The organism is Flavobacterium beibuense (assembly GCF_004151245.1).
Classification (GTDB): Bacteria; Bacteroidota; Bacteroidia; order Flavobacteriales; family Flavobacteriaceae; genus Flavobacterium; species Flavobacterium beibuense_A.
The window spans coordinates 114,731-318,391 of record NZ_JUIW01000005.1 but is presented as its reverse complement, the minus strand read 5'-3'; the positions used below and the strand labels follow the sequence as shown (position 1 = coordinate 318,391).

Annotated in this window: 179 protein-coding genes, 4 tRNA genes, 1 pseudogene and 1 riboswitch (1 of these 185 running past the window's edge); of the genes and pseudogenes, 71 read left to right on the top strand and 113 right to left on the bottom strand. The window is 37.7% G+C overall.

What is annotated here, in order from left to right; all coding sequences use genetic code 11:
• Window positions 1-267: 267 nt before the first annotated feature.
• Window positions 268-1,503 (bottom strand): ABC transporter permease, encoded by a 1,236-nt coding sequence (locus NU09_RS08905; protein WP_129750931.1) that lies wholly within the window; start codon window positions 1,501-1,503, stop codon window positions 268-270.
• A gap of 5 nt (window positions 1,504-1,508) precedes the next feature.
• Between NU09_RS08905 and NU09_RS08900 the strand changes: the two genes are divergently transcribed.
• Window positions 1,509-2,795, top strand: coding sequence for an exo-beta-N-acetylmuramidase NamZ domain-containing protein (locus NU09_RS08900; protein WP_129750930.1), 1,287 nt, complete (start codon window positions 1,509-1,511; stop codon window positions 2,793-2,795).
• A 95-nt stretch (window positions 2,796-2,890) separates the two neighbouring features.
• A complete protein-coding gene (locus NU09_RS08895) occupies window positions 2,891-3,097 on the top strand; it encodes a hypothetical protein (protein ID WP_129750929.1) in 207 nt (68 codons plus the stop codon).
• Window positions 3,098-3,127: 30 nt separating this feature from the next.
• Here NU09_RS08895 and NU09_RS08890 read toward each other — a convergent pair whose 3' ends face one another.
• Together NU09_RS08890 and NU09_RS08885 are read right to left on the bottom strand one after the other, a co-directional pair.
• Complete coding sequence (locus NU09_RS08890; protein WP_129750928.1) at window positions 3,128-3,358, bottom strand: hypothetical protein; 231 nt, start codon at window positions 3,356-3,358, stop codon at window positions 3,128-3,130.
• Between the two features lie 5 nt (window positions 3,359-3,363).
• Window positions 3,364-3,855, bottom strand: a complete 492-nt coding sequence (locus NU09_RS08885; RefSeq protein ID WP_129750927.1) for a YkgJ family cysteine cluster protein — start codon at window positions 3,853-3,855, stop codon at window positions 3,364-3,366.
• A 41-nt stretch (window positions 3,856-3,896) separates the two neighbouring features.
• Here NU09_RS08885 and NU09_RS08880 point away from each other — a divergent pair, with 41 nt between their 5' ends.
• On the top strand, window positions 3,897-4,607 hold the full coding sequence (locus NU09_RS08880) for a class I SAM-dependent methyltransferase (protein WP_129750926.1): 711 nt from the start codon (window positions 3,897-3,899) through the stop codon (window positions 4,605-4,607).
• A gap of 47 nt (window positions 4,608-4,654) precedes the next feature.
• Here NU09_RS08880 and NU09_RS08875 read toward each other — a convergent pair whose 3' ends face one another.
• The 8 genes from NU09_RS08875 to NU09_RS08835 all read right to left on the bottom strand — a co-directional run bounded on the left by NU09_RS08875 (window position 4,655) and on the right by NU09_RS08835 (window position 11,804).
• Window positions 4,655-5,056 carry a DUF2059 domain-containing protein gene (locus tag NU09_RS08875; RefSeq protein WP_129750925.1) on the bottom strand — a complete coding sequence of 134 codons (402 nt, stop codon included), beginning with the start codon at window positions 5,054-5,056 and terminating at the stop codon, window positions 4,655-4,657.
• 27 nt (window positions 5,057-5,083) lie between these two features.
• Entirely contained in the window at window positions 5,084-5,716 is a 633-nt protein-coding gene (locus NU09_RS08870; protein ID WP_129750924.1) for a 7-carboxy-7-deazaguanine synthase QueE, read from the bottom strand.
• Window positions 5,717-5,820: 104 nt separating this feature from the next.
• The gene (locus NU09_RS08865) at window positions 5,821-7,518 is read right to left on the bottom strand and encodes a tetratricopeptide repeat protein (protein WP_129750923.1); all 1,698 of its coding nucleotides are present in this window, start codon (window positions 7,516-7,518) and stop codon (window positions 5,821-5,823) included.
• 49 nt (window positions 7,519-7,567) lie between these two features.
• A complete protein-coding gene (locus NU09_RS08860) occupies window positions 7,568-8,512 on the bottom strand; it encodes a PstS family phosphate ABC transporter substrate-binding protein (protein WP_129750922.1) in 945 nt (314 codons plus the stop codon).
• Window positions 8,513-8,777: 265 nt separating this feature from the next.
• Entirely contained in the window at window positions 8,778-9,608 is an 831-nt protein-coding gene (locus tag NU09_RS08850) for an energy transducer TonB (RefSeq protein ID WP_129750920.1), read from the bottom strand.
• Window positions 9,609-9,639: 31 nt separating this feature from the next.
• Window positions 9,640-10,197 (bottom strand): ExbD/TolR family protein, encoded by a 558-nt coding sequence (locus tag NU09_RS08845; protein ID WP_129750919.1) that lies wholly within the window; start codon window positions 10,195-10,197, stop codon window positions 9,640-9,642.
• A 20-nt stretch (window positions 10,198-10,217) separates the two neighbouring features.
• Entirely contained in the window at window positions 10,218-10,865 is a 648-nt protein-coding gene (locus NU09_RS08840) for an ExbD/TolR family protein (protein ID WP_129750918.1), read from the bottom strand.
• Window positions 10,866-10,961: 96 nt separating this feature from the next.
• On the bottom strand, window positions 10,962-11,804 hold the full coding sequence (locus tag NU09_RS08835; RefSeq protein ID WP_129750917.1) for a MotA/TolQ/ExbB proton channel family protein: 843 nt from the start codon (window positions 11,802-11,804) through the stop codon (window positions 10,962-10,964).
• Between the two features lie 458 nt (window positions 11,805-12,262).
• Between NU09_RS08835 and NU09_RS08830 the strand changes: the two genes are divergently transcribed.
• The gene (locus tag NU09_RS08830) at window positions 12,263-12,625 is read left to right on the top strand and encodes a cupin domain-containing protein (protein WP_129750916.1); all 363 of its coding nucleotides are present in this window, start codon (window positions 12,263-12,265) and stop codon (window positions 12,623-12,625) included.
• Window positions 12,626-12,635: 10 nt separating this feature from the next.
• On the opposite strand, the gene NU09_RS08825 is transcribed toward NU09_RS08830, so the two are convergent.
• On the bottom strand, window positions 12,636-13,976 hold the full coding sequence (locus tag NU09_RS08825; protein ID WP_129750915.1) for an FAD-dependent oxidoreductase: 1,341 nt from the start codon (window positions 13,974-13,976) through the stop codon (window positions 12,636-12,638).
• 182 nt (window positions 13,977-14,158) lie between these two features.
• On the opposite strand from NU09_RS08825, the gene NU09_RS08820 reads away from it, so the two are divergent.
• A complete protein-coding gene (locus NU09_RS08820) occupies window positions 14,159-14,317 on the top strand; it encodes a lmo0937 family membrane protein (protein ID WP_129750914.1) in 159 nt (52 codons plus the stop codon).
• Between the two features lie 67 nt (window positions 14,318-14,384).
• On the opposite strand, the gene NU09_RS08815 is transcribed toward NU09_RS08820, so the two are convergent.
• The 13 genes from NU09_RS08815 to NU09_RS08755 form a co-directional block, all read right to left on the bottom strand.
• The gene (locus tag NU09_RS08815; RefSeq protein WP_129750913.1) at window positions 14,385-15,473 is read right to left on the bottom strand and encodes an agmatinase family protein; all 1,089 of its coding nucleotides are present in this window, start codon (window positions 15,471-15,473) and stop codon (window positions 14,385-14,387) included.
• 4 nt (window positions 15,474-15,477) lie between these two features.
• Window positions 15,478-16,761, bottom strand: coding sequence for a kynureninase (gene kynU, locus NU09_RS08810; RefSeq protein WP_129750912.1), 1,284 nt, complete (start codon window positions 16,759-16,761; stop codon window positions 15,478-15,480).
• 103 nt (window positions 16,762-16,864) lie between these two features.
• Window positions 16,865-17,914: a tRNA preQ1(34) S-adenosylmethionine ribosyltransferase-isomerase QueA gene (queA, locus tag NU09_RS08805; protein ID WP_129750911.1), complete on the bottom strand. Its 1,050-nt coding sequence runs from the start codon at window positions 17,912-17,914 to the stop codon at window positions 16,865-16,867.
• A gap of 98 nt (window positions 17,915-18,012) precedes the next feature.
• A complete protein-coding gene (locus tag NU09_RS08800) occupies window positions 18,013-19,236 on the bottom strand; it encodes a 3-phosphoshikimate 1-carboxyvinyltransferase (RefSeq protein ID WP_129750910.1) in 1,224 nt (407 codons plus the stop codon).
• A 3-nt stretch (window positions 19,237-19,239) separates the two neighbouring features.
• Window positions 19,240-19,449 (bottom strand): hypothetical protein, encoded by a 210-nt coding sequence (locus NU09_RS08795; RefSeq protein WP_129750909.1) that lies wholly within the window; start codon window positions 19,447-19,449, stop codon window positions 19,240-19,242.
• A 33-nt stretch (window positions 19,450-19,482) separates the two neighbouring features.
• A complete protein-coding gene (locus NU09_RS08790) occupies window positions 19,483-19,809 on the bottom strand; it encodes a nucleotide pyrophosphohydrolase (RefSeq protein ID WP_129750908.1) in 327 nt (108 codons plus the stop codon).
• Window positions 19,810-19,812: 3 nt separating this feature from the next.
• Window positions 19,813-21,756 carry a DUF3857 and transglutaminase domain-containing protein gene (locus NU09_RS08785; RefSeq protein ID WP_129750907.1) on the bottom strand — a complete coding sequence of 648 codons (1,944 nt, stop codon included), beginning with the start codon at window positions 21,754-21,756 and terminating at the stop codon, window positions 19,813-19,815.
• Between the two features lie 4 nt (window positions 21,757-21,760).
• Window positions 21,761-23,767: a DUF3857 domain-containing protein gene (locus tag NU09_RS08780; RefSeq protein WP_129750906.1), complete on the bottom strand. Its 2,007-nt coding sequence runs from the start codon at window positions 23,765-23,767 to the stop codon at window positions 21,761-21,763.
• Between the two features lies 1 nt (window position 23,768).
• Entirely contained in the window at window positions 23,769-25,766 is a 1,998-nt protein-coding gene (locus NU09_RS08775) for a DUF3857 domain-containing protein (RefSeq protein ID WP_129750905.1), read from the bottom strand.
• Window positions 25,767-25,792: 26 nt separating this feature from the next.
• A complete protein-coding gene (locus NU09_RS08770; RefSeq protein ID WP_129750904.1) occupies window positions 25,793-27,694 on the bottom strand; it encodes a DUF3857 domain-containing protein in 1,902 nt (633 codons plus the stop codon).
• A gap of 50 nt (window positions 27,695-27,744) precedes the next feature.
• Window positions 27,745-28,197, bottom strand: a complete 453-nt coding sequence (dtd, locus tag NU09_RS08765) for a D-aminoacyl-tRNA deacylase (protein ID WP_129750903.1) — start codon at window positions 28,195-28,197, stop codon at window positions 27,745-27,747.
• A complete protein-coding gene (gene rsgA, locus NU09_RS08760; protein ID WP_129750902.1) occupies window positions 28,197-29,168 on the bottom strand; it encodes a ribosome small subunit-dependent GTPase A in 972 nt (323 codons plus the stop codon). The genes dtd and rsgA overlap by 1 nt, the downstream gene beginning before the upstream one ends.
• Before the next feature lie 36 nt (window positions 29,169-29,204).
• Window positions 29,205-30,293, bottom strand: coding sequence for a bifunctional 3-deoxy-7-phosphoheptulonate synthase/chorismate mutase type II (locus NU09_RS08755; protein WP_129750901.1), 1,089 nt, complete (start codon window positions 30,291-30,293; stop codon window positions 29,205-29,207).
• 152 nt (window positions 30,294-30,445) lie between these two features.
• Here NU09_RS08755 and gldA point away from each other — a divergent pair, with 152 nt between their 5' ends.
• On the top strand, window positions 30,446-31,342 hold the full coding sequence (gldA, locus tag NU09_RS08750; protein WP_129750900.1) for a gliding motility-associated ABC transporter ATP-binding subunit GldA: 897 nt from the start codon (window positions 30,446-30,448) through the stop codon (window positions 31,340-31,342).
• Window positions 31,343-31,344: 2 nt separating this feature from the next.
• Here the strand turns inward: gldA and metF are convergent, their stop codons facing one another.
• The 5 genes from metF to NU09_RS08725 form a co-directional block, all read right to left on the bottom strand.
• Complete coding sequence (metF, locus tag NU09_RS08745) at window positions 31,345-32,301, bottom strand: methylenetetrahydrofolate reductase [NAD(P)H] (protein ID WP_129750899.1); 957 nt, start codon at window positions 32,299-32,301, stop codon at window positions 31,345-31,347.
• Entirely contained in the window at window positions 32,302-34,980 is a 2,679-nt protein-coding gene (metH, locus tag NU09_RS08740; protein ID WP_129750898.1) for a methionine synthase, read from the bottom strand.
• Window positions 34,980-35,981 carry a homocysteine S-methyltransferase family protein gene (locus NU09_RS08735; protein ID WP_129750897.1) on the bottom strand — a complete coding sequence of 334 codons (1,002 nt, stop codon included), beginning with the start codon at window positions 35,979-35,981 and terminating at the stop codon, window positions 34,980-34,982. Before NU09_RS08735 ends, metH begins: the two co-directional genes overlap by 1 nt.
• 87 nt (window positions 35,982-36,068) lie before the next feature.
• Window positions 36,069-36,174: riboswitch (SAM riboswitch) on the bottom strand.
• A 166-nt stretch (window positions 36,175-36,340) separates the two neighbouring features.
• Window positions 36,341-36,868 (bottom strand): hypothetical protein, encoded by a 528-nt coding sequence (locus NU09_RS08730; RefSeq protein ID WP_129750896.1) that lies wholly within the window; start codon window positions 36,866-36,868, stop codon window positions 36,341-36,343.
• Window positions 36,869-36,966: 98 nt separating this feature from the next.
• A complete protein-coding gene (locus tag NU09_RS08725) occupies window positions 36,967-37,419 on the bottom strand; it encodes an OsmC family protein (protein ID WP_129750895.1) in 453 nt (150 codons plus the stop codon).
• Between the two features lie 700 nt (window positions 37,420-38,119).
• Here NU09_RS08725 and metK point away from each other — a divergent pair.
• Window positions 38,120-39,370, top strand: a complete 1,251-nt coding sequence (metK, locus tag NU09_RS08720) for a methionine adenosyltransferase (protein WP_129750894.1) — start codon at window positions 38,120-38,122, stop codon at window positions 39,368-39,370.
• A gap of 52 nt (window positions 39,371-39,422) precedes the next feature.
• On the opposite strand, the gene NU09_RS08715 is transcribed toward metK, so the two are convergent.
• From NU09_RS08715 to NU09_RS08705, 3 genes are read right to left on the bottom strand one after another with little or no spacing between them, the layout of a single operon-like run.
• A complete protein-coding gene (locus NU09_RS08715; protein WP_129750893.1) occupies window positions 39,423-40,298 on the bottom strand; it encodes a carboxypeptidase-like regulatory domain-containing protein in 876 nt (291 codons plus the stop codon).
• Between the two features lie 9 nt (window positions 40,299-40,307).
• Window positions 40,308-43,064, bottom strand: a complete 2,757-nt coding sequence (locus NU09_RS08710; protein WP_129750892.1) for a TonB-dependent receptor — start codon at window positions 43,062-43,064, stop codon at window positions 40,308-40,310.
• Between the two features lie 29 nt (window positions 43,065-43,093).
• Window positions 43,094-43,993 (bottom strand): GLPGLI family protein, encoded by a 900-nt coding sequence (locus NU09_RS08705; RefSeq protein ID WP_129750891.1) that lies wholly within the window; start codon window positions 43,991-43,993, stop codon window positions 43,094-43,096.
• A 113-nt stretch (window positions 43,994-44,106) separates the two neighbouring features.
• Between NU09_RS08705 and NU09_RS08700 the strand changes: the two genes are divergently transcribed.
• Together NU09_RS08700 and NU09_RS08695 are read left to right on the top strand one after the other, a co-directional pair.
• Complete coding sequence (locus NU09_RS08700) at window positions 44,107-44,901, top strand: hypothetical protein (protein WP_129750890.1); 795 nt, start codon at window positions 44,107-44,109, stop codon at window positions 44,899-44,901.
• Window positions 44,901-45,515, top strand: a complete 615-nt coding sequence (locus tag NU09_RS08695; protein WP_129750889.1) for a deoxynucleoside kinase — start codon at window positions 44,901-44,903, stop codon at window positions 45,513-45,515. Before NU09_RS08700 ends, NU09_RS08695 begins: the two co-directional genes overlap by 1 nt.
• A 58-nt stretch (window positions 45,516-45,573) precedes the next feature.
• Here NU09_RS08695 and NU09_RS08690 read toward each other — a convergent pair whose 3' ends face one another.
• From NU09_RS08690 to NU09_RS08665, 6 genes are all read right to left on the bottom strand, one after another.
• A complete protein-coding gene (locus tag NU09_RS08690; protein ID WP_129750888.1) occupies window positions 45,574-48,030 on the bottom strand; it encodes a sodium-translocating pyrophosphatase in 2,457 nt (818 codons plus the stop codon).
• A gap of 113 nt (window positions 48,031-48,143) precedes the next feature.
• The gene (locus tag NU09_RS08685) at window positions 48,144-48,674 is read right to left on the bottom strand and encodes an inorganic diphosphatase (RefSeq protein WP_129750887.1); all 531 of its coding nucleotides are present in this window, start codon (window positions 48,672-48,674) and stop codon (window positions 48,144-48,146) included.
• 381 nt (window positions 48,675-49,055) lie between these two features.
• Window positions 49,056-49,601 (bottom strand): hypothetical protein, encoded by a 546-nt coding sequence (locus NU09_RS08680; protein ID WP_129750886.1) that lies wholly within the window; start codon window positions 49,599-49,601, stop codon window positions 49,056-49,058.
• Window positions 49,602-49,716: 115 nt separating this feature from the next.
• Window positions 49,717-50,196 (bottom strand): hypothetical protein, encoded by a 480-nt coding sequence (locus NU09_RS08675; protein WP_165357678.1) that lies wholly within the window; start codon window positions 50,194-50,196, stop codon window positions 49,717-49,719.
• Between the two features lie 73 nt (window positions 50,197-50,269).
• Complete coding sequence (locus tag NU09_RS08670) at window positions 50,270-52,762, bottom strand: DUF5686 and carboxypeptidase-like regulatory domain-containing protein (protein WP_129750884.1); 2,493 nt, start codon at window positions 52,760-52,762, stop codon at window positions 50,270-50,272.
• Between the two features lie 68 nt (window positions 52,763-52,830).
• A complete protein-coding gene (locus NU09_RS08665) occupies window positions 52,831-53,826 on the bottom strand; it encodes a pyruvate dehydrogenase complex E1 component subunit beta (protein ID WP_262708019.1) in 996 nt (331 codons plus the stop codon).
• Window positions 53,827-54,083: 257 nt separating this feature from the next.
• Here NU09_RS08665 and NU09_RS08660 point away from each other — a divergent pair, with 257 nt between their 5' ends.
• From NU09_RS08660 to NU09_RS08625, 8 genes are all read left to right on the top strand, one after another.
• The gene (locus NU09_RS08660; RefSeq protein WP_129750882.1) at window positions 54,084-54,830 is read left to right on the top strand and encodes an electron transfer flavoprotein subunit beta/FixA family protein; all 747 of its coding nucleotides are present in this window, start codon (window positions 54,084-54,086) and stop codon (window positions 54,828-54,830) included.
• 26 nt (window positions 54,831-54,856) lie between these two features.
• Window positions 54,857-55,825, top strand: a complete 969-nt coding sequence (locus NU09_RS08655; RefSeq protein ID WP_129750881.1) for an electron transfer flavoprotein subunit alpha/FixB family protein — start codon at window positions 54,857-54,859, stop codon at window positions 55,823-55,825.
• A gap of 96 nt (window positions 55,826-55,921) precedes the next feature.
• A complete protein-coding gene (locus NU09_RS08650; RefSeq protein ID WP_129750880.1) occupies window positions 55,922-56,533 on the top strand; it encodes a bifunctional nuclease family protein in 612 nt (203 codons plus the stop codon).
• Between the two features lie 74 nt (window positions 56,534-56,607).
• Window positions 56,608-57,432, top strand: coding sequence for a thymidylate synthase (locus tag NU09_RS08645; RefSeq protein ID WP_129750879.1), 825 nt, complete (start codon window positions 56,608-56,610; stop codon window positions 57,430-57,432).
• A gap of 36 nt (window positions 57,433-57,468) precedes the next feature.
• On the top strand, window positions 57,469-57,831 hold the full coding sequence (locus NU09_RS08640) for a 2TM domain-containing protein (protein ID WP_129750878.1): 363 nt from the start codon (window positions 57,469-57,471) through the stop codon (window positions 57,829-57,831).
• A complete protein-coding gene (locus NU09_RS08635; RefSeq protein WP_129750877.1) occupies window positions 57,831-58,319 on the top strand; it encodes a dihydrofolate reductase in 489 nt (162 codons plus the stop codon). The genes NU09_RS08640 and NU09_RS08635 overlap by 1 nt, the downstream gene beginning before the upstream one ends.
• A gap of 77 nt (window positions 58,320-58,396) precedes the next feature.
• A complete protein-coding gene (gene ubiE / locus NU09_RS08630; RefSeq protein WP_129750876.1) occupies window positions 58,397-59,125 on the top strand; it encodes a bifunctional demethylmenaquinone methyltransferase/2-methoxy-6-polyprenyl-1,4-benzoquinol methylase UbiE in 729 nt (242 codons plus the stop codon).
• 4 nt (window positions 59,126-59,129) lie between these two features.
• Window positions 59,130-59,831 (top strand): porin family protein, encoded by a 702-nt coding sequence (locus tag NU09_RS08625; protein WP_129750875.1) that lies wholly within the window; start codon window positions 59,130-59,132, stop codon window positions 59,829-59,831.
• On the opposite strand, the gene NU09_RS08620 is transcribed toward NU09_RS08625, so the two are convergent.
• Entirely contained in the window at window positions 59,828-60,562 is a 735-nt protein-coding gene (locus NU09_RS08620; RefSeq protein WP_129750874.1) for a TrmH family RNA methyltransferase, read from the bottom strand. The genes NU09_RS08625 and NU09_RS08620 overlap by 4 nt on opposite strands.
• A 38-nt stretch (window positions 60,563-60,600) precedes the next feature.
• On the opposite strand from NU09_RS08620, the gene NU09_RS08615 reads away from it, so the two are divergent.
• The 3 genes from NU09_RS08615 to accD are packed head-to-tail and all read left to right on the top strand — an operon-like array spanning window position 60,601 to window position 65,179.
• A complete protein-coding gene (locus tag NU09_RS08615; RefSeq protein WP_129750873.1) occupies window positions 60,601-63,171 on the top strand; it encodes a BamA/TamA family outer membrane protein in 2,571 nt (856 codons plus the stop codon).
• Window positions 63,172-63,220: 49 nt separating this feature from the next.
• Window positions 63,221-64,288 carry a class II fructose-bisphosphate aldolase gene (gene fbaA, locus NU09_RS08610; protein ID WP_129750872.1) on the top strand — a complete coding sequence of 356 codons (1,068 nt, stop codon included), beginning with the start codon at window positions 63,221-63,223 and terminating at the stop codon, window positions 64,286-64,288.
• Window positions 64,289-64,324: 36 nt separating this feature from the next.
• The gene (gene accD / locus NU09_RS08605) at window positions 64,325-65,179 is read left to right on the top strand and encodes an acetyl-CoA carboxylase, carboxyltransferase subunit beta (protein ID WP_129750871.1); all 855 of its coding nucleotides are present in this window, start codon (window positions 64,325-64,327) and stop codon (window positions 65,177-65,179) included.
• Between the two features lie 44 nt (window positions 65,180-65,223).
• Here the strand turns inward: accD and NU09_RS08600 are convergent, their stop codons facing one another.
• Window positions 65,224-66,474, bottom strand: a complete 1,251-nt coding sequence (locus tag NU09_RS08600; RefSeq protein WP_129750870.1) for an ABC transporter permease — start codon at window positions 66,472-66,474, stop codon at window positions 65,224-65,226.
• Between the two features lie 156 nt (window positions 66,475-66,630).
• On the opposite strand from NU09_RS08600, the gene purH reads away from it, so the two are divergent.
• Genes purH through rodA form a run of 6 tightly spaced genes read left to right on the top strand, consistent with a single transcriptional unit; the run spans window position 66,631 to window position 73,690 of the window.
• Complete coding sequence (purH, locus tag NU09_RS08595; protein ID WP_129750869.1) at window positions 66,631-68,157, top strand: bifunctional phosphoribosylaminoimidazolecarboxamide formyltransferase/IMP cyclohydrolase; 1,527 nt, start codon at window positions 66,631-66,633, stop codon at window positions 68,155-68,157.
• Between the two features lie 58 nt (window positions 68,158-68,215).
• Window positions 68,216-69,244, top strand: coding sequence for a rod shape-determining protein (locus NU09_RS08590; RefSeq protein ID WP_129750868.1), 1,029 nt, complete (start codon window positions 68,216-68,218; stop codon window positions 69,242-69,244).
• A 13-nt stretch (window positions 69,245-69,257) separates the two neighbouring features.
• Window positions 69,258-70,082 carry a rod shape-determining protein MreC gene (gene mreC / locus NU09_RS08585; protein WP_129750867.1) on the top strand — a complete coding sequence of 275 codons (825 nt, stop codon included), beginning with the start codon at window positions 69,258-69,260 and terminating at the stop codon, window positions 70,080-70,082.
• Entirely contained in the window at window positions 70,075-70,581 is a 507-nt protein-coding gene (locus tag NU09_RS08580; RefSeq protein WP_129750866.1) for a rod shape-determining protein MreD, read from the top strand. Before mreC ends, NU09_RS08580 begins: the two co-directional genes overlap by 8 nt.
• A complete protein-coding gene (gene mrdA, locus NU09_RS08575; RefSeq protein ID WP_129750865.1) occupies window positions 70,578-72,434 on the top strand; it encodes a penicillin-binding protein 2 in 1,857 nt (618 codons plus the stop codon). The genes NU09_RS08580 and mrdA overlap by 4 nt, the downstream gene beginning before the upstream one ends.
• The gene (rodA, locus tag NU09_RS08570) at window positions 72,434-73,690 is read left to right on the top strand and encodes a rod shape-determining protein RodA (RefSeq protein WP_129750864.1); all 1,257 of its coding nucleotides are present in this window, start codon (window positions 72,434-72,436) and stop codon (window positions 73,688-73,690) included. Before mrdA ends, rodA begins: the two co-directional genes overlap by 1 nt.
• Here the strand turns inward: rodA and NU09_RS08565 are convergent, their stop codons facing one another.
• Genes NU09_RS08565 through NU09_RS08555 form a run of 3 tightly spaced genes read right to left on the bottom strand, consistent with a single transcriptional unit; the run spans window position 73,691 to window position 77,616 of the window.
• The gene (locus tag NU09_RS08565) at window positions 73,691-74,299 is read right to left on the bottom strand and encodes a hypothetical protein (RefSeq protein ID WP_129750863.1); all 609 of its coding nucleotides are present in this window, start codon (window positions 74,297-74,299) and stop codon (window positions 73,691-73,693) included.
• Window positions 74,300-74,313: 14 nt separating this feature from the next.
• Window positions 74,314-75,423, bottom strand: coding sequence for an ABC transporter permease (locus tag NU09_RS08560; RefSeq protein WP_129750862.1), 1,110 nt, complete (start codon window positions 75,421-75,423; stop codon window positions 74,314-74,316).
• Window positions 75,424-75,429: 6 nt separating this feature from the next.
• Window positions 75,430-77,616 carry a carboxy terminal-processing peptidase gene (locus NU09_RS08555; protein ID WP_129750861.1) on the bottom strand — a complete coding sequence of 729 codons (2,187 nt, stop codon included), beginning with the start codon at window positions 77,614-77,616 and terminating at the stop codon, window positions 75,430-75,432.
• Window positions 77,617-77,754: 138 nt separating this feature from the next.
• On the opposite strand from NU09_RS08555, the gene surE reads away from it, so the two are divergent.
• The 5 genes from surE (at window position 77,755) to NU09_RS08530 (ending at window position 82,770) form a co-directional block, all read left to right on the top strand.
• Window positions 77,755-78,525: a 5'/3'-nucleotidase SurE gene (gene surE / locus NU09_RS08550; protein ID WP_129750860.1), complete on the top strand. Its 771-nt coding sequence runs from the start codon at window positions 77,755-77,757 to the stop codon at window positions 78,523-78,525.
• Window positions 78,526-78,807 carry a hypothetical protein gene (locus NU09_RS08545; protein ID WP_129750859.1) on the top strand — a complete coding sequence of 94 codons (282 nt, stop codon included), beginning with the start codon at window positions 78,526-78,528 and terminating at the stop codon, window positions 78,805-78,807.
• A 44-nt stretch (window positions 78,808-78,851) separates the two neighbouring features.
• Entirely contained in the window at window positions 78,852-79,970 is a 1,119-nt protein-coding gene (lpxB, locus tag NU09_RS08540) for a lipid-A-disaccharide synthase (protein WP_129750858.1), read from the top strand.
• Between the two features lie 64 nt (window positions 79,971-80,034).
• Window positions 80,035-80,715 carry a C40 family peptidase gene (locus tag NU09_RS08535; protein ID WP_129750857.1) on the top strand — a complete coding sequence of 227 codons (681 nt, stop codon included), beginning with the start codon at window positions 80,035-80,037 and terminating at the stop codon, window positions 80,713-80,715.
• Window positions 80,716-80,775: 60 nt separating this feature from the next.
• Window positions 80,776-82,770: a ComEC/Rec2 family competence protein gene (locus NU09_RS08530; protein WP_129750856.1), complete on the top strand. Its 1,995-nt coding sequence runs from the start codon at window positions 80,776-80,778 to the stop codon at window positions 82,768-82,770.
• Between the two features lie 3 nt (window positions 82,771-82,773).
• Here NU09_RS08530 and NU09_RS08525 read toward each other — a convergent pair whose 3' ends face one another.
• The 5 genes from NU09_RS08525 to NU09_RS08505 form a co-directional block, all read right to left on the bottom strand.
• Complete coding sequence (locus NU09_RS08525; protein ID WP_129750855.1) at window positions 82,774-83,256, bottom strand: thioredoxin family protein; 483 nt, start codon at window positions 83,254-83,256, stop codon at window positions 82,774-82,776.
• 11 nt (window positions 83,257-83,267) lie between these two features.
• Window positions 83,268-83,729 (bottom strand): thioredoxin family protein, encoded by a 462-nt coding sequence (locus NU09_RS08520; protein WP_129750854.1) that lies wholly within the window; start codon window positions 83,727-83,729, stop codon window positions 83,268-83,270.
• Between the two features lie 43 nt (window positions 83,730-83,772).
• Window positions 83,773-85,641: a peptide MFS transporter gene (locus tag NU09_RS08515; protein WP_129750853.1), complete on the bottom strand. Its 1,869-nt coding sequence runs from the start codon at window positions 85,639-85,641 to the stop codon at window positions 83,773-83,775.
• Between the two features lie 81 nt (window positions 85,642-85,722).
• Window positions 85,723-87,450 carry a peptide MFS transporter gene (locus NU09_RS08510; protein ID WP_129750852.1) on the bottom strand — a complete coding sequence of 576 codons (1,728 nt, stop codon included), beginning with the start codon at window positions 87,448-87,450 and terminating at the stop codon, window positions 85,723-85,725.
• A gap of 28 nt (window positions 87,451-87,478) precedes the next feature.
• Window positions 87,479-89,650, bottom strand: coding sequence for a S9 family peptidase (locus tag NU09_RS08505; RefSeq protein WP_129750851.1), 2,172 nt, complete (start codon window positions 89,648-89,650; stop codon window positions 87,479-87,481).
• A 175-nt stretch (window positions 89,651-89,825) separates the two neighbouring features.
• Between NU09_RS08505 and NU09_RS08500 the strand changes: the two genes are divergently transcribed.
• Both NU09_RS08500 and NU09_RS08495 read left to right on the top strand, forming a co-directional pair.
• Window positions 89,826-91,175, top strand: a complete 1,350-nt coding sequence (locus NU09_RS08500) for a hydroxymethylglutaryl-CoA reductase, degradative (RefSeq protein WP_129750850.1) — start codon at window positions 89,826-89,828, stop codon at window positions 91,173-91,175.
• Window positions 91,156-92,076, top strand: coding sequence for a GYDIA family GHMP kinase (locus NU09_RS08495; protein ID WP_129750849.1), 921 nt, complete (start codon window positions 91,156-91,158; stop codon window positions 92,074-92,076). Before NU09_RS08500 ends, NU09_RS08495 begins: the two co-directional genes overlap by 20 nt.
• Window positions 92,077-92,124: 48 nt before the next feature.
• On the opposite strand, the gene NU09_RS17260 is transcribed toward NU09_RS08495, so the two are convergent.
• The 7 genes from NU09_RS17260 to NU09_RS08460 all read right to left on the bottom strand — a co-directional run bounded on the left by NU09_RS17260 (window position 92,125) and on the right by NU09_RS08460 (window position 99,738).
• Complete coding sequence (locus NU09_RS17260) at window positions 92,125-94,215, bottom strand: peptidylprolyl isomerase (RefSeq protein WP_129750848.1); 2,091 nt, start codon at window positions 94,213-94,215, stop codon at window positions 92,125-92,127.
• 101 nt (window positions 94,216-94,316) lie between these two features.
• Window positions 94,317-95,576, bottom strand: a complete 1,260-nt coding sequence (locus NU09_RS08485; protein ID WP_129750847.1) for a hemolysin family protein — start codon at window positions 95,574-95,576, stop codon at window positions 94,317-94,319.
• Between the two features lie 10 nt (window positions 95,577-95,586).
• A complete protein-coding gene (locus NU09_RS08480; protein WP_129750846.1) occupies window positions 95,587-95,781 on the bottom strand; it encodes a hypothetical protein in 195 nt (64 codons plus the stop codon).
• Between the two features lie 6 nt (window positions 95,782-95,787).
• Window positions 95,788-96,342: an LPS export ABC transporter periplasmic protein LptC gene (gene lptC / locus NU09_RS08475; protein WP_129750845.1), complete on the bottom strand. Its 555-nt coding sequence runs from the start codon at window positions 96,340-96,342 to the stop codon at window positions 95,788-95,790.
• Window positions 96,342-97,718, bottom strand: a complete 1,377-nt coding sequence (locus NU09_RS08470) for a tetratricopeptide repeat protein (protein ID WP_129750844.1) — start codon at window positions 97,716-97,718, stop codon at window positions 96,342-96,344. The genes lptC and NU09_RS08470 overlap by 1 nt, the downstream gene beginning before the upstream one ends.
• An 18-nt stretch (window positions 97,719-97,736) precedes the next feature.
• Window positions 97,737-99,011 (bottom strand): hypothetical protein, encoded by a 1,275-nt coding sequence (locus NU09_RS08465; protein ID WP_129750843.1) that lies wholly within the window; start codon window positions 99,009-99,011, stop codon window positions 97,737-97,739.
• Window positions 99,004-99,738, bottom strand: coding sequence for a type III pantothenate kinase (locus tag NU09_RS08460; protein WP_129750842.1), 735 nt, complete (start codon window positions 99,736-99,738; stop codon window positions 99,004-99,006). Before NU09_RS08460 ends, NU09_RS08465 begins: the two co-directional genes overlap by 8 nt.
• A 99-nt stretch (window positions 99,739-99,837) precedes the next feature.
• On the opposite strand from NU09_RS08460, the gene NU09_RS08455 reads away from it, so the two are divergent.
• Window positions 99,838-99,910 (top strand) — tRNA-Phe (locus tag NU09_RS08455).
• 124 nt (window positions 99,911-100,034) lie between these two features.
• Here the strand turns inward: NU09_RS08455 and NU09_RS08450 are convergent.
• Together NU09_RS08450 and NU09_RS08445 are read right to left on the bottom strand one after the other, a co-directional pair.
• A pseudogene (locus tag NU09_RS08450) lies at window positions 100,035-100,205 on the bottom strand (cold shock domain-containing protein); the annotation flags it as partial.
• A 113-nt stretch (window positions 100,206-100,318) separates the two neighbouring features.
• Window positions 100,319-100,603: an RNA recognition motif domain-containing protein gene (locus NU09_RS08445; protein ID WP_129750841.1), complete on the bottom strand. Its 285-nt coding sequence runs from the start codon at window positions 100,601-100,603 to the stop codon at window positions 100,319-100,321.
• A gap of 329 nt (window positions 100,604-100,932) precedes the next feature.
• On the opposite strand from NU09_RS08445, the gene NU09_RS08440 reads away from it, so the two are divergent.
• The 9 genes from NU09_RS08440 (at window position 100,933) to NU09_RS08400 (ending at window position 113,860) form a co-directional block, all read left to right on the top strand.
• The gene (locus tag NU09_RS08440) at window positions 100,933-102,192 is read left to right on the top strand and encodes a DoxX family protein (protein ID WP_129750840.1); all 1,260 of its coding nucleotides are present in this window, start codon (window positions 100,933-100,935) and stop codon (window positions 102,190-102,192) included.
• Between the two features lie 106 nt (window positions 102,193-102,298).
• On the top strand, window positions 102,299-103,486 hold the full coding sequence (locus NU09_RS08435) for an OprO/OprP family phosphate-selective porin (RefSeq protein ID WP_129750839.1): 1,188 nt from the start codon (window positions 102,299-102,301) through the stop codon (window positions 103,484-103,486).
• A 59-nt stretch (window positions 103,487-103,545) separates the two neighbouring features.
• On the top strand, window positions 103,546-104,637 hold the full coding sequence (locus tag NU09_RS08430; protein ID WP_129750838.1) for an acyl-CoA dehydrogenase family protein: 1,092 nt from the start codon (window positions 103,546-103,548) through the stop codon (window positions 104,635-104,637).
• Between the two features lie 118 nt (window positions 104,638-104,755).
• A complete protein-coding gene (locus NU09_RS08425; RefSeq protein WP_129750837.1) occupies window positions 104,756-105,334 on the top strand; it encodes an RNA polymerase sigma-70 factor in 579 nt (192 codons plus the stop codon).
• A gap of 99 nt (window positions 105,335-105,433) precedes the next feature.
• Window positions 105,434-106,372: a FecR family protein gene (locus NU09_RS08420; protein ID WP_129750836.1), complete on the top strand. Its 939-nt coding sequence runs from the start codon at window positions 105,434-105,436 to the stop codon at window positions 106,370-106,372.
• A gap of 90 nt (window positions 106,373-106,462) precedes the next feature.
• On the top strand, window positions 106,463-109,906 hold the full coding sequence (locus NU09_RS08415; protein ID WP_129750835.1) for a SusC/RagA family TonB-linked outer membrane protein: 3,444 nt from the start codon (window positions 106,463-106,465) through the stop codon (window positions 109,904-109,906).
• A 12-nt stretch (window positions 109,907-109,918) separates the two neighbouring features.
• Window positions 109,919-111,349, top strand: coding sequence for a SusD/RagB family nutrient-binding outer membrane lipoprotein (locus NU09_RS08410; protein ID WP_129750834.1), 1,431 nt, complete (start codon window positions 109,919-109,921; stop codon window positions 111,347-111,349).
• A 16-nt stretch (window positions 111,350-111,365) separates the two neighbouring features.
• Complete coding sequence (locus tag NU09_RS08405; protein ID WP_129750833.1) at window positions 111,366-112,943, top strand: calcineurin-like phosphoesterase C-terminal domain-containing protein; 1,578 nt, start codon at window positions 111,366-111,368, stop codon at window positions 112,941-112,943.
• A gap of 2 nt (window positions 112,944-112,945) precedes the next feature.
• Entirely contained in the window at window positions 112,946-113,860 is a 915-nt protein-coding gene (locus NU09_RS08400) for a glycerophosphodiester phosphodiesterase family protein (protein ID WP_129750832.1), read from the top strand.
• An 83-nt stretch (window positions 113,861-113,943) separates the two neighbouring features.
• Here the strand turns inward: NU09_RS08400 and NU09_RS08395 are convergent, their stop codons facing one another.
• Window positions 113,944-114,630, bottom strand: a complete 687-nt coding sequence (locus NU09_RS08395; RefSeq protein ID WP_129750831.1) for a peroxiredoxin-like family protein — start codon at window positions 114,628-114,630, stop codon at window positions 113,944-113,946.
• A 189-nt stretch (window positions 114,631-114,819) separates the two neighbouring features.
• Between NU09_RS08395 and NU09_RS08390 the strand changes: the two genes are divergently transcribed.
• The 3 genes from NU09_RS08390 to NU09_RS08380 all read left to right on the top strand — a co-directional run bounded on the left by NU09_RS08390 (window position 114,820) and on the right by NU09_RS08380 (window position 118,484).
• Window positions 114,820-116,838: a thioredoxin domain-containing protein gene (locus NU09_RS08390; protein ID WP_129750830.1), complete on the top strand. Its 2,019-nt coding sequence runs from the start codon at window positions 114,820-114,822 to the stop codon at window positions 116,836-116,838.
• 4 nt (window positions 116,839-116,842) lie between these two features.
• Window positions 116,843-117,679 carry a mechanosensitive ion channel family protein gene (locus NU09_RS08385; protein WP_129750829.1) on the top strand — a complete coding sequence of 279 codons (837 nt, stop codon included), beginning with the start codon at window positions 116,843-116,845 and terminating at the stop codon, window positions 117,677-117,679.
• Window positions 117,680-117,806: 127 nt separating this feature from the next.
• The gene (locus NU09_RS08380; protein WP_129750828.1) at window positions 117,807-118,484 is read left to right on the top strand and encodes a hypothetical protein; all 678 of its coding nucleotides are present in this window, start codon (window positions 117,807-117,809) and stop codon (window positions 118,482-118,484) included.
• Between the two features lie 5 nt (window positions 118,485-118,489).
• Here the strand turns inward: NU09_RS08380 and tsaB are convergent, their stop codons facing one another.
• From tsaB to NU09_RS08365, 3 genes are read right to left on the bottom strand one after another with little or no spacing between them, the layout of a single operon-like run.
• A complete protein-coding gene (gene tsaB / locus NU09_RS08375; protein ID WP_129750827.1) occupies window positions 118,490-119,152 on the bottom strand; it encodes a tRNA (adenosine(37)-N6)-threonylcarbamoyltransferase complex dimerization subunit type 1 TsaB in 663 nt (220 codons plus the stop codon).
• A 15-nt stretch (window positions 119,153-119,167) separates the two neighbouring features.
• Window positions 119,168-120,454, bottom strand: coding sequence for an efflux RND transporter periplasmic adaptor subunit (locus NU09_RS08370; RefSeq protein WP_129750826.1), 1,287 nt, complete (start codon window positions 120,452-120,454; stop codon window positions 119,168-119,170).
• 4 nt (window positions 120,455-120,458) lie between these two features.
• Window positions 120,459-121,868: a TolC family protein gene (locus NU09_RS08365; RefSeq protein WP_317125767.1), complete on the bottom strand. Its 1,410-nt coding sequence runs from the start codon at window positions 121,866-121,868 to the stop codon at window positions 120,459-120,461.
• Between the two features lie 94 nt (window positions 121,869-121,962).
• Here NU09_RS08365 and NU09_RS08360 point away from each other — a divergent pair, with 94 nt between their 5' ends.
• A complete protein-coding gene (locus NU09_RS08360) occupies window positions 121,963-123,351 on the top strand; it encodes a DUF4403 family protein (protein WP_129750825.1) in 1,389 nt (462 codons plus the stop codon).
• 13 nt (window positions 123,352-123,364) lie between these two features.
• On the opposite strand, the gene NU09_RS08355 is transcribed toward NU09_RS08360, so the two are convergent.
• The 15 genes from NU09_RS08355 to NU09_RS08285 all read right to left on the bottom strand — a co-directional run bounded on the left by NU09_RS08355 (window position 123,365) and on the right by NU09_RS08285 (window position 142,121).
• Entirely contained in the window at window positions 123,365-123,604 is a 240-nt protein-coding gene (locus NU09_RS08355) for a hypothetical protein (protein ID WP_129750824.1), read from the bottom strand.
• 11 nt (window positions 123,605-123,615) lie between these two features.
• Complete coding sequence (locus tag NU09_RS08350; RefSeq protein WP_129750823.1) at window positions 123,616-124,209, bottom strand: DUF420 domain-containing protein; 594 nt, start codon at window positions 124,207-124,209, stop codon at window positions 123,616-123,618.
• 1 nt (window position 124,210) lies between these two features.
• The gene (locus NU09_RS08345) at window positions 124,211-124,840 is read right to left on the bottom strand and encodes an SCO family protein (protein WP_129750822.1); all 630 of its coding nucleotides are present in this window, start codon (window positions 124,838-124,840) and stop codon (window positions 124,211-124,213) included.
• A 5-nt stretch (window positions 124,841-124,845) separates the two neighbouring features.
• On the bottom strand, window positions 124,846-125,511 hold the full coding sequence (locus tag NU09_RS08340) for a hypothetical protein (protein WP_129750821.1): 666 nt from the start codon (window positions 125,509-125,511) through the stop codon (window positions 124,846-124,848).
• Between the two features lie 73 nt (window positions 125,512-125,584).
• Window positions 125,585-125,935, bottom strand: coding sequence for a cytochrome C oxidase subunit IV family protein (locus NU09_RS08335; protein WP_129750820.1), 351 nt, complete (start codon window positions 125,933-125,935; stop codon window positions 125,585-125,587).
• 21 nt (window positions 125,936-125,956) lie between these two features.
• A complete protein-coding gene (locus NU09_RS08330; protein ID WP_129750819.1) occupies window positions 125,957-126,943 on the bottom strand; it encodes a cytochrome c oxidase subunit 3 in 987 nt (328 codons plus the stop codon).
• A 47-nt stretch (window positions 126,944-126,990) separates the two neighbouring features.
• Entirely contained in the window at window positions 126,991-127,575 is a 585-nt protein-coding gene (locus tag NU09_RS08325) for a heme-copper oxidase subunit III (RefSeq protein WP_242501845.1), read from the bottom strand.
• Window positions 127,576-127,580: 5 nt separating this feature from the next.
• On the bottom strand, window positions 127,581-128,483 hold the full coding sequence (cyoE, locus tag NU09_RS08320) for a heme o synthase (RefSeq protein WP_207209767.1): 903 nt from the start codon (window positions 128,481-128,483) through the stop codon (window positions 127,581-127,583).
• A gap of 311 nt (window positions 128,484-128,794) precedes the next feature.
• Entirely contained in the window at window positions 128,795-129,166 is a 372-nt protein-coding gene (locus NU09_RS08315) for a VanZ family protein (RefSeq protein ID WP_129750817.1), read from the bottom strand.
• Entirely contained in the window at window positions 129,156-129,536 is a 381-nt protein-coding gene (gene gcvH / locus NU09_RS08310) for a glycine cleavage system protein GcvH (protein WP_129750816.1), read from the bottom strand. Before gcvH ends, NU09_RS08315 begins: the two co-directional genes overlap by 11 nt.
• A 58-nt stretch (window positions 129,537-129,594) precedes the next feature.
• Window positions 129,595-136,974 carry a cell surface protein SprA gene (gene sprA, locus NU09_RS08305; RefSeq protein WP_129750815.1) on the bottom strand — a complete coding sequence of 2,460 codons (7,380 nt, stop codon included), beginning with the start codon at window positions 136,972-136,974 and terminating at the stop codon, window positions 129,595-129,597.
• A 3-nt stretch (window positions 136,975-136,977) separates the two neighbouring features.
• Complete coding sequence (gene ruvA, locus NU09_RS08300) at window positions 136,978-137,559, bottom strand: Holliday junction branch migration protein RuvA (RefSeq protein ID WP_129750814.1); 582 nt, start codon at window positions 137,557-137,559, stop codon at window positions 136,978-136,980.
• Window positions 137,560-137,615: 56 nt separating this feature from the next.
• Window positions 137,616-139,907 carry an NADP-dependent malic enzyme gene (locus NU09_RS08295; protein WP_129750813.1) on the bottom strand — a complete coding sequence of 764 codons (2,292 nt, stop codon included), beginning with the start codon at window positions 139,905-139,907 and terminating at the stop codon, window positions 137,616-137,618.
• A gap of 95 nt (window positions 139,908-140,002) precedes the next feature.
• Entirely contained in the window at window positions 140,003-140,683 is a 681-nt protein-coding gene (locus NU09_RS08290; protein ID WP_129750812.1) for a response regulator transcription factor, read from the bottom strand.
• Window positions 140,673-142,121: a sensor histidine kinase gene (locus NU09_RS08285; protein WP_129750811.1), complete on the bottom strand. Its 1,449-nt coding sequence runs from the start codon at window positions 142,119-142,121 to the stop codon at window positions 140,673-140,675. Before NU09_RS08285 ends, NU09_RS08290 begins: the two co-directional genes overlap by 11 nt.
• A gap of 131 nt (window positions 142,122-142,252) precedes the next feature.
• On the opposite strand from NU09_RS08285, the gene NU09_RS08280 reads away from it, so the two are divergent.
• Complete coding sequence (locus NU09_RS08280; RefSeq protein WP_129750810.1) at window positions 142,253-142,915, top strand: hypothetical protein; 663 nt, start codon at window positions 142,253-142,255, stop codon at window positions 142,913-142,915.
• A 27-nt stretch (window positions 142,916-142,942) separates the two neighbouring features.
• Here NU09_RS08280 and queG read toward each other — a convergent pair whose 3' ends face one another.
• The 13 genes from queG to NU09_RS08215 all read right to left on the bottom strand — a co-directional run bounded on the left by queG (window position 142,943) and on the right by NU09_RS08215 (window position 157,752).
• Window positions 142,943-143,866 (bottom strand): tRNA epoxyqueuosine(34) reductase QueG, encoded by a 924-nt coding sequence (gene queG, locus NU09_RS08275; protein ID WP_129750809.1) that lies wholly within the window; start codon window positions 143,864-143,866, stop codon window positions 142,943-142,945.
• Between the two features lie 74 nt (window positions 143,867-143,940).
• Window positions 143,941-144,423: an SRPBCC domain-containing protein gene (locus NU09_RS08270; RefSeq protein WP_129750808.1), complete on the bottom strand. Its 483-nt coding sequence runs from the start codon at window positions 144,421-144,423 to the stop codon at window positions 143,941-143,943.
• 23 nt (window positions 144,424-144,446) lie between these two features.
• Window positions 144,447-144,764: an ArsR/SmtB family transcription factor gene (locus NU09_RS08265; protein WP_129750807.1), complete on the bottom strand. Its 318-nt coding sequence runs from the start codon at window positions 144,762-144,764 to the stop codon at window positions 144,447-144,449.
• A 128-nt stretch (window positions 144,765-144,892) separates the two neighbouring features.
• Entirely contained in the window at window positions 144,893-145,912 is a 1,020-nt protein-coding gene (gene ruvB, locus NU09_RS08260) for a Holliday junction branch migration DNA helicase RuvB (protein ID WP_129750806.1), read from the bottom strand.
• Window positions 145,913-145,940: 28 nt separating this feature from the next.
• Entirely contained in the window at window positions 145,941-146,243 is a 303-nt protein-coding gene (locus NU09_RS08255; protein WP_165357677.1) for a GNAT family N-acetyltransferase, read from the bottom strand.
• Window positions 146,244-146,330: 87 nt separating this feature from the next.
• Window positions 146,331-148,139 (bottom strand): cbb3-type cytochrome c oxidase subunit I, encoded by a 1,809-nt coding sequence (locus NU09_RS08250; protein ID WP_129750804.1) that lies wholly within the window; start codon window positions 148,137-148,139, stop codon window positions 146,331-146,333.
• A gap of 42 nt (window positions 148,140-148,181) precedes the next feature.
• Window positions 148,182-149,354: a cytochrome c oxidase subunit II gene (locus NU09_RS08245; RefSeq protein ID WP_129750803.1), complete on the bottom strand. Its 1,173-nt coding sequence runs from the start codon at window positions 149,352-149,354 to the stop codon at window positions 148,182-148,184.
• Between the two features lie 18 nt (window positions 149,355-149,372).
• Window positions 149,373-150,779, bottom strand: a complete 1,407-nt coding sequence (locus NU09_RS08240; RefSeq protein WP_129750802.1) for a quinol:cytochrome C oxidoreductase — start codon at window positions 150,777-150,779, stop codon at window positions 149,373-149,375.
• 25 nt (window positions 150,780-150,804) lie between these two features.
• On the bottom strand, window positions 150,805-151,350 hold the full coding sequence (locus tag NU09_RS08235) for a c-type cytochrome (protein ID WP_129750801.1): 546 nt from the start codon (window positions 151,348-151,350) through the stop codon (window positions 150,805-150,807).
• A gap of 9 nt (window positions 151,351-151,359) precedes the next feature.
• The gene (locus NU09_RS08230; protein WP_129750800.1) at window positions 151,360-151,884 is read right to left on the bottom strand and encodes a DUF3341 domain-containing protein; all 525 of its coding nucleotides are present in this window, start codon (window positions 151,882-151,884) and stop codon (window positions 151,360-151,362) included.
• Window positions 151,885-151,895: 11 nt separating this feature from the next.
• Entirely contained in the window at window positions 151,896-153,299 is a 1,404-nt protein-coding gene (gene nrfD, locus NU09_RS08225) for an NrfD/PsrC family molybdoenzyme membrane anchor subunit (protein WP_129750799.1), read from the bottom strand.
• Between the two features lie 37 nt (window positions 153,300-153,336).
• On the bottom strand, window positions 153,337-156,396 hold the full coding sequence (locus NU09_RS08220; RefSeq protein ID WP_129750798.1) for a TAT-variant-translocated molybdopterin oxidoreductase: 3,060 nt from the start codon (window positions 156,394-156,396) through the stop codon (window positions 153,337-153,339).
• Window positions 156,397-156,429: 33 nt separating this feature from the next.
• A complete protein-coding gene (locus tag NU09_RS08215) occupies window positions 156,430-157,752 on the bottom strand; it encodes a c-type cytochrome (protein ID WP_129750797.1) in 1,323 nt (440 codons plus the stop codon).
• Between the two features lie 216 nt (window positions 157,753-157,968).
• On the opposite strand from NU09_RS08215, the gene NU09_RS08210 reads away from it, so the two are divergent.
• Entirely contained in the window at window positions 157,969-158,358 is a 390-nt protein-coding gene (locus tag NU09_RS08210; RefSeq protein ID WP_129750796.1) for an SPOR domain-containing protein, read from the top strand.
• A 63-nt stretch (window positions 158,359-158,421) separates the two neighbouring features.
• Here the strand turns inward: NU09_RS08210 and infB are convergent, their stop codons facing one another.
• From infB to rimP, 3 genes are read right to left on the bottom strand one after another with little or no spacing between them, the layout of a single operon-like run.
• Window positions 158,422-161,319: a translation initiation factor IF-2 gene (gene infB, locus NU09_RS08205; protein ID WP_129750795.1), complete on the bottom strand. Its 2,898-nt coding sequence runs from the start codon at window positions 161,317-161,319 to the stop codon at window positions 158,422-158,424.
• Between the two features lie 53 nt (window positions 161,320-161,372).
• Window positions 161,373-162,611 (bottom strand): transcription termination factor NusA, encoded by a 1,239-nt coding sequence (gene nusA, locus NU09_RS08200; RefSeq protein WP_129750794.1) that lies wholly within the window; start codon window positions 162,609-162,611, stop codon window positions 161,373-161,375.
• 18 nt (window positions 162,612-162,629) lie between these two features.
• Complete coding sequence (gene rimP / locus NU09_RS08195) at window positions 162,630-163,094, bottom strand: ribosome assembly cofactor RimP (RefSeq protein ID WP_129750793.1); 465 nt, start codon at window positions 163,092-163,094, stop codon at window positions 162,630-162,632.
• A gap of 171 nt (window positions 163,095-163,265) precedes the next feature.
• Between rimP and NU09_RS08190 the strand changes: the two genes are divergently transcribed.
• On the top strand, window positions 163,266-164,114 hold the full coding sequence (locus NU09_RS08190; RefSeq protein ID WP_129750792.1) for a universal stress protein: 849 nt from the start codon (window positions 163,266-163,268) through the stop codon (window positions 164,112-164,114).
• A gap of 119 nt (window positions 164,115-164,233) precedes the next feature.
• On the opposite strand, the gene NU09_RS08185 is transcribed toward NU09_RS08190, so the two are convergent.
• Window positions 164,234-164,304, bottom strand: a tRNA-Gln gene (locus NU09_RS08185).
• Window positions 164,305-164,455: 151 nt separating this feature from the next.
• Here NU09_RS08185 and NU09_RS08180 point away from each other — a divergent pair.
• The 3 genes from NU09_RS08180 (at window position 164,456) to NU09_RS08170 (ending at window position 171,834) form a co-directional block, all read left to right on the top strand.
• Window positions 164,456-167,701: a DUF2723 domain-containing protein gene (locus NU09_RS08180; protein WP_129750791.1), complete on the top strand. Its 3,246-nt coding sequence runs from the start codon at window positions 164,456-164,458 to the stop codon at window positions 167,699-167,701.
• 140 nt (window positions 167,702-167,841) lie between these two features.
• On the top strand, window positions 167,842-171,126 hold the full coding sequence (locus tag NU09_RS08175; RefSeq protein WP_129750790.1) for a DUF2723 domain-containing protein: 3,285 nt from the start codon (window positions 167,842-167,844) through the stop codon (window positions 171,124-171,126).
• Window positions 171,127-171,189: 63 nt separating this feature from the next.
• Window positions 171,190-171,834, top strand: a complete 645-nt coding sequence (locus NU09_RS08170) for a polysaccharide deacetylase family protein (protein ID WP_129750789.1) — start codon at window positions 171,190-171,192, stop codon at window positions 171,832-171,834.
• Here the strand turns inward: NU09_RS08170 and NU09_RS08165 are convergent.
• Window positions 171,831-172,127, bottom strand: a complete 297-nt coding sequence (locus tag NU09_RS08165; protein WP_129750788.1) for a thioredoxin family protein — start codon at window positions 172,125-172,127, stop codon at window positions 171,831-171,833. The genes NU09_RS08170 and NU09_RS08165 overlap by 4 nt on opposite strands.
• Before the next feature lie 74 nt (window positions 172,128-172,201).
• Window positions 172,202-173,434 carry a metallophosphoesterase gene (locus NU09_RS08160; RefSeq protein WP_129750787.1) on the bottom strand — a complete coding sequence of 411 codons (1,233 nt, stop codon included), beginning with the start codon at window positions 173,432-173,434 and terminating at the stop codon, window positions 172,202-172,204.
• Window positions 173,435-173,638: 204 nt separating this feature from the next.
• Between NU09_RS08160 and polA the strand changes: the two genes are divergently transcribed.
• Together polA and NU09_RS08150 are read left to right on the top strand one after the other, a co-directional pair.
• Window positions 173,639-176,479 (top strand): DNA polymerase I, encoded by a 2,841-nt coding sequence (polA, locus tag NU09_RS08155; RefSeq protein ID WP_129750786.1) that lies wholly within the window; start codon window positions 173,639-173,641, stop codon window positions 176,477-176,479.
• A gap of 49 nt (window positions 176,480-176,528) precedes the next feature.
• Window positions 176,529-177,848, top strand: coding sequence for a serine hydrolase domain-containing protein (locus NU09_RS08150; RefSeq protein WP_129750785.1), 1,320 nt, complete (start codon window positions 176,529-176,531; stop codon window positions 177,846-177,848).
• A gap of 86 nt (window positions 177,849-177,934) precedes the next feature.
• Here NU09_RS08150 and NU09_RS08145 read toward each other — a convergent pair whose 3' ends face one another.
• Window positions 177,935-178,963 carry a LacI family DNA-binding transcriptional regulator gene (locus NU09_RS08145; protein WP_129750784.1) on the bottom strand — a complete coding sequence of 343 codons (1,029 nt, stop codon included), beginning with the start codon at window positions 178,961-178,963 and terminating at the stop codon, window positions 177,935-177,937.
• Between the two features lie 381 nt (window positions 178,964-179,344).
• Between NU09_RS08145 and NU09_RS08140 the strand changes: the two genes are divergently transcribed.
• Together NU09_RS08140 and NU09_RS08135 are read left to right on the top strand one after the other, a co-directional pair.
• Window positions 179,345-180,097 (top strand): ferritin-like domain-containing protein, encoded by a 753-nt coding sequence (locus tag NU09_RS08140; RefSeq protein ID WP_129750783.1) that lies wholly within the window; start codon window positions 179,345-179,347, stop codon window positions 180,095-180,097.
• Between the two features lie 24 nt (window positions 180,098-180,121).
• Window positions 180,122-180,946 (top strand): ferritin-like domain-containing protein, encoded by an 825-nt coding sequence (locus NU09_RS08135; protein ID WP_129750782.1) that lies wholly within the window; start codon window positions 180,122-180,124, stop codon window positions 180,944-180,946.
• Window positions 180,947-181,019: 73 nt separating this feature from the next.
• Here the strand turns inward: NU09_RS08135 and NU09_RS08130 are convergent, their stop codons facing one another.
• The 3 genes from NU09_RS08130 to NU09_RS08120 all read right to left on the bottom strand — a co-directional run bounded on the left by NU09_RS08130 (window position 181,020) and on the right by NU09_RS08120 (window position 182,123).
• The gene (locus NU09_RS08130) at window positions 181,020-181,613 is read right to left on the bottom strand and encodes a hypothetical protein (protein WP_129750781.1); all 594 of its coding nucleotides are present in this window, start codon (window positions 181,611-181,613) and stop codon (window positions 181,020-181,022) included.
• 168 nt (window positions 181,614-181,781) lie between these two features.
• Window positions 181,782-181,863: transfer RNA gene (locus NU09_RS08125), tRNA-Leu, on the bottom strand.
• A 178-nt stretch (window positions 181,864-182,041) separates the two neighbouring features.
• Window positions 182,042-182,123 (bottom strand) — tRNA-Leu (locus NU09_RS08120).
• A 144-nt stretch (window positions 182,124-182,267) separates the two neighbouring features.
• Here NU09_RS08120 and NU09_RS08115 point away from each other — a divergent pair.
• The 10 genes from NU09_RS08115 to NU09_RS08070 all read left to right on the top strand — a co-directional run bounded on the left by NU09_RS08115 (window position 182,268) and on the right by NU09_RS08070 (window position 192,362).
• A complete protein-coding gene (locus NU09_RS08115; protein WP_129750780.1) occupies window positions 182,268-183,656 on the top strand; it encodes a dipeptidase in 1,389 nt (462 codons plus the stop codon).
• A gap of 119 nt (window positions 183,657-183,775) precedes the next feature.
• Window positions 183,776-183,976, top strand: a complete 201-nt coding sequence (locus NU09_RS08110; RefSeq protein WP_129750779.1) for a hypothetical protein — start codon at window positions 183,776-183,778, stop codon at window positions 183,974-183,976.
• A gap of 10 nt (window positions 183,977-183,986) precedes the next feature.
• Window positions 183,987-184,532, top strand: coding sequence for an RNA polymerase sigma factor (locus tag NU09_RS08105; protein WP_129750778.1), 546 nt, complete (start codon window positions 183,987-183,989; stop codon window positions 184,530-184,532).
• Window positions 184,522-185,412 (top strand): energy transducer TonB, encoded by an 891-nt coding sequence (locus NU09_RS08100; RefSeq protein WP_129750777.1) that lies wholly within the window; start codon window positions 184,522-184,524, stop codon window positions 185,410-185,412. The genes NU09_RS08105 and NU09_RS08100 overlap by 11 nt, the downstream gene beginning before the upstream one ends.
• Before the next feature lie 256 nt (window positions 185,413-185,668).
• Complete coding sequence (locus NU09_RS08095; RefSeq protein WP_129750776.1) at window positions 185,669-186,037, top strand: BlaI/MecI/CopY family transcriptional regulator; 369 nt, start codon at window positions 185,669-185,671, stop codon at window positions 186,035-186,037.
• 14 nt (window positions 186,038-186,051) lie between these two features.
• Window positions 186,052-186,540 (top strand): energy transducer TonB, encoded by a 489-nt coding sequence (locus tag NU09_RS08090; RefSeq protein ID WP_129750775.1) that lies wholly within the window; start codon window positions 186,052-186,054, stop codon window positions 186,538-186,540.
• Between the two features lie 3 nt (window positions 186,541-186,543).
• Entirely contained in the window at window positions 186,544-187,944 is a 1,401-nt protein-coding gene (locus NU09_RS08085; RefSeq protein ID WP_129750774.1) for a M56 family metallopeptidase, read from the top strand.
• A gap of 15 nt (window positions 187,945-187,959) precedes the next feature.
• A complete protein-coding gene (locus NU09_RS08080; RefSeq protein WP_129750773.1) occupies window positions 187,960-189,294 on the top strand; it encodes a M56 family metallopeptidase in 1,335 nt (444 codons plus the stop codon).
• A 5-nt stretch (window positions 189,295-189,299) separates the two neighbouring features.
• Entirely contained in the window at window positions 189,300-191,117 is a 1,818-nt protein-coding gene (locus NU09_RS08075) for a M56 family metallopeptidase (RefSeq protein ID WP_129750772.1), read from the top strand.
• A gap of 144 nt (window positions 191,118-191,261) precedes the next feature.
• Window positions 191,262-192,362: a DUF4407 domain-containing protein gene (locus tag NU09_RS08070; protein WP_129750771.1), complete on the top strand. Its 1,101-nt coding sequence runs from the start codon at window positions 191,262-191,264 to the stop codon at window positions 192,360-192,362.
• A 27-nt stretch (window positions 192,363-192,389) separates the two neighbouring features.
• On the opposite strand, the gene NU09_RS08065 is transcribed toward NU09_RS08070, so the two are convergent.
• Genes NU09_RS08065 through ruvC form a run of 6 tightly spaced genes read right to left on the bottom strand, consistent with a single transcriptional unit; the run spans window position 192,390 to window position 196,107 of the window.
• Window positions 192,390-192,824, bottom strand: coding sequence for a 3-hydroxyacyl-ACP dehydratase FabZ family protein (locus NU09_RS08065; RefSeq protein ID WP_129750770.1), 435 nt, complete (start codon window positions 192,822-192,824; stop codon window positions 192,390-192,392).
• Window positions 192,825-192,869: 45 nt separating this feature from the next.
• Entirely contained in the window at window positions 192,870-193,238 is a 369-nt protein-coding gene (locus NU09_RS08060) for an MmcQ/YjbR family DNA-binding protein (RefSeq protein WP_129750769.1), read from the bottom strand.
• A 30-nt stretch (window positions 193,239-193,268) separates the two neighbouring features.
• Entirely contained in the window at window positions 193,269-193,622 is a 354-nt protein-coding gene (locus tag NU09_RS08055) for a DUF4260 domain-containing protein (protein ID WP_129750935.1), read from the bottom strand.
• Window positions 193,622-194,383, bottom strand: coding sequence for a cyclase family protein (locus NU09_RS08050; RefSeq protein WP_129750768.1), 762 nt, complete (start codon window positions 194,381-194,383; stop codon window positions 193,622-193,624). Before NU09_RS08050 ends, NU09_RS08055 begins: the two co-directional genes overlap by 1 nt.
• Before the next feature lie 16 nt (window positions 194,384-194,399).
• Window positions 194,400-195,539 carry a radical SAM family heme chaperone HemW gene (hemW, locus tag NU09_RS08045; protein ID WP_129750767.1) on the bottom strand — a complete coding sequence of 380 codons (1,140 nt, stop codon included), beginning with the start codon at window positions 195,537-195,539 and terminating at the stop codon, window positions 194,400-194,402.
• Between the two features lie 16 nt (window positions 195,540-195,555).
• Entirely contained in the window at window positions 195,556-196,107 is a 552-nt protein-coding gene (ruvC, locus tag NU09_RS08040; RefSeq protein WP_129750766.1) for a crossover junction endodeoxyribonuclease RuvC, read from the bottom strand.
• A 23-nt stretch (window positions 196,108-196,130) separates the two neighbouring features.
• Between ruvC and NU09_RS08035 the strand changes: the two genes are divergently transcribed.
• Entirely contained in the window at window positions 196,131-197,063 is a 933-nt protein-coding gene (locus NU09_RS08035; RefSeq protein ID WP_129750765.1) for a lysylphosphatidylglycerol synthase domain-containing protein, read from the top strand.
• A 2-nt stretch (window positions 197,064-197,065) separates the two neighbouring features.
• On the opposite strand, the gene NU09_RS08030 is transcribed toward NU09_RS08035, so the two are convergent.
• The gene (locus NU09_RS08030) at window positions 197,066-197,542 is read right to left on the bottom strand and encodes a hypothetical protein (RefSeq protein WP_129750764.1); all 477 of its coding nucleotides are present in this window, start codon (window positions 197,540-197,542) and stop codon (window positions 197,066-197,068) included.
• Window positions 197,543-197,809: 267 nt separating this feature from the next.
• Between NU09_RS08030 and NU09_RS08025 the strand changes: the two genes are divergently transcribed.
• A complete protein-coding gene (locus NU09_RS08025) occupies window positions 197,810-198,916 on the top strand; it encodes a fatty acid desaturase family protein (protein WP_129750763.1) in 1,107 nt (368 codons plus the stop codon).
• Window positions 198,917-198,989: 73 nt separating this feature from the next.
• Window positions 198,990-199,250 carry a hypothetical protein gene (locus tag NU09_RS08020; protein ID WP_129750762.1) on the top strand — a complete coding sequence of 87 codons (261 nt, stop codon included), beginning with the start codon at window positions 198,990-198,992 and terminating at the stop codon, window positions 199,248-199,250.
• Between the two features lie 43 nt (window positions 199,251-199,293).
• Here NU09_RS08020 and NU09_RS08015 read toward each other — a convergent pair whose 3' ends face one another.
• The 3 genes from NU09_RS08015 to NU09_RS08005 form a co-directional block, all read right to left on the bottom strand.
• Window positions 199,294-199,653: a DUF4180 domain-containing protein gene (locus tag NU09_RS08015; RefSeq protein ID WP_129750761.1), complete on the bottom strand. Its 360-nt coding sequence runs from the start codon at window positions 199,651-199,653 to the stop codon at window positions 199,294-199,296.
• A gap of 46 nt (window positions 199,654-199,699) precedes the next feature.
• Window positions 199,700-200,140 carry a hypothetical protein gene (locus NU09_RS08010; protein WP_129750760.1) on the bottom strand — a complete coding sequence of 147 codons (441 nt, stop codon included), beginning with the start codon at window positions 200,138-200,140 and terminating at the stop codon, window positions 199,700-199,702.
• A gap of 480 nt (window positions 200,141-200,620) precedes the next feature.
• Window positions 200,621-201,478 carry a hypothetical protein gene (locus tag NU09_RS08005; RefSeq protein WP_129750759.1) on the bottom strand — a complete coding sequence of 286 codons (858 nt, stop codon included), beginning with the start codon at window positions 201,476-201,478 and terminating at the stop codon, window positions 200,621-200,623.
• Between the two features lie 107 nt (window positions 201,479-201,585).
• Between NU09_RS08005 and NU09_RS08000 the strand changes: the two genes are divergently transcribed.
• Entirely contained in the window at window positions 201,586-201,807 is a 222-nt protein-coding gene (locus NU09_RS08000) for a helix-turn-helix domain-containing protein (RefSeq protein WP_262708017.1), read from the top strand.
• Window positions 201,808-202,000: 193 nt separating this feature from the next.
• On the opposite strand, the gene NU09_RS07995 is transcribed toward NU09_RS08000, so the two are convergent.
• The 3 genes from NU09_RS07995 to NU09_RS07985 all read right to left on the bottom strand — a co-directional run.
• The gene (locus NU09_RS07995) at window positions 202,001-202,435 is read right to left on the bottom strand and encodes a JAB domain-containing protein (RefSeq protein WP_129750757.1); all 435 of its coding nucleotides are present in this window, start codon (window positions 202,433-202,435) and stop codon (window positions 202,001-202,003) included.
• Window positions 202,436-202,517: 82 nt separating this feature from the next.
• Complete coding sequence (locus NU09_RS07990) at window positions 202,518-202,892, bottom strand: hypothetical protein (RefSeq protein ID WP_242501844.1); 375 nt, start codon at window positions 202,890-202,892, stop codon at window positions 202,518-202,520.
• Between the two features lie 667 nt (window positions 202,893-203,559).
• Window positions 203,560-203,661, bottom strand: partial view of a hypothetical protein gene (locus NU09_RS07985; protein ID WP_129750756.1) — the 3' end only. 561 nt of this gene lie beyond the right edge of the window; the window shows 102 of its 663 coding nt (coding positions 562-663); its start codon lies beyond the right edge, outside the window; the stop codon is at window positions 203,560-203,562.

Here is a 203,661-nt window from a genome sequence, read left to right as displayed (position 1 = left end):
GTTTTTCTAAGAACGTGTGCCTTTATTGCGGGTGCAAAAGTAGCCATCTTTTCCACTCCCGCAAACTTTTAATACCCTTTTTTTAATCTTTTTTTAACCCTTTTTCATAACTACCTGATAAGGTGGTTTTTGACAAGGAAAAAAAATACTCTTTTTTAACCAGCAATAGGAGAAACTTTAAAAAATATTTAGCCTAAAATAAGAAACGATGCTGTTTTTTCAAAAAGCATCGTTTCTTATATATTCAAATTAAGGATTTTTCAATATCTAATCAAATCGAAGCACCTTAACAGGCGATATTTTTGTAATTATATAAGATGGTATAAGTAATAAAGCCATACATATAATAATAGTACCTGCATTTACAGCTAATATAAAAGGTATATCAAAACTTACCGGCGCTACACTAACATAATAACTTTCGGGCCTAAGGGTAATAATCCCGAAATGTTTTTGAATCAACAATAAACCTATACTTATAGCATTACCCCAAAGAAGTCCTTTTACTATTAAGTAGGTCGCATTGTATAAAAATATTTTTCTGATACTCCAGTTAGTAGCACCAACCGCCTTAAGCATTCCTACCATTTGCGTACGCTCAAGTATTAAAACAAGTAATGCCACAACCATATTAATAGTAGATACCACTATCATAATTGTAATAATGACTAGTATATTAAAGTCAAAAAGCTTTAGCCACTCAAATATATTAAGGTATTTATCTTCTATGGTACGGCTATCCAATGTAGGAGGTAACGCCTTATATACTTCTTTTCCTTTCTCTCCAATATTAGTAAAATCATCTACGAAGACCTCAAAAGAACCTATCTGGTCCTTTTTCCACTTATTAATACGCTGCACATGCCTTATATCACCTATTACTATAGTAGCATCAAATTCCTGAAAACCGGACGTAAATAAACCAACAACTTCAAAAACCCTCATATTAGGCATTCCGTTACCATCCTCTTTCATAAAATAAGTAGTAAACCTGTCTCCTATTTTAAGTTCAAGCCTTTTTGCCATATATTCTGAAAGAATGATTTCTTCGTTCAGTTTATCCTTAAGATTCGGAATTCTTCCTTCGATAAGATACTCTTGCAGATTATCCCATTTATAGTCCTTTCCTACTCCTTTAAATATAACCCCTTCAAAAGCTTTTTCAGTACGGATAATCCCAGCCTTAGACGCAACAGCCTGAACATGGTTTATTCCCTGTACAGATTTAAACTCAGGATAAAAATCCTGATGTATGGAAATAGGCTCTACACTAACCTCCGACTGGTTGTCATCGAAATTGGAAATAATAATATGGCCGTTAAAAGCAGATATCTTTTCACGTATCTTATCCTGAAGCCCTACACCTGCTGCCACAGATACCACCATCATAATAATACCTATAGCAATTGCCACTATTGCTATTTTTATTATTGGTGCCGAAATACTACTTTTATAGTTCTTTGCAGAAACAAGCCTTTTGGCTATAAAATATTCTAAATTCAATTTATATGGTATCTTATTCTTTGCTCAAAAATACATTTTTATTCTCATTTATATTAATTGCCGCCTGTGGAAATTCGATTTCGGGCCAAAAGACGAAAACTGAAAGCCCTAAAGAGGAAAAACAGGTCAATGGTGAAAATACTACAGCAAAAGATCTTCCTATTGCCCATATTAAAACGGGAGCTGAAAACTACACTGCTTACCTACCTTTATTAAAAGGCAAAAAAGTAGGTATTGTTACCAATCAGACGGGGATATTACACTTTACATTACAAAAGTCTGGCACAAACATAGGAGAGTCTGACATGAGTATAGTAGATTTTTTAGTAGACCAAAAAGTAAACCTTAAAACAATATTTGCTCCAGAGCATGGTTTTAGAGGAACAGCGGATGCCGGTGAACATGTTAAAGACGGTAAAGACAAACAAACAGGACTGCCTATAGTATCATTATATGGGAACAACAAAAAACCCAAGCCTGAACAGCTTCAGGGAATAGACATCATGCTTTTCGACCTTCAGGATGTAGGTGCACGCTTTTACACTTATATATCATCTTTACATTATGTAATGGAAGCCTGCGCAGAAAATAACATTCAGGTTATTGTATTAGACAGGCCAAACCCTAACGGAAGTATTATTGACGGCCCTGTTCTGGAAAAAGAAAACACCAGTTTTGTGGGCATGCACCCTATCCCTGTACTTCACGGAATGACCATTGGGGAATATGCCAAAATGATAAATGGTGAAAAATGGCTGAAGGATGGTATTCAATGTAGGCTTATAGTTATACCATGTCTAAACTACAATAGAGATATGGAATATCACCTACCGGTAAAACCTTCCCCTAACCTGCCAAACGACCAAGCCATTAATCTTTACCCTAGCCTTTGTTTTTTTGAAGGCACCAATGTTAGCGTAGGCCGAGGCACAAACAAACAGTTTCAGGTATATGGCTCACCCTATTTACCTAAAAAAGGATTTAGCTTTACACCAGCACCTAATGAAGGTGCAAAAGACCCTTTATATAATAGCAAAACCTGTTACGGAGAAGACTTATCAAACATTAAACATGTAAATCAGCTAGAACTTAAATGGCTAATTGATGCTTACAAGAAAACCGAGGACAAATCAAAGTTCTTTATACCTTTCTTTACTAAGCTTGCAGGAACCAAAAAGCTTCAGGAGCAGATTGAAGCAGGTAAAAGCGAAACAGAAATAAGAGAAAGTTGGACAAAAGGATTATCAGACTTTAAGCAAACCCGAAAAAAATATCTTATTTACACTGAATAGTGACTCTAATTCTTAATGTTATTACAAAGTTCTTTTAGTTGCTGATATTGTTTTGTAATTTTCTGCTAAGTATTAATCTCAAAAAAAAATTAGCCATGAATATAGCAGAAACAGTAGACAATGTAATACAGTACATTATAAGGATGATTGAGAAAGCAAAAGGCTACATCGATCAGGTTATAGACTTTTTTAATATGCTTAAGGATAATATTGAAGCTTTGCTTGAATATATCGACGAAAAAATTGAGCATTTTCAAAGTATTATAAACGAATTAAAATACCATGAAGAAGTAGCAGCCTAATAAGACTGTTTATATAAACATAAGCCTTCTCTATTTTTGAGAAGGCTTTTTTATTTGAGCAGCTTTTACAAGCTTTATTATTAATTGTATTATAAAATAAAGTATAGCCAGGGCGACAAACAGTAAAAGTGATATGGTTAGCACTTCAAACACTTTTACTTCCCAGGAAGATTCAACTACATTAAAGTTTATAAAAAACAGGGAGCATGACACTGCAAAAGCAAGTATATAAAGCAGCGATAATCTTTTTACGGTTTTCATAAATGTTATACTATTTTCTTTTTCATTTCTTCTACTATATTATAAGCAGCAGGACAAATGGCTACATTTTTAAGTGTAAGGTTAGCTATCTGCTGAAACTTCTTCCTGTCGGTATGCGGAAATTCTCTACAGGCTTTAGGCCTTACATCATAAATCATACAATAATTTTCGGCATCCAGAAAAGTACAAGGAACACTTTGCAGCACATAATCGTTATCTTCATCAATTCTTAAGTACTTGTCGATAAATTGCTGCGGCTTCATTCTGAGATGTTTTGCTATCCTTTCAATATCTGCCGTTGTAAAAAGCGGACCCGTAGTCTTACAGCAATTGGCACAGGTAAGGCAGTCTGTTCTTTCAAATTCCCTGTCATGAAGATCCTGCATAATATAATCCAGGTTCTTGGGTGGTTTCTTTTTCAGCTTATCAAAAAACTTTTTGTTTTCGTTATGCTTATCTTTGGCAAGTTTTGGAAGCTGGTTTAAAAAATTCTCCATCACACTGATCATATTATTTTCTGCAGCAAAAGTATAAAAAAATGAAAGACCTTTTTGGCAAAGCGATACTGGATTATCAAACCAATAACAATCCCGAAGATATTATTACAGAAACTTCAATATCTGAAGAAGATGAAATGAGCGTGGCCTATCTTTTCAGGGATTATAAACAAATGCCCAAAATTGAGAAAAAAGCTTTGTCTCTAGCCAAAGGACGTGTACTTGATGTAGGCTGTGGTGCCGGCAGCCATGCCCTTTATCTACAAAACGGCAAAAAGCTGGATGTTACTGCTATCGATATTTCTGCCAATGCAGTTGCAGCCTGTAAACTAAGAGGGATAAATGATGTGCGTACTACAGATGTACTGGAACTGAATAATGAAAAGTTTGACACTATTATTCTTCTTATGAATGGTACCGGTATTTTCGGTAAACTGAAAAACTGCACCATTTATCTTGAAAAACTAAAATCTCTTCTTAATCCCGGCGGTCAGATACTAATAGACTCTTCTGACATTATATACATGTTTGATGAAGATCAAGATGGCGGAAAATGGATACCTACCGATACCGATTATTATGGTGAACTTACTTTTACCATCACTTATAAAGGAGAAAAGGAAGATACATTTGACTGGCTGTATATAGATTATAACACTTTACAGAATGCGGCTCATGCTAATGGTTTAAACTGCGAATTGGTTATAGAAGGCGAACATTTTGACTATTTAGCCAAACTCACATTACAATAAATAAAAAACCGGCATTAGCCGGTTTTTTATTTATATCTACCTGCAGATTACTGCATGTATTTCATCATGATTCCCTGAAGTCCCATTCCCCATTCCTGACCAATCTGTTGTCCTTTCTCATACAACACAGCAGTTTTACCGGCTAATTTTTTACCGGCAGGGCTTTCATAAAACTTGATGAATTGTTTTATTTCATCATGAGTAAACTCCTGCATGTACATGTCTGCCATTTTATCCATTAGTCCATCAAGAGATGTATTCAGTTCTTTTTTAAAGTCAGCCTGCTTTTCAGCCGGAAGTTGACTAACTATATCTTTAGTAAGTATTTCAAAAATCTGTCTCTGCTCAGTAAGCTGAATATACTTAAGAGCATCCTGTTTAAATGCATCCTGAGCAAAAGCTGTTGCTCCTGCAAGAACTAAAACTAAAGTTAAAAGCAATTTTTTCATAAGTTATAATATTAGTTGTTTAATGATTTACGGTATGTTTAAATATTTGTGTGTTTGTAAAGATACTCTCCATTTAGGGTTAGCCATTACATAATCAACAATAAGCGGAGTCATTTCTTCCTTTTTACTCCATTCCGGCTGAAGGAATAAAATGGCATCCTTGTTGGTTTTTGCCGCCTGTTCTTCGGCAAAAATAAAATCGTGCTTGTTATGTATTATCACTTTAAGTTCGTGTGCCTTTTCGTAAACCCCTTCTACAGGAAGCTTGGTTTTTTTAGGCGAAAGGCAAATCCAGTCCCATGTTCCGGAAAGCGGGTATGCTCCCGATGTCTCTATATGTATCCTTAATCCTTTTTCCTTTAGACTTTGGGTTAAAGGCCCCATGTCCCATGTTAAAGGCTCTCCACCTGTAATAACAATGGTCTTAGCATATTTATTTGCATTCTCAACAATAGACTCTATATGAGTGGGCGGATGTAAATCGGCATTCCAGCTCTCCTTAACATCACACCAGTGGCAACCCACATCACAACCTCCTACCCTAATAAAGTAGGCAGCAGTACCTGTGTGGTAACCTTCACCCTGTATAGTGTAGAACTCTTCCATCAACGGAAGCATTTCTCCTTTTTCTACTGCTATTTGTATATCTTTCTTCAGCATTTTACATCAAAATAGTTGGCAAAGATACATATAAAAAAAGAAGCTTCGCCAAACCCATAAAAAAAGCCGACAGTTAACTGTCGGCTTTTTGTTTATTCATTCAATTAAGGCTTTAACCTTTTTAATTCCTGTTTAGCATACTCATCGTTTGGATCAAGCTCCAAAACTTTGTTGTAATACTCAATTGCTTTAGCAGTATCAGTTACTGCATAGTAAGAACCTGCATTTGAATAAGCCTCGATAAGGTTAGCTTTTTGTTTAGCAACTTCAGCAGTACCTTTTTCTGTTACAACTCTGATGTATTCATTGTAAGCATCAGCCATTTTTTGGTAAGCCTCGTCAGACTGTATTCTCTGGTTAACTCTCGCTTTGTATAAATAAGCATCCTGAGCATCAGGAGAAGCTTTAATTACATAGTCAAGAGCCACATCTGCCTTACCTAATTGTACAGCATTTTCTTTTTGAGCTTCCTCTGATTTGTTTAAGTGATCGTAGTAAACAGAGTAAGCAAGGTAGAAGTTATCATAGAACAGGTTTCTGTTATCAGGGTTTGTAGTAGCCACTTCAAACACTACAGAAGCCGGTCCGTAAAGTTTTTGTCCAAACAGTTTTTTACCAATAGCATTAAACTGGTTTGTAATGTCAATATCTTTTTCAGCAGCAGCTTTAATATCTGTAATTGCTTTATCAAACACTGCCTGATCAGTAATAATAGTATTACCCTGAGCATCCTCACTGATTACTGAAGCCATTTCGGCTAAACCAAGGTAAAGGTGGTCTCTTGCAATAACACGCTTAGGCTCAACTTTAGCCATAAACTCAGTCATTGCCTTGATGCTCTCAGCATAGTTCCCATTTTCGTAAGCCGAGTAAGCAAGGTAACGAAGTATTCTAGGGTTAACTTTATCCAGCTGTTGCATTTTCTTAGCCTCTGCCTCAAGTGCTTTATAGTCACCTGCAAGTACTAAGAAGTCAGCATGTCTCATACGAGAGTTAAGAGAGTAATCAGTAAGTGTCATGTATTTCTCATAATACTCTAATGCTTTCTTAATGTACTCGTTGTATTTTTTAGTATCTGTATTACCCCATAGGTAATAAGTTTCAGCAAGCTCACGGTAAGCCGGACCATAGTTAGGGTCTTTTGCTAATATTTTATTGAAAGCCTCTACAGCCTCAGGGAAAGCAGCTCTTGTGTTTTTAGTAATTACACCTAACTGAAGATCTGCTCTTAAAAGACTTGGATCATAAGATGTAGCAGTACGGTAAGCTCTGTATGCTTCATTATGATTTCTGTCTCCAATATAAGCATCACCTAAAGCAAGATAAGCTGAAGCTGCTTTAGAATCTTTTTCTATGGCTTTATTTAGTACGGCAATTGCTTTCTTATAGTCAGGATTATCAGAATCGATATAAGCCCTACCTATATAGATAAGCTGCTCAACATCTTTTTTTCTCAGCTCATCTTCTACTGATTTGAACTTAGCAGTCGCTGCTGATGCATTTCCGTTGTCAAGATCTATATGACCTAAACCTATAGTGTTATATTCAGCATCGTGTTTTGCCTTTAAACCATTGTTAAAGTACATTGCTGCAGAATCCTGCTCTGTTTGTTTTAAATAAACATCTCCTAAAAGGAAGTAATTTTTCCCTTCATCCGAATCAGATGCAATTAAAGATTTTAAAATTGTTTTGGCCTTTTGATATTGTTCGGCATCGATAGCTTTTTTAGCCTGCTCTGCATCCTGTGCATTAGCCGTACCGAAAACCAATAATGACAAGCCAATGATTTTTAATTCTTTCATTTTAATCTCCTTTAAATGTATACTATTTAATTATTACGTTATTCAATTCTTATAATTTCTTACGAACAGAAATCTCTCTCGTAGGAATCTCTGCAGGCAAAAGCCCAGACTTTAAAATTATACGCTGGCCTTCACGTGCGCTTATATAGATTTCAAAACCCATGCCTAAACCCTGTTTGGTCTGATAATTTAACACATATAGCTTTCTTGTTAACGGGTAGGCTCCGGTAGCTATATTGCTTTGATTGGGCTTGTAATACTTCTTCTCAGCCCCGTCCATTTTAACATTATCAACTCCTAAAACTGTAATTTCGTCAATATATTGTGTAAGATGCTCAGGTGCCTGTACTATCCAGTCTATCCCAATAATACCTATTGCACCTGCATTATCATGCACATATTTTATAATCTCCTCATTGTTTTTTACAGAATAAACTCCGCTTTCGGGTAGTTTATCTACTCCAGCCATTTTCAACATATACTCTACAGTACTGGAACCCGGGTTATCAAAAACAAGATTTTTAACCTTACCCGAAGGCTTTCCTCTCAAAACATTTAATACATCTTCAAGATTAACTACCGTATCATTAGTTCTCGAGTTGGCCAACAAAGCTATGGCATCTGTGGCAAATTCGGTAACTCTTGGTGTAATCTTTCTGTTAGTAAAATATTTTTCTTCCGAAGAAGTAAGTTTTCTCGGCAAAACGGCTACGCTGGCAGAGTCATTCAATAATGCCTGAATAATCTCTTTCTCTGTTTTGTTAACCTGTTTAATATGGGCTCTGGTATAAACACTATGAAAAACAGTGAGTACATCTTCAACTATTGGAGATATTGTATTATCGGTAAGAATTGTAATCTCACCGGAAGTAAGCGTTTCTTCAATTACAGTTTCACCGTTCTCATCTGTTTTATTCTTACACGAATAAAAAGTTCCTGAAACAGTTAAAGCCAGTAAAAGTGAAAAAAATATGTATTTGATTTTATCTTTCATTACAAGATTATATTAATCCCTGTCATTCTGTTGTTGCCATAGCCTGTAAAAGCGTATGAAAGAATAGACAATCAAAATTATGCCTAAAGCCAGCCTTTGATTACGTGAAAGTGGCAAAGGTAAAGTTTTCCAAAAAATAATCATAAGGCCTAAGCCCAAATACATTAAAAAGAAGACCAAGCCAAAAACAAACAGAAATCGCTTTACAGGCGATTTCTGTGTTTGTCTTCGAGTGTTTCTGCGTGAAAACATCTCTGGTATATTATTAAGATTTAAGGTTCATTGTGATAGGAAGGGTAAATGATGCCCTTACATTCTTACCATTCTGAACACCCGGCTGCCATTTCTTTTTCATTGATTTAAGAACACGGATAGCCTCTTTACCCATACCGTAACCCGGATCTCTAAGTACTTTAATGTTAGTCATAGAGCCGTCCTTTTCAATTACGAACTGAACGAAAACCTTAACGGTCATATCCCTGTCAACCTCCGGCGGGTTAAAATTATTTCTTACATATGCATAGAAAGAGTCCATACCACCCGGATACTCAGGTTGTACCTGAAGACCAGCAGTGTTATATACATTATTATCTTCCGGCTCCACACCTTTATCTAAGTCACCTGAAGGAGTACCGATATTGATTTCTCCTGTTGGGCTTGCCTCAGCATTTCTTGAACTTGGGTCAGCTTTTTCAAACTGCTCAGTTCTTGGCGGTTCTTCTACAACTTCTTCTTTTTTCTTAACCTCAAGCGGTTTAAATTTCACCTCTTCCACAACCGACTTAGGAGCCTGTTTTTGCTCTACTGGTGGTGGTGGCGGCGGCGGTGGAACATCTTCCACTGGCGGAGGTGGTAAATCTACAACCTCAATCACCTTATCAATTTTTTCTGCATCTTTCTTACCTACAAGCTTATCAAAAGCACCATAAATTTTAGGCAGAGAGATTAAGAAAACAAAAAGCAATGAACCGATGATAAGAGCCCTTACCGTAGTTTTAGGGTTCTCTGATCTTAGTTTGTAAGCACCATACTGTTTGTTACGGCCCTCAAAAACAAGGTCAATCCATTGTTTATCGAAAATATTAAGTTTTGACATAATAATAAGTTTTGGTTAGCTGAAACCGGAATTAATACATTCCTTTTTCTTCTAACAATTTCACTTCCGGTTCAGATATATCACCAATAGCATAAAGCTGTACATTGGTAATTGCCATCTCATCAAGAATATCTACAAGATTCTTGTAGTGTGTCTTGTCACTCGGTTTTATAATAACAATAAGACCTTTGTCTTTATTGTCTCCGTAGACAGATTTCACAGCTGATATGCGCTGTAATAACGCCTGACGAATACCTTCTTTACCGTATTTAGTCTCTGTAGGAGCTACAAGCGGAGTCTCAAACTGACCCATATACCAAAGAATTGTATCATCTTTTCCCATCAAAACAGTCATTGACCTATCATCAGGAACAGGAGTATTATCCTCAGGCTTATTAGGATCTTGCTCTTTATCAGGCATAGCCAAGTTCATTGACTGTGGTTTTGACAATGACGTGGTAAGCATGAAGAAAGTAATCAAAAGGAATGCCAAATCTACCATCGCGGTAAGATCGACACCCGGGTTCATTTTCTTGCTTCTTACTTTGCCTCCTTTGCCACCGTCGCCGCCGGTATTTAATTCTGCCATTTTATATTATTTTTATAATATTAAAAATCTTCGTTTCGTAAACCTGTAACCAGGAAGAATCTGTTCTTCTTTTGCTCCTGCAGGATATCAATCACTCGCTTGACAGTAGTATAGTCTTCGTCAGCATCACCCTTAATAGCAACATCAAGGTCTACATACTTAACATCTTTACCAGCTGCCATTTCCTCATTAAGGAATTCTCTAGACGCTTCACGGGCAAATTTAACCCAGTCACCAAGCTGATTATTAATAGTGTCATAAGGTATACCTTGCTGACGATCTTCCTCATTCATCTCGGCAATATCCAATTTTAATAAGCCTTTAAGCTGATTAACCGGAACACCAAAACCAGGAATGTTGGAAAACTTCTCATATTCCTGTTCAGTAAACTGAACATTGTATTTTTCAGATATACGCTCTAAGGTTTTTCTTCTAACCTCTTTACCTAATACACTAAAGAAAACTTTTTGGTCACCTACAGTAATGGTAGCCAGGTTTTCCTCAGGAAGCTTAGTCTGCACAGTTGAAGCGGGCGCATCTACAGGATGCGGCTCAGGCAACTTTGCAGTAGCTGTCATTACAAAGAACGATAGCAAAAGAAAGGCCACGTCGCACATTGCGGTCATGTCTATCCTTGTGCTTTTCTTTGATACTTTAACTTTAGCCATTCTTAAATTTATTAGCTTTTGCAAAGCCTGAAAGTGTGCATTATACAATCACACTTTCAAACCTCACTTATTATTAGACTTAACTCTTTAACTCAATTATGCGTTGTTAGCACGTGCTCTGAATCTTCTGTAAGTTTGAGCAATCGTGAAACCAGCCTCATCGATAGAGTAAGTTAATTTATCAATTTTAGAAGTAAATGAGTTGTAAGCGATAATCGCTAACGTTGAAGTTGAGATACCTGTTGCAGTGTTGATAAGTGCTTCAGAGATACCGTTTGCAAGCTGAGCTGAATCCGGAGTAGAACCTGCACCTAGAGCAGAGAACGCCTTAATCATACCTGTTACCGTACCTAATAGACCCATTAACGTACCAATTGATACTAGAGTAGAGATAACTACAAGGTTTTTCTCTAACATTGGCATTTCAAGAGAAGTAGCCTCTTCAATTTCCTGCTGAATAGCAGCCTCAGCTCTTTCGCTGTCAAAACCTTCTCTTTTAACCTCTTCATATTTTAAAAGACCAGCTTTCACAACATTAGCAACAGTTCCCTGTTGTTTGTCACACTCGGCCATAGCCTCAGCGATGTTTCCGCTGCTTATTTGTTTTTGTACTTTAGCTACAAATGCCTCAACGCTTCCTTTACCAGCTGCTTTAGAGATAACGAAGAAACGCTCGAATGAGAATACTACAGACATAAGGAAAAGACCCATTAGTACAGGTACTACATATCCACCTTTGTAAACCATACCTAGATAGTTACCAGGTAGCGGGTGACCTGTGTTGTCTCCATCAACGAAGTTAGATGGTGCTCCCATAATGTATCTCCATACTAAAGCTCCAACGATAATACATGATACAATAGCTAAAGCTGCAAATAAATTTGATCCTTTAGACCCTCCTTCTTTTTTTTCAACCTTCTGAATAGATGCGTTTGCCATTTCTTTTAAAAATTTAGTTCTTTTTGATTTTTAATAATAGTTCTTATTGTTTAATTTTCTACTTTTTAAAATAAGATTGGCAAATTTATATTATTAGGAGATAAAAAAAAACAAAATGATTTTTTTTCTCGTTTCTTAACATTAAATTATCACAATCTTAAACTTACATAAACACCCAATTTACATTAGTGCTTTATACAATTTCTAATTTTTTAGGTATAATACTGACATTCATTATAAATTCAATTAAATTAATATAGATTCTGTATAAATAACATAAAAGCCATAATTTTATTGTGCACGCATTGTAAAATAGTTTTTTTGACCATTTCCACAGCAAATAATACTCCGTTTAGACAAAAAAACATCTTACTTTGTAGTACATTTTTTATAAAATTACGACCAAAACGTCAGATTAACTAACGGATAGCCATATTTTAATTAAAAAATAACTTCTTATGAAACAATATTTTACACAAAAAAGTCCCTTTATAGTACCTACAAATGATGGTAAATTAATAGAAGAACATTTCGGCAAAGCTTCTAACGGAGATAATAATGTTTCTATTGCCCATATGATAGCCCCGCCACACTGGAGCGAACCGTTTCAAACCCCGGAGTTTGACGAGTACACCTATATAATAAAAGGAAGGAAACAGTTTATTATAAATGATGAGAAGATTATACTGGAAAGCGGCCAATCTATAAAAATCATGAAAAGTGCAAGGGTACAGTACTCCAACCCTTTTGATGAACCCTGCGAATATATAGCTGTATGCTTACCGGCTTTTACAATTGAAGCTGCTAACAGAGAAGAATAAAAAAAGCTGCTTAATCAAGCAGCTCTATTATTTTTTGTTCCACTTGGGGACTATTCCATTTTTCTTCTATGCCATCTATTTGCATTATTTCATCCATAATAGCTTTTTGCTGATCTCCTATCGCTAACGCTTCAGAGTATGGCCTGTAACTAAATGTTACCCTACTATACAGAGGAAGCCACTTATCAGGATGTTTGGCAGAAAACCATTTTTCAATTTTCTTTTGCAACAGGAATTTTGCGTCTGCCGTTTTGGAGCTCATTTCCATAAAGTTACGGTAAGACAACTCAGCTATAGCATCTGCATTAGGCTTACGACTTATTTCATATTCCTTAAATATAGTATCCCAATCGTCACCACATTGCTCCATTAACTGATTAAGAATAGTAATATCCTCAAAACCGGCATTCATACCATGACCGTAAAAAGGAACAATAGCATGGCAGGCATCACCTATAAGGGCTACTTTATCATTATATGTCCAAGGATAACATTTCATCGTTACCAGTGTACTGGTAGGATTTTTAAAGAAGTCTGCAACCAGATCAGGAATAACATCTATAGTTGAAGGAAAATAAGTAGCAAAGAAATTTTCCAGACTTTCTTTATCCTTTAAGGCCTCAAAAGAATTTTCACCTTCAAACGGCATAAACAATGTACATGTAAAGCTACCGTCAAGATTAGGCAGTGCTATAAGCATGAAATCGTTTCTTGGCCAGATGTGAAGTGAATTTTTATCCAGCTTATGGGTACCGTCTTCGTTTGCCGGAATATTAAGTTCCTTATATCCAGTATTTAAAAATTCCTGAGAATAATTAAACATACTTTGTCTTTGCATCCTGTGGCGTACCCTTGAAAAAGCACCATCAGCTCCAAACACTTTATCGTACTTTAGCTCACTCCATTCTCCCCTTTCGGTTTCTCCTGCATGAAGTGTAGCATCGGCTAGTGTTACATCCCAAATTTTTGTTTCAAAAAAGAACTCCACCCCTTCAGCTTCTGCCAGCGTAACCATCTTTCTGTTAAGAAGTCCGCGTGAAAGCGAGTATATACTTTCGCCATCCTTACCATAATACTGAAAAGCCAGAGGCTCGCCAACAATATGAATGGCTCTTTTATCCATAGGGATAGCTATCTGCCTTATCTCATCTCCCAAGCCTACTTCATCAAGTGCCCTCCAGCCCCTGTGTGACATTGCCAGATTAATGGAACGTCCTGAAAACTTAATGGTTCTGATGTCGGGGCTGCGATCGTACACGTGTACGGTATGCCCTGCTCTTTTAAGGTATATTGCCAAAAGCGATCCTACTAAACCGGAACCGACTACTGCAATTTTTAAGGGAGTTTGCATGGAAAAAAATCTAAAACACTGCAAAAATACTCAATAAATAAAACAAGCCCCTGTTTTTCGGCATTTATTTCACTTTCAGAATTTTATTAAGAAAACTTTTGCACCTAAAGGTTTCTTAATTAATTAACACACCCGCATTAGAATGTGTAATTTTAACCTACTAACTATAAAAAACTTAAGTTATGAGAGATTTGATCTGGTTAATTATCGTAATCCTGGTTATAGGGTGGCTGGTAGGATTTTTTGGATTTAGAGAATCGGTAGGTGGTTTAATACATATCTTATTAGTATTAGCCATTATAGGAGTTCTTTACAGGCTTGCAACAGGCAGAAGGCCTTAAAAGCTTTACTTTACAGCATAAAAAAGCCCCGCAGCAATGCAGGGCTTTTTTACATATTAAAAGTTTATTAAAACTTAATTACATTCCCGGTTTGCATACCGGTGTTTTTTGCCAAAACACCACACATATGGAAAAGCATTCTGGCGCCTACGTTACCATCCCAGTCATCACCTTCTTCTCCCGGAGCTACCTCTACAAGATCAAAACCTATAATTTCTTTTCCGCTTTCTGCAAGCCTGCTGAATAAATAGGCTGCCTGCTCAAAAGAGAAACCTCCCGGAACCGGAGTTCCCGTATTAGGACAATACCAAGGGTACATACCGTCTATATCAAAACTGATACAAACTTTTTGCGGCAGCTGTGCTATAATAGCATCACATTGCTGTTTCCATATTACACCTTCAAAAGTTTCAGCTTTAAGGTCGCGATCTGTGTAAATCTTTACACGACTACCCTCTGCTTCGGCCACTTCAACTTCCTGCTGGCAAAAATCACGGATACCTACCTGAACGATTTTTGTTATTTGCGGTAACTTAAGTGCATTGTACATTATGGATGCATGTGAATAGGTAAAACCTTCATAAGCAACACGAAGATCCATATGTGCATCAAGATGAAGCAAACCAAAATTGTCATGCTTAGAAGCCAGGGCCTCATAATAACCCAGCGGCGTACTATGATCCCCACCTAAAAGAACAACTTTCTTGCCCTGCTCCATCCAGTACTGTATCCTTGCTTTTACCTCATTTTTAAATTCATGGCAAATAGCATTAATCTCTTCAAGATTAGCTTTCAGGGTAGCGTCATCCTCAATATTTTCTCCACCTTCCAGTGCCTCTATAATAGGCTGGGCAAGGTTTTTATATTTTTTGCTTTTATCAGCCCACTCTTCCGTCTGACTATTTTGATCAAGGTAAATTCCCAACTTCCAAAGCTCAGGAAATTCCTGGTGATGCAGATCTACCTGAAATGAAGCTTCCATTATGGCATCAGGACCTTCTGAAGCTCCCGCACCATAACTCACTGTAACTTCCCACGGAGCAGGTACTATAATAATCTCGCTCTCTTGTGCCGTGAATGGCAAACCAAAGATACTGGCATCAGACAGTCCCGGCTGACTTGGGTCGAACCCTGCTATTTTTTGTTCTTTTGTCATTTCCTTATTTTCTGTGTGAAAGGATTCCTTCTTTTAAAATCTGTCCAAACTCATACATATCTTCATAAGAGCAGTATAAAGGCACCGGTGCTAACCTGATCACATTTGGCTCTCTCCAGTCAGTAATCACACCGCTTTTCATTAAATAGTCAAACAGTTGTCTTCCTTCACCATGAAGATAAACCGAAATCTGGCAGGCTCTTTCTTTAGGGTCTGCCGGAGTAATAACCTCAAAATTACCGTTGATTTCCTTATCAATTTCATGAAGAATAAACTCTAAGTAAGAAGTTATACAGTCTCTTTTTTGAATAAGTGCAGGCATACCTACCTCATCAAACATTTCTACTGACGCTAAGTATGGTGCAAGCGACAATATAGGCAAACAGCTCACCTGCCATCCGTTTGCACCGCGAACAGGATCAAACTGAGGCTCCATTAAAAACCTTCTTTCTTTATTATGACCCCACCATCCTGCAAAACGAGGAAGATCTAAATCATTATGGTGCATCTCGTGAACAAAAGCACCCGATGCATTACCCGGACCTGAGTTCATATACTTATAACTACACCATGCAGCAAAGTCTACATTCCAGTTATGAAGTTCCAGGTGAATGTTACCCGCAGCGTGTGCCAAATCCCATCCTACATAAGCACCGGCTTCCTGACCTGCTTTAGTGATGGTTTCCATATCAAACACCTGACCTGTATAATAGTTTACTCCACCTATTAAAACAAGCGCAAGCTCATCGCCTACCTCTTTAATAGTATTAAGAACATCTTCTTTTCTTATATTATGTTCTCCCGGACGTCTCTTGATTTCCACAATAGCATCTTCAGGCTCAAAACCATGGAATTTAACCTGGCTTTTTATCATATACTGATCGCTTGGAAAAGCTTTCTCTTCACAAATAATCTTATATCTTTTTTGTGTAGGCTGGTAAAACGTTACCATAAGCAGGTGAAGGTTTACCGTAAGAGTATTCATAACCGTTACTTCACTTGGCAATGCACCTACAATTTTACTTAACGGAGCAGAAAAACGCTCATGATAATCCCACCATGGCTTATCGGCATAAAAGTGACCTTCTACAGCCAGCTTTGCCCAATCATCCATTACCTCATCAACATAAGCTTTTGTTCGTCTTGGCTGTAACCCAAGTGAGTTACCTGTAAAGTAAATTACCTGCTTGCCGTTTACATGAGGAAAAATAAATTCGTCCCTGTATTTTGCAAGTTTATCTTTGGCATCCATCTGCCTTGCGAATTCGCGTGTATTTTGAAACTCCATCTTTATTTGTTTGTTGCGCCGTAAAATTACACAATTAATAAAAAACCGTAAAACAAAAAATCCTGTCGTTAACGACAGGATTCATTTTTTATCATTTTACTAATTAAAGTATTAGCATTGCATCTCCGTAAGTATAGAATCTGTATTCTTCCTTAACAGCTTCCTCATAAGCTTTCTTCATAAGATCATGCCCCATAAAAGCACTAATCATCATAAGAAGTGTAGATTTTGGTGTATGGAAGTTAGTAATCATACAATCGGCCACACTAAAATCATAAGGAGGGAAAATAAATTTATTTGTCCAGCCTACATAAGGGTTTAGTGTTTTTTGTGAAGATACCGAACTCTCCATAGCTCTCATCGTAGTTGTACCCACTGCACAAACTTTCTTCTTATTCACTTTTGCCTTATTTACAATATCACAAGCCTCCTGAGTTATCATAAGCTCCTCAGAATCCATTTTGTGTTTAGAAAGATCTTCTACCTCTACCGGGTTAAATGTACCTAAACCTACGTGAAGTGTAATTTCGGCAAAGTCGATACCTTTTATCTCAAGCCTTTTTAAAAGGTGCTTAGAAAAGTGAAGTCCGGCAGTTGGAGCCGCAACAGCACCTTCTTCTTTAGCATATATAGTCTGGTAACGCTCTGCATCTTCAGGCACTACTTCTCTGTTTATGTATTTAGGTATTGGTGTTTCTCCCAGTTCAGTAAGCTTTGCCCTAAACTCCTCATAAGAACCGTCATATAAAAATCTAAGAGTCCTACCTCTTGATGTAGTGTTATCAATAACCTCTGCTACAAGAGAATCATCATCACCAAAGTAAAGTTTGTTACCTATCCTTATTTTTCTTGCAGGATCCACAAGCACATCCCAAAGACGCTGCTCTGAATTAAGCTCCCTTAAAAGGAATACCTCAATTCTTGCACCGGTTTTCTCTTTATTACCATAAAGGCGGGCAGGGAAAACCTTAGTATTGTTAAGCACCATTACATCTCCTTCATCAAAATATTCAAGAATATCTTTAAACAACCTGTGCTCTATAGTTTTTGTTTTTCTGTTTACCACCATTAAACGGGATTCATCTCTGTTTTCAGCAGGAAATTCAGCCAGTAGTTCTTTTGGCAGATTGAAATTGAAGTTTGATAATTTCATCTTTGTATTTTTAATTGGATGCAAATATACTACCGCAAAACAGGGGTTGTCAAGTATTTTGGGATTTATTTATTTTTTAATTGTAGTAATGCCCGCTATTAAAGCGTTTGTATAATAAAACCTGTTTTTTTAAAGTCTTCCCAAAAAGCAGGATAGGATTTAGAAACAACCTGAGCATCGTTAATTATAATTGGCACTTTTAAAGCCAGAGGCGCAAAAGCCATTGCCATTCTGTGATCGTTATAAGTATCTATAGCCGCATCATGATTTATTTGCAACACAGGCTGCAATTCAAGTGAATCTTCTGTTATAACAACATCAGCACCTAATTTGGTAAGTTCCACCCTTAATGCTTCAAGCCTGTCCGTTTCTTTAATTTTAAGTGTATGCAGCCCTGTAAGCTTACAACCGATTCCCAAACCGAAACAGGTTACAGCTATAGTTTGTGCAATATCGGGAGTATTGTTAAAATCAAGATTAACCACTTTAGGTCTTAAACTTGTTTTATGCAACACAATACTGTTAGCTTTGAAAACAGTTTCCACTCCAAGAAATCTATATATATCTGCAAGGGCACTATCTCCCTGAAGACTGTCTTGTCTGTAAGAGGAAAGTTCTACCTGAGAGCCTTCTTCCGCCAGTGCAATTAATGAATAAAAATAAGAAGCACTGCTCCAGTCACTCTCAACAACAACTTTCACAGGATTCATCTGATCAAGCGGACTAACATTGATAACATTACCTGTCATTTGAGTACCAATACCTACCTGAGCTAAAAGCCCTAATGTCATATTAATGTAGGGTATCGATGTTACTTTACCCTCAAGGATAATTTCGAGTCCGTTTTTAAGTTTTGGTGCTACCAGCAACAATGCCGTTATATATTGGCTGCTTACATCTGCCTTAAGCGAAACCTTGTTATTCGTTATTTCTGATTTAGCTATTCTTAAAGGAGGATATCCCTCTTTTTCGGTATATTCTATTTTAGCTCCCAAACTTCTAAGGGCATCAACTAAAATACCAATAGGGCGTTCCTTCATTCTTGATGAACCTGTAAGAAGCACTTCCCTGTTACCATGAACAGCAAAAAATGCCGTAAGAAAACGCATGGCTGTACCTGCATGATGAACATCAATAACATCTTCACTACTATTGAGTGCTTTTATCATGGCATCCGCATCATCCGACTCAGAAATATTTTCAACTTTTATCTGAGGGTATAATGCCTGTAGTAGTAAAAGCCTATTGGTTTCTGATTTACTTCCGGTAATTTGTATTGACGAAGAAAGCATCCCTGAGGATGCTTTTAACTTAAGATTCATTATCTAATGAGTATTACTTTTCTTTTTAAACCACTTTCCTTCCCTGATTTTTGACAGAATGAACATTTCACACAATGTCATACTCAGGGTAAAGCTAATCATAAAACGCCATTTGTTTTGAAAGTCATCCCAACCGTCTATAAACACCAGCAATACGGCTAACGGAAAATAAATGATTATCCCTCCTATAAAATGTGCAATCTTACTCTTCATAATCTGAATATTAGCTTCTCAAAAATAAGCAAATTACTTCAGTTTCTCGTTATTATGGTGGCGATCGTGATCACGTTTGGTTTTGAGGTCCATTTTTTTATCAAAAGCAGCCTGCAGGTCAACCCCTGTTTGGTTAGCCAGGCAAAGCACTACAAATACCACATCGGCCAGTTCTTCACCAAGGTCTTTGCTTTTGTCACTCTCCTTTTCGCTTTGCTCCCCATATCGGCGGGCAATTATTCTTGCCACCTCACCTACCTCTTCGGTAAGTTGTGCCATATTGGTAAGTTCGTTAAAATAACGCACCCCATGTTCCTTTATCCAGTTATCAACTTCCAACTGTGCATTCTTTATATCCATCTCTTATTTTTTTTTAAGTATTATCTTTTCCGCCTGTTTACTTATCTTTTTTGTATAAAAATCTTTAAGAGACTCATAATATTCCGCCCCAACACTGGAGTAATTTGATCCTTCAATAAAAACAATCTGTATTTTACCATTTTGCTCCATCACATTGAAATTAAACCCCATAATCTCCATATCAGAAACAAGCGCCTGTGGTTGCGGTAATGACTCTATCTTATATCCTTCGGGTATAGTTATTACAAATGTATGCCTAACTCTTGAAGGAAAAATAAAATTCATAGGATATAATCGTTTTTCTTCCCTAAAAGGGTTTTCTGTTTGTGTATAGAATAAAAGTGGCGATATGTATATATTATCACCTATAACCTCAACACAGTCATTTGCTGTAAAATTATAGCTAACAGATGCTTCTATACCTTCATTATAGTTAAAATCAGCAATCTCAACATTTTTAAAATCGGCTTCTGTTTCCTGTATTCTTTCTTCTTGGGTCAAATTAAAGTATTTCTCATTGCACATCATCGACTTATAATCATAATACTTACTGCTAACCTCTCCTGTCAGCCTGCCATCTTCTTCCAGTTTTGCTGTTACATAAATATTTTCCTTCGAATGATCTATCGGATTTAGTTCAATCTCCTTGTGAGAGTAATCTTCCCGGATCAACCTTCCTACTCCATTCAAATCTCTTAATGGTAATACTCCAGGTGTAGCATGCTTACTTGTAGCATCAAGCAGAATTATGCCGTCTTCCAGTTCTGCCGCTGCAATAACATAGTTAAAAGAATTAATGCTTATATAATCAACCTGGCCGTTATCACGGGTACTTAAAATAACCGGATTTGCATTTACCCCAACATAATTAAGCATAGCAATAAGCATTAAGTTTATATCTCCTGAGTTACCCTTTTTCTCTTCATAAGCTTTCTCAACACCATACCTGGAGCTTATCCCGTGAAGTCCTACCCAGGTCATCCTATTCTTTACGTAATCAAAAACTTTATTGACCTTCTCTCTTTTTCCCACGATACCGTTAACAAGAGAATCTATATCATCCATAAAATAATGGATTTCTTTAAGTTCACATCCAAAATCAGAGCTTTCATAAATCAACTCGCCCACAGACTCCCAACTTGTAACAAAATCTGTTGTTTTATCATTTAATCCGGTTATAGAAGATAATTCGTGCTTTACAAACAGAAGATAATTAAGAGGATTATCAATATATTGTTCTGATTTAAATGCAGGTAAATTTTTAGACATATAATGCCTGCATACATCGGTAAAAGTGAGCGTTAAAATCCCTCCGGTTGTAACTCTTCTTTTTGTACTGGATGTTTCATTTACTCTGTAATAGGAATTCATAATTCGATTATAACTATACATTTGGGGTATATTAACAGTATACTCCACATAGTTTACAGGTATAACCTGTTGAAAATACCAATCAGGAAAATCATGTACATAAGGAGATGTAACAATGTATTTATATTCTACAACTGACCCTTCCCTAACATCAGTCAGTAATATTTTTTTATTGCTTTTATTGCTACTTACTTCTTCTATGAAGTTATCTTTCTTTTTTAAAGGACTCCTTTTAATTTTTCCATCCACAAGATTATATGTTACCGCATCACTAAAAACAACATTTTCCGTACTGTTTTTTGTATGATAAAAAGGAATCGACACGTTAGCATAATCATACCCTGCCTTTTTATATATCTTAATACGCACCTCAACTTCAGTTATCAACAACCAACCGTTATCATTTGCGTCAAAATAAGTATTACCTCTCTTAAAAAGAAATGCTGCATTGGCAGAGGGATCTAGAAAGTGTTCTTTCTCCATTAATTCTTCCTTAGACACCTTACCTAACCTGAAATCGCCCGCATTGACAGCAAAGGAAAAACAAAGGAAAAGTAAAATTGCAATTCCTTTCATACTATCATTTTTTCTTTAAAACTATTTTTTCTGACTGTTTGCTAACAATATCGCTATATATATCCTTTAGCGTAGTGTAATATTCAGGGTTAAATCGTGCAAAAGACAGATCTTCCTGAGCTATAATCTGTAACTGATTGTTCTGATTTACCGTCACTGTAAATTTAAAAGACACATAATCATCCTGAGTGGCATACAATACAGACTCCGGCATGGATTCTACCACATATCCTTCGGGAATAGTAAAGGTTATAATATATCTTTCATTTTGAGGGTAAATAAAATCTATAGGCAGTTTTCTTTCCGTCTCATTAAAAGGATTTTGAGTCATACTAAAGCCTAATAAAGGAGAAATATATATCTTATTACCAGCCACATCTGTATTGGTCTTAAAGTCAAAACTTTCAGAAACCGGCTTTGCAGTATCATCTAAATCGGTAAGTTCATAATCACTTAATTCTACGGCAAGCCTGTTTTCATACATCTGTATTTTTGCCTCATCATTAATACCGTTATATAACTCCCTAAGGGCTAAAGCATTATAATCATAATTCTGAATTTTACACTTACCTGTTACAGTACCGTCTGTATTAATCTCACCAATAACCATAATATTTTTCCTTGATTTTTGTTCAGGCAACAGGCTTATCTCTTTTGAGGTAAGATTTTCCTTAATCATCCTCCCAAAAAGGTTAAGGTCCCTTACAGGAAGTATATTTTGTGTTGCATACTTACTTGTAGCATCAAGAAGTATTGTTTTGTTTTGAATTTCTACACCTGCTATAACATAATTAAACTCATCTCTGTTAACAAAAGCCACATGCCCTTTATCTCTTGTACTCAACAGTACCGGATTAGCCTTTAAACCTGCATATCGCAACATGGAGATTAGCATAAGGTTAATATCGGCCACATTTCCAGACCTGCTTTCATAGGCTTTCTTTACACCCTTTTTACAGGTATATCCATATTCACCATCCCAAGCCATTCTGTTTTTCACATACTCAAAAATCAGGCTTGTTATTTCTTCGCGGTTAATTTTACCTTCTAAAATTGAATTAAGGTCTTTTTGATAGTAATCGGTTTTAGCTATTTCTTCTCCAAAATTCTCTTCATTGTAAATAAGTGCAACAACACTGTCCCAGTCATATGCATATTTTTTTTCTTCAGAATCCGGATACTGAACACTCGCCAGCTCATGTTTAATAAAAGACTTATAATTATTTATATTGTCTATAAAGGCTTCTGTTTTTAATGCAGGTACATTTTCAGCTTCATAGGTATAAACATTTTCATAAAACCCTACCTGTCCGCTTTCAGAGCGCAAAGAGGAGCTGGAAACCCCATAAGGGCCTCTCTTAGCAACATGGCTGTACTGCCTAACCACCTGTCTTGTATCCTTACCTTCTTTTAGTTCTATATACGGGCTTTTCACTCTGTTATATATGAAATAATGCGGAACCGCAAACTCCACCTCAATATGCTTTACCGGAATTGAGTACTGAAAATACCAGTCTGGAAGACTTGACAGATACGGTGATTTTTTAATATACCTGTATTCTATAACCGAACCTTCCTTTACATTAGGGAATGCTATTTTTTTAGTACGCCACTTTTTATTGGTTTGTTCTGTAAAAAGTCCGTCATCTTCTACTTTGGTTTTTTGTATATCTCCATCAACAAAATTATACACTACCGCATCAGAAAACGCTACATCCTCCCAGTCGGCACCATAGTTATAATACGGAATCTCAACGTTCGCATAATTATAGCCTTCTTTAGTATAAACTTTTAGCCTTACAAGTACATCTGTAACAATAACCCATTTGCCCTGACTATTAAAATCAAAGTAAATTTTACCTTCCTTATTCAATATAGAAGCTGCAACAGAGGGGTCTCCCTGGTATTGAGATTCTTTAAGCTCCTTTTCAGAAACTTTTCCAGGTTTATAATTTTGGGCAAATAGAACACCCGACAGCAATAACGTTACTACTAAAGAAATCTTTTTCATATTATATTTTCTTACTTAAAACAATTTTTTCGGTTTGCTTTTCTACCATTTTCTGGTAAAAATCTTTAATTACAGTATAGTAATCCTGCGGAATGTTAGAATAATTAATCTCTGTAGTGGCAATAAGCTGTATCTGTTTTTCATTCGCCTGGATAGAGAATTTAAAAGTCCCTATATTCTGTTCCATGCCCAATGCCAATGATTCCGGAATTGACTCTACTACATAACCCTCAGGAATACTTAATGTAATCATGTACCTGTCCTGTCTCGGATACACAAAATCTATAGGATATTCTCTCTTCTCCTGTTTAAAAGGGTTTTCAGTTTCAGCAAAGAACAATAAAGGATGTACATATATTTTATCTCCGATAATATCTGACACATTCTTATGCACAAAATTAAATTCTTCTACTACAGGTTTGTTTAAATCGTCATTAGTTACAGAATAGTCAGCAATCTCAATACCGTCATACCTTTTTTCCAGTTTCTCCAGATAACTATCCTGATTGGTATTAGTATAAGACTCCCTAAAAATAAATGCATTGTAATCAAAATACTGATCTCTTGCCTTACCAGAAATTTTACCTTCCTCATCAATTGAAGCTATTATGGTAATTATTTCTTTTGAATTTGATTGCGGGAACATACTGATTTCTAAAGAGCTTCCGTCTTTCCTTATTAACCTACCGTTCCAGTTTAACGACCTAATAGGCAGTATATTAGGTAACGCTGATTTAGATGTTGCATCAAGCAACACTATCTCATTTCCAGCCTGTACTGCTGCAATAACATAGTTAAAAGCAGATCTTGTAGGGAAAAGCGCAATTTTACTGGACCTCGTTGTAACCAATACCGGATTTGCTTCTAACCCTGCATAATTAAGCATTGAAACAAGCATAAGGTTTATTTCGGCAACATTACCCGTCTTGTTTTTATAAGCCTGTTTTACCCCATCATGACACGTATAGCCATAATAGCTGTTCCAGTTCATCCTGTTTTTAACATAGTTAAATATTACTCCTATCTTTTTTTCCTGAGTATCCGCCCCGGAAAGAAGCGCATTTAAGTCGTCTTCATAATACCCGGTCTTTTTTATTTCACCACCAAAATCATCATAGTTATATATTGTTTTGGCCAAATCTTCCCATGAGTGTGAGTATGATTTAACCGTTTCTCCTGGATATTGGGTTATGGCAAGTTCATGCTCAATACTACTTGTATAATTATCTATGTTATTTACATAATACTCATCCTTAAGTGCAGGAACATTTTCCATAACATAAGTGGCAATCTTTTCTGAGTAATCTATTTGCCCGTTAGAAAACTGAGTACCCCTGCCTGTTCTTTCCTTCTCAACATAAGTAATACGTTTATTAGCAGAGGAATTAGATACCTTAGGAGCTAAATAGCCCCTAAAATTGGGTTTGTATGTAAAGTATTCAGGAATTCTGGTGGTATACTCCGAGTAATTTACCGGTATAGGCTCCTGAAACCTCCATTCAGGAAAAAGACTTATAAAAGGAGACCTTACCGTGTAGCGATACTCTACAATACTGCCTTCCTTAACATCGGGCATCATAATTTTTTTCTGCTTATAAAATTTGTTTACCTGTTCGGTAAACTCACCCTCTTTTTTAAGCTTGGTCTTTACTACCTTACCATCAATGAGATTATAGGTAACCGCTTTATTTACATCAACAGTTTCATCTCCGTTGTCAGAGCTGTAATAACTTATAATCTTATTAGCCCAGTCATATCCGTCTTTATTATATATTTTAATTTTTGTATCAACCTCAGTAACAATCATAAAACCATTACTTGTACTGTAATCCATATAAGTGGTTCCTTTTGCAAAAAGTATTGCAGCGGATGCCGAGGGATCTGTAGGATGGCTTTTTTGTTCCAGTTCTTCTTTGGTTACTTCTCCCAATTCATTTTTTTGGGCATGTGCTGCAAAACCTGTCACTAGCAGGAATGCAATAAGGTGAAAAATTTTCATGGTTGGTTAATTTTGGTTGTGGTAATTTATTTTTTAAGTAATACTGCTTTAGCGTTATCGTTACGGGCTATTTTCTCCCTGAATTGCCTGTACAAATCGTAATCAGATTTCTCATAAAGCCCCTTATTTAAAGAAAATGTCCTTTTATAAACAAGGGTATTGTCATCCTTCAATTCCAATACAGCTATATATTCGCCAAACTTTTCTTTTATCTCAACAGCGTTTGGCAATGCCTCAATAGTATATCCTGAAGGAAGGGTAATTACTATTTCATCGCTATCTAAAAAGCCGCGTTCTATTTCAAACGGATTGTGCCTGTTCCTGTATCGCTGCGGCACATAGTTACTCATATTAAAAGCATTAATAACAAACATCATCCTGTTTCCGCTCACACTTCCGTAACTATCTGCCTCAAGCTCTATTGTTTCGGTAAGCTCCGGCTTTTCGCGATTGTTGGCAAACTCGGTCTTATTAAGCTTTAGATTATTGATGTTATTAAAATATCGTGATTTGTATAACTTATCCAGATCATCTTTAGATCTGGTTTCATACATATATTTATCATCATATTGTGTCCCGTTAGAAACTCTGGTTAACTCACCTGTAATCTTACCGTTATCAAGTAAAGTATAACTTCCTTTTACATACTGTGTATTTTCTTCTTTTTTATAAATATGGGTTCTTACAAGTTCTCCTTTTTCTGGTGTAATTATAAGCGCCATCCTGTCGTCGGTAAAATCACCCTGAAACCCAAAAGGAGCTATTTGGCTAGTACACTCCAGCCAAACCAGTTCATCATTATTAGGTATTGCGAGTACCATGTGGTTACCCTGCATACAAACAAAATCATCAGAAATATCGCGTTTTCTCCTGTCTCCGTAAATAATGGCACAGTAAGAATCCACACCTACAGCCTTTAATAATGACCTTGTGTAATTAGAAAGTGCTTTACAGTCTCCATACCCCAATCTGTCAACATCTTTTGCCAACATAGGTTTCCACCCGCCTATACCCAGCTGTATACTTACATAACGGGTTTTATCCTGTACATATTTATAAACAACTTTTGCTTTCTTTATAGGGTCGGTCTCATCACCTATTAATGTTTTTATTTTAGCAACGGTTTCCGCAGGCACATCATCAGTACCTGTAAGCAGCGTATTATAATACCAGTTACCAAAAGAAGCCCAGTCACTTGCCTCCCCATCAACTCCTTCTAAGTGAAACTTCGTCAATGAGAACATTACCTTAGGCATGATCTTTTTATACGGACTATACTCTTCTGACTTTATAGCCGGAACATTTTCGCAACTTAACTTCAATACTCCTTCCGACTCTTCTTTTTTTAATGTTACGTCATCAAAATTATACTCCTTATACCTAAACCCAAGTTCCGTAGCATATTGTATATTGAATTCTGATTTCTCTACACTCATATACAAATCTGACACAGGCATCCAAGGGGTTATGAAAGCGGTATTGGGAGTTTGAACTTCACTCTCAAAAACTATGGTAAAAGGATATTGTACAGGAGTGTAAGAAAGATATAAAGCTTTTGTATCGGTTATGCCGGCTCCCTGCGATACAGCCGACATCTTGAAATCCTTTTTCTTGATTTTCTTAATCTCTATCCCCGATGCATTATAAATAACAGCCTCAATGGACTTTATTTTCTGTGTTTCATCAAAATATTCATAGGTATCAACATCATCAAAACCGGTCTCGTTAAAAACCGTCACGATTTTTTTGTTTGTAATGGTCATCGACTTGCGCGAATCAATCACAACATCTGTTTTGCTTAGGCGTACAACGGCATTAGCATGCTCTTTTAGATTATCCGGGATTCCGGAAACTGACAGGTTTTCTTGTGCAAAAACCGATAACTGTATAAACAGCAGTAGTAAAGGTGTGTATCTTTTTAAAAACATTTTGTTAAAATCTTTTAGCCAAAAATAGCCGTTTTTAACAAAAATGAAAATTATTCTTTGTTTTTTGTATCAATTAAAATTGTTACTGGCCCGTCATTTATTAATCCTACTTTCATATCAGCGCCAAATTCACCCGTCTGCACAGGCTTTCCTGTCTCATTTTTAAGGCTTTGCACAAAACTTTCATATAACGGAATTGCAACATCCGGTTTTGCAGCTTTTATGTAAGAAGGACGGTTTCCTTTTTTTGTAGCCGCATGCAGCGTAAACTGGCTAACTACAATAATATCGCCATCAACATCAGTAACACTTAGATTCATCACGCCATCCTTATCACCAAAAATCCTTAGCTTGGAAATTTTGGCACAAAGCCAGTCAATATCTTCTTTTGTATCGGCATCCTCTATGCCTATCAATATTAAAAGTCCCTTTTTGATATCAGCCGTCTTCTTCCCGTCTATAGTTACCGAAGCTTCACTGACTCTCTGTATTACTGCTCTCATTAATCTTCGTTATCATTATTACGGCCGTCGCCATAAATATCTGTCCTGTAGTTTTCGTCTTCACCTTCCAGCATCTGTATATAGCTTTTATAACGCGACCAGGCAATTTCATCATTCTCCAATGCTTCCTTCACGGCACAAAACGGTTCGTTTTTATGCAGACAGTTATTAAACTTACATTGGTCCTTAAGCTCAAAGAATTCAGGAAAATAATCGCCAAGCTCATCTTTTGCCATATCCACTACACCAAACCCCCTGATTCCTGGAGTATCAATGATTTTAGCCCCAAAATCAAGGTCAAACATCTCGGCAAAAGTAGTGGTATGTTGTCCCTGGCTATGCTGTTCGGAAATTTCTTTAGTCTTTAGGTTTAATGAAGGCTGCAGTTTATTGATAAGGGTAGATTTACCGACACCTGAGTGCCCCGAGAACATACTTATCTTATCCTTCATCATCTCTCTAAGCTCTTCTATCCCCTTATCCTCAATTGCTGAAACCCTTAAGCATTTATAACCTATAGAACTGTATATATACTGAAGGTACAACTGTTCATCCAGCGACTCTTCATTAAAAGTGTCTATTTTATTAAAAACAATAACCGCTTCAATACCATAAGCCTCGGCAGTTACTAAAAAACGGTCTATAAAACTGGTAGTGGTAACAGGGTTGTTTATTGTTACCAAAAGAAATAGCGTATCTATATTAGAAGCAATAATGTGAACCTGTTTTGACAGATTTACCGACTTACGAATAATATAGTTTTTGCGTTCGTGAATATTATTAATGGTACCTGTAGTAGCATCTGAGGTTTCATCAAGTTCAAGATCCACCACATCACCTACCGCCACAGGGTTAGTACTCTTAATTCCCTGAATACGGAATTTACCCTTTATACGGCATTCATAAAAATGGCCTTCTTCGGTTTTTACCGTATACCAGCTACCGGTAGATTTATAAACAAGTCCTGTCATTCGGCAAAGATAAATATTTTAAACCCATGAGTTTTGCTATTCTTCCTTATTAATAACGTTTTGCTGGTGATTAATGCTTTCCTGGTGAATTGCCCTGAAAAGCTGTAGTATGAATTCCTCCCCCAGACTTTCTTCCTTACCTCCCGCTTTCATTTTTTCAAGAATGGCTTTCCAGCGACGGTTTTGAAGTATGGCTACATTATTTTCTTTTTTAATAACACCTATCTCATCGGCAATACGCATACGGTTACCTAATATTTCTATCAGCTTGGTATCATATTCGTCAATACGAAGCCTTAGTTTCTCCAGCTTATCATTAAAGGCATCTCCTTCTACCGATTTATGGCGCACCACAAGATTCTTTAAAATCTGCTTAAGCGTATCGGGTGTTACCTGCTGTGCAGCATCGCTCCATGCCTTATCCGGATTGTTATGGGTTTCAATCATCAACCCGTCATAATTAAGATCAAGTGCCTGTTGCGATACCTGCTGAATCATATCACGTCTACCTGTTATATGTGACGGATCGCAGATAATAGGCAGGTTAGGAAATCTTTCATGAAGTTCTATGGCAAGCTGCCACTCCGGTATGTTCCTGTATTTGGTTTTCTCATAAGTAGAGAAACCTCTGTGTATTACGCCCAGTTTTTCAATCCCTGCATTGTAAAGCCTTTCAACTCCGCCAATCCAAAGGGCCAAATCAGGGTTTACAGGATTTTTTACCAAAACAATCTTATCGGTACCTGCAAGCGCATCGGCAATTTCCTGAACCGCAAAAGGGTTAACTGTCGTACGGGCACCTATCCAAAGTACATCTATATCATGTTCTAATGCCAGTTGCACATGGTGTGCATTCGCCACCTCAACCGCCATAAGCAGTCCAGTTTCTTCCTTAGCCTTTTGCAGCCATTTAAGCCCTATGGCACCTACACCCTCAAAGCCTCCCGGCCTGGTACGTGGTTTCCATATCCCGGCACGGTATATTGTAACATCCGATTGTTTTAACTGTTTTGCAATATCCAGCACCTGCTCCTCTGTTTCTGCACTACAGGGGCCTGCTATGACTAACGGGTGCGAAAGATTAAAATCTTCCAGCCACCTTCTAACTTCAATATTGTTTTCCATTTTTTGCATCCGGATACAAATTTAATGTATTTACACGTTATAAATAGCAAGTATATAAGGGTTAAACAAGTACATAGCACAATTTCATAAAATTAACAGCTTATATACCCAACATTTATTTTTCTTAGTACTTTTGTTCAAAATCACAACATATGTCAATCGAGGTTAAGGATATTTCTAAAAGCTACGGCGAACAAAAAGCGCTTAACGCTGTTTCATTTTCAGTAAAAAAAGGAGAGATTGTTGGTTTTTTAGGGCCTAACGGTGCCGGAAAATCTACATTAATGAAGATCCTTACCACTTACCTTATTGCAGATGAAGGCAGCGCTTCTGTTAACGGTCATGATGTAAACAATGACCAGAAAGCAGTACAGAAATCGGTTGGTTACTTACCGGAACATAATCCGCTATATCTTGATTTGTATGTTAGGGAATACCTTGCTTTTAATGCAGATGTATATAAGGTATCCAAATCCAGAATTGACGAAGTTATTAAGCTTACGGGGCTTAGCCCAGAGGCACATAAAAAAATAGGCGCCCTTTCTAAAGGTTACCGCCAGCGTGTAGGGCTTGCCACTGCCCTGCTTCATGATCCCGAAGTACTTATTCTTGACGAACCAACCACTGGACTTGACCCCAATCAGCTTGTGGAGATACGCGATCTTATTAAAAACATAGGCAAAGACAAAACCGTATTCCTTTCCACTCACATTATGCAGGAGGTAGAGGCTATTTGTGACAGGGTTATTATTATTAATAACGGAGAGATTGTTACAGATAAAAACCTCAACAACCTGGTAAAAGATACCAATCAGGTTATTGAGGTTGAATTTGATATTGCTGTTAATGAACCGTTATTGCAAAGCCTTCCAAACTTGGTAAACGCCAAAAACGTACAGGGACACATATGGGAACTTACGTTCGGTACGGATAAAGATATGCGCCCTGTAATTTTTGACTTTGCACAAAATAACGGCATTAAGACGTTACAGTTAAGCCTTAAAAACAGAAACCTTGAGTCTGTTTTCAGGGAAATGACCAAGAAGTAAGCCTAAAAGACTTCCTTGCCAATAGCCTTAATATTATCTGACTTGCCCATAGAATAGTAATGCAGTACCGGTATGCCGGCCGCTACCAGTTCCTTACTTTGGGCAATGCACCATTCAATACCTATCTGCCTAACGGCATCGTTGTCTTTTGCTTTCACTATTTCCATAATAAGCTCATCCGGAAGATCTACCTTAAAACGATGCGGTATCTGGTTAAGTTGCTTTTTTGTAGAAAGCGGCTTAAGTCCCGGTATAATAGGCACAGTAATTCCTTCTTTTCTGCACTTGCCTACAAAATCAAAGAATTTCTTATTATCAAAAAACATTTGGGTCACTATATAAGAGGCTCCGTTCTTTATCTTTTGCTTAAGGAAATAAATATCACTGTCAAGGCTTGGGGCTTCCATGTGCTTTTCAGGGTAGCCAGCCACACCAATACAAAAATCTGTTGCCGATGTATTCAGTAAATCATCATCCAGATAAATCCCTTTATTAAGATTTACAATCTGAGTAACCAGTTCGCTGGCATACACATTCCCTTCCTTTTCAGGCTTAAAATATATTTCACTCTTAACGGCATCTCCCCTTAGGGCAACAACATTCTCTATTCCCAGGAAATCAAGGTCTATTAAAAAATTCTCAGTATCCTCTTTGGTAAAGCCGCCACAAAGTATATGAGGTATGGCATCAACCCCATACTTGTTTTGTATGGCCGAACAGATACCCACAGTACCCGGGCGCTTTTTTACCACTTTCTTTTCAAGCAGTCCGCTTGGTAATTCCTTAAAGGTGTATTCCTCCCTATGGTAGGTTACATCAATAAAAGGCGGCTTAAACTCCATTAACGGATCTATACTATCAAAAATAGACTGTATGTTTTGCCCCTTTAGCGGAGGCAGTATCTCAAAAGAGAAAAGCGCTTTTCCGTTTGCATTTTCTATATGCTCAGTTACTTTCATCTAATCTGCAATATTTGGGTTAAGCCATTTTACGGCTTCATCAATACTTATATTTCTTCTTTTGGCATAATCCTCAACCTGGTCCTGTTTTATTTTTCCTAGTCCGAAGTACTTACTTTCAGGATTACCGAAGTAATATCCTGATACCGATGATGCCGGCCACATGGCAAGGCTTTCGGTTAAGGTTACACCTGTTTTATTTTCAACATCCAGCAACTGCCAGATCGTGTTTTTCTCTAAATGGTCGGGACATGCAGGATAACCCGGCGCCGGACGTATACCGTTATATTCTTCTTTTATAAGTGCCTCATTACTCAGATCCTCATTAGCAGCATATCCCCAAAAATCCTTTCTTACCTTTTCATGCAGGTATTCTGCAAAGGCTTCGGCAAAACGATCACCCAGGGCTTTTACCATTATCGAGTTATAATCGTCATTATTCTTTTCAAACGCTGCGGCTTTTTCATCCACTCCAAAACCTGTGGTTACACAAAAAGCTCCCATATAATCTGTTTTACCTGTTTCTTTTGGGCAAACAAAATCAGCTAAAGCAATATTTGGAGCACCTTTTGTTTTTTGTGACTGCTGTCTTAAGGTAAGGAATGTTACAAGTTCATTTCCGTTCTCATCATACACGGCTATATCGTCATCATTTACCTGATTGGCAGGAAATATACCGTATACGCCTTTGGCCTGCATCCAGTTTTCACTAACAATATCTGCCAGCATCTTTTGGGCATCCTCGAACAGAATCACTGCCTGCTCCCCTACTATTTCATCTTTTAGTATATCAGGGTATTTACCATGCAAATCCCACGTACGGAAAAACGGTGTCCAGTCTATATAAGGTTCCAGTTCTTTTAACGATGGTGCGATAGTATGTATCCCTATAGCTTTAGGCTTATATGCAGTATAATTTTCCCAGTCCAACTGAAGCTTATTTGTCCTTGCATCGGCTATAGAAAGAAAATCCTTATCGCGCGAACGGTTTAAATAACCTTCTCTAAGCTTATCATACTCTTGCCTTATCGTTTTGGAATATTCGGTTTTTGTACCTGTATTAATAAGGTTACCCGCTACGGTTACTGCCCTTGAGGCATCGTTAACATGTACAACGGTTTCCCTGTACTCAGGTGCAATTTTTACCGCGGTATGTGCCCTCGATGTGGTAGCCCCACCTATCATAATTGGAATACTGATGTTGAGCTTATCAAGTTCTTTTGCCAGATATACCATTTCGTCAAGCGAAGGTGTTATCAGTCCGCTAAGTCCTATAATATCTACCTGCTCCTTTATGGCTGTCTCGATAATCTTTTCCGGCGGAACCATAACCCCAAGATCTATAATCTCAAAATTGTTGCATCCTAATACTACCGATACTATATTCTTACCTATATCGTGTACATCGCCTTTTACAGTAGCCATTAAAACTTTTCCTGCCGAGGTTCCTTTCCCCTTACCCTCCTCAATATAAGGCAAGAGATAGGCTACCGCTTTTTTCATTACACGTGCCGATTTTACTACCTGTGGCAAGAACATCTTACCACTACCAAACAGGTCGCCCACTACATTCATACCAGCCATAAGATTTATCTCGATAACCTCAATAGGCTTGACTGCACTTAGGCGAGCTTCCTCAACATCTGCTTCTATAAATTCGTCTACTCCTTTTACCAGGGCATGTGTTATTCTTTCCTGTAACGGAAGTGCACGCCATTCCTGCATCTGTTTTTCTACAGATTTCACATCTCCTTTTACATTATCAGCAAAAGCCAATAATCTTTCGGTAGCATCATCACGACGGTCTAAAAGCACATCTTCAACATGCTCCAGCAGGTCTTTATCTATTTCATCATACACCTCAAGCATTTCCGGGTTAACGATACCCATATCCATACCGTGCTGAATAGCATGGTATAAAAATGCCGAATGCATGGCCTCCCTAACCTTATCGTTACCCCTAAAGGAGAACGAAACATTACTTACCCCTCCACTCACATGGGCATAAGGCAGGTTTTGCCTTATCCATTGGGCGGCCTTAAAAAAGTCGATGGCATTTTTACGGTGTTCTTCCATACCGGTAGCTACAGGGAAAATATTCGGATCGAAAATGATATCTTCAGGCGGAAATTTTACCTGATTAACCAGTATATCATAGGAACGTTTGCATATATCTATACGTCTTTGGTAGGTATCAGCCTGGCCCACCTCATCAAAAGCCATTACTATTACGGCTGCCCCATAGCGTTTTACTTTTTTTGCATGCTCAATAAAAAGCGCTTCACCCTCTTTAAGACTAATGGAGTTTACTACGCTCTTACCCTGAGTAACCTTAAGCCCCGCTTCTATAATTTCCCATTTGGAACTGTCTATCATAACAGGTACACGGGCAATATCCGGCTCTGATGCTATAAGGTTAAGGAAAGTGGTCATGGCATGTACGCCATCAAGCATGCCCTCGTCCATATTAATATCGATAATCTGGGCACCACCCTCCACCTGAGCACGGGCTACATCCAGTGCTTCCTCATACTTCTCCTCTTTTATAAGACGCAAGAATTTTCGGGAACCTGTAACATTGGTACGTTCTCCCACATTAATAAAATTACTTTCGGGCGTTACGATTAACGGTTCCAACCCCGATAGTTTTAGGTATCTGTTACATTCAATCTCTGCCATTATACTGTTTCGGTAATTTTACGTGGTTTATACTGCGCTGCCACCTGAGCTATTAACTTAATATGCTCCGGGTTTGTGCCGCAGCATCCACCAATAATATTAATAAGGTTATCATCCAGATACTCTTTAATAAGCTGCTGCATTTCTTCCGGAGTCTGGTCATACTGACCGAATGCATTAGGCAGACCCGCATTAGGGTGTGCCGATACATTAAATGAGGTATTATGCGCCAGCCTTTTCAGGTATGGTTTAAGCTGATCGGCACCAAGTGCACAGTTAAAGCCTACACTTAATAAAGGAATATGTGAAATGGAAATAAGAAATGCCTCTACCGTTTGCCCTGAAAGTGTCCTGCCAGAAGCATCGGTAATTGTACCACTAACCATAACAGGTATATCTATACCCAACTCGTCTTTTACTTCTTCTATGGCAAAAAGGGCCGCTTTTGCATTAAGCGTATCAAAAATGGTTTCTACCAGCAGGATATCACTACCCCCTTCAATAAGGGCATGCACCTGCTCTTTATAGGCAATTAAAAGGTCATCAAAAGTTATAGCTCTGAATCCGGGATCGTTTACATCGGGCGACATACTTGCCGTACGGTTTGTAGGCCCTATAGAACCTGCTACAAATCGGGGTTTATCAGGATTTTTAGCGGTATATTCATCAGCTACCTCACGGGCAATCCTTGCCGACTCGTAGTTAAGTTCGTAAACAAGGCTTTCCATATGGTAATCGGCCATACCGACAGTAGTACCCGAAAATGTATTGGTTTCAACAATATCGGCTCCTGCCTCAAAATACTGGGCATGAATATCCCTTATAGCCTGTGGCTGGGTAAGTGTTAGCAGGTCGTTGTTGCCTTTTAACGGATGTGGAAAATCTCTAAATCTTTCGCCCCTGAAATCTTCTTCAGTAAAATTATACCGCTGCAACATGGTACCCATGGCGCCGTCCAGTATAAGTATCCTTTCATTAAGGGCCTGATGTATTTTTGACATAACAGTTTATATTCGGATTAATGTTCCGTTATAAAATCAATATGTCATCAAAAAAAGTGGAGTTAATATACCGTGAGTATATTTCTTCTGTTATCTATCCGCTCAATTGCGGTAGAATTTAGCACCTTCTTTAAAGATTAAAGGGTTGCTAAGGCTTCAACGGGTCTATTCCCTCTGCCTTTCGTGATAACAAATCAATGTGTAAAAGAACCCTGCAAAGTAATGTAATAAATTGTTACAAAACAAATTTGTTTTATAACTACTAGCATAGTTAGGATGATTAAATAAAAAAACTAGAAAAAGCAGGCTGTAAAACCTGCTCTTCAAACACACATACAAACAATAATTAGACTTTTGTATTAAGCGGCAAGCCTTTTTTGCTTTTCAGCTATTTCTATAAGCGACTCAAATAATTTTTCTACAGCCGCATGCTTATCCCCTTTAGCATTGTGAACAAAAGTGCTTTCCAGTCCGCGTACCGATGCTGCCAGTTTTACGTTCTCCTTAAAATCAGCAGGAAGTGCAGTCACGGCTTTATTTACCGATACCACATTAAACCCTGCCTGTATCAGTTTTATATATTGCAATGGCAGCTTAGCATCGTCGGTAGCATCAACCGCAATCAGGTTGCTAATATTATTAGCAAGCACATAGCTAACCACATCTTCCATCTTAAACGGAATGCTAAACTGTATAAAGTTGGCTTCCCATGAAAAATTAGCACCTTCCTTTGCAAAAAAGGCAACCGATGAGTTTGTAATTACCGGAAACCTGAAATCTATCTTACTTTCTAGCGCCAGCTCTTTTCTTTCTTTTAAAACTTTATTTATTAATGCGCTCCCTACATTTCCTATACCAAAGAGCACTATATTGATTCTATTATTCATTACGATTTTCTTTTTTTAAGAAACTGCTTCTCCCGCTTTAGCGGGAGGTGGCAGTTCTTCACAAACAAACAAAAAACAACTTATATATCTTTTCCTCTTTAGTTAGAGTAATTGTATTCTTTATAGAGTATCAGGTCTACCGGAGTGGCATTAACCAGATTATCATAAACGGGGCTGCGGTACTGTATTTCCTTTAACCATTTTTGTAATGCGGCTAAAGGTGCCTTTGTGGTAGGCTTAAGGGTAATTTCGAGTTTATTAAAACCAGCCCTTTCTTTAGTAGGCCTGCCTTCATACTTTGCAGCATTAAAGTTTCCCGTAATCTCCACCTGAAGCGAATCCAGCGTTAAGCCCTGTTCACTTGCCACCAGTTGGCCCAGCGAATTGATGCACCCGGCAAAACCGGCAAGGATATATTCGTAAGGATTAGGGCCTTCGAGCTCGGGAAATTTTTCATTCTCACTGATCCTTAAATCAGTATTCAGGGTTTTTACAACAAACTGTTTATTGTTTCCTGTATATCCCAGTACGTTAATTGAAGTTGCACTCATAATTATTTTTTTTAGCTATTGATAATGATTTGAAATAAAAAAAGTCCTTTTGGAGGATTACCAAAAGGACTTTAAACTTGGGTTATATATAAACTACAGATTAAGTCGTTCGCTTTTGGTAACAGTAATAGGGCATCCACATCCATGTATAACAAATGTGATGGCAAGAAATAAACGATTTAAAAAATGTGAAGGTTTTCATACCCTATTACTGTTTTAGTTTTTTCTTAAAATAAAAAAGCCCGTGCTGATGGCAGGGGCTTTCTGTGCTTATATAATTTTTTTGATTTAAAATTAGTCAACAGTCACCCCTGCGGAAGTTTTCCACATAAAGTAAAATGTATGACAAATATTAAATTTCATTTCTTCTGATTTGAGTAACAAACTTCTGAACAATTCCTGACATACGCAATACCCGAAACAAAAATTAACATTTAAAAAACACAAAATCAGGCTATAAATACTACGTATTTAAATTTCACGGAATTTGAAGCACTATTTTTTCATGAGGATATAGTATTAAAATCCTAAGGCGTTTTTTTTATTCCAAATAGGTTTTATACCTTTGCGTCATAAAAAATTAGAGGAAAGATTTGAACTGATTGCAACCTCATTAAAAAATGCTAAAGCAGGACTTCATTCCCCCTTTAGCATTCCCAGCATTCTCATTTCTTCCCCTTCATAAATTATATAGAATTTTATGGCATATTTATTTACGTCAGAATCAGTGAGCGAAGGGCATCCTGATAAAATTGCTGACCAGATTTCGGATGCGCTGATTGATAACTTCCTGGCTTTTGACCCCGAGTCTAAAGTTGCCTGCGAAACACTTGTTACGACAGGTCAGGTTATTCTTGCCGGAGAGGTTAAGTCTAAGACTTACCTTGATGTACAGCAGATAGCACGCGACGTTATCAAAAAAATAGGATATACTAAAAGTGAATATATGTTTGAGGCCAACTCCTGTGGTGTGCTTTCTGCTATCCACGAGCAGTCTCAGGACATTAACCAGGGAGTTGACAGGACAAATAAAGAAGAACAGGGAGCCGGAGACCAGGGTATGATGTTTGGTTATGCTACAAACGAAACCGAAGATTATATGCCTCTCGCTTTAAACCTGTCGCACAAACTGTTACAGGAGCTGGCAGAGCTTCGCCGTGAAAATAAAGATATTACTTACCTGCGCCCTGATTCAAAATCCCAGGTAACACTTGAGTATGATGATGACAACAAGCCTGTAAAAATAAAGGCTATCGTAATATCTACACAACATGACGACTTTGATACGGAAGAAGTTATGCTTGCTAAAATAAAGAAAGACATACTTGATATTCTTATACCGAGGATACTGGAAAAGAATCCTCAGTATGCTCATTTATTTAATGATGAAATTGAATATCACATAAACCCTACAGGGAAGTTTGTAATAGGCGGGCCTCACGGTGATGCCGGACTTACGGGAAGAAAAATTATTGTAGATACTTATGGTGGTAAAGGTGCTCACGGTGGCGGTGCTTTTTCTGGTAAAGACCCGAGTAAAGTAGACCGAAGTGCTGCCTATGCAACGCGCCATATTGCTAAGAATCTTGTTGCTGCAGGTGTTGCAGACGAAATACTTGTTCAGGTATCTTATGCTATTGGTGTAGCTAAGCCTATGGGTATATACATCAACACTTACGGTACTAAAAAAGTAAACCTGACTGATGGCGAAATCGCTAAAAAAGTAGAGGCAATTTTTGATATGCGCCCTTATTTTATTGAGCAACGCCTTAAGCTTAGAAACCCCATCTATAGTGAAACGGCAGCTTACGGACACATGGGCCGCAAGCCGGAAACCGTAACAAAGGTTTTCACATCGCCTTACGGAGAGGAAAAAACAGTTGAAGTGGAACTGTTTACATGGGAGAAATTAGACTATGTTGAAAAAGTAAAAGAAGCTTTCGGGTTGTAATCAACCCTGAAGAAGAAAATAAAAAAAAGGCATCCGATTGGCTGCCTTTTTTTTATTTTTCTGTTACTACGTCTATGTTTATCATGGCATTTACAAAGTCATTCCGTACCTGAGATTTTGTTGTATCAACCTTCCATTCCTTATTACGATATCGACTCCAGGTAACAAGTTTTCTTTCAGTATGAGTAAAAAGAATACGCGGGGCAATTACAGCCATACTTTTAAGCTTCCCCTCATAGCGTGTATTTATCACCTCTACACCAACACAAATACCGTTTCGGGGAAAAGCAATATTAAGGCTGTCAATATCTATTTTAAGCTCATACGTTTTATTATCAGGATATATGATAAGGTTTTGCCCGTACAATTCTTTCCCGGGTTTCTTTTCCAGTTCATCATATTCGTAAAACCTGATATTATAACTTGCATGGTAATCAAACTCCTTTTCCTTTTTTAAATCCAGATATACAGCTTTCACTTTGCCCTCTTTGTATTCTGAATTTTCAATATAAGAGCAAAACTCTGTTCCAAAGGGAATCGATTTCTGCACTTTGTATTTCCTACTTAAACCTAAACGTTTAGTACCGGAATATTTTTTCTTTTTGTAATCAATAACCACTTCATTAAGCGCTAAAGCTTTTTGTACCAATGCAATATGCAGTTCACCTTTATAATCCTTCGGGCTGATTACTTTATTTTCATAACCTACAGAACTTATCAGTAAATCGTCTTTTTCATCGTTCAGATCAAACTCAAATCTGCCTTCAACATCACAAGACACTCCACGGTCTTTTTTTAACAGAGTCACATTTGCAAAAGGTACCGGTTCTTTGGTAATGCTATCTGTAATAACCCCATGAACAACCTGAGCCTGAATTGTGGCTATACCTATAGTAAAAAAAAGTAAAAGGCTTAAAAATGTTTTCAAATAATATTTTTATAAACTATACCTTACGGTTAGCATAAGGTATCGTGGCTGTACCCTGTATTTAGATACCGATGTACTAAACTGGTTAAAACTGTCGGTGTTAAGGGAAGTAGTGTTAAGCAGGTTAGTTCCTCCTACTTTAAACTCCCATTTGTTCCCCGGTACCGTATACATAACGTAAGCATCTAAAAAATCATATTTATTATCTGATGTTCTTGTGTCGTTATAATAATGGTTAAACTGGTAATCGGCTGTTACCGTAAACGATTTCCAGAATATATAATCCAGTTTGGCAAACGGCCTGTGGTTATAGAACTTGTTATTAGCATAATCATTAATGCTCAATGTATAACCTACTTCAATATTAGGTACTGTTTTATAATTTGTGGCAAAACTTGTGGTATAGCTTTGAGTAAACTGTTCATTAGCCTGCCTTATAGAGTTTCCAATAGTCGGTACACCTGTCAGTCCGCTATTAGGATCGAACCTGAAGTTGTTGAATTTATTCCAGCTAAGGTTAACCATTACAGAGGCTTTGTAATAGCGCCAAAAGCTTTTGTTATAGCCAACCATACCTGTTAGTGACTGATCGGCAAAATTAGAGTTCTCTACAGTACTTATACTGTTTGCACCGTTATAGCCTGCAAGGCTTTTAACCGCATCCATACGGTGATTATAATTGATTGAACCGAATACCTGCGTAAAGCTGAACATATCAAACTTAAAGTAACGAAGACTATGATTTTGATATAACGCATTTTCCAGATACGGATTACCCCTGAATAATGAGTTATAGTTGGTAAATATAAGCCCCTGTGCAAAATTAGTCACATCAGTAAACTCGGTAGTCATGTTGTAGGTATAGGTAAGGCTTTCCGATTTCTTTATCTGGAATAGCGCATACACATCGGGTAACACATTGTAGAAATTATTCTCAATCTTAGCTCCCAGCTGTTCGTTATAAGAATTATAACTATGGAAAGTTACACCTGGGTTAAAGGTAAACTTACCGGTAATAAACTTGTAATGAAGTCCTAAAAACACATCATTAAAACTATATTTAACGTCATTCTTAGAATTATCATCAAGGTTATCCTGACTGTTATCATCCAGAATCTGGAATATATCCGAATTGAAGCTCTGGTAAGAATGGGTATTACCTAAAGTAAGATTGATATTACTCTTAGGGGTTACCATGTAATAATAGTCAAGTTTAGCATCCACCTTATTTGTGGTTACAAAACGTTCCTGAGTAATATCATAACGGGTAGCCGGAGACAGCCCAAGGTTTAATGAAGTGTCCCCTATCGGCGAATCAGGAAAAGGATTGTTCCCTAAGTTGGCATTATAGAACGGATCTTCATCCTGATATAAATGCTGCGCCTCAAATGCCAATACATTTTTATCATCTAAGGTATAATAAAGGTTAAAGTTCTGGTTAAATGAGAAAGGTCTTTGCTTTTTCAGTCCGTAAATTTCCTGATCCTGGATTGTCTCGGGAAATACAGAAGAAAATAATCCACTTTCTTCCCTTTGGTCAGACGATTTAACCAAGGCATCATAATCTACATGTAAGTTTTTGTTTGGTATATAGCTACCGCTCAGCTTAAACACGGCAAATTCACTTTTTTGCAGTGACCTTTCGGCTGTTTCCTGAGTAGTTTGGGTTTCACCCGATTCAGGATCTAAAATCTGCCTCCTTGTTTCAGTCTCCGTTTCTGTTCGGCTGGAATTAAATATACCAAAACCACTTATTGTTAAAGCTTTAGTAGGGTTATAGCTAAAGTTAGCCGCTCCAAATTTGGTTTCAATTTCTTTTGCCCTGTCGTTACGCAGTAATGCAATCCCTAAGTCATTAGAGCCTATATTAAAGTTGGTTCCTCCCTTACGCATCATGTTACGGAAACCTCCGGTAAACTTAAAGTAATCCTGTATGGTAAGTGGCAAATCTCCGTTATTGTTAAGATTCCCTATAACGTTAATACTGTATTTAGGACTGTAGTAAAAAAGCTTAGGATTAACCAAATAACGTTCGCCTTCACCTATACTCGCTCCGGCAGAAATATCTCCAAACCAAAAGTTCTTTTTACCGTCTTTCAGTTTTATATTCATCGCCACATTGTCCTGATTGTTCTCAAGTCCCTTAAGCTGACTAACCTCATTGTAATTTCTTAAAACCTCAATTTTATCAAGGGCATCGGCAGGAATATTTTTCACCCCAAGCTTAGTATCCCCGTCAAAAAAGTCTTTCCCTTCAACCATCAGTTTAGAAACGGTTTTACCTTCTACAGTAACCTCTCCGTCATCATTAACCTCCACACCCGGAAGCTTTTTCAAAACATCTTCCAGCTTTCGTTCAGAACCATTAGTAAACGAATCAGAATTATATACAATAGTATCGCCTTTTATGGTAACCGGCATCTCATAAGTAATCTCAAGTCCGGCAAGCTCTACCCCCTGCTGTAATACTATATTCTTGGTTACATTTTCCGTTCCTGTGGTAAAGGTAATTTCCTGAGCAGTAAAACCTATATAACTTGACTTAAGGATATATTGGGTATTTGCCTTAAGAATCATTTGGTATTTACCTGCCTCGTTGGTAATAGCATACGATTCCATTTCGTTAGTAACCTTGTTGACTACCATAACGTTTGCCATTTCAAGAGGAAGGCCTAAGGAGTCTTTCACAGTACCTTCTAATCGTATGTTTTGGGAATAAGAATATCCTGAGAGCAGTAAAAACAGCCCTAAAAGTAATTTGTTCATCGGTATAAATTGGTAAGTTTAGTATAAGATTATCCGCCCATTCTCATGCGTCCTCCGCCGCCCGGGCCACCCATCTGCTGCATTTCCTGCATTTTCTTCATAAGAATTTCAGCAAATTCCTCCTGAGTTACTTTCTGACCCTTCTTTGGTTCTTTAATCTCAACTTTTTCTTTAGTATTAAGTACTATTTTAGAGCAAAGTATGTTGGTTTTACCGTCGTTTACTTCAAGAATAAGACCCGGCAGGCCCCAGTAATTTGCGGGCCCCTGGTTAATAGGAATTTCAGGAGTATACCATGCTGTTACCTCAACAAAATCGGGCATTTCTACCATATCCATAAAGTTGGTCTTTTTAAGTTCCTCCTCATTACCTTCCTCCTGAAGTTTCTTCATTTTTTCTTCAGCCCCTTTCTTAGGTCGGAAATTCATCATGTTCGATTTGTCAACAGGCATTTGCGCCGTAGCCTTATAGCAGGTATAGTTTCCTATTTTCTTGGTTTCGTTTTCCATCTTCCATTTAATAACCGGAAGCGAATCACTAACAAGAAACTCTTTTCCAAAAATGTCTTTCTCCATCATCACTTTCTTATCCTTCACATTTTTGTATTGCTTACCTCCGCCACCAGTCAGACTCGACATCATTTTGAAAGGACCTCCATCCTGACCCGGAGCATCAAGTTTTTGCTCTTCTTCATAAATTGAGGCTACTTTATCAAAATGAAGTGTAAATGTTTTTTCAAACATACTTTTCATTCGTTCCTCAATCATTTTTCTCATTTCGGGAGTGATATCCTTATTGCCGTCAAGACGACTGTTTAAATCGGCCATGCTGGTTTTTGACTCATAAACAGCCATGCCCTGAAACTCCTGCGCATATGATGATACTATGGAAAGTAATAATGTTGTAAAATAAAAAATGTACTTTATCATGTCGTTTGGTTTTTAGCTATTTACTGGTTAGACTAATAAAGAGGGCATTTGTTACATAGGCTTTACAAAAAAAATTAAACTTTACCCTTTTATTTTTCGTAATTTGGCTTCATATGAAAAAAGCCCTGCTATCATTCACCCTGTTATTTTGTGCCTTTATTTCGGCACAGGAACTTACCATTCCGGTTAAGTTTTTATCCAGCACAAAAAACACTACCGAAAGATATATAGGCACAGATGCCTTTGGCTGGGAATACACTATAACCGATAACGAATTCAGGAAACAAAATGAAGAGAAAAGGCTAAACTACAAAAGCCTGTCTTTAGGTGATATTTACAGGGCAGACCTTCAAAACCCGTTACAGATAGTACTTTTTTACAAAAGCTTTAATACGGTTGTCTTACTGGACAATCAGCTTACCGAAACGGCACGTTTCAACTTTTCTGACATTTCCCAACCCATAATTGCAGAAGCAGCCGGACTGGCATCACAAAACAGGTTATGGCTGTATGATATCAACACGCAGCAAATAGGTTTGTATGATACGTCACAAAATAGTTTTAAAACCATAACTCCGCAATTAAACGATGGTATGAAATACTACCAGTCTGACTATAATTATTTTTACTGGATAAGCAACAGCAACAAATGCTACAGGGTTAACCTTTTTGGAAAAGTAAATCCGCTGGGTATGGTTGAAGATTTTGACCAACTGCAATTTACGGCACCAACAACCGTTTTATTCAGTAAAGACAACACCCTTTATCTTTATAATACAGAAACGCAAAGCCGCAAAGTGATTGAGATTAAGGAAAAAAGCTTTAAAAGTTTCTATTACAAAGAGCAAATTTTATCTATTTTTACAAACAACGATATAACACAGTATAAAATAACAGCAACCGAATAATGCATATAGCAGTAGCCGGAAATATAGGCGCCGGAAAAACCACGTTAACAGAGTTATTAGCCAAACATTTTAAATGGGATCCGCATTTTGAAGATGTGGTAGACAACCCCTACCTTGACGATTTTTACCATCAGATGGAGCGCTGGTCGTTTAATCTGCAGATTTACTTCTTAAACACCCGTCTTAGGCAGGTGCTTCAGTTTAAGGAAAGCGGCAAGAACATTATACAGGATAGGACCATCTATGAGGATTCTCATATTTTCGCCCCTAACCTACACGCTATGGGACTTATGAGCAACAGGGACTTTAGTAACTACACTTCGCTTTTTGAACTTATGGAAACTTTTGTAGGCGCACCTGATTTGCTTATCTACCTTAGAAGCTCAATCCCTAATCTGGTAAAGCAGATACACAAACGCGGACGCGATTATGAAAATTCAATATCCATAGATTACCTGAGCAGGCTTAATGAACGTTATGAGGCCTGGATTCAGAATTACGACAAAGGTAAGCTGCTTATTGTAGATGTGGATAAAAACAACTTTGTAGATAATCCGGAAGATCTGGGAGATATTATCAACAGGATTAATGCCGAACTTAACGGCCTTTTCTAAACAAAATAAAATCAAAAACGCCCGCTGTACAGCGGGCGTTTTTAGTAATAGATATAAATTAGTTTTTGTTTTCTTTTAATTCTTCGAGCTGAGCCCTTACCTCTTCCTCTGTACCTTCAAAAACCTTTTCTTCCATTTTTACATCCTCATTGGTAGTATAGGTAGAAATCACTACCCTGGCAGTAACCTTACCGTCTTCTCCTACTTCTTTTTCAATGGAAATTTCCTTTCTGTTCTCTATAGCATTTGTTATAGGCTGTTCTATAACCGTAGCCGACTGAACATTCATATTTCCACCATCAGCATGTCCACCTAAGATAGGAGCAATAACAAGCCCTATAAGACAGCTTAATTTAATAAGGATATTCATAGAAGGCCCTGAAGTATCTTTAAACGGATCCCCTACCGTATCACCTGTTACGGCAGCTTTGTGCGCATCAGATCCTTTATAGGTCATTTCACCGTTAATCATAACTCCGGCTTCAAAAGATTTTTTGGCATTGTCCCATGCTCCACCTGCATTATTCTGGAAAACTGCCCAAAGCACACCTGATACAGTTACCCCTGCCATATAACCACCAAGCATTTCTGCCACTAACTGATGGTTATCAGGATAGATAAGCATACCAATAAGCACAATAGCAATAGGGAAACCAATAGTAAGCAGACCGGGAAGCATCATTTCGCGTAAAGCAGCCTTTGTAGAGATTTCTACACACTTACCATACTCTGGCTTACCTGTCCCTTCCATAATGCCCGGAATCTCTTTAAACTGCCTCCTAACCTCATATACCATATCCATTGCTGCCTTACCAACAGAGTTCATGGCAAGTGCAGAGAATACTACCGGAATCATACCACCTACAAAAAGCATAGCCAGTACCGGAGCCTTAAATATATTAATACCGTCTATACCTGTAAAGGTTACATAAGCGGCAAAAAGCGCTAATGACGTTAAGGCTGCCGAAGCAATAGCAAATCCTTTACCTGTAGCCGCCGTTGTATTACCTACAGAATCTAAAATATCGGTACGGGTACGCACCTCTTTTGGCAGTTCGCTCATTTCGGCAATACCTCCTGCGTTATCAGATATTGGTCCGAACGCATCAATTGCCAGCTGCATTGCAGTGGTAGCCATCATTGCCGATGCCGCTAAGGCAACACCATAAAATCCTGCCAAAGCATAAGAACCCCAAATAGCACCCGCGAATAAAAGCACAGTAGGGAAGGTAGAAACCATACCCGTAGCAAGTCCGGCAATAATGTTGGTACCGGCACCGGTACTTGATTTTTGTACTATAGCTAAAATTGGCTTTTTACCAAGCCCTGTATAATATTCGGTCACTGATGAAATAACACCACCCACAAACAACCCGACAAGGGTTGCATAGAACACCCTCATGGAAGATATGGTTTGTGCTTCCTCACCGTAAAAGTTCATTTTCATTGTTTCCGGCAACAGGTAGGTCACCAAAAAGTAACATGACACCGCAACAAGTGCAATAGAAACCCAGTTCCCCACATTAAGTGCTCCCTGAACTTCTGCCTCTTTAGCATTATTATCTTTTATTCTTACTAACAGAGTACCAATAATGGAGAACAATATACCAAATCCGGCAATTGCCATAGGAAGCAATATAGGACCTATACCTCCAAATGCATCTGTAAATGCAGGATTATCCATTAAAATATCCCTCAACACATAATTACCTAATACCATTGCCGCTAAAACCGTAGCCACATAAGACCCGAAAAGATCGGCTCCCATACCGGCAACGTCTCCTACGTTATCTCCTACATTATCGGCAATAGTCGCCGGGTTACGCGGGTCATCTTCCGGAATACCTGCTTCAACCTTACCTACAAGGTCAGCACCTACATCGGCAGCTTTAGTATAGATACCACCGCCCACACGGGCAAATAACGCAATAGACTCTGCTCCTAATGAAAAACCTGCCAGGGTTTCCAGCACAATAGTCATCAGTTCCTGCGGTGTTCTGCTCACTCCATCAATATCTGCAGGAGCCCAAACACCATTCATAAAATAGTGGAAAAAGAAAATAAAGAAACCTGTTAATCCAAGCACTGCCAGTCCGGCAACACCAAGTCCCATTACAGTACCGCCACCAAAAGACACTTTAAGCGCCTGTGGTAAGCTTGACCTTGCAGCCTGTGTTGTCCTTACATTTGACTTGGTCGCGATTTTCATTCCCATATTTCCTGCAAGCGCAGAAAAGAAAGCTCCAAAAATAAAAGCCACTACGATAAGTATATCTGTGGTGGGGACTATATATGAAATAACCGCCAGGGCTATACTGGCGGCTATAACGAAAAATGCAAGTAATCTGTATTCTGCCTTTAAGAAAGCTAAGGCACCTTCGTAGATGTAATCGGAGATTTCTTTCATCTTACCATCTCCGGCATCCTGCTTAAGCACCCATGATCTTTTGGCTGCCATAAAAAGAAGCCCAACAACGGCCATAATAATAGGCACGTAAATCATAATTGATTCCATAAAAAAGAATTTTGGTTTGTTAATAGATTCGTAAATGTAACAAAACCAAAATAAATAAAAAAGCAATATTCAGGGTTGAATATTGCTTTTTTGATATTTTTTTATAAAATATGTTATCGGATGCTAAATAACTCCTCAGGTCTGTCCTGTAAAGTATCAAAACGGTCAACACATTTCTCTATAATCTCACGTGCTTCCTTAACATCACCCCATCCTCCAACATCAACTTTCTTGTTCTCAAGATCTTTGTATACCTGAAAGAAGTGCTCAATCTCTTTTAGTAAGTGAGGGTTCATATCACTTAGATCTTCAAGTCTGTTCCAGATAGGATCAGACACAGGAACACAAACAATTTTCTCGTCCGGACCTTTTTCATCTGCCATATGGAATACACCAATTGGCTTAACTTCCATAACACAACCAGGGAAAGTAGGCTCTGTTACTAATACAAGTACATCAAGAGGGTCACCATCCAAAGCAAGAGTTTCAGGAATAAAACCATAATCTGCAGGGTACATCATAGACGAGAATAACATTCTGTCATAACGTATCTTCTTTAATTCAAAGTCATACTCATATTTATTTCTGCTTCCTTTTGGTATCTCGATAAGTACATCGAACGAATTTGATTTTGCTGCGCTCATTTTTATTGTCTTATTATTTCATTTACTGTTTTAGCGGGTGCAAAATTAGTGTAAAATTTACTGTTTACAAAGCAATAACTTTATTAAAAACACTGTCCTGTAATGAGTTTACATAAATTTAATAAGAAAATATACGACCACGCTTTTCCATATAGTAATGTCACAAAAAAATGCCGCTGTTGACCAATCGGGTTTTTATCGTTCAGTATAAGCTATTATTTCGTCAAAATCCGTTAATCCACACACATTTTTACATCCAAAAGCCTATGTTATCTGTAAAAACTTTTCATTTGCCTTATCAGAAAAACATCTGTCCTAATTGATATAAAAAACCAAAGCCTTCTTAAAAAGAAGGCTTTAGACTACTATACGTATTAACTATTAATAAAAACTACTTTCAGACTTAACACAATTGTAAATACAACCGTTTTCATCGCAATAAGGTATTTTGGTAGTACCTTCTGTAAGTACTCTTAAATTACAGCCTGTAGCACAACCTGTACATGTAGTACCGTTTCCACCAAAAGTTCTGTCTACAGTAAATTGATTACTAGAATTTAGCGTTAACATTACACCAGTAGCAAAACTATTAGCACTGGGAGCTGTTGCTATTACCATATAAGCATCAACAGTTGGGTTATTGGTCGGTATTTTCTTGACTATAGAAACTTGATCGAGCTGTTCATTATAGCCCTGATTTTTTACCATTTGCTGCATTTCTGCCAATAGCCTCTCTTTAGGAACAGTTATTATATACTGCCCGTTTTGCACTACTCCAATAACACCATCCCAAACAGAGCCAGTGGCTTTTAAATTGAAGTCTTTATTGCTTTCGTTCATTTCCACAGCAGACTGGTCATCTGTACAGGAAACAGCAAATACAGCAAACATTACAAATAAAATAGCTTTTAATAAATTTTTTTTCATAATCGGTAAGGGTTTAAACTATTAATTAAAACGAAAATAAACTTTTTAACATTACTCACCTCCTAAGTAAATGTTAAAAATTATCACTTCCCGTTATACTACCATTTTTATCGACCTAATCAAGAAACTTATCCTGCTTTAAACATTCAGGACAAGGAGAACAGTTCACTAATGGCTTTCCATATTGCATTACAACGACAGGATCACAACCTACTTTACAACCTTGACAAGAAACCATTACAACAGCATTGTCCTGCTTGGCAAAATAAAGATCATCTCCTTTCTTTTCAAGTAAAACACCAATTCTTGTATTACCATCTGTAGTTGTACCAAGCAACATATAATAATCTTCTGTTGTATCAGTTATTTTACCTGTCTTTATTACAATATCATCAAAATTTATTTTATCTCCGGCTATACTTTCCCATTTTTGATGTATACCTTCCTTATTAACAAATTCAATACTATCTCCTGTTATTTTAGCAACAAGGCTATCAGATGTAACATCAAACACTTTCACATCCTCTGTTTTCTGCTTGCAGCCCACGAAGATAAAAAATACTGCAATCAAGACACATAAAGCCGTGTTTCTCATACTTTTATATGTAATATAATTTAACATAAATACGCACTAATGTACAATTTTTTTCTATACACGAAACCTTTTATTAAAAATGAAATCCAAAAACCCCTTTAACAGCGAACCTCTTAGCATCAGGAAGATCAAGATAACTTCCTCTCCAAGCAAAGTCTATCCTGAATACCTTAAATATATTACCTATACCGGCATGATATTCCCAATATACATCATCAGGAGCACGATATGTAATACTTGAAGCATTAAGGGCAATATTTTCCTGAGATACGGTACCATATATACCTTTTACACCTACTATCTCCCTAAGATTAAGTTTTCTTAAAAATGGAATCCTTGAAAAAAGTCGGCCATTAAAATTATGCTCTAAGTGAAGTGATACATATTCATCTGCCTCAAACTCATAATAGTTCATTAGATTATAGGTGTTCTCAATAATAAAGTACGATTGGTTACCCGGTACAATACCCATTAAGCCAAGCGGAACAGCACCAAATATCTTACCCGCCTCGACTGTAGTAAACAATCGGCCAAAACCACCTACCAATACAGGCTGCCTGTAATAGAACTGAAGCTTTTGATAATTGAAATCACTATCAAAAATCTTTAGTCCCTGCGTGTAGTTTAAGTACAGCCTTGCATAATTATAATCTACATCGCTGCGCTCTACCCCATACCCTATTGTTCTTCTCTTAGGGGTGTAGTCAACATGTATTCCATATTCATATTGATTAACAGTACCTTTTACACCCTGAGAAGGATCTTCAGGGTCTACATAGTAATCCATATTAAAGGTTAACGGTGAAGCTGTTTTTAATGTCCTGTACGAAAAACTTGTTTTAAACACCAGGTTTTTAACCGGCTCTATCTCTGCCGAAAATGTGGTAAAGTTTATATTGGTAAGCTTACTGTTGTCACCACTTGCAAATAAGGAAGATGAAGCAAAACTACGCCCAAGCACATCACTTGTAGCAGTTAGACTAACACCTGTTTGCTCCACATCCCTACGGTTACCTGCTGCAAGTATAATCCTCCTCTTTTTATCAACCATCCATTTTCCGGAAAGGCCGTATTTAAACTTGTTATCCTTAAGACCATAAGCCGTATATCCTTCTATACGCCACGGGTCATTTTGCCCAAAGTAAGTTCGACCTCCGGTACGAAGCCTTATCCCTTCGACATCATTATACCCAAAACTTGAAAAAATAGGCCCATAGTCAAAATGCCCTATCTGGTAATAACCGGAACCTAATGTTGCGACCAGATTATACATCCGTTTAAACTTAGGAACAGTTTTAAGGGTATCCAGCATTTTATAGATTCCTTTCTCATCCCTGCTTAGGGATTCAAAACGATTTCGATCCCAATACTCATCAGATTTGTTATTGACCGATTCATCAAAATAATTTACATCCTTATGATAAAACTCTCCCGGCTTTTCTATATTAAACTCATAGTTTTGGAATAGCGTAGTTCTTTTTCCATACACTCCCTTAGACTTTTCTTTTTTATTGAGTGCAAAATCAGACATCATATGGTCTCGGGTAAGCAGGAAAACAGAATCGTTAAGCACCTCAAACTCCTGCTCGATATAAATATCCTTTACCCAGTTAATATTAGCTCCTTTACTGGCAGACATGGCTATCTTCTTAATAGCATAAGTAGTATCATTTACCCAAAAGTTCCCTTTAAAGGTCAGCTCATTTTTACGCCTGGGATAGAACACTATATTATAACACCATTTATTATCTACGTAAGCACTGTCGTGAAGCACATAATTATACACATTGATACCCGTACGTGAAAGCGGACTCACAAAGTCCTTATCAAAAAACTTAAGGTAGTTATTGTAAATATCATAATCAGCATAAAGGTCCTTTACAAAAGCTATTATCTGCTGATTATCACTAAAGCCGGAGTTTCTGTTTGCCTCGGTGATTTCTTTTTTTTGATTGGTTGTATTATCACCATACACTTTACCGATATTCTCATTAATAAATATAGGAAGGTAGGTTTTGCCTGTAACGGCAGAAGTGTCAACATGCTCAAAAATAAACTCCATCCCCTTAAAAAGTTTGTTTTGCATAAACGCACTGTCAATGCTGTTCATGTCAAACTCTACTTTTTCATACTTATCATACTGATACTGATCAAACATATGAAGACCGTTCTTTCGGCGCCTTTCCCATATCTTCCTTAATATATCAATAGCGGGATTGTCTTTCTTTGAAGTCTTACCGGAATATATAACCACCTCTTTCAGTTCCTGAGAATCACCTAAAACAACCTTAAGGTCATAGGTAACTGATTTTTCTAAAGTAACCTCCTGTGAAGCATAGCCCACAAAAGAAACAAGAAGCTGAGTATAGCTGTTTTTAGACTCAAGGTAAAACTTACCGTTCTCATCGGTAATTACCCCTTCAGAAGTTCCTTTAAAATAAACATTAGCATAAGGGATAGGCTCATTTGCTTCATCCAGCACAATACCCCCAACTTTGGTTTGTGACATAAGGGAGGCAGTGAATAACAGCATCACAGCCAGAAAAAATAGTAACTTCTTTTTCATATATGCTATAAACAAAAAACTTCATCATATAGTATGATGAAGTTTCAAATATAATCGAATTTATCGGATTATTTATACATAACTTTCTTAACCGCTTTTACAACGTCATCTGCATTTGGCAACCATTCTTTAAGCAGTACAGGAGAGTAAGGAGCCGGTGTATCGGCAGTAGTAATTCTCTGGATAGGAGCATCAAGATAATCAAACGCTCTTTCCTGAACCATGTAAGTAATTTCTGAAGCAACACTAGCAAATGGCCAAGCCTCTTCAAGAACCACTAATCTGTTAGTTTTTTTCACAGAGTTTAAAACTGTATCATAATCTAAAGGACGTACTGTTCTAAGATCTATAATCTCACAGCTAATACCTTCTTTCTCTAATTCGTCAGCAGCAGTATAAGCCTCTTTTATGATTTTACCGAAAGATACGATAGTAACATCTTTACCTTCACGCTTAATATCTGCAACCCCAAGAGGAATAGTATATTCTCCTTCTGGCACCTCTCCTTTATCACCATACATTTGCTCAGACTCCATAAAAATTACAGGGTCGTTATCGCGTATAGCTGATTTTAATAGTCCTTTTGCATCATATGGGTTAGAAGGAACAACAACTTTTAACCCCGGTGTATTTGCATACCAATTCTCAAAAGCCTGAGAGTGTGTAGCAGCAAGCTGTCCTGCAGAAGCAGTAGGCCCACGGAAAACGATAGGCATAGAAAACTGCCCGGCAGACATCTGCCTCATTTTAGCAGCGTTGTTTATAATTTGGTCAATACCTACAAGTGAGAAGTTAAATGTCATGAACTCAACAATAGGTCGGTTACCGTTCATTGCAGAACCTACTGCAATACCGGCAAAACCAAGCTCGGCAATAGGAGTATCAATTACTCTCTTAGGACCAAACTCATCAAGCATACCTTTAGATGCTTTATAAGCACCGTTATATTCGGCTACTTCCTCACCCATTAAATATACTGACTCGTCGCGACGCATTTCTTCGCTCATTGCTTCGCAAACTGCCTCTCTAAACTGTATCGTTCTCATGTAATTATTATTTCTTATTTTAATGATTGGCAAAAATAAAGATTTTATATTTATTTCTCAGGCAAAAAATTACAAATAAACAACCTTGTTTTTCCGCGCTTTTAAACAATCAGAATTTCATAATTATCAGGCTAAATCGTATGCGTTTTTCACAGTATATTAAATTTTAACACAGATTCTTTAAAAAAATCATATTTATTATGCATGCATAGTTTTTTATTTAAATAAAATTAGTATTTTCGTATCCGGAAAATAATCTTTATAACTTTATAAAAATGAAAATATTAGTTTGCATCAGCCACGTGCCTGATACTACTTCCAAAATCAACTTTACCAATGGTGACTCTGAGTTTGACACCAACGGTGTACAGTTTGTTATAAATCCTAACGATGAATTTGGCCTTACAAGAGCCGTATGGTTTAAAGAACAACAGGGTGCTAACGTAACGGTTGTTAACGTAGGCGGCCCAGACGCAGAAGCAACACTAAGAAAAGCGCTTGCAATAGGTGCTGACGAAGCTATACGTGTTAACGCTAACCCAACTGACGGATTTTTTGTAGCAAAACAGCTTGCAGAAGTTGTTAAGAGCGGAAACTATGATTTAGTGATAGCAGGTAAAGAATCTTTAGATTATAACGGTGGTATGGTACCCGGTATGCTTGCGGCATCTCTTGGTTACGATTTTATCAACTCTTGCATTAACCTTGAGGTTAACGGAGGTGATGTAAAAGCAGCAAGAGAAATAGACGGCGGTAAAGAAACCCTTAGCACTAAACTTCCGTTAGTAATAGGAGGTCAAAAAGGACTTGTAGAAGAGAAAGACCTTAAAATACCTAACATGAGAGGTATTATGACGGCAAGACAAAAAGCACTTACGGTACTTGAGCCAGTTGCTGCAAACAACACTACTCAGGCTGTTAAGTTTGAAAAACCGGCTCCTAAGTCGGCTGTTAAACTGGTAAGCCCGGATAATCTTGACGAACTGGTTAACCTATTACATAACGAAGCTAAAGTTATCTAATCCCACAATCTTAAAATTCCACGACTATGTCTATCTTAATATATGCTGAATCAGCAGAAGGAAAATTTAAAAAAACAGCGTTTGAGCTTGCATCATACGCTAAAAAAATAGCAGGAGAAACAGGCGACACAGTAACTGCGGTAGCCGTTAATGCTGCCGATGCTTCTCAACTTGGTAAATACGGAGTTGACAAAGTATTAAACGTAAAAAACGACAAACTTACTTCTTTTAACGCAAAAGCTTATGCAGACGTTGTTAAGCAGGCTGTACAAAAAGAAGGTGCTAAAATAGTTATCCTTTCTTCAAATACAGACAGCCTTTATATGGCTCCGCTTGTAGCTGCAGGTCTTGAGGCAGGTTATGCTTCAAACGTGGTAGCACTTCCTGAAAGCACTTCACCTTTCCGTGTAAAAAGAAATGCGTTCTCTAACAAAGCTTTCAACATTACAGAAATAACTACCGATGTAAAAGTTTTAGCTCTAGCGAAAAACTCATTCGGTCTTGTTGAGGCTTCAGGTGCTGCAACAGAAGAAGCTTTCGCTCCGACATTAAATGATAATGACTTCTCTATAAAAGTAGAATCTTCAGAAAAAGTTTCAGGTAAAGTTACTATCGCCGATGCAGAAATCGTAGTTTCTGGCGGACGCGGACTTAAAGGTCCTGAGAACTGGGGTATGCTGGAAGAGCTTGCGTCTGTACTTGGTGCTGCTACAGCATGTTCTAAACCGGTATCAGATCTTGGCTGGAGACCTCACTCTGAACACGTAGGACAAACAGGTAAACCGGTAGCTTCTAACCTTTACATTGCAGTAGGGATTTCAGGTGCTATACAACACATTGCAGGTATCAACTCATCTAAGGTAAAAGTAGTTATCAACACTGACCCGGATGCTCCTTTCTTTAAAGTGGCAGACTATGGTGTTGTAGGAGATGCTTTTGATATTGTTCCTAAGTTGACTGAAAAAATAAAAGAGTTTAAGGCTCAAAACTCATAATTTTATTATAAATTGTGCCCTTAAAAGGGCTATCTGATGCGGATGGTTTAAATTTGTTCAGATAGCCCTTTTTATTTGACAGAGGAAACGATTTTTATGAGCTTAGTAAAACTTACTATTAAAGGGATTTCGTACAGCCAGACTCAAAACGGCGCGTATGCTTTAATCCTGAATGAGGTAGACGGTGAACGAAAATTACCAATTGTTATTGGTGCGTTTGAAGCACAATCTATTGCAATAGCCCTTGAAAAGGAGATTAAACCACCAAGGCCGCTTACCCATGACCTGTTTAAAAATTTTGCCGACCGCTTTGACATTGTCGTAAAGCAGGTTATTATCCACAAGCTGGTAGACGGTGTTTTCTTTTCAAGCATAATATGCGAGCGCGACCGTATTGAAGAAATTATAGATGCAAGGACTTCAGACGCTATCGCATTGGCATTACGCTTTAGTGCACCTATATTCACCTATAAGAATATTTTAGACAAAGCCGGGATTTATCTTAAGATAAACCCTGAACCGGAGAACGCCGAAAACGACGACATCCTTTCTGAACCCGAAACATTCGGTACGGAAGAGGTATCGGGCGAAGGCTACTCACAATACAGTCTTCAGGAACTGAATGAAATGCTGGAAGGCGCAGTACAGAATGAAGACTATGAAAAGGCAGCAAAAATAAGAGACGAAATATCTAAGAGAGAGAGTTAATTTGGCTATTCGTTAATTCGGTTATTTGAGAGTCAAATCAACAAATAACCTCATAAACTAATCCACATAATAAGATGAAGCAGTATTTAGATTTAGTGAAGCATGTAATGGAAAACGGCAACCAAAAAGGTGACCGTACAGGAACAGGAACTAAAAGTGTTTTTGGTTATCAGATGCGTTTTGACCTTAGCGAAGGCTTCCCGCTGGTAACTACAAAAAAACTTCACCTTAAATCTATTATATATGAGCTGCTTTGGTTCTTACAGGGAAACACTAATATTGGTTACCTTAACGAGAACGGTGTAAGGATTTGGGACGAATGGGCAGATGAGAATGGCGATCTAGGCCCTGTTTACGGACACCAGTGGAGAAACTGGGATAGCCAGGAAATAGACCAGATAAAAGAACTTATAGAAACCCTTAAAACCAACCCTAACAGCCGCAGAATGCTTGTTAGCGCATGGAACCCCAGAGTTTTACCGGACACCTCTAAATCATTTGCAGAAAACGTGGCCGAAGGCAAAGTTGCCCTTCCACCCTGCCATGCTTTCTTCCAGTTTTATGTGGCCGACGGTAAACTATCATGCCAGTTATACCAAAGGAGTGCCGATATATTTTTAGGCGTTCCGTTTAATATTGCTTCTTATGCCCTGCTTACTATGATGATTGCACAGGTATGCGACCTTAAGCCAGGCGATTTTGTACATACTTTTGGTGATGCTCATATTTACAACAACCACATGGAGCAGGTTGAACTTCAGCTTACACGCGAGCCAAGGCCACTACCAAAAATGATACTGAATCCGGAAGTAAAAGATATTTTCGACTTTAAGTTTGAAGACTTCACACTTGTTGATTATGATCCGCACCCACATATTAAAGGAGTAGTAGCTGTGTAACGATTTTTTCCCTACCTTAGATAAAAATCCTTCACCATGGAACCAAATCAACAGGAACTATACGAATATGCTAGAAAGAGAGTAAAACAGAAAAAGCGTGTTTACTTTCATTTCATACTGTTTTTTGTAGGCAGTATTTTTCTGTACGTTATCAATAAATGGCTTAATGTACAACCGGAAAAGGACTGGTACCTTTGGGCTATTACTGCCTGGGCATTTTTATTTGTAATGCACTTTATAAAGGTTTTTGTTACCGAAAGTTTTATAAACAAAAAATGGGAACAGGAACAGATTGACAAGCTTGTTGCCAGACAGGAACGCAAGATAAGCCAGCTTGAAAAAAAACTGGAAAACGAGAATCAGAACTCACAAACCGAAAACACTACCACAACAGAATAATGACAGTTACCCTTATAGCCGCAGCCGCAGAGAACAATGCATTAGGAAAAGACAACCAGATGATTTGGCACCTGCCGGACGACTTTAAACGGTTTAAACAACTTACATCGGGACATTATGTTATTATGGGACGTAAGACTTTCGATAGCCTCCCCGGCATGTTACCCAACCGCACCCATGTTATTATTACCCGCCAGAAAGATTACACAGCAGAAAACTGTATTGTGGTAAACAGTCTTGAGGAAGCACTAAAAATAAGCCCGCAAGATGAGGAAGTGTTTATTATTGGCGGCGGCGAGATCTACAAACAATCTATGGCAGTAGCCGATAAGATAGAACTTACCAGGGTGCACGGCACCACACCTGAAGCAGATGCTTTTTTCCCTGAAATAGACCCTTCTAAATGGGAATTAAAAGAAACTGTTCACCACCCTAAAGACGAAAAACATAAGTTTGATTTTACTTTTGAAACGTTTGTAAGAAAGTAAGTACTTCCCAAACACGACTTTACTTATAACATATTATTAGTAAAACTATTTATATCTTTGCGCCGTAAATATTTGCAATGTCACAAAATGTAACCCCCTATAAGGATTCCCAATTGGGAAAAAAAGAACAGGTAGCCCAAATGTTTGATACCATTTCCGGTAAATATGACGGACTTAACCGTGTAATTTCATTTGGTATCGACGTTAAGTGGAGAAAAAAAGTACTTAAACTGGTTTCAGACACTAACCCTGAAACTGTGCTTGATATTGCCACAGGTACAGGTGACCTTGCTATTTTAATGACCCAGACAGGAGCTAAAAAAATTACCGGCTTAGACATTTCTGCCGGGATGCTTGAAGTAGGCCGTAAAAAGATTGCCGAACGAAAACTGGATAGCAAAATAGACATGGTACTGGGCGACAGCGAGAACATTCCGTTTGAAGATAACAGCTTTGATGCCATTACCGTTGCTTTTGGGGTTCGCAACTTTGAAACTCTTGAAAAAGGGCTTGCAGAAATTTTAAGAGTGTTAAAACCGGGAGGTATTTTTGTAATACTGGAAACCTCTGTACCCACAAAAACACCATATAAACAAGGTTATAAATTCTACACAAAGTACATACTGCCGCTAATTGGCAAACTTTTCTCTAAAGATAAGTCGGCTTACGCCTATCTAAGCGAATCGGCTTCCGTTTTCCCTCACGGCGAAATGTTAAACAATATTTTGAGGAAAATTGGGTTTATAGAGGTGAAGAACAGGCCGCAAACCTTTGGTGTGGCAACAATTTATTCGGCTTCAAAATAATACAATGAAAAGATTTCTTTTATACATAATCCTTATATGTGGCCTGCATGGACATGCCCAGCTTAAAATATTTGGTAAAGATCCTATTATCCACCTTGAAAACTTTGACAAACAAAGAGTACACTGGGGTTATTTCCTTGGATTTAACAGCTATGGCTTTAAGTTTGATTATATAGACGCCCCGGATGTTGATGTTATAGTAAAGCAGACTACTGGCTTTAACGTAGGCCTTGTAGGTAATTTAAGGATTATGGAGCACTTGGACCTTCGTTTTGAGCCGGGATTATATTACACCCAAAGAGATCTTACCTTCCCCGGATTTGAAAGGGAGAGTGATGCTTTTAGGGAGGTAAAATCAACTTATATCCACTTCCCGCTGTTACTTAAATTCTCTGCAAAAAGAGCAGGAAACGTAAAACCATATTTAGTGGGAGGTTTTTCAAAAACATTAAACCTTTCCAGTGGTTACAATTCCCTTGACGACAACTACACAGGCACATTCAGAATGAAACAGTGGACTACCAATTACGAAATAGGTTTTGGTATAGACATGTATCTGGAGTACTTTAAGTTCTCACCTTCAATTCGTGGGGTATTTGGTCTTAATGATGAGCTTATCAGGGACAATAATCCTGACAGCCCGTGGACATCTAACATAGGCTCTATGAAAACAAGGGCTATTTTAGTAAACTTTACATTCCACTAAGACAGAGAACGCCTAAACTCACTTAGGATTATCGCAGTGGCAGTTGCTACATTAAGGCTTTCAGTCTGCTGAAGTTTACCAAATCGCGGTATCGAAATTTTATCGGTTACAACATCCTCAATTTCCTGAGATATACCGTTTGCCTCGTTACCAAAAACCACAATACCGTTCTGCGGGAGCGATTGGGTGTAAATATTTTCACCATCCATAAAGGTTCCGTAAACAGGTAATGAAGTATTTTTAAGGTAACCCTGTAAATCAGTATACATAACCTTTACTCTAGTAACAGAACCCATTGTAGCCTGAATCACTTTTGGATTGTAGACATCCACACAACCATGAGAACAAACAAGATGTTTTACACCAAACCAGTCACACATTCTTATAATGGTCCCAAGGTTTCCTGGATCGCGTACTTCATCAAGTGCAACAATCAATCCGCTATCAGGCAATTTGTTTTCATCTTCAGGAATACTAAAAACAGCAAGGCAGGTATTGGCAGTAGTAAGCGCACTAATCTTTTTCAGCTCGGCATCGGTCACTTCTACCCTCTTTCCATGAGGAATATTTGTAAAATCATTTTGGGTGGTAAAAAGCTGCTGTAATTCAAAATGTGAGTTTAAAAGTTCTTCAACTACTTTAACACCTTCAGCAATGAACATTTTGTATTCCTTTCGGTATTTTTTTTGCTGTAAACCCGTTATTGTTTTAATTTGGTTTTTACTAACCATAAAAAATGTATTTTTGAATTACTATTTAGAGCCCTGCCTTGAGAAATAAAATAACAAAAATAGCACTTATTATATTATCTGCTTCTGTTTTGTTCTCGTGTTCCCTTACAAAAAGGGTTCCCGACAGCAAGCAACTGCTTAAAGAAGTAGACATTAATGTAAATGACAAATCGGAAAGTAAAAACGAAGACGTCACTAATCAACTGTACCAGATACCCAATTCAGATGTTTTAGGACTAAACATCCGTTTGCACTTATATAACTGGGCAAATCCAAATCCGGACTCGTCCTATCAGGCATGGCTGGAAAGAAAGCCCAATCGCCATAAAAGATATACAGCCTTACTTTCAGAAAAACAGGTGCAGCGTTTGGGGCACTCATTTATTGTTTCCGGTATAGACAATTTCCTTAAGGATGTAGGTGAACCTCCTGTAATTGTAGATAGCCTTCGTACTCAAAGATCGGCCAGAAGGCTAAATGCTTATTATTTTAAAAGAGGGTACTTCCGCACAAAGGTAAAGTATACCATAGACAGTATTGGAAACAAAAGAGCCCGTGTAACCTATAATGTAGAAACCGGCAAACCCTATATAGTAGATTCTATCTCAACACAAATACAATCGCCTGTACTTGACAGTTTATACAATAAAACGAAAGACAAGTCAATTATAAAAAAAGGCAAACAATATGCTGAAGCAGATTTTACGGAAGAACGTGACCGCTTAACCACATATTTCCTAAATCACGGGGTGTATAATTTTCAGCCCAACTACATATCCTACGCCATAGATACCGTTGGCACTAATTATAAGGCAAACGCTAAAATTTTAATTGATAATGAAACCGTAAGGACTCAGGATTCAACTTACACCAAGCCGTTTAGCATTTACAAAATAAGTCAGGTTAATATTTATACCGAAAATCAAAACGGAGAAGAACGCACCATAGACAGTGCTTCTTACAAAGGCTTTAATATTTACAGCACCGGAAAACTTAATTACAGGCCAAAAGCACTTACCGACCCTGTTTTTATTACTCCCGGAAGCACCTATGCCGATTTTAGAAGAACCTTAACCTACAGGTATCTTTCTAACCTTAATATATTTTATTATCCTAAAATAATATACGAACCGGATCCGGCAGATTCTACCGGAACATCACTTATTACAAATATATACCTGAAACCGAAAACCAAGTTCGACCTTATTGTAGGTGCCGATTTTATACATTCAAACATACAGGACTTTGGTATACAGGGTAACCTTACCTTACTAATGCGTAATGTATTTAGGGGTGCCGAGATATTAAGTATAAGTACCCGCGGAAATGTTGGTTCATCAAGAGACCTTTCAATACAGGACAGGAGCTTCTTCAACATTCTGGAATATGGAGCTGATTTAAAGCTTACCTTCCCGCGTATATTTTTCCCGCTTAATACCGACAGAATTATTCGTAAAGAAATGATTCCTTCCACAAACATGAGTTTCGGTACAAGCAGACAGCAAAATATAGGCCTTGATAAAGAAAGCTTTACAGGTATACTGAGTTACAACTGGACACCTAAACGAAATGTTACTGCAAGGCTGGATCTTTTAAACATTCAGTATGTAAGAAATGTAAACCCGCAAAACTACTTTAATGTATATGCATCATCTTACGAAAGGCTGAATGATTATGCCCTACAGTATCAGAATCAGGTAGACCCTAATTACTTTGCTATTGATCCTGAAACAGGAGAAACCAAACTAATAATTGAAGAGGGCACAGATGGTTTTATTAATGATGTAGACAACGGTACAATAACAGTCGGTCCTGAAGATTACAGAAACATAAACAGTATTGATGAAAGAAAACAGAGGCTTACCGAAAACAACCTGATTTTCGCTTCAAACTTTACCTATACCACCAGTACCAAAGAAAACATACTGGATAACACCTTCTTTATTTTTAAAACAAAAATAGAGTCGGCCGGTAATTTCCTTTCTCTGCTATCCAGACTTGAAGGTAATAGCAATACTAATGACAACGGAAGGCATACATTTTTAAATGTAGAATATTCTCAATACATAAAAACAGAATTCGACTTTATCAAGCACTTTGATTTAAGAAGAGGCAAAGTCCTTGCCATGAGGGCATTTGCCGGTATTGCCATACCATACGGAAATGCTAATTCCATTCCGTTTACAAGAAGTTACTTTGGTGGTGGCTCTAACGACAACAGGGCATGGCAATCGTACAGTTTAGGGCCGGGACGAAGCGGAAGCCCTAACGATTTTAACGAAGCTAACTTTAAACTGGCTTACAGTGCCGAGCTACGCTTTAATCTTTTCGGACAGCTTAACGGAGCTATTTTTGGCGATGTAGGTAACATTTGGAACGTTTTTGACAGCGAAACTGATACCGACTACACCTTTAACGGACTCCAATCTTTCCGAGACCTTGCCTTTGGTACCGGTTTCGGATTCAGGTATGATTTTAACTTCTTTGTAGTGCGTCTTGACTTTGGATATAAAACCTATGACCCGGGCAGACCGGAAAACGACAGATGGTTTAAAGGATATAATTTCTCTAAGACAGTTTTAAATGTCGGAATTAATTATCCGTTCTAAATTTAAAAATACTATTTTTGTAAATTAATTTTTAAAAACTATAAATAAAATGGCTCATAATATCAAACCCGGGGTTGCAACCGGAGACCAGGTTCAGGAGATCTTTAAGTATGCCAAAGAAAAAGGATTTGCATTACCTGCAGTAAATGTAACAGGCTCTAGTACTATTAATGGTGTTCTTGAAACAGCTGCAAAATTAAAAGCTCCGGTAATCATCCAATTCTCTAACGGTGGTGCTTCATTCAACGCTGGTAAAGGATTATCTAACGAGGGTCAGAAATCTGCCATTTTAGGAGCAGTTGCAGGAGCAAAACACATACATACACTTGCAGAAGCTTATGGTGCTACTGTAATTTTACATACAGACCACTGTGCTAAAAACCTTTTACCTTGGATAGACGGTCTACTTGACGCAAGCGAAGAGCATTTTAAAGCTACAGGCAAGTCGCTATTCAGCTCACACATGATTGACTTATCAGAAGAGCCTCTTGAGGAAAACATTGAGATCTCTAAAAAATACCTTGAAAGAATGAGCAAAATGGGCATGACCCTTGAAATCGAGCTTGGTATTACAGGAGGTGAAGAAGACGGTGTTGACAACTCTGACGTAGACAGCTCTAAACTATACACTCAGCCCGAAGAAGTATCTTATGCTTATGAAGAACTAAGCAAGGTATCAGATAAATTTACTGTTGCGGCTGCTTTTGGTAACGTACACGGTGTTTACAAACCGGGTAACGTTAAGCTTACTCCAAAAATCCTTAGAAACTCTCAGGAATATGTACAAAACAAATTCAACACTGGTCCAAACCCTGTAGACTTTGTATTCCACGGAGGTTCAGGATCTACTCTTGAAGAGATAAGAGAAGCCATTTCTTATGGTGTAATCAAAATGAACATCGATACCGACTTACAATTTGCATTTACTGAGGGTATCCGTGATTATGTTACCAACAATGTAGAGTACCTAAGAACTCAGATTGGCAACCCAGAAGGAGCAGATTCTCCAAACAAGAAATACTACGATCCAAGAAAATGGATTCGCGAAGGAGAACTTACCTTTAACAAGAGACTTGAAAAAGCATTTGAAGACCTAAACAACGTTAATACCCTATAATTTTAAAGGGCTGTATAACTAACTAATATTTGTAAAATGGCTTGGTTTAAAAGAACGGAAAAAGGAATACAAACACCAACCGAGAATAAGAAAGATGTACCTAAAGGATTATGGTACAAATCGCCTACCGGTAAAATTGTAGATGCAGAAGAACTTGCAAGAAACTTTTATGTAAGTCCTGAAGACGGATATCACGTAAGAATAGGCAGTAAAGAGTATTTTGAAATACTGTTTGACAACAACGAGTTTGAAGAGCTGGATGAAAACATGACAGCTAAAGACCCGCTTAAGTTTGTTGACACTAAAAAATACAGCGATCGTTTAAAAGACGCTATAGAAAAAACAAAACTTAAGGATGCTGTAAGAACTGCAGTAGGTAAATCTAAAGGTAAAGACCTTGTTATTGCATGTATGGACTTCGCTTTCATCGGCGGATCTATGGGTGCTGTGGTAGGTGAGAAAATTGCACGTGCAATAGACCATTCTATCAAAAACAACATTCCTTTCCTTATGATTTCAAAATCAGGTGGTGCAAGGATGATGGAAGCAGCTTACTCACTTATGCAGTTAGCTAAAACATCTGCTAAGCTTGCCCAGCTTGCTGACGCTAAAATACCTTATATCTCACTATGTACAGACCCTACAACAGGCGGTACAACTGCATCGTATGCAATGTTAGGAGATGTAAACATTTCTGAACCTGGAGCACTTATCGGATTTGCAGGTCCGCGTGTAGTAAAAGACACTACAGGTAAAGACCTACCGGAAGGTTTCCAGACTGCAGAGTTTGTATTGGAGCATGGTTTCCTTGATTTTATCACTCCTCGTAAAGAGCTTAAAGATAAGATCAACCTTTATCTTGATTTGATTCAAAACAATCCTATACGATAATAAAAAAGCCTCACTTTAAGTGAGGCTTTTTTATTTATATCATATTACATTCCGCTTCTTATCGCCTCAACAGGATCTAATTTAGCCGCTGAGATAGCAGGCAATATTCCGGATATAAGCCCGATAGCGATTGACAAACCACTACCTAAAGCCATATTAAACGCACTTAGCACAAATTCAAAATCAAGCATTTTGGTTATCCCTATAGCTATAAGCCAAACCAGAAACATTCCTACAAGCCCTCCTATAAAAGACAATATAACTGCCTCAAACAGGAACTGAAGCAATATAAACTTGCTTTTGGCACCAAGTGCTTTTTGTATACCTATAAGATTTGTTCTTTCCTTAACTGATACAAACATAATATTGGCTATTCCAAAACCACCCACAAGCAGAGAAAAGAATCCTATAATCCATCCTCCAATATTAAGATTACCTACAATCTCATCAATCATATCAGTAAAACCGGAAAGGATATCAATAATAAAATTATCTATATCACCCGCTTTTATACCCCTGTAATTTCTAAGTTTATAAGTCACTTCCGCTTTTACCTCTTCTCCCGTATAACCTGCCTTAGGCTTTATTATAATAATAGGTGTCATAAAATCATTATGGTCACCAAACTTGCGCCTTAAAAAATTAACCGGAATAAAAACAGCCGTATCATTATTTTCTCCAAACGCTCCCGACCCCTGTTTTGCAAGCACACCAATTACGGTAAATTTTTGCCCGTACATGCGTACTTTTTTCTCCAGCGGATTCGCATCACCAAATAAAGCCTTTGCCACCTCATACCCTATCACCACAACAGGAGTACCGGAAACCGATTCCGTTTCGTTATAAAAGCGCCCTGAAGGTATATCCAGCTTTTGTATATCGGTAAACTCATAAGAAACCGGAACCACATTAATATCACTAACTGATTTATCGTTGTACTTTACAATTTCGCTGTTGGTAAAAATCTGGAATGCTACCTGATCGGCCATTGTAACGGCATCCTTTAGGTACTGATATTCAGCATAGCTCACGTCGGGAAACTGCTGGCGCTTCCATCTCGGTATGTCAGACGGGCCAAAAGAAAAACTTTTAAGATACATGGTATTTTTATCTACCGCACTAAGCTGTTCTTTTATCTGCCTGTCCATAGAGTCTACAGCAGCGAGAACCGCAATAATGGAAAATATTCCTACGGTTACCCCAAGCAACGATAAAAACGTCCTGAGCTTATTGTTTCTTAGTGCATTTAAAGCAAATGCAAGGCTTTCTCTAAGCAATCGCAGGTATAACAACATAACAAATTTATTGAGTTGTGTAAAATTCAATAATTTTTTCGCAAATTCCTAAAATCAAAAAGCAATAAAAATAAAAAAACATAAAATTATATCTTATATCTCTTTGAATGTTAGCTATACAATAACTACTTTTGCACCTTTAGAACACGCATCAAAATGAGTACAGTAAAAAACATTTCATCGGCCCTTATTTCAGTATTTGATAAAGACGGCTTAGAACCTATTGTTAGGAAACTACACGAAAATTCAGTAACCATCTATTCTACCGGAGGTACAGAGTCTTTTATCAAAGATTTAGGCATACCTGTTGTAGCTGTTGAAGACGTAACTTCCTACCCTTCAATACTTGGAGGTCGCGTTAAAACTTTACACCCTAAAGTTTTCGGAGGTATACTTAACCGTCAGGATAATGAATCTGACGTACAGCAGATGAAAGAATTTGACATTCCTCAAATTGACCTGGTTATTGTAGACCTGTACCCTTTTGAAAAAACAGTTGCATCGGGAGCTCCTGAAGCTGATATTATCGAAAAAATCGACATCGGTGGTATTTCACTTATCCGTGCTGCTGCTAAAAACTTTAAAGACACGGTTATCGTTGCATCAGTAAACGAGTACAGTCTGTTTTTAGATATGCTTACCAGCAATAATGGAGGCACCACTATTGAGGAAAGAAGGCTACTTGCTACTAAAGCATTCCATGTTTCTTCAAACTACGATACTGCAATATTCAACTATTTCAATACAGATGATACTTACTATAAAGCAAGTATAGCTGACGGACAGGTACTTCGTTACGGAGAAAACCCTCACCAGAAAGGCTTCTTCTTTGGCGAATTTGACAAAATGTTCACTAAACTCCATGGTAAAGAGCTTTCATACAACAACCTTCTGGATGTAGATGCTGCTGTTAACCTGATGCAGGAGTTTAAAAATGACAATCCTACATTTGCAATATTAAAACATAACAACGCTTGCGGACTTGCTACAAGAAGCACTGTAAAAGAGGCTTACCTTGATGCTCTTGCGGGTGACCCTACATCTGCTTTTGGAGGTGTTCTTATTTCTAATGCTAAAATCGACAAGGCTGCAGCAGAAGAAATCAACCAACTTTTCTGTGAGGTGGTAATTGCTCCGGGTTATGATGATGACGCTGTTGCAGTACTACAGGAAAAGAAAAACAGAATTATTTTAGTTCAAAATGATGTGGAACTACCTGCTAAACAGGTTAGAACATGCCTAAACGGATTATTAGTTCAGGATAAAGACAATATTACAGACAATAAAGAGCATTTAACTACCGTTACAGTAACTTCACCTACTGAGCAGGAAGTGGAAGACCTGCTGTTTGCTTCAAAAATCTGTAAGCATACAAAATCCAATACCATTGTTTTTGCTAAAAATAAACAACTGTTTGCAAGCGGTACAGGACAAACTTCTCGTGTAGATGCTTTAAGACAGGCTGTGGAAAAAGCAAATTCATTTAACTTTGACCTTAACGGGGCTGTTATGGCCAGCGATGCGTTTTTCCCTTTCCCGGACTGCGTTGAGCTTGCTAAAAATGCCGGTATTACAGCTGTAATACAACCGGGTGGTTCTATAAAAGATGAATTGAGTATAAATTACTGCAACGAAAATAATGTTGCAATGGTATTTACAGGAACACGTCATTTTAAACATTAATTTGTTACATTTGTTTTTGAGCATCTAATTTAAATAAACTAAACCCGAAGGAATAAATATGGGATTTTTTGATTTCATGACCGAGGATATCGCAATTGACCTTGGTACCGCAAATACCCTCATAATACACAACGACAAAGTAGTTATAGACAGCCCGTCTATTGTAGCCCGAGACCGTGTTACCGGCAAAATAATAGCTGTAGGTAAAGAGGCTAATATGATGCAGGGTAAAACCCATGAAAACATAAAAACCATACGTCCGCTTAAGGATGGGGTTATAGCTGACTTTGCCGCGTCGGAAGAAATGATAAAAATGTTTATCAAGAGTATCCCGGCATTAAAAAAGAAATTATTTACACCGGCCCTTCGCATGGTTATCTGTATTCCGTCGGGTATTACCGAAGTGGAGATGCGTGCAGTAAAAGAATCTGCCGAAAGGGTAAACGGTAAAGAAGTATATCTTATACACGAGCCTATGGCTGCGGCTATAGGTATCGGCGTGGATATTATGCAGCCTAAAGGAAACATGATTGTAGATATAGGTGGTGGTACTACTGAGATTGCCGTAATAGCACTTGGAGGTATTGTATGTGACAAATCGGTTAAGATTGCGGGTGACGTTTTCACAAACGATATTGTTTACTACATGAGAACACAGCACAACCTTTTTGTGGGTGAAACCACTGCCGAGAAAATCAAGATTCAGATAGGTGCCGCACTAGAGGATTTAGATTCTCCACCAGAGGAAATGTCTGTACAGGGTCGTGACCTTCTTACAGGTAAACCAAAACAGGTTGATGTTTCTTACCGTGAGATTGCGAAAGCTCTTGATAAATCTATCCAACGTATTGAAGATGCGGTTATGGAAACTCTTTCTCAAACTCCACCGGAACTTGCAGCCGATATTTACAATACAGGTATATACCTTGCAGGTGGTGGATCTATGCTTAGAGGGCTTGACAAGCGTATTTCTCAAAAAACAGACCTTCCGGTATACATTGCAGAAGATCCGCTAAGGGCAGTAGTGCGAGGAACAGGAATGGCACTTAAAAATATCCAGAAATTCAGAAGCATACTTATCAAATAAAGAGCTATAGTTCATGCAGCAAATATTTAATTTTATATTTAAAAACAGTATTTTATTACTGTTTTTGCTGCTTTTAGGCATATCGTTGTCGCTGGTTATACAATCTCACTCTTACCACAGGAGCAGATCTGTAACATCAGCCAATGCTGTGTCGGGATACGTATATCAAAAAATTAACGATGTAGAGCAGTATTTCAGCCTTAAAACAGAGAATGAAAAACTTGCCGCCGAAAATGCCGAGCTTAAAAAGATACTATACAACGGTAAGGACAGCATCGCCACAACCACAACTCCAACAGCTGTTACCGGTAATTTTGTAGTTACACAATCAAGGGTAATTTCAAATTCATTTGGCAAGAGAGACAACTACCTAACCATAAACAGCGGAACAAACGATGGGGTTAAACGCGATATGGGTGTGGTAAGTTCACTTGGGGTTATAGGTATCATCGAGAATACATCTAAAAATTATTCTACCGTTATCAGTGTGCTAAATACCCGTATTAAGCTGGATGCAAAAATAAAGAAGAACAACCACTTTGGAACTCTTAAATGGGACGGCAAGAATGCAGGGTTTGCATTACTTACTGAAGTACCAAGACTGGCAGAAGTAAACAAGGGAGATACCATTGTTACAGGAGGCCGTTCGGTTATTTTCCCTGAAAACATTCCGATAGGTAAAATCGAAAAAGTATTTATAGACAAAAAAACAAACTACTATACACTACAAATAAGACTGTTTAACGACATGACCAGTCTTGACCATGTGTATATTATAGAGAATAAGGATATACAGGAAATAACAACACTGGAAGCACAAACAACAGCAAATGAATAGTACTGTTATAACAAATATCGCAAGGTTTATCCTTTTACTGGCTGTACAGGTTTTTATCTTCAACCGTATAAACCTTTTTGGATTTATCAATCCTTATCCTTACATACTATTTATATTACTATATCCTGTTAACGGTAGTAAAGCAGGACTACTGTTATCCTCTTTCTTTTTAGGACTTATAGTAGACATGTTCCTAAACTCAGGAGGTGTTCATGCAGCAGCCTGTGTTACCCTGGCCTATCTTCGCCCTACATTCTTTAAATTTTCTTTTGGTATCAGTTATGAATACCAAACCATAAAAATAAATGAACGCCTCACGCCCGAGAGATTTTCATTTATCCTGATTTCAGTTGTAACTCACCATATAATTTTATATCTTTTGGAGATATTCAGTTTTAGCTTAATTCTGGATATATTATGGAGAACGTTACTAACAACTGTATTCACTTTGATAATTAGCACTACAATAATTTACTTAATCAAGCCGGGCAAACAATGAGAAAGATTTTACTGCCAGCATTAATTATAGCTGCAGCACTGCTGATAGCAGCCAGACTTTTTTATTTACAGATTCTTGATGACTCCTACATCCAGAAGTCGGAAAACAATGCTATTAAGGTAAAATATGAATATCCCGAACGCGGTTATATATACGACCGTAACGGAGAACTGCTTGTTGCAAACCAACCTTCATACGACATTATGGTCACACCTAATGAGATGAAGAACACCGATACCCTTGAAATTTGCAGCCTGCTGGGTATTACCAAAGAAGATTTTATACGAAAAGTAGAAAAAGCAAAAGTATACAGCCCAAGGTTACCTTCTATATTCCTGCCACAGCTTAACAAAAAAGAGTTTGCTGCCTTTCAGGAAAAAATACGCCGATTTAAAGGTTTTGATATCGTTAAGCGTTCGCTTAGGGATTATCAGGTAGATGTAGCTGCTAATGTTTTTGGCTACATACAGCAGGTAAACTATAGCACCATACAAAACAACCCTTATTACAAAAGCGGTGACCTTATCGGGAAACAAGGGGTTGAAGAAGTCTACGAGGATATACTTAGAGGTGTAAAAGGTGTAAAACGGATACAAAGAGATCGTTTTGGCCGTGAGATAGGACCTTTCAAAGATGGCATTTATGATACTATTGCAGTAAAGGGAAAAGACATTACCCTAACCCTTGATGCCGAACTGCAAAAATACGGTGAGTCGCTTATGTTTGAGAAACGTGGCGGTATTGTTGCTATCGAGCCTAAAACAGGAGAAATACTGGCACTGGTAACTGCTCCCTCATACGATCCGTCAATTTTGGTAGGAAGAAAGCGTTCAGAAAATTACACAAAGCTATATAACGACACTATAAGTCTTCCTCTTTTTGACAGGGGATTACTTGCAGAATACCCTCCGGGATCTCCGTTTAAAATATTAACCGGACTTGTAGGTTTACAAACCGGCGCGATTGACGAAAACACTACATTCGTTTGTCATCATGGTTTCTTTTACGGTCGCGGGGCGTTTATGAAATGTCACGATTCAGGACCTGTAAAACTACACAATGGTATTTATAATTCATGCAACACTTATTTCGGCAGCACCTATAAGCAAACCATAGATAAGTTTGCGTCACCAAAAGAGGGTGTAGACGTGTGGAGTAATCACCTTAAGAGTTTCGGACTAGGAAACTTTTTGGGTTACGATTTACCTCCAGGAAGAAAAGGACTTATTCCTGACGGTAATTATTATGACCATTGGTACCCTAACGGCGGATGGAGAAGTTCTACAATTATATCTAACGCTATTGGACAGGGTGAGGTTAAAATGACTCCTATACAATTGGCAAATATGATGGCTGCAGTAGCTAACGAAGGTTATTACTACACTCCTCACATCATTAAAAAAATACAGGGAGACAAAATAGACCAAAAGTTTACCACAAAACATTACACAACTATAGATCAGGAACACTTTAAACCTGTTATAGACGGACTTTATGATGTATATAACCTGGGTACAGCAAGAAGCCTGCGCGTTGAAGGCATTGAGATTTGCGGTAAGACCGGTACGGCCGAAAACTTTACCAAAATAAACGGAAAAAGAACACAGCTTACCGATCACTCTATATTTGTAGCATTCGCACCAAGAAATGATCCAAAAATAGCCATCGCGGTATTTGTGGAAAATGGTTACTGGGGCGCCCGTTGGGCAGGGCCTATTGCCAGCCTTATGATTGAGAAATATCTAAAAGGCGAAATAACAAGGAAAGACCTTGAAACAAAAATGCTTACCCAGGGACTTAAAGCAGAATATGAAAAACCGTTAAGCGGAAAACCGTTTACCATTAACAAATAATGAAAAATCAGAGCGTTATAAATAATATTGACTGGCCTTTGGTATTACTATATGCAGCATTAGTAGTACTGGGTTGGATGACTATTTATTCCGCTTCGTTACCGCTCGAAGAAACTTCTATTTTTGACCTTGGTCAGATTTATGGTAAGCAAATGCTTTTCATTATGATGAGCATTCCTTTAATAAGCGTTATACTTTCACTGGATGCCAAGATATACGAGAAGTATTCACTCATTTTCTATATCCTCTCACTCATACTCCTCGCGGGGTTATTTGTGGCTGGTAAAACTATTAAGGGACAAACTAACTGGTATGCTTTTGGCGGGTTTAGTATACAGCCCTCTGAGTTTGCAAAGATTGCCACTGCACTTATCCTTTCAAAATACCTGAGTGATGTACAGATAAACCTTAAAAACACTAACCATCAGCTTATCGCGTTTGGTATTCTTGCTCTACCTATAATGCTTATTATGTTGCAGCCGGATGCCGGTAGTGCAATGATATTTGCTTCGTTTGTACTGGTACTGCACCGTGAAGGCTTGCCTGCCTGGTATTTATGGACAGGATTTTTAGCTATAGTACTTTTCCTGGCTGCATTACTTATTAAGTTCCAGTTCCTGTTTATTTATATAGTGGCAGGAGTTATTATACACTATGTACTTACCCGAAGGGCGAGACGAAATATTATACTTTACGGAATTTCGCTTGTAGCAATGATAGGTTTCTCCTATTCGGTAGACTATGTGTTTGAAAGTGTACTTGAAGATCACCAAAAAGACCGTATTAATGTACTTTTTGATAAGAACGTAAACCAAAAGGCGGAAGGTTACAACCTTAACCAGTCTATGATTGCCATTGGTTCAGGTTCATGGCTTGGTAAAGGCTACCTTGAAGGAACACAAACAAAAGGCGGTTTTGTGCCGGAACAGCATACCGATTATATTTTTACCACAGTAGGTGAAGAATGGGGCTTTACAGGCGCAATGGTGGTAATCGTTTTGTTTGCAGCACTACTACTTCGTGTATTATACCTCGCAGAAAGGCAAAAATCGCGCTTTAGCCGAACGTATGGCTATTGTGTGGCAGCAGTACTCTTTATGCACTTTTTTGTAAATATAGCGATGCTTATTAAGCTTTTCCCTACTATTGGGGTACCACTTCCGTTTTTCTCTTACGGAGGATCGAGCTTATTTGCCTTTACAACGCTGTTGTTTATATTTATAAAACTGGATGCCAATAAGGTTAATGAGTGGTAATCAATCATTAATCTTTCTATATTTCAGCTTTTTAATTTTTACAAAGTTTTTAGTTATTCTAAAAGAATCATCAAAATAACTAGTCGCTAAGGTTTTACCCTTTATTTTTATATAAAAAGTATTTGAATTTTTATTTACAACCCTATAAAATGAAGCTGATTCGGACAGACCGTAATGATTTACTTTTATTGAGTCAACAATAATATTTTCATAATCTACTCTCCCATTGTCATCTGCTGAAAAATATTTACCTTCCAAATAAACTCCAAAAGAATGACCTAAAGCTCCAACTTCATCAAACAACTCTATATGAGGATCATCATTAGTAGATTCTCTAACTAGTATATAATCCTCTTTATACTCCTGATAACTTTTCAGGATAAGTTTTCCTTTATATAAACGCCATTCTCCTTTACTTTCACAACACCAGCCCCCTACATCCATAAAATATTTGTAATCAAAACTTTTATCCTTGTTAAGATTAAGTATCCCTTCAGTATAATCTCCTGAAACTTTATATTCTCCAATCGCATCACTTTCGTTAAGTCTTAAAACTCCACATGAAGACAAGTTAATCAGTAAAAGAAAAAGGGCTAAAAATCTTATCATAAGTATTAAAAAGATTACTCTGCTTTAACATCCAGGGCATCCCTCAGGGCATTACCTACCATCATAAAGGCAAGCACCAATAGTAGCATTGCAATTCCCGGAGCCAGTGCCAGATATGGTTTACCCAAAATAATATAGTTGTAGTGGTCTTTAATCATCCCTCCCCAACTTGGAATGGGAGGCTGTGCTCCAAGCCCTAAAAAGCTGAGTCCGCTTTCTACAAGAATGGCCGAAGCAAAATTTGCAGCCGATATAACGATTACCGGCGCCATGCTATTGGGTAATATATGGTTAAAAATTATTCTTCCGTTGTTATAACCTAAAGCCCTAGCTGCCGTTACAAACTGCATTTGTTTTATACTCATTACCTGCCCCCTAACCACACGGGCAACCTCTACCCACATAGTTAGCCCCACAGCAACAAATACCTGCCAGAAACCTTTACCCAACGCAAGGGTAATGGCAATAACCAAAAGCAGTGTAGGTATAGACCATATAATATTTACCAGCCACATTACAAAGGCATCTACCTTTCCTCCAAAATAACCTGCTATAGCACCAAAAAATATCCCAACAATAAGTGATATAAGAACTGCCACAAAACCTATGGAAATGGAAACTCTTGAACCTACCAGAAGCCTGCTAAGCAAATCCCTCCCCTGGCTGTCGGTACCCAATATAAATTTTTGCTGTTTTATATAATCAGCCTTTATTTTTTCGGCATCCTTAGTTCCAAATATCGTTAGAGGGACTGTTTTGGTAACAGCCAGATCGGCATCAGTGGTATATTCTTTATAAATAAGACTATCCCCTATTATTTCGTAACCTAAAATGGGTACTTTAGGCTGTATAAAATCTTTGCCTGTAAAGTAATCGCTTAAATGTGTTTCCTCTGTCTTACCGGAAACAGGTAGTGTAAGCATCTGCACGGTAAAACCCGGTGATTTAGAGTGAATAGAAAGATCACCCCAGTTTGCATTTTTTGTTTTATCGGGAGCCAACACATAGGCAAACAAGGCGACAAACATAAGGATTACAATAAACGACAAACTTAAAACGCCCCAAAAGTTCTTCCTGAACTTTTGGAGCGCTAAGCCTGTAAGGGATTGATTATTTTTATTCATTAAAACTTATCTGGTTTTAATAGGCTTTTCTTTTTTGTTTAAAGATACTGTTTTGGCAGCTTTAGGCTGCATATCTTCAAGTACGTTTAGTGCTTCCTCTACATATACATCTTTAGAAAGACTTTCATACCATCTTTGTTTTTTCTCTGCAGCGGCAGGATCTTTTTCAAAAGCAGCTTTTTCCTGCGGTAGTGGCTCAAACTGTAAACTGTTTTTATAATCAGATATCGCTTTGAACTTTTTGGTTATCTCTTCCGTTTTCGCAATTTCAGCTTTAAACTTGTCTATGTTAAGATCGAATTTAGTATCATCTTTTTTAGCATCAATCCATTTAGCATTTTCATCGATTAGCTTAAACTGGTCATTTTTAGAAATCCTGTCTTTACTGTTTGCAATAACAAGATCGAAATTATTATTGAAACGTGTAAACGAAGCAGCATCTATTTTATCCCATGGCATTGCGTTTTCTGAATCACGCTCTCCCATTTCAAGGTAAGCATATCTGTCCGGCATAATAATATCACTATAAACACCTTCTCTTTGTGTAGAACCACCATTAATACGGTAGAACTTTTGTGTAGTGGTTTTTAGTGCCCCTAAATCACCCATAGAGTTACCCCTAACAAACTGATTAAGGTCTATTACATTTTGAACAGTACCTTTACCATAGGTATGTCTGCTCCCTAAAATAAGTCCGCGGTTGTAATCCTGAATTGCAGCTGCAAAAATCTCTGAAGCCGAAGCCGAAAAGTTATTTACCAATACCACAAGCGGTCCGTCCCACTGCACTTTAGTATCCTTATCTTCAAGAACTTCTTTATTTTTTCCGGTAGTCTTAACCTGAACAACAGGCCCTTTAGGAACAAACAGCCCTGTCATATCCACAACGGTTTTAAGCGAACCTCCGCCGTTGTCCCTAAGGTCAATAATAATACCTTTTACACCGTTTTGTTTAAGTTTTTCAACTTCTGCTGCTACATCTTTAGCAGCATCACGGTTGTCTTTGTTCTCAAAGTCAATATAGAACTTAGGCAGGTTGATAATACCATATTTTAATCCGTCTTTTTCAACAACGCTTGATTTGGCATACGTCTCTTCCAACTCAACCACTTCCCTGGTTATAGGAATTACTTCAATACTACCGTCAACTTTCTTAACCGTTAGTCTAACCTCAGTACCTTTTGGCCCTTTAATTTTCTTAACCACATCTTCAAGGCGCATACCTGCAATATCTACTGGCATTTCCTCTCCCTGAGCCACTTTCATGATTAGGTCACCCTGCTCAAGCTGTTTACCTCTCCAGGCAGGACCACCAGGTATAAGTTCAGATATCTCTACATAATCATTTTTCTTCATTAACCTTGCCCCTATACCTTCAATAGAACCTCTCATACTGTCATCAAACTTCTCCTTATCATCCGGAGCAAAGTAGAATGTATGTGGGTCAAATCTTTCGGCAATAGCGTTAAGGTAAATACTAAACCATTCATCGCGTGTAAGATCTTCAATAAACTCAAAGTATTGGTCCAATGATTTTAAACTCGCTTCACGAGCTTCTTTCTCAAGTTCATCAAACGGTTTTGTTTCAGGCTTATCACCTTCTTTGTCTTTTTTCTCTTCAAAAGCCTTTGCTGCCTTATCCTGAACTTTTTGTTTATCAGTTACAGAAGATAATACCGAAAGCTTAAGTTGTTTTTCCCAACGTGTTTTAAGCTCGTCCTTACTTTTCACGTAAGGCTTATGCTCATAGTCGGCATCAAAAGTTTCGTTTATTGTATAATCAAAAGGTTTACTTAGTATATCCTTATAAAGTCCTTCCGACTCTTTTATCCTTTTAAGTAGTCTTGTATAGGTAAGATCAAAAAATGTAAGATCCCTTTCCCTAATCATATCATCAATCTTAAGTTCATATTTAGAGAACTCATCGATATCCGACTGCATGAAGAAACGTTTTGAAGGATCAAGCCCTTCTATATAATCTTTATAAACTCCTTTAGAGAAATTATCATCTATTGCAGCAGGGTCATAATGGCCTTTCTCAATAACAAATGTTATAAGTTCAAGTAATAATTTATCTTTTTCGGGATCTGACTGTTTCTGTCTTGGCACAAAACTAAATAGTGCTACTGTTAATACAGCAACAACTATAAGTATCTTATAATTTCTTTTCATAAATCTCAAAATGGCTTTCATTATAAATTCTGTATAAAAAAGCGTGCCAAAAATTCACCTGACATTAAATTCCGCCAATAAAAATGAGGGGCACGAAAGCAAAAATGCTTATTTTAGCTAACGTAAAAGTACAACTCTTATTTTGATTTCACTACACAGATGAAGAAAAAACCGCTTATACTGGTTACTAATGACGACGGTATTTCTGCCCCCGGCATACGTGCACTTATTTCGGTAATGAAAGAGATTGGGGAAGTTGTGGTGGTGGCACCCGACAGTCCGCAATCGGCCACCGGACATGCCATAACCATAAATAACACCCTGTTTATAAATAAGATAGACATTGACCCGGATGTAGAAACCGAATACAGTTGCTCAGGCACTCCGGTAGACTGCGTTAAGTTTGCCGTTAACGAAATTCTTAACCGCAAGCCCGATTTATGTGTTTCCGGAGTTAATCACGGCTCCAACTCATCAATCAATGTAATTTACTCCGGCACGATGAGTGCCGCAGTTGAAGCTGGTATTGAAGGTATCCCGGCTATAGGTTTTTCTTTATTGGATTACAACTGGAATGCCGATTTTGAGCCCGCAAAACCTTTTATAAAAAAAATAACTCAACAGGTTTTAGATAACGGATTGCCCGAAGGAGTTATACTTAACGTAAACTTCCCTAAGCTTAAGGAAAAAGAAATAAAAGGCATGAAAGTTTGCCGACAGGCCAAAGCCATGTGGATGGAAGAGTTTGATAAAAGACAAAACCCACAGGGACGCGATTATTACTGGCTGACAGGAAAATTTGTAAACCTTGACAATGGCGAAGATACAGACGAATGGGCACTTAAAAACGGATACATATCTATTGTACCTGTACAGTTTGACCTTACTGCCCATCACGCTATACAACAACTTAATTCGTGGAAATTATAAATGAAACTAACTGATTATATCCAATTATTCTTAGGCATAGTTATAGGCCTGGCAGCAGCCTTACTGGGTGTTTATCTTTTTTTAGAGTTATTTACCGATAATGGTTTTGAAAACGGCTTAAGTACAATGCGTGCCGAAGGTTTGTTAGGAAAAGTAATTACCATAGGTACAGTATTAAATCTCATCGTGTTTTTTATACTTATACGATTAAAAAAGGATATGATGGCCTGGGGTATAATTGCAGCTACTGCAATTCTTGCCCTTATTACGCTAATTGTATAAAACGCTGCTTTAAAATAACTATTTTTGGCTCTTAAACTTTAAGCATGAAATATTACATAATTGCAGGAGAAGCTTCGGGCGACCTACACGGCTCCAATCTTATGAAGGAACTTTACAAACAGGATCCGGACGCAGAAATACATTTTTGGGGAGGAGACCTTATGCAGCAAACCGGAGGCACACTAATAAAGCATTATCGTGATCTTGCATTTATGGGTTTTGCAGAAGTAGTGCAAAACCTGCGTACTATTTTAGGCAACATTAAGTTTTGCAAACAGGATATAGAATCCTTTAAGCCTGATGTAATTATCTTCATCGATTACCCAGGCTTTAACATGCGTATTGCCAAATGGGCTAAAGAAAAAGGCTATAAAACACATTACTACATTTCACCACAAATATGGGCATGGAAAGAAAACAGGATAAAAGCCATAAAAAGGGATGTAGACCATATGTATATCATCCTTCCGTTTGAAAAGGATTTTTATGAAAACAAACATCAGTTTGCCGTTGAGTTTGTAGGCCACCCGCTTATAGATGCCATACAAAACAGAAAAGCAACTGATGCCGAACAATTCAGAAAAGAAAATAATCTTGACGACAAGCCCGTAATCGCGTTGCTGCCCGGTAGCCGTAAACAGGAAATATCTAAAATGCTAAGCGAAATGCTGTCGGTAGTGAACTATTTTCCCGACTATCAGTTTGTAATAGCAGGAGCACCATCACAGGATTATGAATTCTATCAGCAGTTTTTAAAAAACAGTAATGTTCATTTTATAAGCAACAAGACTTACGATCTGCTAAGCATTGCCCATGCCGCATTAGTTACATCAGGCACTGCCACACTGGAAACAGCCTTATTTAAAGTACCGGAGGTAGTTTGCTATAAAGGAAACTGGATTTCTTATCAGATTGCAAAACGTATTATCACGCTTAAATACATATCACTGGTTAACCTTATAATGGATCGCGAAGTGGTAAAAGAACTTATTCAGGACGAATGTAACAAGAAGAACATTAAAAAGGAACTGGAGAAGATACTTAACCCTGAACACAGGAAAAAAGTACTTGAAGACTATAATCTTTTAGAGAAAAAACTAGGCGGTAGCGGGGCTAGCCAAAAAACTGCACAATTAATAATACAACATTTAACCAAGGCATAAACAACTTATAAATTTATTTCTATATTTGTGAATAAGCCATCCGTTAAACTATAAGATTACACTTTTGAAAAACCTTTTGCCTATATACCTGTTAGCCATGATGATGATTTCCTGTAAAGCATCATCTCAGATAATAACATCTAAAGAAGAGGCAAAACAAAAAGGGGTTTATTCGTATAGCGATACCGATAAGGAGACTTCTCTTAACAACACAGGAGGTGGCAGTTCTTCCAAAAAGAAAAATAAGAAGAATAAAAAATCGGAACCTGTTGCCAAAAAGAGCAATAAGGCTTCTGAAAATGAAATTGTACTGGATAACACCGAGTATGATTATACCACTACCCTAAATCCGGGCAACTATCTTCAAAACCAGATTGTTTTTAATGCTTTGGAGTATAACGGAGTAAAATACAAAACAGGAGGAACAACCAGAGACGGAATGGACTGTTCCGGACTTGTATTTACAACATTCAAGATTTTTGACATTAGCCTTCCGAGAAGTTCTCATGAGCAGGCTAAAGTAGGAAACACCATAAAACTATCTGAAGTTAAAACCGGCGACCTGCTTTTCTTTAAGAACAATCCAAGAAGAAACGTTATTAACCACGTAGGACTGGTAGTATCTACTGATAACGGGGATATTCAGTTCATCCACTCTACCCTTAGCCTAGGTGTTGTAATATCCTCTATGAGTGAGGATTATTATAAAAGAACCTTTGTGCAGGCAAACAGGGTTATTAAATAAATTCAAACTGTAATATTTAGCTTACTTTCTTATCTTTGGTAACACCTTACCTAAAGATTTATGATAATAGCATACATTACCCTCTTTATGGCAACCGGAATTTTTACCGGCTATTATCTTAACCTTTCCCCTCTTGTTACCGCACTCTTTCTAAGCCTTTCAGCAGTAGTATTTGCATTAACCTATCGTAAAAGCAAAAAGCAGTTAATTCAAAAACCATACTTTGCAATCACTACCGGATTACTGGCATTTGCACTGGGATTATTCAGCATAACTGCGCATAAGGCTATCAACCATAAAAATCATTATTCGCATTACCTTAATAACGATGTTATTATTGAAGGTACGATAGCGGAAAGACTCAAACCGAATGATTTCTCAGAAAGGTATTTTTTGGAAGTCAGCTACGTAAATCAAAAACATACAAGCGGAAAGATTTTAGTGAGCACTCCTATAGCAAAGCCACTTGAAATTGGTGATAAAATTATAATTACCGAAAAACCCAAAGCCATTAAAAAACCGCTTAATCCCTATCAGTTTGATTATGCAGAATACATGGCAAAGCAAAATGTTTATCACGAAATAAGGCTAAACAAAAACTATATAAAAGCAGGGAAGGTCAAGAACATTAATTACTACATTCATAACCTTAGAAACACCTTAATAAAAAGTTTTGATACATCACATTATAACAAGACAACCATAAACTTTTTAAACGCTTTACTCTTGGGACAAAGACAGGATCTTGATCCTGTTTTAACCGAAGCTTATGCATCAGCAGGTGTAATGCACATTCTCGCCATATCAGGTTTACACATTGCTATCCTGTTTTATATAATTAGTTTTCTAATTAAGCCTCTTGACTATCTTTACAAAAAAGGAAGATTATTCAAGCTTGTATTACTATTAACATCACTCTGGATTTTTGCAATAATTTCAGGACTGTCACCATCGGTAGTTAGGGCAGTGATTATGTTCAGTTTTATAAGCATCGGACAATACATAAACAGAGACACCAACCCTATTAATTCAATTGCTGTTTCAATGCTTCTTATTTTAGTGGTTAGTCCTGACCAACTGTTTGACGTAGGATTCCAGTTGAGCTATACTGCGGTAATTGCAATAGTTATATTTAGACCTCTCTATAAGAACTTCAAACCTTCCAGATACAGGGTAATGAATTACTTTCTGGAAATAACGCTCATTTCTGCGATAGCACAAATAAGCCTGCTCCCGTTTTGCCTTTATTACTTTAAGCAATTTCCGGGGTTATTCATCCCAGCTAATACCATAGTTGTACCATTAACAGGACTCATATTAATAGTAGCCCTGCTTACATTAGTCTTAAACTTTACTTTTACTCAGGCATCTTTTATAACAGGACAATTTTTGGAATGGCTTATTAAAGCGATGAATGCTTACACATCATGGATTGCCTCGTTCAGCAGCTTTAATTTTAGGAATATCACTTTTACAATCGGCCTGTCCATTCTTTTAGGAGGGGCATTGATTTGCATTGGCTTCTGGCTATTTAAACAATCATATAAAAGAACAATAGCTGTTTTGGCAAGTCTATTAATTTTCCAGATAGGTTATTTAGCATATAGAACTACTATTAACAACAAAGAAGAACTTATTGTATTCAACAGCTATAAAGAGCCTCTTATTACCATTAAAAAAGAAAAACAGGTTACTATATTGAGTAACGACACGCTTGCATCATCCCTGCAAGCCATTACAGACTACAAAATGGCCAATTTTAACCCAAAAGACACCATTATAACCCTCAAAAACTTTTTGTTGCTTAAAGAGCAGAAAATACTCGTAATTGACAAACGCAACTTATATCCTGAAAACATAAAGCCCGATATTATAATCCTTACTCAATCGCCAAAAGTAAATCTGGATAAAATAGTAACCCAGTTAAACCCTAAACAGGTAATTGCTGACGCAACTAATTACCCGTATTTAATTTCGCTATGGAAAGCGACTTGCATGAAAAGAAAAATCCCTTTTCATGCCGTAGCCGAAAAGGGATATTATATACTTGAATAATTATTATTGCTTCTGATTCTTGCTATAGAAACTTACTATCTCATTAGCCTTATCAAGCCATATTTTTGAAGTTTTCTCATAGCCTAACTTACCCATCTTTTTTAGTAAAGGTTTTCCATCATCACCTTTAGTACTTGCATCAACCAACCAAACCGTTGGATAAGCCCGTACACCAAATGAATTTTGCAGCGAATAGTTTTGCTGTTTAAGCTCTAAAGACTGTGATGACTGACGTGGAAAATCAAGTTCAACCAAAACTGCATTATCCTTAGCCCATTTACCAAAATCACTGGTTTTAAAAACATCTTTCTGAAGTTTCATGCACCATCCGCACCAGTCACTCCCGGTGAAGAATAAAAGCAAAGGCTTTTTTGTATCCTGAGAAAGCTTAATAGCCTTATTGATATCGGTATGCCACTCCAGCTCCTGAGCCTCAACAGCAAAAGAACCTAATAGTATGAAAAGTGCTAAAAGTAATTTTTTCATATAAAATTATTTTACTGCTCCTGTAAAGCGGTTAAAAGTTGTTCCGGAGTATGTAGTCCTACAATAGTATTAATTATCTCACCTTTTTTATCAAATACCATCATGGTTGGATAACCCTGTAAGTTAAGAATACGTGTAAACTCATGGGTAGCATTTTTTCCTTTACGGCCTTCCACATAGCCAGGATTAGAGTATTTCTTCCCTTTGTAAGTTACATCAGGCTGACCTTCGGCATTAAACTTAACAGCATAATAGTTTTTACTGATATACTCAACCACCTTAGGATCATGAAAAGTTTGCTTATCAAGTATTTTACATGGTCCACACCAATCGGTATACACATCCATAAAAATAGGTTTAGGTGACTTTTTTTGTGCAGCCTGAGCTTCATCAAAAGTCATCCATTTTATTTCCTGAGCTTTTGCCGCAACAGAACCTAAAGCGACAAGAAGTACTAAAAGTAGTTTTTTCATTATATTAATTTTTTAACCGGATAATCCAAAAACAATGCCGAAACTATCGAATCCCATGCATTAGTTTACTAATAAATTTACTAGTAGACATAGCAATTAATCCCATGATTATAGAAACCACCATAATCGCTAAGAAAAACATACCTATTCCTTTTTCTTTAGCTATAGCAGAAGAGTTTTCTCCTATTATACCTGCAACCTTGTTACCAATGGCTATAGCAAGGTACCACACACCAAACATAAAGGCAATCATTCTCCCGGGAACCAGCTTACTAACGTAAGACAATCCTACCGGAGAAATACAAAGCTCACCCATAGTATGGAATAAATATACAAATACAAGCCAAAACATACTTACTGATGCTGTTTTTGCTCCCGGTTCAATATCCATACCCCCAAGAGCAAGGAAACCCATACCAAGTCCTAATAGGATAAGCCCTATACCAAATTTAACATTTGCAGAGGGGTTGTATTTACTTTCCCACCATTTTGAGAACAATGGCGCAAGAGCAATAATAAACAGTGAGTTCAAAACATTAAACCAGGTTGCATTTATCTCGGTAAGCTTTTTAGTCACCTTATCAATACGCAACATTTCTAAAGTAGAGTCAGACAAATTCAGATATCCCGCACTATAGAAATCCTTCATAAGCATCCAGATTGTAATACCCCAAATGATAACAAAACTTACACTTAAGAAGATGTTTGCCAAGGCATATTTTTCAAATGTCTTTTTAAATAACAGATATAAGACCCATGTAATAATAGCAAGAGGAACAACTGCAATAAGCGTATTAACTATAAGAAAGGTCAAACTGGCGCTACCCGTTAATATCCTGTCGGTATAATCCCTCGCAAAAATAGTTAATGATCCCGGGGCCTGCTCAAACACCACAAAGAAGGTAAATATAAACACAGCAAAGAATGTTACAGCAGTTAACTTTTGGCGCGTTACTTCAGAGTATTGTGTAAGCCTGTATCCTAATAAAAAGAAGAACAAAAGCAACGCAACAATAATTGCAATATTAGAAAAATCGAACCCTGCAATATGGAAAAAGTTAACCTTACCTCCTGATATCTTAGAGACCGGATCGTTGATTACCCATACAAGCCCCAGTATACTACAAATAGCAATAATACCTAATTGCCACCCTGTAAAAGGCACCCTCTTATCATCATTCTTCTTATTTACTTCACTTTCTGCCATAATATTGGTATTGATCTCTGTAGCATCAGAATTAGCCAATGCAACATCATCAGCCATTTTTGGCTTAAGACCAATATTACCAAATATATTTTGAGAAAAGTAAAACTGCAATAACCCGAAAAGCATAAAAATACCTGCCAGTCCAAAACCTATACTCCATCCTACTTTTTCACCAAGATAGCCACATAATAAAATCCCAAAGAAAGCACCTGCATTTACACCCATGTAGAAAATAGTATAAGCACCATCTTTCTTTTCAGGAGTATCCTTATACATTTCTGAAATAATAGAGGTCATATTTGGCTTAAAGAAACCGGTCCCAAAAACTAATAGCGTTAAGCCCAGGTAAATGAAAAAAGGTGTTTCTATAGCCATACTGGCATGCCCTAAAGTCATTAGAAATGCACCTACGATTACAGCCCAACGATATCCTATAAGCTTATCTGCAAAGTACCCTCCAAGCATTGTAGAAAGGTACACTAGGGCAGTATACGATCCAAAAAGTGCCATAGCGTGTTCCCTTGGCCATCCCCAACCGGCTTTCTCCCCTGTGAGGGAAGCGGTTAAAAACAACACCAATAAAGCCCTCATACCGTAATAGGAGAAACGCTCCCACATTTCGGTAAAGAATAACACAAATAATCCTGCCGGATGTCCTAATACATTTGACTTAAAGAAGTCGGAATTTTCGTTTTGTACAGCCATTAATTTTCAATTTATCATATTCCTAAAAAATGAAAACCATAAGCTTACGCATATGGTTCTCAAAACAAAAATAGTTTAATATTATCTAACGCCGTGCATCATTTGTATAAGTTTCCTGCTCAGTACAAATAATATTATCGATGCGACACCCGCCATAACTACAAACAACATAAAGAAATCATAAAGATTTACAATAGAAAAGCCCATAAAATCTTTGGCATTTTCTACCTGATTTCCGTAAAGCTCCTTAACTACATTTTCCTTAACATCTTTATCCGATATAGAAGCTAAATCAATTCTTTCAAAAGGAATAACTTTTTGTCCCTTCACCTCAGTTGCACTTTCTTTCTCAAAGCCTTCAGGGAAAAGATGAAGCGTTTTTTCCTTTTCTATATTTTCAACAGTAGTTAAAGAAACTACTGCCTCCGGATATAACTGACTCAATGTACCTGCAAACTTATTTGCTGCCGCAGTACTTAAGAACCATACACCCATTAATAACGACGCAAATTTAACCGGAGCAAGTTTATTAACCATTGAAAGCCCGATTGGCGACAAGCAAAGCTCACCAAGAGTGTGAATAGTATATAAACTCAATAACCACATCATACTAACTTTAATTCCTGGTTCAAGACCTTTAACACCAAAAGCAATTACTAAATAACCCAGTGCAAGTAAGAATAAACCTATTGCCTGTTTGTAAGGAGATGCAGGCTCCATGTTTCTTTTACCAAGAACACCCCATAGCCAAACAAATACAGGAGCAAATATCACAATTGCAATGGCATTAACCGACTGGAAAAATGAAGCTGGTACTGTTGTACCCATTACATCCCTGTTGGTTTGCTCTTCTGCAAAGTAAGTTAATGAAGCACCTGCCTGCTCAAATGCAGACCAAAAGAAAATAACAAAGAAAGCAACGATATAGATCACCCAAATTCTTTGTCTTTCCACTTTTGTAAGTCCCGGATCAGATATAATGTATCCCGGCGCAGCAAGTGTTAGCGAGAATATAAACGCACCGATAACATCTTTATCTAATGCAAAATATAATGCCACTAATAACACCACCCATATAATACCCCAAACAACAAGCGTTTTTACAGATACGGGAGCAGAAACAGCATCTGCCTCTTTAATTTCTCTCGAACTGTTAGGTGCAGCACCAATCTGCTCACCTTCCGGAGTAACGATATATTTATTTTTTAGTAATACGAACAATACAACACTTAATATCATACCTCCACATGCAAGAAGGAAGCCCCATTTAAAGTCTGCAGGATTTCCTGTATCCCCAAAGAAACCACAAAGTAGCGGAGCAATAAAGGCTCCAAGATTAATACCCATATAGAATATTGTAAATGCCGAGTCAACCCTTTTATCACCTACAGGGTAAAGCTGACCCACCATTGTAGAAATATTCGGCTTAAAGAATCCGTTACCAAAAATAAGGAAACCAAGACCCGTGTACATCATTATACTCGCAAAGCCTACTTCCTCATAAAAACTTCCTGACAGGAACATAAAAAACTGGCCTATTGCCATTATGATACCACCAACAATGATAGATTTTCTGTTACCCCAGTATCTGTCTGCTACATATCCCCCGATAAGCGGAGTAAGGTAAACTAATCCGGTATAACTACCGTAAATCTGAGATCCAAACGCTTTGTCAAATAATAAAGCCTTTGTCATGAAAAGGATAAAAAGAGCTCGCATACCGTAGTAGCTAAAGCGCTCCCACATTTCAGTAACAAACAATACGTAGAGTCCCTTTGGATGTCCTGAATTAACTTGATTTTCTGCCATTGTAAAGTTAAAATTTAGAGTTTTAGTGTTATAGTTTCTCTTTAATAAAATTAGTCATCTTGGTAAACAGCTGGAGCCTTGTAGCCCCGCCATAAATACCGTGATTCTTATCAGGGTAGATAGCCCAGTCAAACTGTTTGTTAGCCTGTATTAAAGCCTCTACCATTAACATTGTATTTTGTACATGCACATTATCATCTGCCGAACCGTGTATAAGCAGGTAAGAACCTTTTAGATTACTTACATGGTTTATAGGAGAATTATCATCATACCCCGAAGCATTCTCCTGAGGCGTCTGCATATATCTCTCGGTATATACCGTATCATAAAAACGCCAGTTTGTAACCGGAGCCACGGCAATAGCCATTTTAAACACATCATTTCCTTTAAGGATACAGTTAGAAGACATAAAGCCTCCAAAACTCCAGCCAAATATACCTATTCTTGATGCATCTACATAATTATACCTTCCTAATACTTTAGCAGCATCAATCTGGTCTTCAACTTCATATTTACCAAGCTCCTTATAAGTTACCTTTTTAAAGTCGGCACCTTTAAAGCCTGTTCCACGTCCGTCTACACAAGCCACGATGTAACCCTGTTGTGCCAGCATAAGAAACCAGTAATCATTATAACTGTTCCATCTGTTAGCTACTTCCTGAGAACCAGGACCACTGTACTGGTACATAAAGAGCGGATATTTTTTGTTAGGATCAAAATCTGCCGGTTTAATTATCCAGGCATTAAGCTCATGACCTTTATCCGTTTTAATAGTAGTAAATTCTTTTTTAGGAAGATTATAACCCGCTAACCTTTCCTTAAGAGCATTATTATTAGCTATTTCTTTTACCTGATCACCATTTTTAGCACTTAGTAAAGCATAAGAAGTTGGCTCCTGAGCGCTTGAAAAACTATTTATAAAGTATTCGTAGTTAGGACTGAATGTAGCATCGTTTGTCCCAGTTTTTTGTGTAAGCCTTGTTTTGTTTTTACCCGTAAGTGCAATTCGGTATACATCACGGTTAATTGAACCATTCTCTACCGACTGGTAAAAGATATTTCCTGTTTTCTTATCAAAACCATAGTAAGCCGTTACTTCCCAGTTACCCTGTGTTACCTGACGGATAAGCTTACCCAATTTATCATAATGGTAAATATGGTTATAACCGTCTTTTTCGCTGGTCCATATAAAACTGTTATCATTAAGGAAAGTAAGATTATCTGTAATATCTATATAGGCCTTATCCGTTTCATGAAGCACCGGAGTAACTTTGCCTGAATCTGCATTAACAAATACCAGATTCAAATCATTCTGATGTCTGTTCATTAGCTGAACGCTTAATGTTTGTGCATCGTTTGTCCATTTGATTCTTGGTATATAGTAAGCATCAATAGTACCAAGGCTTATTGTTTTTGTAGTATTGCTTTTTACATCATAAAGATGAAGCGACACTTTTGAGTTATTCTCTCCTGCCTTAGGGTATTTAAACTCATATTGTTGCGGATAAAGCGACCCCTGATAAATGTCCATTGAGAATTCGGGTACATCACTTTCATCAAAACGGATGTAAGCAATCTTGTCTCCTGCCGCATTCCAGTCATAAGCTCTTACAAAAGCAAACTCCTCTTCATATACCCAGTCGGTAATACCATTTATAATAGCATTCTTTTGTCCGTCTGTAGTTATTTGTTTGGTAGTTTTTGTAGCAAGGTCAAAAACATAAAGATTATTGTTATAACCGTAAGCTACTTTAGAGTTATCGGCAGAAAAAGTTGGTTCCTGCACCTGGTTATCACTTAGCTTAACAAGCGATTTTGAAGCAATATCATAAATATAAAAATCGGCTGTAAAAGAGTGCCTGAAAATCTGGTTTGAATTTGTGGCAATAAGCACTTTCTTCTCATCTGGACTAAAGGTATAACTATCTATACCTTTCAGTTCGCTAAAGCTTTTAGAATCTATAATCGTGCTAACCTTTTCAAGAGTTGCAAAATCGTACAGGTCTATTTGCGAAGTTCCGGCATTCCAGTTGCTGTTTAAAACCGTGTATTGGTTTGTATTCTGCATCGCTTCCAGCGAGTACATTCCCTTTGTCCTGTAGCTTCCGCTCCAAATCTCTTCGAGGGTTATTTTTTGCTGCCCAAGAACAGGCAAACTTAACAGTAAAAATAAGTAAAGTGACTTTTTGATATTTTTCATTCTATACATGGTAAAAAACCTCCAATTTTAATAAATTTTTATGAGATAGCCGTCCTTTTTTTTGTTAAATGAAAAATTACACCGCAATTAGCGGAAATATCGCATTAATAGTTTTTAGCATTTGCACAGCTTAAAATGTATCTTTGCAAACTATTATCACATTAAGACACTGAAAATGAGCAAGGCAATAGCTGGTTTCTCTAAACTATCTAAAGAAGAAAAAATTAACTGGATTGCAAACGAGTATTTTACCAATCCGGCAGATGCAATATCGTTACTAAAAAAATACTGGAATTCAGACAAATCGTTACAAAAGCTGCATGATGAATTCATAGAAAATACCATTACCAATTTTTATCTTCCACTTGGTGTAGCCCCTAATTTTACAATTAACGGAAGGGAATACACTATCCCTATGGCTGTAGAAGAAAGTTCGGTAGTGGCAGCAGCCTCAAAAGCTGCTAAATTTTGGGCACAACGCGGTGGTTTTAAGACCATGATACTGGGAACCGAAAAGATAGGACAGGTTCATTTCCTATATAAGGGGGACAAGGAAAAACTTGCCTCTTTCTTCAATACTGTAAAGCCAAAGTTTTTTGAGGAAACCGAAAGCATAACCAAAAACATGCAAAAGCGCGGTGGCGGTATTCTGGACATTGTTTTAAAAGACAAAACCGATTCGCTTGATAATTATTATCAGCTGCATGCTACTTTTGAAACAAAGGACAGTATGGGAGCCAACTTTATCAACTCCTGCCTGGAACAGTTTTCCAAAACACTGAAAAACGAAGCGCAAAACAACAATGCTTTTACCGAAGAAGAAAAGCAGGTTCAGGTAATTATGAGCATACTTTCTAACTATGTACCCAACTGCGTGGTTAGAGCAGAGGTTTCCTGCCCCGTAGCCGATTTAAATGAAGGTAATGGCGTAGACCCTGCAGAGTTTGCAGAAAAGTTTGTTACAGCAGTTAAGATTGCCGAAATAGAACCTTTTAGGGCAGTTACCCATAATAAAGGTATAATGAATGGTATTGACTCTGTAGTAGTAGCCACAGGAAACGATTTCAGGGCTGTTGAAGCAGGTGTTCATGCCTATGCTTCAAAAGGCGGAACGTACAGCAGCCTTTCTCATGCGAAAATCGACAATGGCATATTTACATTCTGGATGGATATTCCGTTAGCACTGGGTACGGTAGGCGGCCTTACAAGCTTACATCCTCTTGTAAAGCTTTCTCTTGAAATGCTGGGTAACCCAACTGCAAAAGAACTTATGCAGATTATTGCTGTTACAGGTCTGGCTCAAAACTTCGCAGCATTACGCTCACTAACGACAACAGGAATACAACAGGGACACATGAAAATGCACCTGATGAACATATTAAACCAACTGGAAGCTACCGATAGCGAAAAACAGCAAACCGTAAAGTATTTTGAAAAAAACACAGTAACACACGCTGCTGTGGTAGACTTTATAAAAGATTTACGAAAAGTAACAGCCAAAGACCTTGAAAAAGACTTTTTATAGTAACGGGAAACTTTTAATAACCGGCGAATACACCGTTCTTGACGGAGCAAATGCTTTTGCATTACCCACTAAGCAAGGACAGTATTTATATATAAACTCCGGAAATGACAAAACCATTATCTGGAAAAGCTTTGATAATGATAAAAGCATTTGGTTTGAAGATACCCTTTCGTTTTCGGAAATATATAATGGCTGTACTGAAAGTAAAAACCCTGTTACCCAAACCTTGGTAAAAATCCTTAATGCTGCCCATAGCCATAACCCCGATGTTCTAAACAATTCAACAGGGTATGAAGTTATCACAGAGCTTACTTTTCCGAGACAATGGGGTCTTGGCACTTCTTCAACCCTTATAAATAATATCGCCCAGTGGTTTAATATTGATGCGTACACATTGCTGAATGAGAGTTTTGGAGGAAGTGGTTATGATATTGCATGTGCCCAAAATAACACACCCATTTTATACCGACTCGATAACAACAAACCTATAGTCAAGAAGATTGAGTTTAATCCATCTTTTACAAACAGGGTGTTCTTTGTATACCTTAACCAAAAACAAAACAGCCGAAGCGCAATAGCAGCCTACAAAAGCAAAAAGAATGATATTTCGTCCATCATCACTAAGATAAATTTCATTACTCAAGAAGCTTTAAAAGCTCAGGATCTTAATGAGTTTATTAACCTTATGGATGAACACTCGCTAATAATGAGCAACATCCTTGAAATTCCAACAGTAAAAGAAGAGCTTTTCCACGACTTTAACGGCACTGTAAAAAGCTTAGGAGCTTGGGGTGGTGATTTTATACTTGTAGTATCATTAACCGATGAAACAAACACCATAAATTATTTTAAAGAAAAAGGTTATCCCGTTATTGTCCCTTATAAGGATATGATATTATAAAACAAAAATCCCGCCTAAGGCGGGATTTTTAATATCTATACAACTTTATTAGTTGTTTGATCTTTCATCTTCGATATCAGCATTTTCTTTTAATGCCGGAGTAATTCTTTGGTTTACTCTGTTTTTATCTTCTTTTTCTACTCTTGATAAGTAAGAGTTGTAGTTAGGAAGCTCAGGAGCTTTTTCAACATTCTTAACTTTTAGCATGAATACACCTGACTTACCAACAACAAGACCTGAAGTTTTATCTTTGTCAAGAGCAAAAGCAGTACCTGCAATTTTTGGCTCCGAACCTACTGTAGGTATTGAAGCTCCGCTTAAGGTTACATTCTCTGCAGTTGCTACTTTAGAACCCGATGCCTGAGCAACAGCCTCAAGAGTATCACCCTTCATTTTGTCTTTTATCATTTCAGCTTTCTTCTCATTTCTAAGAATAGGACCTACTACTAATCTAGCTTCTTCAAGAGGCAACAATCCTGTTTTGTTAACATTAGTTACCCTTGCAATTACGTGTCCGTCAGAAGTATCAAATTTCTTAACAGAACCTTCTTCAGTATCTTTTGAGAAAGCCCACATTACGATAGCTCTTTGAGAACCTAATCCCTGAACAGCTTCATCGTTAGGAAGTAATTTCTGAACCTGTACCGGATTAAGGTTAGCAGCTTTTGCCACTTCTTCAAACGGTTTTTCCTGAGCATCAAGTTCAAACTGAGCTGCTTTTTCAAATACTGCATCACTTGTAGCTTCACTTGGCTGAACTGAAAGAGCAACAGTAGCTAACTGTACAGCGTCATATTTTGCATCAACTTTAATTACATGGTAACCGAAATCTGTCTCAACCACACCGGTTTTTCCAACAGGGCTATTGAACACGAAATCATTAAACTGAGGCACCATCTGGCCAGGAACAATGTTATCATAAGTACCACCATTGTTTTTAGATCCCGGGTCTTCGCTGTTCTCAGCAGCTAAAGCAGCAAATGAAGAAGGGTTTGCATTAACCTGTTTTAAAAGGTTATCAGCTTTAGCTTTAGCCTCTTCTTTAGTTAACTCTATAGTAGGGTTAGCTCTCATTGCTCCTTTGTAAGTAATAAGGATATGACTTGCTTTTGCGCTACCTCCTGATTTTTTGTTCATCATTTTAGTAAGCTTAAGGTAGCCATCTTCCTGGTAAGGGCCATAAACATCACCTTTAGCAAGGTTAAAGATTTCCTCAGCATGTTCTACAGGAATATCTTTTTTAGCAACATACGTTGTATCAAATCTGATGTCAGAGTTTTTGTTTACAAACTCAGGAACATCTTCAAATTTCATTTCTCTGAAACCGGCAATAGTATCATTACCTTCTACTCTTGCAGCAAGCATACCGTTAATTTCGTTTCTAAGAGCAAGTTCATCTTCTCCGGATGCCTTGTCTTCTATCTTAACGTACTCTATTGAACGTGTAGGCTCTGATTTGTATTTTTTCTCGTTCTTTTTCATGTAGCTCATAATTGCATCATCTGCAATTGTAACCTCATCATCATTGATAGTTGAAAAAGGAACATATACATAATCAAAAGTAATTTTATCACTTTCTGCCTGGTATCTTGCTTTTGCATCAAGATTTGTAGCCACAAATCCTGCTTTTACCATTGCAGTATATATTTGTTTTTTAGCTGCAGCTTCAACAAGAGGCCTGTTTCTTTCCATTGAAGCCCACCCTGCCTCATCATTAACTTTCATGTTAGCAAGAAACTCGTTGAACTTAGCTTTATCAAACTGACCTAAAGCATTAAGAAACTGAGGATTTTGAGCCACCTGAGGGTTTTGGCTGTACATGTTGATTACATGATCTCTTCCTACTCTTAAGCCTGCATCTTCAAACCTTTCGCCATAAAGAATATTCTCTACTTCCTGATTCCATATTGCGTTTGAAGCCTGTGTAGATGATATACCAGGTTGATTTCTTTCTAAATCACTAACCTTTTGCACAAACTCCTTTACAGGGATATCTGTACCGTTTACACTACCCACATTTGTGTTTGATGCAAAACGACCATTCCTTATAACGTCCTGCACTACAAAAGCAAAAAGACAAAAACCAATAACAAGTATCAGAATAAGCGAACGCTGCCTAATTTTTGATAAAACCGCCATTTTTTATGTTGTTAAATTTTATTTCAGTGGGCGAAAATACAATTATCTATTTAATAATAAAAGTAGACAAGTTATATTTTCCGATTAAAATGTTAAATTTTTTATTTCTGTTGCACAGGAATAAATTTTATGAGTTCAATCTTTTTATTTGAAGCCATCTCGATGAGGATTTCAAAATTTTCAAAATTTATCCTGTGCCCTGTTTTAGGTATTTCCTTGGTATTATGCACCACAAATCCACCTAGGGTCGAATACGAATCGCTTTCAGGTATCTCAAGCTCATATTCCTCATTAACATACTCTACATCAAGCCTTGCCGAAAACAGGTACACTCCGTTTTCAAGCTCTTTTTCTACAAGCTCTTCCTCGTCGTCATGCTCATCTTCAATTTCACCAAAAAGCTCTTCAATAATATCCTCTACGGTAACAATCCCCGATGTACCTCCATATTCATCAATAATTACTGCCAGGCTTTTTCTCTTTTTGGTAAGTATACCCAATAGTTCTTTAATGTAAATGGTTCCCGGCACATACTCGGCAGATATCATCATCTCACCTACATTCTTTGGTTTTTTAAACAACTCAAACGAATGAATGTAACCAATTATATTATCAAACGATTCTTTATAAACTATCATTTTAGAATAGCCGGTATCCACAAAAAGATCTTTCAGCTCGGTCACTGTATCATTAATCTCAACCCCTACAATCTCGGTTCGGGGGGTCATGATATCACGTGCTTTTAAATCGGAAAACTCAAGCGCATTCTGGAATATCTGTATTTCAGAATCCACCTCTTCCTGCTCTTCCACCCCGTTCATCTGTTCGGTTATATAATGACCCAGTTCGCCACGGCTGAAATAACCCTGTTGCTTATCTCCGCTGGTCCTGAATATTTTTATGAGTATAAAATCGGATATCCGTATCACAAACTTAGATGCCATTGAAAACAGGCAGTAAAAGAAGTAAGCAGGCAAAGCAAAAAGTTTGATAAGCCTGTTAGCATATACCTGAAAAAAAACCTTGGGTATAAACTCGGCCGTAAGAAGTATTATAAAAGCCGAAATTATAATTTGCAGCAATACAGTATTAAAAACCGAAAGCTGAGCAGGATCAAGCCACCTCATAACAACAATACCCATATAATACCCATAAACAACAAGCACTATACTGTTCCCTACAAGCATCGAGGTAATAAACCTGGCCGGTTTCTCGGTAAGTTTGGTAAGTATCCTGGAAAGAAACGAAGTCTGTTTCCTTTCTACGCTAAGGTATATTTTATTGGACGACACATACGCTATCTCCATTCCTGAAAAAAAGGCGGAAAGCAGTAAGCATAGTATAATGACCGTCGCTTCCATAAGCGTTTATCTATTCCTGTTTTTTATTGTCAAACTTTTTAAGATTTTTCTTCCTGAAGAAGAACATAAATACAGCGAGAGCAGCAAAAGCAAAATTCACATAAGGAGCTCCTCCTCCTTCTTCAGAGAACGATACTATACCTCTGTAAATAAAAAATACTGCAAAAAGTAAATATAAATATGTAGTAACCTTTAAAAATCCCATTATGTGTTATTCTAAATTATCAATTTCTCCTTCTCCGGTGTTTTGCTGTGCATTAACAACCTTAAAATCCTTACTGAAGTCGATACCGGGGCCTTCATAATAGCTGCCGTCGATATCTGTAAATTTAAACTTTTTTTCGGTATAAAACCATTCGTTCATTTGATCGTAGTACAACTGCTCTGTTTCCAGGTATTTACCATCTGAAGAAGTAAGCTTTACATTACCCTGTAAATCTATAATTTTTGTCTTGTTGTAACTGACAGCATAATCCGACTCCACGTAGCTTTTGGTATTATTCTCGTCCAATAGGGTAACATGAACTCCCTTAGGGAATTCGTTAAATCCGTACTCAAGATTAGAATAATCAAGCATTAAAGGACTTACCAGTATTGCCTTAACTTTTCCGGAATCGGTATATTTAAGATTTATATCCTCCGATTGCCCTATTGGGCTAAAGGCTACCTCGTTCATTCTCTGAACATCCCTAAGATTACTTTCACACGAAGCTAGCAATCCTAAAACCGATAAACCAAAAAGGAGTTTATATTTTTGAAGTTTCATTATTTTATTTTTGGAAGCGTAACCGTTTCATTTATCCAACATCCATACTTTATCTCATCACCCTTTCTCTTACCGGCCTCTTTCATTTCATCGGCAGTAGGAAGTCTTTTTTCATACCCCTGCACCATAGAGTCTACAGTACGTTTGTACTTAGGATCTACACCTTCCGCTTTTTTTGCAGTATCTATCGCAAGCCAAAGCAATGCTTTTCTTTCAAATTCGGTAACATCGCACTCCCTGGTAACAGAAGAGTACATTTCGGCTAAAAATATATACGGGCGTGCATCTTTAGGATTATCCTTCATCACTTTAAACGCATATTCTTTTGCCTTAGCTTTATCGGTATTCCTAAACACTCCTGCAACCTTATAATTTATATCTGCTCTTTCCTCAGGATTTTTCTCCATTTGAGCAGCTTTATCAAAATACATTACCGCTTCCTGGGTATTGTTTTTCCTTAAAGCTATGTTTGCCATATTAAAAGCAGATTGTACCGAAGGCCTTAACTCATAAAGAGTGCGCGCCCCTTTTTCCAACACGACAGAATTATAGCACCTGTTCAAGAACATTACATTAACCAACGCTTCGAGCCAGTCGGCATTCTCTTTATTTTTTTCAAACTTTGCACTATAGAACTCTTCAAGCCCTTCACAACTGAAATGTTTAGATGACAACCTGTCTACATTTTCACCTACTGCCGTTAAAGCGTCCAGATCATTTTTAGCAGAAGCCAAAAACTCTTTTTCTTCTTCAGTAAGTGGCTCTGTTTCCTTTTTTACTAAAAGAGCTGATTTCTTATTTGCAATCTTGTTTTTAGCATAAATTATCTGAGCAGAAATATCACCAAACTTACTCATAAAGTCTGCTGTAGAAATATTTGCCTTTCCGCTCTCAAAGCGCTTTAAATAAAGTGAGTAATAGGTTTCCAACTCCCTGTAACCTGTAAAATCATGACTTTGCTGAGTAAAAGCCTTATCAAATGCTTCAAATATTTTATCCTCGCTCTCCAACTTCTGATCGTACTGCAGCTGAGCTTTTTTTATGGCATTTCTGTTTTTTGCAGTAGGGAAGTTTTTATTGTAATTATCATACAATGCAAAAAGGCCGTCTATATATTCCTGCTTTGCCTTCTTATCCTGTGCCGACTCTACTTTATATACATAAGCAACTTCTGCTAGCGCATAAAGCTTTTCATCTGCTTTAGGACATTCTTTTACAAGATCTTTAAGACCATCTAACGCCTCATCATAATTTCCGGATTTTACAACAGCTTCAAAAGCAGCAATTGCCTCTTCACATTTAGAAGCTTCCTGCGCTTTAGTTGTAAATACCGAAGCGATAAATAAAAAAACTATAAGACTTTTTTTTATCATCATGATGAGCAATTTATTTTATTAGAAATACTTACGTTTAACAAACCATCTGTCGTTAAACGAGAGGCTTAAATACACATTAAAATAATTTTCCTGTATAAGTCCGGCATTAGTTGTACCACGCTTACCCACCTCAAAACCCAGATTAAGATTGGCCGGAGCAACTAAGTTACCATTTGCTCCCATAGGAAAACCAAAACCAAAACTAAGAGCCATATCGTTTATCTCTTCGTTATTGATAACAAGGCCAGTGTTTTCATATCTTAAACCTGCCCTGTAGGTAATCCTGTTAAGGTAGCTGGTGTATGAATTGTATTTTGGTATAAAATAACCTCCTAAAGACATTTTGTATGAATTTTGAAAGGCAAGATTATCAACAGTATTAAAACGATTAGACATATCATTGCTTTCCTGCCCTGTAAACTGAGCAGCTACAAACCATTTTCTTTCAAAACCAAAACCTGTACCAAGAGTAAAAGCAGAAGGTAAATCTGTATCGGATTTTAATTCATTCTGCTCAATATCATCAATCACAACCTGATTACCGCTAGAACCTAACGAGATAGTAGCCAGATTTCTTGTAGTTGTTGTATTTAATGTAGAGGCCGGCGTATAAATAACGCTGCTGTACCAAGTAAGTCCGTTTTTAAACCTTGTTTTATAATTTGCTGCCAAATTAAATGAGGCACCACCGTAATGAGAATTGTTTTGCTCTCGGGTAGCATACTGAACATCTGACACAGCGACAATAGACTCTGTATCTATATTACCGAAGTTGTAATTAATATCGGCACCTACGCTAAACTTAGGCGTAATTTCATAAGATGCACCAAAAAACACCCGGTTAAGCCCTCCTTTACCATTAAATCGGGAGAATCTTTCTATATCGTCAGCTCCGGTTACTATATTATCCACTTTATACCCTACAGATGTGTAAGGCATAATACCTAAAGCAATACCGGCTTTATTACTAACAGGAAGCCCTATACCCAAATAATTAAGCGTAGTCCTGTTAACTTTTTCGGTAGCATCTGCTGTCTCCAAAGATGTAGCCGAAGTATTTGCCCCGATAGTAAACGTAGTATAATCAAGAGAACTATAGGTAGAAGGATTTTGAAGGTTAACGTGAATACTGTCTCTTAGTATCCCTACCCCTCCCATGCTTATATTCTCTACAGTACCTTTAAATTTTTGGTCTCCCAAACCGTAGTAAGAATAAGGTGATGCATTACTTTCCTGTGAAAAAACTACCCCCGAAAAAAGAAGGCAAAAGCCTGCGATTATGTTTTTAATCATTTTTGATTTTATATATATATAAATTGTTCAAACTTTCCAGCAGAAAATTTGAATTGGCAAATATGGTGTTTTTTAATCTTTTAGCCAAAAATTCAGCGTCTCCTCCTGTTAATATAACCGTTAAATCTTCATAGTCCCTACTATATTCCTTTATAAACCCTTCAATTTCATACACAAAGCCGTTTACAGCACCCGAATGTAACGAAGAATTAGTAGAGTCGCCTATATATGTTGACGGTGTTTCCGGATATAACAACGGAAGTTTTGCGGTAAAATTATGCATGGCATCATACCTCATCTGTAAACCCGGAGAGATAGCTCCACCCAAATAATGGTTATTTCTGTCTACAAAGTCGTAGGTTATGCATGTACCTGCATCGAGTACGAGCCTGTTTTGTTCAGGAAACTGAAGCACCGCGCCTGCAGCCAAAACCATCCTGTCTACGCCTAAAGTAGCCGGAGTCGCATATTTATTTATGAACGGAAAAGAAAATTCATGGTCAATTACCGTTACCGGAGCATATTTTTTAAGCTCTGCTACAATTTCTTTTTCGCGATTTCCTACCGAAGAAAGGATAACCGACACGATTTTTTGATGCTGCTCAAAAATTTTTTTAATTTTTTTTTCGGCCTCGTTTTTTTCAAAAACAAATTTCTCTTTCAAGGCATTTACCTCAAACACAGCAGCTTTAATTTTTGTATTACCTATATCTACAGCTAAAAGCATTTTCCTTTTGTTAGTAGGGCAAAGATACAAATTGATTTTTTTTGATTTTTGTTTTGGATAATATAAAAATGGTTCTATATTTGCACCCGCAATGACAACGGTACCTTAGCTCAGTTGGTAGAGCAATGGACTGAAAATCCATGTGTCCCTGGTTCGATTCCTGGAGGTACCACAAACAAAAAAAGCCGGTTTACAAAATGTAAACCGGCTTTTTCTTTTTCAAGAATAGATAGCTTTTATTTCCATCTCTTTTTAAAAGTTTCACTTCGTTTTTCATCTTTACCCTCAATCCTTACTTCAGGAGGTGTAGATGTTAACTGTCCCTTTTCATCTACATAGACAAACATATCTTCGAGGCTCTTTCCTTTATTGTTATTCGTTTTCCTGTCCTCCCTCTTTAATTCCTTTTCCTTTTTCTTTTTTGCTTTCTTTTTTATGTTTTCTTTTTTTGTAAATGAGTCTGGCATAAATATATAATGTTTGATTAAAATTAAAATGCTTCTTTTGAAGCATTCGTTCACTAGTATAAAAAACTAAGAATGGCCTAATAAGCCACTCTTAGTCTTTAAAATATAATTCCTTAATATTTTTTATTATTGAATTTAAAAGCTCCCGGCTGAGCTGACTTAGGGCGGGCTTCGTTCACAACGATAGAATTAGAATCCACAGCACTTTCATTAAGCTCCTGAATGGCCTTTATACCATCCTGCTTATTGTTCATTTCCACAAAACCGAAGCCTTTAGAGATATTAGTAATATTGTCTGTAATAATTTTTACAGTTTCGACCTCGCCATAAGTTGCGAATAGGTCACGTAATTTGGCTTCCGAAGTCTGCTGACTCAGATTCCCTACATAAATGTTCATAGTATAATTTGTTTAAATTAAAAAAAAAGAGGTAACTGAAACACCTCGACTGAAGAGAAAGATGGGAACAAATTGCAGATCAGAGAAAGCTTGGCAGAAAACCAATTGTGGTAAAGGTAGGCATAATAATATCAAATACACCATATTACAGGAATATATAGGCAAAACCGTTTAATTACTCCTGTTTTTAACAGATTATACCTCTAAAACATCATACTTTAAGACAGATACACTTTTTTACTACCTGCCTCTCCTATTAATATACAGGAAAAAGCCTACAACATTTTTATTATCCCAGCGTTATTTGTTTCAAAATCAAATCAACTGTAATGAATCAAACCAACACCTTAACCGCAACGCCATGGAATGGTATTACTAAATTCCTTTTCCGGTATTTTTTTGTTTTTTGTGCACTTTCAATATTTCCTGCGATAGGGAATATTTTGTTTACTATTGTAAGTAAACTGCTGAATCTTCTTTTTGACTCTGAAATCACTTACCACCCAAGTGGAAGCGGAGACACACTATATGACTATTATAAATTGATTTTTTCTCTCACAACAGCTCTTGCAGCAGCTTGTTTATGGAGCCTTATTGACAGAAAAAACAAAGAATACAAGCTTATACTATACTGGCAGGAAACTTATGTCCGCTATTACTTAGGCATGTTTATGTTGGTATACGGCTTCTCTAAAGTTATCAAAACCCAGTTCACATATCCTTCGCTAACCTCACTAATGCTGCCGTTAGGAAATAAAACACCGATGGGCCTGGCCTGGACCTTTATGGGATTCTCCGATACTTATACAATATTTTCAGGCTTATGCGAGGTTATAGGCGGATTGCTTTTAATGTACCGAAAAACCAGAACTCTGGGAGCTATAGTATGTTTTGGCGTTATGCTTAATGTGTTTTTAATAAACATGTCTTATGACGTCCCTGTTAAGCTTTTCTCATTCCAGCTTATGCTGCTTGCCGCTTTTCTTATTGGCCTTGATTATAAAAGACTCCTAAATGTATTTATATTTAACAAACCGGTAGGTACACAACTTAACCGCCAGCCTTTTAAGTCAAAAAAAGCCAACCTTATTACTCAAATCGTAAAAGGAGTAGCTATAATCGCAGCTTCAGGTTTTATGATATATAATGGACTCAGATCTCAAAAGATGGAGTATGGTGATGCATGTCCTAAACCTGCCATGTATGGCATTTATGAAGCAGAGGATTTTATAATGAATAATGACACCCTGCCACCTACTCTTACAGACACCAATAGATGGAAAAATATAGTCTTTGAAAAAGGCGATGGTGTAAATATCTTTAAAATGAATTCATCTAACTGGGGGCATCTTTTACGTTATCGTGCAGAAACCGACACCCTTAAAAAAGAAATTTCCTTTTTTAGTTATAGCGACTCTACGGAAGTAGGCAGGTTAAAATATTATAAAACCGACAGCATACATTATACTTTTGAAGGTATTTTTAAAAACGACACTATTAAATTGAATACACGTCGTAGTGATGAAAAAGATTTCCCACTAATCAGTAAAGGTTTTAATTGGGTAAACGAATACCCAGATAACAGATAATTAAAAACATACTTTAAAAAGCCCTGCTAATGCGGGGCTTTTTTATTCTACCTGTAAATGTTTTTTTCGTAATTTTAATACAATCAGCTGAAAACCAACCTTGCACATGAAAAAAACATTATCCCTATTACTTTTCTTTGTTGTTGTTTCGGCATTTTCACAAAGCAGTGAGGATACTACATTTGTAAAAGTGCGATATGGCCACAAGGGTTTTGAGTTTAATACCAGCGATAATAAATTTTTACTGCAAATTCAGGGAAGGCTACAGCTAAGACTTTCCACTCCGGGCGATCAGGACCCGGTAACTTATGACGATTACCTAACCGAAAATAAAACTGCTTTCAAAATAAACAGGGCCCGATTAAAAATAGGCGGTCATGCCTATGAACCCTGGCTTAAATACTATTTTGAATACGAATTATCACAAAGTAATCTTTTGGATTTTAGGATAATGCTTGAAAAATGGGAATTTCTCAGCTTCAAAGCAGGGCAATGGAAAGTGGAGTTTACCCGTGAGCGTTTTATAAGCAGTGGCGAACAGCAAATGGTAGACCGGTCGCTTATAAACAGGGAATTTACTTTAGACAGGCAACAGGGATTGGAAGTATACGGCCACCTTAAAGGCAAAGGGATACTCGACTTTAATTACTGGGCTGCCACTTTAACCGGTACAGGCAGGGGAAGTACCACTAACGACGACAATAACATTATGTATTTTGGCAGGGCACAATGGAACTTTTTAGGCAGGGAAGTTGGTTTTGAAGGCAGCGATTTGGAGTTTCATGAAAAACCTGCTGCTTATGTAGCTTTTGCCGTAGCAACAAATCAAAGTCCTTATACCCGATTCTCTCAGGCAGGAGGCGGCTATCTTACCAGTTTTGAAGATGGGGAACCCGGGCAATACAGGGTTAATCAAACCAATTTGGAAAGCGCTTTTTTATATAAAGGGTTTAGTGCACAAACCGAATGGCATCATAAAGACATAATAGACAAACTTAATGGTAATGCTACAACACAGCTTAGGGGCTATTATGTACAGGGAGGCTATTTTTTCCATTATCTTTTTGACTGGTTTCCTAAAAAAATGGAAATAGCTGCGCGATATGCTGAGTTTAAACCTGACACAGATTTACCTGAAAACCTGCAAACGGAAACCTCTATTGCCTGCAACTGGTTTTTTCACGGACATAAATGCAAACTAACATGCGAAGGAAGCTACTTTAGCTATCAGGACAGATCCTTACCTTATGAGGGTGGCTGGCGCTTTAGGCTTCAGCTTGATTTTTCTTTTTAACCACACATATTAAAGCTGCGTTTTTTACTTTTGCCTTGCATCAGCTAAAAAAAGTAAACATGTCTAATTTTGAGTTTAAGGATTCCTGGATAAAAACAATTAAACAACATGCGGCACAGTCGGAAAAAGACGGAAGACTGCATTCGGAAATACTTAACCTCATCTATTCCCAAAACTGGTTTAATATTTACGTCCCTAAAGCCTATGGAGGACTTGAAAAACCATTACCTGAAATACTTTTACTGGAAGAACAGATTGCCAAAGCCGACGGAAGTACAGGCTGGACTGTTACCTTATGCAGCGGAGCAGCATGGTTTGCCGCTTTTTTAGATATAGAACTGGCTAAAGAGATTTTCAGCAATCCTAAAGCCTGCCTGGCAGGCAGCGGGGCAGCTACAGGCACAGCCACACAAACCCCAAACGGTTATCTTATAAACGGAAACTGGAAATATGCCAGCGGGGCTCTTCACGCCACTCACTTTACCATGAACTGCCCTGTAAAAAACAGTGACGGCTCAGCGGTTTTAGATGAAAATAAAGAAGAACTTATACTTTCCTTTTTACTCGACAAAAAAGATGTAACCATTATACCAAACTGGCCCTCTATGGGTATGGTAGCATCGGGGAGTCATAGCTTTACCGTTACCAATATTGAAGTCCCGGCATCAAGAAGCTTTACTATAAACAGAAGCCTTAAAGCAGAAGCTCCTTATCTTAACTATCCGTTTCTGCAATTGGCAGAAGCCACACTGGCTATAAACTTTTTGGGTATGGCACTGCATTTTACCGAACTGGTTGAAGATTTGTTTTACAACAGATCGGGCATTGAAAGGTTTACTGAAGACCAAAAAGCTTTTTTTGAAAAGGAGTTTCACAGCGAGAAAGAGCTGCTTTTAACCAATCGCGAACAGTTTTATACCGCTGTAAACGAGTCTTGGGAGAGCTATATTAAAAACGATAGTGTTTCTGACGAGCTGTTGCAAGCCGTTACTCATTATAGCCGAACACTTGCACATAACGCCCGAAAGATAACCGATACACTTTACCCATACTGCGGGCTGGAAGCAGCCAAAACACAATCGGAACTTAACCGCGTGTGGAGGGATTTGCATACCGCCAGCCAGCATTCACTACTTACTTTCATGTTTTAGACTTCAGTTTTTAAAAACAGCATACAATACCAATTTAAACTTACCATAACATAAACTTAAAATAAGTTACTGGGAGTTTTTAAAGTATTGTTATTCATTTGCCTATGCTGTTTTTATCATGAGAAAAAAGCTTACTTCGTTATCAGACAGTGAATTACAAAACCTCCTGAAAGAAGGAAGTCAGGATGCTTTTGGCGTAATTTTCGACCGCTACTGGAAAAAGCTTTATAACTATGCCCATAAAATTTACAGGGAAGAAGAAATTTGCCAGGACATTGTTCAGGAAATTTTTATAAGCCTTTGGAACAATTCCGGAGAGACGGTTATCCTTAATCTTGAAGGCTATTTAATGAGAGCCGTAAAATACAGGATAGCAAACCACATACGCAGCCTTAAATTCACTCAGGAGCATGAGGACGCTCTTCTTACTATAGCCGAACCTTCAAAAACAGCTAATGATATTGAATATCGCGAATTTGAACAGGGTATACTTAATGAGATAGACAAACTATCCCCAAAATGTCGCGAGGTATTTTTACTAAGCCGTTTTGAAAACTACACCAATAGCGAAATCGCAAAAAAACTTGATCTTTCAATCCACACGGTAGAAAAGCACATAAGCAATGCGATTAAACACCTTCGCACCAATCTTGACAATTATCAACTCGCCATAATTGTTATTTCATTGTTTCTTTAATGTTACCTCAGCATCCCGTTTTTTAAGAAAACATTAAACCTAATTTTCCTACTACTTGTACTTGCCAAAAAATGTGACTTAAGGGTAAAAGCAAGAGTTTTGAAGAAAGAAGATTTAATACAGTTAGTAGAAAAATATGCCGCAGATACCTGTACGGCAGAAGAAAGAAATACAGTTGAGGCTTACTTTAAAAATTTACAGGAAACCGGAGAAGATATTCCCGATTATTTATTAGACCAGAAAAGGGATTATATTTTCAACACCATAATCACACAAACAAATACAGCTAAGGTAAAAAAACTACCGGTATGGAAACAGGCTATGAGAGTAGCAGCTTCCCTACTTATAATTGCCGCCCTTGCTTTATCATACAACTTACTTACAAAAGAAACTCCAACTATTACAGAGCTTGCAGCTAAGGGTGAAAAAAAGGAAGTACTACTGCATGACGGAAGTATAGTAGTACTAAACTCAAACAGCAGTATTACCTACCCTGAAGAATTTGGAAAAACAAGGGAAGTAATGCTTGAAGGAGAAGCTTACTTTAAAGTGCACCGCAACACTCAGCAGCCCTTTATTGTAAAAGCAGGCACGGTAGATGTAAAAGTATTGGGCACTTCATTCAACATTAATGCCTACGATACACTTAACACCAAAGTGAGCGTACTTACCGGAAAAGTACAGGTTACCGACCCAACAGGAAAAAAAGTATACCTGATTAAAAACCAACAGGCAGAATACACTGAGAAAAAAGATTTTAAACTCTCTCAGGAAAACAGCAACGATGGTATAGCATGGACACAAAACACCATAATGCTTAAAGAAACCACTCTTGGAGAAACAGCACAAATACTGGAAAATTGGTACAACGTAACAATTCAGTTTGAAGATAAAGACCTTGAAAAACTTACCATATCAGGCAAGTTTAAAGACGAGAAACTGGAAAATATACTTGAAAGCATTGCCTTCCTTAAACAGGTAAAAATAGATTACTTAACTAAAAACCAAATCATTATAAAAAGAAATATACACAATTAACCAATAAAAAAACCCGCGTCTGCTGCAACAGATACGGGCACTTACTTAAAACAAAGACTACAAACAAAATCAAATTTATAGCCTATAGTAATGGATACTAAACTACAATTTTTTTTGAATCGAATATCAAATAAATTCTTTTATTTGTTTTGTGCCGTTTTAATGGCCGCAACCAGCTTTGCAGCCCCTGAAAAAGGACAGGGACTTAACGAAAAGCAAATCACTTTAAATCTTACAAATGCTTCGGTTACTGAAGTATTTACTGCAATTGAACAAGAAACAAATTTCACTTTTGTTTTTGATGAGAAAATATCAGGTACTAACCAACGCCTTAGCATAAAAGCTGTAAACGAAAGCGTTGAGCAGGTACTTAACAAAATTACACTTAAAACAGGTTTTCTTTTCAAGAAGATAAACAACACTATCACTGTTACTAAAAAAGACCAACAAATGGTACGTGGTAAGGTAACCGATGAGGACGGCATACCTTTGCCGGGAGCTTCGGTACTTGAAAAAGGCACTACAAACAGTGTTACAACCGATATGGATGGTAATTTTACTATTACAGCAGGAAGCGGCGCTACACTTGAGGTTTCTTTTATCGGTTATGAAACTGTTGAAATAACAGCCGATGCAAACAAGGAACTTGTTATTACTCTTAACCCAAAATCTAACGAACTTAATGAGGTGGTGGTAACTGCCCTTGGTATTAAAAGGGAAGAAAAACGCCTTGGTTTCGTACAACAGACAATCAAATCTGATCAGCTTGAAACAACAACTCCTAACAACTGGTCTTCTGCCCTTAAAGGTAAAGTTGCAGGTTTAAACATAATTTCATCAGGTTCAGGGCCTCTTAACTCTCAAAATATTATCCTAAGAGGTAACAGGTCGTTAAACGTACAAAACAACAACGCACTTATCGTGGTTGATGGTGTGCCTGTAAACCAGTCGATGACAACATCAGGATCGTCATCTGCTTACATGGGTGAAGATTCACCTATCGATTACGGTAACGGTATATCAGAACTTAACCTTGATGATATTGAAAGCGTTACTGTACTAAAAGGTGCGGGTGCAGCTGCACTATATGGTACAAGAGCAGCAAACGGTGCGCTTATCATCACAACTAAATCAGGAAAGAAAAACAAAGGCCTTGGTGTAACATACAGCACAGGTGCTACATTTGATGTTATACAAAGATGGCCGGACTGGCAATATAAATACGGACAGGGCACCGGTAAATCATTTGATGCAGATGGAAACCCTTACTACTCTTACGGAGCCTCTGAAGACGGTAACAGTACAGGTGGTACAAGTAGTGCCTGGGGACCCGCTTTTAACGGACAATATTTTTTCCAGTACGACCCTACAGTAGAAGGACAGTCGCCTGAAAGAAAATTATGGCAGCCTTATGAAGATAACCGTAAAGACTTTTGGAGAACAGGTGTTACCCTTAACAACAACCTTACCGTACAGGGAGGTGATGATAAAGGTTCAATGAGACTTTCATTAGGCCACCAGAAAAATGAGTGGATAATGCCTAATACAGGTTTTGAAAGAATTACAGCTGCTATTAATGCTAACTACCAGGTTTCTGAAAGAATTAAACTTGGAACATCTGTTAACTATAGCAACAGGGCAAGTGACAATCTACCTTCAACAGGCTACAATAACGGATCTATCGCTTACTTCATGATTTTCCAAAATCCTAACGTAGATCTTGACTGGTACCGACCAATATGGCAGGACGGACAGGAAAACCTACAGCAGATACACCCGTTCAGTTCTTATATAGACAACCCTTACCTAATTGCTTATGAAGCTACAAACACACTGGATAATGACCAGATTGTAGGTAACATTTATGCAAACCTTACACTTACATCTAAATTAGACCTATTATTACGTACGGCCATCAACCAGTCTAACCAGATGAGAGAGCAAAAAAGGCCTTACAGCATTAACCGCTATGCAAAAGGTTTCTACAAACGTCAGGATATATTCAACCAGGAAGTTAATACCGATTTCTTACTTACTTACAAAGACAACTTTGCAAGCGACGTAATTTCATTCTCAGCTTCTGCCGGTGGTAACATGAGAAACCAAAAATATAGAAACATGGAAGCTGAAGTAGAAGGTCTTGTAGTACCGGATGTTTATAAGCTTACTAATGGTGTTAATGCTCCGCTTGTAAGAGCCGGTGACAGCAACAGAAAAGTAAACAGTTTATATGGTTTAGTAACATTAGGATACAAAGACATGATCTTTGTTGATGCTACGGCGCGTAACGACTGGTCTTCTACACTACCTGTACAATACAACTCATTCTTCTACCCATCGGTTAACACGAGCTTTGTATTATCGGAAATGTTTAACATGCCAAAAGCAATTGACTACTTAAAATACAGATTCTCTTATGCTCAGGTAGGTAACGATACAGATCCTTATAAAACACAAAAATATTATGGCAATAGTGATTTCCCAAGCTCGGCAATAGCACCTACAAGATTGCATAACGATCATTTCAAGCCGGAAATTACTACAAGTTTCGAAACAGGTTTTGAGCTATTTATGCTTAACAAGCGCCTAACCCTTGACGCTACTGTTTATGAAAGTAACACTAAAAACCAGATTATTAACGTACCTCTTGATTACAGCACCGGATTTAACAGTGCAGTACTTAATGCAGGTAAGGTTAGAAACCGTGGTATAGAAATTATTTTAGGAGGCAAGATAGTTGACAATCCTAAATTTAAATGGCAGTCTACACTTAACTGGTCTCAAAACTGGAACAAGGTACTTTCGTTAGCAGAAGGTATCCAGGATCAGCAGGTAATTGGCGAAGGTGGAACAGCTTCTATAATTGCAAGAGTTGGTGGTACTACCACAGCAATCTACGGTTACGGATTTGTAAGATCTCCTGACGGACAGATTGTTTATGACAGCGCAGGTTTACCGGCTTACCCGGAAGAGATTCAGTACATAGGTGATGCCAGCCCTGAGTGGAAAGCAGGTTTAACTAACGTATTTACTGTAGGTAACTTTACAGCCAGCGTTACTGTAGACGGTCAGTATGGTGGTATTATCTACTCACAAACACACCACAAATCTATGGAGCAGGGTAAATTAACCTCAACTTACTACGGAAGGGAAGATGGCTTTATAGTAGGTGAAGGTGTTGTACAAAATGCAGACGGAAGCTACTCTCCTAATACAACTCAGGCACTAACACCAGACTGGTATGCGCGTTACTACAGAAGAGCTAACATTGAGTCTAACTCATTTGATGCTTCATGGTTAAAATTAAGAGAAGTGAGCCTTGCTTACAACTTCCCTAAATCACTTATCAAAAACACCGGACTTAGTTCAGTACAGTTATCAGTATTCGGTAGAGACTTAGCAACTATTTCAGATTTCCCAATCTACGATCCTGAAACAGCAGCATTAAACGGAAGCTCATTATTACCGGGTATAGAAATGGGACAAATGCCATCTCCGGCTACATATGGCTTTAACTTAAAAGTGAATTTTTAATTTGATATGAAAATGAAAAAGATACAAATTTTAGCAGCAGGCCTTTCTTTACTTTTAATGAGTACTGCCTGTACAAGCGATTTTGAAGACGTAAACGAGAACCCTAACCTTATTGCAGAGATAAGCCCGGGTACTCTTTTAAACCCAATTATATACGGAATGTCGAGCCATTATGCGCTTCGCAGTTCAGATGTTACATTTAATCTAATGCAGGTAACAGTTCCTTTCCCGAGTGTTTCGGGAGGACTGCACCGTTATGATGTTAGTCCTAACATAGGTAACTCTTCGTGGAGTAACTCATACAAATGGCTGGCTAACATAAGGGAGATGCGTATAGCAGCAGAAAAAGCTGAAGACGAGAACTACATGGCTATTGCACTTACTCTAAATGCATGGGTATACTCTAATCTTACCGACGTATTTGGACCTGTACCAATGACTGAGGCAGTAAGGGCTGAAGAAGGCATCCTTTATCCTAAATATGATAAGCAGGAGATGATTTATGAAACCATCCTTGCCGATCTTGAGGCTGCTAACGAAATGTACAACCTTGAGGAAGATATGGCTTATGCCCCGGATATCCTTTTCAACAACGACATCCTTAAATGGAAAAAGTTTACTAACTCACTACGCATGAGATTACTTTTAAGAATCTCTAACCGTACGGAGACTAATGCTTTCCAACAGCTTACAGCAATGATTAACAACCCTGAGCAATACCCTGTTTTTGAAACTAATGCCGAGTCGGCTATACTACAGGTAACAGGAGTTGGTGCAAACGTATCTCCTTGGGGAAGACCACAGGACTTCAGGCTTAACGTTAAGATGGCTTCATTCTTTATCGACAACCTTAATACTTTTGAAGATCCAAGAAGACCACTTATCGCTACCACAGGTACCGATCTTGACAACAACAACATTGGCTATATAGGTATACCTAGCGGATATGCAGGAGCAGACTCTCAGTTTGAGTACAATGCCTCTAATTTACAGATAACTCCGGTTACTAACCCAATGCAGATTTTTATCCTTCCTTACTCTGAAGTAGAATTTATAAAGGCTGAAATGGCACAAAGAGGTTATACCAGTGATGCACAGCTACACTATGAGAAAGGTGTAAAAGCAGCAATAGAACAACTTAAAGGAACAATGCCGGCAACTTATTTTGATAACGTTGCGGTACAGTATGATGGTACTTTAGAGCAGATAATGCTTCAAAAATACTACTCACTTTACTTTGTAGACTATCAGCAGTGGTTTGAATACAGAAGAACAGGTTTACCTCAACTTCCTACAACATCGGCTATGCTTAACAATGCAGTAATGCCGTCAAGATTTACATACCCAACCGATCAGCAACTGTACAACCTGTCTAACTATCAGGATGCAGTACAAATGATTGGTGACGACGATATCAACACCAAAGTTTGGTGGGATAATTAATAGATTCAGCTAAAAAATGAAAAAACACATTTTTACTACAGGTATGCTGCTTTTTGCAGCATACCTATCTGCTCAAACCGTAAAAGGCGTAGTATATGGAGATGCTAACGGCAACGGAAAGAAAGACAAAAAAGAAGCAGGCATTTCAAACGTAGCCATAACTAACGGTCGCGATGTGGTGCTTACAAATAAAAACGGAGAATATGAACTGGCTTTAGGTAATGACGATATTGTTTCGGTTATAAAACCTGCAGGATATAATGTTCCTGTAAATGCAGATAATCTGCCTCAGTTCTTTTACATCTATAAACCGGAAGGTTCTCCAAAAACAGAATTTGCCGGAGTACAGCCAACAGGAAAGTTACCTAAATCGGTAGACTTTGGCCTTACTAAAGCACAGGATAATGAGACTTTTACGGCGCTTATTTTTGGTGACCCTCAGCCATATAACCTTGAAGAGGTTGATTATTATGCAAGAGGTGTTGTAGCCGAAGTGATAAACTCTAAAAATGTTTCGTTTGGTTTAAGTATGGGCGACCTTGTAGGTAATGACCTTAGCCTTTTTAACCCTTACATACAGGCAACAAAAAAAACAGGATTACCCTGGTACAACCTGTTAGGCAACCATGACCTTAACTTTGATGTTGAAAAGGATGAAATGGCCGATGAAACTTATGAAGCTCATTTTGGACCTGCCAACTATGCTTTTAACTATGGCAAAGTACACTTTATAGTACTGGATGACGTTATGTATCCAGACCCAAGGGATTCTAAAGGTTACTGGGGAGGTTTCAGGGAAGACCAGTTTCAGTTTATAGAGAATGACCTGAAACTTGTGCCTAAAGATCATCTTATTGTATTAGCTTTCCATATCCCGATAAGCGAGCCGGATGCTCATGATGATTCTTTCCGTGATGAAGACCGTAACAGACTTTTCAAAGTATTAAAGGATTTCCCTTATACCCTATCGCTTTCTGCCCACACGCATTTACAGCGTCAGGACTTTTTCAGCAAAGGTGAAGGCGGATGGTTACAGGAAAAACCACACCACCATTACAATGTAGGTACAACATCGGGCGACTGGTATTCAGGCAAACTGGACGAAAAAGGCATTCCAATCTCCGTTATGAGGGATGGTACACCAAAAGGATATGCTTTTATTCACTTTAACGGAAACCAGTACACTATTGACTATAAAGCTGCCGGAAAACCTAAAGAGCACCAAATGGAGGTTTTTGCCCCTAAAGTAGTGGCAAAAGGTAAAAGAACCAAAGCGGGTGTTTTTGTAAACTTCTTTATGGGAAGTAAAAATGACAAGTTAGAATACCGTGTGGACGGTGGTGAGTGGAAACATATGGAGTACACAGAAACAGCCGACCCAAGTTATGTAGAGCTTGTTTATGAATGGGACCTTGCCGAAGAGCTTATGCCGGGACGACGTTCATCTGATCCGGTTGCTAGTACGCACGTTTGGAGAGGTAACATTCCTGCTAATCTTGAAGCAGGAGAACATAAAATAGAAATTAAGGCCACCGATATGTTTGGCCAGATACATACAGCCGTTAAAAGCTACAGAATTGAAATGCCAAAATAATTATGAAACATCTTAAAGCATATTTAGCTATTACCCTTGCAGCAGGTATGATTGCCTGTAAAAGCGACAGGAAGACAGAAGAAGTTACTGAAACCGAAACTGCAAAAATTGAAGTTCAGGGACATAGGGGCGACCGTGGAAATTTCCCGGAAAACACTATTCCTGCTTTTTTAAGCGCAGTAAAAAAAGGTGCCGATGTACTGGAACTTGATGTGGTAATATCTAAAGACGGTAAAGTTGTGGTTTCTCACGAACCATTTATGTCATCGGTATATGTTACAACTCCTGAGGGCGATTCTATCACTAAGGAAAATGAGCGCAGTTATAACCTGCACCTGATGACATATGACAGTATCAAAAAATTTGATACCGGTTCTAAAGGCAACAAAAACTTTCCCGAGCAGAAAAAGATGAATACTTATAAGCCTTTGCTTTCTGAAATGATAGATACTGTGGAAAGCTATATTAAGGCTAACAATCTAAAACCTGTGCGCTACAATATCGAAATCAAATCAGATGTAAAGGAATATGGCAACAGCCAACCCCAACCTTCTGATTTTGTAGATATGGTTATGCAGGTTGTTAACGAGAAAGGCCTAGCGGAAAGAATAAACATTCAGTCGTTTGATCCTGCTCCGTTAAACATATTAAGAAAAAAGTATCCTAAAATAACCATTGCTTTTCTTACCGGAGAGCCGGGCATAGACAAAAACCTGTCGCAGCTGGATTTTGTCCCTGAAATTTACAGCCCGCATTATAATCTGGTAAACAAAGCTTTTACCGATTCTATAAAAGCAAAAAACATGCGCCTTATCCCATGGACAGTTAACAACCCGGAGGATATAGACCGTATGCTTGAGCTTAAAGTAAACGGTATTATTACTGATTATCCAGAAAGAGTACTTAACAAGTTATAAAATCGTTTCGTTGTGTTTAATTCAAAAAACCCTCAAAGGCAGCCGCCGGAGAGGGTTTTTTCATTAGTCTTGTTTCGTTGATTTTATGGCAGGTTAGCTACTATTTCTTCTACCGTTGCTCTTTCCCTGTAATTAGGATTAAAGTGCTTGTACACTATCTTACCTCCTTTATCAATAATAAATGTGGCCGGTACCGGTAATACAGGTTCACCTGTTGCATTAGTTTGCGCTACCGAGGCGTCAAGTTTTTCCCTAATCATTTCCTGGTAGGTTTCGGTTACCTTAAAGTCAACGTCAAAAGCCCTCATTATACTACCGTCAAAATCAGAGATAGTCATAAAATCTGTTTTGGTTTCTTCCTTCGTTTTAGCTACATTCTCATAGGTCTCGGGAGTAATAATTACAAGCTTTGCTCCTTTATCCTCAATTTCTTTTGCTTTATGGGCAAACTCACCTAAATGCCTTATACATACCGGACACCAGTATGCCCTGTAAAACAGTACCACTACAGGTTGATCTTTATATAAATCCTGTAATGTTATATTTTTCTTGTCGGCAGTTGTCATGTTTATCTGCGGAGCCATATCTCCCACGTTAAGTCCTTTTGGTAAATCGGAAGTATCCATACCAAAATCGGCATAAGCAATAGTATCCTTTACTTCTGCTGTCTGCTCTGTTGCCGTCGGTTCCTCAGGAGCTGCCTCCTTATTTTCTTTTTTACAGGCTACAACTGCACTAAGCAGCATTAAGCCGGCTAAAACTTTTTTCATTTCTATTGTTTTAAGATTTTACAATATGTAAACTTAATCATTTTGATACTGTAAGGCAGGTTTTTAACACTATCAAAATAGTATATCAAAAACACAGTAAATCAAAAAATCAACAATTGTTTTTGTTTTCTTAAAACACATGGCGCTCAACCCGAAAATTCTTAATTTTATAGCTTTTATAATCGCCTTATGAACGAACTTCACTTTGAAACCAGTCCGTATTTACTGCAGCACGCAAACAATCCCATTCACTGGAAAGCATGGAACGAACATGCACTGGCAAAAGCAAAAGATGAAAACAAACTTATAATATTAAGCGTTGGTTATTCTGCCTGTCATTGGTGTCATGTTATGGAACATGAAAGCTTTGAGGATAAGGAAGTGGCAAAGGTGATGAACGATAATTTTATTTCCATAAAAGTAGACCGTGAAGAAAGGCCCGATGTAGATGCCGTTTACATGAAAGCCGTACAGATTATGACCGGCCAGGGAGGCTGGCCCATGAATGTAGTGCTTTTACCAGACGGGAGGCCTGTTTGGGGAGGCACCTATTTTAGAAAAGAAAACTGGATAGCTTCTTTAGAACAATTACACCAACTCTACACTAACAACCCTGACAGGGTAACCGAATATGCCGGAAAATTACTGGAAGGACTTAATGTAATAGGCCTGGTAAACGTGAATGAAAGTGGTTCCCTACCCGAGCCTAACAACATTCGCCCGTTGGTTGAAAAATGGTCTAAAAGTTTCGACTGGGATTTTGGCGGTTATGCACGTGCTCCAAAATTTATGATGCCTAACAATTATTTGTTTCTGCAACGTTATGGTTACCAGGCAAAATCACAAGACCTATTGGAGTTTACCGACCTTACCCTTACACGAATGGCTTACGGTGGTTTGTTTGATACAGTAGACGGAGGATTTTCAAGATATTCAGTAGACATGAAATGGCATGTGCCGCATTTTGAAAAAATGCTGTATGATAACGGGCAACTGATGACTTTGTATGCTGAGGCTTACAAACGAACCAAAAACCCGCTATACAAAGAGGTAATAGAAAAAACCCATCTCTTTATTAAAAAGGAACTTACCGCCGCCAATGGTGCTTTTTACAGCGCCCTTGATGCTGATAGCCCCGATGTATTAGGCCATAAGGAGGAAGGCGCTTTTTACGTTTGGGAAAAAAATGAATTAAAAGACATTTTAAAAGAAGACTTTGATGCTTTTGCCAAAGTATTTAATATAAATGAATTTGGCTTTTGGGAAAACGGAAAGTTTGTACTTATACAAAGCGAGTCGGCAGAGAAACTGGCTCAGGAGCTTAACCTATCAATGGAAGAATTCAGGGAAAAGAAGAAATATTGGGAACAGCTATTATATACTCAAAGGGAAAAAAGAGTAAAACCAGGGCTGGACGACAAAACTCTTACCTCATGGAATGCGATTATGCTTAAAGGCTATGCCGATGCTTACAAAGCTCTGGGGGATGAAGAATATCTTGATGCCGCGCGCAAAAATGCATTGTTTATTACCGAACACCTTTGGCATGCCGACGGGCATTTGTGGCGCACCTATAAGGAGGGCAAAGCCAAAATAAAAGGATTTCTTGAAGACTATGCCCATACTGCACAGGCCTTTATTACTTATTATGAAGCTACGCTGGATGAAAAATGGCTACTTTATGCCAAACAGCTAACCGATTATACACTGGAAAATTTCTACGACGAGCAAAAGCAGTTTTTTGCCTATACCTCATTTAAGGAAGAAAAACTGGTTGCCCCGCATTATGAAACCGAAGACAATGTAATACCAGCTTCAAACTCGGTTATGGCTAATTTGCTTTATAAACTGAGCTTATTGTTTGACAATGGCTATTATGAAAAAGTTGCCCTACAGATGTTATACCATATAATCCCTAATATGGATTATCCTTCTGCATTTTCAAACTGGCTTAACCTGTGGATGGACTTGTCTACAGATAATAAAGAACTTGCCATTTGCGGACCTGATGCCGTACAGGATATAAAAAATATAAACAGCGAATACCTGCCACATGTAATAACGGCAGGCTCTTTTGCCTCAAGCGAGATTCCTTTCCTTAAAAATCGCTTTGATAAAGAAAAGTCTCTGTTTTATATTTGTAAGAACAAAACCTGCGACTTACCACTAACATCAGTAAACGAAACATTAAATAATCTAAAATTATAATACAATGAAGGACTTTGAAGGATACTTAGAATGGTTTTTAAACTTATTAATAGAATATACTCCAAAGCTTGTATATGCCTTTGTACTGTTAATAGGTGGATTACTTGCCATTAAGCTGGTGAGAACAATCATACTTAGAATCATGAAAAGAAGAGAAATGGACCCAACCGCTGTCCGTTTCCTTTTGGATATACTTACATGGGTGCTAAGAGTAATGCTGTTTATTATAGTAATTGCCCAGCTGGGAGTTGAAACATCATCATTTGTAGCCATATTGGGTGCTGCCGGTTTAGCGGTAGGTTTATCATTACAGGGATCGCTTTCTAACTTCGCGGGCGGATTGCTTATTATAATATTCAAACCTTTCAGGGTTGGCGATTATATCGAAGCACAGGGCGAAGGAGGTACTGTTAATGAAATACAGATTTTTGCAACTAAAATTACTACCCCTAGCAATCAGGTAATATACATTCCTAACGGATCGCTTTCTAACGGTAACATAAGAAACTTCTCTAAAGAGGTTACGCGCCGTGGCGAGATTATAATTGGCGCAGGTTATGGCAGTAACATGAAGCACGTAAAAGATGTATTGGCAAAAGTGGTAGCCAATGAACCTAAAATATTAGACGAGCCTGCCCCAATAATAAGGATAAAAGGATTAGCAGATAACTCGGTAAACTTCCAGATACTTGCCTGGGCTAAAAACGAAGACTACTGGCAAATGCTTTCTGATGTTCAGGAAAATGTTAAAATACAATTTGATGCCGAAGGTATTGAAATACCTTTCCCTCAACGAGATATTGTTATCAGAAATCTGGACAAAAAAAATCTGCCTTCTTAGATAATATATTACAACATATAACGTTAAAAAAGCGCAGTATTGATAAAACGGCACGTTGTTTGCCATTTTATCTATTCTTAGAAAACAATATTGCATATTTTTGAACGCAATAAAAAAACTATTAGAAATGAAATTAACTAAATTACTTGTAATCCCCGTATTATTTGCCACTGCTGCATTATCGGCGCAGCAGACCACTTACAACTACAACAATGGCCAGATAGGTGCTATATACAGTAAAAAAGCTGACAGTCAGCCGGCACAGGGTTCTCAATATTACAATGAGAAGTTTTTACCCGGTAAAGTTGATGATGCAAATGAAGTAAGCATGATAAGATATAATGCTTATAGTGATGAAATTGAAGTTCAGGTCAATAATGAAATTTTAGTTCTTCAGCCTAAAGACAATCAAACAATTACACTTTCAGGTGATAAAGGCGCTTATAAATACCTTCAGTTTACAGACAAGGAAAATGTAAGTTCTCAACGTTACCTTATTCCGATAAGTGAAAATGATAAAGTAAATATCTACAAAAAAGAGAATATTTATTTACAGCCGGAAGAACACCCAACTTCAGGTTACGGAAGCTATAAAGCCCCTATGTACAGAAAAAAAGACCTTGAATATTATATTCAGTTAAACAATGGGGATATTGTTTATATGTCTACTAAAAAGAAAGATGTAACAGCTATTATTCCCGGAAAGGAAAAAGAAATTAAAAACTTTATCAAAGAAAACAAAATAGACACAGATGAGGATGAAGACCTAAAAACATTAGGAGCTTACCTAAACACTCTGTTATAAAATAATTATTTGTTAACAATAAAGTCTTTCAAATAGAAAGGCTCGAAATAAGCGACATCAACAATGTCGCTTTTTTTGTACTTATCATTGGCTACACTACACATCTGTTTTGCCGAAGGAAATAATATATTATCATGATAAACAAACTTATCATCGTTTAAAATTTCCTTACACTTAGCGGCTCCGTCGCCTATTAAATGTAATTTACCTTCCAGTTCAATAAAAGATTCAGGAGTTATTATTTCTGCTTTGGTTTCCCTTAATTTAGAATAATCACTGCTAAAAACAGCAGTATAGGCTTCCATCCTGCGGGCATCAATTAATGGCAATATACACTCCCCTTCTACTGCATTGCAGTTTCTTGCAAGTACTTCCATGGTATCTATGGCAATTAGCGGAATATTTAAAGCGTAGCAAAGTCCTTTAGCAGCCGAAACTCCTATACGGAGCCCCGTATAAGAACCAGGACCCTTACTAACAGCTATGGCATGCAAATCGTTCAGGCTGCACCCTGCTTCTTCAATACACTCTCCAATAAAGATATGCAGCTTTTCTGCATGTAGATAACTATCAGCTGCTATTTCTCTTACAGCTGTTATTTCACCATTAAGTGAAAGTGCTACCGAACAGTTTCTGGTAGCTGTTTCAATATTAAGTATCAAAGCCATTGACTTATCCTGATATTATTTTTTAGGTTTTGATTTTACTTTATCCCCCGCATTAAGTTCTTTAGAAACCAATGTATATGGCCCTGTAATAACTTCCTCCCCTTTTTCAAGCCCTTTTACCACCTCTATATTGGTATCATCCTGTATACCTGTTGTAATAGGCCTTAAAACGGCTTTACCTCCTTCGTTCACAAACACACATTCAAAACGCTCATCCAGTTTGCCTGTTTTTTGCTCCTTCTCTTTACGCTCCAATTCTTGAATAACATCTTTTTTAGCAGAAGTTGTATCGGTTTTAATCACAACCGCACTAATAGGCACTGCCATTATATTTTCTTTACGGTCAGTAATAATTTCAACTGTCGCTGTCATACCCGGCCTAAATGGTGAATAATTAGAAGGCTTGCCTTTGGTCATATCTTCATACGACTCTTTAAGTATTCTTACCTTAACCTTAAAATTAGTAACCTGATCGGCAGTAAGCTCGCTGCTTGCCGAATTTGATATACTTGTCACTACACCTTTAAATTCTCTTTTAAGGTAAGCGTCAACTTCTATTTTGGCCTCGTCACCTATTTCAACTTTTACAATATCGTTCTCATTAACATCAACCTCTACCTCCATGTTGTTTAGGTTGGCAACCCTTAAAATCTCGGTACCTGCCATCTGTTGAGTTCCCACAACTCGCTCACCAAGTTCGGCATCCAGTTTGGAAATTGTACCGTCAACCGGAGAATAAATGGTTGTCCTGTTAAGGTTATCACGCGCCTCACTTACAGTAGCACCTGCACTCTGTACATTAAAATAGGCCGACTGCTTACTGGCAACAGCTACTTCATAAGCTGAAACAATTTTATCCCACTCTGATTTAGAGATTACGCCTTTATTAAATAGCGATTGATTTCTGTCGTAATTCGCTTTAGCCTCCTTAAGTTGTGCTTCAGCCTGGCTCAAACCAGCCTTAGCGGTAGAAAGTGCCGCAGCGCTTCTGCTAACTCCAGACTCATATAAGTCAGGATTAATCCTTACCAGAAGATCACCTTTTTTAATCGGCTGACCCTCTTTTATAGGAAGCTCAATAATTTCTCCTGATACTTCCGATGATATTTTAACTTCTACTTCCGGTTGTACTTTTCCTGTAGCCGAAACCGTTTCGGTAAGCGTTATCTGGCTTACTTTTTCGGTTTCAACCTCTTTACCTTCATCATTATTACCTATTGTACCTGTTTTTTTAAGCACAACAAGCAGTCCGATGATAAAAACAAATCCTCCTAATAAATAATATACCGACTTTTTAGACATAGTTTTAGTTTTGAGTAATTGGTATCCCGAAATAGAAATCTAATATTTTAATTTTAAAGATATAATCATATTTAGCCCTAAGCACTTCGCTTTGTGCATTAACCGAAAGTGTTTGCGCCTGGTTTAGGTCAAAAACATTTATAAGCCCTACCTCATAACGCTCCTTGGCATATTCTAAGGCCTGTGATCTTGCCTCTGCTGCAGAAACTGCTGCTTCATAGGCTTTTTGTGCCCCCTGAACATCAGTATAGGCAGTATATACATTACGTTGAAGATCCAGCTCCTGTCTTTCATAAGCTATTTTAGATCTTTCTAATGCTATTTTAGATTTCCTTACATTGTTTCTGGTAGCAAACCCGTTAAATATAGGGATGTTTAACTGAAAACCGAATGAGTGCCCTTTATTATCCCAAAACTGATTCCAGAATGGCGGAGGCGTAATACTTACTACCTGACCGTTTTCAAAAGAAGAATAATCGGCATAGGTTACCCTGGTGTTCAAATTATAAAAACCGGTAAGTGTAGGCTGATAAGCGGCCCTTGCAATTTTCACATCCTGTTCAGCTATTTCAAGATTAGCTTTCGCGATTTTTATTTCTGTACGAAGATCTTTTGCTTTATTATAAACTTCCATGGGAGTATTAAGCATCACTTCCGGTTCACCCAGATCATACTCCTCATCGGCAATATCAAATTTCCAGAACTCCTCAAGTTGTAGTAACTGTGCAAGACTTAACTTGGAGATCAACAACTGGTTTTCCGACTGAATAACCTTTTGCCTGTCGGCAGCAACAGTTGCCTGAATATCCAAAAGATCACCTCTTGGCACCATACCTCCATCAACCAGGTCTTTAGTACGCTCTGCCTGATCAAGATCTACCTGTAGTTGTTCCTGTTGTACTTTAAGATTCTCTTTGTTAAAAAGCACCTCTAAAAAAGCATTGGCAACGTTAAGTGATACATCTTCCTGCATTTTAACCAACTGGTACTGACTGGCCACAAGAGCCATTTTTTGCCTGCGGTACTGCCTTTGATTTTGAAGCCCTTTAAACAAATCTACCCCGGCGCTTAATCCCGCATTGGTAAATTGAGTGGTTTGTTGTTCCAATATTCCCGTAATACTTTGGGTTAGACCTATATTCCAAAAATGGCTTGCATTGGCATTTACGTTAGGTAAAAAATTCCCGTAAGCATCACTCTTATTTACTTCGGCAAGTTGGGCATCCAACTCGGCCTCCCTGATGGATATGTTATGCTGAAGTGCATAATTTACACACTCTTCTAAAGTCCACTTTTTCTCCTGAGCTTTAGAAGTAAAGGTTGAAAAGAATAGGATTAATAATAAGGCTGTTCTAAAGTTGGTTTTCATCGGCGTAAATAATACGGGTTTTACAAAGGTATTTATTTTCTTCAAAGAAAATAACCTTATTTACTATAGTTTTAGTCGATTAAGAACGCAAAAAGTTACAATTTTAGCATTAATTTAGCGCTAAAATTTTCAACAAACCATGAAAAAGTTGTTTGCCTTAAGTGCATTGGTAATTATATTGTCGGGATGCTCTACCGCTAAACGTATTGAAGCCTTGAAACCGGAACCCTCTACAAACACTCCTGCTGTTTACCAAACAACAACCTCATTTGTAAACATGCCGGTAACTATATCGGTTAGCGATATTGAAAACCAGCTCAACAAATTCTTTACCGGACTTATTTATGAAGACAACAACATAAATGACGACGACATAGCCCTTAAAATATGGAAAACCGCCCCTATTAAGTTTACCGAGCAAAAAGGCAGACTCCAATCGGTCGTACCCATAAAAATAAGTGCAAAGGTAAAATATGGCACAACAGCACTGGGTGTAACACTTAAAGATATAAGGGATTTTGACCTTAACGCCATTGTAACCCTTGACAGCAAGGTAGGCCTTAAGAACTGGAAACTTTCAACCGTTACCACACTGGAAAGCCTTAAATGGCAGGAAAGCCCCACCACTACCATTGCAGGGCAAAAAGTAGCCATTACCTATCTTATAAACCCGGCGGTAAAACTGTTTAAATCGAAAATAGAACAGATGCTGGACGATGCCATTGCCAATACTACCGATTTTAAACCACAGGTACTGGAGGCACTTCAAAAAATAAGCACCCCATTCCTATCCAACGAACAGTACGAAGCCTGGTTTATGCTTACTCCTGTAGAGCTGTATGTAACCGATGCCGTATTATCAAAAAAACAGATTACTATGGACATGGGACTTAAATGTACCATGCAAACCATAATAGGACAAAAACCTGTAAGTACTTTTAAAAAGGACAATGTAGTTTTAAAGGCCGTAAGCAAGATGCCGGATAAGATTAACGTTGTTGTTGCAGGTATATCAACCTATGAAAATGCGTCGAAAATAATGACTAAGAACTTTCAGGGTCAGGAATTTGGTTCCGGCAGCAGAAAAGTCCTTGTAAATAAAGTTGACCTATGGCATAAAGAAGGCAAAATGATAATTGCCCTTAATATGTCCGGCAGCATTAACGGCACGGTTTACCTGTCAGGGTATCCAAGCTATAATGCTACTACAAAAGAAATTTATTTTGACAAACTGGATTATGTACTCGACACAAAAAGCGTACTGATGAAAACCGCCAACTGGCTTGCTGAAGGTACAGTGCTAAGAAAAATACAGGAAAACTGCCGTTATAGTATAACAGAAAACCTTGAAGAGGGCAAAAAGAGCCTTAGTCCTTACCTTAACAACTACTCTCCTATGGCAGGAATATTTGTAAACGGTAACTTAAATGATTTTGAGTTTGACAAGATTGAACTAACCGATAATGCTATAATAGCCTTTATAAAAACTTCAGGTAAAATGGATATAAAAATAGACGGCCTTAAGTAGCCGTCTATTTTTTTTATTCTGTAGTATTTGTTGTTCTCTTCTTCCTTAACCGGTAAACCGCATAACCCACAAGACCCACTAACAGGTACGGAAAAATCATTAAGTATACTATTCCGTCGTTTACTGCTTCCGGTTTAATTCCTCCATCGCTGCTCTCGAGCGATGCCCTGCACATAGCACATTGCGCATTTGCCTGTACCGATAAAAGCAAAGCAAAAAAAGCAAAGCAGAAATTTATAACTCTGTTACTCATCAATCATATTCTTAATAGTTATAATAAGGCGATATCATAAGATACACTATAACTCCTGTAACAGCCACATAAAGCCATAACGGATAAGTAATACGCGCCAGCTTTTTATGCCTGTAAAAACTCTTAGAAAGCGCCCTTACATAAGTTATCAATACCAATGGTATTATTATTATAGAAAGCGCAATATGAAATAGTAATATGAACAGGTAAATGTATCTTGAAAAACCTACCTTGTTTTGTTCTGAAAGTTCCAGCACACCATTATGGTTAAAATCACCAAAAATGGTAGAATCGGCCGTCATGTGATAAGCTATGTACATAACCAGAAACAAGCATGAAAGTATAATAGCAAACTTCATAAGGTTTTCATGTAACTTTAGCTTACCCCTTCTTACAGCCATAACCGCAGTAACCAAGACTACTGCCGTAAGACCATTAATGCCGGCATATATGGGAGGTAAAAAATAAAGAGGCTTAACATCAAAACCTAGATCTTTAAGCTTAACTCCAAAAAGGATTGCTACAGCCACCGGAATGGCAACAGACAGGACAATAATCCAAATCCTGTATTTCTTTTCAATGCTTTCAGATGTTACTGTTTCCATATTACTCTTCTAATAGTTTTTTAATATCTTCTTTAATCTCTTTTACACCACTTTCTGCAGTCCCGTCATAATACATTATAGGATTACCATATTGGTCTTTCCTGCAACGGATATTACCTTCCTTATCTACAAGTGCAAAAAGTCCTGAATGTTCAAACCCACCCGGCGCGTCATTATTTTTCCCTGCGTAAACATTAAAACCGGTATTGGCAAGGTTATAAATATAATCTCTGTCTCCGGTTAAAAAATGCCAATTGTAATGTTTAGCTCCTAATGCTTCGGCGTGTTTCTTTAAAACCTCAGTAGTATCATATTCCGGATTGATAGTTATAGAAGCAATACCAAACTCAGGGTTACCATAAAACTCATCCTGAAGCTTAAGCATATTCTGGTTCATAACAGGACAGATGGTAGGACAGGTAGAGAAAAAGAACTCTATAACATATACCTTACCACTATAATCCTTATCGGTAATCTTTTTGTTGTCCTGATCTGTAAGCTCAAAAGACGGCACCGGACCAACCTCAAACAAGTCTGACCTTTTAAAACGGTTACCAATTTCTTTTACAGCCCATATACCAAAAACCAGAACTATAAACGATATGCCTATATATGAATATTTATTTTTCATTGTAATTATATTTTTCTCTTCACTCCTTTACCTTCGTTCTTTTTCAACGCAAGTCTGTATTCCCTAAGCAGTATCATAACATCTTCATTCATCTCGTTATGAAGTTCAGAGGCAGAAAAAGTATTGTATCCGTCTATCACATCCTTACCTTTTCCTCTTTTACCTTCTCCGTTACGCCCTCTCAGGTTTCTTTTCTTATCTATGATGTAAACATAAAATGAACCTGAATCGGCATCAAGAGGCTGTGCTGTCTGCAATGAACTATGAAAAGCTGCTATCTGCTCCGGATCTGCAAATAAGAATTTCCATTTAGAAAGGTCACTCATAACCTTCAGGTCACTTATTGCTTTTTCAACCTGTTCATCGCTACCTTTAGGCACAAGCATCACCATTTGAAAATCATCAAATGTTTCATACTTGTTTGCAATCTTCTGGTTGAGGTTAAAAAGGCTTTCTTTTCTTTTAAGGATATCACTACCCGGAAAGCCAACAATAGAAATTTTGTTTTCAAGTAAAACAGGCTCACCACTTAATGATGTCCCGTCTGGAAGCTCATCAACATCTTCTACCAGCGTTGACAGAAAAAGTGAATTATGCTTAACCATTGAAAAATAAATGTAGGCAGTAATAGGAAGTATAAGCAGACTTATAAGGACAATCTTTTTTTTCATATCGGGAAGTTTCCGGGTACAAAATTAAAAAAAGGCGGTTGAAAAACCGCCTTTTTTATAGTTAATATGTGTATTAGAAGATCCATTTATATTGAGATTCCTTGAACACATCAAATACATAATTACCTTCTATAAGTAAGATGAACACTAAATAGATAATTAAAAATACCAGTGGGGCTACAATAGACCATCTTAGGTTCGCCTTCTCTCCTTCAAGGTGCATGAAGGCCCACATGATATAATAAGCTTTTGCTACAGTTAGTATTATAAATATCCAGTTCAATAAGTGCATATTGAAAAGGTCTGTCTTATATAAGAAATCCGGTTTTGCAATACCTAATGCAACCTCTACAACAGTGATTACAGACAGTAAGCCAAAAACAAACCAAATTCTTTTTGTATTAGATTCGTGAGTATGTGCCATGATAATTATACTTTTTTACTATTAAACAAGATAGAAGAATGTAAATACAAACACCCAAACTAAGTCTACAAAGTGCCAGTAAAGACCTACTTTCTCAACCATCTCATAACTTCTTCTCTTCTCGTAAGTACCTAATATAACATTAAGGAAGATAAGAACATTAATCATTACCCCAGAGAATACGTGGAAACCGTGAAAACCTGTAATAAAGAAGAAGAAATCAGCAAAAAGTTTATGACCGTATTCATTTCTTTCAAGGTTAGCACCTTCAACCACTATTTGAGCGTCTTTCATTCTTACTAAAGACTCTTCTCTTGAAAGTACAGTTTTATGTTTATCCTTAATAATTTCAGTTCTCACTAAAATTTCAGGATGAGCTTCAAAACCTTTAACAACTTCATCTAAACTAACCGATGGAAGATCAGCCGACTCTTCAAACCAAATACCGTTGCTTCTGGTATTATTAACTCTGTCTGTTTCTAAATGAGCAGCAAAATCAGCAAGCTTAACTCTTTCATAGCTACCATCTTCTGCTTTAGTTACAAACTGTAGTATTGCACCACCTTTAGTCTCTATAGCACCATACTCTCCTTTAATGAAGTTTTTCCACTCCCAAGCCTGAGAGCCAAGGAATATAAAACCACCTACAATGGTAAGAAGCATGTAAATAGCAACTTTAGTCTTTTTCATTTGATGACCTGCATCAACTGCCAGTACCATAGTTACTGAAGAGAAAATTAGGATAAATGTCATGAATGCCACATAGTACATCGGCGCATCAACACCGTGCATAAAAGGGAAGTGATTAAACACTTCATCGGCTATAGGCCATGTTTCAATAAATTTAAATCTTGAAAAACCGTAAGCTGCAAGGAATCCTGAGAAAGTTAAAGCATCTGATACGATGAAAAACCACATCATCATCTTGCCATAACTTGCACCCATAGGCTCATTACCGCCGTCCCATGTTTTACCTGTAGTAGCTGTTGAAGTAACTGTCGCTGCCATAAAAGTTAGTTAATTATAAAAAGTTTCCAAATTTACATTTTTTTTCATTAATAGAAATATAAAAACAAAAACAAGTAAACCCACAAAATATCCAAAAAGTGCCAAAACATCGCACCTAACTCTATACCAAGGGTTTGAGAGGGATTGTATTTTTGTTTAAAATGATTATAAATTACCACTAAAAGCACTATAAGCCCTGCAAAAAGGTGAACTAAATGCACTACAGTAACTATATAAACAAAAGAGGTAGTCACCGTACTCTCACTTCCGGTAAAAAAATACCCACTTTCTATTATTTCCTGAAAACCGTTAAACTGGCAAAAAACAAAGGCAATACCAAGCGCCAGTGTAGCCAACAATAATATCCCGGCTGTTTTATTATCACCTTTTTTTACAAAGGTTTTTGCAAAATGAAAAGTAAAGCTGCTTATCACTATAACAACCGTGCTTATTATAAATGCATTAGGAAGCTTAAATGTATTTAGCCAGTCCGGCCTTGAAGCACTAACCACATAAGCACTGGTTAAACCGGCAAAAGTCATAAACATGCTTATCATTGCAAACCAAAGAAGCATTTTTTTAGACCTAGCATTTCTTAGCTCATGCTCCTGAAGTGACATTTTCTCTACCATAATCATTATCGGATAAATTTATCTAGCACATATATAACCTGTAAAAGCGAAATATATGATACACTTACCAACATTAGTTTTCGGGCAGCAGGCCCATCCATTTTATTATAAAGCTTAACAGCATAAACCAACATCCATACACCCACCAACAACACAACAACAGCAGACACATAACTTAATTTAAGTTCACCTGTTAATCCCGTTACCGGAAGTAGCGAGGCAAGTATCAGCCAAATTGTATACAGTATGGTATATAAAGCCGTTTTTTTATCTTTTTTACGGGTAGGCAACATAAAGAAGCCTGCCTTTTTATAATCGTCATACAAAAACCAGCCAATAGCCCAAAAGTGTGGGAATTGCCAAAAAAACTGAATCATAAACAGTGTACCTGCCTCAATACCAAAGTTATTTGTTGCAGCAACCCATCCTAACATAAACGGTATGGCACCAGGAAAAGCACCAACAAAAACCGCAAGCGGAGTTTTTGTTTTTAACGGTGTATAGATACTGGTATAAAGGAAGATTGATATAGCACCAAACATTGCTGTTTTAGGGTTAATACTATACAAAATAGCTATACCGGCAATCGTTAAGGCACAACCTATATAAAACGCATTTTTTACTGAAATTTTTCCGGAAGGAACAGGCCTGTTTTTAGTCCTGTCCATAAGGGAGTCCAGATCTTTTTCTATAATCTGGTTAAAAACATTAGAAGCGCCTACCATACAGTAACCACCTATACCAAGCAACATAAAAGTAACCCAACTAAACGGATACTCATCAGAAACACCCAATAAATATCCTGCCATAGAAGAAAAAACTACACTTATTGCAAGTCTCGCCTTAGTAATTGCTGTAAAGTCTGCAAATAAGGTCTTAACTGAAACTGTTTTTTCTGAAGCGTCCAAAGTAATTTTCATTGTTTTCAAAAACTGGCGCAAAGATACTTGAAAAATTGCTTTTCTTCAAAGCATTAGCTTTTTAAAACGCTTATTTAAAGAAAAAATATTTTTTTTCATACCCAACGCAACCTTTTCATATAAATATGCATCTATATAGATATACGGCTGAACAGTTTCTCACAGCCTGTATGAAAAGGAAAATTGGGAAAATTTGCTATGAAAAAAGAAGGCCTTCCATAACGGGAAGGCTTTTTTTATTTAAGCATATAGAATATAGCTGATTAAAACAAATAATCCCGCTTATAGCGGGATTATAATTATTCTTTATTTCTATTTAGCAGCCATACAATAAGAGTTCCTAAAAAAGCACCCAGTGTATTGGCTAGAATATCTGTAAAGTCAAAACTTCTGGTCAGAGTAAAAAGCTTCTGAAATATTTCTATAAGCACTCCGTAAAAAACAGCACCAAGAAAAACATAAAGCCTTAATTTACTTTTATTATCATGATGCTTTAAAGAAGTATTCCATAAAAGCACCAACACAAAATAAAAAGTAAAATGAACTATTTTATCTTTATAAGGTATCGGAAATCTTTGAAAACCGTTAAAGGTATTAGCGGTAACAAGACAGAATACAGCAATAAGCAGCATCCATAATACCGCACCCCAAAGAGTTTTATTACGCGCCAATTAACTCTTTATATTGTTCGCTATCCAGCAATTCACTTACCTCGTCCATGTTAGCGATTTTCACTTTAATCATCCAACCGTCGCCATAAGCATCAGTATTTACTGTTTCAGGAGCCGTTTCAAGAGCTTCGTTAAACTCAATAATTTCACCTGATAAAGGTAAAAACAGGTCAGATACTGTTTTAACAGCTTCAACTGTACCAAAAACTTCATCTTTATCAAGAGTCTGATCTAGGGTCTCAACTTCTACATAAACAATATCACCAAGTTCTTTTTGAGCAAAATCTGTAATGCCTACAGTAGCTACGTCACCTTCTATTTTAACCCACTCGTGGTCTTTTGTGTACTTTAAATTTGCCGGAATATTCATGTTCGTTTATATTTTTAGCAAATGTATGCCTTATAAAAATAATTATAAAATGTTTTTTTTAATTATTTCCAAAATTATACCTAAGCGTAAATCCTGAGCGTATGTTTGTTAACGGATAAGCTGTAGATATTACCGCCTTAGAGAATGAATGGTCATAATAGAATATCGCCGTAAGGTTTTTGCTGAAAGAATAATCGGCAGTAAATTTAAACGACCATATATTCTGTCCGCCACCCAGCTGATTGTTGTCATAATCAAGATAACGCACTATGGTTTCATTCTTCCTTAAAGTAAAGTCGCCCTTAAGGTTTATATCACTTTTAATAACATTAGTAGGATTATCGGCAAGGCTCGAAGTTATGGTTACATCCTTAATGCGGTAACCTAAACCTAAGGTATATTCATTACCCCTAACTTCTGTAAGCAAGCTGTTATCAAAACTCATGTTAAGCGTACGGTCTTTTTTAATCTCAGCAAGTATCTTAATAGAGTTTTTCATTTCCATATCTATACGGATAAGTGGATTAAACTGCTCTGTTAAGTTAACATTAGATATAATAATCTGATTAATAAAATCACCATTAGCATCTGCTCCGTCAGGATTATTACTTGAATATTCAAGATTTGTACGGTAAGAACTAATATTATATTTAGCTGTGTAACCATGCTGCAACGAGAAACGTTTAAATCTTTCTTTAAAGTATTTATAACGCATTAACCCGGTGTACTTCACTATCCAGTTTGGCAACGGAACATCCCTAAACGGGCTGGTTTTAACATCTCCGGCATCTTGACCTGAATAAGCCGCAAGGAAAGCCGGCAACAATACCGCCTGTGTATTTTTACCGTAGCCTACAGGATAACCCGCATTAGCTATACTGTAATCACTTCCCGCGTTAATATCCTCTCCCGGTACATTATATCTTGGAATACCTCCTGATCCATAATGTTGTTCTGCAAGCCTGTTAGCTACAATTATTCTGTTTTCACGCATTTGGTCAAATGCTTCCGATCCGTTTACATCACTTCTGCTAAATGCCGTTTTAATAAGGATAGTTGTCATCTGCATCATACCCATATCATATGGCGATTCAGGTGTATAAACAGGACTTCCACTGTCTAGATCTACAAAATATTGTTCAGAACTGTTTCTTGAATAAGACCTGTCAGCATTAAGATCTATATTCAAATCAGGGAAAAGATTAATGGCCGCCGTCATTCTAAGCACCTCTGTTCTTGTTCGGGTAAAGTTTTGGTTATAATCCCTGTAAGTGGTAAGGTAACCGTCAGCACCCATTTGAGCAGCAATATTACCCTGCCCTCCAAATATATAATCAATACCCGGCTTACTTGTCCCAAAGAAACCAATACCCTCTGTATAACCCGGCAACAATGTACCTTCATTTTGCCTATAGTCAATACCAATAGTCTTTACACTTGTCACAACACCAATAAGTCCGTTTACAAACATATTACCATCGCTACCTGCTTTCTCGTTACTGGTAATTTTTTGTCCGGGTTTAGGAGCCTGGGGTTTAGCATTCTTAGCTGGTTTTTTATTAGTTAAACCAATGTATTTATAAAACATATCCATACTAAGAGCTGTATTCAACTTATGCTCTGCTGAGTTTTGAATAGTGTTTCCTAGATCATATGTTATATTCTCGTCAGGAGGAGTATAATAACGCAATGCATCGTTAGAACGCTGCCAGTTAAACGTCGACGTATAAGTATAAGTTGATTTAACAAATGAAAGAAACGGTATCTTATTAATAGGAAGATCATAGTTCATGGTTAACTGCTGCATATGAGTGTTAGCAGTGCCCGGATCCCAAAACCCATCCCAAACAGTAAGTTCCTCAATAGGCGCACCGTCTTCATCAAGATAGTTTCTTACAATATTACTTGTTGCTGCTCTATAATTGAATTTAAGCCCTTTAGAAAGAATATAGTTAAAACCATACTGATAGTCAAAGAAATAATTCCTCCTGTACAGCGGATTGATAGGAATACCTTCTACATCAACATTTCTGAACTCCTGCCTGTTAAACTGCCTTAGTATATTAGTACTGAAAGATATGTTTGACGGAACATAATTAAAATTGAAGTCCCTTAATATTTTCCAATACTGGCTTTTGCTCATCATCTTGTTCTTAGCAAAAGGCTCAACCGGTTTCGCACTAAAAGAGTAATTATAATCTGCCGATGTCCTCACCCTTTGATCAAGCATGCTCTCAATCTCATAATCATGATGATCTATCTGGTTGTAAGAATAGGACAATGTTATATTTTCAGGATCATAAATATGCGGTTTCTGTTCCGGAGATCTCTCCTTTTTAACACCTATAAAATTAATACTCTTAGTTTTTGTATAATCAATAGCCCTGTCACGTATATTGTCTTTTTCTTCCTGTGTCTCTGCCAGATCAATCATCTGATCCAGCTTAACATCCTGCTGGTACGGATCGTACTCCGGAGTAATAATTTCCTCTCCCACCCCATAGTTAAACGGCAGGTTAATACCCCATTTTTTAGGTAAAAGCTTACCAACATTAACATTGGTTACAATGTTATACTGTTTGGCATCTTCCCTGCTACGCTCGTTCGGCCCCTGTTCAATAGAACCAAAGCCTACAGTACTTACCCTACCCGTAGCAGAAAGTGTTGCAAAATCGGCAAAGTTAGTATCCATATTTGCCAATCCGGCCATACCACCTTTGCTGTCCATATCAGAAAGTCGAAGTTCATTAAACCAAACTTCTCCCCTTAATTTCCTAGCTCCCGGCTCTCCAACTTCATAGCCATTTTTAACCCCCACCATTAAAGTCCTCACCAAACCAAAGTTAGGGTTACCTTTAATCCTTACTGTCATCCTGTCCCCTAACGACGCATCTAAATCATTAACATTCGCATAGCTTGCTCCTTCGTCGTCAATTGGCAATGCTCCCTGATACGCTAAAATCTTTATCTGTGTTAATATCTCTAAAGGCAGGTTTATCTCATTTTGCTCAAGCCATACATCTTCCGGTAAAACCGATGTTAAAGGTGTCATATCCAAAATGGTCTCAATCTGGTAGTAGTTATCGGTAAAGTCATTACCAAACCTTATGAAAGCCTTCATTTCGCCATTTTGTACAGCTCCCGACTCCGGATTAGTACCATCAAGGGTAAGTTGCTCCGCATGAAGGAACATTCTTATTTTTTTGAACTGACGCATATCCACATTCACGTTCTTGAATACCGCACGTGAATCTCCCGGCTCTAAACCGTCGTCCGTTCCTGCTCCCTGATTGGAATATACTCTTAAAGACAGTGCCTGCTCATTTTGATTGATAACAGCACTACTAGTATAAAGCTGTTCCCTTACAACACCAGGAGGCGAAACATAAGGAACAGGACTGCGCTGACCATTTTCCTGAACACTTAACGAAACAACGTCAAAACCTGTACCGGGATCGGCAGGGTTACCATCGGGATCGGTATTCTTATCAAATTGCCCAGTATATCTTCTCCACTCTCCCCTAACAAGGTCAAGAGCACCAAAACGAAGTGTTATCTCTCTTTTAAACCCTGTAACAAACATCCTCATAAATCGGATGGAACGAGTACTTGATATACCACCTACAGCATACTCTGGATCTGTATCATCAGGAACCTGAACAGGTATCTTATATTGTAACCACCTACCTGTTGCAGTAGTTTCTGCATTTGTACCATTATTACCCGGCACATCAACTGTAAACGTCCTTGCATCTACCACATATCCCTGCCCAGGCTGAACGTTAGGCTCGATAGGAATTCTGTACCTGTAATAGGCATCAATGGTATTCATTGTGTTATCCCTGTTGATATCCTCGGTATCAGGCATTGTTGTAGAACCTCTGGTATTATTTGTTACATCTACCGGAGAGTTTCCTTGAACCCCATTGTAGTTTTTATACCTGTTAATAACATCTCCATCCGCATCAAGGAAAAACTGGTAATTATCAGCTGCAGGATCGACATATCCTCCATATCCCTGTGCAGCATATTTAGCAGCTTCTTCAGCGTCTGTTAAACCGTCAAGACCCACATCCTGTAAAGCCCTGTTTGCCGTATCGGTATCAAACGCATAAATAAGCGATTGCGACACAGGTACCTTACTCCAGTTAGATGTAAAAGTAGGCTGATTACCGTCTACGCCCGGAAGTCCGTTTTCGTACTGCTTCCTGTTATCTTTTAATATATCTTCAGATATTTCCCCTAAGTTAATTTCAAGAAAACCTATATTGTCCGGATCAGCAAAATCTCCATCATGTCCTGAATAAGGGTCCATTACCCAAAACTGAATATACTCTACGTTATTCTGCTCAAAGTTGGTAGAAGTTATCGCCCTCATAATACCTGCCCAGTTATCTTCTGCCTGCAGTTCGGTAAAACTGTCTGTAGCAGCAGCTGCAGGGTTGTAGTTGTATGGCCCCCTTTCCTGAGGGAAGTAACTTAAGTCTAAAGTATTTACTACTGTAGTTTGTCCCGGAGCTATATCGGTTACCGGATAAAGCTCATTATAATAAACACGTCTTGTTCTGTTAGAAGACAAGTCGTCATCGTTTATACCTGACGGACGTTGATTAGTAAAGAAAGTAGGATCTATGGTATACCATGCCAGCTTACCTCTTTGATAACCATAAGAAAGATCGTCTACCGGCGGTGCATTACCCGGAAAAACTGTAAGTGGCGCACTTGAAAGCGACCATGCCTGCGGCGAACGCATATCTATAGTAGTTTGCGACCCTTCAAAATCATCTACATAAGTAGTTGGCTCATTATTAAACTGGTCTGCTTTAGATGCCCCCGGCTGTAGGTAAGCGACTTCTGCCCTTACCGATAAATTAGACGGCACATCGGTATCTACGTTAGGAAGCTTATTTACCAAACGGGTAAAGAAAGGCACCTCTGTAGAATAAGTAGTATTTAAACCGAAAATAGTATTGTTAACAGACTCCTGTCCGTAATTTGATTTTGTAGTAAATGGCCTTTCTGACATATTTAACATCGAAGCACCCACAAGGAACTTATCAGTAAACTTGTGCTCAAGATAGAAACCTGCAAAACGACGTGTTTGCTGACCAAACACAGCATTGTTCTCTAACGACACTTCAATCTGTTGGTTTGAGTTAAGCAACGAAGGATCTAAGATATCTACCCTACCTAACTGATAGTTTACAGTATAATCTACACCTTCAACAAGCACCCTACCACCTGCAGTTACCACTACAGATCCCTGTGGAACATTAAATGCCCCCAAAGGAATACCACCACCTCCGCTCGATTTGAATTTACCTCTTAATTGGAACTTATTCTTTTCAGCCTCCTGCGATGCATCTGCCTGAGTACTGTTGTACATCCTTCGGAATACATACTTCTGTTGGTTAGCATTAAAAGAAGAGGTTCCTCCTGTCTCATTATAATTTTCGGTATTTTCAAGTCTTAATTTTTCAAAAAGATGCCTACCAAAAGGCTCTACCGTTGTAAATATAAGTCGCCCGTTTTGCGGATCTATGGTAATACCCGGATAAAAGTCAAAGAAACCGTCACCACCCGGTTGCGGGTCGTTAGCATAACTAAGCCTGTCTAAATTAAACACCCTTAAAAGAGGTGTTTCTGCTACTTCTTCATCAACAGGAAACGGATCAATAACGTTGCCTCCTGCATCAGTTGCAGGGGTAATGTAGTTTAACGGAGAAGGGTCGGTATAAAGGATATTAAACCTGAAATCTTCCTGAGTTAACTGATATCCCCCCGGAATCTGATAAATGTTTTTCATCATCAAATCCCATGTTGGTTCGTTTACATTTACCAAGCTACTCTTAAGTAGTTTTAATATAAGGCTCTTGGTACTTACAGCAGGTTGCTCGTCCGGGTTACCTGATTCTGTAACCGTAGTGGCATCTGCACTGTCTGTTGCAAATTCACCTACCTGATATACATCGCTACCTACCGTAAACTGGAAAGCAACAGCAAGCACTTCGTCGTTATTAAGTTTCTGGTTAAGGGATATATAACCTAATTGCGGATGAAAAGTAAATTCGTTAGAGGTAAGTTTCCTTGCATTTTCCAGTTTGGCATAGTCACGTCCCTCATTCGCATTAAGTCCGTTTGTAAAACTATTGTTGCTTAAAGTAACAATCTCGCGAATATTAGGATCCAAGTACAAGCTACCATTACCAACCAATGCAGGATCTAAACCATTGTTTCCGTTATCCGGATAAGAGTTCACCGGTTGCAGGAAAAATTGCCCGGGATTAACCACATCGGCAAAACCTACAGCCTGATCTGTAATATCAGACCCATCATAAGTACTTGTTAGTTGCGACTCACCTAAATCCTGTATTGCAATTAAGTTTCTTGAGTTATTTTCCTGAGCATTTATCCTGTTTTGCCTGTTTGTAACCCAAACTTCCACACGGGTAATCTGAACACGGCTTGTAATTAAAGGATATTGTTCTAACGATCTATCGTAATTATTTCTAAACCATTGTGAAAGGAAGAAGTGCTTGTCCTGCTCATATTCCAGAGCAAAGAAACTAAAGTCCTGTACCAGGTCACCTCCTTGAGCGGTTATGGTTTTTGTTTGAGATTTTTGTTCAGAATAGATACCCGTTATACTGGTTTTTCCAAACTGGAACATAGCCTTAACACCAAAAAGGCTTTGCGCACCCCTAACTAATGAGTTAGATAGCGGGAAGCTAACATTACCTACTTCTATTTTCTGGATAATATCATCCTCATCCGGAGTATACTCTAATTTAATAAGGTTTTGGAAAGCAAAAGTAGATTCGGTATCATAGTTAGCAGTAACACCAAGCCTTGTACCTACTTTACCCTGAAGGCTCATGCTTATACGCTGATCAAAATCAAAAGTAAAGGTTTTACGGTTACGCGGAGACAGAGAAGGGTTGTCCTGTTTGGTATATCTTACACCCAAATCAAGCTCTACCGAACCCTGCGGTTTAATATCTATTGTATTGCCACCAAAAACAGTTTCAAAAAACTTTGAGTTTACATAATACCTTGGCAAAAGGTCTTTCTGCTCCTCTTCGGTACCTTTACCATCAAGTGCTTTTGATTTTTGCTGATAATACTCACGCATGGATTCGCGAAGTACAAGCTCATTGTATTCTTCCGGTGTAAGTATTATAGGGTAAGTAATATTAAAACCTTCAAAATCTTCTGTGTATATGTACCTGTCGGTAACAGGATCATAGGTATAGGCCTCTACTATACTCTTAGGATTATCAAGCTCTACCCTCCCGGTATTATAACCGGTAAGCGTATCCTGCTTTTCGTTATCTTCTTCATCTTCCTGAGCCTGTGCGGTAAAGCTGAAAAATAAAAATAATACCGAAACAGCCAGTTTTAACTTTATATAAAAATCTTTAGAGTATTCTGTTTTCAAGGACTATAAGTTTTTTAATGCTTGTTTGATAATTGTTTCAACAGTCACACCCGGATTCTCCCTAACAATTTTCTCTACAACTTTTTCTGCGGCCTTTTTATTAAATCCTAAGACCTCTAACGCAGATAACGCTTCATCTTTATTTGTATTGTAACCCGAAACTGAAACTTCCTCCAAATCATACACTTTTAACACTTTATCCTTAAGATCAAGTATTACCCTTTGGGCTGTTTTTGCACCAATACCCTTTATAGACTGTATGGTGACAACATCGCCCGAAGCAATGGCCTGTATTATTTGTTTAGGTTCCAATGATGAAAGCATAGTGCGTGCCGTACCTGCCCCTACCCCTGAAACAGAAATAAGAAACTTAAACAACTCCCTTTCGGCTTTTTCCATAAAACCGAAAAGAGTATGTGCATCCTCCTTTATCTGTAAAAAAGTATAAAGTTTAATATTTTCCGAATCGGGCAAAAGAGAAAAGGTGTGCAGGGAAATATTAACCTGATACCCAACTCCGTTGCAATCTATAACTACCTCGGTTGGTGTCTTTTCTACAAGTCTTCCCTGAAGATGTGCTATCATAACAATTTTTTATCCGTTTCCAAAAATAATAAAATTCTCTAACGATTAGCTATATATTAATTTTTTGCCATTTTTAAACGTTTTTCCTTTTCCTGGGCATCAACAACCGCAACTGCAGCCATATTAACCATCTCCTCTACACTGGCACCTAACTGGAAAACGTGAACAGGTTTATTCATTCCAAGCATAATCGGCCCGATAGAAACCACCTTATTAAGTTCTTTTAACAACTTGTATGTAATATTAGCTGCATCCAAGTTAGGGAAAATTAATGTATTTACTTTTTTTCCCGCAATTTTAGAAAACGGAAACTTATCTTTAAGCATTTCAGGATTTAGAGCAAAATCTGCCTGAATTTCTCCGTCAACTATCAAATCAGGGTAATCCTCGTGAAGGATATCTACTGCCTGCCTTACTTTTACAGCTTCCGGATCCGGAGACGACCCAAAGTTTGAGAACGACACCATAGCCAGTACCGGCTCCATACCAAACATCCTTACCGTTCTTGCTGTCATAATTGCAATTTTAGCAAGCTCTTCTGCTGTTGGATTAGGATTTATAGCGGTATCCGAAAGGAATATTGGACCTCTTTTAGTAAGCATCATATTTGTTGTAGCAATCTTGCTTACGCTTGGTGCCTTACCTATAAGCTGCATAATAGGTTTCACCGTTGCAGGGTAACTTCTTGAATATCCTGTAACCATCGCATCAGCATCACCTTCGTTAACCATCATGGCTGCAAAGTAGTTACGCTCCCTCATCCATTTTTCGGCATCCAGTAAACTAACACCTCTCCTGCGTCTTGTTTCCCAAAACACATTGGCATATCTATCCCTTCTTTCTTCCTCTTCATCGGTTTTAGGGTCTATTATCGTTACCTGAGCATCAAAACCAATCTCTTCCTTAAGCTCATTGATAATCTCACTGTTACCTAAAAGGATAGGAATACCTATTTTTTCTTCCATAACTATCTGTGCTGCCTTAAGCACATCAAGGTGGTCTGCCTCAGCAAATACAATTCGTTTCGGATCTGTTTTAGCCCTATTGGTAAGTAACCTAACCATTTTGTTGTCGTTACCCAACCTGTCTAAAAGCTCCTCAACATACTTGTCCCAGTCGGCAATCGGATTTTCTGCCACTCCCGATTCCATTGCTGCTTTTGCAACAGCAGGTGGCACTACCGCAATAAGCCTCGGGTCAAATGGTTTAGGAATGATATAATCACGACCAAAGTTAAGTTTGGTTTCTCCATAAGCAATATTAACCTGCTCAGGCACCGGAGCTTTAGCAAGCTCAGCCAACGCCCTAACAGCAGCCATTTTCATAGCTTCGTTAATTTTTGTAGCCCTAACATCCATTGCGCCCCTAAAAATATAAGGGAATCCAAGTACGTTATTTACCTGATTAGGATGATCTGACCTACCTGTTGCCATAATGATATCCTCACGGGTAGCAATGGCAAGGTCATAATCTATTTCAGGTATCGGGTTTGCCATAGCAAACACGATAGGATCATTATTCATAGTAAGCAGCATTTCCGGGGTAAGCACATTACCTACCGAAAGTCCTAAGAAAACATCGCTCCCTTTAACTGCTTCAGCCAAAGAAACCGGCTCAGCATCCTTAGCATATTTAAGCTGCATATCTAATAAATCGGTACGGCTTTTAACCAGCATACCGTCTTTATCAAACATTGTGATATTCTCGGCCTTTACACCTAAAAGCAGGTAAAGGTTAGCACATGCCAGTGCTGCAGACCCCGCACCCGAAACCACTACCTTAACTTCTTCTATATTCTTTTCAGCAAGTTCAAGCGCGTTTAGTAATGCAGCCGAAGATATTATGGCCGTACCGTGCTGGTCGTCGTGCATTACAGGAATATTAAGTTCTTCTACAAGTCTTCTTTCAATTTCAAAAGACTCCGGAGCCTTAATATCCTCAAGATTTATACCTCCAAAAGTTGGGGCTATATTTTTTACCGTTTCTATAAATTTTTCTACATCTTTGGTACCAACCTCAATATCAAAAACATCTATATCGGCAAAAATCTTAAACAAAAGGCCTTTACCCTCCATTACCGGTTTTGAAGCTTCAGGGCCTATATCACCCAAGCCTAAAACGGCAGTACCGTTAGATATTACAGCAACCAGGTTACCTTTTGCGGTATATTTATAAACGTTATTTACATCTTTAGCAATTTCAAGACAAGGCTCTGCCACCCCAGGCGAATAAGCTAACGACAAATCTCTTTGTGTTGCATATTTTTTTGTAGGTACAACCTGTATTTTTCCCGGATGGGGTTTTGCGTGGTATAAAAGCGCTTCTCTTCGTTTACTATACTTGTTCATTCTATTTACTTTTATTACAGAACTTACAAAGGTAAACCTATGACCGAAATTGTGAAACTTTTAACGCTATTCTTTTCATTTAATTAATCTCCCTGCTAACAGATGAGTTTATAGCCGAAACCACGCACGTTTACAATCTCTACCGAAGTATCTTCCTGAAGTTTTTTCCTTAACTTAGTTATATAAACATCCATATTTCGGGTATTAAAAAAATTATCATCACCCCAAAGCCTCATAAGCGCAAGTTTTCTTTCTAATACCTGATTTTTGTTTTGTAATAGTAATTCCAAAAGTCTCGATTCTTTATAAGAAAGTTTTACTGTTTGAGCACTACTGTCTATAAGCTCCTGTCGCTTTGGATAAAAAACATATTCTCCTATTCTCAATTCATCCGTCGATGATTTTTCCTCTTTACTTCTTTTAAGCAGTTCGGCGACCCTTAAAAAAAGCTCTTCCAGACTAAAGGGTTTTCTTAAATAATCATTACCGCCACTCGCATATCCTTGTGCTACATCCTTAATATCTGATTTTGCGGTAAGAAACATCAATGGGATATTTTTACTGAATTCCCTTATTTGGGATGCCAGTGTAAAACCGTCTTTATACGGCATCATTACATCCAGTATACATATTGAAAATTCCTGTTCATTAAAAAGACCCCAAGCCTCTTTTCCGTTAGAAGCAAGCACTACTTCATAACCATTCTTTTCCAGGCTTTCTTTTATAACCTTACCTAAAAAAGGTTCATCTTCAGCTAACAGAATTTTATACTTCATACGGAATCCTTATTACAAACACACTTCCCTGAGGAAAATTATCCTGTACACTTATACTTCCATTATGTGCCCTCACTACTTTTTTTACATAACTAAGTCCCAGGCCATAACCTTTAACATTATGCACATTACCAGTTGGCATACGATAAAATTCATCAAAAATCTTCTTTTTATGTTCATCAGGTATACCGGGACCGTTATCTGCCACTTTAACAATAACCTCTTTACCTTCAATACCACTATCAATTTCAACCATAGGATTATTTTCTGCATTGTATTTTACAGCGTTTTCAATTAAATTAAACAGTGCTGCTGTAAGATGTTTTTTGTTTCCTTTAAAAACAATATCATTATCAGTGTACTCTACCTTAATCTTATCCCGGTAATCAACAACTACTTCCTGTACAATACTATTTAACGAAACAACATCTTCAACCACAATTCCTTTCCTCTCTATTTTTGTACCATTCAATATATCATCAGTAAGCCCAGCAAGCTTAATTGACTGATGTAAAATGATATCAATATAATTATCCCGTTCCTCTTTAGTCATTTCAAAATCTCTTAAAGCTTCGGCTGTTATAATTACAGATGTAAGCGGAGAATGTATTTCATGAGTCATATTGCTTATAAAGTCATCTTTAAGTTCACTTAGCTTTTGTTGACTAAGTAATATTCTGGCCGTATACCAAAAACAAAACAGGGTAATAACTATAAGCAACAATGAACTTATAATAATCCATTTTAATTGCTTTAGCAGATAAAGTTCTGCATTATCAAAACAAGCTTTTATTTGCCTTTCTTCCGGGTTTTTTATCCCTATATTATGCATATCAGTACAAAAACCAGACTCGTTACCCCCCTCTGCATCCAGTACAAATGGCAAATCAATACCTTTTCTTTTTAATGCAATGGTGTACTCACTTTCCAAGACCTTAATATCTATTTCTTTTTCATCTTTAAGCTTTAAAAGTCTTTCTCCAATCCCCTGAGTAAAAAACCACACTATCCCTTTTTTTAACCCGTCCCTTAATACTCCTTCCATTGCAACAACAAACTTTTCTTTAACTTCAGGTGTCATAGCATCAACCTTTCCCTCAAAATCTTCAATACTCATGCTAATCTCATTTTGTCCATTGGGCCCTATAGATTGTAATTCCTTAACTGTAAACATGGGCATATTTTTGCTCTCATCCCATTTGCAACTAATATCCACATAAGAGGTATCCATTAACCATCCCCTAAATTCCTTTACTATATCCTCGTTTCTTACCACGAGAGCACTGTCAATAGCTTCACCGAAAGCTTTCTCGGTTTCTTCTCTAAAAGCAGATTGTGCAACGGTAAAATTGCTATAACTATAATACAGTTGAAGCAGCGTGATTCCTGCCACACAAACTGACATTAATATAAAAATGAAGCGTATATTTTTTTTCATAGAATACTCAAAAATAGAATTTAAAAACAGGTTCACCCATTTTTATTAACGCTAATTAACGCTAATTAACCCCCTTTCACCTCATTCCATTACACAGCCCTATACATTTGTAATATAAAACCAACTACATTATGAAAACAAAAAAGCTATTGCTAAGTATTCTAATTTTTACCCTTTGTTCCCTACAATGCAATGCACAGGATGAGCCCGGTATAAAAATGACATCTCCGGAAATTAAAACTGATAAAGCAGTTTTAGATTTAATGTCCTGGCAAAAAATAGGTTATGAAAACGTAGAGTTTACAGGAAAGGATTTAAAAGGAAAAGATTATTATCTCGTGTCTAAAGAAATATGGGATGGTGAGATTAAAAAAACAGATACTTTAATAAACACTACCTCTCACATGCTTTTTAAAAAGGCAGAAGACACACTAAAGATAACTGTAATGACAGGAAAAGAATCTGAAAAAAAACTGCGTACCCAGTTTGATTTTGGAAGATTCAGTTTAGAAAACACTTATGAGAGCCTTCCTACAGATGATTACAGCATGCGTACTTACGGAAGACTTGTGGCTATCGAGCCAAACAAACCTTTTTATGCTTTTGCATATATATTACCTTATGAAAAAGACAACGGAAAATATTACTGTGCTGTAGAGGGTAGTGGTAAGGACATTGAAAGTTGGGGGAAATTATTCAACATTAAACATTACATACTTTTTGAAATGTGCTTTTTTGACAGACCTAAAGATGAAGATTCTAAAACTCAAAACTTCACGATTATAACCAACTAGATACAATTTAATATTTTGAGTAGTTAATCAGGGCTTAAGGAAATTTATATTTCTTTTAAGCCCTTCAAATTTTGTACGCTTAACAGCTGAGTTTTTGAACACGGCTCTAAAGGTATCTTCGGTAATTTCGTCCCAGTCTTTTTTAGTAAGGGAAAGTAAATCAGGATGCGGGTTAAACAATGGTTCCCTGTGCGGTTTTGAAAAACGGTTCCACGGACAAACATCCTGGCAAACATCGCACCCAAAAGCCCAGTCGTCAAACTTGCCTCTCATTTCGGACGGAATATTATCCTTAAGTTCTATGGTAAAATAAGAAATACATTTACTACCGTCTACCACATAAGGCTCTATAATTGCCTGAGTAGGGCATGCATCTATACAGGCAGTACAGCTCCCGCAATGATTGGTAGTAACACCATCATATTCTAAATCAAGATCAATAATCAGTTCGGCAATAAAGAAGAAGGAGCCTACCTGTTTGCTAAGCAGGTTACTGTTTTTGCCAATCCAACCCAAGCCGCTTTTTGCAGCCCAAGCCTTATCGAGCACCGGCGCTGAATCTACAAAAGCCCTTCCACCCACTTCACCTATTTCCTGCTGAATGGAATGAAGCAGCTCTTTCAGCCTCTCTTTAATCACAAAATGATAATCCTGCCCGTAAGCATATTTGGAAATTTTGTAGCTGCCCTCCGTTTGTTTTTCCTCCGGATAATAATTCAGCAGTAACGAAACTACACTTTTGGCATCATCAACCAGTAATGTTGGGTCGAGACGCTTATCAAAATAGTTTTCCATATACTGCATCTGCCCATGCCTGCCTTCCTTAAGCCATTTCTCTAAACGCGGCGCCTCTTCCTCAAGAAAACCAGCTTTAGATATACCGCAAGACAAAAAGCCGAGGCGTTTGGCTTCGGCTTTTATAAAGTCGGAATATCGTTTTCTATTGTCCAAAACTTTTGTTTAGACAGCAAAGTTACCAAAAACGACTGTAATAAAAATGCCTCCGTAAAGGAGGCACTCTAGGATTAGGCAAGTAATTCGTCCAGATTGCTTATTGCCATAGCAAAGCCCTCCTTGAAACCCATACCTACTATTTTCTCAAGGTCTTCTGCACTGTCAAAAGACAGTTCTATATTAACTGTTGTGGTATTTCCCGTTCCATTAAACCTGTTAGACCAGTACATCAATGGAAAATCAGGATTCATGTTACCCTCCTCGTCACAAAACCCGTCTTCCGATTTAAAACTTACACCTGCATCAATTGCTGTATACTGAGTTTTACACCAGTCTTTATTACCTTCCGGACTAACCATAGCATACAGCCTCATGCCCCCTACTTTAAAATTCATAACTTTAGTTTCGGTATGATACGGTTTAGGCGCCCACCATTTATCCAAAAGTTCAGCTTCTGTCCATGCCTTCCAAACTTTGTCTGCCGGAGCATCAAACGAGCGGCTAATCAGTAATTTTTTACCTGAGTCATCTTTAACAATTTTCGTTTCTTTCATGATTTATTTAATTAATTGTTTGTTTACATATCCTTTAGTAAATCATCAAGTTGAGAAAAGCGACCTTCCCAAACCTTTCTAAAAGGTTCCAGCCACTCATCCACCTCTCTCATTTTTTTAGTATTAAGCAAATAATAGATTTCCCTACCCGATTGCTTATGTGTAAGCAATCCGCATTCAGCGAGCACCCCTAAGTGTTTAGACACAGCCTGTCTTGTGGTAGAAAATTCGGCAGCCAAAGCATTGGGCGTCATTTCTTCTTTAAGCAACAGATTCAAAATTGATCTGCGTGTCGGGTCGGCTATAGCCTGAAAAACATCTCTTCTTACAATTTGTGACATAATACGCAACTTTATAGTTGCAAATATATAAAACGAAACCATATGGTTGCGTAAAAATAAAGTTAAATTTAGCGCATAAAAAAAGCTTCGGCATTACCGAAGCTTTCATCTATAGTCATATCATTTAATTAAAATAACCCTCCCTGAGTAGCTCTCACCCTGCCCAAATGTTTATAGGCTTTCTCAGTTACTTCCCTTCCTCTCGGAGTTCTTATAATAAATCCTTCCTGAATAAGGAATGGTTCATATACTTCCTCAATAGTCTCACCACTTTCTGATACAGCTGTTGCAAGGGTAGATAAACCTACCGGCCCTCCTTTAAACTTATCTATAATAGTAGTAAGTATCCTGTTATCCATTTCATCAAGCCCATGGGCATCCACATTAAGCGCTTTAAGCGAATATCTGGAAATCTCTATATCTATCTTACCATTACCCTTAATCTGGGCAAAATCGCGCACCCTGCGAAGTAATGCGTTAGCTATACGCGGAGTCCCTCGACTACGACCGGCAATCTCGATGGCTGCCTCCATAGTGATAGGCATTTTTAATATTGCTGAACTACGCTGTACTATTGTAGTAAGTAGTTCAGTAGTATAGTACTGTAATCTGCTTGAAATACCAAAACGGGCACGCATAGGCGCGGTTAGCAGACCAGAACGCGTTGTTGCACCCACAAGCGTAAAAGGATTAAGGTTTATTTGAACAGAGCGGGCATTTGGTCCCGACTCTATCATTATATCAATCTTAAAGTCCTCCATAGCTGAATACAAGTATTCTTCCACTATAGGGCTAAGCCTGTGAATCTCATCAATAAAAAGTATATCCCTTTCATCAAGATTGGTTAATAAACCTGCAAGATCACCGGGTTTATCAAGCACAGGACCCGATGTAATTTTAATCCCAACTCCTAATTCGTTTGCCAGTATGTTTGCCAAAGTAGTTTTACCCAGTCCAGGAGGGCCATGAAATAAAGTATGGTCAAGCGCCTCATCTCGATAATTGGCAGCTTCCACAAACACCTTGAGATTTTCCAGTACTTGGTCCTGTCCGGTAAAATCATCAAAAGAAAGCGGCCTTAATTTTTTTTCAAGGTCGAGCTCATCGGCATTATAGTTTTTATTTGTAGGATCTAAATTCTCGTTCATAAGGCAAATATAAATTTAAAATCTGAAGTTACATTTGGTATCCTTCAGATAACACATCATGCCATTCAGGATTATTATCTATAAAATGGGCAACATAAGAGCAGGCAGGCACAACTATAAGGTTATTCTTTCTGCAATAGTCAAGACTTTTTTCAACCAATATGGCAGCAAGACCTTTACCCCTTAAAGGAACAGGAACCTCTGTATGATTAAGAAAGATTTTCTTTCCGTCAATATAATATTCCAGGAAGGCAATTTCACCATCCTCCATTTTCATTTCAAACTGATTCATGCTTCTGTTGTCTGTAAAACTGTAATTCTCTCTTTCCATAATCATATTTTTATTTTATATAAAAATACGCATTAAAAACAAAAAGCCTCTCGGTTAGGAGAGGCTTTTCTATCAATAAGAACCATATTAATGGTGTAATTGTTCTTCGTTTGGTTTCATAGGTACAGTTTGCGGAACGAAATCTTCGTCATGACCCGGTTTGCTGTAGTCATATGGCCATCTGTAAACTTCAGGTATTTCACCCGGCCAGTTACCGTGAATGTGCTCAACTGGTGTAGTCCACTCAAGAGTGTTAGATTTCCAAGGGTTTTGTGGAGCTTTTTTACCTCTAAAAATACTGTAGAAGAAGTTCCATAAGAATACTAACTGGAATGCAGCACCAATAATAGCGAACATTGTAATTAGCACGTTAACGTCTGCAAGGTCATCAAACAGAGGGAATGCAGAGTTAGTATAGTAACGTCTTGGAAGACCCGCCATACCAATAAAGTGCATTGGGAAGAATACTCCGTAAGCACATACTGCAGTTACCCAGAAGTGAATATAACCAAGGTTCTTGTTTAGCATCCTACCAAACATTTTAGGGAACCAGTGGTAAATACCGGCAAACATACCGTATAAAGCAGAGATACCCATTACTAAGTGGAAGTGAGCCACTACGAAGTAAGTATCGTGAACGTTAATATCAAGTGTACTGTCACCAAGGATAATACCTGTAAGACCACCAGTGATGAAAGTAGATACAAGACCTATTGAGAAAAGCATTGCAGGATTCATCTGCAGGTTACCTCTCCATAGTGTTGTAATATAGTTGAATGCCTTAACTGCCGAAGGAATCGCGATAAGTAATGTTGTAAAGGTAAATACCGAACCTAAGAACGGGTTCATACCTGATACGAACATATGGTGACCCCAAACGATAGTTGAAAGGAATGCAATTGCAAGTATTGAAGCAATCATCGCACGGTAACCAAAGATTGGCTTACGTGAGTTTGTTGCAATAATTTCAGAAGTAATACCTAATGCCGGTAGTAATACGATGTATACCTCAGGGTGACCTAAGAACCAGAATAAGTGTTCAAATAATACCGGAGAACCTCCCTGATAGTGTAGCACATCACCTGCAATAAAAATATCTGAAAGGAAGAATGAAGTACCAAAGCTTCTGTCAAATATTAAAAGTAATGCAGCAGATAATAATACAGGGAAAGATACGATACCGATTACAGCTGTAATAAAGAAAGCCCAAATTGTAAGAGGTAGTCTTGTCATAGACATACCTTTTGTTCTAAGGTTAATTACAGTTACTACATAGTTAAGAGATCCCATTAGTGAAGAAGCAATGAATATTGCCATAGACACTAACCAAAGTGTCATACCTGCACCAGAACCACCAATAGCCTGGGGTAAAGCACTTAACGGAGGGTATATTGTCCAACCTGCTGAAGCCGGTCCTGCCTCTACAAACAGAGAGATAACCATGATCACAGAAGAAAGGAAGAATAACCAGTAAGATATCATGTTCATGAAACCTGAAGCCATATCTCTTGCACCAATCTGTAATGGAATAAGAAGGTTACTGAAAGTACCACTTAAACCTGCTGTTAGTACAAAGAATACCATTATGGTACCGTGAATTGTAACAAGTGCCAGGTAAATATCGTTACGCATAACTCCATCAGGAGCAAATTTATCTCCAAGAAGTACTTTAAAAATTGTGAACGACTCCTCCGGCCATGCAATCTGCATACGGAATAATATTGACATCACAATACCTATAATACCCATGATCACACCGGTAAGAAGGTACTGCTTGGCGATCATCTTATGATCAATACTAAAGATATACTTCGTGATGAAGGTATCTTTGTGGTGATGATCATGTGCATCGTGATGTTCTTCGTGACCGTGTATTTCGTGTCCTACTGCTGACATATTTCTTTAATTTGAATATATTAAAAAAGAATTGTTTTTTTATTAATGTGCTGCTGCTACTGCTGCAGTATCCGCTACTACGGTTTCAGGCTGCTCTTCTGTTGCAGGAGCTGGCGTTTCCGCCGGAGCTTCGCTAGCCTGAGATTCTTTTACAGCTGCACCTAGTGTTTTTTGTCCACCTAACCATTTATTAAAGTCGGCTTCGTCTTCAACAACAATTTTCATCTGCATGTTGTAGTGAGATGCACCACAAATTTTATTACAAAGCAGTAAATAATCAAATGTATAAGGAGCTAAAGCCTCTTTTCCGTCTGCAGTTAAAGCTGCACTTTTCTCCGATCTGATTCTGTTGATATTAGCAACTTTATCCATAATCATAGGATCAAGACGCATTTCTTCAGTTGTAATGGTAGGAACAAAAGAGAACTGAGTTACCATACCCGGAACAACGTTCATCTGAGCCCTGAAGTGAGGCATATAAGCAGAGTGAAGAACGTCCTGAGAACGGAACTTGAATATCACCTGCTTACCTTTAGGAAGGTGAAGTTCTGAAGCCTGGATATCATCCTGAGCGTTTGGATCACCCATATCAACACCTAAAGTATTAACACCTTCAATATATCTTACGTTAGCTTTACCAAGTACACCGTCTTCTCCGGCATATCTTACTTCCCAGTTAAACTGTTTAGCGTAAACTTCAACAATTAGTGTATCTTCTTTATCTTCATCAACAAACATGATGTTTGTCCATGCATATAATCCGTAAAGGATAAGACCTGCAAGTACGATTACCGGAATAATCGTCCATATAAACTCCAGTTTATCATTATCAGCATAGTAAAAAGCAACTTTACCCTCTTTACCTCTGTATTTAAATGCGAAGTAATGTAAAAGGAACTGAGTTATAGTTTGTACAACAAAAATCAGTACCATTGATATAGTCATCAGGTTATCATACTGAGGACCGTGCTCAGAAGCAGGAGTACCTAAAGCTAAGTGACCCCATTTTGCTAAACCTATTATAGTAAATACATAGATGAAACCTAAAAAGGCAAACATCAGGTAACCATTAACATTATTATCTCTGTCGTTAGCAACTTCAGAGTTATCGCTACCTGAAGCAGCTCCAACCTGAGTTAAATCGAATATTTTAGTTAATTGCCATATTGCAATGCCTAATAAAACTAAAACTATAATTATCAATAAACTTGTCATTTGTTTATTCTTTAAATATTAATAATGAAAATGCTTACTTTCTTCAATTAGCGGGTTACGTTTAGCTAATAGAGGTGCTTTTGCAATTGAACTGAACACAACAAAGATAAACAATCCCATAAAGAACAGTATTGCACCTATTTCACCAGCTCCTATAAACCACTGGTCACCAACAGTTGCAGGCATAATCATATTGAAGAAGTCAATATAGTGTCCGCAAAGGATAATTATACCAGCCATAACCACAATCCATGAAAGGCGTTTGAAATCTGTATTGATAAGGATTAATACCGGGAATACAAAGTTCATAACTACCATTCCAAAGAAAGGAAGGTTATAATCGTTAATTCTAGTAATAAAGTAAGTAATCTCTTCAGGTATATCAGCATACCATATTAGCATGAACTGAGAGAACCATAAGTAAGTCCAGAATACACTAAAACCAAACATGAATTTAGCTAAATCGTGTATGTGGCTGGTATTAACATACTCCAGGTAACCTCTTGATTTAAGGTATAATGTTACCATAGCGATAACAGTTACTGCACTTACAACAAAACTTGCAAATACATACCATCCGAATAATGTACTGAACCAGTGAGGATCAACAGACATAATCCAGTCCCAAGACATGATAGACTCACTCACAATGAAGAACACTAAGAAAGCCGCAGAAGCTTTGAAGTTTTTCTTGTAGTAAGAATTGTCGTTAGCCTCATCCTGAGCAAGAGAGTTCTTTCTTGCATACTGGCGGTAAAGTATCCAACCACCCATGAAGATAACTGCTCTTATAAGGAAGAATGTACCGTTAAGGTATCCTGATTTACCCTGAATAAGGTGATCGTGAGCAACAACTTCATCATCCATCCAAATGAATAAGTGGTGAGTTCCCATAACTCCTAATACAAGTAAAACAAATACTATAATTGCGCCCGGTATAAGGTAGGCAGAAATACCCTCCATTACCCTAAACACTACAGGAGACCATCCTGCAGATGCAGCATTTTGAATTGCGTAGAAAGCTAAAGCTCCTAATGCTATAAGCATAAAGAATAAAGCTGCTACATAAACTGCTGCCCAAGGCTTGTTTTGTAACTGGTGAAGAACATGCTCTAAGTGTGCATGGTGCTCATCATTGTGAGCATCTGCTGCATGAGCATCGGCAGCGTGGCCGTGAGCATCATGTGAAGCTTCTGCGTGAGCAGCTTCAGAGTGATCAGCTGTTTGAACATGAGCATCTTTTGCCTCGTGGTGATCAGCAGCTTCCGCATGAGCGTCACCATGATGACCGTGTTGATCGGCTAATATAGCCTCAACATCATTAATATCTTTTGGTGCAGTGAAAAAACTATAACCAATCCCAAGAACACCTACGATCATTAGGATAAAAGAAAAAGTTTTTAGTCTACTTGAAAATGTGTACATATTTTATGCTTTCAGTGTTCTACAATTATAATTCACTCCTAAGTTTCATTACATAATGTGCAACCTGCCAACGCTCTTTTTGAGTAAGCTGATTAGCATGAGAACCCATGTTGTTTTTACCATAAGTCTCTACGTGGAAAACACTTCCTTCTGTAATGTCTCTTTCTTTATAATTAGGTATACCAAGGAATTTTTCCCTTTTGGCAAGATTACCTTTACCATCACCTTTGTCGCCGTGACAAATAGCACAGTAAATAGTGTAAAGTTCAGCACCTTTACCCATATCAACTTCTGTACTGTCTAGAGGAGATTTCAGGTTTGCTTTTGCAAGTTCATAACCTTCCTCGGTATTTTCATACTCATATGGAGAAAATCCTCTTGGGATAGAACCTTCTGCAGGTAACTGTCCTTCTTTTCCGTTACGGAAAGCAGAAGACTCTGAGTAGGTTTCATAAGGAACCGCCTCATACATATTTGGAAAATACTGATAGTTTGGTCGTGATTTATCAAAGCAGGAAGTAGCTACTGCCGATACACATACCAAAAATGCTATTTTATATATTGCTTTCATATCTCTCTCTTAGTGCTTTTCAATTACTTTTACTTCCACAGCTCCTGTGTTCTCAAAGAATGAAACTATCTGATCAACATCACCGTGAACAGAAACTTCCATTAAGAAATGGTCATCTGTAGTTCTTACATCCGGATTTTCTGCCTCTTTAAATGGCCATAATTTACTTCTCATATAAAAAGTGATAACCATTAAGTGAGCTGCAAAAAATACAGTCATCTCAAACATTACAGGAACGAAAGCCGGCATGTTTTGAATGAAACTGAAACTTGGCTTACCACCAATATCCTGAGGCCAGTCAACAATCATTATGTAACGCAGCATTGCAGTTGCAATAGATAAACCAACCAAACCATATAAGAAAGAGCAGATAGCTATTCTTGTAGGTGCAAGGCCCATAGCCTTATCTAGCCCGTGTACAGGGAATGGTGTATAAATTTCTTCAATATGATGATGAGCAGCGCGTGTTTGTTTTACAGCATCCATCAGGATATCATCATCATTGTATAGTACATGTATAACTTTATTACTCATGATCGTAATGATTAATGTGAATGATTGTTGTGTCCTTCTTCTCTTAGTCTCTTATATTTATCACTTGAAGTCTTCATGATAGATTTAACCTCTGCCTGTGCAATTACAGGGAAGCTTCTTGAATAAAGTAAGAATAATACAAAGAAGAAACCAATTGTACCTATGAAGAAACCTGCATCTACAAATGTAGGCTGGAACATAGTCCAAGATGATGGTAGGTAATCTCTGTGAAGTGATGTAACGATAATTACGAAACGCTCAAACCACATACCTATGTTTACTACGATAGAGATGATAAACGATGCCATGATACTTGTTCTGATTTTCTTGAACCACATAACCTGCGGAGAAACCACGTTACAAGTCATCATCAGGAAGTATGACCACCAGTAAGGACCTGTAGCCCTGTTAAGGAAAGCATACTGCTCATATTCAACACCTGAATACCATGCAATAAATAACTCAGTTATATAAGCGACACCTACGATTGAACCTGTAATCATGATAATAATGTTCATTAGCTCAATGTGCTGTATCGTAATGTAAGCTTCAAGGTTAGATACCTTCCTCATAATGATAAGTAGTGTGTTTACCATCGCAAATCCTGAGAAGATCGCACCGGCAACGAAGTATGGAGGAAGAATTGTAGTGTGCCATCCCGGTATAACCGAAGTAGCAAAGTCAAATGATACGATAGTGTGTACTGAAAGTACAAGAGGAGTTGCTAAACCGGCAAGTACAAGAGAAACCTCTTCAAAACGCTGCCAGTCTTTTGCTCTACCACTCCATCCGAAACTCACGATAGAGTAAACTCTTTTTGTAAACGGAGTTACTGCCCTGTCGCGAAGCATTGCAAAGTCAGGTAATAAACCTGTCCACCAGAAAACAAGTGATACAGAAAGATAAGTAGAAATTGCAAATACGTCCCAAAGTAGCGGTGAGTTAAAGTTAACCCAAAGTGAACCAAACTGGTTTGGAACAGGCATTACCCAATATGCTAACCAAGGACGACCCATGTGGAATACAGGGAACATAGCCGCCTGAATTACCGAGAAGATGGTCATCGCCTCAGCAGAACGGTTAATTGCCATTCTCCACTTTTGGCGGAATAATAATAATACTGCAGAAATAAGTGTTCCGGCGTGACCGATACCTACCCACCAAACGAAGTTGGTAATATCCCAGGCCCAGCCTACTGTTTTATTTGAACCCCATGTACCGATACCAGTTCCAACTGTGTAAGCCACACAAGCTACACCCCAAAGGAAAGCGGCTAGTGCAATAGAGAAAGCTATCCACCACTGCTTGTTGGCCCTGCCTTCCACTGGTGCTGCAACATCAACTGTTACATCGTGAAAATTTTTATCACCTATAACTAAAGGTTTTCTAATGGGTGCTTCGTAATGAGACGACATAATCCTTTATATTGTTTCTTATTAATACTATTTGATATTAGGTATTTCTTACTTTAACCTGGAAGAATACGTTTGGCTGAGTACCTACATGCTCTAGTAAGTGGTACATTCTGTCGTCTTCTTTCAGTTTAGTAACTGTATCCTCTGAGTTATTGATATCTCCAAATACAAGTGCTCCGCTTCCACAAGCTTCAGAACAAGCTGTATAGAATTCATCCTTAGCAACAGGACGACCTTCTCTCTTAGCGTTAAGAATAGTAGCCTGAGTCATTTGTATACAAAGAGAACATTTCTCCATAACACCTCTAGAACGAACGTTAACATCAGGGTTAAGAACCATACGTCCTAAATCGTCATTCATATGGTAATCGAATTCACTGTTCTTGTTATATAAGAACCAGTTGAAACGACGTACTTTATAAGGACAGTTGTTAGCACAGTAACGAGTACCCACACAACGGTTGTAAGCCATGTGGTTTTGACCCTGACGACCGTGTGATGTAGCCGCAACCGGACATACAGTTTCACATGGAGCGTGGTTACAGTGCTGACAGAATACCGGCTGGAATGCTACCTGAGGGTTTTCTGCAGGATCTTCCATTGCACCGAAAGTCTCGATTGAGTCCATTAAGCCTGAAGTATTTTCTTTAAGCTTAACGTCTCCTGCAAATGTATCTTCAGATGAGTAATATCTATCGATACGTAACCAGTGCATATCACGGCTTCTTCTAACCTCTGATTTTCCTACAACCGGTACGTTGTTCTCTGCGTGACATGCAATAACACATGCACCACAACCTGTACAGGCATTTAGGTCGATAGAAAGGTTAAAGTGGTGACCTACTGTACGGTCAAAAGATTCCCAAAGGTCTACTGATGTAGCAGCAACCTCTTTGTGATCTAATGAAACCTGAGGTTGTTCATTCCACTCAGAAGCGTTTTTAGTATTGAATATTTCAAGGGTAGTTTCCTTAATGATATCTCCTCTACCCATTAATGTTTTTTGTAACTGAAGACAAGCAAACTCGTGGTCTCCGTTCCCTTTAGATATTTTAGCACCCTGTAAAGAGTTGAAGTTAGCATACAGTTTGTAAGCATTAACACCTACCTGCATTTCTTTCTTCATTGCAGCCTCACGGCCATAACCTAAAGCAACACCAATTGTACCTATTGCCTGACCTGGCTGTATAATTACAGGTACATTTTCAAGTTTTACTCCGTTTACTTCGATAGTTGCATAGCTACCGTTAAGACCACCGTTAGCTACATTGTAGTTCTCAAGGCCAAGTTTAGCAGCATCAGCTTTAGCAACTGTTACATAGTTATCCCAAGATACTCTTGTAATTGGATCCGGGAACTCCTGTAACCATGGGTTGTTTGCCTGCTGACCATCACCCATACCTGTTTTAGTATAAAGAACAAGCTCAAAATCACCTGCAGTTTTAGCTTTAGCAAGCTCAGAAGCAGCACCACCAAAATCAGCAGCTGCAGCAGTAGCAGACGACGGAGCTGTTTCTGAAACAGAGATACCATCATGAACTAACTGGTTCCAAGACTTCCCGCTAAACCAAGCAGAAGAAGAAGCTTTTAGATAATCGTAGTAAGATTGTGAATTACCGCTCCATGCCAATAAAGCATCCTGAAGCTGTCTCGTTTTGAATAACGGACGTATAGTAGGCTGCATAATGCTGTAAGTACCTTTTGTGATAACTACATCACCCCATGACTCAAGGTAGTGAGGTGCAGCAGCAGCGATAGTTGCTTTTGAAGCTGTTTCATCCTCTTTCATAGAGAATGCAACAGAAAGTTTTACCTTTTTAAGAGCTTCAGCAAAATCAGATCCGTTTGGTAAAGTGTAAACAGGGTTAACACCACTCATGATAAGCGTACTAACGTTTCCTGCTTTCATATCGTTAACAAGTTGAGCAACTTCTTTAGCGTTACCTTTTCTTGTATAACGTGCTTCAGCTGGTTTGAATGCCTCACTCTGTAGTGCAGCATTGATAGCTAAAACAACAAGTTGTGCGTTTACATCGTCAATACCCGTAATAACAACACCTTTAGAACCTGCAGCTTTTAACTGTTGAGCAGCTTTCTTAACTTCGGCAGCATACTTCTCGTTAATTGCAGGAGCATTTACAGACGAACCTGTAACTGCATTGTATAAATGAACTAATGCATATTTCTGTTGAGTAACAGTTAGAGGAATACGCTTATCAGCATTAGAACCTGATAAAGTTAAGTTAGCCTCTATCTGGATATGCTTAGACATTTTACCCTGTTTAGGGATACGTTTGTTTGCATAACCAGCATCATAACCACCACCTTGCCAGTCTCCAAGGAAATCAGCACCAACAGCAACAATTACATCAGCTTGTGAAAAATCATAGTTTGCTAAAGCTCTTTCTCCATATACAGCCTCATAAGCATCAAGTGCTTCTGAAGACGATACCGCATCATAAACAACATGTTTAAAGTTAGGATACTTAGCACCAAACTCAGCAATAAGCTTATCTGTAGACGGGCTCGCCATAGTATTAGTTAATAATACTACCTGGCCTCCGTTTGCAGCCTCAGCTAATCCGGCTTTAACACGAGTATCAACTTCTTCCCATGATGCAGGTTTGCTTGCAATCATCGGTTGTTTTAAACGCATGCTGTCATAAAGTGAAAGCACAGATCCGTAAACCCTTGCATTTGCACTTATACCAGAACCAGACATTCTGTTATTCTCAACCTTAATTGGTCTACCTTCACGGGTTTTGATCAATATGTTTGCAAAATCAAAACCATCCGCTATTGTAGTTGCATAGTAATCTGCAACTCCCGGGATGATTTCCTCCGGTTGAACCACATAAGGAATCGACTTAATAACCGGTCCTTCACATGCTGCAAGTGAAGCTGCAGCAGTACTAAACCCGACATATTTCAAAAAGTCACGACGGCTTGTTGAAGAAGAAGACATTGCCTCTTCGTTACCAAGAAATTCATCAGTAGGAATCTCCTCAACAAACTCATTGTTTCTTAGCGTCTCAACAATAGAACTGTTTTCGTTCAGTTCTTCAACACTTTGCCAGTATTTTTTGTTTGATGCCATGTTGTATATAGATATTAGCTTCTTAAAAATTGATTAATAGTGACATTTACCACACTCTGTACCTCCCATGTTGGCAGCTGTAAGTTTCTGCACACCATATTTCTTAGCAAGTTCGTCGTGGATTTTTTTGTAGTAGTCGTTACCCTCTACTTTTACATTTGTCTCTCTGTGACAGTTAATACACCATCCCATTGTTAATGGAGCATGTTGTTTCATAACCTCAAATGTCTCAACTGGGCCGTGACATTTCTGACATTCAACACCAGCTACAGAAACGTGCTGAGAGTGGTTGAAGTAAACAAAGTCTGGAAGGTTGTGAATTCTAACCCATTTAACCGGTTTGGTTTTACCTGTATATTGTTGTGTAGATTTATCCCATCCTACAGCATCATATAGCTTTTGGATTTCTCCATTGTAGAATTCTTTAGAATACTCAACATAAGTAGAATCTTTACTACCTGTAAACTCAGAGATGTTTTTATGACAGTTCATACAAACATTAAGAGAAGGTATACCCGAAGTTTTACTTACTCTTGCAGAAGAGTGACAGTATTTACAGTCGATACCGTTTTCACCTGCGTGTATTTTGTGAGAGAAGTGTATTGGTTGGATCGGCTCGTACCCCTGATCTACACCTACCTGCATAAGGTAACCGTAAAGGAAGTAACCACCTGTTAAAATTAATAGTATAGTAGTAACAAGAACCAGGAACTGATTTCTTGCATAAGCCTGCCATAATGATATTGTTGAATCCTGCTTTGCAACTTCAACACCGTTTGCAGCAGCAACTCTTCTTAAAGTCCTGTTTACAAGCACAAGCATTACAACAAGAACAATAAGAACCAGCACAAGCGCACCAAGAATCAAATTGTTAGACGCACCACTTTCCTGAACAACAACCTTACCACCCGGAGTATTAACATCCGGAGCAGGAGCAGGAGCAGACGTATATGCCATGATATTGTCTATATCCTGATTTGAAAGCTGAGGAAAAGCAGTCATTGTAACATTGTTGTTATCAGCAAAAAGCTTAACAGCAACAGGATCACCTGACTTAATTAACTCACTACTATTATGAACCCATTTGTAAAGCCACTCACGATCGTGTTTATCAGCAACTCCTCTTAACGCAGGACCTGTTGATTTACCGTCAAGTTTGTGACATGAAGCACAAAGGGAATTAAATAGTTCTTTACCTTTTACAGGGTCTCCGGCACCGGCCGAAGCAGCTGTCTCAGCTTCAGTACCAGCAGCAGCAGTGTCCTGAGCATAAGAAGCGAGTGAGAATGAAAGCGATAAAGCTAAACAGAAAATTAAAATTCTCGAAAACGAAGTATGGTTACCCACTTTTTTCATATTAAAAAATGATTATCGACTTAAATTGGTATAGTTTTTTCAGGTATATTTGAACGTAACAGTATACTTTTTTAAAAACTCCCACAAAAATACGACTTATGACTTATTCTCAAACCTTAAATAAATCTTAAAGCATAATTTATAACAATTCTAAATAAATATATTTCAACACCATATTCTAATTAATCGTAATTTTGCACTCAAACCCTATTCATTATGAGAATTTTAAAAATAAAACACATAAAATTGCTTGCAGTTTTTCTTACTTTTTATTCGCTTGAAACTGTGGCACAACAGCAGGAAAATACCATTTCTCAGGACCCGAAATTTGAACAATTATTAAGCGAAAAAAGAAAACTTAACTCCAATACCGACCTTAATGATCGATACAAGATTCAGATCTTTTACGGAGAGAACGATAAAGCCAGAAAAACGCTTTCCGAATTTAAAAGAGAGTTTGAAAATATAGACGGCACAATTATATTTGAGAGCCCAACATACAAGGTATGGGTAGGCAGTTTTAAAACCCGAATAGAAGGTGAAAGAAACCTTATAACGATTAAAGAAAAATACCCTTACGCCTTATTGATTAAGCCAACGAAATAAGTTAAAATATACCCAATAAAAAAGCCCCGCGATGCGGGGCTTTTTGTTAATTATTCTTAATGCTTATTTAAGCGTCTTTTTAACTTCCACTTCCTGGAATGCCTCAATAACATCATAAACCTGAATGTCGTTGTAGTTTTTAATCTGCATACCACAGTCATAACCTTTAGACACCTCTTTAACGTCATCTTTGAAACGTTTAAGTGTAGAAAGCTCACCTGTGTAGATTACAACACCATCCCTGATAAGACGTATTTTAGAGCTACGGAATATCTTACCATCTGTAACCATACATCCGGCAATAGTACCCACTTTAGATATCTTGAATGTTTCACGAATCTCGGCAGTACCGGTAACCTCTTCCTTAAGTTCAGGAGAAAGCATACCTTCCATAGCATCCTTAACATCATCAATAGCATCATAGATAATCGAGTAGTTTCTGATATCGATTTCCTCTTTTTCAGCAAGCTGCTTAGCACCTCCCATAGGACGTACGTTGAATCCGATAATAATCGCATCTGAAGCCGAAGCAAGCAATACGTCAGATTCTGTAATCGCTCCTACACCTTTGTGTATGATATTGATCTGGATTTCTTCCGTTGAAAGTTTTGAGAATGAATCTGAAAGCGCCTCAACCGAACCATCCACGTCACCTTTAAGGATAATGTTAAGCTCTTTAAACTGACCAAGTGCAATCCTTCTTCCAATCTCGGCAAGAGTAATATGCCTTTGTGTACGAACAGCCTGCTCACGAAGTAACTGAGTACGCTTAGCAGCAATTTGCTTAGCTTCTTTCTCGTCTTCAAACACGTTAAACTTATCACCTGCTGTTGGCGCACCATCAAGACCCAATATAGATATTGGCGTAGATGGCCCTGCCTCTTTAATATTATTACCACGCTCATCCTGCATAGCTTTCACTTTACCGTGATGCTTACCGGCAAGAACATAATCTCCTACTTTTAATGTACCACCCTGTACAAGAACTGTTGACACATAACCCCTACCTTTATCAAGGAAGGCTTCTACAACAGTACCTACAGCCGGTTTATTAGGGTTAGCTTTAAGATCTAATATCTCAGCTTCTAATAATACTTTTTCTAATAGCTCTTTTACACCTATACCTGTTTTTGCAGAGATATCGTGTGATTGTATTTTACCACCCCAATCTTCTACAAGTAGGTTCATACCTGCAAGTCTCTCCTTAATTTTCTCCGGATTTGCAGTTGGCTTATCTACTTTATTTATCGCAAATATAATTGGCACACCCGCAGCCTGTGCGTGGTTAATTGCCTCTTTAGTTTGCGGCATGATGTCGTCATCAGCAGCAATAACAATAATTGCGATATCGGTAACCTGAGCACCACGTGCACGCATCGCGGTAAACGCCTCGTGACCCGGTGTATCAAGGAATGCGATTTTCTGACCGCTTTCAAGAGTTACTCCATAAGCACCAATGTGCTGTGTTATACCTCCCGACTCACCTGCAATTACATTTTCTTTACGAATGTAGTCAAGTAACGATGTTTTACCGTGGTCTACGTGACCCATTACCGTTACAATAGGAGCTCTGAATTCAAGATCCTCGTCTTTATCTTCAACAACCTCTTTTGCTTCTTCAATATCGGTTGTAATAAATTCTACTTCATAACCAAATTCATCAGCAACAATAGAAAGTGTTTCTGCATCAAGACGCTGGTTCATGGTAACCATGATACCTAAAGACATACATACAGATATTACCTTAGTAATAGGCACATCCATCATGGTAGCAATCTCACCTACGGTAACAAACTCGGTCACCTTAAGCACTTTGCTTCCTTCTTCTAGCTGTCTTTGTTCATCATCAGTACGCTGACGGTGCGTTTCACGCTTGTCTCTTCTATATTTTGCAGCCTTAGATTTGCTTCCTTTACCCTGAAGTTTTTCAAGAGTCTCCCTGATTTGGTTTTTAACCTCTTCTTCGGTAGGCTCTACCTTATTAACAATAGCCTGGCGTTTGTTTTTGTTGAAATCTTTGTTTCCAAATTTCGGTCCGCCCTGGCCTCCTGGTCGGTTACCGCCTTGCCCTTGGTTCTGTCCGCCCTGGTTTTGTCCACCCTGACCCTGACCTTGCCCCTGAGGCTTAGTAGTAATCCTTTTTCTCTTGTTTTTGTTGTTGTTGTTGTTACCCTGACCCTGGTTTTGTCCGCCCGGTCTGTTATCTTTCTTAGGCTCTTCTTTTTTCTTTTTAGGCTTATTGAACTGAGAAAGGTCAATAGTTTGCCCTGTAAAAGTGGCACCCGAAAGTTTTTGGTATTGGGTTTTAATCTTATCGTCTTCCTGAGCAGCAGGAGAATCTGTCTTTGCAGTTTCAGCTTTAGGAGCCTGAGGTTCCTGCTTTTTCTCCGCTTTAGGCGCTTCCTGTTTTTTCTCCGCTTCCGGTTGCTTAGGAGCCTCCGGAGCTTTTTTCTCTTCGGCTTTTTCTTCCTTAACTTCCGCTTTAGGAGTTTCGGCAGGTTTCTCTTCCTTAGCTACCGGAGTTTCGGTAGCTTTAGCAGGTGCTTCTTCCTGTTTTGGAGCCTGAGGAGTGTCTGAAGGTTCTTCCTGAGCTTTTTTAGGATTAAGGTCTATTTTTCCTACTGCAACCGGGCCTGATAATGATGCTTTTGCACGCACTACCTCCTGTCTTTGTTTCTCTTCTTCCTGTTTGCGCTTTTCTTCCAGTTCACGCTCCCTCTCCAGCCTCAAAGCCTCCTTCTCCTTCTTTTTCTCTTCACTCACCTCAAGAGAAGCCTCTTTCTTGCTCTGGTCGGCAGAGAACTGTCTTTTAAGCGCCGAATATTCCTCGTTGGATATCTTGGCATTAGGACTTGCATCAATAGCATGCCCCATGTCCTTAAGAAACTCAACAGCCCTGTCCAGCGAAATGTTTAATTCCCTTAAAACTTTATTTATTCTTATTACTCTATCTTCAGACATATAATCTTTTTAATATTATCTTTCCTGGTTGTATTTGTTGTTATACAATAGTATTAATCTTCAAACTCTTCTTTCAATATTCTTATCACTTCAAGAACTGTTTCTTCTTCCAGGTCTGTCCTTCTTACAAGGTCTTTCACATCCTGGTTAAGCACGCTTCTTGCAGTATCAAGTCCTATTTTAGCGAACTCTTCAATAATCCATCCTTCAATTTCATCTGAGAATTCTGTTAATTCAACATCCTCATCTTCAAGATTACCTTCACGTATAACATCAAGCTCATATCCTGTAAGCAACCCGGCAAGCTTAATGTTATGACCACCTCGGCCAATAGCCTTAGACACCTCTTCTAGTTTCAAGAACACCTCTGCAGATTTTTTATCCTCATCAATTTTGATTGAAGACACCTTAGCAGGGCTAAGTGCTCTTGTTATATAAAGCTGTGTATTAGTAGTATAGTTAATTACATCTATATTTTCGTTACCAAGCTCGCGAACGATTCCGTGAATTCTTGAACCTTTCATACCCACACAGGCACCTACAGGGTCAATTCTGTCATCATAAGAATCTACAGCCACTTTCGCTTTCTCACCCGGTATTCTTACTACTTTCTTAACAGTAATAAGTCCGTCAAACACTTCCGGAATTTCCTGCTCAAATAATTTCTCAAGGAATTTCTCAGATGTTCTTGACATAATGATTTGCGGCTTATTACCTTTAAGCTCAACATTTTCGATTATACCGCGAACGTTATCTCCTTTTCTGAAGAAGTCAGACGGGATTTGTTTTTCTTTAGGCAGAACGATTTCGTTACCCTCATCATCCACCAAAATTACAGCTTTTGGTCGAACATGGTGCACTTCTGCCGTATAAATATCCCCTATAAGGTCTTTAAACTGCTTATAAAGGTTAGTATTATCGTGTTCGTGTATCTTAGAAATAAGGTTTTGACGCAATGCAAGTATAGCCCTGCGGCCTAACTGAATTAGCTTAACCTCTTCAGAAACATCTTCACCAACTTCAAAGTCAGGCTCGATTTTTCTTGCTTCAGAAAGGGAAATTTCCTGGTTAGGGTCCTCTACCTCACCATCGGCCACCACCACACGGTTCCTCCATATTTCCATATCCCCTTTATCAGGGTTAATGATGATATCAAAGTTATCGTCAGAACCATATTTTTTCTTTAGTGCATTCCTAAATACATCTTCCAGGATCGCCATTAGGGTAACACGATCTATCAGCTTATCATCTTTAAACTCTGAAAACGAATCGATTAATGCAATATTTTCCATGCCAACTCTCTTATTTTTTTAAAATTTTATTACAACAACTGCTTCTTTTATGTCTCCATAAGGAATTTCCGCTTTTTTCTCAACGGTTTCTTTCCCTTTACCTACTTTCTTAGGTTCTCTTGCCTTCCATTCCAGCACAATATGCTCGTCGTTGGCATCGGTTAATTTTGCCTCGATTTCTTCATGTGCGGTTTTCACCTTAAGCGTCCTTCCAAGATTTTTTCTATACTGTCTGATATTTTTTAATGGACTGGTTGCACCGGCCGAAGCCACCTCAAGTGAAAAATCCTGTTCTTCCCTGTCAAGGTTATGCTCTACCGCCCTGCTAACATCAATACAGTCCTGCAGGTTTACACCATTATCACCATCCAGTATAACACTTATTTTGTTAGAATCGCTTATGGAAAGATCTATAAGAAACAGTGAAGGGCGCTCTTCCAGCGCTATGTTCACCAGTTCAGCAACTTTCTCTTTAAATGTCATATTCGTATAAAAAGAGGGGACTCCTGTCCCCTCATTATTTAGTTTTTTAATAAATAACTGTGCAAATATACTAATTTTTTTATATATTGAAAATCATTGGATAATGTAAATTTATTCAGTACCTTTATTGTATTAATTTTCCAACCAAATTTTAGTTAATAATTTACACATATGAAAAGAATTTTAGTTCCTACCGACTTCTCTGATCACGCCGAGTATGCCCTAAAGGTTGCCGCACAAATTGCACGCAAAAACAATGGCGAGATATACCTTTTACACATGCTTGAAATGCCGTCTCACATTAGCAACGACGGTATTGGAGAAAGTAACGCAGTAGGCAGCAGCAGCGACATTCCTGAAGTTATGTTCTTTATGGAAAAAACACGCGAGCGTTTTCAGGAAGTGCTAAACGAGCCATACCTGCAGGGAATAAACATAGTTGAAGCTATACAGTTTGAAAAAGCTTTTGACGGTATTATATCTCACAGCAAAAAACACAACATCGACCTTGTTGTAATGGGTTCTCACGGAGCTAGTGGTTTCAGAGAAATGTTTATTGGATCTAACACCGAGAAAGTAGTTCGTACATCAGACATCCCTGTACTTGTTATTAAAAAAGAAGAAGGTGATTTCAACCCGCAAAACTTTGTATTTGCATCTGACTTCTCAAGCGAAATCAAAAAACCATTTAAAGATGTAGTAGCATTTGCAAATGCTTTTGACGCTAACCTGCACTTGGTATTTGTAAATACTCCAAACGATTTTAAATCTACGCACGCAGCAGAAAAACTGATTCATGACTTTGCTGCTGAGGCAAATATTAAGAACGGATATACTACACATATATATAATGATATTAATGTTGAGAAAGGAATTCTTCACTTCTCAAACAAAGTAAATGCAGACCTTATAGGTATGTGCACACACGGAAGACAGGGACTTGCCCACTTCTTTAACGGAAGTATCAGCGAAGATTTGGTTAATCACGCAGTAAGACCGGTTGTTACCTTTAAAATATAACACCAAAGATTATATACCAAAAAGCCACCCTGTAGGGTGGCTTTTTAATTTTATACAAAGAAAAACACAACTTAAATATAACAATAAAAAAAGCCTCTCAGAATCTGAGAGGCTTTTTGTTGGTCTACTAGGACTCGAACCTAGAATGACTGAACCAAAATCAGTAGTGTTACCATTACACCATAGACCAATGTTTGGTGCTTGATTGCGGGTGCAAATGTAGCACATAAATTCATTTTTGCAAATTTTTATTTCAAAAAATATGAAAAAAAAATTTTCTGCGTTAGTACCTGTAGAAATACCCTTTTACAAACAAACTGATAACCAACATTAAACACCTTATGGACGATTTTTACTTTAAAAAACGGAATTTAATTTTAGGCTGGATTTCTTTTGCAATTGCACTTACGGTTTACACTTTAACAGTAGAACCCACAATGAGTTTTTGGGATTGCGGTGAATATATCTCCACTTCAGCCAAATTACAGGTAGGCCATCCGCCGGGAGCACCTTTCTTCCAGATTACAGGAGCCTTTTTTGCCATGTTTGCTTCCTCAAAGGAAAATATAGCACTAATGGTAAACATGGTTTCGGCAGTTTCGGCAGCATTCGCTATACTTTTTATGTTTTGGTCTACTACCCTGTTGCTTAAAAATATCGTTTCGTCGTTCACTACTATCAATAAAAGTAATACTATAATGATTTTAGGCAGCGCCTTTACAGGCAGCATGGCACTAACCTTCTCTGACACCTTTTGGTTTAACGCTACCGAAGCCGAGGTGTATGCAATGGCATCACTGTTTATATCATTATTAATATGGGCAGGACTGCGCTGGGGCGAAGAAATGCACACCTCCAGAGGAAACAGATGGTTATTAATTATCTGTTTTCTTGTAGGAATATCCTTCGGTGTTCACTTTCTGGCCCTGTTAACCATTCCGTCAATAGGGCTTATATATTATTTTAAAAATTATAAAAAAGTTACCATAAAGAATTTTATCATCGCTAATATAGCCATAGTAGGTATACTGTTTTTCGTTTTCAAATTCCTTATGCCATATACCATGGCCTTATTTGGCAAAACAGAAATCTTTGTGGTAAACACATTCGGCTTACCGTTTAACTCAGGCACCATACTAATGGCAATACTAGTAGTTGCCTTATTTTATTTGGGATTACGTTATACAAGGCAAAAAGGCTTTGCACTATATAATACAGCCATATTAGGCACCTTGTTTATGTTTATAGGGTTTTCCAGCTGGATAATGCTATCGGTACGATCAAATGCAGGCGTAGTTATAAACGAAGTACCTCCTACCGATGCAGCCGAACTTTTAGCGTACTATAACCGTGAGAATTATGGCGAGCAAAAAGTATTTTATGGTCCGTTATATACAGAGGCTTATGCGGGTCTTGACCCTAAAACTCCTTTTAAGGACGGAAAGCCAAATTATGAACGCGACTATAAAACCGGCAAATATGTTGTGGTAAACAATTATAAAAATGCCGTACATAACACCAATAGTGAACACAATACTATATTACCACGTATGACAAGCGATAAGCATGCTACCAACTACATGGCTTATACTGCCCCACCTAAATTCAGGATTAACCCTAACTACGACTTTACTCAGGACTTACCTAAATACGGCATTAATCCAAACACTGTTACAGAAGCTGAAGCCCTGGAAGCTATAGCACAGATAAAAAATCAGCTTAGTGATGTTATAACCCAGTTTAAGACCGCATATAACAGAGGTGACATAGACAACAAGGGATATGACGAATTCCTTAAAGCCTATAAAGATTACTTAATAGTAGAAAAACCATCTTTTAGCCAGAACATGCAGTTTATGGTTGAGTACCAGTTTGGGTATATGTTTTGGCGCTACCTGATGTGGAATTTTGCAGGCAAGCAAAACGACATGCAGGGTGAAGGCGATTTCATTAACGGGAACTGGCTAAGCGGATTTACTAAAATAGACGAAGCCAGACTAGGCCCGCAAAGCCAACTTACAAGCGACATGCTTAACAACAAGGGGCGCAATGTATATTACTTTATACCTTTTATATTAGGGATACTCGGTTTTGTATTTCATGCCCGTAAAGACCCTAAAAGCTTTTACGTGCTTTTGGTCCTTTTTGTATTCATGAGTTTTGCTCTTAAGGTGTTCCTAAATGAAAAACCCTATGAAGTAAGGGAAAGGGACTATGTAATGGTTGGTGCTTTTTATGTTTTTGCCATATGGATTGCCATGGGTGTATACTCTATTTACAATATCCTGCAAAAGCAAATGAGTCAAAAAATCACAGTTCCGTTAGTATTAGGTATTGCTCTTTTAAGCACACCGGTGCTTATGGCTACCGAAAACTGGGATGACCACGACCGTTCAGGCAGAGATACCGCACTGGTTATGGCAAAAGCCTATCTGGACTCCTGCGATCCTAATGCCATATTGTTTACATCGGCAGATAATGACACCTTCCCGTTATGGTATGCTCAGGAAATAGAAGAATTCCGTACCGATATAAAAGTAGCCTGTACCACCTACCTGCCTGCCGACTGGTATATAGACCAGATGAAACAAAAGACATATAAGGCTGACCCATTGCCAATCTCTCTTGAACACAAGCAGTATGTAGACGGCACCCGTGATTTTGTTTTATACGTACCAAGAACCGAAGAACGTATAGACGTAAGCGACTTCATGGAATTTATAACCTCTGATGACGAACGCGCTCAGGTAGAGCTAACCAACGGGCATATGTCTAACTACTACCCGACAAACAAAATACGCATTCCTGTAGACAGGGAAGCCGTTATTAAAAACAAGGTAGTATCGCCGGATCTTTATGATTCCATTGTTCCTTACATAGATATCGACCTGCCTAAAGAAGCTATATTTAAGCATCACATTGTAATGCTGGACATCATAAGAAACAACAACTGGGAACGACCTGTTTATTTTTCAGGAGGAAGCCTTAAGGATGAAGATTATTTATGGTTAAAGGACTACCTGCAACTTGACGGAATGACCTACAAGCTTATCCCCGTTAAAACTCAGGTTCAAAAAGACAAACCTATAGATATAGGCCACATTGATGCAGAAAAAATGTTTGACACGGTTATGCGTTGGGACTGGGGCAGCAGCAATAAAAAAATATATCATGACCCTGAAACCAGAAGAAACAGTATTACCTACAGAAAAAACCTTGCCCGACTAACCGACACTTTATTGGAACAGGGTAAAACAGGCAAGGCGAAAGTAATAATAGACCTCGCGGTTACAAAACTCCCCGTAAAAGATTATGGATATTATTACATGTCGGAGCCTTTTGCCGAAGGCTATTATAAGGTTGGCGAAAAAGAAAAGGCCAGGGAGCTGCTCTCAATACTTATAAAAAAACAGCAGGAACAGATAACCTTTTACAACTCGGTTGATGTTCCGGGAGATATAGAAGGGTATTACAACCTACTCCAAATGGCAAAAGAAAACGGAGACACCGAATTTTACGAAAAACAACTACCCGCCTTTGACCGCTATTATAAGATGATGGCGCGGTTTATACAGGATAACGGATAGCACAAAAGTTTTAAAGGCGGCAATTGCAATAATTGTCGCCTTTTTACTTTATAATAATCATTAAAATGAAATTGCTTACATTACCTTTAAATAAAAAATAGTTTCTTTGCATATATAAATTTCGGAATCCTCATAACCGCATGATGACATTTAACTTTAAAAAATGGAATACCATTTTGGGCTGGACGGTTTTTACCATTGCCCTTGTTGTTTATTCATTAACCGTAGAGCCTACCCTTAGTTTTTGGGATTGCGGCGAATACATACCAACAGCAGCAAAACTTGAAGTAGGCCACCCTCCCGGAGCACCTTTGTTCCAAATGGTAGGTGCCTTTTTTGCAATGTTTGCAACAGCACCAGATAAGATTGCCCTAATGGTAAACATGGTATCGGTGGTATCAAGTGCGTTTACAATATTGTTTATGTTCTGGTCACTAACTATGTTACTAAGAACACTGCTTGAGAGATTTTCTGAATTTAACAACAATAATGCTCTTATGGTATTAGGTAGTGCCGCCGTAGGTTCACTTGCCTTTACTTTTACTGATAGTTTTTGGTTTAACGCTACCGAAGCCGAGGTTTATGCAATGGCTTCTCTGTTCATATCGTTACTGTTATGGCTGGGACTACGCTGGGAACAGGACATGAACACACCTAGAGGAAACAAATGGCTACTTATTATTTCATTAGTAGTTGGTTTATCTTTTGGTGTTCACTTTATGGCACTCCTTACCATCCCTGCCATTGGATTTATATACTACTTTAAAAACTATGAAAAGATTACGGTTAAGAGCTTCATTATAGCAAACATAGTTATTGTTGCCATACTTTTATTCATATTCAAGCTATTATTACCATATACCCTTGCCCTATTTGGTAAGACAGAAATCTTTATGGTAAACAAAATGGGACTTCCGTTTAACTCGGGTACCATTTTCATGGCATTGCTAATTGTAGCCCTTTTCTATTTCGGACTTAACTATACACGTAAAAACAATTATGCTTTAGCAAACACATTAGTACTTTGTGTACTTTTTATATTTATAGGCTTCTCTACCTGGATGATGTTACCTATACGTGCTAATGCTAATGTTGTTATTAACGAGAACAGGCCTTCGGATGCTGCCGAGGTACTTGCTTACTACAACCGTGAGCAATATGGTGAGCAAAAGTTATTCTATGGCCCAATGTTCTCTGATACTTATGCCGGACTTGACAAGGAAAACCCTTATGAGGACGAAAAGCCAAACTACCAGAGAGATTACAAAAAAGGCGAATATGTAATTGTAAATGACTATGAAAATGCCAAACAAAATACCGATGACAACCACAAAGGCTTTATGCCAAGGATGTGGAGCACTGAACATGCAGTTAACTACATGAACTTTACAAGGCCGCTTGATTTCAGGATAGATCCTAACTACGACTTTTCTCAGGACCTTGTACAATATGGACTTCCTTTAGACCAGATGAGTGACGAGGAAGTAGGAAAAGCTATGGCACAGGTTCGTGATGAACTTCAAAACGTAATAACCCAATTCAAGACAGGCTACCAGCAAGGAAAAATGGATCTTGAAGATTACGACCGATTTCTAAAAAACTACAGCCAGTACCTTATTATAGATAAGCCATCGTTTGCCGACAACATGAAATTCATGTTTGAATACCAGTTTGGATACATGTATTTCAGGTATTTTATGTGGAACTTCTCAGGAAGGCAAAACGATATTCAGGGACGATATGACAACTATGATGGCAACTGGATGAGTGGCATTAAAGTAATTGATGAAGCACGATTAGGCTCTCAGGATAACCTGCCAAGCGATCAGCTTAACAATAAAGCCCGAAATTTCTACTACCTGCTTCCGCTTATATTAGGACTTATAGGCTTAGCTTATCATGCATCAAAAGACCTTAAGAGTTTTTATGTATTATTAGTTTTATTCCTGTTTACGGGCTTAGCTCTTAAAATATATCTTAACGAAAGACCTTTTGAACCAAGAGAAAGGGATTATGCCCTTGTAGGTTCATTCTATGTTTTTGCCATTTGGATAGGCTTTGGAGTATATGCCATATACGACAGTATTAAAAAATTCCTGGCCCCAAAAATTGCAGGACCGATTGTTCTTGCCATTACCATGCTTGCAGGACCTGTATTACTGGCATCAGAAAACTGGGATGATCACGATCGTTCAGACCGTTATACTGCGCTTGCCATGGCAAAAGCGTATCTTGAGTCGTGTGACCAGAATGCTATACTGTTTACCATAGGGGATAATGATACCTTCCCGTTATGGTATGCACAGGAAGTGGAAGGCATAAGAACCGACATAAGGATTGTAAACACCAGCCTTTTCATGACCGACTGGTACATTGATCAAATGAAGGCTAAAGCCTACGAATCGGAACCGTTGCCTATTTCCTTTACACACGATCAGTATGTACAGGGAACAAGGGATTATATGTTCTTAGACAGAAGAACCGATAAGCGTTTGGACATAAATGACTTTATGGAGTTTATAGCCTCAGATGACCCTAGAACAAAAGTGGAGCTTAGAAACGGGCACATGATAAACTACTTCCCTACTAACAAGATAAGACTTAATGTAGACCGTGAGTCGGTTATCAAGAATAAAATTGTAGCTCCTGAACTGTATGATTCTATCGTTCCTTATATCGATATCGACATCAAAGGAGACGCTTTATACAAAAACCGCCTATTGATGCTGGACCTTGTAAATAACAATAACTGGGAGCGTCCTATTTATTTTACAGGAGGAAGCTTTGGCGATGACGATTACCTTTGGATGAAAGATTACCTGCAACTGGATGGTATGGTATTTAAACTTATTCCGGTAAAGACTCCTATACCTAAAGAAGGAAGCTTACTGGATATGGGTAATATTGATAGCGATAAGATGTATGATATTGTTATGAGCTGGGATTGGGGTAACAGCGAAAGCCCTGAGATTTACCATGATCCGGAAACGCGTAAAAACAGTATTACTTACCGTACTAACCTGGCACGCCTTATGGAAAAACTTATGGCTGAAGGCAAAAATGAAAAAGCGAAGAACATTGCCGATCTTGCCATGACTAAAATGCCGGTAGAGTACTTTAACTACTACACGCTTTTAGAGCCTTATGCAACAGCTTACTACAAATTGGGTGAAAAGGAAAAAGCGCAGGATCTGCTTAAAAAGCTTATCACTAAATATCAGGAGAACCTGACATTCTATAAAGGGTTAGCCGCAAGTGAGCAAAACCATATTGTAGTAGATATTATTACAGATATTGAGCGCTATCGTAGCCTGTTACTGATAATGAAAGATGAAGGCGACCTAGAGCTTTATAGCAAGGAAAAACCTGTATTTAACAAGTACAACAAAATGTTTGAAAGGTTTGAGCGTGACAACGAGGAATAAGTAAATATATATTCTTAACTTTAAGCAGCTTTACATTGTGAAGCTGCTTTTTTTTATACGGCTATGAAAACATATTGGGTAAAAACAGGAAGCATAATAAAAAGGTTCTTTAAAGGTTATGTTTGGGATGTGCCAAACAACAGCAACACCATATACCTCACTTTTGATGACGGCCCTACCCCTGAGATTACCGAATGGGTTTTAGGCATACTGAAACAACACGATATTAAAGCCACTTTCTTTTGTATTGGTAATAACATAGAAAAGCACCCTGATATATTTAAAAAGGTAGTTGAACAGGGCCATAGCATTGCCAACCACACGTTTAATCATATTAACGGCTGGAATACACAAAACGATGCTTACTTAGAAAATACAGATGCCTGCGAAAAATCAATTGAGAGGCACACAGGAACAATTTATACACAAAAACTATTCAGACCACCTTACGGCAAGATTAAAAGCGCTCAGGCAGCAGAAGTGCGTAAAAGAGGATATAAGATTATTATGTGGGATGTTTTAAGTGCAGATTTTGACAAAACAATTACCCCGCAAAAATGTCTGGCAAACGTTACCAAAAACACAAGACAAGGCAGCGTGATAATATTTCACGACAGTGTAAAGGCATTTCCTAATTTAGAATATGCCCTGCCTAAAGCAATAAATTACCTAAAAGGGAAGGGATTTAACTTTGCAGCCCTGGATTAGGAGTGCTCCTGCACAAGGCCTATTATTGTATTAGCGTCAAGCTCGCCCGATTGTCTCCACACCATTTGCCCTTCTTTATAAATCATTAGCGTTGGGAGCCCTTTGATTCGTAAGGCATCAGCCAGTTCCTGGTTTTTATCCACATCAATTTTTATAACCTTAGCCCTGTCGCCCAGTGCCGCAGCCACATCCCTTATTACAGGATGCATAGATACAGACGGCTCGTTCCATTCTGTATAAAAATCAATAAGTACAGGTACCTGGGAGTTTATAAGTTCTCCAAATTTTGACATAAAAAAAATTTTAAACCGACTTTAAAAACCTTTATTTCCAGTTATACTTATACAAATATAGCATTTTTACCCAATCACGCTACGTTTGAGCCTTTTTTTAGTTCTATAACGGTAATTTCAGGCCATATCCCTACACGGCCGGGATAAGCATGGAAACCAAATCCCCTGTTGACGTACACATAGCGGCCTAGGTTTTCGTATAACCCTGCCCATTGTTTGTAGCGATATTGTATAGGGCTCCATTTAAAGTAACCAGGTATTTCTATACCAAACTGAGATCCGTGTGTATGCCCGCTAAGGGTAAGATGGTAATTACTTTTATGCGTTTTTACCTCATGTTCCCAGTGCGAAGGGTCGTGACTCATCAGTATTTTAAAATCACTATCCCTTACGCCCTCTGAAGCTTTGGCCAAGTCACCCGCCTGCTTAAAACCGATACCCCAGTTCTCAACTCCTATCAGGGCGATTTCATCATTCCCTTTTTTAAGCTTCACGTTTTCGTTAAGCAACAGTTTAAAATCAATTTGCCTGTGAAGATCTTTAATAGCCTCAAAGTTTTCGTTCTTATCCTTTTGCGAAGGCCAGGTTACATACTCACCATAGTCGTGATTACCCAATACCGAGTATTTACCAAATGCAGGTGCTTCAATTTTTCTAAAAGCCTCAATCCACGGATTCATTTCCCATGCATGGGTATTTACTATATCTCCCGTAAAAAGTACAATGTCTGACTTCTGTTCATTAATCATGTTTATGGCATGCTCAATTTCATGATGATTATCAAGGCTGCCACTATGTACATCAGATATCTGAGTTATGGTAAGTCCGTCAAAACTATCGGGCAGATCCGGAAAGTAAACTGTCTTTTTATGCAATTTGTAGTTGTATTTCCCTTTTGTCATACCATACAGTAAAGACAAAAAAGGAATAGCAGCCACACCAAGTGCAATCTGGCTTACAAACTTTCTCCTGGTAGTAAGGAAAGATTCATCTGTAGTACCGGCAAACTCCTTAAGAAAACCACCTATAACCCTTATAATGTCTTCCCCAAACATAAATACCATTAGCAGCATTTTAGGAATGTAAGTAATAAGGAAAAGGCCTATTGTAAAAAGTGTATGTTTTGTTTGCCCCACACTGCGGTCAAACTGTGTGGCAAAAGAGTAAAACATATAAACTACAATAAGTAGCGATAGTATTTGATAGGCAATTAGCACCCATCTTATTTTAGTCAGCGTTTTTACGGCCTGAAAAGCATACAGCTCTACAATAAGCACAAAAACAGCAAATAGTATCCAACGTAACATTTAAATATTTTTACAAAGTAGCGAATAAAGGTATTTTAAAAATGCATACCAATCTTCAAATTTAACAAAGTTTACTGTGGGCAGGCGCAAAAAGCACTCCACAAAAAGATTAACGATACTTTGCCTTTTATGTAACACAAAACCCCTCTTTATTATTCTTATTCTGCACCAGTTTGTTTATTTTTACGGCAAATTGATTTTCACATGTCACAACAAAAACGACTTTTCCTACTCGATGCTTATGCATTAATATTCCGTGGTTACTATGCTTTTATCAAAAATCCGAGGATAAATTCCAAAGGAATGGACACCTCGGCCATTATGGGTTTCATGAACTCTCTACTTGATGTTATTAAACGTGAAAAACCCGACCATCTTGCGGTAGCATTTGATAAGGAAGGAAGTGCTGTGCGTACCGAAATGTTTACGGCCTATAAAGCCAACAGGGACGAAACGCCCGAAGCCATAAAACTTGCCATACCTTATATTCATGAAATACTTAAGGCGATGCACATTCCTATTGTGGAACTGGCAGGATGTGAGGCCGACGACCTTATAGGAACGATTGCAAAACAGGCAGAGAAACAGGGCTACCAGGTTTTTATGGTAACCCCTGACAAAGACTTTGCACAGTTGGTTAGCGAAAATATTTTTATGTACCGCCCTGCCCGTATGGGTAACGGTATTGAGATATGGGGCGTGCCGGAAGTATTGGAGCGTTTTGAAATTGAAAGGCCGGAGCAGGTTATCGACTTTTTAGGAATGATGGGTGACGCGGTAGATAACATACCTGGACTACCGGGAGTAGGTGAAAAAACAGCCAAAAAACTGCTTAAGGATTATGGCTCTATGGAAAACCTGCTTGCGAATACGCACGAGCTGAAAGGAAAAATGAAAGAGAAGATTGAGGAGAATGCCGAGCAGGGTATCCTTTCTAAAAAGCTGGCAACCATTATTACCGATTGTGATGTGACATTTGATGAGAAAGACTACGAACTTTCTAAACCGGATACCGAAAAGGTAGAAACCATTTTCAACGATCTTGAATTTAGAAGAATGGCCGAGCAATTCCATAAACTGTTTGCCGATGGTGAGGAGTATAGTGAAGTTGCCTCAAACGCAACAGCACCTACTAAAAAAGTAGCCAAAGGTAACGACTCGCAATTCTCTCTCTTTGGAGGCGGTGAGGAAGACAGTGCCGGTGACACAGCCACAACAAACAGTTTTTACAATACCCTTGAAAACACCAATCATTTTTATCAGGTAATAGAAGGCAGCCTGCCGGTTAGCCTGCTAATTCGTGATATGCTAAAGCAGCCAAGCATTTGTTTTGACACCGAAACTACAGGTGTTGATACACTTACTGCCGAACTGGTTGGAATGTCGTTTGCCTGGGAAACCGGAAAAGCATTCTATGTTCCTTTTCCTGCCAACAGAGATGAGGCACAGGAACTGGTAAATAAATTCATTCCGTTTTTTGAAGATGAGAATATAGAGAAAGTAGGCCAGAACTTAAAGTACGACATTCAGATACTTTCCAATTACGGCATTACCGTTAAAGGAAAGATATTTGACACCATGATTGCTCATTACCTTATCAATCCGGACATGAGGCACGGAATGGATGTGCTGGCTGAAACCTACCTTAAATATTCGCCTAAATCCATTGAGGAACTTATTGGCAAAAAAGGAAAGAACCAAAAATCGATGCGTGATGTTGAACTGGAGCTTATTAAGGAATATGCTGCCGAAGATGCCGATATTACCCTTCAGCTTAAGGAGGTATTCGCACCGCAGCTGGAAGCTACTGCCACACGCAAACTTTTTGACGAGATAGAAATACCGTTAATGCCGGTACTTGCCGCTATGGAGCATGAAGGTATTAACCTGGATACCGATTACCTGAAACAGCTTTCGGTTGAGCTTACCAATGATGCCAAAACACTGGAGCAGCGTATTTATGAAACTGCCGGAGAGTCGTTTAACCTGGCATCGCCAAAACAATTGGGAGAAATACTGTTTGACAAACTTAAGATAGGCGGAGCTAAACAAAAGAAAACCAAAACGGGTCAGTATGCAACAGGCGAGGAAGTACTTTCTTACCTGTCGCAGGAACACCCTATTGTTCAGGACATATTAGACTGGAGGCAGCTTGTAAAACTGCAAAATACCTATGTAGATGCATTACCATTACAGGTACAGGCTAAAACAGGCCGTGTACATACCGATTATATGCAAACGGTAGCTGCTACAGGACGTTTGAGTTCCAACAACCCTAACCTGCAAAATATCCCTATCCGTACCGAAAGAGGTAGACAGATCCGTAAGGCATTTATTGCACGCGATGAAAACTACAAACTGGTTTCTGCCGATTACTCGCAAATTGAGCTTCGCATTATCGCAGCACTTAGCGGTGACCCTGAAATGGTAAAATCTTTCCAGAACAAAGAGGATATTCACGCTTCTACCGCTGCAAAAGTATTTAATGTAGCATTGGGTGAGGTAACCCGCGAACAGCGTAGCCATGCCAAGACCGTAAACTTTGGTATTATCTATGGGGTTTCGGCATTTGGTTTAAGTAACCAGACATCGCTAAGCCGTTCGGAATCGAAAGAGCTTATTGATGCCTATTACCTAACCTACCCTACCCTTAGAAATTATATTAACGAGCAGATTGAGTTTGCCCGCGAAAACGGTTATGTACAAACCATATCAGGACGCCGCCGTTACCTAAAGGATATCAACTCCCAAAATGCGGTAGTGCGTGGTGCAGCAGAACGAAATGCCGTTAACGCGCCTATACAGGGTAGCGCAGCCGATATCATTAAGATTGCAATGATAAACATTCATAAAAGGCTTACGGAAGAGAACTGGAAGAGTAAGATGCTGCTACAGGTACACGATGAGCTTGTGTTTGATGTTCACACCAGCGAGCTGGAGAAAATAAAACCGATGATTAAACATGAAATGGAAAATGCCTTTATCCTCAATGTGCCGCTTGAAGTGGAAATAGGCGAAGGAAACAACTGGCTTGAAGCACATTAAAAATGTAACGTTTTTACGTTTTATACGTCAAATAGGAAAACCAACAACTATGAAAAAGACCGCTTTATTCTTATTTTTTGTTGTGGCAGGCGCGCAATGCTTTGCCCAGACAGAACCTAAATTTGAAAAGATAGACGCACTGCTTAACCATTTTTATTCTAACGATAGGTTTATGGGATCTATATCCATAAGGGAAAAGAATGATGTGGTTTTTGAAAGTGCTTACGGCTATGCCGATGTGGAAAATGGCATTAAGGCTACCACCCACACTAAATACAAAATTGGCTCTATAACAAAAATGTTTACGGCAGCTATCGTTTTCCAGCTGATTGAAGACAAAAAGCTTACCCTGGACACAAAACTTTCTCAGTTTTATCCTGATGTAAAAAATGCAGACAGTATAAGCATAGGCCAACTGCTTAATCATAAAAGTGGCATATACAATTATACCGATGCACCCGAGTTTATGGAGTATACCTCTTCTCCTCAAACCAAAACAGAATTACTTAACAGGATAATGAGCTATGAGCCCGCTTTTAAACCGGGCGAAAAAGCCGAGTACAGCAACTCCAACTATATACTTCTTGGTTTTATAATAGAAGACATTACCAAGAAAACCTACAAAGCCAATGTAAACGACAGGATAGTAAACCCTTTAAAACTAAAGAACACTTATTACTTTTCTAAAACCAACCCTAAAAGAAATGAGGCTTACTCTTACCATTTTAAGGATGGAAAATGGATACAGTCGGACGAATGGGACAGCTCTATAGCTTATGCTGCCGGAGCATTGCTTTCTACCCCTAACGACCTTACCAAATTCATAAAGGCTCTTTTTGACGGCAAAATAATTAAACCAGAATCGCTTGAGCAGATGAAAAAAATGGACATGGGGTATGGCAAGGGTATGTTTATATTTCCGTTTGGAGAGCGTCATTTTTACGGACATAATGGCGGTATAGAATCGTTTTCATCGGTATTAGGGTACTATCCCAAAGAGCAGATGGCGATATCCATTATACAAAACGGCAACAATTACGACATTGATGAAATAATGGTAGGCGTGCTTAGCTGCTACTATAAGATACCTTATCCGCTTCCTAACCTAAAAACAGTTACAGTTTCAGCAGATATATTAAAAGGATATTTGGGTGTATTTGCCTCTAAAGACATTCCTTTAAAAATGACCTTTACCTATACAGAGGAAGGACTTATGGCGCAGGCTACAGGACAAAGTGAGTTCCCTTTAACACCGGTAGCCGACAATGAATTTGTATTTAACCCTGCCAGCATCAACATCGTGTTTAAGGATAAAAACAGTTTTGTTTTAAAACAGGGAGGTATGGAATTTAACTTTACCAGAGAGTAAATCAAAACCTAATAAAAATAAAAAAGCCTCCCTATTCAGGAGGCTTTTTTATTTTCGATTCTTCATTTCAATCGAAATAGAAAATCTTATTTTAATTTTCGGGTAGATTCCCTTTGTCTTAATTCTGTTTTAATAATGCGGGTTTCATAATCCGGCTCTTCACCTTCTTTAGCTTCAAGTCGGTTAATAAGCATTTCGGCAGCAGCCTCGCCTATTTCAGGACCGTGCTGGCTAACTGTAGATAAACTCGGCGTAAGCCTTCTTGACCATACCCCATCAGCAAAACCGATGATAGAAAGCTCCTCAGGAATTTTAAATCCTTTTTTAATAGCTGTTTTCATTGCCATAACAGAAGCATGTTCATCCAATGCAAAAACTCCGTCTATTTTATTATTATCAAATAAAGGCTGAAGCTTCGCGTCAAAATCTTCCGTATTATCAGTATGCAGCATAATTGCTTCATTTACCTTATACCCATTATCATTAAGTGCTTTTACATATCCTTCTGTCCTTAATTTACCAACACTAAGGTTATCTATGGTAGAAACAAGGGCTATATTTTTACATTTAGATTTTATAAGATGGTTCATGGCATAGACTGCAGAATCAAAGTCGTCCACAATAACCTTATCGCAGGCAACTTCATCCGAAATCCTGTCGAACATAACAATAGGCAGGTCATCGGCCATAGCTTCCTTAAAGTGCTTGAACTCCCCTTCTTTTTGGGTTTCTTCGGAAATGGAAAGTATAAAACCGTCTATAGTACCGTTACTAAGCATATCCATAGCATGGATTTCTTTTTCTAATGACTCGTTAGAGATACATGTAATAACATTATATCCCTTTTCGTTTGCTGCCTTTTCTATACCGCTAAAAACCTTAGCAAAAAACGGATTAAGGATATTAGGAATAATAACCCCAATGGTTTTAGACCTTTTATTCTTAAGGTTTACAGCCATATTGTTAGGCTTATAGTTTTTAAGCTTAGCAAATTCCTGCACCCTGATTTTTGTAGGCTCACTAATTTCAGGGCTGTTACTCAAAGCCTTAGACACTGTAGATACTGAGACGTTAAGTTCTTTTGCAATCTGTTTTAATGTAGCTTTTGGTTTCATATTTTGCGGATAAATTCTTACTGTAAAGAAACGAAAAAAAATGAATTGATAAGCGTTGTTTTTGCAATAAAAAGAGTAAAACCAACTCAAAAATCACAAAAAACATCATTTTTACTACAAATTCTTCATTATGAAGACTCCTCTCATAAACGCCGCTCCCCCTCCCCTAACCCATTGAATTAAAAACAAGTAAGACCTTACAACTGTGACAGAATGAATCAAAAACATGGTTTTTAATTATTAAAACTGTTAAAAAAATACAAAAATTATAAACTACTAAAAACCAACCCAAACTATTTGGCGTAAGTAAAAAGACAAATCATACATCAGCATAAAATCCTAGACCAGTAAAAGCAATTATTATTAACCTCAAAATCTTTAATTATGAAAAAAGTAAAAGTTGAGGAAGTAAAATCTAACCTGACCAACAGGCGAAGCTTCCTTAAAATCAGTGGGCTTGCCATTGCAGGAACAGGTCTTGTACTGGCCGGATGCAACAACGACGATGACGGCGGAATGGCACCACCAGTAGACAACCAGCTTCCCGGAGTAAGAAACGGCGTGTTTGACCTTGGCGGTGGAGACGCAGGAATTCTTACTTATGCTTATGCTTTAGAGCAACTTGAAGCCGATTTTTATACAAGAGTAGTGAACGGAAATAATTTTGGTAGTGTTTTCAGTAGTGAAGAGCAAACCGTTTTAACCGATTTATACAATCACGAAGTTATACACCGTGAGTTTTTCAGGGCAGCACTAACAGGAGCCTTAAATGACCCTGACCGCTTGTTACCGGATCTTAACTTTGATTATGGTGACCTAAACTTTGGTAACAGACTACAGGTACTTAATACAGCCAAAACACTTGAAGATACCGGTGTGGCAGCATACAACGGTGCCGGTAGATATATCACAACTCCTGATTATCTTGTTATAGCAGGTAAAATTGTTTCGGTAGAAGCAAGGCACGCTTCGGCAATACGAAGCCTTTTAAATCCGGGATCAGCAGATTTTGCAGGCGACGACGTAATAGACGCTAATGGTCTTGACCTGGCACAAATGCCTTCTCAAATACTTGCAGCAGTAGGCAGCCTGGGTGTTGTACAAACTCCGTTTACAGCACAATTCTTACCTTAATTATTAACATTAAAACTCAGGATTATGAATATTATAAAATTTATAGAGTCGTTTACTGATGATAATCTTTTAAACAGTAAAGGTTCACGAAGAGATAGTTTCAGCCAGTTTAAAACATTAGGAAAAAACATGGCAACAGCCGCACTTCCTTTTGGTATAGCATCGCTTGTACTGGCACCTACAAAAGCCAATGCAGCAGCAACCGCTTTTATGACCACACAGGATACGCCAACAACAGCTTTACAGCTGGCATTAATACTGGAATACCTTGAAGACGAATTTTACCAGATGGCACTGGATACAAACGGACTGATTCCGGCAGCAGACCAGGCCATAATAGCACAAATATCTCAGCATGAGTCGGCACACGTTGCATTCCTTGCATCTGCACTTGGCGACATGGCACCTATGAAACCCGACTTCGATTTTACCGTGGGCGGAGCTTTTGACACTTTTGGTGACTACCCTACCTTCTTAGCACTTTCTCAGGCTTTTGAAGATACAGGAGTTCGGGCCTACAAAGGACAGGCAGGTAATTTAATGTCTAACGGAGATTTGCTTACAGCAGGTTTACAGATACACTCTGTAGAAGCGCGACACGCATCACAGATAAGAAGACTAAGAGGACAAAAAGGATGGATTGTAGGCAGTGACCGCGGCGGATTACCGGAAGCAGCACAGGCCGTTTATGACGGAGAGGAAAATGCAATACAGGCAGGTTTCAATACTGCATCGGTAATGGCAACAAACGGACCGTCAATTCCGGCAGCAGCAGGACCTGAGTCGTTTGACGAAATACTTACAGGACAACAGGCAACTGATATTGCCTCATTATTCTTTGCTCAATAATATATAAATAAGAATATAGAGTTTAAGTAATTTAGAGTGGTAACAGCCGTAGGAAATATTTCCTGCGGCTGTTTTATTTTTTGACGATATGCTCCCAAGGCCTTCCCGAAGCACCAAAGCTGTTTAGTGCATTCACGGCTATTTTCATGGAGATAGATTCATATTCACATAATGCTTTTTCAAGAAAGCGTATTTCACCACCTCCCATATTTGGAGCATCGGGTATAAATACACTCATATATTTATCATCGCCTTCATCTGTAATAAATGCCAGGAGATAAAAATCACCGTCGCGTAGCAAAATTGCCTTCCAGGTATCCTTAACAGCTGCCTGGTTTTCATCTATAAGTCGGTATTTAAGAACCTGCAGGCTGGGTACTATCAAAAAAAGCTGCTGTTCCATTTTCTTTCCCCATTGCTGTACAAAGCCAATTTGTATAAGCATTCCTGCCAGATAACAGAAAAGAAGAATTATAAAAACACATACTACCGTAAGTGTAGCTGCCCCAAAGAGGGAATGTATACCTAAAACGCTACTGACTTTTTTACCCAATGGCCCGATAATCTCTACCGCATGGCCTACAAGTATTATAATAAGTATTACCGGGATTACTAAAAACAGTCCTCCCAAAATTACTGCCCTGGTTGGTTTTTTGAATACTGACATAGCCTGACGAATTAAGTTAGTGATTAAATCTGCTTTTGTATGCACTAACTAATTTACGGACTTTTTTGCTTGATCAAGCAATAACACACTGATTATTAAACCATTTCAAAAAACAAACTCGAAGAAAAAGGGCATAAAAAAAGCCCCTGATTACTCAGAGGCTTCTTGTGCGGGTGATAGGACTCGAACCTACACACCGTGAGGCACCAGATCCTAAGTCTGGCGTGTCTACCAATTTCACCACACCCGCAGGCTGATAATAAAACTAATAGTGTGTTTCATTATTACGGCTGCAAATATACGCATAGTTTTTAAACTTCAAAGTAAATTTAAATGACTTCTTGAAATAATTTTTTCTGAAAATAACGGTATGGAAAAGCGGAAAAGGACAGAAATAAAAAAAGCCCCTGAAAATCAGAGGCTTTTTGTGCGGGTGATAGGACTCGAACCTACACACCGTGAGGCACCAGATCCTAAGTCTGGCGTGTCTACCAATTTCACCACACCCGCAGGCCGATAATAAAACCAATAGTTTGTTTCATTAAGAGGGTGCAAATATACGACTAGTTTGAAACAATCAAAGAAAAAATGAAAAATTTTTTCAATTTATTTTTTTGTATTTTTGGGCATCAATTCTATATCATTAATTTTAAGATGGATAACATAAAAAGCTACGTCGGACAGCATAAAGACCGATTTATTAACGAACTGATAGAATTATTAAAAATACCGTCGGTTAGTGCCGACAGCGCCTACTCTCAGGATGTTGTAAACACTGCCGAAGCCGTAAAAGAAAGTTTAGAAAAAGCAGGCTGCGATAAAGTTGAGCTTTGCGAAACTCCGGGTTATCCGATTGTTTACGGTGAAAAGATTATAGACCCAAACCTTCCAACAGTATTAGTATACGGACATTATGATGTTCAGCCGCCGGATCCGGTTAATCTTTGGACATCACCTCCTTTTGAGCCTGTTATAAAAACTACAGAACTTCACCCTGAAGGTGCAATTTTTGCACGCGGGGCATGTGATGATAAAGGACAGATGTACATGCACGTTAAGGCACTTGAGTATATGACTCAAAACAATAACCTGCCATGTAACGTAAAATTCATGATTGAGGGTGAGGAAGAAGTTGGTTCGCCAAGCCTTAGCTGGTTTGTGGAGCGCAACCAGGAAAAGCTTAAAAATGACGTGATATTAATTTCGGATACCGGAATGATATCTAACACACAGCCGTCAATCACTACAGGATTAAGAGGCCTTAGCTATGTAGAGGTAGAAGTTACAGGACCTAACCGTGACCTGCATTCAGGATTATATGGTGGTGCCGTGGCTAACCCTATCAACATATTAGCAAAAATGATTGCTCAGCTTCATGACGAAAACAATCATATAACCATTCCCGGTTTTTATGACAAAGTAGAAGAGCTTTCACGCGAAGAGAGAGATGAAATGGCAAAAGCACCATTCTCTCTTGAAGCATACAAAAGAGCCCTTGATATTGATGATGTATATGGCGAAGCGACCTATACTACAAACGAAAGAAACTCTATACGCCCAACACTTGATGTAAACGGTATTTGGGGTGGTTATACAGGTGAAGGTGCTAAAACGGTTATTGCAAGCAAAGCTTATGCAAAAATATCTATGCGTTTAGTACCGGACCAGGATTGGAAAGAAATAACTGAACTGTTCACCAAACATTTTGAGAGCCTTGCTCCTAAGGGTGTAAAGGTTAAAGTTACACCTCATCATGGTGGTCAGGCTTATGTTACCCCTATAGACAGCATAGGCTATCAGGCCGCTGCAGCTGCTTATGAGGAAAGCTTTAACGTTAAGCCAATTCCGGTTCGTTCAGGAGGAAGTATTCCTATTGTAGCTCTTTTTGAAAAAGAACTTAAGAGCAAAACAATAATGATGGGCTTTGGTTTAGACAGCGATGCTATCCACTCCCCTAACGAACATTTCGGATTATTCAATTACCTTAAAGGTATTGAGACAATCCCCTTATTTTACAAGCATTTTACAGAAATGAGCAAATAATCTCATTTCCCATGATAAAAAAATCTGCCTTTCGGGCAGATTTTTTTTTACTTCATTCCAACCCTTTTTTTCACAACCGCATCTTTCTTAATAAGATCTCAACGCCACACCTTAATTTTATGAGAAATATTTTTATTACAGCCTTAGTTATTTTATCTTCGACGGTTAGTGCACAGGAAAAAAGCAACAACAAACCGGAAAACCGGATTAAGGTTGAAAAAGATGATTTTTATGAATTTATAGACTGCGACGGACAGGAAGTCGTAAAACCGATATACAGTAACATAGAAATAGCAACAGAAAACGGAACAGAACAGTAACAACTGATACATGACCGAACAGCAATTGATACAAGGCTGCAAAAAACAGGACAGGCTCACACAGAATCATGTCTACAAGACCTATGGCTCTAAAGTAATGGGTATTTGTAAACGTTACATGAAAGATCATGAGCGTGCCGAAGAAATGGTTATGAACACTTTTCTTACTGTTTTTCAAAAGATAAACCAGTACAATAACCAGGGAAGTTTTGAAGGCTGGATTTTAAGGATAGCTGTTAACTGCTGCCTTATGGAGTTACGAAAAAAGACGAATTTTAAAAATGAAGTGAGTACGGATGATGTATCCATACCGGTATTAAATAATGACAGTGACCTTTGGCGTGATGATGTTGAAAAAATGCTGAACTACCTGCCTGAAGGAGCAAGAATAGTATTTAACCTGTATGCTATAGAAGGCTATAAGCATGCTGAAATTGCTGAACAGCTTGGAATAAGCGAAGGAACATCAAAATCGCAGCTTAGCTATGCAAAAGAGAAATTAAAAAAAACTTTTTTTAGCTCACTAACCCCAAAAGCAGTAAACTATGAAAGATAACGAACTGTTTAAACATTTTAAGGATCGGAGCGATTCGTTTAACGAACCGCCTGGGGATCAGTTGTGGTCTAGAATAGAAGGACAACTTAACATTACCCCTAACCCTGCTATGGTTAGAAAAGGGGTTATGTATAAAGCACTTATTGCAACAGGAGTTTTAGCCATTGCCGGCAGTATAGTTATTTTTAATTATTTAGAAAAACAAAACATTGAACCCGCAGTTATTAAAACTGAACAACCTCAGCAAATAATAAATGAGCCAGTAGTTACAGAACCGGCTCCTGAAGAAAAACAGACAATTGCCGACATACCGGAAGAGAAACCGGTTATAAAGGAAGACTCTAAGAAACCTGAGCCTAAAAAAGATCCGGTTGCAGTTGCTGCCGTAAAGAAAGAACCGGCGCCTGCTAAAAAAGAGGCTCCTGCGACCCAAAAAACAACTTTGCCGACAACAGCATTAAAAGGTGAAGAACTAAAAAGTAAAGAATCTGAAACAATAGAATTTACCATTAAAAAGGAACATGACAGCCTGCAAACAGACCATGTAAACTTTAACAGGGTTTTCAGTCCGGACAAGCTTACTAAACAACCTGAATTCCCGGGTGGCACACAGGCATTTTATGTCCAGATAAGCAGAAAATTTGTAGTTAAACAGGCAATTCCTGAAGGCGATTATAAAGTTAATATTTCATTTGTAATAGAAAAAGACGGTACACTTTCTAACATTAAGGCGATAGATGATCCCGGTTACGGATTTAGCGAACAGGTTATAAAAGCATTTAGTTCGCTAACACAAAAATGGACTCCTGGACAAATAGACGGAAGACCTGTCAGAACAAGTTATAATCTACCATTTAGCATAAACATTAAAAAAGGCTAAGCTCAAACATAAACAAACCACCTTACCTATTAGTATTTTTTTTATCATGTGTGAAAAAACGCCTTTATGGCGTTTTTTTTTGCTTTGCTCCCAACCTTTCATGCAAAATGGTTATCTATAAAGTATAAGCCACACCGTGCCTTAATACTAACTAACTCACTAATCCACCCTTATTTGGGTGGATTTTTTATTTAAAAAAGTTGCATATATTAATTTTTATTCTACATTTGTAGAAACAATTCTAAAATTGTAGAACATGCAACTTACAAAAACAGAAGAACAGGTAATGGAACTTTTATGGAAACTGGAAAAAGCTTTCATGAAAGACCTCATGGATTTGTTTCCTGAACCCAAGCCTGCTCCCACTACCCTTGCCACACTTTTAAAGAGAATGACCGAAAAAGGCTTTGTAGGCTATAAGGAATTTGGCAAGTCAAGGGAATACTACCCAATGGTAGAAAAATCGGATTACTTTTCTAAACAGGTAAACGGTATAATAAAAAACTTCTTTAATAATTCTGCCTCTCAGTTTGCATCTTTTTTCACCAAGGAAACCAACATGAGTACAAAGGAGCTGGAAGAACTAAGAGCCATTATAGACAAGGAGATACAAAAGAAAAAATAGAAACTAAGAAGATTATGTCGCTTAAAAAAAGATTATGGTTTATTCTTTTAAAAAGGAAATCGACTTTAGCTGTTATCCTTTCAGCTAACCTATTCCCTACTAGTATAGTGACCGATAAAAAAATATTTACAGATTTTGGAGATGTAAAATCAATGGAGCTAACTCAGGAAAAAGTTTATTATGCACAGGAACTAGAAGAACAGCCTATATATGAAGGTGGAAACGAGAAGTTTTATAACCTCATAGAAACAAACATGAAAATCCCTGATATTAATAAAGACATAATAATTAAAATGATAATATCTGTCACTATAGAAAAAGACGGATCATTGAGCGACATATTAATACATAAGGAAGATGAATATGGTATAGCAGAAGATGTTATAAACGTTTTAAAAAAAAGTCCTGCAAACTGGCATCCCGGTAAAATCAACAACAAACCGGTAAGAAGTCATTTCATGTTTCCTATTGTAATAACTATTGGCAATCCTAAAAAAACTTAAGTAATGATTGAATTTCTTATAAAATCGGCAATAAGCATGGCAGTACTCCTACTGGTATACATGCTGCTTTTGGAAAAAGAAAAAATGCATCACTTTAACAGGTTCTACCTGTTATTTAGCCTGCTGTTTTCCTTAATAATTCCATTTTTAAGTTATAGTCCACAAACAACAAACAGCCTGGCAACAACAGTTAGCCAAATGCCTACTATACTGTTGCAGGAAGTTAACTTGGGTGAAAAGACTCAAACCTTCGGACTTTTGCAATGGATTATAGCTGTTTACAGCTTAATTACAGCAATCCTGCTTATACGATTTACAAGAAACCTTCTCTCATTCGCTAAACAGATTAAAAACAACAAAAAAATAAGCTATAAGAATGCAACACTTGTACTGTTGCCTTATAAAACCTTACCACACACCTTCCTTAATTACATCTTTGTAAGCGGAGATGACCATAATAAAAATGCTATTGAAAAAGATCTTTACACGCACGAGTTAGCACACGTAAACCAAAAGCACACTATGGACATCCTGCTTGCAGAGATATTAAAAACCATTTTTTGGTTTAACCCTGTAGTTTACTTCTATAAAAAGGCAATACAACTTAACCATGAGTTTTTAGCCGATGAAGCGGTAATAACTACAAATCATAATACAACAGGCTACCAAAGCCTGTTACTTAAACTAGCATCCGGAGATTCTGTTGCACTGGCCAGCAACATAAACTTTTCTATAACTAAAAAACGATTTGTTATGATGACTAAAACCACACCTAAATTACAGGCACTAGGTAAACAATTACTGATAGTCCCACTTATGGCAGGACTGTTTTTAATTTCCTGTGCAGACAACGAAACAAACAAGAACAACGAAACTGAATCGAATGCTGCAGCAAATACCGAAGTTGAGAGTAACGCCGTAGAAGTAAGCAAAAGTGAACCTGTTACTAATGAAGCAGACAGCAAAGAAGCAGTTAGCGAGACAAAGGACGCAGAAAAAATTCCACCACCGGTTAATAAGACGGAAGTTGTAAAAGTAACTGAAGAAAAAGAAATCCCATCGAAGTCTGCCTCAGACTCAGATGCTATACGCAATGTTGCCGGACTAACAAAACAACCGGAATACCCCGGAGGCATGCAGGCTTTTTATAATTATATAACTGAAAACTTTATCATTCCTGACATAAAAGAAGACAAAACTTTAAAGGTATTTGTTTCGTTTATTGTTGAAAAAGACGGGTCTATGAGTAATATTAAAATATTGAGAGACCCCGGTTACGGTTTAGGAGAAGAAGCATTAAGAGTATTAAAATCTATACCGAAAAAATGGAATCCGGGTGAAATGAATGGTGAATTAGTAAGGACTAATTATACCGTACCGGTTACCATTAATGTAAAATCATAAAAAAGTGGCTAAACCATGAGCGAATTCCTTATAAAATCGGCAATAAGTATGGCAGTGCTATTACTGGTATATAAATTATTTCTTGAAAGGGAGAAAATGCACCGCTTTAACAGGTTTTACTTATTGTTTAGCCTATTTTTTTCTCTGGCAATACCATTTATAAATATCCCGATATACGTAGAAGCAGTTCCAATAATTAATTCAAAATCGGTAGTAAAAATTCGTGAAGCAACTGAGATAGCCGACATAATAATGTCCCCTCAAACACATTACAGTAAGGCTCCAAATGCTAATTTCAAACCACAAACAAATTATCTGCCTTATGCTATATGGGGTATATACGCTTTGGTAACATTAATCCTGACAGTACGATTTGCTTTAAATATTGCACAGTTTTATAAGAGAAAAAGACAAAATGAAAAAGTTCCCTATAATGGGGCTACCATTATTTTACTGGAAGAGGACATACTGCCTCACACCTTTTTAAACAACATCTTTCTTAACAAGGAAGAATACAAAAGCCAAAGTATAGAACCGGAACTCTACAATCATGAACTTACGCATGTAAAGCAGCGCCACACCTTAGATATACTTTTTATTGAATTGCGTAAAACCGTATTCTGGTTTAACCCGCTGCTTTATTTTTATAAAAAAGTCATACAACTTAACCATGAGTTCCTTGCAGACGAAAAGGTAATTGAGGCTAAAAATGTTGCATATTACCAACAATTATTACTAAACAAGGCTTCCTTAAAAGCTACACCTATATCACTGTCAAGCAACCTTAATTTTTCAATAACTAAAAAACGATTCAATATGATGAATAAAACCACTCCTAAATGGAAATCTGCCGTTTTACAGATTTCCGTTGCTCCAATACTAACATCAATACTATTACTTTTATGTTTTAAAACTATAGCTCAGGATAAAAGCACTCAAAAAGTAAACAGTATTAAAGTTGAAACCGTAACTAACGAGGAATTAGAGTCCTTACAAAAAGCAGAACCGGCCAAATATAATAATGTTCCCCGTGAAGAAGTCCTTAAAACTACAATGACAAGTATTGATAAAAACAACAAAAGCAAAGACACTATTTTCTTTGACAAGAAAACACCCTTAGTAAAACCAAAATTAACAGCTATCTCAAAGATAGACCCTAATAAATTAAAAAGGATAGAGATACTACAATTAACAGAGGATGAGAAAAAAGCCCTGAGGGAAATTGATTCCGAAAAATACAATGACTCAACCTTTACGCAATATGTAGCAATAAAAGCAACTTTTATAAATGAGGATGGAGAAATTGAAGCCCTGACTTCTTACGAAAAAAAGCCGGACAATAAAATATAGTTACAATGGAAGCTTTTCTTATAAAATCGGCAATAAGTATGGCAGTGTTGTTACTGATATACAAATTATTTCTTGAAAGGGAGAAAATGCACCGCTTTAACAGGTTCTACTTATTGTTTAGTCTTGTTTTCTCTCTGTCAATACCATTTATAAATATTCCGATATATGTAGAAGCAGATCCGATAATTAATTCAAAATCGGCAGTAAAAATTACTGAAGCAGCTGAGGTAGCCAACATAATAATGTCCCCTCAAATACCTGTGAGCAAAGCAATAAATACCGATTTCGAACCAAAAGTTAATTATCTCGCTTATGCTATATGGGGTATATACGCTTTAGTAACATTAATCCTGACGGTACGATTTGCTTTAAATATTGCACAGTTTTATAAGAGAAAAAGACAAAATGAAAAAGTTCCCTACAACGGAGCTACCATTGTTTTACTGGAGGAGGGCATACTGCCTCACACCTTTTTAAACAATATCTTTCTCAATAAGGAAGAATACAAAAGCCAGGCTATAGAACCGGAACTCTACAATCATGAACTTACACATGTAAAGCAGCGCCACACCTTAGATATACTTTTTATCGAATTGCTTAAAACCGTATTCTGGTTTAATCCGCTGCTTTATTTTTATAAAAAAGCCATACAGCTTAACCATGAGTTCCTTGCAGACGAAAAGGTAATTGAAACCAACAATGTAACCTATTACCAACAATTATTACTAAACAAGGCTTCCCTAACAACTGCAACTATATCGCTGGCCAGCAACCTTAATTTTTCTATAACTAAAAAGCGATTTGTTATGATGACTAAAACCACACCTAAAATTAAAACATTGGCACTTAAACTGGCTACGGCGTTAATTGTTGCCGGTATAGTATATTTTTTAAGCATAGAAAACGTGGCTTATGCCGGCACGCAACAAAACGGAAAACTTACAGCAACCGATTCTATTAACCCAGACAGCAGGAGAGATGAATATTTTAAAGGAGTAAGAATAATAATTCAGGACAGCCTTAGAAAAGTATTTATAAATACTCCTTATGAAAAACTTACGTTAGAGCAAAAAAGACAATACCTGGCTACAGTACCATCTAAAAAAGAAGAACCCGACGGAGTAAGTGAGAAGGATTATAAATTTTCTTTAGATCAGGAAGACAGTCATTTTTACATTGACAACATTAAGATAAGCAGAGAGCAATTTCTTAAGTATAAAAGGGAAGAATTTGCCTCCAGCGGATTTAAAGCTCATGGAGGAACAGTTGTTAACGGCAAGCTTGAAATGACATTCATGCTGTATTTTTATACTTACCCTTATTACAGTAAGCACATTAAACATTTAAATGACCATTATCCTGAAAAAATATGTAAAATTACAATCAGTGAAAAACCTGTAAAACCAGGTAAATATATAATTGAAAAGACAGGTAATGAAATTGGCAAAAGTGATAAAGAGGTTATGGACATCAGGCAGGAAACCATTGTAAGTGCAGCGACCTATAACTTTGAAGAGGAGAATGCTAAAAATACACATAGCAGGGCTGCTGAATTTCCGGGAGGGCGTGAAGCATTTGATGCTTATATAGCTAAAAATCTTGACTTAGACAGCCTTTTACAAGATGACAAGGTATTTATAGGCTACACGATTAATACTGATGGCTCTGTTACTGATGTAGAATTATATGGCAATAAAGACAAAAAAATTAATCCTGAAATAAAAAGGGTTTTTGAAGCCTCTCCAAAATGGATTCCCCAACAAAAGGACGGGAAACCTGTAACAACCAATACAGTTTTTACCTATGAAAGAAAAAACAAATAACCACACCATCTTACTATATTACCAAAATCCGCCCTTCGTGGCGGATTTTTTATTTCTTAAAACAAAACAAACCAACAGGTTACAACATTTATAGCAAAAAACACGTTACCTTTGTATCATCATCAATCAAAAAATCAAATCATCATGCTAAAGCGTTTTTTTATCATCTGCTCGGGGGCAGATAAAAACCTTATCTACTCCTGTTCTAACGGCGAACAAAATAAATATGCCGGTATAGGGGCAACGGTTTTCTTTACAGCTGTAATGGCATTTATAGCTGCAAGCTATGCCCTTTATACCGTTTTCGATAACATTTACACTTCCATATTTTTCGGACTTATCTGGGGACTGCTCATTTTCAACCTCGATAGGTTTATCGTTTCCACCATAAGAAAAAGGGATAAATTCGGGCAGGAACTTTTACAGGCCACTCCGCGAATTATCCTGGCATTGATTATTGCAGTAGTAATATCAAAACCGCTGGAAATAAAAATATTCCAAAAGGAAATAGATACCGTATTGCTTAAGGAAAAGAACGAACTGGCAATGGCCAATAAAAAGCAGGTGGCCAATTATTACCAGTCGGATCTCGACAAGAACAAAGCAGCCATAGACAGCCTTAAATCGGAAATCACCAAAAAAGAGAAAGAGGTAAACGACCTATACAGCACTTACATTACCGAGGCAGAAGGCACAAGCGGCACCATGAAACTGGGCAAAGGTCCTGTTTATAAGGAAAAACGCGAAAAGCACGATGCCGCCTTAGCGCAGCTGGATACCTTAAGAAAAACCAATCAGGAAAAAATTATCGCAAAAGAGAAGGAAGCTGCCACACTTTTAGCCAGTCAGGATAAAAAAATAACGGAGTCGCAGCCTATAATAGATAATTTTGACGGACTGATGGCGCGTATAAATGCGCTTAACAAGTTACCGTTGCTTCCGTCGCTGTTTATTATGTTGCTGTTTTTAGCCATAGAAACAGCCCCTATAATCGCTAAGTTACTTTCTCCTAAGGGTGAATATGATTTTAAACTGGAAGACAGTGAGACGGCCTTAAAAACGAATTTAGCACAAAACACCTATCAGCGTGAACTGATGCGTACTACCGATGCAGGTATTTATGATGACGTGTATGCCGAAATAAGGCAGGACAGGGAACTGTACAATTATAAAAAGAAAAAGGCTATTGAATTGCTGGAAATGCAGGCCGACAGCTTTAGCGAAAAACAAAAGAGTGTTATGTAAATAAAAAAAGAGCCAATTGGCTCTTTTTTATTTACTATGTCCTCTATCAATCCTGATAGACATCCATGAGGCTTCCATAAGCAAGATGTCTTCAAAATAGGCTTTGCCCGATTGTTTTATTATCTTTTCACTCATCCGCAGGTTACTTATCTCATAACGCACTTTCTCACCATATTTTACCTCATCAAAAAACTGAACCGACTCTATATGGGCTAAAGCAAATATCCCGTTTGTTATTCCCAGCAATCGCACTCCAGCCCCACCGCACTGCGCCATAGATTCTAAAATTATAGTTCCGGGTACAATTCCTGTTTCAGGGTTACTGCCTTTTAAAAGCACATTATTATGATTAAATGTTGTAATACCAATAATTTCTTCCTGAGTTGCCGAGGTTATTTCATCAACAAACAAAAAAGGATATCGGTGCGGAATAAGCTGTTCTATATTGGTCGTGCTTTTCATAAGGTAATAAGGTTAAGCAAGTATAACTCTTTAATTGCTTACTTATTACTTTTGAGCAGCTATTTCCGCCTGAAGTTTTTTTGTAAGACTTTTAAAAACCAGATCATAGGAATGGTCTATCAGTTCCAAAAGTAATTTTTGAGGTACATCAATGTTTACCTTAACCGTATTCCAATGCACTTTACTCATATGGTATCCGGGTTTTAGACCTTCATATTCGGCACGCAATTCCTGGCTTCTGCCGGGATCGCACTTAAGGTTTATAGAAGGAGTGTTGGCTTCCCAACCCGCTAATGACGAAAGCGCAAACATCTTACCCCCTACCTTAAACACCAGTGTATCCTCATCAAACGGAAAATGTTCGGTTACGCCTTTCTTAGCTAAGCAATAATCGTAGTAAGACTGGATATTCATATTTTTATAGTTACTGGGTTAATGAGATTCTTAGTTTTTCCCCACCTCGCCTAAGTGGGTAAACTTAAATCCTTTTTCATATTTAAGTCCGTAGCCAAACAGCCTGTCCATACTGGAATGTGCAAACCATATTACCCCTGTTAACTGCACCAACTGATTATCGAAATACAGCCCGGCAAGGTAAATAAGTATCGCCATTCCCCTGTGATGAAAAAAATTATAGGCCCATGCCCCTGCTTTATTACCAAACAGGTAACCAAGCATAGAAAAATCGGGTACCAATATTAAAACCAAAAACCACCACCATGCATAATCCAGCAGGCTAAAGAAATAGATTCCCAACAGGAACAAAGCGGCTTCTTCGAGTTTTATAAGTGTTTTCATCATAGTTTGTATAATACAGGTTTACTTGGGCTGGCATCATTTTCAAAAGAGGCTATCTGTAAATTCAGCAAATAACTACCATCTGTAACCTCATCATTTACATAAATCATTTCGGTAATGGTAGCATCATGCCTTGCATCGGCATTAAGATTGTTTACATCCTTTACATTCCAAAACGCTTTGTGGGCTAACAGCTTCCCTTCATCCTTTTCCTTGTCCACACTTGGCAGGTCAATAAGCAAATGCTTAATACCGCATTCGCGAATGTAAGTTGCTGCCGCTTCCTCTAAATAGGGCGGATTTGTATTACTATAGTTCTTTGACTTCTTTACCACATCATTCGGCAGAGAGCGTAGAACAATAGCTTCTGGCGATTTGCCTTCTAAAGCATCTTCAATCTGTAGTTTAGTGATAACAAGGTCTTCCACCTGTACTTCAGGCTGAATTGAAACGACTTCTGCCAAAAAGAAAAACTGTTTCAGTGCCTGGTTTATGCTATAGAAATCTTTAGTGATATGCCCTAGGCATTCGGTATGAGTACCATGCCCGTGTGGGTTAAAGAATATATTATTAAAATTTGTAGAAGCCCCTTCGCTTACCTTACCTACCCAGTCACCCATTTTTACAGGTTCTATTACAGGTTTATCTATATACCATGCTATGGGGTTACTATCGGTATTGGTTAACGGAATAGAAATATCTATGGGTTTTGAAAAGTCAATTTCAAATGTAGTATTGTTATGCTTTATAGTAGCTTTCATTTATAGTTGTATGTTTTTAAGCTTCTTCCAAATTTATAAAAAACAGGTCACTCGCCAGTCCATCGGCAAGGAACTTTCCTTTTTTTGTGGTTTTCAAAATACCGCCTTCAAATGATAGTAATCCTTTGCTAATAAAATTAGCAGCTTCCTGCAATATATAGTTTTTATAAAGTATGCCGAATTCCTTTTCTACCCTTTCGGCAGAAACACCCCAAATGGTACGAAGCCCGGTCATTACATATTCATTATACCTGTCGGAAATCGTTAGTTTTTCTTTTTCAGAAGGTAATTCACTCTCTTCAATTGCTTTTAGGTAAAGTGCATTATTGGCAATATTCCAGCTACGGGAAATACCGTCATAACTATGCGCAGACGGACCTATACCCAAATATTTTTTACCAAGCCAATACGCTGTATTGTTTCTGGAAAAATAGCCTTCCTTACCAAAATTAGAAAGTTCGTAATGTACAAAACCATTTTCCTCGAGCTTGTCCACAAGTAACATAAAATGTTCCTGTGCCGCTTCGTCACTGGGCTGTGCAATAATACCTTTTTGCACAAAGCTGTGCAGGGCTGTTTTGGGCTCAACCGTAAGGGCATAGCTTGAAATATGCGGCACCCCAAACGACAATGCCTTTTCTATATTATGCAGCCAACGCTCGTTTGTCATTCCCGGCACTCCGTAAATAAGATCTATGGAAATATTATCAAAATGTTTTACCGCTTCGGTTAGACATTCAACAGACTGCTGTGCATTATGCGCGCGGTTCATCATCTTAAGGTCATCCTCAAAAAATGATTGTATCCCTATGCTTAATCGGTTAATAGGACTTTTAGATAGTTTATTAATTCTGTCTATGGATAAATCATCAGGATTCGCCTCCAAGGTTATTTCAGGATTGGCAGATACACTATAGTTTTTATAAACAGCATCAATAAGAAAGTTAATCTCCTCATTGCTTAGCACTGAAGGCGTACCACCACCAAAATAAATGGTCTCTACCGTTTCATTAGAAAACTCATTTTTTCTTTGGCTAATTTCCTTAGCAAGGGCATTTACCATTTCATCCTTTTTTTTCATGGAAGTGGAAAAATGGAAATCACAGTAATGGCATGCCTGCCTGCAAAACGGAATGTGAATGTAAATACCTGCCATGAACTAAAGTTACAAATTATTTAACCCTGTTTTGGTTTTGCTTTACAAAAGCATCCCACCCTGTGTAGCTCTTGCCTACCGCAGTTTTACCCGAGTTAAAGAAATGACACACAGCCGCGGCAAGTCCGTCGGTACTGTCAAGATTCTTAGGAATTTCCTTTAAGCCTAAAAGCTGCTGTAGCATTTTTGCCACCTGTTCTTTACTGGCATTACCATTACCGGTAATAGCCATTTTTATTTTCTTAGGCTCATATTCGGTTATGGGTATTTGCCTTGATAGTCCGGCAGCCATAGCCACTCCCTGTGCCCTGCCCAGTTTTAGCATAGACTGCACGTTTTTACCAAAAAACGGTGCCTCAATAGCTATTTCGTCTGGGAGGTGAGTATCTATAAGTTCTATTGTCCTTTCAAAAATAACACGCAGCTTTACATAGTGGTCGTCATACTTACTTAACTGAAGTTCGTTAAGCTGTAAAAACTCCATTTTCTTATTAATAACCTTAATAAGCCCAAACCCCATAATTGTAGTTCCCGGATCTATCCCTAATATAATGCGCTCGTTTGCCAATTTAATTTGTTTAATTTGCAGCCATGTTAACTCTCTCTCGCAAAGCTAAACAATTCCTTACAGTACTCGTTAAACTTTTAATAGTTGGGGGTGCTTTTTATTTTATATACAGCAGGCTTGCGGGAGATGAAAGCCCCGACTGGCTACGTTTCAGGGAGATATTTAATAATAACAGGGCATATCTTTATGCTTCTATAATTATAGCACTTACCTTTTTAAACCGCTTTCTGGAAATAATAAAATGGAAAAACCTGGTTTCCTCTTTTAAGGCAATACCGTTAGCGCAATCAACTGCTCAGGTGCTTTCGGCTATGACAGCCTCCTTATTTACCCCAAACGGTATAGGCGAATATGCCGCCAAGGCACTTTATTTTGAGAAAGTCCAAACTAAAAATATAATCTTTCTTAACCTTGTTTGTAATGGGATTCAGCTTATAATTGCCGTTATGGCAGGACTAATAGGACTTGCAACATTCAATGCTTATTATCCTGTAATACGCGGAAGTTATCTGCTAATTTTATTAGCAATAGTCTCTATAGTTATTGTACTTCTTTTTACAGCCCGTAACTTTACCGTTAAAGGATATTCTTTACAAAAGATAATCGACAAGGTAAACGCCCTGCCTAAACCTATACACCGAAAAAACACACTATTGGCTTTCGGGAGGTATTTTTGCCTTATCCACCAGCACTACTTTTTGTTTTTACTGTTTGGTGTACACCTGCCCTACCCTGATATGATTGCTGCCATTACGGCCGTATATTTTTTAGGGTCGTCGTTACCCACCTTCCAGTTATTTGATTTTGCCGTGCGTGGTAGCGTTGCCGTATTGTTTTTCGGGCTAATGGGAGTAAACGAATGGGTAGTGGTATTTGCCGCAACCCTGCAATGGCTGCTTAATATTGTTATTCCGGTATGTGTAGGAAGTTATTTTGTTTTCCGCTTTAAGCGATAAGGCTATTCCACATTAATAATAACCGGAAGTATAAACTGGCTTTTAACCGGTATACCTTCTTTTTGCGCCGGTTCAACTGTAGGGAAATCGGCAAGCCTGCTTCTTAAAAGGCTGTCAATTTTAGATTTGTTGTAGGCAACACTATCATTAGGAAACTGTGGTTCGAAAGTAAGGGAAGCATCAGGATAAATGGTAACCTTTATTTCTATGGTGTCTATCTCAGGATATAATAATGAAAGTGTATCCCTGTCTAACCGCTCCTGAACCAGCCTGGCCATAGACGAAAAAAAGCATTCTTTACGCTGCTCACTATCAATAACACTGTCACATTCCCCTATGGAAGGGTACGAACTAACAGTCTGCATGTCTATCTGAGCACGGCGTTGTTGCAGCAATTCTTCCTCATCGGGAACCCGCTTATCAAAATATTGGCAGGAACCGAATAGTAAAAGTGATAATACAACAGCTGCTTTTCTCATTATTGTGGTAATAGTTTTGGCATATCAGCCAAAAATAAGGAAATTTTCAGGAAGGAAAGTAAAACGTTTTCCTTATAAAGTTAAATCACATGTTAAATCGGACTATCCTGCAATAAATACCCTTTATTTTCGTTATATTAGACACATAGAACTTCAACAAAAAAGGACTTCCGAAAAAATTACAGTATTCTGATAATATAGTCTTCCTTCGCACTTATATAATTTTTACGATTTGAATAGTGAATAAAAGTTGCAGCTATTCATATTATGTCAAGATTAAAATTTAAAACCGCAGCAAAATCTGCTTTTTTCCCCACAGTCAGATTAAGAGTAGACAATTACTTTAAAGAATCGGATATCTCCCCAAACGCTAACGGAAACATGTGGCTTAAGATCACTTTTTTCCTGGGAATATTTTTGCTTCTTTACACTTTTATAATAACAGGTTTATTCAATAACTGGGTATTACTTTCATTAACTGTGCTTCTTGGTATGTTCAGTGCATTTATAGGGTTTAATATTTGCCACGACGCCATACACGACTCGCTCTCATCAAACAAAAATGTAAATAAGGGTTTTAGTTTTTTGTTTAATCTGGTAGGTGCAAACCCATATATGTGGAGCATTATGCATAATGTAGTACATCACACTTTTACAAACATACCGGGCCATGACGAAGATCTTATAGTTGCACCTGGACTGATACGCATCTCGCAGGAAGAACCCGTAAATAAAATACAGCGTTTTCAGCATATATATGCCTTTCCGTTATACAGCCTGGCATCCCTGTCTTGGGTGTTTAGAAAAGACTATAAAAAATTCTTCCAGTCAAAAATTGGTGAAATCCGAATTAAACATCCCAAAATAGAATATTTTAATCTTTTCTTTTTTAAGGGATTATACTATTTCCTGTTCATCATACTCCCCTTGTTACTACTCAACCTGACCTGGTGGCAGTTTCTTATTGGATTTATGGCACTTCACATTACAAAAGGCCTAACAATGGGGCTTGTTTTTCAGTTAGCCCATGTGGTGGAAGGAACCGATTTCCCAAAACCTAATAAAGAAGGAAATATTGAAGATAACTGGGCAGAGCATCAGCTAAGGACAACCGCTAACTTTGCATCAGGTAACAGTATTGCCGCATTCTTTTTAGGCGGATTGAACCAACAGATAGAGCATCATTTATTCCCAAGGGTTTGCCATGTTCACTATAAAAAAATAGGAGCTATTGTAAAGGAAACAGCTCATGAATTTAATTTGCCTTACATAGAAAACCCCACCTTTTTTGACGCTTTAAAATCACACTACTCGATGCTTAAAAAGCTTGGTAAACAAGCATATAGAAACAAAAATAAAGCTGTCACTTTGTAATAACTGCCTTTTATTGTCGTACCTTGTTTATCTAATAATAAGCTCTATAAAAAAATCTGAAAAAAAAGAACAATTGGCGAAAATGATAACGGAGTTCTTTAAGATAACAGATACTGTTGCTTTAACTGAAATGCGAAATAAAATATTTACAGAAATATTAAGGCTACCCATGTCTTCGGGCGACAAGAACAATACTGAAGAAGCCATGTACCTCTGGAACTATAACAGCGATGCCTATATAAAAAACATAAAAAGCACAGCAGCCAAAGGAACAGTTATGACCGACTTTACTGCAATGATAAAAATTATAGACATTTCCCTATTAGGAAATTAATAGATTCAAAATTAAAAAGCCCCACAATTGAGGGGCTTTTTTATTATTTCTCAGACTTATTGAGGACTTCCGTTACAGAGGCAACAAAATTGACTGTTGTCCCTTTATTACTTTCAAAAATAAAATCCTTTAGGCTTTTACTTTCATATTTGGTAAAGTCACCCACAATAACAAGCTTCATCCTGTAATTAGAAAACTTTTGCAGTATTTCACCGGCTAGTCGGTTTTTCAAATCAAAAAAGGCAGGGGTAATATGCTCTTTATAAAGTATTGCCTTATCAAATCCCTGATAATATAGATTACCAACTAAGTCTATACCGTCTTCAGCAGTAGTTATAACAACACCAGGAGAAACTATCTCGGCTACGGTTAGATTATTTATATGATGAGTTTTTATTTCCATTGAAGTAAGAAGTTTGGAAACCAAAGGTATAAATCAAATAGGCTTACTAGTTTAAAAAACTATTATATTTAAATACTTGCGGAGATTGCTGCACATATGTATTAATAATCTCGAAATTCAAAGGCATCAATTTTAAATCAGCAGTAAGTATTACCAGACTGTTTATAATACAAAGTCTTATTATCTCCCTCAAAACACCTTCATAATCAGAAGTAAAATTTATCCTAAAAGACACTGATTCTATCAAATTGTCTTCTATTCGAATCTCAAACACATTAGAATCAAGAGTTCCATATTGTATAATATTATCAGACCATGACTTAACTTTAGGCAGAAAAACATCCAAAGATTTAAAAATTAAAGGATCTACATTTTCTTTCCAGTAATCTGTATTATCAAATAATCCATCCTCATTTTTATATAGTTGGATATGACTCTCAAATTCGTCTTTAGGAATAATAAAAAAGGAAATCTGCCATAGTGCCATTGTGAAGAAATTTTAAAACATAAAGGTATTAAAATCAAAAAAGCCCTCCAATTTAATGGAAAGCCTTTCATTCGGTTTAACTACTAAGCCAGCCCGGTTAAGGGCAAACAACACAACTAATCTTAAATGCTTTGAGGCGAAAAAAGCCCCGCAATTGCGAGGCTACTTCTCCTTTACTGGCGGTCTGGACGGGTCCTTACTATCCAAACTTATATCATTATAATTCAAAACCTTAGCTTTCCAAAAAAATTTCAGGACACATACAAGTATAAAAAACACTTAAATGCCCTTCTCAGTTACTCCACTTTTATGGGTTAAACATTATTAAAAAATAAAAGACAGGGCAAATTGCTCAACCCCATCTTTTAACCACACCTTACCTTAGTAAGCCTGTAAAAATAGACATTTAAAACTGAATAATAGTTAATTTCTATCTGTAATATAATTCATTAAATTATTAATTTCTATCCTCCGAAAGTTTTAGATATCTGATTTATTCTTCATTTTTTGCTCATCTATAAATAATGAATCTGTACGTACCTTATTAATGACACTCGAATATTTGATTGTAATTACGTTATTGGAAAAGTTAATCAGTTTTGTATAATCAAACCTTTTTTTATCTCTACCCTTCTCCATATAATTTACTTGGTTTAATTCGATATACTTTGAATCCACCACTTTATAATATGAGGTTAGATTGTAATTTGAAAACTCAGCATCTTTCTTTTCCATTTCAACATTAAGGAATTCTAAATCTCCTGTTTTCAAATTTGTAGTCTGTATATGGAATCCATATTCATCTTTACAAGAGATGTAACATTTAAATGACCCACATATAAATGGATTTTCATCACATTCATGAATCTTTCTGTTATCTACAGCATAATCGTATTTATTTTTATTTCCCCAAAATATTCTCTTTATCTTATAGTATTGAAAAGCAATCTCTTTTTTGGTTATTTGCTTCTTTGTAAACTTTCCATATTTGTCCTCATATAAACGTAAAATATACTCAAAGTCTTTGTCATTGCTATCTTCATTGTAGTGATTTAGGACAAGGGTGTCAAGTTTATTTTTTCTATCAAATTCAAAAGAAAAATCAAAATGTATTGAATCACTTTTATTATAAAAAGTATATCCATCATTATAGTTTATTGATGGACTGTCTTTATCCATTCCAGAGTAAAAGCTTCCAAAAAGAGTGTCTTTAGATATTAAAGTATCATCTGAAAGAACTATATCATTACTTTCATCATTATGATTTGTCTGCTCTTTACAAGAGAGTAAAAGAAACATAGATAGTATTACTACCTGAGTTTTATAGATTATCTTCATTTTTAGGTGATTGGTTAATTATTATAAAGACAAATATAGCAAGGTTATCAATATTGATAACCCTTAATTTATCAAATATGACAACTTTTGAATGAGATATTTAAAAGTTGGACAAACAAAGCTTTCAAAATAAATTAGGCATTAGGATTAGACAACTCAGGGAGTCAAAAAATATGACCCAAGTAGAGCTGGCTCACTTATGCAATTTTGAAAAGTCTAATATGAATAGAATTGAATCTGGCAATACAAGTACAAACACTTTTACACTTTATAAAATTTGTACTGCCTTAGAAATATCACTACAGGAATTCTTTTCTTTTGAACTATAAATTTGGCTATTTAGTAGTTACACTACTTAAATAGCTGATAATAAACTCAGACAGATAATAAGAGTATAGAATTATTATTTAAAACTCTATCGTAAGCACATTTTGGCTATAATATTATATCTCGGAATTTTATTTGAAAGTACATTATAGGCAGTTATAGCTTTTTATTCACTCCTTTACACATACACATAAATTATAAAATCCCATTATCAGCAAAACTGTAATATCCTTCTTTGGATATAATCACGTGATCCAGTAATAGTAAATCCAATAGCTTACTTGCTTCTCTGAGTTTCTTAGTTATAATCTTATCCTGTTCACTGGGTTGTAAATTACCTGAAGGATGATTATGTATTAATACAATATTACTGGCATTGCATTTTAAAGCTACTGCAAGGATAATACGTAAATCTACTACTGTACCTGAGATACCTCCTTTAGATAATTCATATACTCCGAGGATTACACTTGCCCTATTGAGTAATATAATTTTGGATTCCTCAATATATTCTATTGTCTCTGAGTTCCAATTAGGTATTATTGCCTCATAAATATCTTTACTGTGTAATACCTTTTTCTTCTGAGTATTTTGATTAGTGTAAGACACTTTTATTTCTGCTAATTGCATGATTTAGAAATTAAAAATCCGTCCAGAATTGAGGTACATATAATATACATAATTCAAAAGTGGACGGACTATAAGTTAGACTTTAGACTTGTTGCATAGGTAATTCTTCATGCTGAACATTTCCTGAAGATAAACTCACATCATTAACTAAGTTCTTCATTTGCTCAGGTAGATATACATACCTATAGCTTAGAGAAATTACTTCTCCAGTATCACGAATAGTATATTCATAAGGCTCACATTCTGCCTTAATAATACTTCCTGGCATTTCTGAGCCTACCAATGCCTTACATGTTTCTTCATCAAAGGTTGAAGCTATATAAGCTTTCTTAGCTGTAGCATAGAACTGACCTGTAGACTGGCTCATTACCATTTCAATTCCTGCTGTGATTTCAAGAACAAAGAATTCTTTACCATCTTCAGATTGTCTTTTTTTAAAGTTTACAATTCGTACCATAATACTTAAAGGTTTTTGAGTTTTACATTACACTATGGAATAACATTAATCCATAATGGCAGGCTGTATAGCCTGCACCAATAAGTAAGGGTGCTTAGTGTGGTGTACTACGTGGTGATGAGGGATTAATAAGAGATTCCTACTTTAGCTTGTTTAGATGTTTACGTTATTTCTCAGACATCTGTAAGAAGTATATAAATTACTTCTTTCCGAGAAGCAAGAAATAAAAGCTGAAAAGAGATCATAAATTCATCCCTGCAAATCTATAGTACAACAGGGCTACGAGGGAGAGTTTCTTTCTTTTAAAAGAGAGGCTTGATTTACGGGAGGCTTAAGTACATACAAATTTTTAAAAATTTGTATTCCCTTTATATAAATAATGATGAGACAACAGGACAAATGCTGTTTTCCCAAATGTAATAAAGGGCAAAATAATTTTTGCCCTTTATAAAAATCAATTACTTTTTAAAAAAAATATTTAGTTTTAAAACAATTCTAATTATTGAATAAACTTCTAAAAGAATTCCTATTCCAATAAACAAATAGTAAATTGGAAATTTGGTAGTTATCTTTATGAATGCTCCAATAAGTACCAGAATCATTCCAACTATAAGAAGTATTATTGGGTTAACTCTATTTAAAAATATCATAATTATAAATGTTTAAATTAACAACTACAAACAGCTAAAATTAATAAATGTATTGTGGTATTAGTAGCTATCGCTGCACAGCTAATCCAATCATCACAAAATTCATCAGCTTCTCTTTT

Excerpts from the sequence above, each read along its gene's own strand:
- NU09_RS08900 (WP_129750930.1), top strand. The coding sequence starts at position 1,509 with ATGGTATCTTATTCTTTGCTCAAAAATACATTTTTATTCTCATTTATA.
- NU09_RS08895 (WP_129750929.1), top strand. The coding sequence starts at position 2,891 with ATGAATATAGCAGAAACAGTAGACAATGTAATACAGTACATTATAAGG.
- NU09_RS08890 (WP_129750928.1), bottom strand. The coding sequence starts at position 3,358 with ATGAAAACCGTAAAAAGATTATCGCTGCTTTATATACTTGCTTTTGCA.
- NU09_RS08885 (WP_129750927.1), bottom strand. The coding sequence starts at position 3,855 with ATGGAGAATTTTTTAAACCAGCTTCCAAAACTTGCCAAAGATAAGCAT.
- NU09_RS08880 (WP_129750926.1), top strand. The coding sequence starts at position 3,897 with ATGAAAGACCTTTTTGGCAAAGCGATACTGGATTATCAAACCAATAAC.
- NU09_RS08875 (WP_129750925.1), bottom strand. The coding sequence starts at position 5,056 with ATGAAAAAATTGCTTTTAACTTTAGTTTTAGTTCTTGCAGGAGCAACA.
- NU09_RS08870 (WP_129750924.1), bottom strand. The coding sequence starts at position 5,716 with ATGCTGAAGAAAGATATACAAATAGCAGTAGAAAAAGGAGAAATGCTT.
- NU09_RS08865 (WP_129750923.1), bottom strand. The coding sequence starts at position 7,518 with ATGAAAGAATTAAAAATCATTGGCTTGTCATTATTGGTTTTCGGTACG.
- NU09_RS08860 (WP_129750922.1), bottom strand. The coding sequence starts at position 8,512 with ATGAAAGATAAAATCAAATACATATTTTTTTCACTTTTACTGGCTTTA.
- NU09_RS08850 (WP_129750920.1), bottom strand. The coding sequence starts at position 9,608 with ATGTCAAAACTTAATATTTTCGATAAACAATGGATTGACCTTGTTTTT.
- NU09_RS08845 (WP_129750919.1), bottom strand. The coding sequence starts at position 10,197 with ATGGCAGAATTAAATACCGGCGGCGACGGTGGCAAAGGAGGCAAAGTA.
- NU09_RS08840 (WP_129750918.1), bottom strand. The coding sequence starts at position 10,865 with ATGGCTAAAGTTAAAGTATCAAAGAAAAGCACAAGGATAGACATGACC.
- NU09_RS08835 (WP_129750917.1), bottom strand. The coding sequence starts at position 11,804 with ATGGCAAACGCATCTATTCAGAAGGTTGAAAAAAAAGAAGGAGGGTCT.
- NU09_RS08830 (WP_129750916.1), top strand. The coding sequence starts at position 12,263 with ATGAAACAATATTTTACACAAAAAAGTCCCTTTATAGTACCTACAAAT.
- NU09_RS08825 (WP_129750915.1), bottom strand. The coding sequence starts at position 13,976 with ATGCAAACTCCCTTAAAAATTGCAGTAGTCGGTTCCGGTTTAGTAGGA.
- NU09_RS08820 (WP_129750914.1), top strand. The coding sequence starts at position 14,159 with ATGAGAGATTTGATCTGGTTAATTATCGTAATCCTGGTTATAGGGTGG.
- NU09_RS08815 (WP_129750913.1), bottom strand. The coding sequence starts at position 15,473 with ATGACAAAAGAACAAAAAATAGCAGGGTTCGACCCAAGTCAGCCGGGA.
- kynU (WP_129750912.1), bottom strand. The coding sequence starts at position 16,761 with ATGGAGTTTCAAAATACACGCGAATTCGCAAGGCAGATGGATGCCAAA.
- queA (WP_129750911.1), bottom strand. The coding sequence starts at position 17,914 with ATGAAATTATCAAACTTCAATTTCAATCTGCCAAAAGAACTACTGGCT.
- NU09_RS08800 (WP_129750910.1), bottom strand. The coding sequence starts at position 19,236 with ATGAATCTTAAGTTAAAAGCATCCTCAGGGATGCTTTCTTCGTCAATA.
- NU09_RS08795 (WP_129750909.1), bottom strand. The coding sequence starts at position 19,449 with ATGAAGAGTAAGATTGCACATTTTATAGGAGGGATAATCATTTATTTT.
- NU09_RS08790 (WP_129750908.1), bottom strand. The coding sequence starts at position 19,809 with ATGGATATAAAGAATGCACAGTTGGAAGTTGATAACTGGATAAAGGAA.
- NU09_RS08785 (WP_129750907.1), bottom strand. The coding sequence starts at position 21,756 with ATGAAAGGAATTGCAATTTTACTTTTCCTTTGTTTTTCCTTTGCTGTC.
- NU09_RS08780 (WP_129750906.1), bottom strand. The coding sequence starts at position 23,767 with ATGAAAAAGATTTCTTTAGTAGTAACGTTATTGCTGTCGGGTGTTCTA.
- NU09_RS08775 (WP_129750905.1), bottom strand. The coding sequence starts at position 25,766 with ATGAAAATTTTTCACCTTATTGCATTCCTGCTAGTGACAGGTTTTGCA.
- NU09_RS08770 (WP_129750904.1), bottom strand. The coding sequence starts at position 27,694 with ATGTTTTTAAAAAGATACACACCTTTACTACTGCTGTTTATACAGTTA.
- dtd (WP_129750903.1), bottom strand. The coding sequence starts at position 28,197 with ATGAGAGCAGTAATACAGAGAGTCAGTGAAGCTTCGGTAACTATAGAC.
- rsgA (WP_129750902.1), bottom strand. The coding sequence starts at position 29,168 with ATGACAGGACTTGTTTATAAATCTACCGGTAGCTGGTATACGGTAAAA.
- NU09_RS08755 (WP_129750901.1), bottom strand. The coding sequence starts at position 30,293 with ATGGAAAACAATATTGAAGTTAGAAGGTGGCTGGAAGATTTTAATCTT.
- gldA (WP_129750900.1), top strand. The coding sequence starts at position 30,446 with ATGTCAATCGAGGTTAAGGATATTTCTAAAAGCTACGGCGAACAAAAA.
- metF (WP_129750899.1), bottom strand. The coding sequence starts at position 32,301 with ATGAAAGTAACTGAGCATATAGAAAATGCAAACGGAAAAGCGCTTTTC.
- metH (WP_129750898.1), bottom strand. The coding sequence starts at position 34,980 with ATGGCAGAGATTGAATGTAACAGATACCTAAAACTATCGGGGTTGGAA.
- NU09_RS08735 (WP_129750897.1), bottom strand. The coding sequence starts at position 35,981 with ATGTCAAAAATACATCAGGCCCTTAATGAAAGGATACTTATACTGGAC.
- NU09_RS08730 (WP_129750896.1), bottom strand. The coding sequence starts at position 36,868 with ATGAATAATAGAATCAATATAGTGCTCTTTGGTATAGGAAATGTAGGG.
- NU09_RS08725 (WP_129750895.1), bottom strand. The coding sequence starts at position 37,419 with ATGAGTGCAACTTCAATTAACGTACTGGGATATACAGGAAACAATAAA.
- metK (WP_129750894.1), top strand. The coding sequence starts at position 38,120 with ATGGCATATTTATTTACGTCAGAATCAGTGAGCGAAGGGCATCCTGAT.
- NU09_RS08710 (WP_129750892.1), bottom strand. The coding sequence starts at position 43,064 with ATGAACAAATTACTTTTAGGGCTGTTTTTACTGCTCTCAGGATATTCT.
- NU09_RS08705 (WP_129750891.1), bottom strand. The coding sequence starts at position 43,993 with ATGATAAAGTACATTTTTTATTTTACAACATTATTACTTTCCATAGTA.
- NU09_RS08700 (WP_129750890.1), top strand. The coding sequence starts at position 44,107 with ATGAAAAAAGCCCTGCTATCATTCACCCTGTTATTTTGTGCCTTTATT.
- NU09_RS08695 (WP_129750889.1), top strand. The coding sequence starts at position 44,901 with ATGCATATAGCAGTAGCCGGAAATATAGGCGCCGGAAAAACCACGTTA.
- NU09_RS08690 (WP_129750888.1), bottom strand. The coding sequence starts at position 48,030 with ATGGAATCAATTATGATTTACGTGCCTATTATTATGGCCGTTGTTGGG.
- NU09_RS08685 (WP_129750887.1), bottom strand. The coding sequence starts at position 48,674 with ATGAGCGCAGCAAAATCAAATTCGTTCGATGTACTTATCGAGATACCA.
- NU09_RS08680 (WP_129750886.1), bottom strand. The coding sequence starts at position 49,601 with ATGAAAAAAAATTTATTAAAAGCTATTTTATTTGTAATGTTTGCTGTA.
- NU09_RS08675 (WP_165357678.1), bottom strand. The coding sequence starts at position 50,196 with ATGAGAAACACGGCTTTATGTGTCTTGATTGCAGTATTTTTTATCTTC.
- NU09_RS08670 (WP_129750884.1), bottom strand. The coding sequence starts at position 52,762 with ATGAAAAAGAAGTTACTATTTTTTCTGGCTGTGATGCTGTTATTCACT.
- NU09_RS08660 (WP_129750882.1), top strand. The coding sequence starts at position 54,084 with ATGAAAATATTAGTTTGCATCAGCCACGTGCCTGATACTACTTCCAAA.
- NU09_RS08655 (WP_129750881.1), top strand. The coding sequence starts at position 54,857 with ATGTCTATCTTAATATATGCTGAATCAGCAGAAGGAAAATTTAAAAAA.
- NU09_RS08650 (WP_129750880.1), top strand. The coding sequence starts at position 55,922 with ATGAGCTTAGTAAAACTTACTATTAAAGGGATTTCGTACAGCCAGACT.
- NU09_RS08645 (WP_129750879.1), top strand. The coding sequence starts at position 56,608 with ATGAAGCAGTATTTAGATTTAGTGAAGCATGTAATGGAAAACGGCAAC.
- NU09_RS08640 (WP_129750878.1), top strand. The coding sequence starts at position 57,469 with ATGGAACCAAATCAACAGGAACTATACGAATATGCTAGAAAGAGAGTA.
- NU09_RS08635 (WP_129750877.1), top strand. The coding sequence starts at position 57,831 with ATGACAGTTACCCTTATAGCCGCAGCCGCAGAGAACAATGCATTAGGA.
- ubiE (WP_129750876.1), top strand. The coding sequence starts at position 58,397 with ATGTCACAAAATGTAACCCCCTATAAGGATTCCCAATTGGGAAAAAAA.
- NU09_RS08625 (WP_129750875.1), top strand. The coding sequence starts at position 59,130 with ATGAAAAGATTTCTTTTATACATAATCCTTATATGTGGCCTGCATGGA.
- NU09_RS08620 (WP_129750874.1), bottom strand. The coding sequence starts at position 60,562 with ATGGTTAGTAAAAACCAAATTAAAACAATAACGGGTTTACAGCAAAAA.
- fbaA (WP_129750872.1), top strand. The coding sequence starts at position 63,221 with ATGGCTCATAATATCAAACCCGGGGTTGCAACCGGAGACCAGGTTCAG.
- accD (WP_129750871.1), top strand. The coding sequence starts at position 64,325 with ATGGCTTGGTTTAAAAGAACGGAAAAAGGAATACAAACACCAACCGAG.
- NU09_RS08600 (WP_129750870.1), bottom strand. The coding sequence starts at position 66,474 with ATGTTGTTATACCTGCGATTGCTTAGAGAAAGCCTTGCATTTGCTTTA.
- purH (WP_129750869.1), top strand. The coding sequence starts at position 66,631 with ATGAGTACAGTAAAAAACATTTCATCGGCCCTTATTTCAGTATTTGAT.
- NU09_RS08590 (WP_129750868.1), top strand. The coding sequence starts at position 68,216 with ATGGGATTTTTTGATTTCATGACCGAGGATATCGCAATTGACCTTGGT.
- mreC (WP_129750867.1), top strand. The coding sequence starts at position 69,258 with ATGCAGCAAATATTTAATTTTATATTTAAAAACAGTATTTTATTACTG.
- NU09_RS08580 (WP_129750866.1), top strand. The coding sequence starts at position 70,075 with ATGAATAGTACTGTTATAACAAATATCGCAAGGTTTATCCTTTTACTG.
- mrdA (WP_129750865.1), top strand. The coding sequence starts at position 70,578 with ATGAGAAAGATTTTACTGCCAGCATTAATTATAGCTGCAGCACTGCTG.
- rodA (WP_129750864.1), top strand. The coding sequence starts at position 72,434 with ATGAAAAATCAGAGCGTTATAAATAATATTGACTGGCCTTTGGTATTA.
- NU09_RS08565 (WP_129750863.1), bottom strand. The coding sequence starts at position 74,299 with ATGATAAGATTTTTAGCCCTTTTTCTTTTACTGATTAACTTGTCTTCA.
- NU09_RS08560 (WP_129750862.1), bottom strand. The coding sequence starts at position 75,423 with ATGAATAAAAATAATCAATCCCTTACAGGCTTAGCGCTCCAAAAGTTC.
- NU09_RS08555 (WP_129750861.1), bottom strand. The coding sequence starts at position 77,616 with ATGAAAGCCATTTTGAGATTTATGAAAAGAAATTATAAGATACTTATA.
- surE (WP_129750860.1), top strand. The coding sequence starts at position 77,755 with ATGAAGAAAAAACCGCTTATACTGGTTACTAATGACGACGGTATTTCT.
- NU09_RS08545 (WP_129750859.1), top strand. The coding sequence starts at position 78,526 with ATGAAACTAACTGATTATATCCAATTATTCTTAGGCATAGTTATAGGC.
- lpxB (WP_129750858.1), top strand. The coding sequence starts at position 78,852 with ATGAAATATTACATAATTGCAGGAGAAGCTTCGGGCGACCTACACGGC.
- NU09_RS08530 (WP_129750856.1), top strand. The coding sequence starts at position 80,776 with ATGATAATAGCATACATTACCCTCTTTATGGCAACCGGAATTTTTACC.
- NU09_RS08525 (WP_129750855.1), bottom strand. The coding sequence starts at position 83,256 with ATGAAAAAATTACTTTTAGCACTTTTCATACTATTAGGTTCTTTTGCT.
- NU09_RS08520 (WP_129750854.1), bottom strand. The coding sequence starts at position 83,729 with ATGAAAAAACTACTTTTAGTACTTCTTGTCGCTTTAGGTTCTGTTGCG.
- NU09_RS08515 (WP_129750853.1), bottom strand. The coding sequence starts at position 85,641 with ATGGCTGTACAAAACGAAAATTCCGACTTCTTTAAGTCAAATGTATTA.
- NU09_RS08510 (WP_129750852.1), bottom strand. The coding sequence starts at position 87,450 with ATGGCAGAAAATCAAGTTAATTCAGGACATCCAAAGGGACTCTACGTA.
- NU09_RS08505 (WP_129750851.1), bottom strand. The coding sequence starts at position 89,650 with ATGAAAAATATCAAAAAGTCACTTTACTTATTTTTACTGTTAAGTTTG.
- NU09_RS08500 (WP_129750850.1), top strand. The coding sequence starts at position 89,826 with ATGAGCAAGGCAATAGCTGGTTTCTCTAAACTATCTAAAGAAGAAAAA.
- NU09_RS17260 (WP_129750848.1), bottom strand. The coding sequence starts at position 94,215 with ATGGCGGTTTTATCAAAAATTAGGCAGCGTTCGCTTATTCTGATACTT.
- NU09_RS08485 (WP_129750847.1), bottom strand. The coding sequence starts at position 95,576 with ATGGAAGCGACGGTCATTATACTATGCTTACTGCTTTCCGCCTTTTTT.
- NU09_RS08480 (WP_129750846.1), bottom strand. The coding sequence starts at position 95,781 with ATGGGATTTTTAAAGGTTACTACATATTTATATTTACTTTTTGCAGTA.
- lptC (WP_129750845.1), bottom strand. The coding sequence starts at position 96,342 with ATGAAACTTCAAAAATATAAACTCCTTTTTGGTTTATCGGTTTTAGGA.
- NU09_RS08470 (WP_129750844.1), bottom strand. The coding sequence starts at position 97,718 with ATGATGATAAAAAAAAGTCTTATAGTTTTTTTATTTATCGCTTCGGTA.
- NU09_RS08465 (WP_129750843.1), bottom strand. The coding sequence starts at position 99,011 with ATGATTAAAAACATAATCGCAGGCTTTTGCCTTCTTTTTTCGGGGGTA.
- NU09_RS08460 (WP_129750842.1), bottom strand. The coding sequence starts at position 99,738 with ATGCTTTTAGCTGTAGATATAGGTAATACAAAAATTAAAGCTGCTGTG.
- NU09_RS08445 (WP_129750841.1), bottom strand. The coding sequence starts at position 100,603 with ATGAACATTTATGTAGGGAATCTGAGTCAGCAGACTTCGGAAGCCAAA.
- NU09_RS08440 (WP_129750840.1), top strand. The coding sequence starts at position 100,933 with ATGAATCAAACCAACACCTTAACCGCAACGCCATGGAATGGTATTACT.
- NU09_RS08435 (WP_129750839.1), top strand. The coding sequence starts at position 102,299 with ATGAAAAAAACATTATCCCTATTACTTTTCTTTGTTGTTGTTTCGGCA.
- NU09_RS08430 (WP_129750838.1), top strand. The coding sequence starts at position 103,546 with ATGTCTAATTTTGAGTTTAAGGATTCCTGGATAAAAACAATTAAACAA.
- NU09_RS08425 (WP_129750837.1), top strand. The coding sequence starts at position 104,756 with ATGAGAAAAAAGCTTACTTCGTTATCAGACAGTGAATTACAAAACCTC.
- NU09_RS08415 (WP_129750835.1), top strand. The coding sequence starts at position 106,463 with ATGGATACTAAACTACAATTTTTTTTGAATCGAATATCAAATAAATTC.
- NU09_RS08410 (WP_129750834.1), top strand. The coding sequence starts at position 109,919 with ATGAAAAAGATACAAATTTTAGCAGCAGGCCTTTCTTTACTTTTAATG.
- NU09_RS08405 (WP_129750833.1), top strand. The coding sequence starts at position 111,366 with ATGAAAAAACACATTTTTACTACAGGTATGCTGCTTTTTGCAGCATAC.
- NU09_RS08400 (WP_129750832.1), top strand. The coding sequence starts at position 112,946 with ATGAAACATCTTAAAGCATATTTAGCTATTACCCTTGCAGCAGGTATG.
- NU09_RS08395 (WP_129750831.1), bottom strand. The coding sequence starts at position 114,630 with ATGAAAAAAGTTTTAGCCGGCTTAATGCTGCTTAGTGCAGTTGTAGCC.
- NU09_RS08390 (WP_129750830.1), top strand. The coding sequence starts at position 114,820 with ATGAACGAACTTCACTTTGAAACCAGTCCGTATTTACTGCAGCACGCA.
- NU09_RS08385 (WP_129750829.1), top strand. The coding sequence starts at position 116,843 with ATGAAGGACTTTGAAGGATACTTAGAATGGTTTTTAAACTTATTAATA.
- NU09_RS08380 (WP_129750828.1), top strand. The coding sequence starts at position 117,807 with ATGAAATTAACTAAATTACTTGTAATCCCCGTATTATTTGCCACTGCT.
- tsaB (WP_129750827.1), bottom strand. The coding sequence starts at position 119,152 with ATGGCTTTGATACTTAATATTGAAACAGCTACCAGAAACTGTTCGGTA.
- NU09_RS08370 (WP_129750826.1), bottom strand. The coding sequence starts at position 120,454 with ATGTCTAAAAAGTCGGTATATTATTTATTAGGAGGATTTGTTTTTATC.
- NU09_RS08360 (WP_129750825.1), top strand. The coding sequence starts at position 121,963 with ATGAAAAAGTTGTTTGCCTTAAGTGCATTGGTAATTATATTGTCGGGA.
- NU09_RS08355 (WP_129750824.1), bottom strand. The coding sequence starts at position 123,604 with ATGAGTAACAGAGTTATAAATTTCTGCTTTGCTTTTTTTGCTTTGCTT.
- NU09_RS08350 (WP_129750823.1), bottom strand. The coding sequence starts at position 124,209 with ATGGAAACAGTAACATCTGAAAGCATTGAAAAGAAATACAGGATTTGG.
- NU09_RS08345 (WP_129750822.1), bottom strand. The coding sequence starts at position 124,840 with ATGAAAAATAAATATTCATATATAGGCATATCGTTTATAGTTCTGGTT.
- NU09_RS08340 (WP_129750821.1), bottom strand. The coding sequence starts at position 125,511 with ATGAAAAAAAAGATTGTCCTTATAAGTCTGCTTATACTTCCTATTACT.
- NU09_RS08335 (WP_129750820.1), bottom strand. The coding sequence starts at position 125,935 with ATGGCACATACTCACGAATCTAATACAAAAAGAATTTGGTTTGTTTTT.
- NU09_RS08330 (WP_129750819.1), bottom strand. The coding sequence starts at position 126,943 with ATGGCAGCGACAGTTACTTCAACAGCTACTACAGGTAAAACATGGGAC.
- NU09_RS08325 (WP_242501845.1), bottom strand. The coding sequence starts at position 127,575 with ATGGTAGAGAAAATGTCACTTCAGGAGCATGAGCTAAGAAATGCTAGG.
- gcvH (WP_129750816.1), bottom strand. The coding sequence starts at position 129,536 with ATGAATATTCCGGCAAATTTAAAGTACACAAAAGACCACGAGTGGGTT.
- ruvA (WP_129750814.1), bottom strand. The coding sequence starts at position 137,559 with ATGATAGCACATCTTCAGGGAAGACTTGTAGAAAAGACACCAACCGAG.
- NU09_RS08295 (WP_129750813.1), bottom strand. The coding sequence starts at position 139,907 with ATGAACAAGTATAGTAAACGAAGAGAAGCGCTTTTATACCACGCAAAA.
- NU09_RS08290 (WP_129750812.1), bottom strand. The coding sequence starts at position 140,683 with ATGAAGTATAAAATTCTGTTAGCTGAAGATGAACCTTTTTTAGGTAAG.
- NU09_RS08285 (WP_129750811.1), bottom strand. The coding sequence starts at position 142,121 with ATGAAAAAAAATATACGCTTCATTTTTATATTAATGTCAGTTTGTGTG.
- NU09_RS08280 (WP_129750810.1), top strand. The coding sequence starts at position 142,253 with ATGAAAACAAAAAAGCTATTGCTAAGTATTCTAATTTTTACCCTTTGT.
- NU09_RS08270 (WP_129750808.1), bottom strand. The coding sequence starts at position 144,423 with ATGAAAGAAACGAAAATTGTTAAAGATGACTCAGGTAAAAAATTACTG.
- NU09_RS08265 (WP_129750807.1), bottom strand. The coding sequence starts at position 144,764 with ATGTCACAAATTGTAAGAAGAGATGTTTTTCAGGCTATAGCCGACCCG.
- ruvB (WP_129750806.1), bottom strand. The coding sequence starts at position 145,912 with ATGAACGAGAATTTAGATCCTACAAATAAAAACTATAATGCCGATGAG.
- NU09_RS08255 (WP_165357677.1), bottom strand. The coding sequence starts at position 146,243 with ATGGAAAGAGAGAATTACAGTTTTACAGACAACAGAAGCATGAATCAG.
- NU09_RS08250 (WP_129750804.1), bottom strand. The coding sequence starts at position 148,139 with ATGTCAGCAGTAGGACACGAAATACACGGTCACGAAGAACATCACGAT.
- NU09_RS08245 (WP_129750803.1), bottom strand. The coding sequence starts at position 149,354 with ATGACAAGTTTATTGATAATTATAGTTTTAGTTTTATTAGGCATTGCA.
- NU09_RS08240 (WP_129750802.1), bottom strand. The coding sequence starts at position 150,779 with ATGTACACATTTTCAAGTAGACTAAAAACTTTTTCTTTTATCCTAATG.
- NU09_RS08235 (WP_129750801.1), bottom strand. The coding sequence starts at position 151,350 with ATGAAAGCAATATATAAAATAGCATTTTTGGTATGTGTATCGGCAGTA.
- NU09_RS08230 (WP_129750800.1), bottom strand. The coding sequence starts at position 151,884 with ATGAGTAATAAAGTTATACATGTACTATACAATGATGATGATATCCTG.
- nrfD (WP_129750799.1), bottom strand. The coding sequence starts at position 153,299 with ATGTCGTCTCATTACGAAGCACCCATTAGAAAACCTTTAGTTATAGGT.
- NU09_RS08220 (WP_129750798.1), bottom strand. The coding sequence starts at position 156,396 with ATGGCATCAAACAAAAAATACTGGCAAAGTGTTGAAGAACTGAACGAA.
- NU09_RS08215 (WP_129750797.1), bottom strand. The coding sequence starts at position 157,752 with ATGAAAAAAGTGGGTAACCATACTTCGTTTTCGAGAATTTTAATTTTC.
- NU09_RS08210 (WP_129750796.1), top strand. The coding sequence starts at position 157,969 with ATGAGAATTTTAAAAATAAAACACATAAAATTGCTTGCAGTTTTTCTT.
- infB (WP_129750795.1), bottom strand. The coding sequence starts at position 161,319 with ATGTCTGAAGATAGAGTAATAAGAATAAATAAAGTTTTAAGGGAATTA.
- nusA (WP_129750794.1), bottom strand. The coding sequence starts at position 162,611 with ATGGAAAATATTGCATTAATCGATTCGTTTTCAGAGTTTAAAGATGAT.
- rimP (WP_129750793.1), bottom strand. The coding sequence starts at position 163,094 with ATGACATTTAAAGAGAAAGTTGCTGAACTGGTGAACATAGCGCTGGAA.
- NU09_RS08190 (WP_129750792.1), top strand. The coding sequence starts at position 163,266 with ATGAAAAGAATTTTAGTTCCTACCGACTTCTCTGATCACGCCGAGTAT.
- NU09_RS08180 (WP_129750791.1), top strand. The coding sequence starts at position 164,456 with ATGGACGATTTTTACTTTAAAAAACGGAATTTAATTTTAGGCTGGATT.
- NU09_RS08175 (WP_129750790.1), top strand. The coding sequence starts at position 167,842 with ATGATGACATTTAACTTTAAAAAATGGAATACCATTTTGGGCTGGACG.
- NU09_RS08170 (WP_129750789.1), top strand. The coding sequence starts at position 171,190 with ATGAAAACATATTGGGTAAAAACAGGAAGCATAATAAAAAGGTTCTTT.
- NU09_RS08165 (WP_129750788.1), bottom strand. The coding sequence starts at position 172,127 with ATGTCAAAATTTGGAGAACTTATAAACTCCCAGGTACCTGTACTTATT.
- NU09_RS08160 (WP_129750787.1), bottom strand. The coding sequence starts at position 173,434 with ATGTTACGTTGGATACTATTTGCTGTTTTTGTGCTTATTGTAGAGCTG.
- polA (WP_129750786.1), top strand. The coding sequence starts at position 173,639 with ATGTCACAACAAAAACGACTTTTCCTACTCGATGCTTATGCATTAATA.
- NU09_RS08150 (WP_129750785.1), top strand. The coding sequence starts at position 176,529 with ATGAAAAAGACCGCTTTATTCTTATTTTTTGTTGTGGCAGGCGCGCAA.
- NU09_RS08145 (WP_129750784.1), bottom strand. The coding sequence starts at position 178,963 with ATGAAACCAAAAGCTACATTAAAACAGATTGCAAAAGAACTTAACGTC.
- NU09_RS08135 (WP_129750782.1), top strand. The coding sequence starts at position 180,122 with ATGAATATTATAAAATTTATAGAGTCGTTTACTGATGATAATCTTTTA.
- NU09_RS08130 (WP_129750781.1), bottom strand. The coding sequence starts at position 181,613 with ATGTCAGTATTCAAAAAACCAACCAGGGCAGTAATTTTGGGAGGACTG.
- NU09_RS08115 (WP_129750780.1), top strand. The coding sequence starts at position 182,268 with ATGGATAACATAAAAAGCTACGTCGGACAGCATAAAGACCGATTTATT.
- NU09_RS08110 (WP_129750779.1), top strand. The coding sequence starts at position 183,776 with ATGAGAAATATTTTTATTACAGCCTTAGTTATTTTATCTTCGACGGTT.
- NU09_RS08105 (WP_129750778.1), top strand. The coding sequence starts at position 183,987 with ATGACCGAACAGCAATTGATACAAGGCTGCAAAAAACAGGACAGGCTC.
- NU09_RS08100 (WP_129750777.1), top strand. The coding sequence starts at position 184,522 with ATGAAAGATAACGAACTGTTTAAACATTTTAAGGATCGGAGCGATTCG.
- NU09_RS08095 (WP_129750776.1), top strand. The coding sequence starts at position 185,669 with ATGCAACTTACAAAAACAGAAGAACAGGTAATGGAACTTTTATGGAAA.
- NU09_RS08090 (WP_129750775.1), top strand. The coding sequence starts at position 186,052 with ATGTCGCTTAAAAAAAGATTATGGTTTATTCTTTTAAAAAGGAAATCG.
- NU09_RS08085 (WP_129750774.1), top strand. The coding sequence starts at position 186,544 with ATGATTGAATTTCTTATAAAATCGGCAATAAGCATGGCAGTACTCCTA.
- NU09_RS08080 (WP_129750773.1), top strand. The coding sequence starts at position 187,960 with ATGAGCGAATTCCTTATAAAATCGGCAATAAGTATGGCAGTGCTATTA.
- NU09_RS08075 (WP_129750772.1), top strand. The coding sequence starts at position 189,300 with ATGGAAGCTTTTCTTATAAAATCGGCAATAAGTATGGCAGTGTTGTTA.
- NU09_RS08070 (WP_129750771.1), top strand. The coding sequence starts at position 191,262 with ATGCTAAAGCGTTTTTTTATCATCTGCTCGGGGGCAGATAAAAACCTT.
- NU09_RS08065 (WP_129750770.1), bottom strand. The coding sequence starts at position 192,824 with ATGAAAAGCACGACCAATATAGAACAGCTTATTCCGCACCGATATCCT.
- NU09_RS08060 (WP_129750769.1), bottom strand. The coding sequence starts at position 193,238 with ATGAATATCCAGTCTTACTACGATTATTGCTTAGCTAAGAAAGGCGTA.
- NU09_RS08055 (WP_129750935.1), bottom strand. The coding sequence starts at position 193,622 with ATGAAAACACTTATAAAACTCGAAGAAGCCGCTTTGTTCCTGTTGGGA.
- NU09_RS08050 (WP_129750768.1), bottom strand. The coding sequence starts at position 194,383 with ATGAAAGCTACTATAAAGCATAACAATACTACATTTGAAATTGACTTT.
- hemW (WP_129750767.1), bottom strand. The coding sequence starts at position 195,539 with ATGGCAGGTATTTACATTCACATTCCGTTTTGCAGGCAGGCATGCCAT.
- NU09_RS08035 (WP_129750765.1), top strand. The coding sequence starts at position 196,131 with ATGTTAACTCTCTCTCGCAAAGCTAAACAATTCCTTACAGTACTCGTT.
- NU09_RS08030 (WP_129750764.1), bottom strand. The coding sequence starts at position 197,542 with ATGAGAAAAGCAGCTGTTGTATTATCACTTTTACTATTCGGTTCCTGC.
- NU09_RS08025 (WP_129750763.1), top strand. The coding sequence starts at position 197,810 with ATGTCAAGATTAAAATTTAAAACCGCAGCAAAATCTGCTTTTTTCCCC.
- NU09_RS08015 (WP_129750761.1), bottom strand. The coding sequence starts at position 199,653 with ATGGAAATAAAAACTCATCATATAAATAATCTAACCGTAGCCGAGATA.
- NU09_RS08010 (WP_129750760.1), bottom strand. The coding sequence starts at position 200,140 with ATGGCACTATGGCAGATTTCCTTTTTTATTATTCCTAAAGACGAATTT.
- NU09_RS08005 (WP_129750759.1), bottom strand. The coding sequence starts at position 201,478 with ATGAAGATAATCTATAAAACTCAGGTAGTAATACTATCTATGTTTCTT.
- NU09_RS07995 (WP_129750757.1), bottom strand. The coding sequence starts at position 202,435 with ATGCAATTAGCAGAAATAAAAGTGTCTTACACTAATCAAAATACTCAG.
- NU09_RS07990 (WP_242501844.1), bottom strand. The coding sequence starts at position 202,892 with ATGGTACGAATTGTAAACTTTAAAAAAAGACAATCTGAAGATGGTAAA.